Annotated in this window: 209 protein-coding genes, 2 tRNA genes and 16 pseudogenes (1 of these 227 cut by a window edge); 123 read left to right on the forward strand and 104 right to left on the reverse strand. The window is 63.4% G+C overall.

Translation table 11 applies throughout. The features are described from left to right. Positions 1-264 precede the first annotated feature (264 nt). Positions 265-1,488, reverse strand: coding sequence for a glycosyltransferase (locus ABLE86_RS14275; RefSeq protein WP_348779640.1), 1,224 nt, complete (start codon positions 1,486-1,488; stop codon positions 265-267). A gap of 212 nt (positions 1,489-1,700) precedes the next feature. Between ABLE86_RS14275 and ABLE86_RS14280 the strand changes: the two genes are divergently transcribed. From ABLE86_RS14280 to ABLE86_RS14315, 8 genes are all read left to right on the forward strand, one after another. Further along, a complete protein-coding gene (locus ABLE86_RS14280; RefSeq protein WP_348779641.1) occupies positions 1,701-3,101 on the forward strand; it encodes a UDP-glucose/GDP-mannose dehydrogenase family protein in 1,401 nt (466 codons plus the stop codon). After that, positions 3,088-4,008: a glycosyltransferase gene (locus ABLE86_RS14285; RefSeq protein ID WP_348779642.1), complete on the forward strand. Its 921-nt coding sequence runs from the start codon at positions 3,088-3,090 to the stop codon at positions 4,006-4,008. The genes ABLE86_RS14280 and ABLE86_RS14285 overlap by 14 nt, the downstream gene beginning before the upstream one ends. A 100-nt stretch (positions 4,009-4,108) precedes the next feature. Then, positions 4,109-6,625, forward strand: a complete 2,517-nt coding sequence (locus ABLE86_RS14290) for a glycosyltransferase (RefSeq protein ID WP_348779643.1) — start codon at positions 4,109-4,111, stop codon at positions 6,623-6,625. 213 nt (positions 6,626-6,838) lie between these two features. Then, positions 6,839-8,650, forward strand: a complete 1,812-nt coding sequence (locus ABLE86_RS14295; RefSeq protein WP_348779644.1) for a hypothetical protein — start codon at positions 6,839-6,841, stop codon at positions 8,648-8,650. Positions 8,651-8,909: 259 nt separating this feature from the next. Further along, positions 8,910-9,383, forward strand: a complete 474-nt coding sequence (locus ABLE86_RS14300; protein ID WP_348779645.1) for an ASCH domain-containing protein — start codon at positions 8,910-8,912, stop codon at positions 9,381-9,383. 314 nt (positions 9,384-9,697) lie between these two features. Then, positions 9,698-10,951, forward strand: coding sequence for an MFS transporter (locus tag ABLE86_RS14305; protein ID WP_348779646.1), 1,254 nt, complete (start codon positions 9,698-9,700; stop codon positions 10,949-10,951). Between the two features lie 77 nt (positions 10,952-11,028). Further along, on the forward strand, positions 11,029-11,352 hold the full coding sequence (locus tag ABLE86_RS14310; RefSeq protein WP_348779647.1) for a hypothetical protein: 324 nt from the start codon (positions 11,029-11,031) through the stop codon (positions 11,350-11,352). 984 nt (positions 11,353-12,336) lie between these two features. Continuing rightward, positions 12,337-13,113 (forward strand): tyrosine-type recombinase/integrase, encoded by a 777-nt coding sequence (locus tag ABLE86_RS14315; RefSeq protein ID WP_348779648.1) that lies wholly within the window; start codon positions 12,337-12,339, stop codon positions 13,111-13,113. A gap of 224 nt (positions 13,114-13,337) precedes the next feature. Here ABLE86_RS14315 and ABLE86_RS14320 read toward each other — a convergent pair whose 3' ends face one another. Further along, a complete protein-coding gene (locus ABLE86_RS14320) occupies positions 13,338-13,832 on the reverse strand; it encodes a hypothetical protein (protein ID WP_348779649.1) in 495 nt (164 codons plus the stop codon). 828 nt (positions 13,833-14,660) lie between these two features. Between ABLE86_RS14320 and ABLE86_RS14325 the strand changes: the two genes are divergently transcribed. Together ABLE86_RS14325 and ABLE86_RS14330 are read left to right on the forward strand one after the other, a co-directional pair. Continuing rightward, a complete protein-coding gene (locus ABLE86_RS14325; RefSeq protein ID WP_348779650.1) occupies positions 14,661-15,125 on the forward strand; it encodes a hypothetical protein in 465 nt (154 codons plus the stop codon). A 646-nt stretch (positions 15,126-15,771) separates the two neighbouring features. Further along, positions 15,772-16,248 (forward strand): hypothetical protein, encoded by a 477-nt coding sequence (locus ABLE86_RS14330; RefSeq protein WP_348779651.1) that lies wholly within the window; start codon positions 15,772-15,774, stop codon positions 16,246-16,248. A gap of 264 nt (positions 16,249-16,512) precedes the next feature. Here the strand turns inward: ABLE86_RS14330 and ABLE86_RS14335 are convergent, their stop codons facing one another. From ABLE86_RS14335 to ABLE86_RS14360, 6 genes are all read right to left on the reverse strand, one after another. Next, positions 16,513-16,974 carry a hypothetical protein gene (locus ABLE86_RS14335; RefSeq protein ID WP_348779652.1) on the reverse strand — a complete coding sequence of 154 codons (462 nt, stop codon included), beginning with the start codon at positions 16,972-16,974 and terminating at the stop codon, positions 16,513-16,515. Beyond that, positions 16,947-17,513 carry a hypothetical protein gene (locus ABLE86_RS14340; RefSeq protein ID WP_348779653.1) on the reverse strand — a complete coding sequence of 189 codons (567 nt, stop codon included), beginning with the start codon at positions 17,511-17,513 and terminating at the stop codon, positions 16,947-16,949. The genes ABLE86_RS14335 and ABLE86_RS14340 overlap by 28 nt, the downstream gene beginning before the upstream one ends. 666 nt (positions 17,514-18,179) lie before the next feature. After that, positions 18,180-18,256, reverse strand: a tRNA-Arg gene (locus ABLE86_RS14345). Positions 18,257-18,823: 567 nt separating this feature from the next. Beyond that, positions 18,824-20,302, reverse strand: a complete 1,479-nt coding sequence (locus tag ABLE86_RS14350) for a HAMP domain-containing sensor histidine kinase (RefSeq protein WP_348779654.1) — start codon at positions 20,300-20,302, stop codon at positions 18,824-18,826. A 26-nt stretch (positions 20,303-20,328) separates the two neighbouring features. Then, positions 20,329-21,756, reverse strand: coding sequence for an FAD-dependent oxidoreductase (locus ABLE86_RS14355; protein WP_348779655.1), 1,428 nt, complete (start codon positions 21,754-21,756; stop codon positions 20,329-20,331). Positions 21,757-21,812: 56 nt separating this feature from the next. Beyond that, the gene (locus ABLE86_RS14360; protein WP_348779656.1) at positions 21,813-22,553 is read right to left on the reverse strand and encodes a TVP38/TMEM64 family protein; all 741 of its coding nucleotides are present in this window, start codon (positions 22,551-22,553) and stop codon (positions 21,813-21,815) included. 371 nt (positions 22,554-22,924) lie between these two features. On the opposite strand from ABLE86_RS14360, the gene rpmH reads away from it, so the two are divergent. The 5 genes from rpmH (at position 22,925) to yihA (ending at position 26,764) form a co-directional block, all read left to right on the forward strand. Beyond that, a complete protein-coding gene (gene rpmH, locus ABLE86_RS14365; RefSeq protein WP_209710588.1) occupies positions 22,925-23,059 on the forward strand; it encodes a 50S ribosomal protein L34 in 135 nt (44 codons plus the stop codon). Between the two features lie 15 nt (positions 23,060-23,074). Continuing rightward, positions 23,075-23,428, forward strand: a complete 354-nt coding sequence (rnpA, locus tag ABLE86_RS14370) for a ribonuclease P protein component (RefSeq protein WP_348779657.1) — start codon at positions 23,075-23,077, stop codon at positions 23,426-23,428. A 9-nt stretch (positions 23,429-23,437) separates the two neighbouring features. Then, a complete protein-coding gene (gene yidC, locus ABLE86_RS14375; protein WP_348779658.1) occupies positions 23,438-25,243 on the forward strand; it encodes a membrane protein insertase YidC in 1,806 nt (601 codons plus the stop codon). Between the two features lie 214 nt (positions 25,244-25,457). After that, the gene (locus tag ABLE86_RS14380; RefSeq protein WP_348779659.1) at positions 25,458-26,096 is read left to right on the forward strand and encodes a CatB-related O-acetyltransferase; all 639 of its coding nucleotides are present in this window, start codon (positions 25,458-25,460) and stop codon (positions 26,094-26,096) included. 23 nt (positions 26,097-26,119) lie between these two features. Next, entirely contained in the window at positions 26,120-26,764 is a 645-nt protein-coding gene (yihA, locus tag ABLE86_RS14385; RefSeq protein WP_348779914.1) for a ribosome biogenesis GTP-binding protein YihA/YsxC, read from the forward strand. 64 nt (positions 26,765-26,828) lie between these two features. Here yihA and ABLE86_RS14390 read toward each other — a convergent pair whose 3' ends face one another. Continuing rightward, entirely contained in the window at positions 26,829-28,364 is a 1,536-nt protein-coding gene (locus ABLE86_RS14390; protein ID WP_348779660.1) for an amidase, read from the reverse strand. 120 nt (positions 28,365-28,484) lie between these two features. On the opposite strand from ABLE86_RS14390, the gene ABLE86_RS14395 reads away from it, so the two are divergent. The 4 genes from ABLE86_RS14395 (at position 28,485) to argB (ending at position 31,320) form a co-directional block, all read left to right on the forward strand. Further along, positions 28,485-29,024 carry a sigma-70 family RNA polymerase sigma factor gene (locus ABLE86_RS14395; RefSeq protein WP_348779661.1) on the forward strand — a complete coding sequence of 180 codons (540 nt, stop codon included), beginning with the start codon at positions 28,485-28,487 and terminating at the stop codon, positions 29,022-29,024. Then, a complete protein-coding gene (locus tag ABLE86_RS14400) occupies positions 29,009-29,752 on the forward strand; it encodes an anti-sigma factor (RefSeq protein WP_348779662.1) in 744 nt (247 codons plus the stop codon). Before ABLE86_RS14395 ends, ABLE86_RS14400 begins: the two co-directional genes overlap by 16 nt. 90 nt (positions 29,753-29,842) lie before the next feature. Further along, entirely contained in the window at positions 29,843-30,343 is a 501-nt protein-coding gene (gene msrB / locus ABLE86_RS14405; protein WP_348779663.1) for a peptide-methionine (R)-S-oxide reductase MsrB, read from the forward strand. Positions 30,344-30,420: 77 nt separating this feature from the next. Next, positions 30,421-31,320: an acetylglutamate kinase gene (argB, locus tag ABLE86_RS14410; RefSeq protein WP_348779664.1), complete on the forward strand. Its 900-nt coding sequence runs from the start codon at positions 30,421-30,423 to the stop codon at positions 31,318-31,320. Positions 31,321-31,334: 14 nt separating this feature from the next. On the opposite strand, the gene ABLE86_RS14415 is transcribed toward argB, so the two are convergent. Beyond that, positions 31,335-31,811, reverse strand: a complete 477-nt coding sequence (locus tag ABLE86_RS14415) for an Lrp/AsnC family transcriptional regulator (RefSeq protein WP_348779665.1) — start codon at positions 31,809-31,811, stop codon at positions 31,335-31,337. Between the two features lie 120 nt (positions 31,812-31,931). Here ABLE86_RS14415 and phhA point away from each other — a divergent pair, with 120 nt between their 5' ends. Together phhA and ABLE86_RS14425 are read left to right on the forward strand one after the other, a co-directional pair. Then, positions 31,932-32,765 carry a phenylalanine 4-monooxygenase gene (gene phhA / locus ABLE86_RS14420; protein WP_348779666.1) on the forward strand — a complete coding sequence of 278 codons (834 nt, stop codon included), beginning with the start codon at positions 31,932-31,934 and terminating at the stop codon, positions 32,763-32,765. 164 nt (positions 32,766-32,929) lie between these two features. Then, the gene (locus ABLE86_RS14425; RefSeq protein WP_348779667.1) at positions 32,930-33,190 is read left to right on the forward strand and encodes a DUF982 domain-containing protein; all 261 of its coding nucleotides are present in this window, start codon (positions 32,930-32,932) and stop codon (positions 33,188-33,190) included. Positions 33,191-33,195: 5 nt separating this feature from the next. Here the strand turns inward: ABLE86_RS14425 and ABLE86_RS14430 are convergent, their stop codons facing one another. Next, entirely contained in the window at positions 33,196-33,393 is a 198-nt protein-coding gene (locus ABLE86_RS14430) for a hypothetical protein (RefSeq protein WP_348779668.1), read from the reverse strand. A gap of 61 nt (positions 33,394-33,454) precedes the next feature. Then, entirely contained in the window at positions 33,455-33,601 is a 147-nt protein-coding gene (locus tag ABLE86_RS14435) for a hypothetical protein (RefSeq protein ID WP_348779669.1), read from the reverse strand. A gap of 274 nt (positions 33,602-33,875) precedes the next feature. Here ABLE86_RS14435 and ABLE86_RS14440 point away from each other — a divergent pair, with 274 nt between their 5' ends. The 5 genes from ABLE86_RS14440 to ABLE86_RS14460 all read left to right on the forward strand — a co-directional run bounded on the left by ABLE86_RS14440 (position 33,876) and on the right by ABLE86_RS14460 (position 39,923). Next, complete coding sequence (locus ABLE86_RS14440) at positions 33,876-34,913, forward strand: BMP family protein (RefSeq protein WP_348779670.1); 1,038 nt, start codon at positions 33,876-33,878, stop codon at positions 34,911-34,913. 187 nt (positions 34,914-35,100) lie between these two features. Beyond that, positions 35,101-36,663, forward strand: a complete 1,563-nt coding sequence (locus ABLE86_RS14445) for an ABC transporter ATP-binding protein (RefSeq protein ID WP_348779671.1) — start codon at positions 35,101-35,103, stop codon at positions 36,661-36,663. Further along, on the forward strand, positions 36,653-37,702 hold the full coding sequence (locus tag ABLE86_RS14450) for an ABC transporter permease (RefSeq protein WP_348779915.1): 1,050 nt from the start codon (positions 36,653-36,655) through the stop codon (positions 37,700-37,702). The genes ABLE86_RS14445 and ABLE86_RS14450 overlap by 11 nt, the downstream gene beginning before the upstream one ends. Next, entirely contained in the window at positions 37,702-38,646 is a 945-nt protein-coding gene (locus ABLE86_RS14455) for an ABC transporter permease (RefSeq protein WP_348779672.1), read from the forward strand. The genes ABLE86_RS14450 and ABLE86_RS14455 overlap by 1 nt, the downstream gene beginning before the upstream one ends. Next, the gene (locus ABLE86_RS14460) at positions 38,643-39,923 is read left to right on the forward strand and encodes an amidohydrolase family protein (protein ID WP_348779673.1); all 1,281 of its coding nucleotides are present in this window, start codon (positions 38,643-38,645) and stop codon (positions 39,921-39,923) included. The genes ABLE86_RS14455 and ABLE86_RS14460 overlap by 4 nt, the downstream gene beginning before the upstream one ends. 92 nt (positions 39,924-40,015) lie before the next feature. Here the strand turns inward: ABLE86_RS14460 and ABLE86_RS14465 are convergent, their stop codons facing one another. Continuing rightward, complete coding sequence (locus ABLE86_RS14465; RefSeq protein WP_348779674.1) at positions 40,016-40,990, reverse strand: complex I NDUFA9 subunit family protein; 975 nt, start codon at positions 40,988-40,990, stop codon at positions 40,016-40,018. On the opposite strand from ABLE86_RS14465, the gene ABLE86_RS14470 reads away from it, so the two are divergent. The 3 genes from ABLE86_RS14470 to ABLE86_RS14480 all read left to right on the forward strand — a co-directional run bounded on the left by ABLE86_RS14470 (position 40,989) and on the right by ABLE86_RS14480 (position 42,298). Continuing rightward, positions 40,989-41,195, forward strand: coding sequence for a hypothetical protein (locus tag ABLE86_RS14470; protein ID WP_348779675.1), 207 nt, complete (start codon positions 40,989-40,991; stop codon positions 41,193-41,195). The two genes, ABLE86_RS14465 and ABLE86_RS14470, sit on opposite strands and share 2 nt — an antisense overlap. A 6-nt stretch (positions 41,196-41,201) precedes the next feature. Next, on the forward strand, positions 41,202-41,669 hold the full coding sequence (locus tag ABLE86_RS14475) for a YbhB/YbcL family Raf kinase inhibitor-like protein (RefSeq protein WP_348779676.1): 468 nt from the start codon (positions 41,202-41,204) through the stop codon (positions 41,667-41,669). A 170-nt stretch (positions 41,670-41,839) separates the two neighbouring features. Then, positions 41,840-42,298: a DUF3775 domain-containing protein gene (locus ABLE86_RS14480; protein ID WP_348779677.1), complete on the forward strand. Its 459-nt coding sequence runs from the start codon at positions 41,840-41,842 to the stop codon at positions 42,296-42,298. 14 nt (positions 42,299-42,312) lie between these two features. On the opposite strand, the gene ABLE86_RS14485 is transcribed toward ABLE86_RS14480, so the two are convergent. The 5 genes from ABLE86_RS14485 to ABLE86_RS14505 all read right to left on the reverse strand — a co-directional run bounded on the left by ABLE86_RS14485 (position 42,313) and on the right by ABLE86_RS14505 (position 47,388). Then, on the reverse strand, positions 42,313-43,476 hold the full coding sequence (locus ABLE86_RS14485; RefSeq protein WP_348779916.1) for a CapA family protein: 1,164 nt from the start codon (positions 43,474-43,476) through the stop codon (positions 42,313-42,315). A gap of 19 nt (positions 43,477-43,495) precedes the next feature. Beyond that, positions 43,496-44,176: a hypothetical protein gene (locus tag ABLE86_RS14490; RefSeq protein WP_348779678.1), complete on the reverse strand. Its 681-nt coding sequence runs from the start codon at positions 44,174-44,176 to the stop codon at positions 43,496-43,498. A gap of 157 nt (positions 44,177-44,333) precedes the next feature. After that, complete coding sequence (gene nirK, locus ABLE86_RS14495) at positions 44,334-45,626, reverse strand: copper-containing nitrite reductase (protein WP_348779679.1); 1,293 nt, start codon at positions 45,624-45,626, stop codon at positions 44,334-44,336. A 408-nt stretch (positions 45,627-46,034) separates the two neighbouring features. Further along, entirely contained in the window at positions 46,035-46,700 is a 666-nt protein-coding gene (locus ABLE86_RS14500; protein WP_348779680.1) for a phosphoribosyltransferase, read from the reverse strand. A 4-nt stretch (positions 46,701-46,704) separates the two neighbouring features. Beyond that, positions 46,705-47,388, reverse strand: coding sequence for an alpha/beta fold hydrolase (locus ABLE86_RS14505; protein WP_348779681.1), 684 nt, complete (start codon positions 47,386-47,388; stop codon positions 46,705-46,707). 233 nt (positions 47,389-47,621) lie between these two features. Between ABLE86_RS14505 and ABLE86_RS14510 the strand changes: the two genes are divergently transcribed. Further along, entirely contained in the window at positions 47,622-47,942 is a 321-nt protein-coding gene (locus ABLE86_RS14510) for a GYD domain-containing protein (RefSeq protein WP_348779682.1), read from the forward strand. 166 nt (positions 47,943-48,108) lie between these two features. Here ABLE86_RS14510 and ABLE86_RS14515 read toward each other — a convergent pair whose 3' ends face one another. The 6 genes from ABLE86_RS14515 to ABLE86_RS14540 all read right to left on the reverse strand — a co-directional run bounded on the left by ABLE86_RS14515 (position 48,109) and on the right by ABLE86_RS14540 (position 52,551). After that, on the reverse strand, positions 48,109-48,663 hold the full coding sequence (locus ABLE86_RS14515) for an HPF/RaiA family ribosome-associated protein (RefSeq protein ID WP_348779683.1): 555 nt from the start codon (positions 48,661-48,663) through the stop codon (positions 48,109-48,111). A 45-nt stretch (positions 48,664-48,708) separates the two neighbouring features. Continuing rightward, positions 48,709-48,948, reverse strand: a complete 240-nt coding sequence (locus ABLE86_RS14520; RefSeq protein ID WP_348779684.1) for a hypothetical protein — start codon at positions 48,946-48,948, stop codon at positions 48,709-48,711. A gap of 159 nt (positions 48,949-49,107) precedes the next feature. Further along, positions 49,108-49,920, reverse strand: coding sequence for an ABC transporter permease (locus ABLE86_RS14525; RefSeq protein ID WP_348779685.1), 813 nt, complete (start codon positions 49,918-49,920; stop codon positions 49,108-49,110). Then, positions 49,917-50,633 carry an ABC transporter permease gene (locus ABLE86_RS14530; RefSeq protein WP_348779686.1) on the reverse strand — a complete coding sequence of 239 codons (717 nt, stop codon included), beginning with the start codon at positions 50,631-50,633 and terminating at the stop codon, positions 49,917-49,919. Before ABLE86_RS14530 ends, ABLE86_RS14525 begins: the two co-directional genes overlap by 4 nt. Before the next feature lie 266 nt (positions 50,634-50,899). Next, positions 50,900-51,628, reverse strand: coding sequence for a transporter substrate-binding domain-containing protein (locus ABLE86_RS14535; protein WP_348779917.1), 729 nt, complete (start codon positions 51,626-51,628; stop codon positions 50,900-50,902). A 107-nt stretch (positions 51,629-51,735) separates the two neighbouring features. Then, on the reverse strand, positions 51,736-52,551 hold the full coding sequence (locus ABLE86_RS14540) for an ABC transporter ATP-binding protein (protein WP_348779687.1): 816 nt from the start codon (positions 52,549-52,551) through the stop codon (positions 51,736-51,738). Positions 52,552-52,785: 234 nt separating this feature from the next. On the opposite strand from ABLE86_RS14540, the gene ABLE86_RS14545 reads away from it, so the two are divergent. The 3 genes from ABLE86_RS14545 to ABLE86_RS14555 are packed head-to-tail and all read left to right on the forward strand — an operon-like array spanning position 52,786 to position 55,864. Further along, the gene (locus ABLE86_RS14545) at positions 52,786-53,631 is read left to right on the forward strand and encodes an arginine deiminase family protein (RefSeq protein ID WP_348779918.1); all 846 of its coding nucleotides are present in this window, start codon (positions 52,786-52,788) and stop codon (positions 53,629-53,631) included. Continuing rightward, positions 53,628-54,278, forward strand: coding sequence for a TetR family transcriptional regulator C-terminal domain-containing protein (locus ABLE86_RS14550; RefSeq protein ID WP_348779688.1), 651 nt, complete (start codon positions 53,628-53,630; stop codon positions 54,276-54,278). The genes ABLE86_RS14545 and ABLE86_RS14550 overlap by 4 nt, the downstream gene beginning before the upstream one ends. Further along, entirely contained in the window at positions 54,275-55,864 is a 1,590-nt protein-coding gene (locus ABLE86_RS14555) for a 5-guanidino-2-oxopentanoate decarboxylase (RefSeq protein ID WP_348779689.1), read from the forward strand. The genes ABLE86_RS14550 and ABLE86_RS14555 overlap by 4 nt, the downstream gene beginning before the upstream one ends. A gap of 236 nt (positions 55,865-56,100) precedes the next feature. Here ABLE86_RS14555 and ABLE86_RS14560 read toward each other — a convergent pair whose 3' ends face one another. The 4 genes from ABLE86_RS14560 to aroA form a co-directional block, all read right to left on the reverse strand. Next, positions 56,101-57,750 (reverse strand): MFS transporter, encoded by a 1,650-nt coding sequence (locus tag ABLE86_RS14560; RefSeq protein ID WP_348779690.1) that lies wholly within the window; start codon positions 57,748-57,750, stop codon positions 56,101-56,103. 188 nt (positions 57,751-57,938) lie between these two features. Next, complete coding sequence (gene rpsA / locus ABLE86_RS14565; protein ID WP_348779691.1) at positions 57,939-59,645, reverse strand: 30S ribosomal protein S1; 1,707 nt, start codon at positions 59,643-59,645, stop codon at positions 57,939-57,941. A 201-nt stretch (positions 59,646-59,846) separates the two neighbouring features. Continuing rightward, a complete protein-coding gene (cmk, locus tag ABLE86_RS14570) occupies positions 59,847-60,494 on the reverse strand; it encodes a (d)CMP kinase (RefSeq protein ID WP_348779692.1) in 648 nt (215 codons plus the stop codon). Then, on the reverse strand, positions 60,491-61,849 hold the full coding sequence (aroA, locus tag ABLE86_RS14575; protein ID WP_348779693.1) for a 3-phosphoshikimate 1-carboxyvinyltransferase: 1,359 nt from the start codon (positions 61,847-61,849) through the stop codon (positions 60,491-60,493). The genes cmk and aroA overlap by 4 nt, the downstream gene beginning before the upstream one ends. A 206-nt stretch (positions 61,850-62,055) precedes the next feature. Between aroA and ABLE86_RS14580 the strand changes: the two genes are divergently transcribed. Further along, positions 62,056-62,439 carry a TIGR02300 family protein gene (locus tag ABLE86_RS14580; RefSeq protein ID WP_348779694.1) on the forward strand — a complete coding sequence of 128 codons (384 nt, stop codon included), beginning with the start codon at positions 62,056-62,058 and terminating at the stop codon, positions 62,437-62,439. A 165-nt stretch (positions 62,440-62,604) separates the two neighbouring features. Further along, positions 62,605-62,680: transfer RNA gene (locus tag ABLE86_RS14585), tRNA-Ala, on the forward strand. 1,213 nt (positions 62,681-63,893) lie between these two features. On the opposite strand, the pseudogene ABLE86_RS14590 reads toward ABLE86_RS14585, so the two are convergent. Next, a pseudogene (locus tag ABLE86_RS14590) lies at positions 63,894-64,280 on the reverse strand (IS6 family transposase); the annotation flags it as partial. Between the two features lie 136 nt (positions 64,281-64,416). Next, a pseudogene (locus ABLE86_RS14595) lies at positions 64,417-64,592 on the reverse strand (IS6 family transposase); the annotation flags it as partial. Positions 64,593-64,662: 70 nt separating this feature from the next. On the opposite strand from ABLE86_RS14595, the pseudogene ABLE86_RS14600 reads away from it, so the two are divergent. From ABLE86_RS14600 to ABLE86_RS14615, 4 genes and pseudogenes are all read left to right on the forward strand, one after another. Then, positions 64,663-64,845 (forward strand): annotated as a pseudogene (locus tag ABLE86_RS14600) (hypothetical protein); the annotation flags it as partial. A 399-nt stretch (positions 64,846-65,244) separates the two neighbouring features. After that, positions 65,245-66,315 carry a dihydrodipicolinate synthase family protein gene (locus ABLE86_RS14605; RefSeq protein WP_348779695.1) on the forward strand — a complete coding sequence of 357 codons (1,071 nt, stop codon included), beginning with the start codon at positions 65,245-65,247 and terminating at the stop codon, positions 66,313-66,315. Between the two features lie 31 nt (positions 66,316-66,346). Next, positions 66,347-67,375, forward strand: a complete 1,029-nt coding sequence (locus tag ABLE86_RS14610) for an NAD(P)-dependent oxidoreductase (RefSeq protein WP_348779696.1) — start codon at positions 66,347-66,349, stop codon at positions 67,373-67,375. A gap of 4 nt (positions 67,376-67,379) precedes the next feature. Next, the gene (locus ABLE86_RS14615) at positions 67,380-68,225 is read left to right on the forward strand and encodes a GNAT family N-acetyltransferase (protein ID WP_348779697.1); all 846 of its coding nucleotides are present in this window, start codon (positions 67,380-67,382) and stop codon (positions 68,223-68,225) included. A gap of 103 nt (positions 68,226-68,328) precedes the next feature. On the opposite strand, the gene ABLE86_RS14620 is transcribed toward ABLE86_RS14615, so the two are convergent. From ABLE86_RS14620 to ABLE86_RS14635, 4 genes are all read right to left on the reverse strand, one after another. Beyond that, a complete protein-coding gene (locus tag ABLE86_RS14620; protein WP_348779698.1) occupies positions 68,329-69,093 on the reverse strand; it encodes an ABC transporter ATP-binding protein in 765 nt (254 codons plus the stop codon). Beyond that, positions 69,093-70,508, reverse strand: coding sequence for an amidase (locus tag ABLE86_RS14625; RefSeq protein ID WP_348779699.1), 1,416 nt, complete (start codon positions 70,506-70,508; stop codon positions 69,093-69,095). The genes ABLE86_RS14620 and ABLE86_RS14625 overlap by 1 nt, the downstream gene beginning before the upstream one ends. Next, a complete protein-coding gene (locus ABLE86_RS14630; protein WP_348779700.1) occupies positions 70,505-71,344 on the reverse strand; it encodes an ABC transporter permease in 840 nt (279 codons plus the stop codon). Before ABLE86_RS14630 ends, ABLE86_RS14625 begins: the two co-directional genes overlap by 4 nt. 77 nt (positions 71,345-71,421) lie before the next feature. Continuing rightward, positions 71,422-72,024: a TetR/AcrR family transcriptional regulator gene (locus tag ABLE86_RS14635; protein WP_348779701.1), complete on the reverse strand. Its 603-nt coding sequence runs from the start codon at positions 72,022-72,024 to the stop codon at positions 71,422-71,424. A gap of 233 nt (positions 72,025-72,257) precedes the next feature. Here ABLE86_RS14635 and ABLE86_RS14640 point away from each other — a divergent pair, with 233 nt between their 5' ends. Further along, on the forward strand, positions 72,258-73,253 hold the full coding sequence (locus tag ABLE86_RS14640; RefSeq protein ID WP_348779702.1) for an ABC transporter substrate-binding protein: 996 nt from the start codon (positions 72,258-72,260) through the stop codon (positions 73,251-73,253). A gap of 140 nt (positions 73,254-73,393) precedes the next feature. Next, on the forward strand, positions 73,394-73,525 hold the full coding sequence (locus ABLE86_RS14645; protein ID WP_348779932.1) for a hypothetical protein: 132 nt from the start codon (positions 73,394-73,396) through the stop codon (positions 73,523-73,525). Positions 73,526-73,539: 14 nt separating this feature from the next. Here the strand turns inward: ABLE86_RS14645 and ABLE86_RS14650 are convergent. The 5 genes and pseudogenes from ABLE86_RS14650 to ABLE86_RS14670 form a co-directional block, all read right to left on the reverse strand. After that, a pseudogene (locus tag ABLE86_RS14650) lies at positions 73,540-73,872 on the reverse strand (transposase); the annotation flags it as partial. 132 nt (positions 73,873-74,004) lie between these two features. Next, the gene (locus ABLE86_RS14655) at positions 74,005-74,532 is read right to left on the reverse strand and encodes a hypothetical protein (RefSeq protein WP_348779703.1); all 528 of its coding nucleotides are present in this window, start codon (positions 74,530-74,532) and stop codon (positions 74,005-74,007) included. Between the two features lie 152 nt (positions 74,533-74,684). Beyond that, positions 74,685-75,590 (reverse strand): DMT family transporter, encoded by a 906-nt coding sequence (locus ABLE86_RS14660; protein WP_348779919.1) that lies wholly within the window; start codon positions 75,588-75,590, stop codon positions 74,685-74,687. 1 nt (position 75,591) lies between these two features. Further along, a complete protein-coding gene (locus tag ABLE86_RS14665; RefSeq protein ID WP_348779704.1) occupies positions 75,592-77,997 on the reverse strand; it encodes a PIG-L family deacetylase in 2,406 nt (801 codons plus the stop codon). A gap of 35 nt (positions 77,998-78,032) precedes the next feature. Then, positions 78,033-79,247, reverse strand: coding sequence for an ROK family protein (locus tag ABLE86_RS14670; protein WP_348779705.1), 1,215 nt, complete (start codon positions 79,245-79,247; stop codon positions 78,033-78,035). A gap of 281 nt (positions 79,248-79,528) precedes the next feature. On the opposite strand from ABLE86_RS14670, the gene ABLE86_RS14675 reads away from it, so the two are divergent. From ABLE86_RS14675 to ABLE86_RS14700, 6 genes and pseudogenes are all read left to right on the forward strand, one after another. Then, positions 79,529-80,794, forward strand: a complete 1,266-nt coding sequence (locus ABLE86_RS14675; RefSeq protein ID WP_348779706.1) for an extracellular solute-binding protein — start codon at positions 79,529-79,531, stop codon at positions 80,792-80,794. An 86-nt stretch (positions 80,795-80,880) separates the two neighbouring features. After that, positions 80,881-81,753, forward strand: a complete 873-nt coding sequence (locus tag ABLE86_RS14680; protein WP_348779920.1) for a sugar ABC transporter permease — start codon at positions 80,881-80,883, stop codon at positions 81,751-81,753. Continuing rightward, positions 81,750-82,601 (forward strand): carbohydrate ABC transporter permease, encoded by an 852-nt coding sequence (locus tag ABLE86_RS14685; RefSeq protein ID WP_348779707.1) that lies wholly within the window; start codon positions 81,750-81,752, stop codon positions 82,599-82,601. The genes ABLE86_RS14680 and ABLE86_RS14685 overlap by 4 nt, the downstream gene beginning before the upstream one ends. Positions 82,602-82,604: 3 nt before the next feature. Continuing rightward, positions 82,605-84,119 carry an argininosuccinate lyase gene (gene argH / locus ABLE86_RS14690; protein ID WP_348779708.1) on the forward strand — a complete coding sequence of 505 codons (1,515 nt, stop codon included), beginning with the start codon at positions 82,605-82,607 and terminating at the stop codon, positions 84,117-84,119. Further along, complete coding sequence (ugpC, locus tag ABLE86_RS14695; RefSeq protein ID WP_348779709.1) at positions 84,119-85,162, forward strand: sn-glycerol-3-phosphate ABC transporter ATP-binding protein UgpC; 1,044 nt, start codon at positions 84,119-84,121, stop codon at positions 85,160-85,162. Before argH ends, ugpC begins: the two co-directional genes overlap by 1 nt. After that, a pseudogene (locus ABLE86_RS14700) lies at positions 85,159-86,123 on the forward strand (PfkB family carbohydrate kinase). The gene ugpC and the pseudogene ABLE86_RS14700 overlap by 4 nt, the downstream one beginning before the upstream one ends. Before the next feature lie 146 nt (positions 86,124-86,269). Here ABLE86_RS14700 and ABLE86_RS14705 read toward each other — a convergent pair. The 11 genes and pseudogenes from ABLE86_RS14705 to ABLE86_RS14755 form a co-directional block, all read right to left on the reverse strand. Further along, a complete protein-coding gene (locus ABLE86_RS14705) occupies positions 86,270-86,674 on the reverse strand; it encodes a pseudoazurin (RefSeq protein WP_348779921.1) in 405 nt (134 codons plus the stop codon). A 288-nt stretch (positions 86,675-86,962) separates the two neighbouring features. Further along, positions 86,963-87,733 carry a sulfur oxidation c-type cytochrome SoxA gene (gene soxA, locus ABLE86_RS14710; protein WP_348779710.1) on the reverse strand — a complete coding sequence of 257 codons (771 nt, stop codon included), beginning with the start codon at positions 87,731-87,733 and terminating at the stop codon, positions 86,963-86,965. After that, positions 87,730-88,047 (reverse strand): thiosulfate oxidation carrier complex protein SoxZ, encoded by a 318-nt coding sequence (gene soxZ / locus ABLE86_RS14715; protein ID WP_348779711.1) that lies wholly within the window; start codon positions 88,045-88,047, stop codon positions 87,730-87,732. The genes soxA and soxZ overlap by 4 nt, the downstream gene beginning before the upstream one ends. A gap of 1 nt (position 88,048) precedes the next feature. After that, positions 88,049-88,498: a thiosulfate oxidation carrier protein SoxY gene (locus ABLE86_RS14720; RefSeq protein ID WP_348779712.1), complete on the reverse strand. Its 450-nt coding sequence runs from the start codon at positions 88,496-88,498 to the stop codon at positions 88,049-88,051. Next, positions 88,495-88,803, reverse strand: a complete 309-nt coding sequence (gene soxX, locus ABLE86_RS14725; RefSeq protein ID WP_348779713.1) for a sulfur oxidation c-type cytochrome SoxX — start codon at positions 88,801-88,803, stop codon at positions 88,495-88,497. Before soxX ends, ABLE86_RS14720 begins: the two co-directional genes overlap by 4 nt. Positions 88,804-88,879: 76 nt before the next feature. Continuing rightward, the gene (locus ABLE86_RS14730) at positions 88,880-90,139 is read right to left on the reverse strand and encodes an FAD-dependent oxidoreductase (RefSeq protein WP_348779922.1); all 1,260 of its coding nucleotides are present in this window, start codon (positions 90,137-90,139) and stop codon (positions 88,880-88,882) included. Next, positions 90,139-90,432 (reverse strand): cytochrome C, encoded by a 294-nt coding sequence (locus tag ABLE86_RS14735; RefSeq protein WP_348779714.1) that lies wholly within the window; start codon positions 90,430-90,432, stop codon positions 90,139-90,141. Before ABLE86_RS14735 ends, ABLE86_RS14730 begins: the two co-directional genes overlap by 1 nt. A gap of 86 nt (positions 90,433-90,518) precedes the next feature. Then, entirely contained in the window at positions 90,519-92,696 is a 2,178-nt protein-coding gene (locus ABLE86_RS14740; RefSeq protein WP_348779715.1) for a molybdopterin cofactor-binding domain-containing protein, read from the reverse strand. 10 nt (positions 92,697-92,706) lie between these two features. Next, positions 92,707-93,159 (reverse strand): (2Fe-2S)-binding protein, encoded by a 453-nt coding sequence (locus ABLE86_RS14745; RefSeq protein WP_348779716.1) that lies wholly within the window; start codon positions 93,157-93,159, stop codon positions 92,707-92,709. 215 nt (positions 93,160-93,374) lie between these two features. Then, positions 93,375-94,123 (reverse strand): annotated as a pseudogene (locus ABLE86_RS14750) (helix-turn-helix domain-containing protein). A 213-nt stretch (positions 94,124-94,336) separates the two neighbouring features. Continuing rightward, positions 94,337-94,534 (reverse strand): annotated as a pseudogene (locus tag ABLE86_RS14755) (ISNCY family transposase); the annotation flags it as partial. A 2-nt stretch (positions 94,535-94,536) separates the two neighbouring features. On the opposite strand from ABLE86_RS14755, the pseudogene ABLE86_RS14760 reads away from it, so the two are divergent. Next, positions 94,537-94,909 (forward strand): annotated as a pseudogene (locus ABLE86_RS14760) (DUF1403 family protein); the annotation flags it as partial. 2 nt (positions 94,910-94,911) lie between these two features. Next, positions 94,912-95,569 (forward strand): annotated as a pseudogene (locus ABLE86_RS14765) (SMC-Scp complex subunit ScpB). A gap of 355 nt (positions 95,570-95,924) precedes the next feature. On the opposite strand, the gene ABLE86_RS14770 reads toward ABLE86_RS14765, so the two are convergent. Continuing rightward, positions 95,925-96,233 (reverse strand): hypothetical protein, encoded by a 309-nt coding sequence (locus tag ABLE86_RS14770; protein WP_348779717.1) that lies wholly within the window; start codon positions 96,231-96,233, stop codon positions 95,925-95,927. 560 nt (positions 96,234-96,793) lie between these two features. On the opposite strand from ABLE86_RS14770, the gene ABLE86_RS14775 reads away from it, so the two are divergent. The 6 genes and pseudogenes from ABLE86_RS14775 to ABLE86_RS14800 all read left to right on the forward strand — a co-directional run bounded on the left by ABLE86_RS14775 (position 96,794) and on the right by ABLE86_RS14800 (position 100,391). After that, positions 96,794-97,720, forward strand: coding sequence for a LysR family transcriptional regulator (locus ABLE86_RS14775; RefSeq protein WP_348779718.1), 927 nt, complete (start codon positions 96,794-96,796; stop codon positions 97,718-97,720). Between the two features lie 136 nt (positions 97,721-97,856). Beyond that, a complete protein-coding gene (locus ABLE86_RS14780; RefSeq protein ID WP_348779933.1) occupies positions 97,857-98,006 on the forward strand; it encodes a hypothetical protein in 150 nt (49 codons plus the stop codon). After that, a complete protein-coding gene (locus ABLE86_RS14785) occupies positions 97,991-98,182 on the forward strand; it encodes an iron-containing alcohol dehydrogenase (protein ID WP_348779923.1) in 192 nt (63 codons plus the stop codon). The genes ABLE86_RS14780 and ABLE86_RS14785 overlap by 16 nt, the downstream gene beginning before the upstream one ends. After that, positions 98,110-98,496, forward strand: coding sequence for an iron-containing alcohol dehydrogenase (locus ABLE86_RS14790; RefSeq protein ID WP_348779719.1), 387 nt, complete (start codon positions 98,110-98,112; stop codon positions 98,494-98,496). Before ABLE86_RS14785 ends, ABLE86_RS14790 begins: the two co-directional genes overlap by 73 nt. 68 nt (positions 98,497-98,564) lie before the next feature. Further along, positions 98,565-98,807 (forward strand): annotated as a pseudogene (locus tag ABLE86_RS14795) (iron-containing alcohol dehydrogenase); the annotation flags it as partial. Positions 98,808-98,967: 160 nt separating this feature from the next. Beyond that, positions 98,968-100,391: pseudogene (locus tag ABLE86_RS14800) on the forward strand (aldehyde dehydrogenase family protein). A gap of 434 nt (positions 100,392-100,825) precedes the next feature. On the opposite strand, the gene ABLE86_RS14805 reads toward ABLE86_RS14800, so the two are convergent. Next, on the reverse strand, positions 100,826-102,562 hold the full coding sequence (locus ABLE86_RS14805) for an FAD-dependent oxidoreductase (protein ID WP_348779720.1): 1,737 nt from the start codon (positions 102,560-102,562) through the stop codon (positions 100,826-100,828). A gap of 144 nt (positions 102,563-102,706) precedes the next feature. Here ABLE86_RS14805 and ABLE86_RS14810 point away from each other — a divergent pair, with 144 nt between their 5' ends. The 3 genes and pseudogenes from ABLE86_RS14810 to ABLE86_RS14820 form a co-directional block, all read left to right on the forward strand. Continuing rightward, positions 102,707-102,931 (forward strand): LysR family transcriptional regulator, encoded by a 225-nt coding sequence (locus ABLE86_RS14810; protein ID WP_348779721.1) that lies wholly within the window; start codon positions 102,707-102,709, stop codon positions 102,929-102,931. Next, positions 102,928-103,854, forward strand: coding sequence for a LysR substrate-binding domain-containing protein (locus ABLE86_RS14815; RefSeq protein WP_348779722.1), 927 nt, complete (start codon positions 102,928-102,930; stop codon positions 103,852-103,854). Before ABLE86_RS14810 ends, ABLE86_RS14815 begins: the two co-directional genes overlap by 4 nt. A gap of 79 nt (positions 103,855-103,933) precedes the next feature. Then, positions 103,934-104,203: pseudogene (locus ABLE86_RS14820) on the forward strand (transposase domain-containing protein); the annotation flags it as partial. Here the strand turns inward: ABLE86_RS14820 and ABLE86_RS14825 are convergent. The 10 genes from ABLE86_RS14825 to ABLE86_RS14870 form a co-directional block, all read right to left on the reverse strand. Continuing rightward, positions 104,152-104,385: a DUF6429 family protein gene (locus ABLE86_RS14825; protein ID WP_348779723.1), complete on the reverse strand. Its 234-nt coding sequence runs from the start codon at positions 104,383-104,385 to the stop codon at positions 104,152-104,154. The pseudogene ABLE86_RS14820 and the gene ABLE86_RS14825 overlap by 52 nt on opposite strands. Before the next feature lie 196 nt (positions 104,386-104,581). Next, on the reverse strand, positions 104,582-105,232 hold the full coding sequence (locus ABLE86_RS14830; protein WP_348779724.1) for a prepilin-type N-terminal cleavage/methylation domain-containing protein: 651 nt from the start codon (positions 105,230-105,232) through the stop codon (positions 104,582-104,584). Beyond that, positions 105,229-105,597 (reverse strand): prepilin-type N-terminal cleavage/methylation domain-containing protein, encoded by a 369-nt coding sequence (locus ABLE86_RS14835; protein ID WP_348779725.1) that lies wholly within the window; start codon positions 105,595-105,597, stop codon positions 105,229-105,231. The genes ABLE86_RS14830 and ABLE86_RS14835 overlap by 4 nt, the downstream gene beginning before the upstream one ends. Further along, positions 105,594-106,013 carry a hypothetical protein gene (locus ABLE86_RS14840; protein WP_348779726.1) on the reverse strand — a complete coding sequence of 140 codons (420 nt, stop codon included), beginning with the start codon at positions 106,011-106,013 and terminating at the stop codon, positions 105,594-105,596. The genes ABLE86_RS14835 and ABLE86_RS14840 overlap by 4 nt, the downstream gene beginning before the upstream one ends. A 37-nt stretch (positions 106,014-106,050) precedes the next feature. Next, positions 106,051-106,491, reverse strand: coding sequence for a type II secretion system major pseudopilin GspG (gspG, locus tag ABLE86_RS14845; protein WP_348779727.1), 441 nt, complete (start codon positions 106,489-106,491; stop codon positions 106,051-106,053). A gap of 12 nt (positions 106,492-106,503) precedes the next feature. Next, entirely contained in the window at positions 106,504-107,712 is a 1,209-nt protein-coding gene (locus ABLE86_RS14850; RefSeq protein WP_348779728.1) for a type II secretion system F family protein, read from the reverse strand. Positions 107,713-107,835: 123 nt separating this feature from the next. Next, on the reverse strand, positions 107,836-108,360 hold the full coding sequence (locus ABLE86_RS14855) for a hypothetical protein (protein ID WP_348779729.1): 525 nt from the start codon (positions 108,358-108,360) through the stop codon (positions 107,836-107,838). Then, a complete protein-coding gene (gspM, locus tag ABLE86_RS14860) occupies positions 108,357-108,968 on the reverse strand; it encodes a type II secretion system protein GspM (protein ID WP_348779730.1) in 612 nt (203 codons plus the stop codon). The genes ABLE86_RS14855 and gspM overlap by 4 nt, the downstream gene beginning before the upstream one ends. Then, positions 108,965-109,999, reverse strand: a complete 1,035-nt coding sequence (locus ABLE86_RS14865; protein WP_348779731.1) for a PilN domain-containing protein — start codon at positions 109,997-109,999, stop codon at positions 108,965-108,967. Before ABLE86_RS14865 ends, gspM begins: the two co-directional genes overlap by 4 nt. Before the next feature lie 378 nt (positions 110,000-110,377). Beyond that, positions 110,378-112,180: an IlvD/Edd family dehydratase gene (locus ABLE86_RS14870; protein ID WP_348779732.1), complete on the reverse strand. Its 1,803-nt coding sequence runs from the start codon at positions 112,178-112,180 to the stop codon at positions 110,378-110,380. 170 nt (positions 112,181-112,350) lie between these two features. On the opposite strand from ABLE86_RS14870, the gene ABLE86_RS14875 reads away from it, so the two are divergent. The 4 genes from ABLE86_RS14875 to ABLE86_RS14890 all read left to right on the forward strand — a co-directional run bounded on the left by ABLE86_RS14875 (position 112,351) and on the right by ABLE86_RS14890 (position 117,601). Continuing rightward, entirely contained in the window at positions 112,351-113,601 is a 1,251-nt protein-coding gene (locus ABLE86_RS14875; protein ID WP_348779733.1) for a Re/Si-specific NAD(P)(+) transhydrogenase subunit alpha, read from the forward strand. Next, a complete protein-coding gene (locus ABLE86_RS14880) occupies positions 113,601-114,029 on the forward strand; it encodes a proton-translocating transhydrogenase family protein (protein ID WP_348779924.1) in 429 nt (142 codons plus the stop codon). The genes ABLE86_RS14875 and ABLE86_RS14880 overlap by 1 nt, the downstream gene beginning before the upstream one ends. Position 114,030: 1 nt before the next feature. Continuing rightward, on the forward strand, positions 114,031-115,428 hold the full coding sequence (locus ABLE86_RS14885; protein WP_348779734.1) for an NAD(P)(+) transhydrogenase (Re/Si-specific) subunit beta: 1,398 nt from the start codon (positions 114,031-114,033) through the stop codon (positions 115,426-115,428). 448 nt (positions 115,429-115,876) lie between these two features. Beyond that, positions 115,877-117,601: a GspE/PulE family protein gene (locus tag ABLE86_RS14890; protein WP_348779735.1), complete on the forward strand. Its 1,725-nt coding sequence runs from the start codon at positions 115,877-115,879 to the stop codon at positions 117,599-117,601. Between the two features lie 73 nt (positions 117,602-117,674). On the opposite strand, the gene ABLE86_RS14895 is transcribed toward ABLE86_RS14890, so the two are convergent. The 5 genes from ABLE86_RS14895 to ABLE86_RS14915 all read right to left on the reverse strand — a co-directional run bounded on the left by ABLE86_RS14895 (position 117,675) and on the right by ABLE86_RS14915 (position 121,859). Continuing rightward, entirely contained in the window at positions 117,675-118,364 is a 690-nt protein-coding gene (locus ABLE86_RS14895; RefSeq protein WP_348779736.1) for a DUF3299 domain-containing protein, read from the reverse strand. Positions 118,365-118,399: 35 nt separating this feature from the next. Beyond that, complete coding sequence (locus ABLE86_RS14900; protein ID WP_348779737.1) at positions 118,400-119,656, reverse strand: ABC transporter permease; 1,257 nt, start codon at positions 119,654-119,656, stop codon at positions 118,400-118,402. Then, positions 119,653-120,363, reverse strand: coding sequence for an ATP-binding cassette domain-containing protein (locus ABLE86_RS14905; protein ID WP_348779738.1), 711 nt, complete (start codon positions 120,361-120,363; stop codon positions 119,653-119,655). The genes ABLE86_RS14900 and ABLE86_RS14905 overlap by 4 nt, the downstream gene beginning before the upstream one ends. 16 nt (positions 120,364-120,379) lie before the next feature. Then, positions 120,380-120,961 carry a DUF2796 domain-containing protein gene (locus ABLE86_RS14910; protein ID WP_348779739.1) on the reverse strand — a complete coding sequence of 194 codons (582 nt, stop codon included), beginning with the start codon at positions 120,959-120,961 and terminating at the stop codon, positions 120,380-120,382. Positions 120,962-121,049: 88 nt separating this feature from the next. Further along, positions 121,050-121,859: an IclR family transcriptional regulator gene (locus ABLE86_RS14915; RefSeq protein ID WP_348779740.1), complete on the reverse strand. Its 810-nt coding sequence runs from the start codon at positions 121,857-121,859 to the stop codon at positions 121,050-121,052. Between the two features lie 211 nt (positions 121,860-122,070). Here ABLE86_RS14915 and ABLE86_RS14920 point away from each other — a divergent pair, with 211 nt between their 5' ends. The 6 genes from ABLE86_RS14920 to ABLE86_RS14945 all read left to right on the forward strand — a co-directional run bounded on the left by ABLE86_RS14920 (position 122,071) and on the right by ABLE86_RS14945 (position 128,448). Then, positions 122,071-122,361: a DUF1330 domain-containing protein gene (locus tag ABLE86_RS14920; RefSeq protein WP_348779741.1), complete on the forward strand. Its 291-nt coding sequence runs from the start codon at positions 122,071-122,073 to the stop codon at positions 122,359-122,361. 222 nt (positions 122,362-122,583) lie between these two features. After that, positions 122,584-123,129: a TRAP transporter small permease gene (locus ABLE86_RS14925; protein WP_348779742.1), complete on the forward strand. Its 546-nt coding sequence runs from the start codon at positions 122,584-122,586 to the stop codon at positions 123,127-123,129. Then, positions 123,126-124,403, forward strand: a complete 1,278-nt coding sequence (locus tag ABLE86_RS14930; RefSeq protein WP_348779743.1) for a TRAP transporter large permease subunit — start codon at positions 123,126-123,128, stop codon at positions 124,401-124,403. The genes ABLE86_RS14925 and ABLE86_RS14930 overlap by 4 nt, the downstream gene beginning before the upstream one ends. A gap of 377 nt (positions 124,404-124,780) precedes the next feature. Then, complete coding sequence (gene gspD, locus ABLE86_RS14935; protein WP_348779744.1) at positions 124,781-126,910, forward strand: type II secretion system secretin GspD; 2,130 nt, start codon at positions 124,781-124,783, stop codon at positions 126,908-126,910. Beyond that, a complete protein-coding gene (locus tag ABLE86_RS14940) occupies positions 126,907-127,467 on the forward strand; it encodes an A24 family peptidase (protein WP_348779745.1) in 561 nt (186 codons plus the stop codon). Before gspD ends, ABLE86_RS14940 begins: the two co-directional genes overlap by 4 nt. Positions 127,468-127,548: 81 nt before the next feature. Next, the gene (locus tag ABLE86_RS14945) at positions 127,549-128,448 is read left to right on the forward strand and encodes a hypothetical protein (RefSeq protein ID WP_348779746.1); all 900 of its coding nucleotides are present in this window, start codon (positions 127,549-127,551) and stop codon (positions 128,446-128,448) included. An 85-nt stretch (positions 128,449-128,533) separates the two neighbouring features. Here ABLE86_RS14945 and ABLE86_RS14950 read toward each other — a convergent pair whose 3' ends face one another. Beyond that, positions 128,534-129,280 carry an SDR family oxidoreductase gene (locus tag ABLE86_RS14950; protein ID WP_348779747.1) on the reverse strand — a complete coding sequence of 249 codons (747 nt, stop codon included), beginning with the start codon at positions 129,278-129,280 and terminating at the stop codon, positions 128,534-128,536. A 38-nt stretch (positions 129,281-129,318) separates the two neighbouring features. Next, the gene (locus ABLE86_RS14955) at positions 129,319-130,446 is read right to left on the reverse strand and encodes an iron-containing alcohol dehydrogenase (protein WP_348779925.1); all 1,128 of its coding nucleotides are present in this window, start codon (positions 130,444-130,446) and stop codon (positions 129,319-129,321) included. Between the two features lie 475 nt (positions 130,447-130,921). On the opposite strand from ABLE86_RS14955, the gene ABLE86_RS14960 reads away from it, so the two are divergent. The 3 genes from ABLE86_RS14960 (at position 130,922) to ABLE86_RS14970 (ending at position 134,444) form a co-directional block, all read left to right on the forward strand. Further along, complete coding sequence (locus ABLE86_RS14960; protein WP_348779748.1) at positions 130,922-131,866, forward strand: 2-hydroxyacid dehydrogenase; 945 nt, start codon at positions 130,922-130,924, stop codon at positions 131,864-131,866. 257 nt (positions 131,867-132,123) lie between these two features. Next, entirely contained in the window at positions 132,124-133,134 is a 1,011-nt protein-coding gene (locus ABLE86_RS14965; RefSeq protein ID WP_348779749.1) for a cupin domain-containing protein, read from the forward strand. A 314-nt stretch (positions 133,135-133,448) separates the two neighbouring features. Then, complete coding sequence (locus ABLE86_RS14970; RefSeq protein WP_348779750.1) at positions 133,449-134,444, forward strand: TRAP transporter substrate-binding protein; 996 nt, start codon at positions 133,449-133,451, stop codon at positions 134,442-134,444. A 3-nt stretch (positions 134,445-134,447) separates the two neighbouring features. Here the strand turns inward: ABLE86_RS14970 and ABLE86_RS14975 are convergent, their stop codons facing one another. The 13 genes and pseudogenes from ABLE86_RS14975 to ABLE86_RS15035 form a co-directional block, all read right to left on the reverse strand. After that, positions 134,448-134,906: a hypothetical protein gene (locus tag ABLE86_RS14975; protein ID WP_348779751.1), complete on the reverse strand. Its 459-nt coding sequence runs from the start codon at positions 134,904-134,906 to the stop codon at positions 134,448-134,450. A gap of 130 nt (positions 134,907-135,036) precedes the next feature. Beyond that, the gene (locus ABLE86_RS14980; RefSeq protein WP_348779752.1) at positions 135,037-135,393 is read right to left on the reverse strand and encodes a hypothetical protein; all 357 of its coding nucleotides are present in this window, start codon (positions 135,391-135,393) and stop codon (positions 135,037-135,039) included. Positions 135,394-135,520: 127 nt separating this feature from the next. Continuing rightward, positions 135,521-136,033, reverse strand: a complete 513-nt coding sequence (locus tag ABLE86_RS14985) for a GNAT family N-acetyltransferase (RefSeq protein WP_348779753.1) — start codon at positions 136,031-136,033, stop codon at positions 135,521-135,523. Positions 136,034-136,035: 2 nt separating this feature from the next. Further along, complete coding sequence (locus tag ABLE86_RS14990; protein WP_348779754.1) at positions 136,036-136,335, reverse strand: DUF1778 domain-containing protein; 300 nt, start codon at positions 136,333-136,335, stop codon at positions 136,036-136,038. A 183-nt stretch (positions 136,336-136,518) separates the two neighbouring features. Then, positions 136,519-137,223 (reverse strand): annotated as a pseudogene (locus tag ABLE86_RS14995) (IS6 family transposase). Between the two features lie 22 nt (positions 137,224-137,245). Next, positions 137,246-137,377 (reverse strand): hypothetical protein, encoded by a 132-nt coding sequence (locus tag ABLE86_RS15000; RefSeq protein ID WP_348779755.1) that lies wholly within the window; start codon positions 137,375-137,377, stop codon positions 137,246-137,248. Next, entirely contained in the window at positions 137,374-137,931 is a 558-nt protein-coding gene (locus ABLE86_RS15005) for a hypothetical protein (protein WP_348779756.1), read from the reverse strand. The genes ABLE86_RS15000 and ABLE86_RS15005 overlap by 4 nt, the downstream gene beginning before the upstream one ends. A gap of 4 nt (positions 137,932-137,935) precedes the next feature. Beyond that, positions 137,936-138,166: a Gfo/Idh/MocA family oxidoreductase gene (locus tag ABLE86_RS15010; protein WP_348779757.1), complete on the reverse strand. Its 231-nt coding sequence runs from the start codon at positions 138,164-138,166 to the stop codon at positions 137,936-137,938. 271 nt (positions 138,167-138,437) lie between these two features. Beyond that, a complete protein-coding gene (locus tag ABLE86_RS15015; RefSeq protein WP_348779758.1) occupies positions 138,438-138,854 on the reverse strand; it encodes a VOC family protein in 417 nt (138 codons plus the stop codon). Then, complete coding sequence (locus ABLE86_RS15020; protein ID WP_348779759.1) at positions 138,851-139,315, reverse strand: SDR family NAD(P)-dependent oxidoreductase; 465 nt, start codon at positions 139,313-139,315, stop codon at positions 138,851-138,853. Before ABLE86_RS15020 ends, ABLE86_RS15015 begins: the two co-directional genes overlap by 4 nt. A gap of 10 nt (positions 139,316-139,325) precedes the next feature. Beyond that, complete coding sequence (locus tag ABLE86_RS15025) at positions 139,326-140,105, reverse strand: SDR family oxidoreductase (RefSeq protein ID WP_348779760.1); 780 nt, start codon at positions 140,103-140,105, stop codon at positions 139,326-139,328. Positions 140,106-140,563: 458 nt separating this feature from the next. Continuing rightward, a pseudogene (locus ABLE86_RS15030) lies at positions 140,564-141,316 on the reverse strand (IclR family transcriptional regulator); the annotation flags it as partial. 43 nt (positions 141,317-141,359) lie between these two features. After that, positions 141,360-142,880, reverse strand: a complete 1,521-nt coding sequence (locus ABLE86_RS15035; RefSeq protein WP_348779761.1) for an aldehyde dehydrogenase (NADP(+)) — start codon at positions 142,878-142,880, stop codon at positions 141,360-141,362. 448 nt (positions 142,881-143,328) lie between these two features. Here ABLE86_RS15035 and ABLE86_RS15040 point away from each other — a divergent pair, with 448 nt between their 5' ends. From ABLE86_RS15040 to ABLE86_RS15070, 7 genes and pseudogenes are all read left to right on the forward strand, one after another. Beyond that, the gene (locus ABLE86_RS15040) at positions 143,329-144,456 is read left to right on the forward strand and encodes an iron-containing alcohol dehydrogenase (protein ID WP_348779762.1); all 1,128 of its coding nucleotides are present in this window, start codon (positions 143,329-143,331) and stop codon (positions 144,454-144,456) included. 31 nt (positions 144,457-144,487) lie between these two features. Further along, complete coding sequence (locus ABLE86_RS15045; protein ID WP_348779763.1) at positions 144,488-144,940, forward strand: SDR family NAD(P)-dependent oxidoreductase; 453 nt, start codon at positions 144,488-144,490, stop codon at positions 144,938-144,940. Then, the gene (locus ABLE86_RS15050) at positions 144,912-145,238 is read left to right on the forward strand and encodes an SDR family oxidoreductase (protein ID WP_348779764.1); all 327 of its coding nucleotides are present in this window, start codon (positions 144,912-144,914) and stop codon (positions 145,236-145,238) included. The genes ABLE86_RS15045 and ABLE86_RS15050 overlap by 29 nt, the downstream gene beginning before the upstream one ends. 95 nt (positions 145,239-145,333) lie before the next feature. Further along, entirely contained in the window at positions 145,334-146,299 is a 966-nt protein-coding gene (locus tag ABLE86_RS15055) for a tripartite tricarboxylate transporter substrate binding protein (protein WP_348779765.1), read from the forward strand. A gap of 67 nt (positions 146,300-146,366) precedes the next feature. Then, positions 146,367-146,837, forward strand: a complete 471-nt coding sequence (locus tag ABLE86_RS15060; protein WP_348779766.1) for a tripartite tricarboxylate transporter TctB family protein — start codon at positions 146,367-146,369, stop codon at positions 146,835-146,837. A 9-nt stretch (positions 146,838-146,846) separates the two neighbouring features. Next, positions 146,847-148,334, forward strand: a complete 1,488-nt coding sequence (locus ABLE86_RS15065; RefSeq protein ID WP_348779767.1) for a tripartite tricarboxylate transporter permease — start codon at positions 146,847-146,849, stop codon at positions 148,332-148,334. Between the two features lie 142 nt (positions 148,335-148,476). Then, positions 148,477-148,944: pseudogene (locus ABLE86_RS15070) on the forward strand (IS6 family transposase); the annotation flags it as partial. Between the two features lie 39 nt (positions 148,945-148,983). Here the strand turns inward: ABLE86_RS15070 and ABLE86_RS15075 are convergent. Further along, positions 148,984-149,193, reverse strand: a pseudogene (locus tag ABLE86_RS15075) (TrbC/VirB2 family protein); the annotation flags it as partial. 7 nt (positions 149,194-149,200) lie between these two features. Further along, positions 149,201-149,875 carry a lytic transglycosylase domain-containing protein gene (locus tag ABLE86_RS15080; protein WP_348779768.1) on the reverse strand — a complete coding sequence of 225 codons (675 nt, stop codon included), beginning with the start codon at positions 149,873-149,875 and terminating at the stop codon, positions 149,201-149,203. Between the two features lie 622 nt (positions 149,876-150,497). On the opposite strand from ABLE86_RS15080, the gene ABLE86_RS15085 reads away from it, so the two are divergent. Continuing rightward, entirely contained in the window at positions 150,498-150,860 is a 363-nt protein-coding gene (locus tag ABLE86_RS15085; protein WP_348779769.1) for a MarR family transcriptional regulator, read from the forward strand. A gap of 255 nt (positions 150,861-151,115) precedes the next feature. Here the strand turns inward: ABLE86_RS15085 and ABLE86_RS15090 are convergent, their stop codons facing one another. Both ABLE86_RS15090 and ABLE86_RS15095 read right to left on the reverse strand, forming a co-directional pair. After that, positions 151,116-151,598 (reverse strand): TRAP transporter large permease subunit, encoded by a 483-nt coding sequence (locus ABLE86_RS15090; protein WP_348779926.1) that lies wholly within the window; start codon positions 151,596-151,598, stop codon positions 151,116-151,118. Between the two features lie 612 nt (positions 151,599-152,210). Then, entirely contained in the window at positions 152,211-153,170 is a 960-nt protein-coding gene (locus ABLE86_RS15095) for a hypothetical protein (protein ID WP_348779770.1), read from the reverse strand. 525 nt (positions 153,171-153,695) lie between these two features. On the opposite strand from ABLE86_RS15095, the gene ABLE86_RS15100 reads away from it, so the two are divergent. Beyond that, a complete protein-coding gene (locus ABLE86_RS15100; RefSeq protein ID WP_348779771.1) occupies positions 153,696-153,995 on the forward strand; it encodes an XRE family transcriptional regulator in 300 nt (99 codons plus the stop codon). Positions 153,996-154,225: 230 nt separating this feature from the next. On the opposite strand, the gene ABLE86_RS15105 is transcribed toward ABLE86_RS15100, so the two are convergent. Then, the gene (locus ABLE86_RS15105; protein WP_348779772.1) at positions 154,226-155,167 is read right to left on the reverse strand and encodes a LysR substrate-binding domain-containing protein; all 942 of its coding nucleotides are present in this window, start codon (positions 155,165-155,167) and stop codon (positions 154,226-154,228) included. A 131-nt stretch (positions 155,168-155,298) separates the two neighbouring features. Here ABLE86_RS15105 and ABLE86_RS15110 point away from each other — a divergent pair, with 131 nt between their 5' ends. From ABLE86_RS15110 to ABLE86_RS15150, 9 genes are all read left to right on the forward strand, one after another. After that, positions 155,299-156,345: a putative 2-aminoethylphosphonate ABC transporter substrate-binding protein gene (locus ABLE86_RS15110; protein ID WP_348779773.1), complete on the forward strand. Its 1,047-nt coding sequence runs from the start codon at positions 155,299-155,301 to the stop codon at positions 156,343-156,345. An 83-nt stretch (positions 156,346-156,428) separates the two neighbouring features. Then, entirely contained in the window at positions 156,429-158,144 is a 1,716-nt protein-coding gene (locus ABLE86_RS15115; RefSeq protein WP_348779774.1) for a putative 2-aminoethylphosphonate ABC transporter permease subunit, read from the forward strand. A gap of 54 nt (positions 158,145-158,198) precedes the next feature. Next, positions 158,199-159,026 (forward strand): inositol monophosphatase family protein, encoded by an 828-nt coding sequence (locus tag ABLE86_RS15120; RefSeq protein WP_348779775.1) that lies wholly within the window; start codon positions 158,199-158,201, stop codon positions 159,024-159,026. Next, entirely contained in the window at positions 159,010-160,143 is a 1,134-nt protein-coding gene (locus ABLE86_RS15125; protein ID WP_348779776.1) for a putative 2-aminoethylphosphonate ABC transporter ATP-binding protein, read from the forward strand. The genes ABLE86_RS15120 and ABLE86_RS15125 overlap by 17 nt, the downstream gene beginning before the upstream one ends. 473 nt (positions 160,144-160,616) lie before the next feature. Then, positions 160,617-161,114, forward strand: a complete 498-nt coding sequence (gene dps, locus ABLE86_RS15130) for a DNA starvation/stationary phase protection protein Dps (protein WP_348779777.1) — start codon at positions 160,617-160,619, stop codon at positions 161,112-161,114. A 530-nt stretch (positions 161,115-161,644) separates the two neighbouring features. Then, a complete protein-coding gene (locus ABLE86_RS15135; protein ID WP_348779778.1) occupies positions 161,645-162,643 on the forward strand; it encodes a hypothetical protein in 999 nt (332 codons plus the stop codon). Positions 162,644-163,112: 469 nt separating this feature from the next. Next, entirely contained in the window at positions 163,113-164,663 is a 1,551-nt protein-coding gene (locus ABLE86_RS15140; RefSeq protein ID WP_348779779.1) for a flavin monoamine oxidase family protein, read from the forward strand. A gap of 5 nt (positions 164,664-164,668) precedes the next feature. Continuing rightward, positions 164,669-165,079 (forward strand): cytochrome c, encoded by a 411-nt coding sequence (locus ABLE86_RS15145; protein WP_348779780.1) that lies wholly within the window; start codon positions 164,669-164,671, stop codon positions 165,077-165,079. Between the two features lie 63 nt (positions 165,080-165,142). Then, a complete protein-coding gene (locus ABLE86_RS15150) occupies positions 165,143-165,625 on the forward strand; it encodes a RidA family protein (RefSeq protein WP_348779781.1) in 483 nt (160 codons plus the stop codon). A gap of 1,304 nt (positions 165,626-166,929) precedes the next feature. On the opposite strand, the gene ABLE86_RS15155 is transcribed toward ABLE86_RS15150, so the two are convergent. Beyond that, positions 166,930-167,556, reverse strand: coding sequence for a BA14K family protein (locus ABLE86_RS15155; protein WP_348779782.1), 627 nt, complete (start codon positions 167,554-167,556; stop codon positions 166,930-166,932). 506 nt (positions 167,557-168,062) lie between these two features. On the opposite strand from ABLE86_RS15155, the gene ABLE86_RS15160 reads away from it, so the two are divergent. Beyond that, positions 168,063-169,679: a GMC family oxidoreductase N-terminal domain-containing protein gene (locus ABLE86_RS15160; protein WP_348779783.1), complete on the forward strand. Its 1,617-nt coding sequence runs from the start codon at positions 168,063-168,065 to the stop codon at positions 169,677-169,679. A 23-nt stretch (positions 169,680-169,702) separates the two neighbouring features. Here the strand turns inward: ABLE86_RS15160 and ABLE86_RS15165 are convergent, their stop codons facing one another. After that, complete coding sequence (locus ABLE86_RS15165) at positions 169,703-171,199, reverse strand: PLP-dependent aminotransferase family protein (protein WP_348779784.1); 1,497 nt, start codon at positions 171,197-171,199, stop codon at positions 169,703-169,705. A 198-nt stretch (positions 171,200-171,397) separates the two neighbouring features. Between ABLE86_RS15165 and ABLE86_RS15170 the strand changes: the two genes are divergently transcribed. The 7 genes from ABLE86_RS15170 (at position 171,398) to ABLE86_RS15200 (ending at position 180,008) form a co-directional block, all read left to right on the forward strand. Beyond that, a complete protein-coding gene (locus tag ABLE86_RS15170; RefSeq protein WP_348779785.1) occupies positions 171,398-172,501 on the forward strand; it encodes a mandelate racemase/muconate lactonizing enzyme family protein in 1,104 nt (367 codons plus the stop codon). Continuing rightward, entirely contained in the window at positions 172,501-173,979 is a 1,479-nt protein-coding gene (locus ABLE86_RS15175) for an aldehyde dehydrogenase family protein (RefSeq protein ID WP_348779786.1), read from the forward strand. Before ABLE86_RS15170 ends, ABLE86_RS15175 begins: the two co-directional genes overlap by 1 nt. Positions 173,980-174,114: 135 nt before the next feature. Beyond that, positions 174,115-175,194, forward strand: coding sequence for an extracellular solute-binding protein (locus ABLE86_RS15180; protein ID WP_348779787.1), 1,080 nt, complete (start codon positions 174,115-174,117; stop codon positions 175,192-175,194). 88 nt (positions 175,195-175,282) lie between these two features. Further along, positions 175,283-177,232, forward strand: a complete 1,950-nt coding sequence (locus ABLE86_RS15185; protein ID WP_348779788.1) for an ATP-binding cassette domain-containing protein — start codon at positions 175,283-175,285, stop codon at positions 177,230-177,232. A gap of 4 nt (positions 177,233-177,236) precedes the next feature. Then, complete coding sequence (locus ABLE86_RS15190; protein WP_348779789.1) at positions 177,237-178,100, forward strand: ABC transporter permease; 864 nt, start codon at positions 177,237-177,239, stop codon at positions 178,098-178,100. Positions 178,101-178,549: 449 nt separating this feature from the next. After that, positions 178,550-179,872, forward strand: coding sequence for an OFA family MFS transporter (locus tag ABLE86_RS15195; RefSeq protein ID WP_348779927.1), 1,323 nt, complete (start codon positions 178,550-178,552; stop codon positions 179,870-179,872). A gap of 10 nt (positions 179,873-179,882) precedes the next feature. Next, positions 179,883-180,008 carry a hypothetical protein gene (locus tag ABLE86_RS15200; RefSeq protein WP_348779790.1) on the forward strand — a complete coding sequence of 42 codons (126 nt, stop codon included), beginning with the start codon at positions 179,883-179,885 and terminating at the stop codon, positions 180,006-180,008. An 18-nt stretch (positions 180,009-180,026) separates the two neighbouring features. On the opposite strand, the gene ABLE86_RS15205 is transcribed toward ABLE86_RS15200, so the two are convergent. After that, positions 180,027-180,908, reverse strand: a complete 882-nt coding sequence (locus ABLE86_RS15205; RefSeq protein ID WP_348779791.1) for a helix-turn-helix transcriptional regulator — start codon at positions 180,906-180,908, stop codon at positions 180,027-180,029. Positions 180,909-180,995: 87 nt separating this feature from the next. Between ABLE86_RS15205 and ABLE86_RS15210 the strand changes: the two genes are divergently transcribed. Genes ABLE86_RS15210 through ABLE86_RS15230 form a run of 5 tightly spaced genes read left to right on the forward strand, consistent with a single transcriptional unit; the run spans position 180,996 to position 186,403 of the window. After that, on the forward strand, positions 180,996-181,691 hold the full coding sequence (locus ABLE86_RS15210; protein WP_348779792.1) for an ABC transporter permease: 696 nt from the start codon (positions 180,996-180,998) through the stop codon (positions 181,689-181,691). Beyond that, entirely contained in the window at positions 181,691-182,413 is a 723-nt protein-coding gene (locus ABLE86_RS15215; protein WP_348779793.1) for an ATP-binding cassette domain-containing protein, read from the forward strand. The genes ABLE86_RS15210 and ABLE86_RS15215 overlap by 1 nt, the downstream gene beginning before the upstream one ends. Before the next feature lie 33 nt (positions 182,414-182,446). Further along, on the forward strand, positions 182,447-183,280 hold the full coding sequence (locus tag ABLE86_RS15220; protein WP_348779794.1) for an extracellular solute-binding protein: 834 nt from the start codon (positions 182,447-182,449) through the stop codon (positions 183,278-183,280). 49 nt (positions 183,281-183,329) lie between these two features. Continuing rightward, the gene (locus ABLE86_RS15225; RefSeq protein ID WP_348779795.1) at positions 183,330-184,463 is read left to right on the forward strand and encodes a molybdopterin-binding protein; all 1,134 of its coding nucleotides are present in this window, start codon (positions 183,330-183,332) and stop codon (positions 184,461-184,463) included. Continuing rightward, positions 184,460-186,403, forward strand: coding sequence for a molybdopterin biosynthesis protein (locus ABLE86_RS15230; RefSeq protein WP_348779796.1), 1,944 nt, complete (start codon positions 184,460-184,462; stop codon positions 186,401-186,403). Before ABLE86_RS15225 ends, ABLE86_RS15230 begins: the two co-directional genes overlap by 4 nt. Before the next feature lie 42 nt (positions 186,404-186,445). Here the strand turns inward: ABLE86_RS15230 and ABLE86_RS15235 are convergent, their stop codons facing one another. After that, positions 186,446-186,895 (reverse strand): universal stress protein, encoded by a 450-nt coding sequence (locus tag ABLE86_RS15235; protein ID WP_348779797.1) that lies wholly within the window; start codon positions 186,893-186,895, stop codon positions 186,446-186,448. Between the two features lie 114 nt (positions 186,896-187,009). Further along, the gene (locus ABLE86_RS15240) at positions 187,010-187,747 is read right to left on the reverse strand and encodes an SIS domain-containing protein (protein WP_348779798.1); all 738 of its coding nucleotides are present in this window, start codon (positions 187,745-187,747) and stop codon (positions 187,010-187,012) included. 261 nt (positions 187,748-188,008) lie between these two features. Between ABLE86_RS15240 and ABLE86_RS15245 the strand changes: the two genes are divergently transcribed. The 6 genes from ABLE86_RS15245 to hemN all read left to right on the forward strand — a co-directional run bounded on the left by ABLE86_RS15245 (position 188,009) and on the right by hemN (position 200,679). Continuing rightward, the gene (locus ABLE86_RS15245; RefSeq protein ID WP_348779799.1) at positions 188,009-189,133 is read left to right on the forward strand and encodes a DNA repair exonuclease; all 1,125 of its coding nucleotides are present in this window, start codon (positions 188,009-188,011) and stop codon (positions 189,131-189,133) included. 1 nt (position 189,134) lies between these two features. Further along, positions 189,135-191,747, forward strand: coding sequence for an AAA family ATPase (locus tag ABLE86_RS15250; protein WP_348779800.1), 2,613 nt, complete (start codon positions 189,135-189,137; stop codon positions 191,745-191,747). A gap of 356 nt (positions 191,748-192,103) precedes the next feature. Next, positions 192,104-192,424 carry a quaternary ammonium compound efflux SMR transporter SugE gene (gene sugE / locus ABLE86_RS15255; protein WP_348779801.1) on the forward strand — a complete coding sequence of 107 codons (321 nt, stop codon included), beginning with the start codon at positions 192,104-192,106 and terminating at the stop codon, positions 192,422-192,424. A gap of 274 nt (positions 192,425-192,698) precedes the next feature. Beyond that, the gene (locus ABLE86_RS15260) at positions 192,699-194,588 is read left to right on the forward strand and encodes an autotransporter assembly complex family protein (RefSeq protein WP_348779928.1); all 1,890 of its coding nucleotides are present in this window, start codon (positions 192,699-192,701) and stop codon (positions 194,586-194,588) included. Continuing rightward, a complete protein-coding gene (locus tag ABLE86_RS15265) occupies positions 194,585-199,195 on the forward strand; it encodes a translocation/assembly module TamB domain-containing protein (protein WP_348779802.1) in 4,611 nt (1,536 codons plus the stop codon). Before ABLE86_RS15260 ends, ABLE86_RS15265 begins: the two co-directional genes overlap by 4 nt. A 134-nt stretch (positions 199,196-199,329) precedes the next feature. Further along, positions 199,330-200,679, forward strand: a complete 1,350-nt coding sequence (gene hemN, locus ABLE86_RS15270; RefSeq protein ID WP_348779803.1) for an oxygen-independent coproporphyrinogen III oxidase — start codon at positions 199,330-199,332, stop codon at positions 200,677-200,679. A 242-nt stretch (positions 200,680-200,921) separates the two neighbouring features. Here hemN and phnF read toward each other — a convergent pair whose 3' ends face one another. Next, entirely contained in the window at positions 200,922-201,668 is a 747-nt protein-coding gene (phnF, locus tag ABLE86_RS15275) for a phosphonate metabolism transcriptional regulator PhnF (protein ID WP_348779804.1), read from the reverse strand. A 104-nt stretch (positions 201,669-201,772) separates the two neighbouring features. Between phnF and phnG the strand changes: the two genes are divergently transcribed. The 3 genes from phnG to ABLE86_RS15290 are packed head-to-tail and all read left to right on the forward strand — an operon-like array spanning position 201,773 to position 203,955. Beyond that, entirely contained in the window at positions 201,773-202,243 is a 471-nt protein-coding gene (phnG, locus tag ABLE86_RS15280) for a phosphonate C-P lyase system protein PhnG (RefSeq protein ID WP_348779805.1), read from the forward strand. Beyond that, positions 202,243-202,848: a phosphonate C-P lyase system protein PhnH gene (gene phnH, locus ABLE86_RS15285; RefSeq protein WP_348779806.1), complete on the forward strand. Its 606-nt coding sequence runs from the start codon at positions 202,243-202,245 to the stop codon at positions 202,846-202,848. The genes phnG and phnH overlap by 1 nt, the downstream gene beginning before the upstream one ends. A gap of 3 nt (positions 202,849-202,851) precedes the next feature. Continuing rightward, positions 202,852-203,955 (forward strand): carbon-phosphorus lyase complex subunit PhnI, encoded by a 1,104-nt coding sequence (locus ABLE86_RS15290; protein WP_348779807.1) that lies wholly within the window; start codon positions 202,852-202,854, stop codon positions 203,953-203,955. A 23-nt stretch (positions 203,956-203,978) separates the two neighbouring features. On the opposite strand, the gene ABLE86_RS15295 is transcribed toward ABLE86_RS15290, so the two are convergent. Together ABLE86_RS15295 and ABLE86_RS15300 are read right to left on the reverse strand one after the other, a co-directional pair. After that, entirely contained in the window at positions 203,979-204,410 is a 432-nt protein-coding gene (locus tag ABLE86_RS15295) for a type II toxin-antitoxin system HicB family antitoxin (protein ID WP_348779808.1), read from the reverse strand. 48 nt (positions 204,411-204,458) lie between these two features. Continuing rightward, positions 204,459-204,653, reverse strand: a complete 195-nt coding sequence (locus ABLE86_RS15300) for a hypothetical protein (protein ID WP_348779809.1) — start codon at positions 204,651-204,653, stop codon at positions 204,459-204,461. A 104-nt stretch (positions 204,654-204,757) separates the two neighbouring features. On the opposite strand from ABLE86_RS15300, the gene ABLE86_RS15305 reads away from it, so the two are divergent. The 4 genes from ABLE86_RS15305 to ABLE86_RS15320 are packed head-to-tail and all read left to right on the forward strand — an operon-like array spanning position 204,758 to position 207,733. Beyond that, the gene (locus ABLE86_RS15305) at positions 204,758-205,636 is read left to right on the forward strand and encodes an alpha-D-ribose 1-methylphosphonate 5-phosphate C-P-lyase PhnJ (protein ID WP_348779810.1); all 879 of its coding nucleotides are present in this window, start codon (positions 204,758-204,760) and stop codon (positions 205,634-205,636) included. Beyond that, positions 205,633-206,409, forward strand: a complete 777-nt coding sequence (gene phnK, locus ABLE86_RS15310) for a phosphonate C-P lyase system protein PhnK (RefSeq protein WP_348779811.1) — start codon at positions 205,633-205,635, stop codon at positions 206,407-206,409. Before ABLE86_RS15305 ends, phnK begins: the two co-directional genes overlap by 4 nt. A 2-nt stretch (positions 206,410-206,411) precedes the next feature. Beyond that, entirely contained in the window at positions 206,412-207,119 is a 708-nt protein-coding gene (gene phnL / locus ABLE86_RS15315) for a phosphonate C-P lyase system protein PhnL (RefSeq protein WP_348779812.1), read from the forward strand. Further along, positions 207,116-207,733 (forward strand): DapH/DapD/GlmU-related protein, encoded by a 618-nt coding sequence (locus ABLE86_RS15320; protein WP_348779813.1) that lies wholly within the window; start codon positions 207,116-207,118, stop codon positions 207,731-207,733. The genes phnL and ABLE86_RS15320 overlap by 4 nt, the downstream gene beginning before the upstream one ends. 29 nt (positions 207,734-207,762) lie before the next feature. Here ABLE86_RS15320 and fdhF read toward each other — a convergent pair whose 3' ends face one another. The 4 genes from fdhF to glp form a co-directional block, all read right to left on the reverse strand. Beyond that, a complete protein-coding gene (gene fdhF, locus ABLE86_RS15325; protein WP_348779814.1) occupies positions 207,763-210,549 on the reverse strand; it encodes a formate dehydrogenase subunit alpha in 2,787 nt (928 codons plus the stop codon). Beyond that, positions 210,549-212,237 carry an NAD(P)H-dependent oxidoreductase subunit E gene (locus ABLE86_RS15330; RefSeq protein WP_348779815.1) on the reverse strand — a complete coding sequence of 563 codons (1,689 nt, stop codon included), beginning with the start codon at positions 212,235-212,237 and terminating at the stop codon, positions 210,549-210,551. The genes fdhF and ABLE86_RS15330 overlap by 1 nt, the downstream gene beginning before the upstream one ends. 90 nt (positions 212,238-212,327) lie before the next feature. Further along, the gene (locus ABLE86_RS15335; RefSeq protein ID WP_348779816.1) at positions 212,328-212,573 is read right to left on the reverse strand and encodes a sulfurtransferase TusA family protein; all 246 of its coding nucleotides are present in this window, start codon (positions 212,571-212,573) and stop codon (positions 212,328-212,330) included. 46 nt (positions 212,574-212,619) lie between these two features. Beyond that, complete coding sequence (gene glp / locus ABLE86_RS15340) at positions 212,620-213,876, reverse strand: gephyrin-like molybdotransferase Glp (protein ID WP_348779817.1); 1,257 nt, start codon at positions 213,874-213,876, stop codon at positions 212,620-212,622. Between the two features lie 142 nt (positions 213,877-214,018). Here glp and ABLE86_RS15345 point away from each other — a divergent pair, with 142 nt between their 5' ends. Together ABLE86_RS15345 and mobA are read left to right on the forward strand one after the other, a co-directional pair. Further along, positions 214,019-214,912: a formate dehydrogenase accessory sulfurtransferase FdhD gene (locus ABLE86_RS15345; protein WP_348779818.1), complete on the forward strand. Its 894-nt coding sequence runs from the start codon at positions 214,019-214,021 to the stop codon at positions 214,910-214,912. Further along, positions 214,905-215,531, forward strand: a complete 627-nt coding sequence (gene mobA / locus ABLE86_RS15350) for a molybdenum cofactor guanylyltransferase MobA (protein ID WP_348779819.1) — start codon at positions 214,905-214,907, stop codon at positions 215,529-215,531. The genes ABLE86_RS15345 and mobA overlap by 8 nt, the downstream gene beginning before the upstream one ends. A 6-nt stretch (positions 215,532-215,537) precedes the next feature. On the opposite strand, the gene ABLE86_RS15355 is transcribed toward mobA, so the two are convergent. The 5 genes from ABLE86_RS15355 to phnC form a co-directional block, all read right to left on the reverse strand. Next, a complete protein-coding gene (locus ABLE86_RS15355; RefSeq protein ID WP_348779820.1) occupies positions 215,538-216,722 on the reverse strand; it encodes a Xaa-Pro peptidase family protein in 1,185 nt (394 codons plus the stop codon). 77 nt (positions 216,723-216,799) lie between these two features. Beyond that, complete coding sequence (phnE, locus tag ABLE86_RS15360; protein ID WP_348779821.1) at positions 216,800-218,137, reverse strand: phosphonate ABC transporter, permease protein PhnE; 1,338 nt, start codon at positions 218,135-218,137, stop codon at positions 216,800-216,802. Positions 218,138-218,139: 2 nt separating this feature from the next. Then, a complete protein-coding gene (gene phnE, locus ABLE86_RS15365; protein WP_348779822.1) occupies positions 218,140-219,099 on the reverse strand; it encodes a phosphonate ABC transporter, permease protein PhnE in 960 nt (319 codons plus the stop codon). 321 nt (positions 219,100-219,420) lie between these two features. Next, on the reverse strand, positions 219,421-220,335 hold the full coding sequence (gene phnD / locus ABLE86_RS15370) for a phosphonate ABC transporter substrate-binding protein (protein ID WP_348779823.1): 915 nt from the start codon (positions 220,333-220,335) through the stop codon (positions 219,421-219,423). A 77-nt stretch (positions 220,336-220,412) separates the two neighbouring features. Next, positions 220,413-221,255 (reverse strand): phosphonate ABC transporter ATP-binding protein, encoded by an 843-nt coding sequence (phnC, locus tag ABLE86_RS15375; RefSeq protein WP_348779824.1) that lies wholly within the window; start codon positions 221,253-221,255, stop codon positions 220,413-220,415. Positions 221,256-221,652: 397 nt separating this feature from the next. On the opposite strand from phnC, the gene ABLE86_RS15380 reads away from it, so the two are divergent. From ABLE86_RS15380 to ABLE86_RS15405, 6 genes are all read left to right on the forward strand, one after another. After that, entirely contained in the window at positions 221,653-222,963 is a 1,311-nt protein-coding gene (locus ABLE86_RS15380) for an extracellular solute-binding protein (RefSeq protein ID WP_348779825.1), read from the forward strand. A 72-nt stretch (positions 222,964-223,035) separates the two neighbouring features. Next, the gene (locus ABLE86_RS15385) at positions 223,036-223,941 is read left to right on the forward strand and encodes a sugar ABC transporter permease (protein ID WP_348779826.1); all 906 of its coding nucleotides are present in this window, start codon (positions 223,036-223,038) and stop codon (positions 223,939-223,941) included. Between the two features lie 176 nt (positions 223,942-224,117). Further along, on the forward strand, positions 224,118-225,077 hold the full coding sequence (locus tag ABLE86_RS15390) for a carbohydrate ABC transporter permease (protein WP_348779827.1): 960 nt from the start codon (positions 224,118-224,120) through the stop codon (positions 225,075-225,077). After that, positions 225,074-225,277 carry a hypothetical protein gene (locus ABLE86_RS15395; RefSeq protein ID WP_348779828.1) on the forward strand — a complete coding sequence of 68 codons (204 nt, stop codon included), beginning with the start codon at positions 225,074-225,076 and terminating at the stop codon, positions 225,275-225,277. The genes ABLE86_RS15390 and ABLE86_RS15395 overlap by 4 nt, the downstream gene beginning before the upstream one ends. After that, a complete protein-coding gene (locus ABLE86_RS15400) occupies positions 225,274-226,383 on the forward strand; it encodes an ABC transporter ATP-binding protein (RefSeq protein WP_348779829.1) in 1,110 nt (369 codons plus the stop codon). Before ABLE86_RS15395 ends, ABLE86_RS15400 begins: the two co-directional genes overlap by 4 nt. A gap of 49 nt (positions 226,384-226,432) precedes the next feature. After that, positions 226,433-227,155: the 5' portion of an ABC transporter ATP-binding protein gene (locus ABLE86_RS15405; protein WP_348779830.1), read on the forward strand. Its footprint extends 357 nt past the window's final position; 723 of the gene's 1,080 nt are visible here — the first part of the coding sequence; it begins with the start codon at positions 226,433-226,435; its stop codon lies beyond the right edge, outside the window.

The following is a 227,155-nucleotide window of genomic DNA, read 5'->3' on the forward strand; positions in this document are numbered from 1 at the left end:
CTCGCCGCGCTCGCCCCGGCCATGCCCGCCGGCCAGACCCTCGACGCCGGCCCCGCACTCGCCACCGTCACCCTCGCCGACCTCGCCGCCCGCCTCGCCGGCAACGCCACACTCCCAAACCCCGCATCCGGCGACTGCGAATTGTTCTGAAAGCAATGGACGGAGCCGCGTGAGGCCGTTCACACGAAGCTTTGCGCAAAAAAGGGATCCCACATCTATCCCGAAGGGGGCCTGGATCGACGTCGACAACCAGCGGCTTGCGATTCACCGCTGCGCAAGAGCGGTGACATGGGCAACCATGTCGCGGTAGATCCTGCGCGCGTCGAAGCGTTCATCGAAGATCGAGATACGGCGCTGCCTTTCGGACTGCCCGGCTTTCTCCACGAGAGCCTTTTCAATGGCCGCCGCGAGCGCGGAAGGATTCCTGCTCGGGATGGTCGTGCCGGCGCCGGTCTCGGCGTAGAGCGCCGCCGCGTCTCCCGCCAGCGTGGCAATCTGATAGGCACCGTAGGCCATGTACTCGAATATCTTGTTGGGCAGGCCCTGCGGGGCACTTGCGACGTAGGGCAGCAGACCTATTGCGGAGTGGCCAAGGCAGGCTGCGACTTTTTCGGGACCAATCCAGCCTGCCAGGCGCACGTTCGGTAGCCGGCTAAATGCTTCCGAGAGTCGGGGCCGCGAGGCGTGGTTGCCTGCGAGCAGGAACACGATGTCGGGGCGGCCAGAGAGCTTTTGCGCCGTTTCCAGCAACAGTTCCAGGTCGTAGGTCGCCCCCCACGAACCAATGAACGAGACAAGGTGCTGGCCCGGGGAAACGTTCAGCTCGAGACAGAACTTCTCCAGTTCGGCGGAAGTCGGAACCGCGCTTCGCTGGTACCCCAGCGGGAAAACCCGATCCCTTGTGGTGTCGCAGCGCCCACCCTTCGCCTGCCCCCAGGCCAGATAGCCCTGCGATATACCGATGAGCGAAGTTGCGTGACGGCAGGCAAAGCGCGCTTGCGCCTCCAGCGGTTTCATGACGAGGCGTGCGGCGGGGCGCGACCATGCAGGCACGAAATCCGCGAAAAAATCTGGCCAGAGGTCCCGGATCGAAACGACCACCGGCAGATTTTTGCGCAGGGCGAATCCAACCGCAGCGCTTGCCGTTTCGGTGGTCGGGAGGTCGGTGACGATCAGATCCGGAAGCACCGTTGCCGAGTTGGCGTGTTTCAGGAATCTCCTTGCAAACAGGTGATTATGAATGATTCTTGGAAGGCCGATGTTCGACTTGTATCCCGGCGCCGGAAGGACGTTGATCGTCAAGCCATCGTTAACTTGAAAGGTGCCTGCCGGGCGATTCTCTCGCGTGTAGTGGCTGAATGTCGAGGTGAACCACGTGGTCTCGTGGCCGCTTTCCGCCAGAGCTTGAGCGAACATTCCGGCGCGGAAAAGCCGAGGATCTCTGTCGGTCGGTATCGGTTCGAGGTCTCGGACAACCCAAATTCGCATAAACGAGAAACCAGTATGTATGTTTCGAAGACGTGCCAGCGGCGCAGGCCGCGACGCTAACCGTCATGAGACTTGATCACCGCTTAGCCATCAAGCGAGGGGAGGGTCAAATGCGTGTCATAGAATCATGATTTGTTGCAGCGACCCAGATTTGACGTGTTTACGTACGTGCTGTATCCAGCCCTGCAACCCGCTAAGCAAGAGCATTTTGCATGAAGGTCACCGTTTTCGGCACCGGTTATGTCGGCCTTGTCCAGGGTGCAGTGCTTTCGGAATCAGGACATCAGGTCGTTTGCGTTGATGTCGACGCGCGTAAAATACAGGCGCTTAACGAGGGCATCATCCCGATCTACGAGCCGGGTCTCGAGAGTATCGTTCGGGAGTGCAGCGCGTCTGGCCGCCTGAGCTTCACGACCGATTCGAAAGCGGCGATCCAGCACGGTTCGATCCTCTTCATCGCCGTTGGTACGCCGCCTCACGAAGATGGCTCGGCCGATCTGAAATATGTCCTCTCGGTCGCGGAAACCATCGGCCGCGAGATGGAGACGCCCAAGATTGTCGTCGGCAAGTCGACCGTGCCGGTCGGCACCTGCGACAAGGTCCGGGAGACCATTGCCAAGGCGCTTGCGCAGCGCGGGCTCGCCGAGCTTCGCTTCGACGTGGTGTCCAACCCCGAGTTTCTCAAGGAGGGGTCGGCAGTGGCCGACTGCATGAAGCCGGATCGGATCATTGTCGGCACCGACAGCGCCGAGGCCGAGCAGGCGATGCGCGAACTATATGCTCCGTTCAACCGCAACCATGAGAAGATGATCGTCATGGACGTGCGGAGCGCCGAACTGACCAAATATGCCGCCAATTGCATGCTGGCGACGAAGATCAGCTTCATGAACGAGGTGGCCAACATCGCCGAGCGCCTGGGCTGCGACATCGAGCAGGTGAGGCGCGGCATCGGCAGCGATCCCCGCATAGGCTACCATTTCATCTACCCCGGAATGGGCTATGGCGGCTCCTGCTTTCCGAAGGATGTGCGAGCCCTTATTCGAACGGCCCAGGATGCGGATTTCGAGCCCATTGTGCTGAAGGCGATCGACCACCGCAACGATCTACAGAAGAACGTGCTTTTCGAGAAGGTGCGCCGCCACTACGGCGGGAACCTGGCGGGCAAAACCTTCGCGCTGTGGGGGCTCGCATTCAAGCCCAACACCGATGACATGCGCGAAGCGCCCTCGCGCAAGCTGATGGAAGCGCTGTGGGATGCAGGCGCCAAGGTGCAGGCCTACGATCCCGAGGCTATGCAGGAATGCCAGGAGATCTATGGGCAGCGCGACGACCTGATACTGTGCGGCACCAAGGAGGCGGCGCTCCGGGGGGCCGGAGCCCTGCTGATCGCCACCGAGTGGAAGAGCTTCCGTGCGCCCGATTTCGAAGCGGTGCGCAATACGCTCGCCTCGCCGGTCATCTTCGACGGCCGCAATGTCTACGATCCGCAACTCGTGGCCAAATACGGCATCAAATACTACTCGATCGGTCGCCCTGCATCGACACCGCTCGGCGAATCGGCGAGCCTTCAAAGCCTCGATGAAGCAGGAAACGGCATTCGTGAGGCGGGCTGAAGAAACCGAGGCGTTGCGCTACCCCGAGGCCTCGGGACAGCCGATGATCGAGTATTCGGTTATCGTGCCGGTTTACCAGCACTGGCACCTGGTGCCGGACCTCCTGAAATGCCTCGGCGCGCAGACGCTGCCGCCCGAGCGCTTCGAAGTGATACTCGTCGACAACCTGTCGCCGGACTTTGCGCCACCCGCAGAACTGCCATCCAACACCCGCGTGCTGCGCTGCGACCAGCCCGGCTCCTATGCCGCACGCAACCTAGGCGCACAGCACGCGCGCGGCGCTTGGCTGATCTTCACCGATGCAGATTGTTTGCCGGCTGCCAACTGGCTGGAGAAGCACGGTGCGTTTGCAGCGCGGCAGGCGGCGGGGACTCTGGTGGCGGGCGCGGTCAATATCGTCAGCCGGTCTCCGAAGCCAAGCGCCTGGGAGATCTACGACATCGTCAAGGGGATTCCGCAGGAGCAATACGTGCGGCGCGGCTACGCTGCCACCGCCAATCTCGCCGTGCCGAAGGCTATATTTGAGATGCTCGGCGGCTTCGATGGCAGCCGGTTTTCGGGTGGGGATGCCGATCTCTGCCGGCGCGCGGGCCGCGCCGGTCATGATATAGCGTTTGCGAAAGAGGCGCGTGTCGATCACCGCTCCCGGACGACATGGGAGGAAATCGCCACCAAGGCACGCCGGATCAAGGGCGGTCAGCTTGCCAGCGGTTCAGCGGGGCGCCGCCGCATCTGGCTCATCGGCACGATCAATCCGCCAGTGGCGGGTGCCTGGAGCTTTCTCAAGTCCACTCCCCATCCGCTTCGTCACCGGCTTGTCGCTATTCTGGTCCTGTTTCGCGTCTGGATTGTCGGGCTTCGGGAGGCCGTGCGCCTGAAGGCAGGCGGCATGGCGGAGCGCCGATGATTTCGCTTGCAGCGCAGCGCCAGGGCCTGTCCGGGCCGCAACCGTCCCCTGCCGCAAAGCGGTAGTCTTCATCCACGAATGATCCCGATCACCAGAGAAGATGCAAGAATTTCTGAAAGACATCGAGCCCTTCTTTTACGGGAAAGGGATGAGGGAAAAGATCGGCCGGCGGATTTGGAGCGCCTACAACCGCCTGCCGGTAAGCGCGAGGGCAGCCATACCTCGGACGGCGAAAAGATGGCTCCAGAAACGGATAGGGTCCGTCGCAAACGCATCTCCGCTAGTCAAGGCATTCGACGACAAGCTGTGGGGCGGTTTTTCTCGCTCGGCCTTGATCGATCTCGCCACGATCAAGGCGAACGAAGCACTGCCTGCCGCGGACAGAGCAGAAGCGTGCTACAGCTTGGCGCGCTGGCATGCCGTGCAGGGCGATTTCTCTGCCGCGCTCAAGGAAATGGAAGATCGCCGCGCAATCAATCTGAGGATCGCGCACCAGAAGCGCCAATTCATGCTGGAGGCGCTTTTCTTGTGCCGGCTTGGGCGCGCGGAAGAGGCGCGTGCGCTTATTGAGCGCTACTATGCTGGGAAGTCATTCGATACTTCAGTGCAGCTTATGCTTGCCAACACCTGGAACCCCGCCGTCACTGGAGTGCGCACGGCGGAGAGCGAAGCCAAGGTGCTGGAGTACATCAACGCCGTTTATCGCCATTTCGGTCTCGCCGAAATCGAAAAGCGCGACCCCAATGGGGCCCTTTCCATCGACAACTTGCGCGGAAAGCACGTCAAGAAGCACTTCGACCCCGGCAACAAGGTGACGGTGATCGTTCCGGCCTACAATGCCGAGGGGACGATTTTGACGGCGCTGACGAGCCTTGCCGAGCAAAGCTGGCAGAACCTCGAAGTCCTGGTGGTTGACGATTGCAGCACGGACAATACCGCTGCGGTGGTGGAGGCGTTTTGCAAAACGGACGAACGCTTCCGGCTCATCCGACAGACGGTGAATGGTGGAAGCTACACCTGCCGGAATCGCGCATTGGAAGAGGCACGTGGAGCGTATATCACCATCCATGATTCGGACGATTTTGCTCATCCCGACAGGATATTCAGTCATATCAGGCATGCCGAGACCAGTAATATTCGGTACAACCTGTCAAAGTGGGGCAGGGTACTATCGGACTTGACGTTTGTTGGTGTTTGGATGCCCCGTGAAGATCTAACGAATCCGAATATGGGTTCTTTTTTTGTTCATCGCGGCATCTTTGAGATGGTCGGCGGATGGGACGACGTAAGGGTGTCTGGCGATAGAGAATTTGTCCGTCGCGTGGAAGCATTCTGCGGTGGCAGGAATAGAGATATGGTGGCCGATGGCTGCCCATTAGTATTTGGAAGAGTGTCGGAAACGTCGCTTACACAGAGTAAGGATACGAGTCTTTCTACCATATACAACGGCGTCAGGAGAGAGTATCACGAAGCTACTGATTACGTTCACGAAAACTATTCTGTGCATGAAATTAGAAGCCTTCGCGCTAGAAAAATCCCACGTCCAAGCATCATCGACGTCGGAGGGCATATTCCTCGGTTCGATATTTTATTCATCGGCGACTGGAATATGAAAGGCGGGACATTTCACTCGGCGTTTCATATGGCGAAAGCTGCTGGCCTGGACGGAATGAAAATCGGGGTTCTGCACTATTGTCGCTATGATTTGGACGTTGCTCGCCCGCTGTCGCATGACGTTCGCGCCGTCTTCTATAACAACAACATCACGATTATTTCTCCTGGTGAGAAGGTCGTTGCAGACAATGTCGTCATTACATATCCCGCTATGCTCCAACACCTCTTGGATAGATTTCCTAGTATCAAGCATGAGAAGCTTTTTGTGGTCGTCAATCAGATGGGCGAACGCGACACGAAAGGTGACGACGTGGCGTATGATCCCGTCCGCGTGCGAGAGCATCTCGTGGAGTACTTTGGACATGAGGGAGATTGGGTGCCCATCTCGAACAGGGTGCGCAAGATCATGGAGGAAGACCCGCGCTACCCGCAGCCTCACAAGAATACGTGGACACCTATGGTCGACGTCGACGAATGGATGATCGGCCGGCCCCGCTGGCGCGGGAAGGAACGCGACCTGCCAGTGATCGGACGCCATGGGCGTGACCATCCTCTGAAATGGCCTGGCAACCGCACTTCGCTTCTCGATGCCTATTGCGCCGACAAGCCATGCAAATTGCGCTTTCTTGGCGGAGCAAGACATGCCGAAAAGCTGGCTGGACGACGGCCCGCGAACTGGCAGGTGGACCCTTTCGGCTCTCGCGACGTGAAGGAATTTTTGGTCGACCTCGACTTCTTCATCCACTATCCGCATGAAGACTACATCGAGGAGTTCGGACGCGCGCCGATGGAGGCGATGGCGATCGGTGTCCCGGTGATCCTGCCCCCTGTCTTCAGGGGAACGTTCGGCGAGGCGGCACTATATGCCGAGCCGGCAGACGTCTGGCCGCTCATTGAAAAGTTGTGGGCGGACGAAAAGAAGTGGTTGGACCGGCTCGAGGCAGGGCGCGACTTCGTGAAAAAGAACTGCTCCTACGATGCCTTTCCGCCACGATTGCAGTAGGCAAGCATATGTGCGGCAGGTTCATGAGGCATCTAAGAGTGCTGATGTATGTGACGCACGGCTCTTGCTGATGCCAACTGCTGCAAAAAGGGAAGGGCGGGGGCAAATCCGGTAACCCATCCAAGAAGCAGCAGAAGCCAGAGTGTCGACAATGCTTCAATCCAGCCTCACCGCGTGGAGTATTGCCAGGAGAGTTGCCTGGGAGAGCAGTAGATGACAGTTGACCTCTTCAGCCAATCCGGGGATCTTGTCCGCTGGATTTTCAATGTCATCCGGCAGTTCTTTCGCGTTGCCTGGTGGAACACCTTTCTCGTCGTCACCTATTCGGTGATCGCGCGGGTTGCGCGCATGCTTGCCTTTCTGCTGCCGCTGAAGGTCATCCTGCTGGCGGGGTCGGGGCGCGTGCCGAGCTATTTCCGGCCGTTCCTTGCTCCCGACCAAAAGGACCAAGGGGTGATCGTGCTGTCGGTCGCCGCCTGCGTCTTCTATCTGCTCACGCTGCTGCTCGACGCCCGCGTGACACGGCTTTCGGAAAAGGGCAGCCGCGATCTGCTCGCGGCGTCCGGGGTCATGGCGGTGGTCAGCAATCAGCGTGCGGAGGCGCAAGGCTTCTATGCGCGCTTCACCCAGATTGCCGCGCGCGTGCTGTTCGCGCTTGCCGGTTTGCTTTGCCTGGCGGTGCTGGCGCCGGCGCCCTTTGCCTTTCTTCTCGGCCTTTTCCTCTGCTTTTTCGTCTTGACCGCCTGGATTTTGCACGGCGTGACGCCGCTCAGGCGCAACAGGATCTCCGATTTCATCACCGACAGGCTTGGCAACTATCTCAACATCCTGTCGTCAATCGCCTTCCTTTCCACTTTCCTGGTCATTCTGTCGCCCTTCGTCACCGATAGCGGCGGAAACATACTGGTCGCGATCGTCTCCTTCGTCCTGCTGCGACAGGTGTTGAGCGCCCTGACGGATTCGATCAAGGGTGCGGTTTCGCTCGTCAAGCAAAGGCATCTGATCGACACGCTGGTGTTTCCGGACCACCGGCTCCAGTCTGCCGAACCCAAGGACCAGCGCACCTTGCGCGGTGTTTTTGGCCGGCAGGAACGGGAACAGGTGTTTGCCGAAGAACTCGCCGGCATGCTCGGTGCCGATGCGAAGCTGCGGATCGAATGGTGCGATCCCGCCATTCGCGGCACGGCGGAGTTTTCGGTCGCTGCGCAGATGGAGGGAGCGCCCGCGCGCCATCTGAGAATCCAGGCGTTTGCGCCCCGGCACCTGCGCATGCTGGAGAACGAGGATCTCCTGTTTCGTCATGTCGACCGGAAGGCCGTGTGGGCGGCGCCGGTTTTGAAGCGCTTCTCCCACGGCGATTACAACTGCGTGGTGCGCGACGCCGGTGCCGGTGCAAATCCGTCGGCTGACGAGTGGCGCGCGCTCCAGGTGGATTTCCTGGCCAATCTATGGTGCCTCGAACCGCCGCCCGCCCTGGTCAGGATCTATTCTTCCTCGCACCGTTTCCTGCATGAGCGCCTGACCGAAGAATTCGTGTCGCGAATGGATATTGCGGTCGACACGGATGAAGAAGCCGAGGCCTTGGGGCGGTTCCAGGATGCCCTGCCTGCGATGCGCGATCTGGTTGGAAAAGTACCATTGCGCCTGGTCAATCCCGACTTCGCACGCGAGCAGACGGTGGCGCGGGCAGATGGAGGCTACGATGTGCTGGAATGGGGACAGTGGTCGCTTGCGCCCATCGGCACGGCCTTGACGTCGTGGCTTGCGGACGACAGGGAGCTTGACGCCCTGCTCGAGGAGGTGCGCCGGCGCCGGCCCGGCATGCTCGATGAACCGCTGACCGCCGCCCAGCTGCAACTGGTCAGGAACTGCGATCGGCTGGAGCGCGCCATCCTGCGGGGCACGATGAAGGCAGCCTTGCAGCTTGCCGTGCAGGCGACGAGCGATCTCGAAGCGATCGCTGGAAATGCAGGCAAGGCAGAAGAGACCAAAAGCCCGCTCCAGATGGCGACCGGCCAAGCATAGAGGCCCCCAGCCGCTCGGCCAGCCTGAGCAGCGCGATCATGACGACGTTGATCAGCACATGGTCAACCCGCTCGCTGTGGTATCGGCAGCGGGCAAAGCCCAATTTTGAGGCGGGCACTGGCAGTTTCCAAAGCATTGATGTGATCAATGTTCGTTATTCAATGCGCGGGGGTTTATGCCGGCGCCAATCTCCCGAAGAATAGGGGCTGGCTGGGGACCGGCGCAGTTGAACCCGTTGGTCGATTGGAGGAGATTGGGGATGATCGGAGAAAAAACAGCGGAAGTGCGCGCTTTCTGGGAGCGCCAGCGAACGGCGCTGGGCATCGAAACCGAGTTGTACCATGCCAGCACCTTCGCCGATGTGAGGTTCGCCACCTACCACGATGAACTTCTGGGCCTGGTCACCGCCGGCAAGAAGCGAGCCACGGCTCATCTGGATCTGGATTTCGAGCGCAACAACATTCGCCGCCGCGACATCGGCGACTATTGGGTCGTGCTCAATACCGTCTCCGAACCGCGCTTCCTGATCCGCATTACCGATGTGGATGTCAGACCCTTCGATAAGGTCGAGCAGTCGTTCGCCGAGCGCGAAGGGGAGGGCGACAGCAGCCTGGCCTACTGGGCGAAAGTTCACCGCGAATATTTCGAGCTTCAATGCGCCGAATGGGGTGTCCCCTGGCGCGAGAACCTGGCCACCGTTTGTGAAGGGTTCGAGCTTCTTGCCACCGCTTGATCCGAGCTGCGCAGCCACCGAGGTCTCAGAAGCGGCGGGCCGCTGGCCGGCGCTTGTTTTCGCATCGGCTGGTCGGCGCGGTCGAGATCCCGGATGTCCATGCGCCTGATTTGGGAAGCTACGCCCTTCGGAAGGATTGACGCCCTGTGCCAATTTCCGCACCCTTCCGGCAAAGGGGAACGATCAAGCTATCGACTATTGTGATGATCTGGTGATTGCCCGCCGTGAGCTTGCCGGGCTGAACCAACCCCGATCGTCAGTGGTCTGCAACACAATGGCTCGGGGCCATTCGGGACGTTGGTCGGGGGGAGGCGATGGATCAGAGCGGGTCGCCAAGGAATGCAGTTTCTGAAGGCAGCGCGCCGGGAATTTTCCTGTCCATCGCGCTGCTTACGCTTTCGCTGTCAGCGCTCGTGCAGTTCCTGTGGCAAGGAACGGTGCTGTTCATGCGCGAGGCCGGACAGCCCTCGCAACTTATCGGGCTGGTCTACCTGGCCGGCTTTCCGTGGCTGCTTCGGTTCTTATGGGCGCCGCTCATCGACCGCTACGGCAGCCGGCGTTGGGGCCACTTCCGAAGCTGGATCATCGCCACGCAAATCGCCATCACCTTCGGCCTCCTGTTCCTGACCGCCGTCGATCCGCTGGCCTCGCCCTATGCCCTCCTGGCGCTGCTTGCCGTTCTCAGTGCGATCATGGGCACGCAGCAGTCGGCGATCCTGGGCCTGATGGCGGCACGGCTTGCCGAGAAAGACAGGTCCAAGGGAATGACGGTAAAGGCGACCGCCTTCGCTGCCGCCGGCGTCTTGATGGGGGCCGGCATCCTCTACTGGCTCGGCGACTATGGCTGGACGATCACCACTGCAGCGATTTTCGTGTTCGGGCTGTTCGGCCTGGCCGTATTGCTGCCACTGAAGCTCGACGCAGGTAACGCTCCACCCCCATCGTCTGTCAACCTGCGGAACCAGTTCGCTGTCCTCTGGCGCCCCGGACCACGCCGCCTGCTTCTCATTTCGCTCGGGGTCAATGGGGCCGTTGCCACGACCTACGGTCTGCAGTCCATCATGCTCATCGATGCAGGCTTGGCCGTCTCGCAGGCGGCGCTGATCACGATGGTCGTCGCGGCCGCTGTCGGCGCGTTCGGAGCGCTCTCCGCTCGCTATCTCGTCGAGCGCTTCGGAGGCTACATGGCAGCCGGCGTTCTGGGCCTGGTTCTCGGCGCATCTTGTCTTGGGTTTGCAACACTGCTTGCAAGGGCCCTGGACAAGAACGCCGTCGTCGCGCTCGTCCTCGTGATCAGCTTCCTGAGTTTCGGCCTCATTCCGGCTACCAAGAGCATCCTGCTCGGCTACTGCTCCGAGGGGCGCAAGGCTACCGATGTCTCGGTGTTCTCCGGGGTCGAGGCGCTTGCCTTCATGGTTATGGTAACCGGGTCGAGCGCGGTCGCCGATCTCATCGGCTTCGCGCCGATCGTGGCGGCTGCCGGATGTGTCTCGATAATGGGTGGGATGTTCGCGTTGCGGCAACGACGGGAGACCGTTCCTTTGCGCGCCGCGGCTTCAGCAGCCTAGCTTCGGAGGCGCGCGAAGAAAGGCTGGCGGGAACATCATTTCAGGGTCAGGGTTCCTATTCATTCGGAGAATCCGCAATGACCAGAAAGCAAGATGAACGAACCCCCGAGCAGGAGCGCTCCGACATTGATGCAGGCCGAAGGGGCGACAAGACTCCCGGCTTCGATCCCGCTGCGGCTCCCATGGAAACGGATGCCGAGGCGGCCAATACCCACACCGAGCCCTCGGCGGTTCATGGTTCCGAGCCGTCGCGTTTCAGGAATGCGGCGACTTTCGCCAACGCGATGCGGCCGATGGATGGTGTGCCGAAGCCCGGAAGCAACAGCGCGCTGCTTGTCATTGCTGCCATTGCCCTGCTCGCCATCGTCGCCATCGTCGCGACAGCGATGCTGCTACACTGAGACCTGCCTCGGTGGCACTCTGGCTTCGGGAGAAAAGCAACCGAGCTGCTCCGGATGCTGTGAGAGATAGTCCCGCATCATCGCGCTCCTGTTATGGCCAGCAGATTACGCATGCCTGCTCGCAAGCGCCATTGGTGTTGCTTACGGCAAGCGCTGCCATCACCACGTCGAGCGCGGCCGCGACACGCGGAAATGAAGAGCAATTCCCGTTTTTGTCGGTTAATCCGTCGATTTCATGGGATTGAATGGCGCGCCCGAAAGGACACACGTAATCGTCCCAAGACGGCCTCCCAACCATCTGAAATAGTTGCACTTTCATCGTCTCTGCCTACTCTCGCCCGAACGTCACGATGCTGTGGGCTGGAAACAGTGTCCTAACGATTATCTCGCGCGAGAGGGGGGATTACTCTGCCACGCTATTCATCTGTTCCATTTACGCGTTTGAGGACAAAGGGCGGAACGTACATTTTTAGGTACCAAGTTCCAGACGACGTTCACCAGAAGTTGTTGGAGGCAGGTCACGACAGCGCCCATCGAACCTTAGTATTTTCTTTGAAAACCTGCGATCCGAGTGTAGCTCGTGCTCGCGCTCTTCGAGCCGCCGCCGATACGCTAACGCTGGTAAACCTGATCAGGTCTGGGGATAACTCCCTCGGACTTAAGCTTGATCCGAGGTGCTATCAGCAAGACGGTCCGTCAACCGCAGTTCACGATTCGCTGCACCGCCGTCCTACTCGCAAGCAGGGCAAGTCTCCCGGAAACGCTGGCAAACCCCTCTCTGGGGCAGTGCCCCGCAAACGCGGACCACGCCAGACGCTAATTTGGGTCTATGAGCATGTTTACCTGCCGCGCCGGGTCGAGCGGAAGGGAGTTCCGCCGAGAAGGCGGTCAAGGCTGGACATAGAGGCTGCGATCCGCCGATTTGTGACAAGCATCGGCGACAAGGAAGTCCAAGACATCTCTCGCCAGGATGCGGAGCGTTTCGTGCGTGCCCTCGACCTGCCATCAATCGGCACGAGGAAGAAGGTAATCGGGGTCCTCTCCACCGTCTGTAACGCTGCCCTAGAGCGCGAACTGATCGCGAGAAACCCCTTCCGGGGACTTGGACCGGACAGGTATGCCGTAATGGCGGACCGAAAGAGCTATAAGCGGTTCGATGCGGATCAACTGACGCGCCTCTTCGACCGAACAGAGCGGAAAGAAACCGCCATGCTATGGGTGCCGCGTCTGCTGCTCCTCACGGGCGCAAGGCTTGAGGAGATGGCTCAACTCCGGGCAGAGTGGATCACGACTCGGGATGGAGTTCCCGTGATCGACCTTCACGAAGCCCAAGTTAAAAGCCCGCACAATCTCCGATACATCCCCCTGCATCGGCACTTAATCGACCTTGGATTGCTGGAGTACGTCGCTGCCTGCGAGGATCGTCTCTTTCCGCGACTCCGATATCGGTCAACGGCGGAGCGTTGGGGCGGCTCGCCTAGCACGAGACTCAACCGTGAGATCGATGAAGCTCTAGGCAAAAGCAGGACTCTCACCGTCCACAGCCTACGGAAAACTTTCGAGCACGCCGCCTATGTCGTAGGCATCCAGAAGCCAACCTTCAATGCTATCACGGGCCATAAGCCGGGCGACATTTCCGAGGAACACTACCTGCATTTGAAGGATGACGTAATCTTCCTCAAAAAGCAGATCGACCTGCTCGATTTCTCGTTCCTGTTCGCTGGAATGCGATCACCGTCAGCCCCTCTTTTGGCAGATTAGGGAGGAAGGCTGGTTGTGTATCTGACAATCCAACCTCTCCACAGTGCGTGTGACATGACGGGTCGCCTACGCGTTATTGGCCCGTGCGATGACACGGGTCCTCACACGTATACCCGTTCAGTTTTGGTGGATGATTCATTGTTGCTGGTTTCCGCTCGGGTCGCGATGATGCTGAAATATGAGCCTGCATTAGGTTTGGTCTCTTCGGCCCCGATGCTCAAGGGTCATCTCCGACAGACCTTAAGCAATTTTTTCCAAGGCAAGTTCGAAGCGCCCATAAGATCACGCTCCGGTGCTTTCGAGCCGATGATCTTGAACGAGTGGCCTCTACCCAAGGCAGTAAAGAAAAAGTGGTTTGTCGGAACAATAGTTACAAATTCATTATAGGCCCCCTCGGCCTCATTCGGGATGGACACGATGCTTCCCTTTAGCGTTACATTGTCGAATTCTGTTACATTATTTGAGAACTCAACCTCTAGGGTCGTCCGCTTCCGCATTTTCGATTTTGCGATCCCGTCAACGTCAGTAAGGGCGACTTTAATGCCCCCTGGGGCACAACTCAGATGTATGATGTTGTAGTCCGTTTCCGGAACGCCGAGGATTGCGGTCCGCTGGTCCGGCAGATAGGTCCAATCCAGGATGTCGTTCTGGTCGGTTTCGACTGCCAACGCCGGGCCACTAGCCACCAAAAGGATAGCCAGGAAGTTCGCTTTCAACATCTTCATCTCCATTGACGTACTGTTCTGTAGCTTGGACACTGTTTCCAGCCCACAGCATCGTGACGTTCGGGCGAGAGTAGGCAGAGACGATGAAAGTGCAACTATTTCAGATGGTTGGGAGGCCGTCTTGGGACGATTACGTGTGTCCTTTCGGGCGCGCCATTCCTTGATATTCCACGAACATTTCTGGTTTTAGGACCCTTTTCGGGCCTACGTTAGGACACCCCTTTCGGACACATTTTTTTGGGGGCTGCTGGGTAGGCGAAGCCGGATCGCACCCGTTTGTACGAATCGGTCGATGGCTGCCGAACCCGCGATTCCCGGCTTGCCTCACCGGGGACGCCCTCGCGGTGTGTCCGCAGCGTGTCTGAGGGGCGCGGTTCCCGCGCCAACAGGAAGGTGGGATTTTCGACGTAACCGAGAAGGCAATAGGTCTTTGATCTGCTGGTCCCGATCAGGACCTGTCCACCCCATAAATTTTCATCAGTAAACCGGCCTGTTGGGAGCCGAGGGCCTCGGCCTCGGCGGGAGACAGCCGGTTCCTCGAACGAGTGCGAGCCTGTCGAGTACTCGGTCGGGGAGCAAGAACTCCATCATCTTGCCTCCGGGACCGACGCCAAGGCGTCGCCCCCAACGATTGGGACGACGAGCCGTGCGGCTGCGGGCCTCGCCCAAGGGCTCGCGTCCTCGCCTTCGGTCCTCGCCCCAATCGACTTCGATTCCTCGGTCTGAAGTTCGTCCTGATAATTGTGTCCGCAGGAATAATATAGATATCAGGTACGCAGCGGACGTATTATGAAGAATGTAATTTTTATGGAATTAATTTGAGTGATCAAAGTTAAAGTTCTCACAGGTATGCCCGGATCGGGCAAGGCAAGGAAGATGATCGGTGATATAGCGTCGTTTAAAGGCCGGTATGTATTTGCAACCAGCCGCATTGATCTGATCAACGAACGCATTGACGACCTAAGGCGGCAGGCTGCGGCAGCCGGGACCAGTCCAACGATCCACCCGATCCATGGCGAGACCGGCAGCCGCCTGCCCGTGTTGGCCGAGATCGAGGCTGCGGCCAGCCTGCACCAGCATGAGGAGCACGTCGTCGTGCTCATCACTCATGAGGGCATGATGGGGGCGAACCTCGACGGCTTCGCCGGGTGGCACATCTTGATCGACGAGACCCCGGCAGCGGTTACCTCGAATACGTTGAGGGTGAGCTTGTCTTCTGGATATCGTTCATCGGCAAGAAACCAATTCACGATCTCCCGTCTTCGATCATTGTCATCGCAGCCGTAATAGGCACCCAACCCCATGTTGCAGATGCTACAGCAGGGTACCATTTTGCATTGACCGAAGTGTTCCCGGATCGCCTTTTGGGTGACCAGTCCACCATCCGCGAACCTGTGCAGAACGTAAACGGGCGGTTGGTGATCATACTTCCCGTCACTAGGCATTCCGCAATAGATGCATCTATTACCTTCGACGGTTTCATAGACGCGCTCAAAACGCTTTTCAGCAGCGCGCCTGTTGTACCTTTCCTTGACGCGATTCATCAGCCGCTGGACTCTGTCGATCTCGGATCATGCGCTTCATGCTACGAGCTATAATTAAAAGAACTCGTAAGCAGATCAGATAAACTTCCACTCGTAGCGTTCAACAATGCCCCCGGCATCGCCGCGATGATCGCATGTGAGAAGAAGTTCGAGCAGTTGGGCTTGGGCAATTGACGTTCGGCAACCCATCGTGAGAGATAACGGGCATTGAAGCCAACCCGCCGCGCCAAAGAGAAAGGACGCATCAGTAAAATAACACGAGGCAGTTTTTGCTTTTAAAATTATTTCATCTAAGCGTGCATTAGTAGACTTTGTAAATAGCCGCGTTTTATCCGGCTAATATTTTAAAATATTTATTTAAATTATAAAAGACATTTGAGAGAACGGAAATGAATAAATCTAACAAGATAGCGAGCAACCAGAATTCATTGGCGCTCCGGAAGGCAATTAAGATTTCGCCCGAAAACCGGCAGGCAATCGAAGAGGCGCTTGAAAAAGTGAATGGCCGGGCTTGGCAGCATTGCTTCGACCGCTACTCGGAAATTGAGACGATTGTGGCGGAAGCCGAGGAGTGGCTGACCGACAAATTGCCGAAGAAGCTGTGGAAGGGAACGCAGTACGAGCAACAGTCAGGACGGGTGCTCGCCAAGGCGTACAAATACGCCGCTCGCACGACGACCGTTCGGATCGAGCGCCGCACCTCGGGATGGTTCCTGTGCAAAATCACACCGAGTACGCTTTGGCCCGATAGCCACCCTGTCGAGAACGTATATCTCACGAAGGCGCAGTCCGATGAATTCCTGCGGCGGGTCCAGACCCAATATGGTGTCATCGAGGAAGAGCAGCCGGTTGCGCAAGCGGCCTAAATAGCCCCTGGGGGCGGCACGCCGCCCCTTCAGATCGAAGCGCTCATCTCCCAGGCTCGCGCTGAAGATAGCTCAAGATGAGGGCACTGGCTCCTTCGGGATCGATGTCGCAGCCCTAAACTCCTGCCACCAGATACGGCTCATCGAGGGAACTTCCAGATTTCCCCTGACCTGCTTGCCTGAAAACCAAATTCCAGCGATGCGTTCCCGCACATACCCACGATTCGCACGAATTAATTGATCCAAAACGTTATGGACTTTCCCTCATTCATCCGCGAAGCGCGGACCTCTTCCGGCCTTACCCAGACCGAACTCGCACGAAAGGCAGGAGTCAGCCTCCACGCGATCTGGGAGATCGAGAGCCGAGGCAATGGCACCGTCGCTCTGCTTGCTTCCGTTTGTGCCGCACTCGATCTGCGTTTCGCGGGGCTCCCGCGAGGAAACACCTTTGCGGAACGGGTTAAAATATTGCGCTCCCGGCGTGGTTGGAGCCAGGAACGCCTTGCTGAACGGGCGGGCGCGTTCGGGGGCAACGACCTCCTCGACCTCGAAGCACACCTTCTCCTCGAACCATGCCTGCGTGGCCTTGTAGCCGAGACTGTGGAGGTAGCCCGCGCCCGCGATGGTCACGCTCTTGAAGGCCGCGAGTTCGGCGGGCGTCCACGCCGACCACCACATCAGGCGACGGGCGCTCCCCTTCACCTTTGCCCAGTCGTCGATGTCCACGTAGACGCCCTGAGAGGAGCGCGCCCGCTTGTCGAGGGTGGCAAGGCCCTTGAGGAACTCGTCCTTGATGATGGCGTCAGGACGAGCCGCGACCACCCGGTCCCGTCGAGGGGGACGAGATCATAGGCGGCTTCGAGATAGGTGGCCGTGGCGGGCACCGCGAACGTGTTCGACGTGACGGCTGCCGGGGTCTCGTCGATGAAGATGTGCCACCCGACGAAGCCGTCGAGGTTTGCCGCCATCATGCCCTCGTGTGTGATCAGCACGACGACATGCTCCTCGTGCTGGTACAGGTGGGGCGCATCCGCGATCTCGACGGGCACAGGCAGGCGGCTGCCGGTCTCGCCATGAATCACACGGATCGTTGGACTGGTTCCGGCTGCCGCAGCCTGCCGCCTCAGGTCGTCAATGCGCTCGTTGATCAGATCAATCCGGCTGGTCGCAAATACATACCGGCCTTTGCGCGTTGCTATGTCCCCGATCATCTTCCTTGTCTTGCCCGATCCGGGCATACCTGTGAGAACTTTAACTTTGATCACTCAAATTAATTCCATAAAAATTACATTCTTCATAATACGTCCGCTGCGTACCTGATATCTATATTATTCCTGCGGACACAATTATCAGGACGAACTTCAGACCGAGGAATCGAAGTCGATTGGGGCGAGGACCGAAGGCGAGGACGCGAGCCCTTGGGCGAGGCCCGCAGCCGCACGGCTCGTCGTCCCAATCGTTGGGGGCGACGCCTTGGCGTCGGTCCCGGAGGCAAGATGATGAAGTCCTTGCTCCCCGACCGAGTACTCGACAGGCTCGCACTCGTTCGAGGAACCGGCTGTCTCCCGCCGAGGCCGAGGCCCTCGGCTCCCAACAGGCCGGTTTACTGATGAAAATTTATGGGGTGGACAGGTCCTGATCGGGACCAGCAGATCAAAGACCTATTGCCTTCTCGGTTACGTCGAAAATCCCACCTTCCTGTTGGCGCGGGAACCGCGCCCCTCAGACACGCTGCGGACACACCGCGAGGGCGTCCCCGGTGAGGCAAGCCGGGAATCGCGGGTTCGGCAGCCATCGACCGATTCGTACAAACGGGTGCGATCCGGCTTCGCCTACCCAGCAGCCCCCAAAAAAATGTGTCCGAAAGGGGTGTCCTAACGTAGGCCCGAAAAGGGTCCTAAAACCAGAAATGTTCGTGGAATATCAAGGAATGGCGCGCCCGAAAGGATTCGAACCTCTGACCCCCAGATTCGTAGTCTGGTGCTCTATCCAGCTGAGCTACGGGCGCGCAATTGATCGCTTTTCGGCGATCGCCGCTGACCGGCGTTTGTTCCGGTCGCGAAGAGATGGTGCTAACTAGCGGCTGAAACGAGGAAATGCAAGCACCGTCCGAAAAACTTTTTGCTTGCCCACAAATGTTGCCGGGCAGTCCCGATGGTGGCGGCCCGAGACGCCTTTCAGGCAGAAATGTCGGAGTTCTTGGCGTCGCAAGGGCCATGGGCATCACGTCGGCGCGGTTTCGCAAATGTCGCGCCCTTGCGGTGCATGCCTGGGCGGCGGCGCCGAATCGCTGCATTGGATGGCCGATGGCTGTCAGATCGAGCCGGGCAGCGGGCTGCATTGACCGCGCGGATGCAGCGATTCGTCATGCGCCCTTTTCTCACCGCAGTTTCAGGCGCCAGCCGGGCCGGACAGCGGGCTGCCAGGCCGCCGGGATGCAGCGATTCGCCATGCCTTCATGCTCGAGCGGCCGTTTCGGGCGCCGGCCGGCCGGTCAAGAGCCGAATCACCCGGCTGCGGAGCTGCGGAGAGGGAAACGCGCCATGGAGGCTGCCGGCGCTGCCCGCGCCTGCCTTCACGCCGGGCGGCGCAAGCTGCGCGCCTCTTCCAGGCGCACGGGCTGGTCGGGAATGGCGATCGAGAACACCGTGCGTCCGCCTACGCTTTCCACCAGCTCCAGCGCGCCGCCATGGGCCCGCACCAGCTCATAGGCGATCGCCAGGCCCAGCCCCGTGCCTCCGCTGCGGGCCGAGCCGCGGAAGGCTGAAAACAGGTTTTCGCGCGCCTTTTGCGGCAGGCCGGGGCCGGTATCGGCCACCAGGATGCGGCTGACGCTGCCGTTGCGCTCGGCCGAAATGGTCAGCCGCTTGACGATGGCGCCTTCGCTGTCGGCGGCCATGGCCTGCACGGAATTGCGGCACAGATTGGTGAGCACGCGCACCAGCTGCTCCGAATCGGCGTCGATCTCGAAGTCCGGGTCCACCGCATTGACGAATTCCACGTCGCCGCCAGGCTCGATGCCCAGAAGCCCCTGCACGTCCTCCACTGTCTGGCGCAGCCGCAGGCGCCGGCGAGAGGGCGGCGCTTCCTGCGTGCGGCCATAGGTGAGGACCCCTTCCGAATAGGAGACGGCGCGATTGAGCGCCCGCACCAGCTTTGGCACCAGCGCCTGCACCGTGGGGTCCTTGACCAGGCCGAGGCGATCCGACATCAGCTGCGCGGAGGCCAGGATGTTGCGCATGTCGTGATTGATCTTGGACACGGCAAGGCCGAGATCGGCAAGGTGCTTCTGCTCGCTCAGCGTCTTTTGCAGGCGCTGCTGCATGCCGGCGAGTTCCCGCTCGGCCACGCCGATCTCGTCGGCGCGGCCTTCGGCCACGATCACGCGTGCGGGGTCGTCGGGTGCCTGCGAGAAATCGAGCATGGATCGCGTCATGTCGCGGATCGGGCGGATCATGATGCGGTTGATGGCATAGAAGACTGCAGTTGCCGTAAACAGCGAGATCAGCAGCGACAGCAACGCGACGTTTCGCGAATAGATCAGCATCGCCTTGCGCAGCATGTCGTCGGGAATGATGAGCTGGAATTCCTTGTCACTGTCGCCGACCGGCCCGAAGACGCGCAGCATGCGGTTGCCGCCGAAAAACAGTGTATCCAGCGCTGCACGCATGGCTTCCAGCGGCCTGGTGTGGGCGAGGTCGATATGCTCGTCCACCTGCGGCGGCATTTCCGAAACCACCAGCAGCCGCGACACGCCGCCGTCGCGCACGGCGATCGCCCTGGCGCCGATGGATTTCAGAACGTCGTCCTGCACCTGCCGCGGCAGATCGGGCGGATTGTTCTGGATGAGCAGCAGCGAAACGGTGGCAGCGGTGCCGAGACGCGCCTCCAGCCAGCGCAGGCGGAAATTGGCCACCGAAGGCAGGAAGATCAGGACTTCGGCCGCAAGCACGAAAATGATCGTCAGCGCGACCAGCTTGGCCGAAAGCCCACGCGACAGGGGCACGGTGCGGGCCGCCTCCGTGCCGACATCGGTAACTGCATTGCCACTCATCTGGCGTTCGCTGCTCCAGGCGCCCTTCAGCCCAACATGCGCAGCAGGCCCACCACCCGGCGCACCAGCGCGTTGCGCGTCGTCGGGATAAAGTAGGCGACGGCGGCACGTTTGCCAATTTCGCTTATGGTGGGGTACGGCGCCACATAGCTGGCGATGTCGCGCGCCGTCATCTTTCGCGCCAGGGCCAGAGCCCAGAAATTGATCATCTCGCCGGCGTGCAGGCCGACGATGGAAACGCCGAGCAGCCGGCCCCTGCCGCTGGTCACGAGCTTGATGTGGCCGTCCGTGCGGTGCTCGGCATGGGCCCGGTCGTTCTCCGAATAGGGCCAGCGCAGAATGCGGATGGCCCGATATGCCCGCGCGGCTTCGGCCTCGCTCATGCCGACATGGGCGATTTCAGGGTCGGTGAAGGTCACGCGGGGAATGATGTCGCGCCTTTCGCTTGCCGGCAGCCGGAACAGTATGGACCGCACCACCAGGCCGGCGTGGTAGTTCGCGGCATGGGTGAACTGCAGCGAGCCGGCGGCGTCGCCCACGGCATAGATGCGGCGGTTGCTGCTGCGCAGCCGGGCATTGGTCTTGATGCCGTAGGCATCGTGCCTGACGCCGGCATTGTCGAGCCTCAGTTCGGCGACGTTTGCCGTGCGGCCGGTGGCCAGCAGTAGATGCGTGCCTTCCAGGATGCGGGGGCGTGCATCCGGCTGCAGGCGCAGCCGCACCCCGTGCCTGCCGCGCCTCTCCACCGCCGCGATACGGGTATGCTCCCGGATCTCCACGCCTTCGCTGCGCAGCCGCGCGAGCACGACGGCGGAAAGCTCCTTGTCCTCCTTGGCAAGCGCCTCGCCCGCCTCGACCACCGTCACCTGCGCGCCGAGCCGGCGATAGGCCTGCGCCATTTCGAGGCCGAAGGGGCCGGCGCCGATTACCAGCAGGTGTTCCGGCATTTCGGTGAGGTCGAAGATCGTTTCGTTGGTCAGGTAGTCGACGGCGTCAAGGCCGGGGATCGGCGGTATCAGCGGCGAGGAGCCGGTGGCGATGACGAAGCGGCGGGCGCAGATTTCCATGTCGCCGGCCATCAGCGTGCTCCGGTCCTTGAAGCGGCCCTCCGCCTTGACGACCTGCACGCCCAGCGCCGTGAAGCGCTCGGCGGAATCGTTGGGGGCGATCGCGGCGATGGTGTCGCGCAGGTGGCGATGCACGGCCGCGAAGTCGATCTCGGGCTCGGCTGCGCCAATGCCGAAGGGCTGGCCGCTGCGCATGGCCTGCGCCTGCCGCGCGGACGCAATCAGCGCCTTGGAAGGCACGCAGCCATAGTTCAGGCAGTCGCCGCCCATCTTCCCGCGCTCGACCAGCACGACGCTGACGCCGAAGGCCGCGGCGGCGGCCGCAACCGACAGCCCGCCCGAGCCGGCGCCGATGACGCAGATGTCCGGTGTCAGCGTCTTGGTCATTCTCCCGCCTGTTGCACGGAACGCGGATACGGGCAGGCGTCGTTGCGAAATGAATGTCAGAGGCGCGACGCCCATGCCCTTCTTACGACGGTGGCCAAGGCGGCGACAAGCGCAAGCGCGATGAAGGCAATGGTTATCTGCGGGGTGACCAGATCGCCCAGCGTCACCTGCTGGCCGGCGCTCTCCGCGGCCATCAGCACGCTGTCGCAGCCCTGGCCAAGCCAGGCATAGGCAAAGGCCGCCGGCATGATGCCGATGAAGGTGGCGGCGACATAGGTGCCCAGCCTGACATTGAACAGGGCAGGGGCGATGTTGACCATGAAGAAGGGAATGAACGGCGCAATCCGCAGCACCAGAAGATAGCCGAAGGCGTTTCGTTCGAACCCGGCGGAGAGTTTTTCGCCCAGCCCGCCCAGGCGCCGCCTGACGGAGGCGGTGCAGGCCGAGCGTGCCGCCAGGAAGATCGCCGTCGCGCCCACAGTCGCGCCGACAATGGCGAGCGCGCCGCCGAGAAGCCAGCCGAACAGGAACCCGCCAAAGATCGTCAGGATCGATGCAGCTGGAAACGAGAAGGCGACCGCGCCGATATAGATCGCCAGGAAGCCCAGCGGCGCCAGAACCGGGTTGTCGGCGGCGAAATCCTTCAGCACCTGTCGGCTTTCCGCCAGGTAGTCGAGCGACAGATAGTGCTGCCAGCCCAGCGCGTAGCCGATTACCAGACCGGCCGCGACGATTGCGAGCGGCGCAAATCGCCAGCGTCCCGGCGCGCCCTTGCCCGTGTCGCAATCTTCGATCATGTCTATCCTGGTCGCCTCTTTGCTAGAAGCCCGGCTGCCATCATGGTTCCGCACAGCGTGCCGCGGCAAGAGGCCAATTCGTTGTGTTCCTCAGTTGGGCAGCTTTGTGGACGGGTACAACTCGCTACCCGTCATATCACCCTGTGTTGAACATCTTGGCGAGGCTGGTCACCCGTTTGTGACTATGTTGCCAATGTTGACGGCACAAAAGCCGCCAATTGACTCACAGGGGGCATCTTTACTATAAGCCCGCTCACGCATGGGCCAACAAGTCCGGCGCGGTTTCGATTGCGTCCAAGACGAGGCTCGGCATAGCTCCTGTTACCGTGTGACAGAATTAAGAAGGGCCGCACACCGCGGTATTAAAATAAATGAAGCGTACTTATCAGCCGTCCAAACTCGTCCGCAAGCGCCGCCACGGCTTCCGTGCGCGCATGGCCACCACCGGCGGTCGTGCCGTCATCGCCGCACGCCGTAACCGCGGCCGCAAGCGGCTCTCCGCCTAAGCGAGAGACGAGACATTGCCGGATGCCGGCAAGACAGAATTTCCGTCTCCGCTGCGGCTTCGCAAGCGAGCAGAGTTTTTGGCCGTCCGGCGTGGCGAAAAGCGACGCGGGCGGCTTTTCCTCTTGGAAGTTCTGGACCGCGGCAACAATGATGCGCCGCGCGTCGGGTTCACAGTGACCAAGAAAGTTGGCAATGCGGTTGTCCGCAATCGCATTCGCCGCCGCCTCAAGGAGGCGGTTCGCGTCCATGCCGCAGGTGACATGATGCCCGGCAAGGACTATGTGATCGTGGGGCGGGAAGACGTTCTGACAGCCCCCTTCGAGCAGCTTGCTGCCGAAATCTCCCGAAGAATTCGCGGAACGCGTTAAGGGTTTTCGATGGAAAACAACCGGAATTTCTTAATCACGATCGCGCTTTCCGTGCTGATCCTGACGCTGTGGCAGGTGTTCTACATGAACCCCCGCGTCGAGAAGGAGCGCGAAGCAGCCCGCATCGAGGCCCAGCACGTCCAGGCCCAGAAGTCGACGCAACCCGGCGCGTCGGGTGAAATTCCGGCCCTGCCGCAGGGCGGCGTTCCCGGTGTGCCCGGCGCGGAAGGCACCGCGCCGCAAAGCCGCGAGCACGCCGTGGCTTCCGCCCAGCGCGTCAAGATCGACACGCCGAGCATTTCCGGCTCCATCAACCTCGCCGGCGCGCGCATCGACGACGTGCTGCTGAAGGACTACCACGTCACGGTCGAAAAGAATTCGCCCAATATCGACCTCTTGAACCCGTCGACGCTGCCGAACGGCTACTACGCCGAGATCGGCTTCGTCGGAAACGCCGAGACCGGCAGCGTTCCCGGGCCGGACACGGTCTGGACTGCGGAGCCCAACGCGGTGCTGACGCCCGCCACTCCGGTGACGCTGACCTACACCAACGACAAGGGCCTGACCTTCAAGCGCACCATCAGCGTCGACAACGACTACATGTTCACCGTCTCAGACACTGTGACCAATGGTGGCTCGGCGCCGGTTTCGCTTTCGAACTATGGCCGCGTCATCCGCTTCGACAAGCCGCTTGTGGCCAGCACCTATGTGCTGTTCGAGGGCCTCATCGGCGTGACCGGCGATGAAGGCCTGCACGAGATCAAGTACTCGTCGATCGAGAAGGACAAGCAGGTTGTTCCGGGCAAGTCGAACGACGGCTGGCTCGGCATCACCGACAAGTACTGGGCGGTGGCCATGGTGCCGTCGTCCAAGCAGCCCTTCCAGCCGCGCTTCAGCTATTTCGACGATGGCCGCCCACGCTACCAGTCTGACTTCATGAGCGACGCGGTGACCGTCGAGCCCGGCCAGTCGAGCACCGTCGAGACTCTGGTCTTTGCCGGCGCCAAGGAAGTGGCCAAGATCAATGCCTATGAAAAGGACCGCAACATCCGCCAGTTCGACCTGCTGATCGACTGGGGCTGGTTCTATTTCATAACCAAGCCGATGTTCTGGCTCATCGACAATCTCTACAAGATGCTCGGCAATTTCGGCCTGGCCATCCTCGCCACCACCGTTCTGGTGAAAGCCGTGTTCTTCCCGCTCGCCAACAAGTCCTATGCTTCGATGGCGAACATGAAGAAGGTGCAGCCGAAGATGATGGAAATCCGCGAGAAATACGCGGACGACAAGATGAAGCAGCAGCAGGCGATGATGGAGCTCTACAAGACGGAGAAGATCAATCCGCTTGCAGGCTGCTGGCCGGTCCTGGTGCAGATCCCGGTGTTCTTCGCGCTCTACAAGGTGCTCTACATCACCATCGAGATGCGCCATGCGCCGTTCTTCGGCTGGATCCACGACCTGGCCGCGCCCGATCCGACGTCGCTGTTCAACCTGTTCGGTCTTCTGCCCTATGCCGTGCCGGACTTCCTGCACATCGGCGTCTGGCCGCTGATCATGGGCGTCACCATGTTCCTGCAGATGCGCATGAACCCGACGCCGCCGGACCCGACGCAGGCGATGATCTTCACCTGGATGCCGATCATCTTCACCTTCATGCTGGCGTCGTTCCCTGCGGGCCTCGTCATCTACTGGGCCTGGAACAACACGCTGTCGATCATCCAGCAGGGCGTGATCATGAAGCGCCAGGGCGCCAAGATCGAGCTGTGGGACAACCTTGCGGGGATGTTCAAGAAGAAACCAAAGCCCGCCGAATAGCGGGCGCCCCGACCTCTCGAAAGCCCCGGCATCGCCCGGGGCTTTTTCGTTGCCGGCTATGGACGCGGGCGGTAGCGGCCGATAAACAGGAGCCTCTGCAGGAGTGGTTTCGATGATCAGCTAGGCAGGATCCGTTTCGTCGGGTGTCGGCACACCAGAGCGGATCGCATTCGTTTTCATCCCTTTGCGAAGCTTTTCACGACGGAACCTGCCCATGCATGGCCCCAATCCCGACATCAAGCACCCTATGCCCCTTCATCCGCGCGTCGGATTTCTGAAACCCCTGGTCGACGCCGAGAATATCGAGATCGGCGACTTCACCTATTACGACGACCCGGCCGGGCCGGAGCATTTCGTCGAGAAATGCATCCTCCATCATTATCCATTCATCGGCGACCGGCTGGTGATAGGCCGCTATTGCGCCATCGCCGAGGGCGCGAAATTCGTCATGAACGGCGCCAATCATGCCATGTCGGGCTTTTCGACCTATCCGTTCAACATCTTCGGCAGCGGCTGGGAAGAGGGCTTCGACCCGGCCACCTGGTCGCAGGAACTGCGCGGCGACACCGTGGTCGGCAACGATGTATGGATCGGCATGGAAGCACTGGTCATGCCCGGTGTCACAGTCGGCCATGGCGCGATCGTGGCGGCGCGGGCAGTGGTCAGTCGCGACGTGCCGCCCTATGCAATCGTCGCCGGCAACCCGGCCAAGGTGGTGAAGACCCGGTTCGATCCCGACACTGTGGAGCGCCTGCTGGCGGTGGCATGGTGGGACTGGCCGGTTGACAAGGTGACCCGCAACCTTGATGCCATACGCGGCGCCGACATATCCCGGCTGGAGCAAGCAGCGTGACCGAACAGACAGAATCCAGAACCCTGCCGCCCGTGGCGAGCAGCCTCTTCAACGCACCGTGGGTCTTCATCCGCGGCGTGCCGTCGATGAAGTTCCTGCCGCCTGAAGGCCCGCCGGAGATCGCGTTCGCCGGCCGCTCCAATGTCGGCAAGTCGTCGCTGATCAACGGGCTGGTGGGGCAGAAGGGGCTTGCGCGCACCTCCAACACGCCGGGCCGTACGCAGGAGCTGAACTATTTCGTGCCCGACGGATTCTCCGGCAAGGACGGCGACCTGCCGCCGATGGCGCTGGTCGACATGCCGGGCTACGGCTATGCCAAGGCGCCCAAGGACCAGGTGGATGCCTGGACGAAGCTGGTCTTCGACTATCTGCGCGGCCGCGTGACGCTGAAGCGCGTCTATGTGCTGATAGACTCGCGCCACGGCATCAAGAAGAACGACGAGGAGGTCTTGTCCCTGCTCGACAAGGCCGCGGTCTCCTACCAGATCGTGCTGACCAAGACCGACAAGATCAAGGCCGCGGGCGTGCCGCGGCTGATTGCAGAGACGCAGGAAAAGATCCGCAAGCGCCCGGCAGCCTTCCCGGCTATCATCGCCACCTCCTCGGAGAAGGGCGACGGCATGGAGGAACTGCGCGAGGCGATCGCGCTTGCCGTGCGCGGCGGCTGAGGCCGCGCGCACCTGTTCCCGGTTGTGGCGGCCGCCACGCAAGCGCGGCCGAAGTGCCATCGCGTCAAAGCGCTTCGGCGTGATTGTGACTCGCTCCGGCCAGCGGCGCGGGGCGCAGCAGCGGCGCACGCCGGTCGAGCCAACCCGAAAGCCGCTCCATCTGCGCCGCCAGCGACAACAGCGTCTCCTCGTCGCCGGGCCTCCCCGCCGCCTGTATGCCTAGCGGCAGGCCATCGGCGGTGACATGCACCGGCAGCGCGATCGAGGGCTGGCCGGAAACGTTCTGGATCGCCGGCCAGTGGGTGAACCAAAGGCTGTTGTCCAGAAGCTGGCCGAGCAGCGGCTTCAGCCGCAGCAGGCGCGTCAGCCGCAGTCTGTCGAGCATGTCCTCCAGAAACGCGTCCATGCCATTCGGGTCCATTGCTCCGCATTTGAGCGGCGGGTGTGCGATCAACGGCATCAGCACCGCATCATACCGGGCGGTTTCCGCAAACAGCTGCCGCGAGGCCGCCTGCAGGCGCTCGAGCCCGGCATAGATCTCGCCGGCTGACAGAAGCTCGCCATAGCGGGCCAGCACGCGCGTGGCGCGCTCGACTTCGCCGGAAACCGGCCGCCCGGTGCGCTGGGCTGCGCCAGCCAAGGTGCCGGCTACCGCGGACGCGACGGTTCTGGCGAAATCGCCGATGAAGTCGCGACCGATGAAGGGCAGGTCGATCTCTTCGACCGAATGGCCGCCTTCGCGCGCCAGCGCGACCGCGGTGTCCAGCGCCGCCAGCGTCTCGTGCGAGATTTCGAGGCCGAGCGGCGACTGCCGGTAGACGGCGAGCCTCAGCCGGCCGGGGTCGCGCGCGGCAGCGGCCGTGAACGAGCCACGCGGCGGGCGCGCCGCGTAGGGCGCCAGCCCGTCGGGGCCATGGGTCAGGTCGAGCAGCAGCGCACTGTCGCGCACCGAGCGCGTCACCGCATGGTCCGCCACGAAGCCATACCAAGCTTCCGAGGCCAGCGGCGTCAGCGGAATGCGCCCACGCGAGGTCTTCAGCCCCACCAGACCGTTGCAGGCCGCCGGCACGCGGATGGAGCCGCCGCCATCGGAGGCGTGCGCCACCGGCACCACGCCGGCTGCCACAAGTGCCGCGGCCCCTCCCGACGAGCCGCCGGTGATGTGATTGGTATCCCACGGATTGCGCGTCACGCCGAACGCGGCCGACTCTGTCACCAGCCGCAGCCCGAGTTCAGGCGTGGTGCTAGTGACGATGGGTATCAGCCCGGCGGCAAGCAGGCGCTGCGTGAGCACGGAATCATAGTCCGGCACGAAGGGCGGCATCCTGCTGCCGGAATGGTTCGGCACGCCCTTCATGGCGATGCCCAAATCCTTCAGCGCGGTCGGCACGCCGGCCAGCGGCAGCGAGCGGTCGACGCTCCTGGCACGGCTGCGAGCGGCTTCGTAGAGCTTTTCGGCGGTGGCGTTGATTTGCGGTTGCGTACGCTCCGCCCGCGCGATTGCGGCGTCGACCAGCTCGACCGGGGAAATCTCCCCTTTCCTGACCAGCCCGGCCAGCGCCGTGGCGTCGTTCTCCCACAGAACGGATTCCAGCGACATGCCACCCCTCCCAAGACATTGCCGATGGCGAAATCCTAGCGGGCATGCGCCACCTTCGCAATCGCGCCCCGATGAGCCTTCGTCGTTGCAAATCAGGCGTGGAGCCCTAGTTACGCGGCGATGGCCCAGCAAGATATCGCAACGCTTATCGTCCGCATTGGCATGCGCGACCGGGAGGCGTTCGACCTGTTGTACCGGCAGACCAGCGCGCGGCTTTTCGGCGTTTGCCTGCACATGCTCAACGACCCGGCTGAAGCCGAGCATGCCTTGGAGGAAGTCTTCTGCCGCGTATGGGAGGTGGCCGGTCGCTTCGCCGTCTCGGATCTCAGCCCGATGGCTTGGCTGGTGGGGATTGCCCGCAACCATGCCATCGAGTGCCTCCGGAGCAAGGGGCGGCCGCCAGGCGATGCCGCAGTCGCCGACGCTTCCGTAGCCTCCGCGGCGGACCCGGTGGAAACGCTGGAAGCCGGTGCCGCCTCCGCGCGCATCCGCCGATGCCTGGAAAAACTGGACGCGGAGCGCGCAACGGCACTTCGAGAAGCCTATCTTGGCGGCCATAGCTATGCCGAACTGGCGGCGCGGCACGGGGTTCCGCCCGGCACCATGCGCACCTGGCTGCGCCACAGCGTTCTGAGGCTGAAGGAATGTCTGGACCGATAAGGCCTTTCGGCAGGGATGCCCCTGCAGACGTCGGCGACGAGCTGATCGCGGCCGAGTATGTGCTGGGCGTCACGCCCGCCGACAGGCGGCAGGCAGTGCGGGCGCGCATCGACATCGAACGCGGTTTCGCGCAGGTGGTGGACAAATGGGCGATGCATTTCTCACCCCTCGCGTCCGGGTATCCGGTTGTCGAGCCTCCTGCCTCCGTGAAGGCGGCGATCGACCGGCGGCTGTTTCCCGAGCCTGCGCCGCCCGCCGATGCAGAGCCGGCCCCCAGGCCGGGGCCGCGGCGACGCAAACTTTGGGGCATCGCCGCCGCGTTTGCCGTCCTTGCGATTGCGCTGCCCTTGACCATAGGCCGTATTCACATGCGCGCCGGCACCCCGCCGGATATCAGCCTCGTGGCTTCGTTGGCCGGGCAGGGTGGCGAGGTCCGCTACATCGCCGTCTTCGATGCGCCGCGCGGCGAAGCCAGGCTGTCGCGGCTTTCTGGGGAACGGGTAGAAGGCCATGATTTCCAGCTATGGGTGATCCAGGACGCGAAGGCGCCCGTATCCGTCGGCCTGCTGCCAGCCGGCGACACGGCGCATGTCGCCATATCGCCCGATATCCAGAAGGAGTTCGTCGCCGGCGCTTCTCTCGCCATCAGCGTTGAGCCTGCCGGCGGCTCTCCGTCCGGCCAGCCCACTGGCCCCATCATTGCGACGGGCGAGCTTAAAGGCATCTGACGGTCGCGGCGTGTCGACTTGGGCGCTCAATCGGAGTTGATTGGCGCTTCGAATTGGATTTCGCTTAGCTTGCGCAAAGGAGGGCCGAAGATGAATCGTCGCAGCGTTCTAATGGCCGGTGCCGCAATGGCGGCTGCAGCCGGCGGTGCCGTGATGTTCCGGCGCGGCGTCGGGCCGGAGCATGCCTGGGCGGAGACATTCGAGGTCGACAAGTCCGAAGCCGAATGGCGCAAGATCCTGACGCCTGAGCAGTTTACCGTGCTTCGAAAGCAAGGCACCGAGCGCGCCGGTTCCAGCCCGCTCGACCATGAAAAGAGAAAGGGCACCTATCACTGCGCGGGCTGCGACCTTGCGGTCTATTCCTCGGAGGCGAAATTCGATTCCGGAACCGGTTGGCCGAGCTTCTGGCAATCGCTGCCGGACGCGGTGGGCACCAGGCAGGACAACTCGCTGTTCATGACGCGCACCGAGGTGCATTGCCGGCGCTGCGGCGGCCATCTGGGGCACATTTTCGACGATGGCCCGCCGCCCACGGGCAAGCGCCACTGCCTCAACGGCGTGGCATTGAAATTCAGGCCCGCAACAGCATGAGCTTCGGCGCTTGCCGATTGCCCACTGCCGCCTTTGCCGCTAAGTAACCGCCGATTTCCATCCGAAGGGGGCCTCTCATGATATCGACGGACATTGCGGCCAAGGCGGCAGAGCAGGCGAACCTTCTTTCGGCCGCGCTGCCCTACATGCAGCGCTACGAAAACAAGACCGTGGTGGTGAAATATGGCGGCCACGCCATGGGCGACAACGAGCTCGGCAAGGCCTTCGCCCGTGACATCGCGCTACTGAAGCAGTCGGGCGTCAACCCCATCGTCGTCCACGGGGGCGGCCCGCAGATCGGCGCGATGCTCGCCAAGATGGGCATCGAATCCAAATTCGAGGGCGGCCTGCGCGTGACCGACCAGAAGACGGTCGAGATCGTCGAGATGGTGCTGGCCGGCTCGATCAACAAGGAGATCGTCGCGCTCATCAATGCCGAGGGCGAATGGGCGATCGGCCTGTGCGGCAAGGACGGCAACATGGTCTTCGCCGAAAAGGCCAAGAAGACCATGGTCGACCCCGACTCGAACATCGAGCGCGTGCTGGACCTCGGCTTCGTCGGGGAGCCGGTCGAGGTCGACCGCACGCTGCTCGACCTGCTGGCCCGCTCGGAGATGATCCCGGTGATCGCGCCGGTGGCGCCCGGCCGCGACGGCCACACCTACAACATCAACGCCGACACCTTCGCCGGCGCCATTGCCGGCGCGCTGGGTGCCTCGCGCCTGCTCTTCCTCACCGACGTTCCGGGCGTGCTCGACAAGGACAAGAACCTGATCGACGAGCTGACAGTGGCCGAGGCAAGGGCGCTGATCAAGGACGGCACCATCTCCGGCGGCATGATCCCCAAGGTCGAGACCTGCATCGAGGCGATCGAGCGCGGCGTGGAAGGCGTGGTCATACTCAACGGCAAGACCCCGCATTCGGTGCTGCTGGAACTGTTCACCGAGCACGGCGCCGGAACGCTGATCGTTCCGTAAGAACGAGCTCGATCCTACTTCTTCAGATGGCCCAGCGGCACATGGCCCGGGCCCTTGATGTTCTGCAGCACGAGTTGGGTGTGCACGTCGCGCACGCCCGGCAGGCGCATCAGCCGGTGCATGACGAAATCGTTGAGGTCGTCCACCGACGGCACCATCACGTGCAGCAGGAAGTCATATTCGCCGGTCATCGTCCAGCAGGCCGAGACCTCGTCCATGCGCTGTACCGCCGCGGTAAAGCGCTCCGGCGAGTCGTCGCTATGGCTCACCAGTCGCACCTGGATGAACACCTCCACCATCAGCCCGACCGCGCGCCGGCTGATGGCGGCGTTGAAACCCTTGATCACGCCGGCCTGCTGCAGCGCATCGAAGCGGCGGGCGCAGGGCGTGTTCGACAGGCCGATTTCATGCGCCAGTTCCGAGATGGACTTGCGGCCGTCGCGCTGCAGGATGTCGATCATCCTGATCTCGAATTCGTCGAATTGAGGCATTTTCACTCCGACTGCGCGATATTTGAAACCAACATACCTCAATTTCCTGGCTGAATCGACGGTTTAGACGAAAAGCGCTCCGCCATCGGCGTTATGCTTCGAGCCGTGGAGGATTGGGTCATGAACATTAGCGTGGAAGCCTATGCTCGCGAATGCGCGACTCAAGGACTGCGCGGCAACTACTCCGTCTGCCGCGCCGATTTCACCGTGCAGCAGGACTATACCTTCAGCGACAGCGACCAGGAGGTGTGGCGCATATTGTGCGACCGCCAGACCGGCCTGACGAGGCGGCTTGCGCACCGCTCCTATCTCGATGGCGTGGAAGCGCTGGGGCTGCTCGAGCGTATCCCGGATATTGACGAGGTCAGCGGCAAGCTGCGCAAGCTCACCGGCTGGGAGCTCGTCGCCGTGCCGGGGCTGATCCCGGCCGAACCCTTTTTCGTGCACCTGACAAACCGGCGTTTCCCGGTCACCAACTGGCTGCGCAGGCGCGAGGAGCTCGACTACATTGTCGAGCCGGACATGTTCCACGATTTCTTCGGCCATGTGCCGGCGCTGACCCAGCCGGCTTTCGCCGATTTCATGCAGCAGTACGGCGAAAGGGCCAGTGGCGCGATTGAGCTGGGCGGCCACGACATGATCTCGCGGCTTTACTGGTACACGGCCGAGTTCAGCCTCATTCAGGAGCCGGGCCAGCCGCTCAAGGCCTTCGGCGCCGGCTTGATGTCATCGTTCAGCGAGCTGCAGTTCGCCGTCGAAAGCCCGGACGCGCACCGCGTGCCCTTCGACCTGGAGACGGTGATGCGCACTGGCTACGAGATCGACAAGTTCCAGCGCGCCTATTTCGTGCTACCGTCCTTCGAAGCGCTGCGCGACGCGTTCCTGCATGCCGACCTTGCCGAGCTTATCGCGCGACGCAAGGACGAGACGCCGCTCGATCCGGCCACGGTTTGAAGGCCGCCCACAGCGCAGGCGGCGGCTTCAAGGCACTCGAGGCGCTTTTGCGCGCGTCAGTTTTCGTTCGATAGAACCGGCTGGGCGCAAGGGCGAGACGAAGTGCCGCCAAGAAAAGCGTTTCGAAGCTCGCTTTCGCCTGCGCAAGGGCGTAAGAGCAGGCTATGCAAAATGATCGCTTTGAAGTTCCGCTCACCGTAAAACTCGGTGAGACGGGAAATCACCAAATACTGAAGACTGCCCAGGAGGCTTCGGATTTTCTTCTCAACAACTGGCCGGGAAAAAGAAGTCCCAAGCATCGCGCCGCACTTCAGGCCTGCCACGACGCCATGGCCGGCAACAAGCCGGTCATGGCAGCCAGGCGCGCCTTCATCGCTGCGGCTCGCGAGGCCGATGTGCTGATCAGCGACAAGGCACCCGGGTAACCCGGCTAGGAGCCCTTCTTGGGCGCGCGCTTCACCGGAGCGGGGTTCTTCGCCGCTTCTGCGCGCTCCGCCTCTTCCTTCTCCTGCCGAAGTGCCCGTAGCCGGGCGGTCTTCTTTTCACGAGCCGCCTGCTCGGCGTTCATGATCTGGCGCGCTGCCGCGTCCGTCCTGTCCAATTTCTGTTCGGCCGCGAGAGGCTTCATTTCATACTCCTGACTTGATCGATGCAAAGCTCCCGCCCCGCTGCTTGGCGGCGCGGAGCCCCTAGTCCTGCTTTGTCTCCTGTTCGTTCACTTCGTCCGGCTTGCTCGCGGACTTGTTTGCCTTGGCGTTGGCTTTCTCGGCTTTCTTGGCGGCCTTGATGCGGTCGCGGTCTCTGCGCTCCTGGCCATAGTTCGGCTTTTTCGCCATCGTGTTGCGGGTCCTTTCGGGAAGAGCCAGGGGGCCGCGTCATTGCGTTCCATCGCTGGCGGAGAACCATACCACCGATATAGGTGTTGAGGTCGGAAAAACCAAAAGTTGTACCGCGGCGCATGGCCGATGATGCGCCTTGCCGGGCCGAAACGCCAGCGGTGGAAAGGTTTTGCAGGCCGATTGCCGGGTTTCGGAAATTCGAATACCGTCGCGCGGATGACAAGACGCGGGGCGGGGCTGGGCCCGGACCCGATAGCCAGGGTGGTGGACGATGCAGAACGACAAGAATGCGACGAAATTTGCCGGCGTCTCGCGCCGCTCGGTGCTGAAGGCCGCGGGCGCTGGCGCAGCGCTTGCCACGGTGGCGGGTTTCCCAGCGCGCCTGTTTGCCGACGAGCCGCTCAAGGTCGCTGCCGTCTATACCGTGCCGGTCGAGCAGCAGTGGGTCAGCCGCATCCACAAGGCCGCCAATGCCGCCAAGGACCGCGGCGAGATCGAGTACGTCTATTCCGAAAACACCTCCAACAACGACTATGAGCGCGTGATGCGCGAATATTGCGAGGCCGGCTACAAGCTGATCCTCGGCGAGGTGTTCGGCGTGGAAGACGCCGCCCGCGCGGTCGCAAATGACTATCCGGACGTCGCCTTCCTGATGGGCTCGAGCTTCAAGCCCGACGAGGCCGTGCCGAACTTCTCGCCCTTCGACAACTACATCCAGGACGCCTCCTATCTCACCGGCATCATCGCCGGTGCCATGACCAAGTCGAAGAACATCGGCATGGTCGGCGGCTATCCGATTCCCGAGGTCAACCGGCTGATGAACGCCTTCATGGCCGGCGTGAAGGAAAGCGCGCCCGACGCCAAGTTCCAGGTCGCCTTCATCGGCTCCTGGTTCGATCCGCCCAAGGCCAAGGAAACCGCCTTCGCCCAGATCGACGGCGGCGCCGACCTGCTTTACGCCGAGCGCTTCGGCGTTTCAGACGCCGCCAAGGAGCGCAACTTGCTTGCCGTGGGCAACGTCATCGACACCCAGGCGGACTATCCCGAAACTGTCGTGGCTTCGGCGCTGTGGCACTTCGAGCCGACGCTGGACAAGGCTATCGCCGAAGTGAAGGCCGGAACCTTCAAGGCCGCCGACTACGGCGTCTATTCCTTCATGAAGAACGGCGGCTGCTCCATTGCCCCGCTCGGCACCTTCGAGGGCAAGGTGCCGGCCGAGGTCATGGCGAAGGTCGCCGAGAAGGAAAAGGCGATCAAGGACGGCTCCTTCACTGTTGAAATCGACGATTCCGAGCCGAAATCCAACTGAGAACGGCTTTACCTTTTCGCTGCTTGCAGCGAAAAGGTGGCCTCAAGCTCGCATGAAAGACAGTGCGCGGTCGGGGCGGTAACGCCTCGGTTGCGCTGACGCGTGTCGGCGGCAGCGCCCGCACCCGGAATGGAGAGCGCAGGCAGCGGTGGGGCAGGCTCCCTGCCACGATTGAGGGATTGGTGATTTGGCGGCGTCGCCCGGTGTCGAAGATCGTGCACTTCCGCAGGCGGAAATCGTCCTGCGCCTCGAAGGCATCACCAAGCGGTTCGGGCCGCTGGTGGCCAACAATGCCATTTCGTTTTCGCTGAAGCGCGGCGAGGTCATCGCGCTGCTGGGCGAAAACGGCGCCGGCAAGACCACGCTGATGAACATTCTGTTCGGCCATTACGTGGCCGACGAGGGCACGGTGGAAGCCTTCGGCAAGCCGCTGCCGCCCGGCGATCCGCGCGCGGCGCTGGATGCCGGCATCGGCATGGTGCACCAGCATTTCACGCTCGCCGAGAACATGACCGTGCTGGAGAACATCGCGCTCGGCACGCAGAGCCCCTGGAAGCTGCGCCTCGATCGCGCCGCCGCCCGCCAGCGCATCGACAAGCTTTCGGCCGATTTCGGCCTAGCCGTGCATCCGGACGCGACCGTCGCCACCCTTTCGGTGGGCGAGCGCCAGCGCGTCGAAATCCTCAAGGCGCTCTATCGCGACGCGCGCATCCTCATCCTCGACGAGCCGACGGCGGTGCTGACCCCGGCCGAGACCGATGCGCTGTTCCGTACGCTGAAGCTGCTGGTGGCGCAGGGGCTGTCCATCATCTTCATCTCGCACAAGCTGAACGAGGTCATGGCCGTCAGCGACCGCGTGCTGGTGCTGCGCGCCGGCACGCTGGCCGGCGAGCGCATGACCGCCACCACCAATCGCACCGAGCTTGCCGCGCTGATGGTCGGGCAGGAAGTGGCAAGCCCGCCTGTGAGCGCGCCGAAGACCGGCCCGGTCGTGTTCGAACTGAAGAACGTCTCGACCGCCCGGCAAGGTACCGTCACGAACCTCGATGGTCTCTCGCTCGCGCTGCGCACCGGCGAGATCACAGGGCTGGCCGGTGTTTCCGGCAACGGCCAATCCGCACTTGCGGCGCTCATTGCCGGCACGCTGCAGCCGGCGTCGGGCGAGATCGTCATCGCCGGCACGACGGCTGGCAACTGGTCGCCGCGCGCCGCCCTTGCCGGCGGCATCGGCCGTATCCCGGAGGATCGCCACGCGGTAGGCACGATCGGCGACATGAGCGTCACCGAGAACGTCATTTCCGAGCGCTATGCCACACCGCGCTTCAGCCGCCACGGCTTTCTGGATTGGCGCGCGGCGCGAGCTTTCGCCGAGGAGATCATTCGCGACTACGACGTCAAGTGCCCGTCGCCCGAGGCGCGCATCCGGCTGCTCTCCGGCGGCAACATGCAAAAGCTCATTCTCGGCCGCGCGCTCGATTCCGAGCCGGCCGTGATCCTCGCCAACCAGCCCACGCGCGGGCTCGATGTCGGCGCCGTCGCCTTCGTCCATCGCCGGCTGCTCGAAGCGCGCGACAGAGGCGCGGCGATCCTGCTGATTTCGGAAGATCTGGAGGAAATACTGGCCTTGTCCGACCGCATCCTGGTCATGTCGAAGGGGCAGCTTTCCTCGCCCTCCAAGCGCGGCGAACGCAGCATCCGCGAGCTCGGCGAACTCATGGCGGGGCATGGCGAGGTGAATGATGCGGCTTGAACCCAAACCCGCGCCCTCGCTGGCGGTCACGCTGCTGTTCCCCATTGGCGCGATCGTGGCGACCTTCATCATCACCTCGCTGCTGGTGCTGGCGGCAGGCGCCTCGCCGTTCTCCGTCTTCTATCTCGTCGCCAAGGGAGCGGCGGGCTCGCAATTCGCGCTGCTGGAAACGCTGACCCGCGCCACGCCGCTCATCTTCACCGGTCTTGCGGTGGCCGTCGCCTTCCGCGCAAAGCTCTGGAACATCGGCGCCGAGGCGCAGCTCTATATCGGCGGGGTGGTGACGGTGGTGCTGGGCACCGGCGCGCTGCCGCTGCCGTCCTACCTGCTGATCCCGATCATCATGATTGCGGCCATGGCGGCCGGTGCGCTGCTGCTGCTCGGCCCCGCCATCCTCAAGACGCGCTTCGGCGTCGACGAGGTGGTGACCACGCTGCTGCTCAACTTCATCGTGCTGCTGTTCGTCTCCATGCTGCTCGAAGGCGTGCTGAAGGACCCGACCGGCCTCGGCTGGCCGCAATCCTCCAAGGTCATCGCCGAGGCGCAGCTGCCACGCATCATCCAGGGCAAGCGCCTGCACTTCGGCTTCGTGATTGCCATCGTCTCTGCGGTCATCTGCTGGGTCATCATGAAGAAGAGCGTGCTGGGCTATGAGATGCGCGCCGTGGGCAACAACAAGGAAGCCGCCAACTTCGCCGGCATTCCGGTCAACCGCGTGCTGATCAAGACGGCGCTTCTTTCGGGCGGCATTGCGGCGCTTGCCGGCTTCTCGGAAGTGTCGGGCCTGAAGGGCAACCTGACCCTCGATCTGTCCCCCGGCTACGGCTATTCCGGCATCGTGGTGGCCATGCTCGCCATGCTCAATCCGCTCGGCGTCATCGCCTCGGCCATTTTCGTGGCCGGCATCTTCGTCGGCGCCGATGCCATGAGCCGAACAGCCGGCGTGCCGAGCTACATCGCGCAGGTGATGGTGGCGACCGCGCTGCTGACCATGGTCACCGCCATCCTGCTGACGCGCTATCGGGTGAGGTGGAAGTGATGCAGCAGGCCCTCGAAATCCTCTTCACCGCCTCCTTTTGGGTCGCTGCGATCCGCATCGCTTCGCCGCTGATCTTCGCCACCATGGGCGAGCTGATCTGCGAGCGTGCGGGCGTGCTCAATCTCGGCATCGAAGGCATCATGACCGCCGGCGCCTTCGCCGGCTGGTTCACCGTCTATTCCGGCGGCGACCTGTGGACCGGCGTGGCGGTCGCGGCGCTGGCGGGGGCGATGTTCGGCTTGCTCCACGCGACGCTCACCGTGCCGCTCGGGCTGTCGCAGCATGTGGTGGGCATCGGCGTCACGCTGCTTGCCACCAGCCTCACCTACTTCACCTATCGGTTGGCGCTGCCGCAGGTCACCACGCCGCCCAAGATCGAGCCGTTCCAGCCGCTGCCCATCCCCGGCCTGTCGAAGATACCGGTGCTGGGCGAGGCGCTGTTTTCGCAGACGCCGCTCACCTATCTTGCCTTCGCGACGGTCGCCATCGTCGCCTGGATGCTCTACCGCACGCCGATCGGCCTGGCCGTGCGCGCGGCGGGCGAAAACCCGTCCGCCGTCGAGGCGCAGGGCATCAGCGTCACCGGCATCCGCATGGGCGCGGTCATGGTCGGCAGTGCGCTGATGGCGGTCGGCGGCGCGTTCCTCACCATGTCGGCCTTCAACTCCTTCTTCTTCGAGATGATCAACGGCCGCGGCTGGATCTGCATCGCGCTGGTGGTGTTCGGCTCGTGGCGGCCGGGCAAGGCGCTGCTCGGCGCCATACTTTTTGCCGCCTTTGATGCCTATCAGATCCGCCTGCAGCAGATTTCCGGCGGCGTGGTGCCCTATCAGGTGTTCCTGATGATGCCCTATGCGCTGTCCATCCTAGCGCTGATCCTGGTGGCGCGCCGCGCTACCTATCCCAAGGCGCTGATGATCCCATACCAGAAAGGCGAGAGATGAGTTTTGACCTGATTGTCCGTGGCGGCATTCTTCCGGACGGCAACACCGCCGACATCGGCATCAAGGGCCGCAAGATCGCGGCCATCGAGCCGAAGCTCGACGCGGAAGCGGGCAAGGTGGTCGATGCCACCGGCAACCTCGTCTCGCAGCCTTTCGTCGATCCGCATTTCCACATGGATGCGACGCTCTCCTACGGCATTCCGCGTATCAATGCCTCGGGCACGCTGCTCGAAGGCATCGCGCTCTGGGGTGAGCTGAAGCCGATGCTCACCCATGAGGCGGTGAAGAGCCGCGCGCTCGCCTATTGCGACTGGGCCGTCTCGATGGGCCTGCTTGCCATCCGCACCCATGTCGACACCTGCGACGACCGGCTGCTCGCCGTCGAGGCGCTGCTGGAGGTCAAGAAGGAGGTCGCGCCTTACATCGACCTGCAGCTCGTCGCCTTCCCGCAGGACGGTTTCTATCGCTCGCCCACCGCGCGCGAAAACACCATCCGCGCGCTCGACATGGGCGTGGAGATCGTCGGCGGCATTCCGCATTTCGAGCGCACAATGGCCGACGGCACCCGCTCGGTGACCGAGCTGTGCGAGATCGCGGCCGCGCGCGGCCTGATGGTCGACATGCATTGCGACGAGACCGACGACCCGAACTCGCGCCACATCGAGCAGCTGGCCTATGAGACGCAGCGCCTCGGCCTGCAGGGCAGGGTGAACGGCTCGCACCTCACCTCCATGCATTCCATGGACAATTACTATGTCTCGAAACTCCTGCCACTGATCGCCGAGGCCGGCGTTTCGGCCTGCCCCAACCCGCTCATCAACATCGTCATCCAGGGCCGCCACGACACCTATCCCAAGCGCCGCGGCATGACGCGCGTGCCTGAAATGCTGAAGGCCGGCATCAAGGTTGGCTTCGGCCAGGATTGCGTGCTCGACCCGTGGTATCCGCTCGGCACCGCCGACATGCTCGACGTCGCCTTCATGGGCCTGCATGTGGCGCAGATGACCAGCCCGGCCGACATGCGCCAGTGCTTCGACATGGTCACCAGGACCAATGCCGAGATCATGGGCCTCGAAAATTACGGCCTCGAAGTCGGCAAGACGGCGAGCCTCGTGGTGCTCGACGCCGGCAATCCGGTCGAGGCGCTGCGCCTGCGCGCCGAGCGGCTGTGCGTGATTGCCAAGGGCAAGGTGGTGGCGACGCGCCAGAAGCAGGAGACGCAGCTTTCGCTCTCCGGCCGTCCTGGCAGCGTCAACCGGCGTCACCAGACGCCGTGACCTGAAAAACAAAGGGGCCGCACAAGCGGCCCCTTTGCTATCAACTAAAATTCGGGAAAAGCGCGAATCCCTGGCGGGATTCGCAGACCCGCTCAGGCCAGGCTGCTGCGCGAAAACTGACCCGCCGCGCGATAGCGCCACAGATAGCTCGGGAGGATGGCGCCGGTGGAATTCGGCTCGATGCCAAGGCCGGCAAAGGTGCGGCCTTCGCTTTCGGCCTCTGCCGACACGACATTGTCGGATTTCAGAAGCGTGACCTGGTCCGACGTCAGCAGCTTGCCCGGCAGCATGCCCAGCACCGCACCCTGCAGTTCCGCCAGCCACCACGGCACCGGCACCAGCAGGCGGCGGCGATCGATCACCTCGAGCATCTCTTCCATGCACTGCCGGAAGGTCATCACGTTCGGGCCGCCGAGTTCATAAGTCTTGCCGCGCTCGATGCTGCCTTCCACCGCGCGCGCCACCGCTTCGGCCACGTCGCAGACGTAGACCGGCTGGAAGCGCGTCGTTCCGCCGCCGATCAGCGGCAGCACCGGCGAGAAACGCGCGATATTTGCGAAGCGGTTGAAGAAATCGTCCTCAGGGCCGAACACGATGGAGGGGCGGAAGATCGTGGCGTCGGCGATCGTCTCGCGAACCGCGCGTTCGCCGGCCGCCTTGGTACGGGCATAGGCCGATTGCGACTGGGCATTCGCGCCCAGAGCGGAAACATGCGTCAGCCCGGCACCGGCGGCGCGGGCGGCCTCGGCCACGGCGCGGGCGCCAAAATCCTGCACGGTGGCGAATCTCTGCCGGCCGGATTCGGCCAGGATTCCCACGAGGTTCACGACATGGTCGGCGCCTTCAATCGCACGGTCGACCGACCAGCGCACGCGCACATTGGCCTGGACCGGCTGAATCTGGCCGGCATGGCCCAGAGGCTGCAAATGGCCGGCAAGGTCGGGCCTTCGGCAGGCAGCCCGCACGCGATAGCCGCGCTTGGCCAGTTCGCGCACGACGTGACGGCCTATGAAACCGGACCCACCGAAAACGGTGACGAGTGGCGGAATCTGAAGGATTTCGGTCATGTCTGGCTCCGGTGGTGCCCTTCTGGCTTGGTCTGGCTCGTTCATAATGATTTTCGCCACAAAGGCAAAGGGCACGTTGCCTCGGCAGGCCGCCGCCATTGCTTTGACCCGCATCAAGGAAGCGCGCGGCGAGCTGGCGCATTTTTCCAGACCGCCGATCAGGGCTTGGCGCCGGATTCAGCCGGCTTTCCTGCCGAAAGGGTGAAAGGTCATGACCTTCCAACTGACGAGCCCCGCATTTCAGAACAGGTCCACCGTCCCCGCCAGATACACCTGCAGCGGCGAAGATCTGTCGCCGCCCTTCGAATGGACCGAGCCGCCGGCCGGCACCCAAAGTTTCGCCCTCGTCTGCGAGGACCCGGATGCGCCGGGCGGCACCTTTCACCACTGGGCGGTGTTCGACATTCCAGGCGACTGGCGCACGCTGCCCGAGGGGCTCGCGCCGGCCGACCAGCAGGTCAGCGGATTGCGCCAGGCCACGAACGATTTCGGCAGAAGCGGCTATGGCGGTCCTTGCCCGCCGCGGGGGCACGGCGTCCACCACTATCATTTCCGATTGCTGGCGCTTGGCGTTCCCCGCCTCGACGTGACGGGGCGGACCACATGCGCGCGGGTTGCGGCACTCGCCCGCGGCCATGCCCTGGGCTCGGCGGAACTGATCGGCCTGTTCCAGCGCTAGGCAGGTCTCACGATAAAATTTCAGTCGGCCCGACGCTCGCTCTTGCCCCGCCGCCGGGCAAGGCACATTTCAATTTCAGCGCCATGGCTCGGCTGCCGTTCATTCACCGGACAAGCCGGGTTTGAAACGAAAAGGGAGCGCATTGAGGCGTTCGACAAATGCAGGTGGAAATGATGCAAAAGCGCTCCAGCCAGTCCGACGAGCCGGACGATACCCTCGAGCCGGCGCTCACCATCTCGCCCGAGAAGGTCTGCTTCATCATCATCAAGATGCGCGAGTTCGACGCCAAGGACGAGCTCACCGAACCGGAACCGGGGTCGAACCCGACCGACGACAAGGAAGCCGCGGTGCTTGAGAACCACGACGACGATCCGGTGACCGAGGAGATCGCTTCGCTGGTCGACTCCCTGTCGGAAGATGAGCAGATCGACCTCGTGGCCCTCGCCTGGCTCGGGCGCGAGGACTACACCGTCGCCGATTGGCCAGCAGTGCGCGAGGAAGCCGCCGCCGCACACAACGACCGCACGTCCGAATATCTGCTCGGAACGCCGCTGCTTGCCGATTTCCTCGAAGAGGGGCTGTCGATGCTGGGCTATTCCTGCGAGGATTTCGAAATGGGCCGCCTCTGAGGCTCGGCGAGCCTTCACGCTGGCCGCGCCGTCGCTCCTGGCCACGAGATGGCGAAGCGGCGATCCGGCCCAAGGTCGACGCGAACCCCGAACCGCTCGCTTTCCCGGGCAAGGGTTTGCGCAAGCCATGAGGCGTCGTCCGCGTCGGGGCGGACCAGTTGGAATTTGCGGATCTGGAGCGGTATGATTTCCAGCGCGACGAGACCTCCGCTCGCCAAGTCGAAATCGGCAAAGTACATCAGCGGCAGGTCGTCCCTGTATTGTTCGTATCCGCTGATCCCCTCATAGTCGTTGAGGAAGTCGCCGCAGCCGTAGAGGATCAGCCCGCCGCGGTAGACCTCCAGTGCCTTGGCGTGATGCGACGAATGCCCGTGCACGACACAAACGCCGCCGGTTTCCACCAGTGCGTGGGCGAAACGCCGCTGGCTTTCGGCAATCTCATAGCCCCAGTTCGACCCCCAATGCACGGACGCCACGAGCACGTCGCGAGGCTTTCTGGCGGCGGCGATCTGCGCGCACACGCTGTTGGCGGTCGCCTCCGAAAGGTTCGGCAGAAGGTTCACGCCCGCGGTCTGGGCGCCGGCGGCCCAGTCGCGCGGCGTGCCGCTGGTGGCCGATGCAAACGAGTAGACCAGAACCCGGCCCTTGTTCCCCGCCTCGAGCACGGCCGGGGCGCTGGCCTCGGCGGCATCGTGGCCGGCGCCTGCATGGCTGATCCCCAATTCCTTCAGGACGGCCAATGTGTCGAGAAGGCCGCGACGTCCCCAGTCGAGAACGTGGTTGTTGGCGAGGGTGCAGCAGTCGATGCCGGCAGCGGCCAGGCAGCGGGCATTGGGCGGGCTCACGCGATAGTTGATGCCTTTCGGGAGGTAGGTTTCGCTGTAGGTGATGCTGGTTTCCAGGTTGATGATGCGCGCGTCCGGGCACATCCGCTCCAGTTCATCGAGCGCCGCGCCCCAGATATAGGCAGGTGGCACATTGCGCGGGATAGGCCCGTGTGCAGCCTCGGCAAGGCGCACATAGTCGATGGCGGATCTGGTGTAGCTCTCATGCAGGGCCGGGTCGCAGGGATGCGGCAGGATCTGGTCGATCCCGCGGCCGATCATCACGTCTCCGCACAGGAAGAGCCGCAATATTTGCTCCGCTGCACCATTTTCTTGAGGTTCGTTGCCGCGCACGGTCGGGAAACCTGCCGCGTCAGCGTCGGTGGCCGCCTGCGGCATGGGCGACGCTGCTTTCCATGTCCGACGGCGCCTTGTGGCGAAGGCGCATGAGACCCGCTTCGACCCGCGCGAAAACCAGGCTCTTGCGGTCGTATCCGGAAAGATCGATGCCGAACCGGTGCGCCGTCTCTGTCACCTCGGGCAGAGGGTCGGGATTTGCGGCGGGCCAGAACGGGCGCAGTTCGCGCAGGAAGATGTTGGCTGTCACCGGGCCAACGCCGTAGAATTCGTCGAGGCGTTCCTCCAGTTCGGCGTTTGTGTGCGCTACCTCCTCAAGCTTCGACAGGCGGCCGCCATAGTCGTCGAGCAGCTTGCGACAGTCCCGCAGCACCTGGTCGGATTTCCTGCCATCGTAGCGGACATAGCCGCCTTCGCGCATGATCGGATTGACGAGAAAGTCCCAGCCGGCGTCGACGATCTTGCGCGGCGTGGTCAAGCCGTGCCGTTCGAAGGCATGATAGGTATTCCGCGAGATCGTCTCCGAGATGTGGCCGCCGAAGAGAATGCTGGCCAGGAACCAGCGGAAATAGGTGTCGTCCGCGCGCTCACCAAGGTCGAGGCCGAGCTCCTCAGAATAGAGCCGGGTGCCTTCAAGCTGCGCGGCCAGCGAAGGTGCGGCATCGCTTCTGCGACCGGTGCGGGCGGTTTTCGTCATGGGCTTGCCCTCGGCATGTGGGCTTCTTTCGGGGGGAGAAGCCGGGCACGAGCCGATGATGAGCGCACCGGCATCGCGCCGCACTGATCGGGGTCAAATGGCGGCAAGCCTCGCCGAGGCAAGGCTTGCCGCCTGCGGCGTTGTCGCTGGACCTCTCCTAGTCAGAGGCCTCTTGTGCGGGGCCGGCGTGCATGATCTCGTCGTTTTCCGGGCCGTCGACGATCAGATAGCCGGCCAGGCCGCGCTCGGCGCGCGAGAGCGCATGGTCGACCAGAACGTAGTGCCCGCCGCGATCCACCTTGAAGTCGACAATCGTCGCGCCGCCGGGCGGAACGGTCGTGGTCTGCACGCCGGTCAGGGCTGGTGCGCCGACGCTGCCCATCGAATAGACATTGTCGAAGATTTCCCCGATGACGTGGAAGGACGAGGTGAAGTTCGGTCCGCCCACGCCGAAGAAGATGCGCACCGTCTCGCCCGCATTCGCATAAAGCGGGTGCGTCTTGGTGAGGGAGCCGACCGCGCCGTTGAACAGGAAATATTCAGGCCGCTCGGAGATCAGCTTGTCATAGTCCATCTCCATCTCGCCCTTCGTGCCGAAGGGCAGGACCGTGTAGAGCTCGCCCTGCATGACGTAGAACTCGCGGTCGACCTGGGGCAGCCCGCCCTCGGGTTCCACCAGGATCAGGCCATACATGCCGCTCGTGATGTGGTGCGCCACGCTGGGCGTTGCGCAGTGATAGACGAAAATGCCGGGCTTCAGCGCCTTGAAGGTCACGACAGTTTCGTTGCCAGGGTCGGTCTGGGTGGAATGCGCGCCGCCGCCCGGGCCCGTCGCCGCGTGGAAATCCACCGAGTGCGTCATCACGCTTTCGGTCGGGTTCTTCAGGTGAACCTCGACCGTGTCGCCCACCCGCACCCGCACGAATGGCCCTGGCACCTTGCCGTTGAAGGTCCAGTAGGTGTAGGTGGTGCCGTCGTCCAGGTTGCCCACGAGTTCGACCGTTTCGAAGTCTACCTTGACAACCTTGGGCGGTCGCTGGCCGATCGGACCCGGCAGGTCGGCCGGATCGCGGACGATGTCGGCGGCGTTCGAGGCCATGGCCTCGCGCGGACCGGGCATGACCTGGATCCGTCCCTCCATACCCGCCTGGCGGTGCCCGGCGATGGAACAGTAATAGGCAAACTCACCGACCTTACCGGCCGTGAAGGAGAAGGTGGAGGATGCGTTCTTGCCAACCACGACAGAGGAGCGAGCCGCATATTGGTCGATCACCACGTCGTGCTCGGCCCCTTCGCCGTTGATCAGGTTGATCTGTACCAGTTCGCCCTCATGCACCATGAGGGTGGGATTGACCTGGCCGTCTATGTCGCCACCAACTCCCAGATACACCATCCGCCCCGCCGCGATGCCGGTCTTGAGCGTGAAGATCTTCGGATTGTGGTAGCTCACCACTGCCTCGCCGGCGGCACCCGCCGCGGCCGGAGCTTGTGGTGCGGCGGCAGCGGCGGCCGGCTCTGTACTGGAGGGTTCGGTCGTTTGCGCCGGTGCGGCGTGCTGGTGCGTCTGCGCAAGGGCCGGTGCGAACGGCAATAAAAGCAGCAAGGCGAACAGCGCAGCGGTCGCCAGGCAATGTCCGATCTGGCGTCCAGGTATTTCTGCTTTGCTTCGCGTTGTGGTGGAGGAAAAAATTAGGTCTGCAGGCACCCTATACTTGCTGAACATGGAATGCTCCATTGTTGGCCGGTAGGAGAACTGCGAAGAAAAAGAGATTACGCCGGTTTTACCAAGTCCGCAAAATGGATGTGTCTGGGAATTTCTGCCCCGGCTTGCAAGGTGCGGCGGAGGGCTCGCGCGGCCTTATGGGGACGGTTGCGACGAGCCTGCCCCGGTCGGAGCCGCCAGTATTCTTATCACCTCGTCGTCGCTCACCTGCCTGAAGTCGGCGTAATAGAAGCCGATGGCCTCGAAGAACCTGGGCTGCTCCAGGCAGATCACCTCGTCAGCCTCCTGCTGCAGGGCAACCACCGTTTCGGGCGGGGCAACCGGCACGGCCACGACGATCCTGCTGGGGTTGCGCCGCCGCAGGCCGCCGATCGCCGCCCGTACAGTCGCCCCGGTCGCGACCCCATCGTCAATGATGATCGCCACGCGTCCGGCGACCTCTATCGTCGCCCGTTTGCCGACATAGCGCGCGCGCCGGCGTTCGATCTCGGCAAGCTCCTTCTGGCAGGCCTGTTCGAACTCGTCGGCCGAGATCCAGGCAAGCCGTATGACATGGTCGTTGCGGACCACGACAGGGTCGTCGCCGTCGATGACCGCACCCATGGCAAGTTCGGGCTGCATCGGAACCCCGATCTTTCGCACCAGAAGCAGGTCGATGGGCGCCTTGAGGTGCAATGCAACCTCCCGGGCCACGGGAACGCCACCCCTCGGCAGGGCCAGCACCACAACGTCCTTTCCACGATAGCGGTCTAGTGCCCTGGCCAATTGCCTGCCGGCCTGAATGCGATCTGAAAACAGCATGGCATCACCTCCGCTCGGTAGCTCTGGCCTCGTCGAGATAGCGTTCGAACCAGCCGCCCGCCGCATCGACCACCATGTCCAGCGCGCCGGGCTCGGAAAAGAGGTGGGTGGCGCCGGGCACGATCGTCAGTTCCTTCGGGCCAGCCAGCAGGGCATAAGCCGCACGGTTCAGCCGCAGCACCTCGACATCGGCGCCGCCGACGATGAGCAGGGTCGGCGCGGTCACCCGCGCCAGCGCGGTTCCGGCCAGGTCGGGCCGCCCTCCGCGCGAGACCACTGCCGCCACCTGCTCGGCCAGTTCGGCCGCCGCGACAAGCGCTGCGGCAGCGCCGGTGCTCGCGCCAAACAGGCCGATGGGCAGGCCCTGCGTTCGTTCGAACCCGGCCGTCCAGTCCACCGCGGCGGCCAGTCGCGTCGAGAGCAGCGGGATATCGAACACGTTGGCGCGGTCCATCTCCTCGTCGGTCGTCAGCAGGTCGAAGAGCAGGGTGGCAAAGCCGGCCCTTCCCAGTGCCTCGGCCACGTAGACATTGCGGGGGCTGTGCCGGCTGGAGCCGCTGCCATGCGCGAACACGACGATGCCGCGCGGATTGGACGGCTCGCGCAACGTGCCGGGCAGGCCAAGCGGAGGGATCTTCACCTCGGCGACCTGCAGCGGGCTATGGGATGGCTTGTCTTCGGCGCGCATCACGACGTTCCTCCGTTGCCAGCTAGAAGGATTCGTTCGCGGCTGTCGTTGATCGCGATCAAGCGCTGCGGCTTGGCGCTATTCTAGCCCGACTGGCGGGGAATATCGATTGTTCATGGAGCGCAGGATTTCCCTGATCCATGCGCAAATGCGATCGGCGGTTGACATCCGTCAATGCCGCGCCGCCGCCCCACGCCCAGAATGCGCGCTTTCGGATCTGATGGGAGAGCCCAATGGCAACCTTCGTCATGCTGACCCGACTGAACCACCAGGCGCTGCAGTCGCCGCGCTCGCTGGAGGAACTGAGCCACCACGTGATGACGCGTATTCGCAGCGAATGCCCGCAGGCGCAGTGGCAGGCGAGCTACGTCGTCCTCGGACCGACCGACTATCTGGACATATTCACCGCACCCGACATCGAGGCTGCCACCAAGGTCGCCACGATCATCCGCACCTTCGGCCATGCAACCACCGAAATCTGGGCCGCCACTGAATGGGACCAGTTCATCGCCATGGTGCGCGACATCAAGCCGGCCGGCAGCAGCAGCGGCTGATTGCGAAGGCGGCATCGCCAGCAGCGGAACGGCAGTTCGCCGGGCGGGAACGGCGGTTGCCGTTCGCAACTCTGACGGGACAGAACTGGACCAGGCGAGCGCGCGGAGAAACGGCCGCGCGCGCAGGGGCTGGCTGCAAAGGGCCGCCCACCATCTCCACAAGCATTCATGAGACCGGCGCAACCGCGGAAGCGTAGGGGCCCTTTTCGCCCTCATGCTCGGTGAAGTGGACGTCCGTGCCGGTCTCCAGCTTCTCCCACAGGGTGGGCGACACCATGCTTTCGCGCCGAAAGAAGAATTCGCGGCCGTCGGGCACGGCGATGAAGCCGAAGCCTTCCTCCGGCACCATCCGCACCACCGTGCCCTGCATCTTCTCCGGATGCGGCTTCACCCGGTGGCCGCTCATCTCGCGCACCGCGTCCTCCAGCTGGCGCTGGGCGGCATTGAAGCTGTCGCGTATGGCGACATAGACATCCTCGTGGGCGTGGTTCTCCTCGGGCTCCCTGCCAACGAAGATCTGGCGGCCGGGCACGGTGAGCTCGACGCTGACATGGTAGATCTTGCCCTTGCGCCCGTGCCGGTGCGGGGCCTCGACCACGACGTTGCAGGAAGTGATGCGCTCGTGGAAGCGCTCCAGCCGGTCGATCCGTTCGCGCAAGGCGGCTTCCACGGCAGGCGAGGGGTCCATTCCCCGGAACCGGATCTGAGGGGTTATCTCCATGGTGGTGCTCTCTCGTTTTACCCGGCTGGCCGACTGGCAGAGAATTCACATGCGGCCGCCATCGCGCTCATCGTCTTCTTCGCCGGCCATGAGGACGTCGTAGACCCTGGCGGCGGCGCTGCCCGGGGGGATGTGCCGCATCGGGGTGGTCTCGTCGTCGCCGGCGCACCAGGCGAGCGCCTGCTTCAGATCGTCCAGATCGGCGCCGCTCGCCTGAATTTCGTTGAGCTTCCAATCGGGCAGGTCGCCGCAGGTGCGGCGAATGTCTTCGGCTGACAGTTTCATGGCCAAGCTCTGACGTGTCGTTGCGACATTCCAGCTTTCACGAACTGGCCTATTCTGGAGGGGGCACGAGGGCGCGCATTGACGGAAATCAAGCCGGCAGCACCGGGCCGCGAAGCCCGGCAAATTTCGTCGATGCGGGGAGGTGTTCCCCGGGCGGCTCTATCCCAGCCGCGCCGGTATCCTCGCTTCCAGGCGGCGGAAGGCGAACACGATGATGCCGGTGACGCACAGATAGACCAGCGCCAGCAACAGCAGCGGCTCGTAGACGATAAACGTGTCCTGCCGCACCCGCGAGGCGACGGCATAGATGTCGACCACGGTGATGGTGGCCACCAGCGGCGTCGCCTTCAGCTGCAGCACGGTTTCGCCGGCCAGCGTCGGCAAAGCGCGGCTCACCGCCTGCGGCAGCCAGATGCGGCGGAAGATCTTCCAGCGCCGCATGCCGAAGGCGCGGGCGGCCTCGAGCTGGCCGCGCGGCACGCCGGCAAAGGCGCCGCGCATCACCTCGCCCTCGTAAGCCGCAAAGGAGAGCGTCAGCGCCAGCACGCCATAGGGCCACGCCTGGCGCAGATAAGGCCACAGCTCGGACTGCCTGATCCATGGGAATTGCGGAAACAGCGAGCCGAGGCCGAAATAGAGCAGCCAGAGCTGCAAGAGCAGCGGCGTGCCGCGAATGGCCGTGCAGAAGGCCTTGGCCGGCCAGGCCAGCCAGCGCGGGCCGGCGGCCTGCGCAAGCCCCAGCGGCAGCGCGATCATGAAACCGACCGCGCAGGTGACGACCAGCATCCAGATGGTGCGCCAGATGCCGGCCAGCGCCAGGCCGTAATAGTTCGGCAGCCAGTCCCAGCGCATGAACACGGCCGCTGCGGCTACCAGCGCCGCTGCCACCGCGATCAGGCCGATGCGGTGCGGCTGCAGCCAGCCCTGCGGTCGCTGCCGGGGCTTGGTGTCGTCGGCGAGGCTGATGGTCATGTTCCGCCCTCCGCGACCGATGGCATCCCGCGCCGCGCCCAACGCTCTACGCGCCCAATTATTGCGGAGGAAAACAGCGTCAGCAGAAGGTAGAGCACGCCGGCGGCCAGGAAGAAGGTGAAATAGGCCTTGGTGGAGCCGGCGGCCTGCCGCGTCTCCAGCGTCAGCTCGTTGAACCCCACTACCGCCAGAAGCGCCGTATCCTTGGTGGCGATCAGCCACAGATTGGCCAGGCCCGGTATGGCATAGGGCAGCATGGCCGGAAGTGTGATGCGACGCAGCATCTTGCCGGGCGACATGCCATAGGCGCGCGCTGCCTCGATCTGGCCCTGCGGCACGGCAAGGATGGCGCCGCGCAACACCTCGGTCGAATAGGCGCCCTGCACCACGCCGAGCACGACGATGCCCGCCATCAGTCCGCTGATGTCGATGCGGGCATAGCCGGCGGCCTCCAGTGCGCGATTGATGAGGTCGGTGCCGGCATAATAGAGCAGCAGGATCAGCACCAGCTCGGGCACGGCGCGCACCACCGTCGTGTATATTTCCAGCAGGTCGCGCACGATCGGCCCGCCATAGAGCTTGCCGTAGGCGCCGGCGGTGCCAATCGCGAGGCCGAGGCCGAAGGCGCCGATCGCGATCTGCACCGAATTGGCCAGCCCGCGCAGCAGGTTGCCGCCCCAGCCCGGCGGGGCGGGGGAGAGGAGCTCGATCACTCCGCTCTGAAGAAGGGGCGAGAGAAAGGTCTCGATGGGTCTGGCCCTTATCCTGACACCGGCTGCCGTTCCCCGCGGGCGGGGAAGGACAGCGCCGGCGTATTCGCAATTCCCGTAGGTGCGGCCTTGTCGCGTCCGCAGCATGCGCGCCCGGGTCTCAGGCGATCCGAGGCAGGCACGCAGCAACCCAGCTCAGCCCCGTACCCCCAACCAGAGGCACGGGAACGAAGCGCGCGGGCGGCCGCCGGCGACACTGGCGCCGCGGCTCAGCCGCCGTAGATGTCGAAGTCGAAATACTTCTTGGCGATCTCGTCGTATTTGCCGTTGGCGCGGATGCCTGCAATGGCGGCGTTCATCTTGTCGCGGAGGTCGGTGTCTTCCTTGCGCAGGCCCACGCCCACGCCCTTGCCCAGCACTTCCGGATCGTCCACGACATTGCCCTTCATGTCGCAGCATTCCTTGCCCTGGTCGGTATCCAGGAAGTCCTTGAGTGCGATGGCGTCGGCCTGCACGGCGTCGACGCGGCCGGCGGCCAGGTCGGCATTGGCCTCGTCCTGGGTCTGGTAGATCTTGATCTCAGCCGCCGTCGGACCAAAGTGCTTCTTGGCGTAGGCCTCGTGGATGGTCGAAACCTGCACGCCGATGATCTTGCCCTTCAGCCCCTCGGGCGTGGCGTCGAAGGTCTCGCCCTTCGGGCCGATGATGCCGGTGGGCGTGTTGTAGTACTTGTCGGAGAAGGCGATGGTCTTCTCGCGCTCGGCCGTGATCGACATCGAGGCCGTGATCATGTCGATTTTCTTGGTGGTCAGCGCGGGGATGATCCCGTCCCAGGAAATGGGCGTGATTTCGCATTCGAGCTTGGCTTCCGCGCACAGCGCATTGGCGATCTCGACTTCCCAGCCGCCCCACGTGCCCGAGGCATCCGGCGCAGCAAAGGGCGGATAGGGCTCCGCGGCGATGCCCACCTTCAACGAATCGGCCTGCGCGACGCCCATGCCCGCCACGGCCAGCACCAACGCGGCCGTTGCCGCCTTGAGACCTTTGATCATTTGCAAGACTCCCTTGTAATTGTTGAGTGTTCCCGTTGTTTCTTCCGCTTGCATCAGCCGATGTTGCGGATGAATTGTTTGAGTCGTTCCGATTTGGGCGCGCCGAAGATCTGCTCCGGCGGCCCTTCCTCCTCCACCTGCCCGTTGTGAAGGTAGATCACGTGGCTCGCGACCTCGCGGGCGAATTTCATTTCGTGGGTCACGAGGATCATGGTGCGCCCCTCGCGCGCAAGGTCGCCGATCACCCGCAGCACCTCGCCGACCAGCTCGGGGTCGAGTGCGGAGGTCGGCTCGTCGAACAGCATGACGCGGGGCTGGATGGCCAGCGCCCGCGCGATCGCGCCGCGCTGCTGCTGGCCGCCCGAGAGGAAGGCCGGATAGACGTCGCTCTTGTCGGAGAGCCCCACGCGAGCCAGCAACTTTTCGGCGGTGACGATCGCGTCCTCGCGCCTGACGCCCAGCACATGCACAGGAACCTCGATGACGTTTTCCAGAAGCGTCATGTGGCTCCAAAGGTTGAAGCTCTGGAACACCATGCCAAGCCGCGAGCGGATGCGCTCGATCTGGCGGCGGTCGGCGGGCGTGCCGTTGCCGTGGCTGTCGCGCTTCAGGCGGATCTCCTCGCCATTGACGCGGATGAGGCCGCTGGTGGGGTTCTCCAGGCAGTTGATGCAGCGCAGCAGCGTCGACTTGCCCGACCCGCTGCCGCCGATGATCGCCACAACGTCGCCGTCGCGCGCCGTCAGCGACACGCCCTTCAGCACGTGCAGTTCGCCGAATTTCTTGTGCAGGTTCTCGATGCGGATGGCTTCGGCGGCGCCGGTCGACGCCTGGTCCGGTGCAGTTTCAGCAGCCCCCTCGGCGTTCATTCCCGGCGCTCCCCGCAATGCCAGGTAATTCGTCGACAACTTCTCCGGCTGCTCATCATGCCCAGCGCGATCCTCCCCAAGATCAGCATGGACCCGTCTGCGCGGGCCCGTCAATCCCGATCATTACGGCACTTGCGGGGTTGTTATGCAAGTGTATAAATAGCTCCGGCATGAAAATTTATTGATTTTTTTCACCTTGGAGAGGTGCTCGTGAACGCTTTCGGGTCTCAGTCCATGGCCGCGCCTTTGAGGCGTGTTCTGATGCGCTCTGCCGCCAATTCGATGCGCGGCGCCGACCACGCGGCATGGCACTATGGGCCCGGTTTCGACCCGGCCAGGGCGGCGATCCAGCACGCCGCGCTGGCCGAGATGGTGGCTGCTTCCGGAGCGAAGATCGAATGGATCGACCTCGAGGACGGGCTTTCGGATTCCGTCTTCACGCATGACCCCTCGCTGATGACCAATCATGGCGCGGTAATCCTGTCGATGGGCAAGGGCCTGCGCAAGGCCGAGCCGGCGCTGCATGAGCAGACCTATGCGCGCCTCGGCATTCCCATTCTCGGCCGCATCGAGGCGCCGGGCCAGGTCGAGGGCGGCGACTGCGTCTGGGTCGACGCGCACACGCTCGCCGTCGGCCGCGGCGTGCGCACCAACCAGGAAGGCATAAGGCAGCTCGCTGGCATTCTGGGTCCGCTCGGCGTGGACGTTCTGGGCTTCGACCTGCCGCTCTGGCAGGGCGAGGAAGCGTGCCTGCATCTGATGTCCGTCATCAGCCCGCTTGCCGACGACCTCGCACTGGTCCATGCGCCGCTTCTGCCGGCAGCATTCTACCAGATGCTGCGCGGGCGCGGCATCACGCTGGTCCACGGCGATGCCGACGAGTTCCATGCCTCGAACGGCCTCAGCCTCAATGTGCTGCCCACGGCGCCCCGCGAGGTCATCGCCGTGGCCGGCTTCCCCAAGACGCTGGCCGCCATGGAGGCCGCCGGCTGCGTGGTCAAGACCTTCGAGGCCGATGCGCTGTGCATCGCCTGCGAGGGCGGCCCAACCTGCCTGACCCGGCCGATCCTGCGCCAATGACCGACGGCCCCTCCCGCCGCAAATTCCGCCGCGAGGGCGAGGAGCGGCGGCGACAGGACCTGATCGAGGCGACGCTGGATTGCGTCGCCGAACGCGGCCTGCAAGGCGCCACGGTGCGCGCCATCGCGCTGCGCGCCGGCGTGACCGCGGGACTCATCCGGCACTATTTTCCCGGCAAGGAAGAACTGTTGCAGGCCGCCTATGCGGCGATCGTCGGCCGCATGACCGAGCAGGCCAAGGCGGCGCTGGCCATGGAAGGTGCCGGCCCGCGCCGCCGCCTCGCTGCCTTCGTCGCGGCCAATCTCGGGCCGCCGGTGGTGGATGCGCGGGTATTTTCGCTTTGGGCCGGCTTCATCGGCCGGGCGAGTTCCGACCCGGCGCTAGCGACCGCTCACCGCGAGGGCTATCTCGGCTTCCGCGACGAGGTCGAGGCGCTGGTGGGGGAGGTGCTGAGGGCGGAGGGCCGCGCCGCCGGCAAGGCCGAACTGCGTCGCCACGCCATTGCCATCAACGCCATCATCGACGGCCTGTGGATCGAAGGCTGCCTTGCCGGCGACATTTTCGAGCCGGGCGAACTGGTCGAGATCGCCATCGCCACAGTCGAGGCGCTGCTCGGATTGAATTTACGTGAGGAGGAAAAGACATGACCACCGTCGGGGAGGCGCTGATCTCATTGCTGGAGGCGCATGGGGTCGACACCGTGTTCGGCATTCCGGGCGTGCATACGGTCGAGCTCTATCGCGGGCTTGCCCGCTCCAGGATACGCCACGTCACGCCGCGCCATGAGCAGGGCGCCGGCTTCATGGCCGACGGCTATGCGCGCGTCACCGGCAAGCCTGGCGTGGCCTTCGTGATTACGGGGCCAGGGCTCACCAACACCATTACAGCGATGGGCCAGGCGCGGGCGGATTCGATTCCGATGCTGGTGATCTCAGGCGTGAACGCTTCGCTCACGCTCGGCAAAGGGCTGGGCTTCCTGCACGAGCTGCCCGACCAGCGCGGCATGATGGAAAAGGTGGCGCTGTTTTCACACCGAGTCGAAAATGCCAGCGAGCTCCCGGAAGTGCTTTCGCGCGCCTTCGCGCTGTTTGTATCCGGTCGCCCCGGTCCGGTGCACATCGAAATCCCCACCGACATCATGGCAAAGCCAGCCGACGGGCTCTTCCCGCATCCGGTCGAGGCAAGTACGCCGCAACCCGATGCCGCCACGCTGGCCGAGGCCGCCCGGCTGGCGGGCGCGGCCAGCCGCCCGCTTATCCTCGCCGGCGGCGGCGCCAAGATGGCCGAAGCGCCCTTGCGCAAGCTGGCAGAGCTTCTCGACGCGCCGGTGGTGGAAACCGCCAATGCGCGCGGACTTTTGCACAAGCACCCGCTCGGCGTGCCGGCCAGCCCCAGCCTGAAGGCGGTGCGGGTGCTGATGGCCGAGGCCGATCTGGTGATCGCCGCCGGCACCGAATTCGGCCCGACCGACTACGACATGTATGGCGACGGCGGCTTCGTGAAACCGCAAAACCTCATCCGCATCGACATCGACGGCAAGCAGATCGGCCGCCATCCGGCCACGCTCGGCATCCGTGCCGATTGTGCGGCGACACTGGAAGCCATGGGCGAATTGCTGGCCTCGTCGCGCCGCAACGCTTCGGATGAAGGCTGGGGTGCGGCCCGTGCCGAGCAGGCGCGCTCGGCTTCGCTGGAGGAAATCGGACCGGCCATGCGCGGCCAGGTCGAGGTGGTGGAGATGATCCGCGACGCGCTGCCGGGCTCGATCATCGTCGGCGATTCCACCCAGCCCATCTATGCCGCCAACCTCTACTATGACCACGACCGTCCGTCCGGCTGGTTCAACGCCGCCACCGGCTTTGGCGCGCTGGGTTTTGGTCCGCCGGCAGCCATCGGTGCTGCCCTTGCCGTGCCGGATGCGCCGGTGGTCTGTCTCTCGGGTGATGGCGGTTTCCAGTTCACCCTGCCCGAGCTTGGTGCCGCGCTCGATGCCGAGGCGCCGGTCATCTTCGTGGTGTGGAACAATCGCGGCTACCGCGAGATCGAGACCTCCATGCGCGATGTCGGCGTCGAACCGGTCGGCGTCTCGCCCGCTCCGCCAGATTTTTGTCGACTGGCCGAGGCCTATGGCATGGGAGCGGAGAGGCTGGAGGCGATTGCCGATCTCCCCGCCGCGCTGAAACGGGCGCGTGCGGCCGGCAAGGCCTGCCTCATCGAGATCGGGGTGGAGTAGGGGCTCGGGCGAAGTCCCGGCCATTTGAAATAACCCCCACCCCCTAACCCCTCCCCACAAGGGGGAGGGGGACCCTGCTGCAATGACTGTCCGGCGCAACCTTCACAGTTTTGAGTGCTGTGGCGACGATATCGTCCCCCCTCCCCCTTGTGGGGAGGGGACAGGGGTGGGGGTATAGGCCCGCCAAAATGATCTGAGCATGTGACGGCCTTGTCCTCAAAGCGAGGCTCAGCCCCTCAATGGTGGATATCGATCACCGGCTTCGGCTGGCTGAGCTCGACCGACCAGTCCGTCGGGCGCTCGATCATGCGCTTCACGCGCGGCGGCTCGGTGCCGCTGTGCAGCTTGCGAATGCGTTCGCTGACCACCGCGTCGGCATGGGTCATGCGCTGGTTGTGGCGCACATATTCCACCCAGGTCGGCGTGTGGTAGGTCTCCATCCACAGATCGGGGTTTTCCAGGTCGCGCGACAGCGTCCATTGCCGCGCGCCGTCGCGGCGGCGGATGCGCCGGCGCTCGGCCATAACTTGCAGGAACTCGGCGATATCCCTTTCCCTGATGACATACTCGATCATGATGGTGATCGGGCCGCTGCGCGGCTTCACGTCGAGCGCCAGATGCGGTTCCTTCCAGCGGTTGAGCGGGTCGAGGTTGAGCGCGGTCTGCTCGGGCAGGGTGAACCGTTTCAGGCCGAGCGCAGCACCCGCGATCATCAGCACGGCCGAATAGAGCAGGGCCTCGCCCGGGCCGTATTGATCAGCCACCAGGCCCCAGATCCAGCTTCCCAGCGCCATGCCGCCGAAGGTCGCCGTCTGATAGAGCGACAGCGCGCGGCCAACCACCCAGCGCGGGGTCGACATCTGCACCGTGACGTTGAACAGCGACAGCGAGACCACCCAGCTTGCCCCGCCCACCAGCAGCGCCGCGCAGGTCAGCCAGGCCAAGGTGCTGGTGCCGGCAATCGCGGCGCAGACGGCAAAGCCGACGAAGCCCAGCCGCACGATCCATTCGTTGGTCAGCACCTGCCGCAGCCTTGCGCTGATCAGCGCGCCACCCACAGCGCCGATGCCGAAGGCCCCGAACAGCACGCCGTAGAGCAGCGGCCCGCCCTGCACGATGTCGCGTGCCACCAGCGGCAGCAGCGCCATCACCGAGATCGCCGTGAAGCCGAAGACAAAGCTGCGCACCAGCACCTTCTCGATGTTGGGCGACATGGCCACGTATCGAAGCCCCGCGGTCATCGCGCCGCCGAACGTTTCGCGCGGCAGGGTGCTTGGCGTCACCTTCGGTTTCCAGCGCAACAGCACGAAGATCAGCGCGAAATAGCTGACGGTATTGACCGCGAAGGCCACGGCCGCGCCCGCCGCGGCCACGATCACGCCGCCGATGGCCGGGCCGACCGAGCGGGTCAGGTTGAAGCCCATGCTGTTGAGCGCCACCGCAGCCGGCAGGTCGCTGCGCGGCACCATGTCTCCCACCGAAGCCTGCCAGGACGGGTTGTTGAGCGCCGTGCCGCAACCGATCAGGAAGGTGAAGGTCAGGAGCAGCCAGGGCGTCATCACCCCCAGCCAGGCGGTCAGCGTCAGCACCATCGAAACCAGCAGCATGAAGCACTGGGCCGTCAGCATCACCTTGCGGCGGTTGAAGCTGTCGGCGATGGCGCCCGAGGCAAGCGAAAACAGCATGATCGGCAGCGTGGTGGAAGCCTGCACCAGCGCCACCATGTCGACCGAGTTGGAAATCGCGGTCATCATCCAGGCCGCCGCCACGCTCTGGATCAGGCCGCCGAAGTTGGAGGCGAGGCTCGCCGTCCAGACCGAGCGGAAGATGCCGTGCCTGAAGGGCGCCAGAGGCGAGGCCCGTTCGATCGCGGAATTTTCTTTCATTTCGTCAGGCTGGCCAGTTTGCGGATTTCGGCGAGGACTTGGAGGTTTCGTGAATCGTCTGTCTGCGCATCAGCCTAGAGCAATGCGCCGAAAGAGTGAATTCGTCTCGCGGCGTGGCCATTGGTCCAAACAAAAACCCCGCCGGATCGCTCCGGCGGGGCTTTTCATCTGCATGCAAGGGGCGACTATCAGTCGTCCTTGCTGCCGCGGTTCTTCAGGGCAGCGCCCAGGATGTCGCCAAGCGAAGCGCCGGAGTCGGTCGAGCCGTACTGGGCAACCGCTTCCTTCTCTTCGGCGATTTCCAGCGCCTTGATCGAGACCTGCAGCTTGCGGGTCTTCTTGTCGAAGGCGATGACGCGCGCATCGACCTTCTGGCCGACGGTGAAGCGCTCGGGGCGCTGCTCGTCGCGGTCGCGCGACAGGTCCGAACGCTTGATGAAGGTTTCGATGTCGTGGTCGACGAGACGCACTTCGAGACCGCCATCCTTGATACCGGTCACTTCGGCGGTGACGACGGCGTTCTTGCGCAGTTCGCCCGACGAGGCGGCTTCGCCGACGGCATCACGCGACAGCTGCTTGATGCCGAGCGAGATGCGCTCCTTGTCGATGTCGACGTCCAGCACCTGAGCCTTGACCACGTCGCCGCGGTTGTACTCTTCGATGACCTGCTCGCCCGGACGGTTCCAGTCGAGGTCGGACAGGTGCACCATGCCATCCACATCGCCTTCCAGGCCGATGAACAGGCCGAACTCGGTCTTGTTCTTGACCTCGCCCTCGACCGGGCTGCCCACCGGGTGGTTGCGCGCGAAGGCTTCCCACGGGTTCTCCAGCGTCTGCTTGAGGCCCAGCGAGATACGGCGCTTGGCCGGATCGACCTCGAGCACGACCACGTCGACTTCCTGGGTCGTCGAGAGGATCTTGCCGGGGTGCACGTTCTTCTTCGTCCACGACATTTCCGAAACGTGGATCAGGCCCTCGATGCCCGGCTCCAGCTCCACGAAGGCGCCATAGTCGGTGATGTTGGTGACCGTGCCGCGGATCTTCTTGCCGAGCGGGAACTTGGTGCCGATGTCGGACCACGGATCGCTCTCGAGCTGCTTCATGCCGAGCGAGATGCGGTGGGTTTCCTGGTTGATGCGGATGATCTGCACCTTGACCGTCTGACCGATGTTGAGGATCTCGGTCGGATGGTTGACGCGGCGCCACGCCATGTCGGTGACGTGCAGCAGGCCGTCGATGCCGCCGAGGTCGACGAACGCACCGTAGTCGGTGATGTTCTTGACCACGCCCTCGACCACCTGGCCTTCTTCGAGGTTCTGCACGATTTCCGAACGCTGCTCGGCGCGCGACTCTTCCAGAACCGTGCGGCGCGAAACGACGATGTTGCCGCGACGGCGATCCATCTTGAGGATCTCGAAGGGCTGCGGGTTGTGCATGAGCGGGGTGACGTCGCGGATCGGACGGATGTCGACTTGGCTACGCGGCAGGAAGGCAACGGCGCCGTCCAGGTCGACGGTGAAGCCGCCCTTGACCTGGTTGAAGATGACGCCTTCGACGCGCTCACCCTTGTTGAACTTCTCTTCCAGCTTGACCCAGCTCTCTTCGCGGCGGGCCTTGTCGCGCGACAGCATGGCTTCGCCCAGCGCGTTCTCGATGCGCTCGACATAGACCTCGACGGTGTCGCCGACCTTCAGCGTGCCGTCCTTGGCCTTGGCGCCGAATTCCTTCATCGGGACGCGGCCTTCGACCTTCAGGCCGACGTCAATGATGGCCATGTCCTTCTCGATCGCGGTGATGATGCCGCGGACGACCTGGCCTTCGCCCGAATGACCGTCCGAGAACGATTCTTCGAGCATGCTCGCGAAATCGTCGCGAGTCGGGTTTGCTTGTGACATATGATCTCCTGGAGCGTCCCTCTGGTAGGGGACTGGCGCCGTGGGTTCGTGTTGCGTTGTCCTGCCGGCATTCCCGGGCTTTTCTAGCCCTGTACCGCTATTAAGCGGCTTTTCCGGCGCAAGTGAATGCTGGCAGGCGGGTTCGTGCCCGATATGGAGAGCTCCGCAGGTTCCGGCAAGGGAAGGAGCGGAAATTCCAGCTCAGGCGGTGCCTCTCTTGGCCATCGCGTCGTCGACGATCGACTTTGCCGCGAGAAACGCGGTTTCTATATCCATTTCCGAGGTGTCGAGCAAGTGCGCGTTCTCGGCCGGTCGCAGCGGGGAATCGGCGCGTCCCATGTCGCGCTCGTCGCGGCGCACGATGTCGGAAAGGATCTCCGCAAACTCGGCGTGGCCGCCCTTTTCCTCGATCTCGTCCAGCCGCCGCTGCGCGCGCACTTCCGCGCTTGCCGTCACATAGAGCTTCACGTCTGCATCGGGGCAGACGACGGTGCCGATATCGCGCCCGTCCAGCACCGCGCCCTCGGGCTTTCCGGCGAATTCCCGCTGCTTTTCAACCAGTATGCGCCGCACCTCGGGAATGACGGCCACCTTAGAGGCCGCTTCGCCCACCGCATGCGCCGAAAGCACCGCGCGGTCGAGATGGCCGAGGTCGACGATGCGCGCGGCCTCTATGGCGTGCGCGGCGTCGTCCAGCGGCCAGCCCTTTTCGATCAGCGTGTGCGCCACCGCGCGGTAGCTCAGCCCGGTATCGAGCTGGGCAAGGTGGTAATAGTCGGCAAGCCGGCGCGCCAGGGTGCCCTTGCCGGCGCCCGCTGGTCCGTCGATGGCTATGACGAAGCCCGTCACGCGGCGGGCTCCAGAATGTCGATCTTGGCGCCCATGCCGGTCATCAGCCCCATGAACTCGGGGAAGCTGGTGGCGATCATGTTGGCGTCGTCGACTGTGACTGGCTTTTCGGCTGCCAGTCCCAGCACCAGGAAACTCATGGCGATGCGGTGGTCGAGATGGGTCTTGACCGTGCCGCCGCCCAGGCCCTTGCCGCCCGGCTTGCCGCGCACCACGAGCGTGGCTTCGCCTTCGGTGCAGTCGACGCCGTTGGCTTCCAGGCCGCGCGCGACGGCAGCGAGACGGTCGCTTTCCTTCACGCGCAGTTCCTCCAGGCCCGGCATCACCGTCTCGCCCTCGGCAAAGGCGGCGGCCACTGCCAGCACCGGATATTCGTCGATCATCGACGGCGCGCGGTCGGCCGGCACGGTGACGCCCTTCAGTTCGGACGAACGCACGCGCAGGTCGGCGACATCCTCGCCGCCGGCGTTGCGCTGGTTGAATAGCTCTATCTCAGCGCCCATTTCCAGCAGCGTGGTAATAAGGCCGGTGCGAGTCGGGTTCATCAGCACGTTTTCGATGACGATGTCGGAACCCGGCACGGTGAGGGCGGCCACCAGCGGGAAGGCGGCGGAGGAGGGGTCGCCCGGCACCGCAATCGTCTGGCCGGAAAGCTTGCCCTGGCCCTCGATGCGGATGTGGCGCACGCCGTCCTTGTCGGTTTCGACCTCGAGATTGGCGCCAAAACCCTGCAGCATCTTTTCGGTGTGGTCGCGCGTCATCACCGGCTCGATCACGGTGGTGATGCCCGGCGTGTTGAGGCCGGCCAACAGCACGGCCGACTTCACCTGCGCGGAGGCCATCGGCACGCGGTAGCTGATGGGGGCGGCCACCTTCGGCCCGCGCAGCGTCAGCGGCATGCGGTCGCCGGGGGCGGCGTTCAGCACCTGCACGCCCATTTCGCGCAACGGGTCGAGCACGCGGGCCATGGGCCGGCTCGACAGCGAGGCGTCGCCGATGAAGGTTGTCTCCATGTCATAGGTGCCAACCAGGCCCATGGTCAGGCGCGAGCCGGTGCCGGCGTTGCCGAAATCGAGTGGCGCGGTGGGCTCCAGCAGGCAGCCATTGCCGGTGCCCTGGATGATCCACTCGTCGCCACGCTTCTCGATCCTGGCGCCCATCGCCTTCATTGCATCGCCGGTGCGCAGCACGTCCTCGCCTTCCAGAAGGCCGGTGATGCGCGTCTCGCCCGAGGCCAAGCCGCCGAACATGAAGGAACGGTGCGAGATCGACTTGTCGCCCGGCATGCGGACCGTGCCGGAAAGCGCAGGCGACTTTGCTGCCGTGGCGGGTTGCGGGAGGGCGTTGTGCGACATGAATATAACCTCTTGGCGAACACGAAAAACCGGGGCTTTCCGTTTGTTGCGCGGGTCTCCTATCATGGCCCGCCGCGCGGGTCATCCCCTTGCGCGCGCAGCGCCGGAACGGGGCCTTTACGGCCGCGGAGAATCATATTGTTTTAGCTTTGACAGCGCCTAAAACTGTGGTTATGGGGACCAAACTTTTCAGACGAGGATCTACGGTGGCTAAACCAGAACTTGGCACAAAGCGCATCGATCCGGAAACCGGGCGTAAGTTCTACGACCTGAACAAGGATCCGATCGTTTCTCCCTACACGGGAAAGACCTATCCGCGCTCCTTCTTCGAGACGACCAGCAGCAAGCCGATCGACGACGAGGAAGAAGAGGTCGAGGAACGCGAAATCGATACCGAAGAAGAAGGTGCGGAGATCGTCTCGCTCGAGGACGCCGATGAGGAGACCAAGGGCGACGAGGACATCATCTCGATCGATGACGAGGAAGACGTCGACCTGGGCGACGACGACGACACCTTCCTCGAGGACGAGGAAGACGGTGACGAAGACGTTTCCGGCATCATCGGCGTTGGCGACGACGACGAAAACTGATGTTTCCACAGGTGCGCCGCAGGGGCGGCGCACCTGTTGAAGAAAAAGCTCGAAAGAGGCTTGATCTTCTCGAAAGGCGGCGCTAGAAGCCGCCTCACGGTCGGTTCGGGGGCAACGCTGAATCAACTATCCCGCCGGAAACGGCGCCGGTAATTACCGGATTGTGGGGCCATAGCTCAGCTGGGAGAGCGCCTGCATGGCATGCAGGAGGTCAGCGGTTCGATCCCGCTTGGCTCCACCAAACCGGGGTTTGTTTGTGAAATTGCCTCTAAGACCTTGAAAGGCAAACTCTTTTCGGCAGTTCGAAACCCCTCATTTCTGGCGTATGATAATTTGCCGGAAAACACCAGGCGAAGCACTGACCTCTTGCCCGACAAGTTGTGGAATCCCAGAGTTCCCAAGGCTGGGCTAAGAAAGACATCGCAGTTCGAAATGTCTCCGCAAAGGTGGCGGGGGGGCTGGGATGCAGCTGCGCGACTGCGAAGAAGTGCCTTCTCTTGCCCCAGCTTCTCGATTTCAGTTTCATAGGCCATGATCACGTCATTGCTGTCGGATGCGACGATCCGTTTCGCCAGCTGACCGATCTTGTGCTCGATGAGATGAACTCGAGCTTCGTCTTTGGCTGCCGCCTCGCAAGACGACCTACTCCTGCCGTCCCAGAGGTCCTTTAACATCTCGAAAGCCATCGCGCGACCATGCCTGGCCGCTTCATGAGGTCGCCGCCACCTGTAATGTCATCCCAGAATCCGGCCTCAACATAGCCGCCAATAGTGCGAACATGGTCTAGGGTGCGGGCTTCCTGTGCATCGAGGCCGTGGCCTTCGCGTGCCTGCTTAGTGGTCGAGACGCGGCGGTAACTAAGGCAGGGCATGAGGCTCATCTGGCTATCGCCCCCTTGAGCGATTCGATCGAGGTGTTTCCTGCGCGGGCCGCATTCTGGGCGTAACAAGCTGCTGCGGTTCGAGTGCGAAGGCGCGGTCGGCAAACACCTGGACGATTTCCCACATTAGTATGATCGGTTCGGCCTTCTGCTTCAGACAGATCGAAGCGATCTACGTAGCGACGAAATTTTTCGACATCGGCCGGCATGGCGCAGCAAAGCCGTTAATCGAACCTATGGTTTCGAAGGATAAGGAACGGCGAAGCGCATACGACACGGGTGCCTCTTCCATCTCATCCTGCACCTCACATCCATCTCCGCTGACTGGCCGTGTCTCGCGGACGAGGCGATTGCCCTTACTATCATATGGGCAGTGCGACGTTAAGTAACAATGAGTTTACGACGTGCAGCATTCCGCGATCATGTTGTATAAGCCAAAAAATGTCAACAATTGTGCGAATCCTATATTTTGAGTTGTCACTGTAATTTTTTCTTACATGGGGGGATTCATTGTTTGTTGAGGCTCCGCATTGCAGTATTCGTTCTATTTTATTAGCGTAGGGCGAAGCCGGCACCCCTGCTTCCTCAACAGTCGGATCAGCAGGTGTCTGGCAGCTTTGGTATCGCGGCGCGCCTGGACGATCTCGTCGAGCACGTAACCATCCTGGTCGACGGCGCGCCACAGCCAATGCTTCTTGCCGCCGATCGTCACGACCACTTCGTCCAGATGCCAGACATCGCTCGCGCTCGCCGGCTTTCGACGCAAACGGCGAGCATAGTCTGGGCCGAACTTCTTCCCCCAGCAGCGGATCGTCTCATAGGTAACGACGATGCCGCGCTCCAGTAGCATCTCTTCAACCAGACGCAGGCTCAGCGGGAACCGAAAATACAGCCAGACCGCATGGGCGATCACGGAAGGTGGGAAACGATGGCGCTTGTAACTGACGGTGGACTGAATCATGTCCGCCGACTACCAGCTAACAACCTCAACTCCGGTTAACCTGACATCACCCTCGGGGCTTATCCAGGAGTTCTGAGCCCTGCGCACATAGCTCCTCTCGTGACCACCAGCAGGATTTGCGACAGAACCGGTTGAAACGCTCCAGCGATAGCGGCGCACAACGAACGGTCCAACGGTGAATGGTCGTGTGGTCGACGGTAATGCCCCGCTCGGCCATCATCTCTTCCAGATCACGCAGCTCAGACTGTAGGCAAGGTACCAGCGCACACAAAGCAGGATAACTGACTGGTCGAACTGGCGGCCCTTGAACATTCAATCCTCCGAACATGTCAGAGGCTCTCCTTGCCACAGTGCCGGTATTCAAAACGCTGCAACACAACCCTCGCAGCTTGGCTGGCAGACGCCAGCTGAGTTCGCCTCCACCTTCAACCCGCGTCGGGCTCTGGCGCTGCGCAACTTGAGTAGCTCCGCGCCATCGCCCGCTGCTTCATCCGCCCTTCGGGGCAAAACCACCCCCGGAAACGAAGCTCCAACTGGACCCGGGATTAGCGGACATTTTCGGTGACCCATGTTTGAGCCTTGCCCGCGTGTTTTCAGCGGGGGGCTATGGAGTGATCCAAGCGTGTGGAACCGACTTGCGGTCAACATCCCGTAGGCCGCGATTCCTGCAAATGCCGCCCCTACCGCATGACCAATCTCCTTGCCGACCCGGGGATAATTACGCAGGGCAGCTATCTCTAACTTAACGCGACTTGCAGCCGCGCAGCCAAATGATCGATGAGAGCCCGAACACTGGGCAAGACTCCCCGATGTGAAGGGTGAAGGTATTACGCACACCGGCGAACGCGGCCACGGGATTGGCCAGCTCCCTACTTTGTGGGAGATACTATCATCACCCGGGCGCTATTGACAGGGCCGTCGCAGCACCTAGTATCAACCAAACAGTTGATATACTGAGGCCAACATGCCGCTTTTTGTACATGAACTTGACGCGAAGGTTCTCGACGCCATCCGCGCCGGGCTCGCCATTCCGGCCCACCCATTGGCGCTCGACGCGAACCGCCAGCTGGACGTCCGCCGGCAACCCGCCCTTAGCCGCTACTATTGCGACGCAGGCGTCGGCGGGCTCGCCGTCGGTGTCCATACCACACAGTTCGCGATTCGTGAGGTTGGTCTTTACGAGCCCGTCCTGCAGCTTGCAGCCGAGACGGCGGCTGTCCACACCGACCGCAGCGTTGCCATGATCGCCGGTCTTGCCGGTCGCACGGAGCAGGCCGTGAAGGAAGCGGACATCGCTGTCGGGCTGGGCTATCACGCGGGACTTCTCAGCCTCGGCGCGATGCGCGACGCCAGCGAGGACGAGATCATCGAGCACTGCCGCGCGGTCGCGCGCCGCATCCCGTTGTTTGGCTTCTATCTCCAGCCAGCGGTCGGCGGCCGCCACCTGCCAGGCTCCTTCTGGAAGCGTTTCTGCGAAATCGACAACGTCATCGCCATCAAAATGGCGCCTTTCAACCGCTACCGCACGATCGATGTTGTACAGGGGCTGGTGGATGCGCGCGCAGAGGACCGGGTGACGCTCTACACCGGCAATGACGACCACATCGTGCTCGATCTTCTGCTGCCCTTTACCGTGAAGAGGGCAGGGGAAGCAGTCAACGTGCGCATCAAGGGTGGCCTGCTGGGCCATTGGAGCGTCTGGACCCGTGCAGCCGTGCAGCTCTTCGAGCAGTGCAAGGCAGCCGTTGAGAGCGGTGGCGTCCTGTCGCCGGAACTGCTGGCGCTCGACTCACGCGTCACGGCCATGAACGCTGCCGTGTTCGACGTCGAGAACGATTTCCATGGCTGTATTGCTGGCTGCCACGAGATCCTGCGTCGTCAGGGCCTTCTCGAAGGCATCTGGTGCCTCGATCCCGCAGAAGGGCTTGGTCGCGGCCAGTCGCAGGCGCTTGACCGAGCCATCTCGGACAACCCCGACCTTATTGACGATGCCTTCGTGGCGGCCAATCTCGGCCGCTGGCTCGACGGCAATTGAACGAAGCTGATTGGAACGACGAGGCACTGACATGACCCAGCGTTACCCGGAATACTTTGCAAGCGAGGAAGAGCTAGACGATTTCATGTCGACGCCTGATCAAGGCTTGATCGACGACCTCGCCAGCCTGGACGGCGACATCATGATTGTGGGCGTTGCCGGCAAGATGGGCCCCACTGTCGCGCGGATGGCAAAACGCGCGGCGCCGGACCGCCGCGTCATCGGCGTCGCCCGCTTCTCCGAGCCTGGCCTGAGAGACTATCTCGAAGCCCACGGCATCGAGACCATCACGGCCGACCTTCTCAACCGCGAACAGGTCGCAGCCCTGCCGCGCGCGCGCAATGTCATCTTCATGGCAGGCCGCAAGTTCGGCTCCAACGGCTCGGAAGAACTGACCTGGGCGATGAACAGCCACGTCCCGGCACTCGTGGCCGAGCATTTCGCTGGAAGCCGCATCGTCGCCTATTCGACGATCTGCGTTTATCCTTTTACGCCTGTCGCCCATGGCGGCTCGCGAGAGGAAGATCCTGTTTCGCCTCCCGGCGAATACGCCATGTCCTGCATCGCGCGCGAGCGCATCTTCCAGCATTTCTCCAAGACGCTGGACACGCCGAGCCTTCTCTTACGCCTCTCCTACGCGATCGACATGCGCTATGGCGTTCTGCACGACTTGGCGAGCAAGGTGCTCGCGGGAGAAGAGATCGACGTCACGATGGGCCACGTCAACGTGATCTGGCAGGGCGATGCTTGCTTGCAGTCGCTGCGCTCGCTGTGCCACACGACAGTGCCCGCCCAGCCTCTCAATGTTTCCGGCCCTGAAACCGTTTCCATCCGCTGGATGGCGGAAGAGTTCGCCAAGCGCTTCGGCTGCGAGGTCAAGATCGTCGGGCAGGAAGCCCCGACCGCATGGCTCGCCAACACGTCGCGCGCCGCATCACTATTCGGCTATCCGAACGTGCCGCTGGCGCGTCTCATCGACTGGCAGGCAGACTGGCTCAAGCGCGGTCTTGGCAGCCTGGGCAAAGCCACGCATTTCGAAGTCAGAAGCGGAACCTATTGATCCCATGACCATCCTTGAGCGCCCACTCGCAGAAGCCGACACTGATGCCTGCTTGCGGCTGGTCGCCGAGGCTGGATGGAACCAGACCGCAAACGACTGGAAGACGATCTTCGAGATCGGCGAGACATGCGGGCTGTTTCAGGACGGCACGCTGATCGCCACAGCCGCTATCGTCCTGCATGGACCTGTCGGCTGGGTGTGCATGGTGCTCGTCACGCCCAGCGCACAGCGTCGCGGACACGCGACGCATCTTCTCAAATGGGCAGGTAACCGCCTGGACGAACTGGGCCTGACCGCGGGGCTCGATGCAACGCCCGCCGGCCGCCAAGTCTATCTGCATCTGGGCTACACTGACATCTACCCGATCACTCGAATGCAGTGCGATGGGCCACTTCCCCGCGCGACGACCAACTCAAGCCCAGCCATTCGAGCCGTAATGGCCGACGATCTCGATGCATTGCTCGCACTCGATCATGACGCATTCGGCATCGACCGCAGCGCGCTCGTCGCCAGCCTGATACGTCGGCGTCCCGATCTTGCCTCGGGCATCTTCGATGGCGACACCTGCCTGGGCTTCGTGCTTGCCCGCGAAGGCCGCCGTGCGACGCAGGTCGGTCCGTTGGTGGCGCGAGACGAGGCGCTTGCAGTGGAACTCTTGCACCACGTTCTGGACAGATCCGAAGGACCGGTCTTCATTGACCTCCCTGACGGGCATGTTGCGCTTCGCGCCGCGCTTGAGGCTCGCAACTTCACCGCCCAGCGCACATTCACGCGCATGCTGCGTGGAAAGACGCAAGCGTTCGACGACACCCGTCTCGTCTTCGCCCTGACCGGTCCCGAGTTCGCCTGAGCAGGCGCTCGCAACTCAACATCACCGGACAACGAAACAGGCGCAGCAATGATGCTGCGCCTGTTTCGTTCACACATGCCGCTAATCGGCAGGCCCGACAAAATTACATGTCGAGCAGTTTATAGATGCGACGGCTGTAGACGCCGAACTCTTCGCTGGTCTTCATTGCCAGCGTGCGCGGGTAGGAAAGGTCGATTGGGAAATGCTCGGCCATGCGCGCCGGACCGGCGGTCAGCACCGCACAGTGCGAACCCAGCAACACGGCTTCGGGAATGCTGTGCGTCACGAACAGGATCGTCTTCTTGGACTCAGCCCAGATGCGCAGCATCTCGAGGTTCATCTTTTCGCGCGTCAACGCGTCGAGCGCACCAAAGGGTTCGTCCATCAGAACGAGCTTGGGATCATGTACCAGTGCGCGCGCGATGGAGGCGCGCTGCTGCATGCCGCCCGACAATTCATAAGGATAGCGGTTCGCGAAACCGCCAAGCCCGACCATTTCCAGAAGATCCAGCGCCCGCTCACGGCTTGCCTTCATGGGCAGGCCAAGGATCTCCGCCGGCAATAAGACATTGTCAAGGATCCTGCGCCACTTGAGGAGCAGCGCCTGCTGGAACACCATGCCAATGTCGCGACCCGGTACGAACGGTATGTTTTCACCGCCGATTTCGACCGTTCCTCCATCGGCTTTGTGGAGCCCGGCAAGTATCTTCAAGACCGTCGTCTTGCCGCAACCAGAAGGCCCGACCAGCGAGACGAAATCGCCGTCGTTCACCTCCATGGTGACGTCGGAGACAGCCAGCACTTCCTTGTCTCGGGTTTTGTAAACCTTCTTGACGTTCTGCAGGTTGATCAGGCGTTCGCTCATCATCAGTCGTTCCTGGTGGCAATCGGCGCAGTCAGCGGCCACGGACTTGCACGTTCAAAGGCGCGGGCAGCTTGAAGCACGACAAGATCATTTCGCGCGGGGCCAACGATCTGCAGTCCAACGGGCAGTCCGTCCCGCGTCAGGCCACAAGGCACGCTGGCGGCCGGCTGGCGCGTCAGGTTGAACGGGAAGGTGAACCCGTACCACGAGCGGCCTTCGTAGCCTTCGGGCGCATTGCGACCGATTTCGAACGGCGGCGTTGCGAGGGTCGGGGTCAACAGCAAATCATAGGTTTGGTGCAGGTCCGCCATCCGGCGCGCAAGCGCTGCACGCTCCATCTGCGCGGTGAGATGTTCCTCCAGGCTGGCACCCCTGCATTCTTCGATTTCCTCAACCAGCGCCGGATCCATCTCGGGGTAGCGCGAGGCGGGCATGTTGCGGAAGGCAAAAGCGGTCAGCCCGCGCTTGTAGCTCACAAGGGTAGGCCATGGGTCGTCGAAGACATGATCCACCACATCCACTTGCGCGCCGAGGCTGCGGAATGTCTCGACCGCGTTTTCAACAATTTCGAGAACCTCGGGCTGAACGTCGACATAGCCGAGCGTCGGGCTGAAAGCGATGCGCCAATGCGAGGGGTCACCCGCTTCGAGTTCCAGGTCGTAGCGCGGGGAAGGGGAGGGGTCCGCTTCCCAGTCGCGCAGATCCGGCTGGGCGATGACACTCATCATCAGCGCTGCGTCCCGTACGGTACGCGAGATCGGTCCGAACCCGGCCAGCGTCGCATAGGGGGTTGGCGGATACATCGCAACGCGCCCGCCTGACGGCTTGTGGCCGAATACACCGGCGAAGCTCGCGGGGATCCGCACCGAGCCACCCGCATCAGTCGCCAGCGCCAGCGGCGATATGCCTGCCGCAACGGAGGCGCTTGAGCCACCGCTGCTGCCGCCTGGCGTCAGCGCCGTGTTCCATGGATTGCGGGTGATGCCTGTCAGCGGGGAGTCGGTCACGCCCTTGAAGGCGAATTCCGGCGTCGTCGTCTTGCCGAACAGCACCGCTCCGTGCTCGCGCAGGCGCGCAACCGCCGGGCCATCCTCGCTCCAGGGTTGCTCCAGATTGATCGTATGCGAGCCGCGCAGTGTCGGCCAGCCTGCGGTTAGGATGATGTCCTTCACCGACACCGGCACGCCGTCGAGCAGCCCCTGTGCCTGTCCACTTTTCCAGCGCGCGGCTGATGCTTCCGCCTGCGCACGCGCGCCTTCGCGGTCAAGAAGGCAAAACGCATTCAGTTCTGGTTCCAGCCGGTCCAGTTGTACAAGGACGGCCTCAAGCGCATCCACCGGAGAAAACCTGCCCGCTCCATAGCCCTCGATCAGTTCGACCGCCGAAAGCAGCGCAAGATTGCCGCTGGCCGCACTCATGCAGGGCCTCCGTCAAGACGTGCATCCTTGACCACGAATATGCGCTCCAGGAACTGCACGGCAGCATAGAGCAGCACGCCCAGCAGCGTCAGGATAATCACCGCCATGAACATGCCTGCAGTATCCAGCTGGCCCTGAACCTGGATCATCAGATAGCCGAGCCCCCGGCTTGAGGCCACGAACTCGCCAACGATCGCGCCGGCAACCGCGAGGATCGCGCCGACCTTCATCGATGAGAAGATGTAGGGCAGGGCACCGGGAAGCTGGATCTTGCGGAAAATTTGCAGGCGAGAGCCGTTCAGGCTGCGCACCAGGTCAAGCAGATCCGGCTCGACCTCCCGCAACCCGCGTGCGGTCGTGATGAGAATGGGGAAGAACGACAAAATGAAGGCAAAGAAGATGTTCGTGGAGATGCCGTAACCCATCCACACCACCAGTAGCGGTCCGAGCGCGACCTTCGGGATAAGGCTAATGGTCACGAAGAGTGGGAAAAACGCCATGTGCAGGATGCGGAACCACGAAAACAGCAGCGCGACGACAACGCCAAAGGCTACCGCCAGCCCATATCCGGCGAAAATCTCGACAGCAGTCACCCAGGTATTGTCGAGCCACTTGTAGCGCGACTGGAACAACGTCACGACCGTCGCGGATGGCGAAGGCAGGATGAAGGGGCGAACCATTCCCGACACCGACACCAGATGCCACACCAGGATGACAGCCAGATGCACGCCGACGATGATCGCATAGCGTGGGATCTGTTCTGAAGACTCTGTCCATCGCGACGATGCGACAGTGGAGCCGATACGCGGGTCTTCTCCTTGCGTTACAGCCGACATGCATCACTCCTGGGCTTCTAATGGAGGCAATCTTCAACCAACCAATTGGTTGATGCTAAGAGCAGGAAAGCTGTCTGTCAATCAGGTTGCAGCGCCTGCATGACGAAGTCGACCACATGCGCACGCCGCTCTTCAATGCGTTCCTTGTCGTTAAACTTGCAGTCGAAAATCGCCGACAATGTGTGGATGTTGTTGAAATAGAAGAACCCCAGGCCGGCAATCGAAATGTAAAGATGCACGGGGTCGAGCCCCGCCCGAAACTGCCCGGAAGCCACGCCTCGTTCCAATGTTTCCTCGATCATTGCGATGAGCGGAGAGTGCAGTTGCGGCAGGTTTTCCGACTTCTTCAGGTGGCGACCGCGGTGGAGATTTTCATCGGTCAGCAACGCTACGAAATCACGGTTTGCAGCCAGGTAGTCAAACGAGAAGGCGACGAGACGCGCCATCACTTCGCGCGGATCGCCGTCACTCCCGTCTAGTTTCGCCTCCTCGGTTCGGATACGCGCATAGGCCTCTTCCAGCACCGCCCGATAGAGCGTCTCCTTGTTCGAGAAGTGGTGATAGACCAGTTGCTTGTTGACGCCGGCCTTGCGCGCTATCTCGTCGACCCGGGCACCCTCCAGCCCCTTGCTCGCGAATTCCTTGCGGGCCGCGCGCAAAAGCAGTTCGCGGCTCGACAAATCGTCCTTCCTGCCGCTCCTGCGTCGGGGCTTCTTCGGTTCGGCAGCGGTCTTATCAGCAGGACCGTCGGCGTTCTTTGACATCAGAGATAACCAAATAGTTGATCATTTTATTGACGCGCATGGGGCGCAGGGTTAGCCTCCTGTTTAATGCAGTTTGCAAGAACGGTCGACCATCGGCGCGCTGATGCAGATTGAGGGACTGGCGAAACAATTATTCAAGGGGAATGACAATGAACAAGACAGGGGCAATTTTTGCAGCAGCAGCCATGCTGGCCTCCTCTTCCGCGAGCGCCGTTGCTGAAGAGCCACTGAGCATTGTGCTGAACTGGACGCCCACCGCCGACCACTCGCCGCTCTATTATGCGCTTGAGCAGGGCTGGTACAAGGATGCCGGCATCGCGCTCACGATCGAAACCGGCAAGGGCTCCTCAATGTCTGCCCAGTCTGTCGGCGTCGGCACCAACAACATCGGCATCGCCGAGCTTGGCACCGCATTCGTCGCCCGCAGCAAGGGCGCCGACCTCGTCGCGGTCATGAGCCTTTATGCCAACGCGCCGTTCGTGTTCTACTGGAAGAAGTCGTCGGGCATCGATACCGTCGCGGACTTCAAGGGCCGCACGATCGGCAACCCGCCGGCTGACGCCGCCCGCATAATGTGGCCGGCCTTCGCCAGGGCTGCCGGCCTGGAAGAAGATGCAGTCAGCTTCGTCAACGTCGCACCGCAGGCAAAGATCCCGACGATGGCCGCGGATCAGGTCGACATCATCTCCGACTTCTACAACGGCCACGACCTCAAGATCGAAACCTTCGGCGACGACCTGGGCTATGTGCGCTGGAGTGATATCGGTCTCAATCCGTACGGCAACTCTTTCATCGTCAACGGCGACTATCTGGAGTCGCACAAGGACACCGTCGCATCCTTCGTCAGCGTGACGCAGCGCGCCTACATGGCCTGCGTCCAGAACTCCGATCCGTGCATCGACGCCTTGGTAGCGGGCGCAAGCGGGCTTGAGCGTGGAGAGATGGTCAAGCAGTGGGGCCGCGTCAAGGAACTGATGGCCGACGCGCATACCACGACCAAAGCACTCGGCTATCTTGATACGGAGCAGGTCGCCAAGACCTACGAGTTGGTCGACACGTTCTTCGAACTGGATGCACCTTTCGACCCTTCCCAGGCCTTCACCTCGGAGTTTCTCGACACCAACCTGAAGATGACCGCGCAGTAAGGTCGCAAGGCCTTGTCGCTTGAAGAAGCTAACGCCCGTGATCCCGGTTGGATGGCGGGCGTTTTTTGTTTGACTGAATTAGCTCGCGAAAGGCCCGGACATGCTCCCCCACTTATAGCGTCAGGAGTAACGTCGGTATTATGACTAGCATCGACCATAAGATAGAGGTCCTTTCCGGGCCGGAACGGCGGCGGCGCTGGAGCACGGCGGGGAAGCTGGCGATCATACAGGAGATCTACGAGACGAACGCGGCGGTCACCCGCACGCCTTAGAGGGTGTTAGAGAATCAACGTTTTGCAAGGCGATTAAGCATGAGCCGGGTGGCTGCGATGTCGATCATCGTCTCGGACGTCTGGACGCGATACTCATAGTCCTTGCTGAGCCTACGATTGAGCCCGAGCCAAGCAAAGCTGCGTTCCACGATCGAGGTCAAGCCGGTAATCTTGAAGGCACGCTGACGCCGTTTGACGATCAGCAGCCGCCACCCTTGCTGCTCTGCCAGTGCGTGAGCGAATTTCTTGCTCTCATGCCCGGCGTCGGCGATCACGGTGGTGATCGCCGGAAAGAGCGCCTTCAGTCCACTGGTCAACAACGCTCCGGCGCGCCGATCCGAAATATCCGCAGCCTCGACACGATCGGTAGGCCGAGTGTATCGACCAGAATATGGCGCTTTCGGCCTTTAACTCGCCTGGAGGCATCAGACCCACGGGTTCCGCGAACTTCGGTAGTCTTCACAGACTGCCCATCCAAATCACGACCGACGGACATTCCGCGCGGCCGGAACGAATGCGCGTGAGCCTGTAGATCTCTCGTTGCAAACGAACCCAAACCCCGGTGCGCTGCCATAACCGAAAATACCAGTAGACCGTGCTCCAAGGCGGAAGTCAGCTGTGGCCATTGGCAACCAGTACGCAGCAGATAGAATATCGCGTCGATCACGGAACGAAGCCTGATCCGGCGCTGCCGACCGCGCCGTTTCGGTGATGGTAACAGCGGCGCGACAATCGCCCACTGCTTGCCCGTCAAGTTCGACGGGTATCGGCTGCAACTCATCCTGATGTCTCCTACTTGGGGGCAAGCCGACCCCGCAATCGTTAATTTCCAAACGCCCTCTTAGCGTGTCGCTGGGAACAGTTCTTGTTCCGCCCCTACCGGGGATTGTCATCAGCCGGCGTGCGACGTCCTCGCGATCGGCGATCGCTTCGATCTCCATCGTCACCTGGCGTTGAACTCGGCCGAAAATCGTCTGCGTGTCTTCATCCTGGATCGTCCTTTTCATCGGGCGATCCACCTTATGCCCCTGTCCCAGAAAACGGCACCACCTCTGCCTTCGGGTGCGCGAACTGTCGAGCCGGTCGTCGTTTCGGATTTATGGGTTATGACTATGGCTGAAGGCGAAAACTGCCAGGAAGTCGAAAGCGCAGGTGGTCACTACCGCCTAGTTGTTCCCTTGTGCGCCTTACGGCGTTCGAGATAGGCCGTCGTCTGCAGAGCGATGAGGATCAGTACCGCACCGATGGCGATGCGCCCGTCAGGCACTTCGCCGAAGAAGAGGTAGCCTGCAGCGGTGGTCATGACGATCGAAAGGTAACCTATGGGTGCGAGCACGCTGGCCTCGGCCAGACGATAGGCGCGCAGGAAGCAATATTGGCCGGCCTGAGCCAGCAAGCCGATGCCGAGCAACGGAATCCAGTCGAAGGCCTTGACCGGCTGCCAGACGAAGATGGCGGGAACGGCGGTAATCACGGCAAGGCCGACCGTATAGAACACCATCATCACCGTGGTGTTTTCGTCGCGCAGCGCGCGCGTCTGGATGATCGCCAGCGAGCCGAAGAACACTGTACCGAACACGGCGAGCAGGCCAAGGTTCCACTCCACGCCGCCCGGCGCCAGCATCACCAGCACGCCGGCGAAGGCGAGCCCGGCACCGATCCAGCGCAGCCGTGACACGGTCTCGCCGAGGAAAGCGACCGCCATGGCCATGGTGATCAGCGGCCGCGAGAAGGACAGCGCGTTGACCACCGCCAAAGGCAGCATGGTGTAGGCGAGGAACTGGCTGGTCAGGGCAATCGCATTGCAGCTGATGCGCGAGATGTTTTTCCACGGATGCCTGGGGTGGCGGATCTGGTGGCGATGGCGCCAGATCAGCGGCATGATGAACATCAGCCCGATCAGCGAGCGGATGAAGACGAGCTGGAAGGCTGGGTAGACCATGCCCTGTGCCTTGACGAGCGCCGTCATGCCGCCGGCGACCAGCAGCATGTCGGCGAGCACCCAGACGATGCCCTCGCGGTTGGCCTTGTGCCGCTCCTCGACCGCCGGAAGCGGCTCCGCGATTTCAGACTGGCTGGACAAGATTGGTCATCAGCCTGAAGGCGCCCGGCACCAGCTTGTCGAGTTGGTGGTGCAGCACGAGCGAGGTGTGGGTGTGGCGGCCCTTGCCGATGCTGCCCGAGACGATCGCCCCCAGCAGCGGCTGTTCGTTGACGTCATGCATCGACACAAGCGGCTCGTAGGCTTCGTCCCAACGAGCAGCGAAGTAGAGCCCTCGTTCCTTGTCCCAGCCGGACCAGTCCTGCGGGCCGATGGCATTCGGGCCGTTCAGCAGAATGTGATTCGGCGTCAGCACCGTGACCGCCGCATTGGGATTCGTTACGCGCCAGCGTAGGGACGGCGAGCCGATCTCGAGTTTCCTCGGTGGCGTCTCCAACGGGTTCCAACCATCGGTCGGGCGGTGATAGAGCGTGACGAGATGCCCGCCGTCTTCGACGAAGCGATGCAGCTTTTCCGTGGCCGCGGCCAGATCCTTTCGAATTCCGAAGGCGAAGATGCCGACCACGATGGTGGTGAAGCGGTTGAGATCGCCCGACAGCGCCTTGGCGTCCAGTTCGGTGACGTCGAGGCCCAGACGCGACAGCCATAGGCCGACCCGGTCGGCACCGGCGCCGACATAGCCGACGCGGGCACCTTCCGGCAGCGTGAGGTCGAGCGCTAGCACTTTCAGGGTCTCGGGCTGGCGGTGGGTGACGCGGCCGATATGCGAATAAGAGATCGGCGTCAGCCGCAGTGCCGGCCGGCCGCCGACCTCGGGGACGATGGTCCTCAGCCCGGCATCGATCTTCTCGGGGGCGCGAAGCATCTGGCCGGCCGATGTCTGCGCCAGCGACCAGCCGTCGGCCATGCCGAGCGTGACAGGTGCCTGCCTGCCGCCGACCGTCATCTTGACCGGCCATTCGCGCCTGCCGCCTTCGACAGGTGCGAGGATCGCTTCCGGGTCCATGGTAACCGAGCTGGCCGGCAGCACAGCTAAGGGCTCTTCGAGGTCGAAGGTGGCGCGGGCAACATGGTCGCCGAAGCTGGCGGTGACCAGTACGTGTGCCTCACCATTGCCCGCGAGCGCCGACCAGGCCGGGGCATAGAGATTGGAATAGGCGGCGTCGGTCGCTGCGGAGACGGAGAACGTGCGCCGGCAGCCAGAGGAGGCATCGGCCTTGGCGACAATGCGCTCTGGCAGCACCGCTTCGACCTTTACCGAGCGCCCCTCGGCTCCTGGAGCGAGGTCGACGGTCAGCACGCCGGTTTCGCCAGGCGACAGTGTTGCCGGAGCAAGCACGGCGCGGTCGAAGATACGGGCGGCCTCGATCAGCGCGGCGTCTATCTCGCGCGCTTTGCGGCCGAGGCGGTGTCGATGCAGTTCGAGGAAGGCGGGCGACGCGTTCTCACGTGCCGCATCGAGCTGGGTCGCTGCCTCGGTGAGGGCTCCAATGATGGCATCCGTGTTCGGGAAGGCCGCGATCGCCGTGTTGACAGCGGTGCCCGCCGCCTTCAGCGCCTGGGCGGCTTCGTAGGAAAGGTTGCGGGACGTGGCGAGATCTGCGAGCGAAACGGGCAGGCCGTCCAGCACCGACGTTTCTGCGTTCATGCCATTCCTGGCCAGCAGCAGGTGCAGCGGCCAGCGCGTGTCGGCTCGGTCGGGCCAATGTCCCATTCCTTGCGACGCGTGATAGTAGCGGGACCACTCGCCGATGCGGTTGTATTCGGCGCCGGTCGCCGGCTCGCGGCCAGACGCATCGACGATAACCGTGGCATCGGGCGGAGGTACCTCGTCGTCATAGGTGTCGCCGCCGCCGGACCATGCCGGCAGGTAATATTTCGCCACCTGCCAAGGGCTCAAGCCCTCGGCGAAGTGCTCGGGGAATGCTGCGGGATCGGCTGCCATGCGGATGGCCGTCTCGGCGGCGCGGGTCATGGCGCGGTGGTGACCGTGCTGTCCGGGCACGTCGAGGAAGGTCGGGATGACGATGTCGGGCCGCTCGCTGCGATAGGCGCGCACGAGGCGCTCCACCGTGCGCTGTTCGCCCCACCGGGCGAGGGTCTGGTCGCCGTCCTTGGAGAAGCCGAAGTCGTGGACCGGATCCTCCGGGCCGTGTCCGAGCCAATGGATATCGGCGTCGAGCGCGCGGGCGGCTTCTTCCATTTCGCGCGTGCGCATCATGCCGAGCGCGCCGAGACGCTCCGGTCCAAGCGAGTTTTGGCCGCCTTCGCCGCGCGTCGAGCAGGCGACGATAACGCGCATGCCGAGCCCAAGACGAAACCAGGCCAGTAGACCACTCTGCTCGTCGTCGGGATGGGCGCCGGTGTTCATCATCGTCACGGTCGACTTGAGCCGGGTCAGCGCCCGGTGCAGCCGGATGAACGAAGGGCTTGCCTTTTGTCGCTCGATGCGTTCGCGGGCTGTGAGCATGCTTGTTTCCTCCGGTATGCTGAATTTTATGGCGGCTATTCGCTCGCCGCCGTCTCAAGCTTTGGCGTCACCACTTCGAACAGCGGCAGCGCCGCGGCGCCGAGGGCCGCGGTGTATTGGCCGGTCTGGCCGCGAATGACGCGGGGTAGGGCGCGCGTCCTGCGGCTGGCGACCGAGATCGGCAACTTTCCCATGCGTTCGATGAGTTCGTCGATAATCGCGTCCGGCAGCATGCCGCCAAGGATCACTGTCTCCGGATCGAGGATGTTCTCGATCATCGCGATCATCGGCGCAAGGTGACCCGCCGCCTCGTCGATCCACTCTACCAGTACGGAATGGCGCTCGGCGTGGAGCCTCTCAAGATCTGCAAAATCGCAGTTGGCAATGCCTGCCTCGCAGAGCCTCTCACGCAGGGCATAGACCGAGGCATAACGCTCGAGGCAGCCATGTTGACCACACGGGCAGGTGCGGCCCCGCGGGGTGATCACGACATGGCCGATTTCTCCGGCATTGCCGAAGGCGCCGCGGAAAGGCACCCCGTCTTGGATCATGCCGAGACCCAGGCCGGCGCCGAAATAGATCATGGCGAAGCTGGAAATCGAATGGCCCGCGCCGAACAGGCGCTCGCCGACGGCCGCGGCATTGGCGTCGTTCTCGGCCCACACCAGCTCACCGCAGGCTTCGCTCAGCAGGCTGGTGGCATCGATGTCGGCCCAGCCAGGCAGGGTGGTCGGGCCGACCGAGGTCATGCCCTCGATCTCGAACGGGCCGGGCATGACCACGCCAATGCCGAGCAGGGGCGCCTTGAAGGCCTTGCGCACGGCTTCGAGCTGGGCGCGCAGATGGGCGATCACTTGGTTCGGACTGGTGTCGCGCACGGGTGTGATGCGCCTGGACCGCGGTTGTCCCGTCAGGTCGAGTACCGTCGCCACCATGTGGTCGGATGCAATTTCGATGCCCATGGTCATGGCGCCGTCGGGATTGACGGCGAACTGGATTGGCGGCTGGCCGCGGCCCGAACGCAGGCGCCCGGTCTCCATCAACAGGTTTTCGCTGACCAGCTCGTCGACGATGTTGGCGATGGCCTGGGCCGTCAGATGGGTGAGCCGGGCGATGTGCATGCGCCCCAGCGAGCCGTGACGGCGCACGACATCGAGCACCACGCGGCGGTTGTGATCGCGGCTGCGCTCCGGGTTCTTGCCCAATGTGACCTGATGTGTGCTTCCGGGCTGATACGCCATCTCGCCCATCCTGACCTGCTCCGCAAAACCGATAACGCGGAAGCTCCGCGAGCTGCAACAGATTAATTCAAGTAAATTGTCTTATTGACAAGCGACCGGCGAAAGGGAACCGTAGAGGCCAGGATGCGGGGAGGATCCGCAACTCCTTGGTGTCAGTATCGTCGGGTGTGATCAGCCCGCGTTCGATGGCCCATGAATTTAAGCAGCACGACCAAGACCTCGATTGCCTGCGGGGAACGGGTCCAAGGGGATAGTAATCGCCCGTAGCCGGGAGAAGCCGGCGGGCGCAGATGGAGGATTACATGCGCAGAACCACTCTGTTCGCCGGCCTGGTCGCAGGTTTCAGCACGCTGGCTCTCAACGCGGCCCAGGCCGTCGAGATCGAATACTGGCAGTACGTGTTCGACACCCGCGTGAAGGCGATGGATCAGCTGATCGAGAACTTCCAGAAGGCCAATCCGGATATCACCGTCAAGCAGACGACCTTCCCCTATGCCGACTACCAGACCCGCGTAATCGCGGCCAAAATGGGTGGCCAGGGTCCCGACGTGATGCAACTGTTCTACGGCTGGCTCGACAAGTTCGTGGCCGGCGGCCTGCTGCAGCCGCTGCCGACCGACGCCTTCCCGCACGACAAGATCGAGAGCGAATTCTTTCCGATCGTAAGCGCCATGAAGCGCGGCGACGACTATTACGGCCTGCCGACTGCTGTGCGCTCGCTGGCTCTCTTTTACAACAAGAAGCTGTTCACCGAGGCTGGCCTCGACCCGGCAAACCCGCCGAAGACGCTGGACGAGTTCGTCGCGGCGGCCGAGAAGATCACCAAGCATGACGCCAGCGGCAACCTCGTCGTCGCCGGCTCGACCCTCGATATGGGCGGCCAGGATCACCAGTGGTGGCGTGAAGTGCTGGTCCGTCAGTTCGGCGGCGAGCCCTACACCGACGGCGACCGCAAGGTGGCCTACAACACCGAGGCCGGTGAGAAGGCGCTGAAGTTCTATACCGACCTGCAGATCGAGAAGAAAATCGGCCAGGCCGGCTTCATGGACGAAGGCCAGGCGGCTTTCCGCGCTGGCATGGCCGGCATGACCATCGACGGCACCTTCCGTCTCGGTGCCTTCAAGTCGATCGACGGCTTCGAGTGGGGCGTGACCGAACTCCCTGCCAATGCCGAGGGCGTGCGTTCGAATTATGCCAGCTACTTCGCCAACGGCATCAGCTCGAAGACCGAAGGCGATAAGCTCGAGGCCGCCAAGAAGTTCCTGGCCTACATCTCGTCGCCCGAGGCCATGGACATCTGGCTGAAGACCGTCGGCGAGTTACCGGCACGCCGTTCGGCCGCCATGACCGACACCAACCTGGCCGACCCGATCTACGGTCCGTTCCTCAAGGGCCTGGAATATGCCCACACCACCATGTTCGTGGACGAGGCCGCCCAGCGCCAGAACACGATCGACATGACCAACCGCATCCTGCTGGAAGGCCAGTCGGTGAAGGACTCGCTTGCTGCAGGCGCTGCCGCCGAGCAGGTGATTATCGACAGCGCGGCCAAGTAAGGCCGGGGGCGCCAATGACTGTGGCTGCGGATCGGCAGGGGGCGGCGGTGAGCCGCCCCGGCGGAACCTTCTGGGACCGCCGTTCCATGCGGACAAAGCGGCTGGTCTGGGTGTGGAGCTTCCTCGCCCTGCCGATTCTGTTTTATTCGGTCATCCGCTTCTACCCCACCATCGAGGCCTTCTGGCTTTCGCTGACGAACTGGGATCTCCTGAAGCCGCCACAGTTCATCGGGCTGGCGAACTATCAGAAATTGTTCGCCGACCCGCAATTCTGGAAGGTGTTCAAGAACACTTTCGCCTATCTCGTCATCGGCACGCCCATCAGCCTGCTCTTGTCCTTCGTCATCGCGTTCTATCTCGATCGCGTGCGCTTCATGCATGGACTGATCCGAGGCCTCTATTTCCTGCCGTACCTGACCACGGCAGCCGCCATGGCCTGGGTGTGGCGCTGGTTCTACCAGCCGGCGCCCATCGGCGTGATCAACAACGTGCTGGGCACCATCGGCGTCCCGCAGCAGCAGTTCATCCGCTCGGTCGACCAGGCGCTGCCGTCGATCATGGTCACAGCCATATGGGCCGGCCTCGGCTTCCAGATCATCATCTTCATGGCCGGCCTGCGCGCCATCCCCAGCACCTTCCATGAGGCAGCTCGCATCGACGGGCTCGGCGAATGGGCGATCCTGCGCAAGATTACGCTGCCGCTGCTCAAGCCCACGACCGTGTTCCTGGTGGTGTTCTCGTCGATCGGCTTCCTGCGCATCTTCGACCAGGTCTACAACATGACCACCAACGATCCCGGCGGGCCACTCGGCTCGACCAAGCCGCTGGTGCTGATGATCTATCAAACCGCGTTTTCATCCTACGCAATGGGCTATGCGGCTGCGCAGACGGTCGTGCTGTTCTCCATCCTGCTTTGCGTGTCGCTGTTGCAGCTCTGGATCCTGAGGGAAAAGAAATGAGCGCCGTAACCGAAACCCCGGCGCTGTCTCACGCTGCTCTACGTCCTGGCCGCATCCTTGTCTGGACGCTGCTGTTCATCGGTGGCGTGATCATGGTCACGCCGCTCGCCTTCATGTTCTCGACATCGCTGAAGACGGCCGGCCAGGTCTATGACCTCCGGCTGGTCCCGTCGGCGCCGACGCTGCAGAACTACATCACCATCCTCGCCGACGGGCACTTTATGCGCTGGTTCATGAACTCGATGATTGTGGCGGTCGCCGTCACCGTCTCCAATGTGTTCTTCGACAGTCTCGTCGGCTACACGCTTGCCAAGTTCGAATTCCGCGGCCGCTACTTCATCTTCCTCGCCATCCTGTCGACGCTGATGATCCCGACCGAGATGCTTGTCATCCCGTGGTATCTGATGTCGGCCAATCTCGGCTGGCTGGACAGCTACTGGGGTATCATGTTCCCGGGCATGATGACGGCCTTCGGCACCTTCCTGATGAAGCAGTTCTTCGAAGGTGTGCCCAACGACTTCCTGGAAGCCGCGCGCGTCGACGGGCTCAACGAGTTTCAAATCTGGTGGAAGGTGGCGATGCCGCTGGTGACGCCCGCGCTTTCGGCCCTCGCCATCTTCACCTTTCTCGGCAACTGGACGGCGTTCTTCTGGCCGCTCATCGTCACCACCAGCCGCGAACTCTACACGCTACCGGTCGGCCTATCGAGTTTCGCCGTCGAACAATCCATCCAGTGGGAGATGATCATGACGGGGGCGGCGATCGCGACCCTGCCGACGCTGCTCGTCTTCGTCGGACTCCAGCGCTACATCGTCCGCGGCGTCATGCTCGCAGGGCTCAAGGGATAGAAAATGCCTGAACTGAACCCGAGGCTCTCCGACAAGAGCGCATTCCCCGATCCGGTCTACAAAGAGACGGTGCTTCGGCCGCTTTTCGACGGCGCCAAGAGCCACCATGTGGAGGGCTTCCGCGCCATCGACCGCGCCCATCTTGTGATGCTGGCCGAAACCGGCATCCTCGACGCCGGGCAGGCATCGGCGATTGCCGGAGCGCTTGAAGCAATCGACCGCGAGGTCGATCCATCAAAGCTCGAATATACCGGCGAGGTCGAGGACTTCTTTTTTCTCATCGAAAAGGAATTGAAAGCCCGATTGGGGCCTGATGTCGCCGGCCGCCTTCATACGGCGCGCTCGCGCAACGACATCGATCACACGCTGTTCAAGCTCGGTCTCAAGCAGCGCATAGACGCGCTGATGGTCAAGGCGCGGCACCTCCTCAACGCCATGATCGAGACTGCCGAGCGCGAGAAGGCGACGCTGGTTGTCGCCTATACCCACGGCCAGCCGGCGCAGCCATCGACCTTCGGCCACTATCTGTCAGCTGCCATTGAGGTACTCATCCGCGACATCGAACGCTTCGAAGAAGCCCGCAAGATCGTCGACCTGTCACCCATGGGCGCTGCCGCCATCACCACTTCGGGATTTCCGATCGACCGGGCGCGCGTCGCCGAATTGCTCGGATTTGCAGCACCGCTGCGCAACTCCTACAGCTGCATTGCCGCATCCGACTACATCACTTCGACCTATTCGGCGATCGAGCTGATGTTCCTGCATCTCGGCCGCCTCATCCAGGACTTCCAGTTCTGGACCGCCTTCGAGGTCGGCCAGATCTACGTGCCCAACGCCTTCGTCCAGATCTCCTCAATCATGCCGCAGAAGCGTAATCCTGTGCCGATCGAACACATGCGTCTGCTGGCTAGCCAGGCGATGGGCCGCGCCCGCACTGTGCTCAACGTCATCCACAACACGCCGTTCACCGACATGAACGACAGCGAGGGCGAAACCCAGTCGATGGGCTACGAGGCGTTCCTTGCTGCCGGCCGCGTGCTCGACCTGCTCGCCGCATTCGTCGCCGCGATCAGGATCGATCCTGAGCGTGTCGCTGACAACATCCGCCGCTCCTGCATAACCATCACCGAACTGGCGGACTCGCTCGTCCGCATCGAAGGCCTGTCGTTCCGCGAGGCGCACGAGATCGCGGCTATCGTCGCCAAGGCCGTCGTGGCTGCCGGCGGCGGGCTTGCCAATGACGGCTACGCACCGTTCCTGGAAGCCTTCAGGCATTCGACCGGGCGCGAGCCGTCCTTTGGACGTGACAAGTTCGAAGAGATCGTCTCCCCAGAGCATTTCGTCGCCGTGCGCGCCCGCTTCGGCGGACCCGCCCCGGAGCCATTGGCCGAGGCGCTGGGCATCTACAGGAACAAGGCGACGGCTTTCGAAGCCGTTGCAAACGACCATGTCGGGCACGAGGCGAAAGCCGCGAAGGAACTCGGCGAGAAATTCAAGGCGTTGGTGGAGGCGCGCTGATGGCGACGATCGAACTCGAAAAGCTGGTCAAGCGCTACGGCAAATTGGATGTGGTGCGCGGCATCGACCTGCAGATCGCCGACGGCGAATTTGTCGTGTTCGTCGGTCCCTCGGGCTGTGGCAAGTCGACGACCCTGCGCATGATCGCCGGCCTCGAGGATATTTCCGGCGGCCGGCTCAAAATCGGCGGCGAGGTGGTGAACGAGCGCGAGCCCAAGCAGCGCAACATTGCCATGGTGTTCCAGAACTACGCCATCTACCCGCATATGAGCGTGCGCCAGAATATCGGCTTCGGCCTCTACACCTCGAAGCTGTCGAAGGTCGAGAAGGACAAACGGATCGAGCAGGCAGCCCGTATCCTTGGCCTCGAAGCCTATCTCGAACGCCGTCCGGCGGCACTATCCGGTGGCCAGCGCCAGCGCGTCGCCATAGGCCGCGCCATGGTGCGCAATCCCTCGGCCTTCCTGTTCGACGAGCCGCTGTCCAACCTTGACGCGCAGCTGCGCTCACAGATGCGCATCGAGATCAAACGCCTGCACCAGCGGCTGAAGACCACGACGGTCTACGTTACCCATGACCAGGTCGAGGCCATGACCATGGCTGACCGCATCGTCGTCATGCGCGATGGCAACATCCTGCAGACTGGCACGCCGACCGATCTCTACGAGAACCCGGTCGACGTCTTCACCGCGCGCTTCATCGGCAGCCCGTCGATGAACCTGATGGCCGGCCGCAAGAATGGCCACGGCGTCGAGATTGGCAAGGGGGGCGACATCCTCGTCGGCATCCGCCCGCACAACCTGATCGCACTGGCCGAGGGCGAGAAGGGCGGCGACGGCCTGGTGCTGAACGGCACGGTGACTGCGGTCGAGCCGCTGGGACCAGAGACACTGGTGCATCTCGACATCGACGGCACATCAGTCATCGCCACGGCGCCGGCCAAGTTCATCCCGGCGGCAGGCACGGCGCTCAGCTGCCGCGCGGCGCCCGGCAGCCTCTACCTGTTCGACGCCAGGACCGAGAAAAGCCTGGGCCGTCAATGACTTCGGGAAATGCCACGCGCCGGGCGGTGCTCAGCATCGGCCGGATCTATTGCGATCTCATTTCACCGGCCTTGGCTCGCTGCCCGAGCCGGGCAGGGAGGTGTCTGCCCAGGGCATGAAGATGGCCGCCGGCGGCGGCGCCTTCATCGCGGCGGCGCACATGGCCAATGCTGACCGCGAGGTGGCGCTCGTCGCCCGCCTCGGCACCGATGCCCTGTCGGCTGGCATCGAGCCCGAGCTTCGGGCCAGCGGCGCCGACATGCGCTTCCTCGAGAAATCGGCGGGCGCCGGCCCTCAGGTGACCGTCGCCTCGGTGATCGGCAGTGATCGCGCCTTCCTGTCTCGCCGTGCCGGCTCGGTCTTGCCCGACACGCTCGAGGCAGCACTCGACTGGCAGGCGGCCGGCCACCTTCACATCGCCGAGTACGCCGCGTTGCACGAAATTCCCGATCTTGTGATGCGCGCCAAGGCAAGGGGGCTCACGATTTCGCTCGATCCGTGCTGGGACGAAACGCTGATCTACGAGGCCGACCTGCTCGACCGCTGTGCCGGTGTCGACGTCTTCTTGCCGAACATGGAAGAGGCGGTCGCGATCACCCGCGAGAACGACCCGGTTGCCGCCGTCGCCCTCCTCGCCGAGGCGTTCCCGGTCGTGGCGCTCAAGGCGGGCGGCGACGGTGCCTGGCTCAAGTCGGACGCACAAATCTTGCATCGCCGCGCCGAGAACGTGCCGGCCGTCGACACGACGGGTGCCGGCGATGCCTTCAACGCAGGCTTCATCGACGCTTGGCTGTCGGGCGAGAACGAAGAAGCCTGCCTCGCGGCCGGTATCCGTTATGGCGGCCTCGCGGTCCAGGCAGCCGGCGGCTCCGCGATCTTGCGCGGCGTGGCAGAAGGTGTGCATGCCAATGTGCCCACCAGTGCTTCGCATTGCGGGGCAGGCTTAGTAAGGTCGGATTGAGGCTTGAGGTGAGGCCGAGGTCCTTGATCTCATTCCCGTCGCCGGCGAGGATCGCCGGAAAGATTGACTTCAGTCCAGCAGTCAAGAGGGCCGCGGCGTGCCTGCCCCAATGCCAGTAGACCGTACTGGCCCGTGCCTCGCGGTATTCAGTCTGTTGAAACTTGCGCGAGGAGCTCCGCAAACACCTTCTTCGCCTTGCCCGGATGCTTTACAGCTTTTGCTTCTTCAAGATTGCCAGGGCTCCCGACGACAATCAGCGCCACCATTCCCATTCCGTAGTGTGGTGTGCACTTCACGCCATAGAGGCCTTCCTTATCTAGGGTTACGGTGATCTGCTCATTCATCTTACCCTTAAAGGCGTCGGCGCCCTCAGGGATCATTCCCTTGATGGATTCGGCGTCGTGGCCGTTGTCGGTCGGCAGGAAGGTGACTGTGTCGCCGGGTGCGGCCTGGATGAAGTCGGGCTGGAACACCATTGCTCCCTTTTCGCCCTTGTTGAGCATCTGGACCTGATGGTCCGCGGCCAGCGCGTTTCCGGCAAATAGCGCCATAAATGTCACCGCGACAATCCTACGTATCACTATTATTCTTCCTTCCAAGTCAGGGCTGGCTAGCCACGATTAGCTGGAGATGTCGCTTCTTGCGAGCCAGGGAATCGTATTTGGGTGGGATCTTGAAGGAGCGTCACCTGAAAGACAATCCTGCAAAAACTTGGCGTTCTTCATTTCCCCTGCATCACTCTCAGCCGCTGAACAGCGTGGCGGCTTACCGGGTCTATGGATCACAGGCAGCACGAATAACCATTGAGCCGCTCCGGCTTTCCCCGATTGCAGCCTGTATTAAGGTCTTATTGCCGGGGCTTCGATAGGCAACCCGCTTGCCCTGTCCATGAGATAGAGCTCCAACGCCACATACTCATCTGATCCCGCTGTAAACGGCGTGGCGCGCACCCCAGTCAGGCAATTGTTCAAGCGCCGTTGCAGTGAACCCATGCCCTCCCATTCGAGCCGGTATTGCGGATAACCTGTCGGGTGTGCTTGCGGGATAACGGCCGCAAGAAGACGTTCACCGGCATAATCATTGTGGCATTGCGAGCAAGACAGATTGAGCTGACCAAGGCGCTTCTGGAAGAGAGCAGCCCCTTGTTGCCGCCAAGGGCTAAGTCGCGGATCTGGATCAGGGGTAATGGGAAGGCCAGCCGACTGGCGAGCGACGAAAGCTGTCAGCGCCAGCAACTCCCGGCTTTCCCTTTCAAACGGCTCCACCCCCTGGTGCTGCGATTGGCACGACATGATGCGGCCAGTCAAATCCGTTATTCTGCCACTCTGTTCATCAAAGGCTGGATAGCGCGCGGCCACGCCTTGCATGCTGGCTGCATCGGCATGGCATGAGGCGCATGATTTACCCCCTTCGCCGACGGGTGCAGCCCATAGGCTTTCACCTTCACCCACCCAGAGCATTCCGGGGTTCTTGAACGGATCATCCTGCACCATCTGAAGCTCGGGGCTGAGTTCCTGATAGCCGGTTATACGCTCATCTGCCGCTGCTCCAGTCCCAGGCGTCAGGCTACTCAAAACCAGAAAGCCTAGCTTACGCAGCGCACGCATCATTCTACCGTGATTTCCCGGACTTCATGCGATTCATTGCCATCCATGTCGGTCCAAGTGAAAGCGACAGACCCGCTCTTAACCGCACGGAAGGTGAAGCCAAGGAAGGGATTGGCCGCAACTGCAGGAAAAAATTCCGCACGGAACACCAATTCATCGAGGTAGAGGCAGCGCACTTCAGTAATGATGTCGCGCGGGATTTTATTGCCATCAAAATCACCACGAAAACCGGACTCCATCGGGTGTGCCAGCAAGAGCTTGACCTCAACAATGTCACCGGGTTTAGCGGATTTTGGCAGGCCAATCATTGTTGCCATATCAATTCTCCACGCAGGCAGGGGCGGTGACGACCACATTGACTGCGGCAGATCTGAAGGTGCCGTCGCTCAGCCGGGCAATGGCGTGAACCTTCTGGGTGTCACTCAGGCGGATGCGTGTTTCGGCCTGTGCACGGCCGGATGCTGGCGTAAAGTGAAACCGGATGACATCGGGCAGAGGGTTTCGCTCGTTGAATATGGCGATCTCCGCGACATGATCCTCTGGCGTCATCGGGCTATCCACCGTCACTTTCAGCGGCACCGCATTTCCACTGGCCACGAGAAGCGGCAGTGTTAGTGTCACGAGCCCGGGCTCGATGGCAGCCCCTTTGCTCCAACTCGCTATGGCTGCCTGCATGGCGCCAGGCGTGGCCGAAGCAGGCATGAGCCGCACCATCAGCGGTGCTCCGATAGTCAGGGCAAGGGCTTGCCGGCGGCTCAAGCGGCTCATGGTTGGTCTCCGTTTAGGCTGGCGAGGAAAGTGGCTATGTCCTCGACCTCCTGTTCCGTCAAAATGCTGGTTTGCGCCCATCGTGGGCCGACCTGGTGAAGACCTTCCTGAGAGAGGAAAGGCGGCATGATCGTGTCCGGATTGAAGGCGCGATTGTCGATGATGCGTGCGCGAATTTCATCAATGCTAAGGCGGCTCCCCACATCGGACAGGTCGGGAGCAAGTGTTCCCATGAAGGGTATTTCGGGAAAAGGCCCCGAATGGCAAAGGACACACAGGCTTTCTTGTGGTTCGAGCATCAGCATACGTCCATGCTCCGCATTTCCGTCTGCCATTGCAGGCATAGCGCAAGCGAGCCAGCAAAAAAGTGCCCGAAACATTTCAGCCGAAAACCTCTCTGGTTATTGTCGCGTACCAGTTCCGCGCATAAGCCGCCTCTGCTACGCGTGTTTCACGCGGCGCCCCGAGCGGGCTGGTCCCACCAGAATCAGCCACTTCAGCCAATGTTTCGCCTTCAGGTTGGTAGACACCAGCAACGGTAAACCCGTAATCAGGTGCTGCCAGACTATAGCACGTATTGATCAGTTTCGGGCTTTGGGGCGTTTCACCCCGCAAGATCCGATCAATCGCCGCGGCCGCCACCTTGCCCTGCGCATTGGCAGAGAACGCCGATTTCGGCATCGCTCCGGCGAGACAGGCATCCCCCAGAACATGGATACCGGGCACGAGAGTCGACTCAAACGTTTCTGGATTGACTGGGCACCAGCCTGTCGCATCGGCCACGCCGGCTGCCGCAGCAATCGCCCCGGCTTTCTGTGGCGGGATGATATTGGCGACATCGGCATTGATTGTTGTAAAATCGGTTTTAAGCGCCTTGTCTTGCGCGTTGACCGAAATCACCCGTCCGCCCATTGACATCGGCACCCACTCTATCATGTCAGGATAGAGTGCGGCCCAGGCTTCCTCAAAGAGAGGGCGCTTGGAAAACGCGTCCTTGGAATCAAGGATCATCACTTTCGAGCGCGGCTTATGCTGGGTCAGGTAATGGGCAATCAGGCTTGCCCGCTCATACGGCCCGGGCGGGCAGCGAAATGGATTGTCCGGGGCGACGATGGCAACCACACCCCCATCTTCCATCGCTTCAAGCTGTGCCCACAAGAGCTCGGTTTGCGCCCCGGCTTTCCAAGCATGAGGCATGATTTGCGACGCCGCAAGATCATATCCGGGTAGCGCGTCGTAACGCATATCGATGCCCGGTGAGAGAACGAGGCGGTCATACGAGATCACGTCTCCTGAATTGAGAGTAAGTTTGCCGTCTTCCGCCCTTGCCGCCTCACCTTGAACAACAGTAACACCAGCGGCACCAAGGCTGTCATAACCGAAACTGATATCGTTGATCGTGGCAAACCCGCCGATAACAGTGTTGCTGAACGGGCAGGTGACGAAAAGATTTTCGCGCTCAACAAGGGTAACAGCATGACCGGCCTGTGCGAGGAAGCGCGCAGTCGTCGCGCCGCCAAAACCGCCGCCGACCACAGCAATCCGGCCTGCTGCATGCGCGTGGCGAGCGCGCGCCACGAAGGGAGCGGCGAGAGCTGCAACTCCGGCAATATTGATGAGATTTCGCCGCGTGATAACCATCACTTTTCGCTCCCTTTAAGCCATTCAGCGATTGCCGTTAGTTCGGCCTCGCTAAAGCCAGGAACAATACGACCCATGATTGTTCCATCTCGGGCACCGGAGCTGAATTCCGTCATGGCCTGGACAATATCTGCAGCAGAGAGACCGGCGAGCGACAATGGGCTGCCGGCCTGCGAACCGTGACAACCGCTGCATGATGCGGCACCTGCAGGGGCTTCTTGCGCCAGCCCCGTGGCAACAGGTGCCCCAGTCAAAAACATGATTAGGAAAAAAAACGTGACGCTACGATGCATCGCAACCTCCTGCGCCTCGTCGTCAATATCTGTATCTCGGCGGGTCGACAGCGGGCGGTTTGAAGCCGCCCGCTGCCATCAATCTATTAGGCACTCAGATCATGATTGGACAGCGGCAGTTGCCGGACCCGCTTGCCTGTGGCCGCAAAGATTGCATTAGTCACAGCTGGTGCGGCAACAAAGATCGTCGGCTCACCGACGCCACCCCAGAAACCGCCCGTCGGACGGAGCAAGCTTTCAACCTTTGGGAACTCATCCATCCGCATCGGCGGATAAGTATCGAAGTTCTGCTGCTGGACTCGGCCATCCTCAACCGTAATCTCGCCGTGAAGCGCAGCGCTCAAGCCAAAAGCAAACGAGCCCTCGATCTGTGCTTCAACCTGCTGCGGGTTCACCACATGTCCACAATCAGTTGAGGCGACAATCCGGTGGATCTTGAGGCTCCCGCGTTCATCGACCGACACTTCGGCAGCTGCTGCAACATAGCTGCCATAACCATGGTGCTGACAGATCCCGCGGAAAACACCTTCCGGTGCCGGCTTGTCCCAGCCAATACCTTCGGCCACAGCATCAAGAACGCGGAGATGCAGCGGATGATCCTTCAGCAATCCGCGGCGGAACTGATAGGGATCCTTTCCGGCTGCGTGCGCCATCTCATCGATGAAGGATTCCAGATAAAATGCGTTCTGGTTGTTGTTGACCCCGCGCCAGTAACCCGGGCGAAGTGGCGGCTGACGCAGCGCATGATCGATTAGAAGATTGGGTATCGTATAGCCGAATTCACCCTCCGTGCTCTTCTCGTTCAGACCCTGGAACACCATCGGGTCGCCTTTTTCGTCCATCGCATGTGGCATGAGCCCAGCACGGATTGACTGGCCGGAAATGCGCATATGCATTCCGGTGACATTGCCGTCGGCATCGAGTGCACCAACGAACCGCGCCTTGGTAATAGGGTGGAACGTGCCGTGGATCATATCCTCTTCACGCGTCCAGATCAGCTTGACCGGCGTGCCAGGCATCTCTTTTGCGAGAAGGACAGCCTGGCGGGCATATTCATGCGAACTGGCACGGCGCCCGAAACCACCACCGAGGTGAAGCCGGTGAACTTCGCATTTAAGGATGTCGAGGTCGGCAGCCTCGGCGGTAATGGCAAGCACGCCCTCTGGGTCCTGTGTTGCAACCCAAATCTCCGCGCTGTCTGCTGAGACAAGCGCTGTGGCGTTCATCGGCTCCATAGTGGCGTGATGCTGCCAGGGGAAGTAGTAGTCAGCCTCGACAACTTTCGCCGCCTCTGCGACTGCCTTCTTCACATCACCGCGTTGAGTGCCGATAAAAGCCTGGTCTGCACCCAGCCCCTCATCAAGACTGGCGTGAATGTCCGCCATGCCTAACGTTGCGTTCTCGCCCTCATCCCACTCTATGGGAAGTGCTTCGAGCGCGGTCTTGGCCCGCCAGAACGTGTCAGCAACGACAGCAACCGCGTAATCATCGAGCTGCACCACCTTTTTCACGCCGGGCATGCCCATGACAGCGTCGGCGTCAAAGCTTGCAACCGTTGCTCCGATAACCGGTGCCTGACGGATTGCAGCGCTGACCATGCCGGGCAGTTTTACATCGACGGCATAGATCTGGCTGCCATCAAGCTTGGCTTCCGTATCGAGCCGCTTGAGTGACTTGCCGGCAAGCGTCCAGTCCGCAGGGTCTTTGAGCTTGATCTCGGTCGGAACCTCTAGCTGAGCTGCCTCAAGCGCAAGGTCGCCATAGGTCAGCGTCGCGCCATCAGGGCCGGTCACAACGTTCTTGGCAGCCTTGACCGCGGACACGTCCACGCCCCAGCGGTTGGCGGCGGCCTGCATCAGCATCATGCGTGCCGCAGCCCCACCCTCGCGGACATATTGTTGCGAATTTCGGATGCCCTGGCTGCCATAGGTGCCAAAGTTACCCCACACGCGCTCGCGTCGGATGCTTTGACCCGGCGACGGGTATTCCCAGGTAACCTTGTCCCAATCGGCTTCCAGTTCCTCGGCGATCAGCTGGGCAAGGCCGGTCAGGGTACCCTGTCCCATTTCGCAGCGAGAGATGCGGACCAGGACCGTGTCGTCAGGATTCACCACGACCCAGGCGTTGAGTTCCTTAACATCGCTGGTGGCACCGGCCGCCTCTTCGGCGTTTGCGGGGACGCGGAAGCCGAGCGCCAGCGCGCCCGTCGCAGCCAGCGAGCTTGTCAGAAATACACGGCGAGAAAGAGTAAAGTGCTTGGTCATTGTCGCCTCCTTAAAGCAATTCAGCCGCGCGTTTGATACCCGCACGGATGCGGTTATAAGTGCCGCAGCGACAGATGTTTGACATCTCGGCGTCAATTTCCTCATCGGTCGGATTAGGATTGCTATCCAGCAATGCAACCGCAGCCATGATCTGGCCCGACTGGCAATAGCCACATTGCGGCACATCCAGCTCAAGCCAGGCCTTCTGGATAGCGTGCGAGCGATCGGGTGAGATTGCCTCGATCGTAACGATCTTTTCGGCTTCCGTCACGTCTGCGAGCGTAACCGAACAGGACCGCGTGGCTACGCCGTCGATATGCACTGTGCACGCGCCGCAGGCAGCGATACCGCAACCGAATTTCGTGCCGGTCAAGCCGGCCTGCTCACGAATGACCCATAGCAGCGGAGTCTCGGCTTCAGCGTCGATCTCGTGAATGGTGCCGTTTATATTCAGCCTTGCCAATGTTCTGTCCTCCATTAAGGGTAGTTGTTCGTGAGTTAATAACTGACTCTAGGACGAAGTGTTAAAATCGACTTTTGCAAAATCAGATTTTTCATCCCTGGGTCTACTCCACTACCATCAGCTTCGCCGCGATTTGCAGACGAGACACGAAAAAAGCTCGGCTACATGTGAGTTCTTGCCGAGGCACGACTTTGTGCCGGGGCAGGGTAGCCGGTTCATCGCCGAGCGGCCAGCAGCTTCTGCCGGAAGACTTCCGCCGGCGTTTGAAGCCGAGGCATTTGCGCGGCGTCGAGTTGAGATGCGCGCATAGCCGCTTGAGATCGTGCTCGTCGACCGACAAGGGGTCTGTGTCCCTCGAGAGCCACCTGCGGGCGCGGCGGTTGTTGGGGGGCCCGCGCCTCGATCAGCCTGTCCATGATCGGCTTTGACTGCCGATCATTGTTGCGCAAAAAGACCGTGAAGCGGCTGACGCGCTCAACCAGCGAGGTGACGTTGGCCTTGCCGAACTTCTTGCGGAACTGGATCAGGTCGCATTCCCAATGCCCAAGCTGCTGGCGCGCGCGAACAACGTCCGGCCGGTGCAAAATACTCAGTTCTGGGCTGAATCTGCGGGCATAGCGGCGCCTAGCATGGCGAGGCCGGCGACGGGCCGCCCGGCGATCTGTTCGGGCGACCAACCATGCTTGATCCGCTCGATGATCGCCGCGCGCAGTTTCGGATGCCGAACCAATTTGCGAAGGCGACCGCGCCGGTGCTTGGCCATCCCATTCGCTGCGACGCAGAAGTAACCAGCCAAGTCCGGCATCTGCGCGTCTTCGAACTTGTTCCTGCGCAGCTCGCGGAAGATCGATGAGCGATGCCGGCCAAGCTTCTCGGCGATCACCTCGACACTAACGCCGGCCTGACGCCAGCGGGCGATCTTGCGCCGCTCATCCAGACTGATTTGCGTGTAGGTGCGTTTCATCTGCGGTTCCTTGCCTGCGATAAGTCATTGATATCGCTGCGAAGTCGCCCTTCAAGGTAGAATCCACCCGGCAATACGCAATGGGGCGGCCATGTTGAAATGTCCGCCGGTGAGAAAAAATGAAATGTCATTTTCATCCGCCACACGGCACGACGACCAGCCCCGATCTGACCGGCTGGTCCGGGTTTGCAAGGCAGATCGGGGCGGGTGATCTCATTCCGCCGCATCGAGACGAGACAAAGCTTGTCCTCGTCGCGCGAGCACAACAGGATCGTTCACGAAATCCTTCCAACGCCCTGGCCCACGAGCACGCGGCACATACCCATTCTTCTCGCTGTTGGTCCTGACCTTCGGTGGCGGCAACTGCTGCTGTTGCTCCTTAATATACGCCAGAACATCAGAAAGTCGCTCCCGTGCCGCTGTTGGTGGCCGAACGCCATGGCGCTGCCTTCAGGACGTCACAGGGCCGGGGGCGTGTCCGCCCCGGCGAGCCCGGCTTTGGCGGCGCCGTCTGCCTGGCCCTGGTCGAGGGCGCAGGGGCGGCGCTGTGGTCCGCGGGCGACATCGCCCGGCGCGCGGAAAAACTTGTCGCGGTGGCGCCAAAGGTGCGCACCAAGGGCGCTGCCGCCGTCATCCAGAAACTGCTCGACGAGGACGCCGTGCCGGCCGCCGCGCCGGGCACGAACCTGTCGCGCTGGGCCGCGACCCCTGTTCGAGCGGCTGGAAGGGTTTGGCGCGGTGCGGGAGCTTGCGGGCCGCGCGTCGTTCCGGATTTACGGGTTGTGATGATGGCCGGACCCAACTCAGCCCAGGCGGCACGCAGCGACAAGGCAAAGTCCGAAGACGACGTATTGTTCGACCGCGAGCTGGAGGACCTACCGCCGGAACCGCGCTGGCGCGAATGGATGCTGCGCGCCGAGGCCGTCATCTTCGCCGCCGCCGAGCCGGTCACGCGCGAGACATTGGCGCGCGTGGTCGGCCGAAACTGCAGCATCGACCTCCTGATCGACGATCTCCGGGAAGAGCTGCGCGACCGGCCCTATGAGCTGGTTGCGGTCGCCGGCGGCTGGCAGCACCGAACCCGCCCCCGCTTCGCCGGCACCATCCGCGCCCACCCGCCACCGCCGCGCTCTCGGAGTTCGAGGCGATGGTGCTGATGGCCATTGCTCATTTCCAGCCGGTCACCCGCGGCGAGCTGTCGACGATCTTCGGCAGGGAGGTCAGCCGCGACACGGTCGGCGCGCTGCGCAGCGCCGGCTTCATCGCCTCGGGGCCAAGAAGCCCGACGCCCGGCGCGCCCTACAGCTACGTGACGACGAAGCAGTTCCTCGCCGCCTTCGGCCTCGAGACGCTGGGGATTTGCCTGACATGGAGGCGCTGGAGGGTGCCGGGCTGCTCAGGCAGCGCGCCATACAAGTGGATCACCTCGCCGAGGACGAGGATTAGGGTTGTTCGCCGTAAAGCAAAGAGCCATGCTCGCGTGGCTTAGGACGGTGGTGGGACGGTTGATGACTTCTTTTTGCCGAGCAGGACCACGGTTCGGCCCGATGAGCACGCGGCAGTGATGGCGGCCTGTCGATGAGTGGGCCGGCAATTTGGTCGCAAGAAGAATGGCACACAAGCGGGCATCGCGACAGCATCCGGCGCAAGACAGAATCCCAGAGTAGTATCTCGCGTTGGATAGGACCCGGAAAGCCGGACGAAACTCCCATCAGGATCGGCTCCCGGCAAGTCAGCCTCTCATCCGCCCGAGCGGATCTCCCGGCCTGAATGCGCCACAAGGACAATGGGTTCGGTGGTTTCAGGAGGAGAATTCCGGCATCATATGCGCACGGCCAGCGTGGGCACCGGCCAAGAAGGGCAAGATTTTGGCGCTATGCTGCGGCCTTGACCGCCACGCCCGCCATACCCGCACGTACCGATCAAACGCGACGGTCATCTCGCCTTCGTCGATCATGCCCTCTTGAAACTTGCGGGTCAAATACTTGGCTGCACCGCGCTCCAGCGCGGGGCTGTCTGTCGGCGTGAGAAGTTCGGGATGGGCGAGAACACGCTCGATCATCGCCATGTCACTGGATGTGAGATACTGCTGGTGACTGTCGGAACACATACGCAACTCTTCCGGTCTTTTGGCTGAATTCCCCCAAACATCGACAGCGCCTCATCGCGACCGCCGAGACTTGAAGTATGTATTGATGAATCTGCAACGTCTATCCCAATCTATGAGTCTGTACCGAGTGAGGGCTGGTCATTTCGGCGGTTGATGATGTTCCGATTCAAGCCTGCAACATCGACGAACCTGCCCCCAAGCGCAACAAGAACGCGGACCCGTGCGGTCTAGTTAGGCACTCGGGAAACTCAGAAAGCCGGAAGGCTACCACTGCCGTCCGCCATGAATTCGAGGTCGCCGTCAAAAGTTCGATTCTCGGCGTTTACGGAGGAGCGCGATGGCAACACCGTGCTCAATGGCGGCAGTCTCGATGATGTCCTGCAGTTCCCGGTCGGAGACCTCATTATGGCTCTAGGTGGTTATGGCTGTCTTGGCCTTATCGGCAGCAGCCGTGATCTCTCTGTAGTGTGGGACCCAATCTGGCGGAGGACCGCCAATGATCTTCATTTGAAATCCTTGCAGTCGATGTGATCGCGGTATAACATTTGTGCAACTCAGGCATGATCCCACCGCTCCACTCGATCATTTCCAGGCTCCACCTGAAACAGCTGCGGCTCTTAGTCGCGCTGGGCGAGCACGGCTCGCTCCTGAAGGCCTCGCAGCAGGTCGCGTTGACGCAACCGGGCGCGAGCAAGGCATTGCAGGAAATCGAGACGACCTTCGGCACGCCGCTGTTCGTTCGCACCAACCGGGGCCTGGAGCCCAATGCCGTCGGCCATTGCGTGATCCGCTATGCGCGCCTGATCCAGACGGATCTCGCGCACCTGCGCGACGAGATCGTTGGAATCATGCGTGGCCAGGGCGGGCGGGTGGCGGCCGGCGTCATCATGGGCGCGGTGCCGCTGCTCACCGATGCCATCTCCGCGCTCGTTGCGCGGCAGGCCGACTTGTCCGTCGAGATCGTCGAGGACACCAGCGCCGCCCTGCTGGCCCAGCTCGACGCCGGCCGGCTCGACCTGGCGATCTGCCGCACGACCATCAGCCAGGCGCCGCAGTTCTACGACAGCGTGAAGCTCCAGGATGAAACGCTCGCGGTGATCGCGAACGTCGGCCATCCGCTGCGGCACGCGAAGAAGCTCACCCTGCAGGAGCTGGCGCCATACCGATGGGTGGTATACCGCGCGAACATGCCGATGCGGCTCTTGCTCGAACGCGAATACCGCGATTGCGGGATCGAGTTCCCGGAGCACCTGCTCGAGACGACCTCCGCTTTTGCGACGCTGGCGCTGCTGCAGGCCAACCCGTCCTTCGTGGCCCTGGTGTCAATCGAAGTCGCGCAGTTCTTCGCGCACCGGCAGATGACGCGCATCCTGCCGCTGGCCCTGGCGTCGCGAAGCGAGGCCTATGAGCTCGTCACCCGCAAGGGGGCGCGGGTCGCGCCCGCCGCCAAACTGCTGATCGACGAATTGGTCCATCGCCAGTCCTGAGCATCAGGTCGGCGCGACCGCCGCTCAGCGCTGTATCCGCCAGGGCGTCGCCGTGGCCCTGAAATAAAAAGCATCGGAAGCGGCCCTGTGGCGGTGATCTCGGCCGGCTCGTGTGCTGTAACGAGCGCTCATTGCCGTGGCTCTCATCAACTACATCACCCAGATCCAGTTCGAGCTCGGCGCCATCAGCCTGCTCAGGCAGCAGTGCGAACGGGTCGGCATCCGCCGTCCGTTGATCGTGACGGACCGGGGCGTGCAGGCGACCGGCATATCGACACCGTCCTAGACGCGCTCGCGCACGCGGGCACCGTTGCCCTCTATGACGGCACTCCGCCGAACTCGAACGAGGCTGCCGTGCGCGAGGTGGTGCGCGCGTACAAGGAGGGCGATTGCGATGGCATCGTCGCAGTGGGCGGCGGCTCTGCGCGACACACGACGGCCCGCTGCAAAGCTTTGCCGTGATCGAAGGCGGGGCCGATCGCATCACTTCCCGCAGGGCCCCCGTAATCGCCGTCCCGACGACCGCCGGCACCGACAGCGAAGTGGGCCGGGGCGCGATCCTCATCCTCGACGATGGCCGCAAGGTCGGCGTGATCTCGCCCTTCGTCGTGCCCAAGGTCGCGATCTGCGACCCGGCACTGACCCTGGGCCTGCCGCCGGCGCTGACGGCGGCCACGGGGATGGATGCCATCGCACACTGCATCGAGACCTCCCTGTCGCCCGCCTTCAATTCGCCCGCGGACGGCATCGCGCTCGATGGGCTGCGGCGCGCCTAGCGCCACATTGAGCGCGCAACGCGCCAGCCGGCGACCGCGCCGCGCGGCTGAACATGATGAGCGCGTCGATGGAAGGCGCGCTGGCGTTCCAGAAGGGGCTCGGGTGCATGCACAGCCTGAGCCACTCGCTCGGCGGCATCGATCCGCGGCTGCATCACGGCAAGCTGAACGAGATCTTCCTGCCGGCCGTGATCCCATTCAATGAGGCGGCCGCGTCGGTGGGCGAGGAGGACAAGCTCGACCGCATGGCCAAGGCGATGGACCTGGCCAGCGGGGCCGAGGTGGGGCCGTCCGTGCGCGCCATGACCGAGTGGCTCGGCTTGCCGACGGGCTTGGCCCAACTGGGGCGTGACGCGCGCGATGTTCCACGACATCGTCCGGCGCGCCCTGAAGGCACAGCCATCGGATCAACCCGCGCGTTGCGTCCGACACCGATTACGAAGCGATGCTCGAAGCCAGCCTGCAGGAAGCATGATCGGCGGCGAGTGGGTCGAAGGCCCTCGTGTCTCGCGCAACATCAACCCCTCGGACACGCGCGACGTCATTGGCGAATTCGCGCAAGCCGACGCGGCCCAAGCCAGGCAGGCCATCGCCGCAGCCACCCAGGCCCAGTCCGCCTGGGGCCTGTCCACCCCGCAGCAGCGCTTCGACATCCTCGACGCCGGCGCCGAGATCCTGGCGCGCAAGGCCGAACTGGGCGACCTGCTCGCCCGCGAAGAAGGCAAGACCCTGCCCGAGGCCATCGGCGAGGTGGCACGGGCCGGCAACATCTTCAAGTTCTTTGACGGCGAAGCGTTGCGTGTCGGCGGCGACGTGGTGCCTTTCGTGCGCCCGGGCGTCGGCGTGGAGGTCACCCGCGAGCCCGTAGGCGTTGTGGGCCTGATCGCGCCTTGGAACTTCCCCATCGCGATCCCCGCCTGGAAGATCGCCCCGGCCCTGGCCTGCGGCAACGCCATGGTAGTCAGCCGGCCGATCTCGTGCCCGGCAGCGCCTGGTCCATCGCCGACATCCTGCACCGCGCGGGCCTGCCAGCGGGAGTGTTCAACCTGGTGATGGGCCGCGGCCCCGAAGTGTGTCAGGTGCTGCTGGACTACAAACGCGTCAACGCGATCAGCTTCACCGGCTCTGTAGCCACCGGCCAGCGCATCTCGCAGGCCTGTGTCGCGCGCATGGCCAAGTTCTAGCTGGAGATGGGCGGCAAGAATCCGATGGTGGTGCTCGACGACGCCGACCTGGACGTCGCGGTGAACCCGGCGCTGAACAGCGGCTTCTTCTCCACCGGACAGCGCTGCACGGCCTCCTCGCGGCTGATCGTCACCGAAGGCATCCACGACCGCTTCATCGCTGCGATGGCGGAAAAGATGAAGGCGCTGAAGGTCGACGACGCGCGCAAGAAGGGCACCGACATCGGTCCCGTGGTCGACGATAAGCAGCTCGCGCAGAACCTCCAGTACGTCGCGATCGCCACGGCCGAAAGCGCCAAGCTGGTGGCGGGCGGCGAGACGATCGACAGAAATGGCGACGGCGCGCCCGGCTACTACATGCGTCCCGCCCTGTTCCCAGAGACGACGGCGGCGATGCGCACCAACCGCGAGGAGGTGTTCGGCCCCGTGGTGAGCGTCATCCGCGCGAAGAACTACGAGGAGGCACTGGCCTTGGCCAACGACTCCGAGCCGCGGTCTCTCCGCGGCATTGCCACGACCGCCCTCAAGTACGCGACGCATTTCAAGCGCCACGTGCAGGCCGGCATGGTGATGGTGAACCTGCCGACCGCGGGCGTGGACCACCACGTGCCCTTCGACGGCCGCAAAGGCTCCAGCTACGGGCCGCGCGAGCAGGGCCGCTACGCCGCGGAGTTCTACACGACGGTCAAGACGGCATATACGGCCGCCTGATCTGCGCCGCGCGCAGTAGCGGCACAAAAGCACCCTTCGCGCCCGACAAGGCGCCCTTGGTGTCCGTGCCCGTGAACTCTACCGGCCTCCAGGGCGAGCAGCCGCCGCTCGCCCAGCTCACGGTCGGCATCGTTGGTGAATGCCGCCAGGGTGGCGTCCAGGGTTTCCGGGCCCACTAGGCGGTTGCCCTGCGGGTCCTCGCCCTCGCGGTGGCCGGACCACTCAGGGATACGAGAACCTGATGTCGCCGATAGAAGCGGTCGGAGTGGGCGCACTAGCAGCTACTCGGCTGCGTGCTTAGGTGACGCGCAATCATGACCGTGTGATTGGGCGACGCTGATGGCCGTCCCCATGCCGCCGTACTGGTCCGAGCAACAGATAGTCCCGCCAGACCCAGAGGCCTGGCGGGACTATTGTTGAGAGCTGTAGTCCTGCTAAGCCGGACGGAGGACTGCGTGCCTTGCTGCGATGATGCCCTGAGTGAGAGCTCGGGCGTTCCCGTGCTGACTGAATCCGCCAGCAGCTTCGCCGGCGGCGTAGAGGCCGGGAATTACTTGACCGGCATAGTCGAGGACCTGGCTGTTGGCGTTGATGCGCAGGCCGGACCGGGCGTCGTGGAGCACCGGCGTCGACCAGGCGGCATAGAAGGGCCCTCTTTGGATCTTGTATTGGGGCCTAGGTTTGGCGAAGTCGGAGTCGACACCCGAGTCAACAAAGCTGTTGTACCGCGCTACCGTCTCGACCAGGTTGCTTGGCGGCATGGGAACCCGCTGATGCGGCATGACAATCTTCTGTGCGAGTTCCTCCAGCGTGTTTGCCTGGAAGAAGAATCCGTCAGGATCAACGAAGGGCGGCGCCACAGTCCATCTCTGCCGGGTCACGGCATCTGCATCGAAGATGGCCCAGATCGGGCCGCCGCCATTGCGGCCGTCGCCGATTCCCGCCATAGCGGCGTTAATCCAGTTTTGTGGGTTCCATGTGATATTCTTGGCGTTCAGGTAGCTGCCCTGAGTGTACGGGTTGACCGAGTTAGCGCTGTTCGTCGGGAATTGACCTCCCGTTTCGTCGAAGAAGCGCTTCCCGATCATGTTTACATGGATAACGTTCTGGTTGTTGACGTTGGCTAACCCCGAAGCTTTCGCAAGGTGGAAGACAGGGCTCTGGGGTCCCCACTGCAAGAACGAGTAGTTGTACCGAGTTCCGATGGCGGTTGGCTTGGTGATGTTAGTGCCGAACTCTCCGGTCTGGTTGTACGTGCCCGCAAGGGACGCTCCGACATTCAGCCCGGCGATGATGCCGCTGGCGTCCTGGAAAGAATAGGGCTCGCCAGCGACGCCGCAGTACTCCGCGGTGAGCCGTGGATCGAACTGTCGGCGGTATTCCACATTCCCGTTGCCACCGCCGCTCGCGATGATTACGCCCTTGCGTGCCTGAATGTTAACGGTCCGGCCTTGATGGGACGCTATGACCGCCGTCACGCCCTTTTGCATCCGGTGCAGCGACACCAAACTGTGACTGAGCAGGATGCTCACGCCACGCGCCCTTGCTGCGGCCTCCAGGGGACGTATGAAGCCGGGCCCTTGAGACGTCGTCGCCCGCTGGTTCTCGGCTACCTGCAAGCCGGTCCGGACCGATACGTAGTCCATGATCGCTGTATGCATCATGCGGTTGACGGAATTTCCGACTTCATTGCCGCCGACGTTGTCGACGGTGTTTCTCGTCCACCTGACGCCATGGCGGACCAGGAAGTGGTAAAGGTCGACGTTGACGTCGGCAAACGCCCGGATGAGCTCGCGATCGTTATAGCGGTAGCTCGTAGCGCCGTTCGCCAGGGTGACGGACCAGTCAGTAAGGTCCCTATACAGGAGATCTGGCGAGTCCACGACGCCGGCCGCCAACTGGGCAGGGGTTCCGCCTCCAATGGGAATGTTACCTGAGCTGACGATGCCGCGTCCGCCAATGTGCGGCTGAGCCTCGAGGACAATGACCGACGCGCCTGCCTCTGCGGCGGCCACTGCGGCGCCGAGGCCCGCCGAGCCGCAACCCACAACGACGATATCGGCTACGCGCGGGTCCGCATTGGCAATGCTCGGCTGCAAAATGCTGCTGGCCAGCCCTGCGGCGGCGATTCCGGCACCTGCCTTCAACAATGAGCGTCGGCTGACTGTCATTACGTTCTCCTCCTAATATTCTTTAGTCGGCGCATTCGGGCTTTTGCGGATCTGTGCCTGAACAGCAAAACTCACAATTGCAGAATTCGCTCGCGCGACAACTGAGAAGATGTGATCTCGGTATAACATTTACGCAATCCAGGCATGATCCCACCGCTCCACTCGATCATTTCCAGGCTCCACCTGAAACAGCTGCGGCTCTTAGTTGCGCTGGGCGAGCACGGCTCGCTCCTGAAGGCCTCGCAGCAGGTCGCGTTGACGCAACCGGGCGCGAGCAAGGCATTGCAGGAAATCGAGACGACCTTCGGCACGCCGCTGTTCGTTCGCACCAACCGGGCCTGGAGCCCAATGCCGTCGGCCATTGCGTGATCCGCTATGCGCGCCTGATCCAGACGGATCTCGCGCACCTGCGCGACGAGATCGTTGGAATCATGCGTGGCCAGGGCGGGCGGGTGGCGGCCGGCGTCATCATGGGCGCGGTGCCGCTGCTCACCGGTGCCATCTCCGCGCTCGTTGCGCGGCAGGCCGACTTGTCCGTCGAGATCGTCGAGGACACCAGCGCCGGCCTGCTGGCCCAGCTTGACGCCGGCCGGCTCGACCTGGCGATCTGCCGCACGACCATCAGCCAGGCGCCGCAGTTCTACGACAGCGTGAAGCTCCAGGATGAAACGCTCGCGGTGATCGCGAACGTCGGCCATCCGCTGCGGCACGCGAAGAAGCTCACCCTGCAGGAGCTGGCGCCATACCGATGGGTGGTATACCGCGCGAACATGCCGATGCGGCTCTTGCTCAAACGCGAATACCGCGATTGCGGGATCGAGTTCCCGGAGCACCTGCTCGAGACGACCTCCGCTTTTGCGACGCTGGCGCTGCTGCAGGCCAACCCGTCCTTCGTGGCCCTGGTGTCAATCGAAGTCGCGCAGTTCTTCGCGCACCGGCAGATGACGCGCATCCTGCCGCTGGCCCTGGCGTCGCGAAGCGAGGCCTATGAGCTCGTCACCCGCAAGGGGGCTTCTTCCCGAATTGCGCACGACAAGATCGATGACAGGTACATATCTATTACTGACATATTGGACCCTGGCCGCCGCAACGGTGAGATAGGCGCGGGTTTGTGCTATGCCCATCTCGCGGCTCACATCGTTCGCAGCTCCGGCCCCCTTCGTAGCAAGTTTCCCCTGAGTCACAGCCTCGTCAGCGCGAATGGCGGTTTCCTTCATGAACCGCCCCGGGTTTGCCGGAGGCCGTTTGGTTTTAGTCACGTCGCCCAGGCTGGCCCTTCCAGCGTGGCGTAGTAGCGTTCCTCTGCTTCGGCCGGCGGGATGTTGCCGATGGGCTCCAGCAGCCGGCGATTGAACAATGCCGCCGAGCGGGGCGCTGCGCGGCTTCGCTCTCGGCAGGAAGTCATGGCTCTTCGCCGGCTCCGATCGCGGCGCTGCTGATCGGGCCGCCTTCATGGCGACGCTGATCACCTCCGCCAAGCTCAACGACGTCGATCCGCAAGCCTGGCTTGCCGATGTCCTCGCCCGCATCGCCGAAACGCCGCAGAACCGGCTTCATGAGCTGCTGCCGTGGAATTGGCAGCCCATGCCTCATGACCTCGGCCGCGTGAAAAGCGCGCGGAACAGTTCCTCCGACCGCTGAAGACCTTCATCCGTCAGCACCAGTGACTTCGCCTTGTTCACAGGGTCTGCAATTAGCCCCTTCTGATGCAGCCGATCCGTCACATCCCAATCGAAGCTCTTCCAGGCGCACCGCTCATTGTGCAGCGTCAGCCAGAGCAGCGCTAGGACGGCATCATCGATCTTGTCCGTGTCGATCTCCATCTGCCCAATCTAGCACAGATCGTGCGTCTGCCGCGGCCCACACCGGATGGTTACGGTGTTCCCCATGTCCGCCTAGCAGCGATCGCCAAGGATACTGCTGTGGAAATCACGGACGTCGGTCTCGTTAAACATCTGCTTCACGCCGCGGACGAGGAGGTTCTTGCCGACCCCCTGCCGTGGTACAACCCTGCGGAGTTCAGAAGCCGATGCCGTAGCGCTGCAGACACGGCGCGAGCGCGTCAGCCGCGCCGCACCGCGCGGGCAGCTCGACGCGCAACCGCGCATAGGCCCATTGCCGCCAGGGACGCGGAGAACTGCCGGATATCTCAATGCGGACGAGTGACGGCATGCGGTTAGTTCTCGTCCATTCGGCGTTGAGCGCGCCGTCGCTCCCGGCATAGCTGAACGATAGCTTTAGATCGCCTCGCAGCAACGGAAGATCCTCCCCGCCCGCGCCCATCAGTTGATCGCGGCGAGCACGAATGAGGGCATTGTCCGCTCCGGCCCGGCCCATCGAATAGGTGATGTCATCAAGTCCCGCACGTGATTCGTAGCCGAGGGCCGGACGCACGAAGGTGACCACCTCAGCATTGCCGGCGAAGCGGACCGCGGCGGCCCCTTCCGGGTTGGAATAGATGGGCTGCGCCGCCTCCAGATCCTCGACCATCCGGTCGAGAATAACCGCCACCGTGTCCTCCTGTCCGCCTCGGTCGATCATCCCCTGCCATTGGCGCAGCCAGGTCCCGGTGTACAGCGCCAGCCCACCAAACAGGATCGTAGCGAGCACCAACGAAACCAATGCCTCGATCAGCGTGAAACCGGCTTGAGCGCTGCGTTTCCTCGTCATTGCAGCCTGCCGAGGCGCACGGTCTGCATCATGTTTTCATCCGGTCCCGCGGTGCTGTGAACCGTGACGGAGTAGAGTTGCCATCCGGCTCTCGCCAGTGCAGTTCTTCGTTCGAAGTCGTACGGTTCCACGATGACGGTAAAATCTCCGATCACACTCCGGCCCATTAGCAACGGGTCGAGGGTCATAGCCGCCGCCATGGCTGCCTGCATGCTGACACGGCGTTCCGCCGACCGCCCCAGACCCGCGAACGCGCCCGCGGCGCCCGTGATCATGCGCGCGATCGGAACGATCAGCAGCACGGCGATTGCAAGCGTGGCCAGAACCTCGATCAGCGTGAAGCCGCGTCTGCGTCTTGCTGTCATTTAGGGCTCATCTCCACGCGGCCGGTGAACCAGTCGACGCGCAGTTCGATAGCCCGGCCGCTGGCGGACAGTGTCATGACGCCCCCGCAGGACCGTCCGTCGGCGAGGAAACGCAAGGCTCTGGTTCCGCCTCGTATGGGACACCGGTCCGACGTGACCCAGTTGATCGCCACCCCATCCCGGATCGAGATCGGATTGGCGCCGTCCACCTGGATGCGCTTGTTACCCGGATCGACCATGACGTCGGCGACGCCGCCCGTGGTCAGGGCTTTCACTCTGGCCTTGCGGAACTCCCCGCTGATGCGAACCGCCTCGCCAGAAAGCTCGGCAGCCCCGACGCCGGAACGCGGCCGCGGCATCAGGACGAAGGCCGCTAGGGCGAAGATGGCGAGTGCCGCGATCACGTCGAGCAGCACGACGCCGCGCTGCCCCACTTTACGGTCGATGCTGCCCCTAGGGCTGGCCGGACACATTAGAGCCGCGCCCACCGAGTCCGTCAGAGGTGATGTTGAACGACCTTCCGTCGCTGGCGTATTTGTATTCGTTGCCCCACGGATCGAGCGGAACGCTGTCGCTGCGAAGGTATGGCCCGTTCCAGACCTGAATGGTCGCGGGCTTGTGCACCAAGGCTCCAAGTCCCTCTGCCTGTACCGGATAACGGCCAACATCGATGTAGAAGATATCGAGCGCACTGGAAAACGCCTCGATCTGGAGCTTGGCCGCGCGCTCGCGAGAATCGGACAACTGGGCCAGAACACGAGGGCCGACGAGCGCCGAGATCAGTCCGATGATGGCCAGCACGACCAGCATCTCGATCAGCGTAAAGCCCGCCCTGCGGCGCCTGGCACGCTTGCGCTGCGTGAGATGGGAATCAACTGCGAAATGTACGCTCATGCACTCCGGCTCCTAGCGGACCATGTCATTGAAGGACATCAGGGTAGACATGATCGACACGATCATACCCCCGATCAAGATGCTGATGGTTGCCACCGCCGCAGGGCCGACGAGCCCGACGATACGGGACAGCGCACGCTCCAGCCGTACTTCATAGAAGTCGGCGACACGATAGGCCAGACCTGCGAGTTCGCCACTTTGCTCACCGAGCCTCAACATGCGCACCGCCAGCGGCGGAAGCTGGAGAATCTCAAGTGCATGACCAAGCCTGTTGCCCTGCCTCAGCGCGTCGGATGCCTGTTGCGCGCGTGCCCGGGCCGCCTCGCCATGATCGATGGTATCGGTGATGAGCTTGAAAGCCAAGGGAATCGCCACGCCCGTTTCAACCATGATCCCCAAGAGACGCGCGAAGCGACCTGTCCGATAGCTGCCCGGTATATCCGACAGAAGCGGAAGCTTTTTGGCGCCCCCCCAGAGCCATGCCGACAGAAGCCCCTGCCGCGCCGCCACGAACCCCAGCAATACGAAGACGGAAACGGCAAGCAGAAGCTCCAGCCCGTAGGAGCTAAGGAAGTTCGACACCGCGAACATCGCCACCATCAGCGTGTCCGTATTGCCGCCCTGCACGATCATCGGTTCAAACTGAGGAACCACGCCCACCAGAAAGAACACCAGTACGCAGATCGTGCCGGCGAACAGGACCGCCGGATACCGCAGCGCCTCCCTGACCTTGGCTTGCAACGCCTCGAAATTCTGGCGCTCCTCCACGATGCGCGACAAGAGGGTGGGCAATTTGCCGGAGGTCTCCGCAACACGAACCATGGCGACCTGAAATGCCGGGAAGAGGGCAGGCCAGGCTTCCAACGCACTGGAAAACGACTTGCCCGAAGCCAGGTCGGTGCGAATGCCGGCAACCACGGGTTGAAGCCTGCCGCTGTCGAATTCCCTTTCCATGATCGCCAGAGCTTCGTCGATCCGGATACCCGCGTTGAGCATGATCGACAGATCGGAGAGCAGCCGCGTAACAGCCGCCGGCGGTATTCGGGTCGTAAAGAGCGGCGCCCGTACTGCTGACTGCACGCTTTCTTCGACACTCACCGGGATCAACCCGCGCGCGCCCAGCTTCTGGACGGCATCGTCGGAATCCGACGCATCGATCCGGCCGAGTTCGAGGCGACCTTCGCCATTCAAAGCTTTGTACGCAAATGCCGTGGAACCCATGGAGGCCAAACTTCCTAACTGCGCGCCCTCAAGGGAGACGTTCGTTCGCAATCGATGCTTCTGAAGAATCCCTTCAATCGAGATCTCTGCCGAGCCCCGCACGGTGCAAGCGCTCCATTTGGGTCACCCCCCGCGTCCATGATCGGCGGTTTCTCCTTCGGAATCATTATTCATGGGTTGTTCCTGCCAATACATCTGCTTTCCGCTCGCCTCATCGGAAAAACGCACCGAGGCTCGCCCACCCGCTCCATCCAGCTTGACCTCAAACTGACCGACTACCTTCAAGGTCCAACCTTCATGGCTTTCCCCCATCCGCAGCGTGAAGGCCGCGCTTTCGGCTGGTGTGGTGAAGGTCGCGCTGTTGAGCCTTTCCGACCGCACGATGCCAACCAGTTGCCAATCGGGCGCCGCGGCAGGCGCCGGCTCGGGTTCGGGCTCGGGCTCAGGCTCCACAACGACAGGTTCAGGTTCGGCGGCAACGAACGCGATCGGGGCAGTCCGGTCCGGCGAGAACAGGGGCCGATCCCGAAGGGCCGCATAGTCGCTCAAAGGGCGCTCCCTGACCGAAAGGCTTTCTGTGCCGAAGGAGAGGCTCGAAGAAGCCGCGATGGCGGCGAGTATCATCGGCGCGCGCAGCAGCGTTGTCATGACTGGGGGTCTTTCTCCCGGAAGGCGGATAGCGAGACGTTCATCGACAGCGGCCGATCGAGGGAACTGGAGGTCTGATATCCCCCTGACAAATCGATCCTGCGGTTCAACCTGAGCCTGAAGCTGTCGACGATCATGACGGGCGAACCTGCCTCTATGGCATACAGGAGATCTGGCAGCGATTGCTCCATAACCTCGATATCGGCGGTCAAGCGAATGCGTTCCAAAGCCTCCAACTGGGGATCGCCTGTGATGGCGATTTGGCCGTCCGTGGGAATGTCGACGCGCCTGATAATGGCGCCCACGCGTTCCACGCGGTCGGAAAGCAGGCGCTGGAATTCGGCCGAGACGAGCCCGCTGGTTTGGGAATCGAGAAGTATCTTGCTCTCGCCAAGGTCCAGAGCCGGCGTTTCGCTCTGATGAACCGGGGGATTGGACGCCATGCTTTCGAGCAAGGAGGTACGTTCCTCATAGAGCGCCAGCGTTTGCGCCTCCGCGCGCCAGGACAGCAGCGTATCGGCGACGAGTACCAGAGTTCCGACGACCAGCAGGGCAATGACGATGAGGGATTGAAGCCGCGTGTCGCGCCATAGGGTCGTCGGCCTCATCGCAGCGAACCTCCCGTGCGGATGAGCGGCCGGGTGTCGACAACGAACTCCGAGGTAACGCCATCCTCGCCGCGCAGAGCCGGTCCGACCAGCTTGCTGTCTTCGAAGCGACCCGACGATTCCAGCGCGGTCAGCACTTCCGGTACGTCGATTGTTCGCCCCGAAAGACGCATGCGCCCATCGGCGAAAGACACCTCCGTGGCGTAGGAGTGCGTGGGCAACGCCTGAGCCAGGTCGTCCAATGCTGCAAGCGCGCTCACGGCGTCTTCCTTGATAATCAGCGCGGTCTGCTCAGGCGCGGTATCAGCCTTGTACGGAGTCGCCGCGAGCGTGATCGCCTGCCGCGCCTTTTCGGCCCGGACCTCGACGGCAGCGCGGCGCTCGGCATAGCTGTCCTTGATCAGCGGCCGCGCCGCCAGCGACGTGATGGCCGCGACGAGGCTGATCCCCAAAACTCCGGCGAGAAGAAACTTTATCCGGCCACGGGTCCCGGAGCCCTGTTGCCGGTGCGTCGACACGGTCACTGCACCGCCTTCGGGAAACGGCGCCGAGATCAAGACCTGGCGGGCCTCGGTCACATTCAGGCATGCCAGGGCAGCAGCGACGCGCGACCTCGGAACGATCGCGACGGCGACTGTCATCTGCCGGGCTTCGCGGTCGATCTCGAGCACCCTGTGGCCGAAATAGATGTCGGAGACAGGCAATGGTGAAAGCACGCCCATACGCGAAGCAACGATGCCGTCGAGGTGGCTGGCAGCCTCCATCGGCAGTTCGATCCGGCGCGCGATCACCCAGTTCACCGGGATGCCGAGATGGACCGTCTTTCCGTTCACCGCGCTGCGCAATGCAGCGGGCGGCTGCGCGTCTTGCGAAATCGGCATCAACAGGGGGGCAGACGGCTTTCGGCTCGACGCCGGCCTGATTTCAAGCACGCTCCCGTCATCAGCGACCGACCCGATCACGCGGCTGCCGGATTTGACGCGCGCAAGTTCATCCAGCAGAGAGGCTGGTCCCGCGATCCAGTCGTCCATGCCGCGGAACGCCGCGGTGAAAGGAGAAGCCATTCCGGTCAAACCTTAGAGCGGAAGCCGGCACAGAAACCGGAGTTCCGCTGCGCGTGGGAACTAATCATAGCGCATCTTCAGGCCCTTATTCCAGATCAGTCATAGTTCTTCGCCCATCGGGCACCGATCTTGAGCCTAGACGACCAACTTGGGGGCGGAGTTACAGAATCTGTCGGCAATTGACCTCGACTTCGATTTCGGCAGACTTCAGCATTTCGAGGCGAATGCCCGGCAAATTGCTCGCCATGAAAGTTAGTGCGGGCGCTGTCTGCAGGGCACTGGCATCTGATCGCGGCGCCAATGTTTCCTGCCTGCCGAGCCATTCGGCCCCAAGTAGGAACTGCTCTAATGATTGTCGCGCGGCAGGCCGCTGGTGACGGCGATGTTCTGGTACTTCACCGCCGGCTTCAGAACCATCCCCTCGGACAACTGGTCAACCATTGACCGCTGGATCTCCTGCCAAGGCGTCTGATGCTTCGGATATGCATAGCCGCCATCCGCATCGAGCGCAGCGCGACGCGAGGCCAGTTCTTCATCCGAGATGAGGATGTCGGCAGTGCCCGCACGCAGGTCGATGCGCACACGATCGCCCGACTTGAGCAGAGCAAGCCCACCGCCGACTGCTGCCTCGGGCGAGGCGTTGAGGATCGATGGAGAGCCGGAAGTGCCGGACTGACGGCCGTCACCGATGCAAGGCAGCGAATGTATGCCCTTCTTGATGAGGTATGCTGGCGGCTGCATGTTCACGACTTCGGCGCCGCCCGGATAACCGACCGGGCCGGCTCCGCGCATGAAGAGGATGGTATTCTCGTCCAGACCAAGCGACGGATCGTCGATGCGCGCGTGGTAATCCTCGGGCCCGTCGAACACGACGGCGACACCCTCGAAGGCATCAGGGTCGTTCGGGTTCGACAGATAGCGGTCGCGAAACTCCGGCGAGATGACCGACGTCTTCATGATCGCAGAGTCGAAGAGATTGCCCTTCAGGTTGATGAAGCCGGCATCCTTCCTGAGCGGATCGGCCACGGTACGGATGACCTTGCCGTCGAGACTCTCCACCGCGGCGCAATTGTCGCCGATCGTGCGGCCGTTGGCGGTCATGGCTCCAGGGTGCGGCAACAAGCCGGCCTTCATCAGCTCTGCCACCACGGCCGGCACACCGCCGGCATGATGATAGTCCTCGCCGAGATATTCACCGGCCGGCTGGAGATTTACGATCAGCGGAACGTGGTGACCGACCTTCTGCCAGTCATCGACGGTCAGCGACACGCCGAGATGCCGCGCGATGGCGTTGAGGTGGATCGGCGCGTTGGTAGAGCCGCCGATGGCGGAATTGACGACGATCGCGTTCTCGAACGCCTCGCGGGTCATGATGTCGGACGGCTTGAGGTCCTCCCGCACCATATCAACGATGCGCTGGCCCGTTTGGTAGGCGATCTGGCCGCGCTCGCGATAGGGAGCGGGGATCGCCGCCGAGCCCGGCAACTGCATGCCGAGCGCCTCGGCCAGCGAGTTCATCGTCGTTGCCGTGCCCATCGTGTTGCAATAACCGACGGACGGCGCCGATGAGGCGACGATGTCCATGAACTGGTCGTAGTCGATCTCTCCTGCCGCCAGCCTTTCTCGTGACTTCCATACGACTGTGCCGGAGCCGGTGCGTTCGCCTTTGTGCCAGCCGTTCAGCATCGGGCCGACGGACAGCGCTATGGCGGGAATGTTGACGGTGGCCGCGGCCATCAGCAGCGCCGGGGTGGTCTTGTCGCAGCCGATGGTCAGCACAACGCCATCCAGCGGATAGCCATAAAGCAACTCAACGAGAGCGAGATAGGCGAGGTTGCGGTCGAGCGCAGCGGTGGGCCGCTTGCCTGTCTCCTGGATCGGGTGGACCGGGAATTCCAGCGGGACGCCGCCGGCGGCCACAATGCCGTCGCGCACGCGCTTGGCGAGCTCGATATGATGCCGGTTGCAAGGTGACAGGTCCGAGCCCGTCTGGGCGATGCCGATAAGCGGCTTGCCGGATTGCAGTTCTTCGCGGGTCAGCCCGTAGTTTAGGTAACGCTCGAGATAGAGCGCCGTCATCCCGGGACTGTCGGGATTGTCGAACCACTCGCGCGAGCGCATCCGCTTCGAACCATTGATCTTGGACATTTACACCTCCCAGAACCGTCCTCCGGGCCATCGATATGGTATCGGCAATTGTCGGACAAGTACTTTCACTCAGATGTGGACAAATTGTCCATTTTGTGGAAACTTAGAAGGATATGAACGATATGACAGGCGTGGAGACGCGCCGCGTGCTGGGGGAGGGATAGCCAAGCGTGAGCCAGATCATCTTCATTCCTGCCGAGGGCGGCTCGGGCGAAACCCGTGTCGCGGCGTCGCCCGATACGGTGAAGCGCATAGCCGCCCTTGGCTTTGACGTGGTGGTTGAGAGCGGAGCGGGCACACTGTCCCGCATCGTCGACGAAGACTACGCGATGGCAGGTGCCACCATTGGTTCCGCATCCGATGCGGCCCGTGCGGATGTGATTCTGAAGGTTCGCCGTCCCAACGCGACGGAGCTCGAATCCTACAAGCGCAGCGCCGTTGTCCTCGCTGCGATGGACCCCTATGGCAACGACGCTGCGGTTGCGGCGCTGGCCAAGGCCGGGGTCACCGCCTTCGCCATGGAATTCATGCCGCGCATCACCCGCGCGCAGGTGATGGACGTGCTGTCCAGCCAGGCCAACCTCGCCGGCTACCAGGCGGTGATCGACGCAGCCGCCGAATATGATCGCGCGCTGCCGATGATGATGACGGCGGCCGGCACGGTGCCTGCGGCCAAGGTGTTCATCATGGGCGTGGGCGTGGCCGGCCTGCAGGCGATCGCCACGGCGCGCCGCCTCGGCGCCATCGTCACCGCCACTGACGTGCGCCCGGCGGCCAAGGAGCAGGTCGCCTCGCTCGGCGCCAAGTTCCTGGCGGTCGAGGACGAGGAGTTCAAGGCGGCCGAGACGGCCGGCGGCTACGCCAAGGAGATGTCCAAGGAATACCAGGCCAAGCAGGCGGCGCTGACCGCCGAGCACATCGCCAAGCAGGACATCGTCATCACCACGGCGCTGATCCCCGGCCGCCCGGCGCCGAAGCTGGTGTCGAAGGAGATGGTCGCCTCGATGAAGCCGGGCTCGGTCCTCGTCGACCTGGCGGTGGAACGCGGCGGCAATGTCGAGGGCGCGGTGCCGGGGCAGGTGGTGACCACCGCCAATGGCGTCAAGATCGTCGGCCATCTCAACGTGCCGGGCCGCGTCGCGGCTTCGGCCTCGCTGCTCTACGCCAAGAACCTTTTCGCCTTCCTCGAGACGCTGGTCGACAAGGAAACCAAGCAGCTGGCAATCAACCGCGACGACGAGCTGGTCAAGGCCACCATGCTGACCGATGCCGGCCAGGTGGTGCACCCGGCCTTCGCCGCTGCGGCAGAGGCCGCGGCAAGCGCGCCCCCCGAGGCGGCTAAAAAACCGGCTGCCAAACCGGCGGCGAGGAAAACCGCCGCGAAAAAGCCTGCCGCCAAGACGTCGAAGGGGGATGCATGATGGACAAGACCGCGCTCGAACAGGCGCTCGACCAGCTGGACCAGGCGGTCGCGGCGGTGCGTCTCGGAGTTCAGGACCTGGTGAACGCGCAAGGTACGGCGGAAGCCGCCGGCGCGGCGGTGCATGCCGCGTCGGGCGGGGCCATCGACCCGTTCGTGTTCCGCTTTGCCATCTTCGTGCTGGCGATCTTCGTCGGCTACTACGTCGTCTGGTCGGTGACGCCGGCGCTGCACACGCCGCTGATGGCGGTGACCAATGCGATCTCCTCGGTGATCGTGGTCGGCGCGCTGCTGGCGGTCGGCATCGCGGCCTCGGGGCTGGCCACCGGCTTCGGCTTCGTCGCGCTGATGCTGGTCTCGGTCAACATCTTCGGCGGCTTCCTCGTCACCCAGCGCATGCTGGCCATGTACAAGAAGAAGGAAAAGTGACGTGAACGCCAACCTCGCTTCCTTCCTCTATCTGGTCTCCGGCATCCTGTTCATCCTGGCGCTGCGCGGCCTGTCGCACCCGACCACCAGCCGCCAGGGCAACATCTACGGCATGGTCGGCATGGCCATCGCCATTGCCACCACGCTGGCGCTGGCCACACCCTCGGTCGGCGGCTTCGCGCTCATCGTCGTCGGCCTCGCGATCGGCGGCGGCATCGGCGCGGTGGTGGCGCGCCGCATCCCCATGACCTCGATGCCGCAGCTGGTGGCGGCCTTCCACAGCCTGGTCGGCATGGCCGCCGTGCTGGTGGCGGCAGCGGCCATGTATGCGCCCGAAAGCTTCGGCATCGGTTCGGTTGGCGCCATCCACGGCCAGGCCCTGGTCGAGATGAGCCTGGGCGTGGCCATCGGCGCCATCACCTTCACCGGCTCGGTCATCGCCTTTTTGAAGCTCGACGGGCGCATGTCGGGCAAGCCGATCATGCTGCCGGCACGCCATGTCATCAACATCGTGCTGGGCGCGACGCTTGCGGTGCTGATCGTGCTCTTGGTGGTCACGCAGAGCTATGTCGTGTTCTGGCTCATCGTGGCGCTGTCGCTGGCGCTGGGCGTGCTGCTGATCATCCCGATCGGCGGCGCCGACATGCCGGTGGTCGTGTCGATGCTCAACTCCTATTCCGGCTGGGCGGCGGCGGCGCTGGGCTTCACGCTGGGCAACCTGGCGCTGATCATCACCGGCGCGCTGGTCGGCTCGTCGGGTGCGATCCTGTCCTACATCATGTGCAAGGGCATGAACCGCTCCTTCATCTCGGTCATCCTCGGCGGCTTCGGCGGCGAGACGACGGCGGCGGCGCATGACGGCGTCGAGCGCACGGTCAAGCAGGGCTCGGCCGACGATGCCGCCTATCTGATGATGAACGCGCAGAAGGTCATCATCGTGCCGGGCTACGGCATGGCGGTGGCGCAGGCGCAGCACGCCCTGCGCGAGATGGCCGACAAGCTCAAGGCCAACGGCGTCGACGTGAAATACGCCATCCACCCGGTCGCCGGCCGCATGCCGGGCCACATGAACGTGCTGCTCGCCGAAGCCAACGTGCCCTATGACGAGGTGTTCGAGCTGGAGGACATCAACTCCGAGTTCGCCCAGGCCGACGTGGCCTATGTCATCGGCGCCAACGACGTGACCAACCCGTCGGCGCGCGACGACAAGAACTCGCCGATCTACGGCATGCCGATCCTCGACGTGGACAAGGCGCGCACCTGCCTGTTCGTGAAGCGCTCGCTCGGCTCCGGCTATGCCGGCATCGACAACACGCTGTTCTACAAGGACGGCACCATGATGCTGCTGGGCGATGCCAAGAAGATGACCGAGGAAATCGTCAAGGCGATGGAGCACTGAGATTGATACACGCAACAAGGCGATGAAGCGGGAATGGCTCCAGCCACTCCAGGCCTGCTCATTCCAACGCGCGCAGCCTGGCTTTGCGGCTGAGATATCCTTCCTCGGCCGAAGCAGCCCTCGGCTGCGATCATCACGGTCGCAGCGTCATGACGATGCCCCACCAGCCGCTGGCGTGCGTTACGCATGCCGTGGTCGAGTGGGGGTTCCGCAACATTGGCGGCCATATGTGGGTGTAGTGAACGAATCTCAATCGCTACCCCGTGTGGCACCCGATTCACCGTCTGGTGCGGAGTAGAAGGGCACGGCTCTTGACACCTACACCGCACAGCCTTCTGGTCTGGCGCAGCTTTCCGGGGAATCGCCGGATCCGGAATGGTACGTCAGGCAGACCGCTCTGCGGACTAAGCCGACAGCCGGATTCGGCTTGCGGAAGCCGGCGTCCATTGTGCTCAAGGGTGAAGTGCGACAGGTACGTTCAATGAACCCACAGCCTACAGACTTACACTCACACTCACTCTTGGGGTCCATGGCCGATGCCGGACTGGCGAGCCGCGAAGCTACGCGGGACCTTTTTGGTGAGAGCACGGCCTCGCGAGCCTCCGACCTGCACCGCCTGATCGAAGCGCAGATCGTCGACGCCGACGCCCTCGCAGGCTTCCTGTCGTCCTATTATGGCGTGCGGCTTCTCGACCGGCAGCAGCTCGCTGACTACAGGCCCTTCGCGCAGAATCTCTCAAACCGATTTCTTGTAGAGAACTGGATCGCGCCGCTCACGGCACCAGACGGAAGCGCCGTCATAGGAGTTCTCCATCCAGGAGACGAAGACCCGATAATGGCGCTGCGGGCTGTTCTCGACGGGACCGCCGAGGTGTGCGTCATTCCCGCGCCCGATCTGGAAACCTGCCTGGAACACCTTTCCGGCGCGCAGTATGTTGCCCAGGCCACCGGCGAAGGAGCAACCTCCGAAGCGGCGATCGCAAGCCTTCGGGATCTTGCAAGCGGCGCGCCAGTCGTCGTTGTCGTCGACGACATGTTCCGGCGCGCGCTCGACCTGAGGGCAACCGACATCCACCTCGAACCGATGCGCGGACGGCTCGTGATGCGTTTCCGCATCGACGGCGTCTTGCGGATCATGCCTTCGCCGCCGCACGAAATGGGCGATGCGATCGTGTCGCGAATCAAGGTTCTCGCCGGCCTCGACATCACCGAGCGCCGCAAGCCTCAGGATGGTGCGATGCGCCTTCCCATCGGCGACCGCGAAGTCGAACTGCGCGTTGCCACCCTCTCCTCCATCCATGGCGAGACCGTCGTCATGCGCATCCTGCACCGCGACAGCGTCCTGCTGGATTTCGCGGGCGTGGGCCTGGACGAGGGAGAACGGCAGACGCTGAACCGGCTGCTCGAGCACACCCATGGCATGATCGCGGTGGCCGGCCCGACCGGCAGCGGCAAGACGACGACGCTCGCCGCCGCGCTTTCTAAGCTCAACGATCCGAGCCGCAAGATCGTGACCATCGAGGACCCCGTCGAGTACCAGATCCCCGGCATCGTGCAGTCGCAGATCAACGCGGCGATCGGCATCACCTTCTCGTCCGCGATCCGGACATTCGTGCGTCAAGACCCCGACGTGATCCTGGTCGGCGAGATACGCGACGGCGAGACGGCACGGGCCGCCGTTCAGGCGGCGCTCACCGGACACCTCGTGCTCACCACCGTCCACGCGAACACCGCGGCGGCGGCCTTCACGCGCATGCGCGACCTGGGTGTCGAGACCTATCTGCTGGTCGGCGCCGTACGCGGCATCATCTCCCAGCGCCTGTTGCGGCGGCTCTGCGATCACTGCAAGGAGGAAGGAATTCTCTCGGCCGAGATGTTCTCGTCCGACTCGCGTTATCAGGCCGTCGGGTTTTCTCCGGGCCAGAAAGTGTTCAATGCAGTGGGCTGCGGCCGTTGCAACGGTGCGGGTTACCGAGGCCGCATCGCCGTGTTCGAGATCCTGGTTCTCGACGAGGCGATCACCGAACTCGCGTCACAAGGCGCGGACCACTCGCGGATAGAAGCGCTCGCGCTCGAGCGGGGCATGAGCACGATGTCCCACGACGGCGCCAGGAAGGCATGCCAGGGTCTAACCTCGCCGGCGGAGGTACTCAGGGTGACCGGATTTCGCTGAGCGCATCCGTCGACGCACGCGCTTGCGTCGATCTTCGGCTAGCGGTCCGACGCTCCTCCGTAGCCATCGGTCCTTATTGCCCGCCTTCCTCGCCTTGATAGGGCTCGATGCTTTCGCCCTCCAAAAGATAGCTTGAGGCAACGTCGTCTGAGCCGTCCATGAAGGACAGGTTCTTGTTCTCGGACTGCACCCGCATCGTGCCGGTTATAGTGACGCCCTCGAACAGGCTCGTGGCCGCGTATGGGGTGGAGGATTTCAGGTAGATCACCTGGTTCGGCGGCGGCGGCGGCTCATGGATGCACGCACCGAAATATGGGACAAGCAGGAACTCGGTGGCGCCGGCCGGGTCGAAGTCCAAAGGCAGCAGATAGCCCGCGATCGCTACGCGCTCGCCGTCATACTTCTTCTCGGTAAGGGTTCCGCGCCTCTCGATCTCCGTAGCCCAGGCCACGTATCGGTCGTAAAGCGCATCGAGATCGACGCCTTGCGCCGCGATTTTCTCCCTGTCGGCGTCGACCCTTTTCTTGGCTTCGTCGCGCTGAAGGGCAAATTCCTCGCTCAGCTCTCCCGACGGGTGACCCTTCCAGTACATGACATTTCTCAACGCCACCTGCTGATCGAACGGGAGTTCATTCGGTGAAAATGCCAGCGGTTCTGTCGACGGTATCAGCATCTCCCATTTCAGTCGGGTAGCGCCCTCGCTGAATGCCGCGCCGCAACCAAGGCTCAAGGCAGCCAGAATGAGAGCGAGGCCGTTGAGCATCGATCTCGCTTTGCAGAGTAAGGATCCGAGGGTCTTCATGTTCTCACCATCATGCCGTCTGCGAGGGACATCCTGTAGGCGCGATAAGCAGGCAGGAAACCGGCCGCCACTCCGCCTATCAATATTGCCAACAGCAACAGGGCATCGGTCGTGGATGGAGGCTGAATGCCAATGTCGATGCCGAACTGTCTGTCGACGAGCGGGCGGGCCACCACCAGGACCGCGTAAAGCGCGGCCGTGCCGATTGCGATTCCCGCCGCCGTCAGCAGTGTCGCTTCTCCGACAAGAAGGCCTGCTACCGTGCCCGGTCTCGCCCCCAGCGAGCGCAGTATCGCGATCTCACGCCGCCGCTCGTTGAGCGTCGACAGGATCATTGCCGACAGACCGAGCATCGAGGTCACCACGACCATCGCGGAAACGCCGAGCAACGCTGTCTCGGCGGTGCCGACAAGTCCCCACATCTCCTGCAATGCGACCCCAGGCAGCACAGCCGAAAGAGGCTCGACCCTGTACTCGTTCACAGATCGCTGGAACCCGATGACCTGCAAGCGCGATGTCAAACCGATAATGGCCGCAGTTATCGCCTTCGGAGGAAGCGACATCTGCCGCAGCCGGTCGGCCGGCGTAACCTGCCCCGGGATGCGTGAACCGGATCGCCAGTCGACGTGAATGGCCTCGATTGACTTGAGACTGACATGGAGGGATTTGTCCACGGGCGTGCCGGTCCGTGCCAAAACTCCAGAGACGCGAAACGGAAGATCCTCGTGCTGCGACCCGAGGGAGCCCATGCCGTGCGCCACGGTGATGTTGTCGCCGATATCATAGCCAAGCCGGGTCGCAACATCCGAGCCGAGGACGACATCGAACAGGTCATCGAATGGCACCCCCGCTGCGAACGTCAAGGCTTGCCCGCCGCGATACCGAAGGTGCTCGAAATAATCCGGCGTGGTCCCGATGACACGAAAGCCACGGTGACTGTCGCCAAGCGAGAGCGGAATTGCCCAGGCCACCTCCGAGCGCGAAACGATATCTTGGTAGGTGCGCCACGTGACGTTGTTGGTGGCGTTGCCGATGCGGAACACCGAGTAGAGAAGAAGCTGCATTCCGCCCGACCTGGCACCGATGACCACATCCGCGCCCGACACTGTGCCAGCAAAGCTGTCTCTTGCCCCGCTGCGCACCTTTTCGACACCGAGCAGCAGCATGACGCTGACGGAGATCGCCAGGACGGTCAGCAACACCGTGATCCAGCGGTTGCGCAGGGATTGCAGGGCCAGGCGGGCGACGATCATATCTTGTCGCTTTGGCGTTTCGACGTTGTCAGGATGTCGGAAAGCTCGACCACTCTGGTGAAATGCCGCGCCAGGCGTCGGTCATGGCTGACCATGATCAAGGTCGCCTTCGTGGCGTCGACCTGACCGAACAGGAGATCGAGAAAATCCTGCTGTCGATCGTCGTCGAGAGCCGATGTCGGCTCGTCGGCGACGATGATCTCGGGTGAGCCGATGAGCGCCCGTGCCGTCGCGACGCGTTGCTGCTGACCAACGCTCAGAGTGGCCGCCGTTTGCTGCCCGATATCCGCCGGGAGTCCCAGCGCCGACAGGAGGCGCCGGGCTTCGCTGTCCGTGCCGCCAGCGGCCATGGCGCGGGCGCGACGCTGCGGTGCGAAGCTAAGCGGCAGCAGCACGTTGTCCATGACGGTGCCGTAGGGAAGGAGATTGAACATCTGAAAGAGGATGCCGAAATGCTCCGCCCGAAACCGGTCGCGTCCGCTGCCGCTCAACCCCTCGAGCTGTTGCCCCATGATTTCCACGCTTCCGGCCTGCGCCAAGGCGATGCCGGTCAGCAGGCTGAGCAGCGTCGACTTTCCGCTGCCGGAAGGGCCGAGCAGCAGGAGACGCTCGCCACGGGGAATCTGGAGGGCGCCGACTGATAGAGCGAACGCATCTCGCCCGTTCCACTTGTATTCGACGCCGCGCAAGCGCACGGCGTCGGTCAAGGCGTGCGCTTCCACCCTATCTTTCCATGTTGCGAGCCTCGCGGGACACCGCGTAGGCCGTCTCCCCGTCTGCATCGATGAACGTCACGTACAGTTCCCCGGAATCCCGGAAGCGATCGAAGAAGCGGAAATCTATCGACCTGACCTGGGCCGCATCCGCGCAGGCGAAAGCGTAAGTGGCCCGGAACTCGGTGTGATGGCCGTCGTGCTCTTCGGTCCCCGCGGTTTTGTCAGCTTCGGCCGGGGCGTCATCGTCTTCGTGCTCTTCCGCGACGATTTTGACGTCGGCGGAGGTGACGGCGCACCCCGCGGACTCAGGCAATCCGAAGAGGTTCAACGGTTCCTTCAAGTCGGCAAGTGCGGCCTCGACAGCTCTCTTCTGCCGAGCGGTTTCAGCTTCGTGCTCAAACCCGACGATATCCATGCCAGGCGCGGAAAGCTCCATCTGAATATTGTTCGTCTCGATGGCGATTGCCAATGTCCCGTGCCCATGGACATGTGGACCAAGCTCTCGACGTTCTTCTTCTGCCTGCGCGGCCGAAACGACAATGAAAATGCCAGCGGCAACCCATGTCCAGGCGTAGTGATGCAAACTCATCTCGGCCTCCCCAAATCGATATGATCAATAGCCGCCATCGAAAAGCACTACGTCAATGACGGCGATATGGGCGTAGCGCAGCCTGGCGCTACACCATCCTGGACAATTCGGTACTGATCAGTTTCGCCGTTTCACGCACCAGCCTTCCGCAGAACTCGTGGCGGCGCTCGTCGTGCCGGTACACCGGCATACTGATGCTGACCGCTCCGATCGGTTCCCCCGAACGATTGAAGATCGGGCTGCCGAGACAGCGGATATCCGGTTCGTTCTCCTCGTCATCGAACGCGAACCCTTGCTCGCGCGTCCGCTTCAACTCATCGAACAGCGCTTCGGGTGTCGTGAAAGTCTTGGCGGTATGGCGCCTCAAGTCCAGGCTCTTGATGACCTCCAGCAGCCGCTGGTCCGGCAGGCCGGACAGCCACGCCTTACCCACGGATGTGGAGTGGAGTTCAACCTGGCCGCCAATGCTGGTTTTCATCTGAACCCTGCTGGAGCCCTCCAACTTGTCTATGTAGACCATCCGGTTGTTGCTGGGCACCGCAAGGTGCACCGCCTCATCCGTTGCGTCGCGGAGCGAAACCAGAAAATCCCTTGCGATCGTCCGCAAGTCGGAGTCCTCCCAGGTCTTGGCAGCAAACTCCAGGAGGCGTGGCCCCAGGCGAAACGTTCCGCCGTCTCCTGACTGCGTTATGAGTCCCTCCGCCGTGAGCGCCGAAACGAGGCGGTAGACCGTCCCCCGGGGAAATGGCGCGCGCTTTGTCAGCTGCGCAATGTCCAGTGTTCCGGGGGCATCCGCGATGATCTGCAGCACCGTAATGAACTTCGAGAACGAGGCCGCTCCCTGTACGCGGGTAGGAGCTCTCTCATCGGCTTCGTCATGGAGCTCACTCAGGCTCATGGCGCATCTCCTTGCAAGCTTGACAACGAAACATGGTGGTACTACGTTTTTGGACAAGCTGTCCATATTGTAGTCAGCGTTCGTGGTTCCCGATTCTAACCGTGTGATCGAGGAGGATCAACGGCAAACGCACTTGTGGCGAATGTGAACGCATCGGGACGCCCGTATCTTCCGCGAGGGGGTAGGGGAATTTCTGTGGGAGAGGAAGCAGATGACCAAAAAAGGATACTGGGTCGCAATGGTCGATATTGCAGACCAGGAGGGATACAAAGAATACATTGCCTTGAACAAGGCAGCGTTCGACAAATACGGGGCGTCCTTTGTCGTTCGCGCGGGAAAGAGCCAGGTCATGGAGGGCCCCCACGCGAACCGTCTGGCGGTCATCGAGTTCAAGGACTACGAGACCGCTCTCGCCTGCTACAACTCTCCAGAGTATCAGACGGCGATCAAGGCCCGCGAGAAGCATGCCAAAGCACATCTGGCCGTAGTGGAAGGTGTCTGACACCGGAAGAGTCGCTTGAGACCTCCTATCATACTGGTTGGAGTGATCGTCGTCTTACCCCCTGCGCGCTGTTCCACCGGGTGAGCAAGACAGGCCTTCATCGCTCGATTGGGTGTTTTCACCCGATCAGCATGCTGGAAGCGTCCTGCTCACGGTCTCCGGATCATCGTCGGAGTGCGGTGAGGTGTGTCGCATGCGCGCACAGCCTTTTTGGAAGCAATCATGTCCTCACCGTTGCATTGGCTATTAAAGGCTTTCGACGTCTTCGTCGTTGTCGGGATGGCCGTCATCAGCCTCCTGATCTTCACGAATGTCGTGCTCAGGTATGGCTTCAGCTCAGGCATTCCCTTTGCCGTTGAGGTGTCCCGTGTGGTCCTCGTCTGGGTCATCTTCATGGGATCCGTGGTGGCGCTCGCCAAGGGCGCGCATCTCGGCGTCGACTCGTTGGTCGTCCGGTTGCCTCAAAAAGCGCGCTTCGCGTGCTTTATCGTTTCATGCGGCCTGATGCTCTGGTGCTACTGGCTCATTGCACAGGGCAGCTGGGCACTTACGCGCATCGAATGGGGCAATATAACCCCACTGACGGGAATTCCTGTCGGCCTCACTTACGCCGCGGGGCTCGTCGCCGCCGTCATGATGGCTCTGGTTCTCCTTCTTCAGCTGTGGCGCTCGCTGCGCGGCACCCTGCCCAGCACATGGGCGGGAGCAAAGTCGGATGAGACCCCACTGGCCGTGAGCTCCGCGCTATCTCAGGAGAAACTGCAGTGAGTGGCTTGGTATTTCTCGGCTCCCTCCTTGGTGCGATCGGCATCGGGATACCCATCAGCTTCGCTCTAATGCTGTCGGCGGTAGCGCTGATGCTGCTGATGGGCAATCTCGATGCGCAAATCCTGGCACAACGTCTGGTCAATGGCGCGGACAGCTATCCGCTGATGGCGATCCCGTTCTTTCTCATTGCCGGCGAACTCATGAACGCCGGCGGGCTCTCCCGCCGTATCGTGACGATGGCCCTAGCGCTCGTCGGTCACCTGCGTGGCGGTCTCGGTTACGTGGTCATCGGCACGGGCCTGGTGATGGCCAGCCTTTCCGGATCCGCTATCGCGGATACGGCGACGCTGGCCGTCATGCTAATCCCCCTCTTGCGGGATGCGGGCTACAACATGGATCGAGCCACAGGTTTGATCGCGTCGACAGGCATCATTGCCCCTGTGATTCCGCCTTCTGTCGGGTTCATCATTCTGGGTGTCACCGCAAACATTTCCATCATCGGCCTGTTCATGGCCGGAATTGTGCCAGGGATCATGATGGCGCTAAGCCTCGTTGTGGCTTGGTGGTTCGTCGCGAAAAAGGAAACGGCGGCGGTCAAGCCCAAACTGCCGCGCAGGGACATACCGAAAGTCATCATGACAGCCGGTTGGGCGTTGATGCTGCCGGTAATCATCCTGGCGGGACTGCGGTTCGGACTCTTCACGCCCACGGAGGCCGGCGTCGTCGCCGCCGCCTATGCACTGTTCGTGGGGCTGGTTGTCTATCGGGAGCTGACACCGCAGCTGCTTTATCAGGCGCTGCTCGACGCCGGTCGCATGACCGCCGTCATCATGCTGCTGGTGGCAGCCTCCATGGTCACCGGGTTCATGATGACGATTACCAATCTGCCCGGCCAGCTCATCAGTCTTCTTGCTCCATTTATCGAGATGCCGATCCTGCTGATGGGCATGATCGTTCTGGCAATCTTCATCATCGGCATGGTGCTCGATTTCGCACCTTCCATCACAATCCTGGTGCCTATCCTCATGCCGCTCGTCGTCGCGGCCGGGATCGACCCGGTCTATTTCGGTGTCATGTTCATCATGACCGCCGCCGTCGGCATGATCACGCCCCCTGTTGGAACCGTCCTCAATACAGTGTGCGGGATCAGTCAAGTTTCGATGGGATCGGCTCTGAAGGGTATCTGGCCTTTCCTACTGGCCGAGGTGACACTCATTGTCCTGCTGGTTCTGTTTCCGGCATTGGTGACCGTGCCAGCAAGCTTGCTCCATTGAGGCTCGAACAGTGGAGGAGTTAGACGGAACATTCGACGACGGCCTTTCCGTCTACATGACACAGGGTCCTGCCGCGGACGGCGGCGGGACCCTGACACAGGAGGAATTGCATCGCGAGCGCAGGTCGATGTCGAACCGCTGCACACGTTCGAGTTCTTCACCGAGCCTCCGCTGACCGACATCGGCGAGGTGTACTGTGCGCAAGTGGGAAGCAGTGCTTTATGATTGTCAGGCGTTTCATAGAACGGTACTTTTCCGACTATAGGGTGCCGCGTGTACGCTTGGGTGAGCGGGTGAGTGTAGGTCGGCAAGGCGGCACTCCAAATGTCTATGCCGTGTGGGTTCGCAGAGGCTCGGCTGCCTTCGCCTTGGCGATAATGGCTGCGTGTACTTCCACTAGTGATTATCTTGGAGACGTTGCCGCGCGGCCGGACCCACTAGACAAGGTCGCCAACGCGGATCTGAGTGCGCGCAAGTCTTCCGGCGGCGGTTTTCTGTCGAATCTCGGCTTCGGCCGTACGCAGCAGAACAGGCAGGGTGAAATCTACTACGGCTACGAACAGCGGCTGACTGCCAGCGAGCGCAAGTCGCTCCAGCGGCTGAGCGGCGAAAAGTTCGAGGTCAACCTGGAGGAGGCCGAAATCAAGGTCGCGGCCCGCACAGTGCTGGGCGAAGTGCTGGGAATCAACTACTCGATCGACCCTCGGGTCGCGGGCAAGGTTTCGATCACCACGTCGACGCCAACGCCAGCCCCGGAAATACTCACCATGTTCGAGTCCGCGCTGCGCAGCAACGGCGTGGCCATGATGCGCGAAGGCGACCGTCTGCGGCTGGTGCCTGCGAACGAAGCGTTTGGCGGCGCCGAACTCGATCAGGGCGTCACCGTCCAGCCGGGCTACGGCGTCACGGTTCTGCCCCTGCAGAACGTTTCCGCCAGCACGATCCTGCCGCTGCTCGAAAACTTCGTCGCCCGTCCCGGCATGGTGCGCGAGGATCCCGATCGCAACCAGCTGATCTTCCAGGGGACGGCGGCGGAGCGGACCGCGGCGATCGAAGCGGCGCGCTCGTTCGACCAGGACTGGCTGGCCGACCAGTCGGTCGGTATTTTCCCCGTCCACAATTCCAGTGCGGCCACCATAATGCCCGAACTGACCCGAGTGCTCGACATCGGGGCGGGCGGTCGCGGACGCAACACGATCAGTGTGCAGCCGATCGAGCGCAGCAATGCGATTCTGGTGGTGGCGAAGACGCGCAACCAGCTGCAGCGCGCCGCGACCTGGATTCAGCGGCTCGACCGGATCGACGCGGCTGCCTCCAATTTGCGCGTGTACAAAGTACAGCACCTGCAGGCACGGCGCCTTGCATCGATGGTAAACGCGATGTTCAGCGGCGCCTCAGCATCGTCGGCTTCGGAAGATCCGGCCTCGCAGTTTCCGCCCGGCTCGCAGACCGACGGCCAGAATGAGGGCACAAACGGTTCGCAGTCAGCCGATGCGACGCCGGAACAGCGCATGGCGGATGAAATGCCGATCGCGGGCGGGGCGGAAAACTCGAACTTGTCCAAAGACGGCGTGCGCATCACCGCAAACCCGGAAAACAACACCATTCTCATCTTCGCGCGGCCCGATCAGCAGCGGCTCATCGAACAGGCCCTCGTCGCGCTCGACCGTCCGCAGGAGCAGGTTGCCATCGAAGCGACGATCGCCGAGGTGACCCTGACCAACGAGTTGCGCTATGGCGTGCAGTTCTTCCTGAAATCCAGCGATCTTGGCCTGGGCGCCAACAACGGATCGTTCGGTCTGGTCAAGGAAGCTGGCAGGGCCGTGCTGTCGCGAACGCTTCCGGGCTTCAACCTGCTGCTTGGCCCCGAAACCGAGCCGCGCGTCGTCATCGACGCCCTGCGCGGCGTTACCGAGGTCAAGGTACTTTCGTCGCCGTCGGTCGTCGTCCTCGACAACAAGCCGGCCCTGCTTCAGGTCGGCGACGAGATTCCGATCGTGACGCGCACTGCGCAATCGGTGACCGATCCACAGGCGCCGATCGTCAACAATGTCGAGTTCCGCAATACCGGCGTCATCCTGAAGGTCCTCCCGCGCATCACAGGCAACGGCACGATCAGCCTGGTCATCGAACAGGAGATCAGCTCGGTCCAGCGCAGCCAGGCCCAGTCCCTGACGCCGACCATATCGCAGCGAAAGGTCAGCTCGACGGTTTCGGTGACGAGCGGCCAGACCGTGATGCTTGGCGGCCTGATCAGCGAACGGCAGCAGCGCGGCCGCGACGGCGTGCCGGTTCTCAGCGACATTCCGCTGATAGGCGACGCGTTCCGGTCAAACCAGAATTCCGCGACGCGCACAGAACTCATCATCCTGATCCGGCCACAGGTCATCCGTGACAGCCTGGATGCGCAACATGTGGCTGAGCAGATGCGGTCGCAATTGCGGCTGATGAACGAACCGTCCCGGAACGTACCGCTGCGGCGGCCGACCAAGACGATCATCAAATGAAGACATTCGTGGCGCGGCCGCGGGCCATCGTGATCGTGGCGTCCGTCGCCGCGGCAGTGACGTTCCCGCCAATCGTCGGGGGAACCACATACACGTTGGCAGCTTGGGCCGCGCTGTGCCTGCTGGCGGCGGCGATCACCGTTCATGACCTCGCGACGATGCTCATACCCGACCGCTACACGCTTGGCATCCTTCTTGTCGGGTTTGCCGAGTGGCTGTTCGCGTCGGGAGACCCCGAGGTACTCGCCGTGCGTGCGTGCGGCGCTCTGCTGCTGGGAGGGGCGCTGTGGCTTTTTGATATGTTTTACGAGCGCCTGCGCGGGCAGACCGGGCTCGGGATGGGCGATATCAAGCTGCTTGGGGCATCAGCACTGCTCGTTGGGATTTCCGGGACCGGCGTTCAGATCATGCTTGCCGCATCGGCCGCGCTGACTTTCATCGCGTTGCGGGCGATGCGCCTGCGCAGACCGTTGCGTGCCATGGCGAAGGTTCCGTTCGGCACCTTCCTCGCGCCGGCACTGGTCATCGTCTGGGCGTGGCTGCCCGCCGCATGGTGACATCGATTGGGTCGGGGTGGGCAAAGTCTTGATTCCGCCGGGGTCGTGGTGATACTTTTCGTGGCGAGGCATGGGGCCGAAATGGGTCTTGCGGCAGTGGGCGTGAACTCGTCAACGAGCCGGCGGGGTGCAATCCTCGTCAGCGTCCTGTGGATTATCATTTTCCTCGGATTCCTTGCCGTTATCCTTCGCGTGCAGATGACCGGGGTCGTGGCCAGCGTGCGCGTCACGGAAGACAAGGCGTCGGCGCGCATTCTGGCGGAAGCCGGGCTCTCGCGGGCCGCGGCCGAGATTCGCGCGGGCCCGCCCGACGGTGTGGGCACGCTGAGCGATCAGATATCGTCCACGATCACCCTGCCGGCCGGGGTCGCTTCCGTCTTTGCGACAAATGAAGCCTTGCGGATCGATCTCAACACCGCCGAGCGGCCGCTGATCGTTGGCGCGTTGCGAGCCGCCGGCGCCGCTCCCGGAACCGCGGACGATCTGGCGACAAAGATCATCGGCCACCGCGCCGGGCCGACTCCGCTGAACGGACAGCCGGCCGGTTCCGCTCCACAGCGGGCTGGGGACGACATAAGGCTGTTTCAGACGGTCTCCGAACTCGCCGCCTTCCCGGGAATAACGCCCGACATGGCCATCGCCATCGAGCGCTATGTCACTGTCTCCTCCGGCCTGTCCGGAGTTCGTCTGGTAGCGCTTGATGATGCACTGCTGGGCGAGATTCCTGGCTTGCCGCCATCGGTGCGAAAGGCGATTCGGGATTTCAACGCCGGCCGCCTGTCGCGCGAGCAGCTCGACCAGTCGCTAGGGGCGGTAGCCTTCAACACGCTGGCGCAGGCACCGAGTTGGCGCGTCGTTCTCGAGACGACCCTGCAGTCGGGTTACAGCGAATCGTTCGAGGCATTGATGCTTGTATCGAACGCGGACGAAGCACCTTACAGAGTGCTTGATTGGCGTCGCGCGGCAATCGAGCTGGACTGAACGTCCTTGGACGAGACGCGACCGGCCTCGGCAGGAGTGCCGGGTCAGCCCGGCACTCTCTGTGAGATTTCCCGACCGCAGAGCATCAGAGCCCCCCGGCCACCGTGATCAGGGTGCCTGTCATGAATCCGGAACCGGGAGACGCGAGCATCAGGGCCGCGCGCGCGATGTCCTCGGGCTCCGCGATCCGCCCCATGGGCGTTGCCGCCGCAATCCTGGCTGGGCGCTCGGGATTTCCGCCTTGTGTGTGTATCCGCGTGTTGGTGGTCCCGACACGGATGGCATTGACGCGGATGCCCTCGGGTGCCAGCTCCTTGCCCGCACCGAAGGTGATGGATTCCACTGCCCCTTTGGTGGCGGCGTAGTGGACATATTCGTTGGGGCTGCCGAGGAAGGCGGCCAGCGACGACATGTTCACGATCGTCCCGCCTTGACCGCCCCTGCGGGTGGACATGCGTCTCGCGGCCTCCTGGATACAGTAGATGACCCCGAAGACGTTTATCCTGAAGGCGGTTTCCAGAACCGCAGGCTCCAGCTCCTCTATCCTGCCGGCTTTCCCAATGATCCCGGCATTGTTGATCAGGCAGGTCACTCGCCCAAGTTCATCGTCGCAGGCGCTGAACAGCGCCTGGATATCCTCCATCTTGCCCACGTCTCCCTGCACGGCGATAGCACGGGCGCCAGCGGCCTTGCAGGCCTCGACGACTTCGGACGCTGCGGCGGTGTCCGAAAGATAGTTTATGCAAACATCATAGCCTTCGGCGGCGAACAGCCGAGCCGTTGCGGCGCCGATGCCGTGGCTCGCACCCGTCACGATTACAATAGGTCTCACGGAATTACCTCCTCCGTCTTGCTCTGGGGCGTTCCGGCTTAGAAAACGGCCTCGAGGATCGCGGCGTAGTCTTCCTTGGTCAGGGGACGTGGATTGGTGGGGTGACTGTGGTCTGCAATGGCTCGCTCACACACCCAATCGATGACGTGGCGGGGCACCCCAAGTTCGGACAGTTTGGGTGTAATCCCCAACCGACTGTTCAACTCGTCCAGTGCATCTGCGAGGGTTGTCCCTTCAAGTCCCGCCAGGCGTTCAAGGTGGGCGACCTTTTGAGCCGCAGCTTCAACGTCCACGTTCCACCGAAGGACGGTCGGCATCAGGATTGCGTTGAGCGTCCCATGATGAAGCTTCGCCTCCTTGAGACCGCCCAGGGCGTGACTCAGTGCATGGACGGCTCCGAGGCCCTTCTGAAACGTCATGCCCCCTTCGAGGGCACCCATCATGAGTTCGGTCCGCGCCTCCGCGTTCGCGCCGTCTGCATAGGCGACAGGCAAGGCCTTCCAGATGCGTTTGAACCCGTCGGTGGCAATTGCCTCGGCAGGCGGATTGTAGCGGGGGGACAGGTAGGTCTCTATGCAATGCGACAGGGCGTCCAGACCCGTAGAAGCCGTCAGTGCCGGCGGAAGACCCATTGTCAACGCCGGATCACAGATCGCCCTGCGCGGGATGAGGTGGGGGCTGATGAATCCGAGCTTCCGCCCGTCGTCCAGCGTGATCAGTGCCGCACGCCCGACCTCGGACCCCGTGCCCGCCGTTGTCGGGATGGCCACGAGCGGCGCCACCGCGGGAGTGATGCGTGCCACCCCGCCCAGGATCGCCGCATAGCGCTCGAGTTCACCGTCATGCGTGGCGAGCAGCGCCACGCCCTTGGCCAGGTCGATCGGAGATCCCCCGCCGATCGCGACTACTCCATCGCAGCCGCTTTCCCTGTACAGCTTGAGACCCGCAGCGACCGCGCTCTCGGTCGGGTTGGTGGGCACGTCCAGGAAAACCGGCGCCGTGTTCAGGAATGCGAAGCCCGGGCGCTCTAGCAGACCAGCAGACTTGACGCCATGATCACTGATGACCAGTGGGCGCGATACGCCGAGTTCGCGCAGTATTTCTGCCAATGAATCGGAGGCTCCAAGCCCGAAGCTTATATTGGTAAGGTAAGTTATAGTATGCACGCTGCCGCTCTCCTTGATATTCAGCCCATCTGCATCGCTGCAGCCAACGTCTGGCATTCGGCACACTTCCCGCAGCCGCCGCATACGGCCGCGCGACCACCTAGGCAAGCCTGACCATCATATGGACACTCTGCCCAGATATCTGAGGCGGAACTCTGCACTTGTCAAGCTCCACTTGTGGTCGTGAGGCGCGCGTCGGCTTGACAAAGAAGTCGCAAGCCGCTACCAATTAATGGACAAAGTGACCACATTATGGGCAGTTGGGCGACGGCCTTGGAGGAGATGGCATGGGCGCGCCGCATGCTGATTTGGCCGGGGGAAACTCGCCAGTCGGCGCCGCGAACTCGAAGCAGAGATCTGGTCGACGGTCACTATCGGTGCCTTGCGCGATCCAAGGGCCTCCCACGCGACAACCACTAATTCATCTGCGGCGGTTCGCGCTCGCGGTGACACCCCCGAACCGGAAGGAAAACCCTTGTCGAAATCCGCCGCCACCGTGCTGATACCAGGCTGGATGCACGAGCATGCCCGCAGCATTCTCGGAACGTATTTCAACCTGGTCGAAACCCCCGACTGTGACATTCACGCCCATCTGTCCCCGGATGTACGGGCTTCGATCCGCGGCGTGGCCTGTCGCACCAGAATCGATCACCAGTTCATCGACGCCCTTCCGAACCTGGAGATTATCGCCAGCTACGGCGTCGGCTACGACGCGGTGGACGCTGCCTACGCACGCACCAGGAACATCGTCGTCACGAACACCCCTGATGTCCTGAACGAAGAGGTCGCCGACCTTACGTTGGGGCTCCTTATCAGTGTCGTGCGCGAGATACCAAAGGCCGCAGCCTTTGTTCGCGAGGGCCGGTGGAAATCATCGGATTATCCTCTCAGCCGCCTGACGCTTCGCAATCGCAAGGTCGGCATCTACGGGATGGGGCGAATCGGCCGCTGCATCGCCCGTCGAATTGAAGCATTCGGGCTTCCCATTGCCTATCACAGCCGGCGCCCGGCGGACGGAGTCGCGTACGACTACTTTCCTTCACTGGTCGGACTCGCCAGTGCCGTCGACGTCCTGATCTCCATCGTTCCCGGCGACCCGTCGACTGCCAGGAGCGTGAACGCCGAGGTGCTGTCCGCGCTCGGGCCCGACGGCGTGTTCATCAATGTCGGCCGCGGAACCGTCGTGGACGAGGATGCCCTGATCAGTGCCCTGCGCACGGGAACCATTGCCGCCGCCGGCCTCGATGTGCTCGCGGACGAGCCCAACGTCTCCGACGACCTGCTGGCGCTCGATAACCTGACGATCCTGCCGCACATCGGTTCGGCCTCGGTCACCACGCGCACCGCAATGGCGGATCTGGTGGCCCAGAACGTGATCGCCTGGTTCCGGAGCGGAGCGGCGCTCACACCCGTACCCTAGGCGGCATCCGATCGCTCACCCGGCCTCGGACACCGCCACCGCCGGCAGCGGCCCCAGCGTCAACCCAAGTGGCAAGCATATAACCAATGAGCAGGAATTGCGGCGAAGACGCGTTGACAATCTGTTTATAGTCTGGCCATCATTAGATGTTGGACATTTAGTCCACATTATGGACGCGTTCCCAGAGAGAGGTTTGGGTTATGGGTCGGGTTCGCGATGTCCTAGTTCGTCAACTAGAAAACGGAGGAGTGACTGTCATGAAGTTTTTGAAGGGGAGCTTGGCCATCGCGGCCGCGCTGGCGATGGGGTCGCTCACGACCACCGGCGCCCACGCGCAGCAGGTATTCACCTGGACGCCAAAGACGGTGGCGCCGGCACCATACAAAGCCCCGAACAAGCCCCGCACGACGCTAGCGGAAGTTCGCCAGAAGATACCGGCCGCCAAACAGTCCAAGACCTGGCACGAGCAGGTCGTCAGCGACAAGCACCTGCAGGCTTCATGGGTGCAGTTGGCGCTCGGTGACCAGTCGCCGGCCATGTTCATATCGGACACCCGCGCGGCCTTCATCGTCTGGGAGGGCGAGGTCGAGTTCACGATCGGGAACACGCCGGCGACGACCAACACGTTCGTCGCCACCAAGAGCTCGATGGTCCAGGTGCCTGCACGCACGCGGTTCCAGATGAAGAACGTCGGCGCGGTGCCGTCCCTGCATTTCGAGGTCTTCACCGCGGACGCCACGATCACCTACGAGCAGGAATCCGCAACCTTGCCGAAGCCGCAGCCGGGCCACAGCTGGCAGTTGACGCGGCAGGATCCGGGTGCGGAAGCTCTTAACAACTATTCCACGAACGGTACTACGCTAGTGAACAATGTGCAGCACAGGAATTACCTTGCTGCGCCGTCGGCGGGTGCATTCGTGTCCGCCCCCGGGCTGTTCGTGAACGCCATCCGCGGCCAGGCGTTCAACTGCAACATGCAGTCCCCTACGGCGCTCGGCCACAGGCACCTCAACTATGCTGAATTCTGGTTCATCATGGAAGGTCAGATACAGTACAACATCGAAGGTCTGGACCCCTTCGTCTCAGAAGCTGGCGATATCGTCTATGTCCCGGCCGGCCGCTGGCATTCTGCAGCGAACTATTGTCCGGGGTTCGACACGCGGATTGCCATCAATCCCTTCCCGACCGGCACGCATAACTGGCCGCCGACTGCCACGCAGCCCAACCCCCCAGTGCCCCCGGTCTCGGGCAAGGGCTGGCTCGATTGATCTTGCCGACGGCCCGTCCTCATCGCGAGGGCGGGCCGCTGGTCTCGTTGACCATCGGTGAAGGCGCAGGCATCGAGCTGGTGTGCTCGGGGGTGACACGTTCCTCGTGACCGAAGCTTTGGCTTGATCACACCGCCGGCCGGGGCCGTCTTCGGCGCCGTAGCACAAGAAGCGTATCCTTCGCTTCAGTTGCCGAGGGCGCCAAACCGTTCCTCTTGGCCGAACTGGCCATTCTCGTTACCGCCGGTCCTGTTCCTCAGTGGTGACAGTCCCTGCATCCTGGTACCCGTGAACCATCCTTGGGAGGTTATATCATGAAAGCACTGCTTCTAACTGCGGCACTAGTGGGAGGGCTCCTGGCCGCCGCTCCGGCGATGGCCCAGAATCCGCGCCTGGGCTACGTGCCCACGGAAGATCATCCGGTCGGACAGGCTTCGCGCCATTTTGCGAAGCTGGTGGAGGAGAAGACCGGCGGGCGCATCAAGATCGAAACATTCGGCAATGGCGTGCTCGGCAGCGAGCCCGAGATGCAGGCGTCGGTTCAGGCTGGCTTCATCGACATCATGGTTGGCCCGACGCCGAACCTGGTCGGCGTCGTTCCGCAGTTCATGATCTTCGACCTGCCGTTCTTCTATAAGGATTTCGCCGCGGTGGACGCCGTTATGGACGGGCCGGTCGGCGAGCAGCTGTTCGCGCAGCTGCAGGAAAAGACCGGCATCGTGGGGCTGGCCTGGTGGGACAACGGCTTCCGCCACATGACTAACAAGGTTCGTCCCATCAACACGGTGGAGGATATGAGCGGGATCAACATCCGCGTCATTCCCAACCCCTTGTTCCTTGCGACCTGGACGGCTTTGGGAACCAATCCGACGCCGCTTCCCTGGCCTGAGCTGTACAGTGCCCTCGAAAATGGCGCTGTCGATGCTCAGGAAACGCCGTACGCCCTGATCTACACCGCAAGGTTCTATGAGGTTCAGAGCCATCTGGCCAAGACGGGCCATGTCTATACGCCGTTCGTTCTCCTCGCGAGCCAGAAGTGGTTTGGAAGCCTCTCCGATGAAGACAAGAAGCTCGTGATGGAAGCCGCAAAGGAATCGGCAACTTTCCAGCGGGAAGTTTCTCGCAAGTCGGCCGAGGAGCTGGAGCAGGAGCTCGCGGCGAAAGGCTTCAAGATCACCCAACCCACGCCCGAAGCCCTCGCAACGATGCGCGAGCGCGTTGCGCCCGTCGTGGATGAGTACAGCGAGAAGATCGGCGTCCATCTCGTCGAGCAGGCGCGCGCCGCCATGGCGGCGGTTGCCAAGCCGTAAAGGTCACGTTTGGGGCGCCGGAGCCTGGTTCGCCTGCTCCTGCGTCCATTTCCTGAAGCATTGGTGTGTCTGATTCAGTTTGAAGCCGTAGGCAGTGCGCGCGGTCCAGGACTCGTCTCGGACGTTAAGGTTCAACAAGTTGACGTTGCCCTTGCGCCTCAATCCGACGTCCTGCGTCGGGGTGCCCGGCATCGTCGCTTCCAGCGTGCAGGTCCTAGTCAACCTGAACGTCCGTGCCGAGGCGCGCGACGACGCCGAGGTGGTCGGCGTGGTGCCGACGCAAACATGCGTCACGACCGAACTGTGCTTGATGGCGACCGACGGCGCTTGGTGCCGCGCCAAGTTCGGCGAGAGGACCGGCTGGATGCGAAAGCTGGCCTTGCGCCAGAACCGCTGGGCCATCGTCACCTTCGAAAACTTTTGTCCCAAGCAGGGCAGTTCGACTTTCGGTTCAGCAGACAACTGTTCCCATCAGGCGAACAGCGGCAGCAGGAAAAAAACCAGAATGACCGTGCATCAGAACGCAATGGACGAACTCGGCGGAGGCTGCAGACAACATCAATCCTTCGAACACCCGAGACGTCGTCGGTCTCTATGCCTCAGGCAGTGTCGAGAAATTGTCTGCCCATTCTTCACGCAAAAGTACTGCATTCGCCTGATGTGATAGGTAAGCGACCGCGAAATAGAACCTTGCTTTGAGGGTATAGGGACCCAGAAGGGCCATGGTGGCCAGATCCTGCACGAACTCGTGCAGGATTTCATTCTTCTGCCGGAGGTCCAGGCCAAACATGACCGTTTGCCATGCTTCGAGCTTCGCCGTTACATCGATCAGGTGATTGATGTCATTGGCAAGGTCTCGTGCAGCCTCATCGGCCAGATCCCGATAGGCCATTTGCGGCAAGCCGAACTTGGCATCCAGCCGGATGGTCTGCGGCGTTCGGAACCACACCCATATGGCATGAACGGCGTGCAGCGTGCAGTTCCGCGAAGCACAGTTCGATATTCGAGGAATTTCGTAGCGAGAAGGTCATCGACCGGCTCCACCGGCGTATCGCCTTTCTGCACTGCAGGCTCGCTCAACGGGCCGTCTCTTCAGCGAGGGAGGCAGCGATTGCGGCGATGGACCGGAACAGGACGAGCGGATCGTCCTTCGTCGGAAGAAACCCTCGCCTCTGCCAGAACCGTGCCGCTTCCTCATCGACAGCATTGACCATTAGCGCACGCCCACCAACGAGGCTCGCCGCCTGAATGCAACGCTGGAGCGCATGCTTAACCAAGCCGGTGCCAATCCCTCGTCCCGCCCATTCTGTATCGATTGCAAGCTGGCCTAGAAGCAGGCAGGGGACCGGATCGGGTGGCTGTCCCGTGCGGATAGACCGAGTCAGGATGGAGGGGACAACCGCCGTCGGCGCCAGCCCGTAATACCCAACGACACGCCCTGCTTCGTGAATGACGAGAACCGCAGTGAAGCCCTTCTCCTGATTGGAGAGGGCTCTGGACTTTAGCCAGTGATCAAGCGTAGGCTTTCCGCAGGAAAAGCCAGATACGTCATGCGCAGCGGTGAGCGGTTCGGGAGCCGATAAAGCCACGGCTACCGCTTCGGAATGTAGCCGGGCTCCCAAGGGGCAGGCCGCCTGGCCAGCTCCACCATCTCGGCAACCGGAGCGGCCGGACGGGACAGGATGTCCATGAAATCGGCGAATCCTTCGGGGCTCATACGGATCAGCCCCTGCTCCATCACAACTTCCTCCGCGGCGCGCACGGCGGCGTCCCGCACGAAATCCGTGCGAGAGCGGCCACGCAGGCTAGCCGCGCGATCTATCATCGCGACGTCTGCCTCGGGGAGGCGCATCGAGATCGGGTATTCCTTGCGCTCTGCGGTGCTGACCATGGCTATCTCCTTGAACGCAAGATAATAGCGCGTATCGCTAAATGCAATACGACCAATCTGATCACTGTTCGAGGTTTATGCTGCTTCGGGGTTCAAATGCACCCAGAGCCGTAGTCGCGCAGTTCCGACTGCACCGTAAAGTTATAAATAAGTGGCTCAGACTATCCCACCGCGCTCTGCTTGTCAGGCGGTTGCCACGTGCGCGATCGCACGCCAGGTTTCCATAGCAGCGCTGCGCAGCTCACGATTGTCGAAGGACGAAAGGGTGTGGCGGGAAAAGTGAAACAGGTTGGCGATCGGATCGTGGATGGAGACGAAGCGCTGAAGCTGGCCCGGTGACTTGAAGCGCTTCATGATCCGTTCCCGTCGTCGGATCGGCGGTGTGAGTTTTCAGCCCGATTGTTCAATCCCTTGTGCCGGCGATGCTCGACGCTCGGCATCAGCTCCTTTCCGGCCACGGCATAGGAACCGAGCTTGTCGGTGATCAGCACGCGCGGAATATGGCCCTTTTCTTTCAGGAGCTTGCGCATTAAGCGTCTTGCCGCCTTGGCATTCCGGCAGCTTTGCACCAGAACATCGAGGACGAAGCCGTCCTGATCGACGGCCCGCCAGAGCCACCGCTTCTTGCCGGCAATGGGTGACGACCATTTCGTCGAGGTGCCATTTGTCGCTGAGGCGGCCGGCAGATCGTCGCTTGATCTGATTAGCAAACTTGCGTCCGAACTTCTCTGCCCAGTTCCGGATTGTCTGATGGGAAACGATGATGCCGCGGGCGGCCAGCAAATCCTCGACCATGCGCAAGCTGAGTAGAAAGCGGAAATAGAGCTACACCGCACGGGCAGGAAAGCGGTGGCGGCGATATAGCGGATCACAGGCAGGCTTGGTCATGCCGCTTCTTCGCAAAGCTTCATCAGCCACCGGTTAACTTTACGATGCCCGTATAGGCCTCTGGCACGTCGAGCGGCCGCAGCTTCCTCTCGTCGCCGCGCGCGCCCTGGAGCGTGAGCTGCACCAACTGGGCATGGCCGTTGGCGCCGGTCACCTGGATGTCACCTTCGGTGCCGTTGACCTCCCACAAGAACCCGTGCCGCGCGGCACGCCGCCGCGATAGTGGACGGAAATCGGCGCCCCGCTCGCAAGCACGCCCTCGATCAGCACCTGGTCGGGCGCGGTCATCGGCCTGGTCTCGCCCGTCTCGACGACAGGCGCGGCAGTGCGCCGAGTGGCCAGGCGCGCCGACAGCTCGGCGACTTCGCCGAGGACGGCTTGGACCGCCGCCATGGTGTGGCCGAAGGGAATCGTCAGCATGGTAGCGCCGTTGGCCCGGTCGAGCACGTAGGCATTCGCCTGATCCACCTCGGGGCCCCAGGTCCCGCCGCTGCCGATCAAGGTGGTCGACGGCACCTCGCCCACGAAGCGGTCGGTGATCAAGCGACGCAGATGCTCGATCTCTGGCGCTACGCGCGCCTGGGTTCCGATCACGCCGAGGACGCCCTTGCCCCGCGCAAGGCCGGCCATTGCCTCCGCCTCGGCTAGCCGATTGCCAAGCGGCCATTCGCAATGGACGTGCTTGCCTGCGCCAATCGCCGCCTTCACGATCTCAAAGTGGTGCGGACACCTTCACCGTGACCGTGACGACATCGACGTCCGGAGACGCCACTAGTTCGGCGACATCGGCAAAAGCGCGAGGGATGCCGCAGACCGCGGCTGCCGCCTCGGCGCTGGCGCGGCTTGTGTTAGCGACGCCCACGATCTCGTAATCGTCGGACATGGCACGCAGCGCCGGAACATGCGCGACCGCACCCCAGCTTCGTCCGAGTTGCAAGCCCACAATGCCGACGCCATAACGCTATATGGTCACTGCTGTTCTCCGTGTTGACGACGCGGCCGCCTGGCCGCGTGCATGATGAAGATCAGAGGCGGCAACCTCGACCGCGGTCTCTATGCGAGGCTCTGGCCGGGCTTCATCCTCCGGTCAGAGCCTGAGTCGTGTCTCCGGGGTGGACGGATGGGGCCCGTGCTCCAGGCTGCCCGTCCCAGGGGCTGGGAGCGTCAGCGCATCGTCGTTGAGGTACCCGTGCGCGAAGAGCGCCTCGAGTGCGTCACGCGTCGTGCCGTATACTCGCCGGGAAATGGACGAGTTCGACCCGCACGTCGCCAGGCACCGCAAGAAATGCCATGACGGTTCCATTCGGTGAGGTTTCGGGACCGTCAAGGAGAACGGCGCCGAGCTCGACCAAACGCTGAACCTCTGCCGGGACATCTTCGGTGGTCAGCGCGAAATGCTCCAGGCCGAGCGACTGATGCGTGCGGCCTTCCGGCAGATCCTGTCCGGGTACGGGGTTTGAAATCACCACGAAGGGGGGATGATTGCCGCCCAGCGCACACCGGATGATCCGGTCGCCGCTCTCCCGTGCCGCGTCGATGACGATTTCGAACCCGAAGGCCTTGCCGAACCAGTCGGCCACCCCCTTCGGGTCGTGCGTCTTGATGTGAACGTGATGGAAACCGTAGTTCATCGAAGGAAACCTTTATGACTTGAATGACGTGGACCGGAGTTCCTGGCCAGTGTCACATCACGCTTTCGAAGATCGCGGCGTAGTCCTGCGCGCTCAAAGCGCGGGTTCGTCTGGTGATTATGGTCAGCGAGTGCGCGTTGGCAGGTCCAGTCGAACACGTCGCGCGTGACGCCGAGCTGCGAAAGCGTTCGCGGTGTACCAAGGCGCGCATTCAGCGCGTCATCCACCGCCTGCCTGTCGCGAATGTCGAGCCGGCGGAAATCGACGCCCGCTCTGTCAACGGCTTTCGCGGCATCGATTTCCGTGGCGGTGGCGCCGGTCGCGACGACGCCGGCGCCAGCAAAGCCAGCCGCGATCCTTGCTCCTATGCCGGAGGTGCCGCCCGTGACGAGCACGCGGCGTCCTGTGAAGAACGGCGCGGCCCATCGCGGATCGGGTGCGCCGGAATGATGGCCGGTCATGTTCGCCTACTCACAGCGTGGTGTTGATGGCGCCGCCATCGAGCAGGATGTTCTGGCCGACGATATAGCCGGCATACTGGCTGCACAGGAACGCGCAAGCCGCGCCGAATTCCTCGGTGGTGCCGAAGCGGCCCGCAGGATTCGCGTCGTAGGCCGCCTTGCGCGCTTCCTCGACGCTGATGCCTTTGTCCCGCGCGGTGTTGTTCATCAGCGATTCAATGCGGGCGGTCTCGTGCTGGCCGGGCAACAGGTTGTTGATGGTCACGCCATGGCGCGCAACCTGCCGCGACGTGCCGGCCACGAAGCCAGTCAGGCCGCTGCGCGCCGCGCCCGACAGGCCGAGCGCCGGTATGGGCGACTTCACCGAGCCCGACGTGATGTTGACGATGCGGCCCCAGCGCCGTTCGATCATGCCCGGCAGCACCGCCGTGATAAGATGGATCGGCGTCAGCATGTTCGCACGGATCGCCGCCTGCCACTCGACCTCACCCCATTGGTGCCACATTCCGGGCGGCGGGCCGCCGGCATTGTTGACGAGGATATCGGGTGCGGGCGCCGCCTCGAGCAGTTTCGCGCGGCCTTCCGGGGTGGTGACGTCCACTGCGACCGGTGTCACCTTTACGCCATAGCGCTCTGCGATTTCGCTGGCGGCCTGCTCGAGCGGACCCTCGGAGCGAGCGTTGAGCACGATGTCCACGCCTGCTTCCGCCAGCTTTTCGGCCGACCCGCGGCCGAGGCCCTTGGAGCCGCCGCAGACGATGGCAGTCTTGCCCTTGATACCCAGATCCATCTCGAAAATTCCCGTTCTGCCGCCTTGGCGCTTGAAATCATGCCCCGCCGCCGGTGCGGCGGCGGGACAATACCGTTACTTAGTCCATGGGCGTGAAGACATAGCCTTCGCCGATCAACGCGTCCGTGGGGATCGGCTGGAGATCGGAGAACAGTTCCGGATTGCTCTCCATAACCGCCACGATCGGCTTCGCGTCGATGTGCTTGCAGGACCTGGTTGGACAGCGCCTTGAACCGGTCGTCCTCGTTGAGCTTGTCCCATGAGCGCGGCCGCTCGAGCGGAATGTCGACCTCGGCAAGCGCGTGTCCCTTGGACAGCACCACCACCTTGTTGGCGAGGAACACAGCCTCCGGCACGTCATGCGGGATGAACACTACCGTCGGCCGGCGCTCTTCCCAGATCCGGGCGAGTTCCTCCTGCAAGGTCATGCGGGTCTGCGCGTCGACGCTGGCAAAGGGCTCGGCGAATTCGCGATGTCGGTCCTCTGAATAGCGATAAAGCGGGATGCTAATGCTGACGCAGGCGACCGGCTGGCCGGAGCGGTCATAGATCATGCTGCCAAAGCAACGAATGTCCGGTTCGTTCTCCTCGTGATCGCAGGAATAGCCGCGCGCCCGCGTCTTGCAGATTTCGCCGTAGAACGCGTCCGGATCAGTGAAGGTGTGTGCGGTGAAGCGCGGGAGGCGCAGCGTTGCGATGATGGCGCGCGCCTGCTCGTCTGGCAGTGCAGCTAGATAAGCCTTGCTGACGGAAGTCGAGTGAAATTCGACGCGTGCTCCGATACGCGTCATCATGCGAACGGCGTTCGGGCTTTCGAGCTTGTCGATATACGCCATGCCGTCGCCGCTTGGCACAGCTAAGTGAACCGTCTTGTTGGTCGCATTGCGCAGCGCCTCGATAAAGGGGCGGGCCGTGGTGCGAAGGTCAGACCTTTCCCACGTACGCGAGGCGAGCAGGATCAGTCGGTTGCCAAGAGCAAACGTGCCTCTCTCGCTGTCCTGTGTGACGAGCCCTTCTGCGATCAGCCCCGCAATGATTCGATAGGTTGTGCCGCGTGGGAATTGTACCTGGCGGGGCAGCTTGCCGATGTCGAGCTGGCTCGGATTGTCGGCGGCGGCCTGAAGCACGGTTATGAACTTCGGGAAAGCGGCAGTGCCTTGAACCGCGCCAGACGCAGCTTTTCCATTCGATGCGGGTGCATGCTCATTCATGGTAACGCGTTCCCTCAGACGCCAGGTGCGCTCGCTCCCTACCTCAGGCGCGGGCGTCGAGTTCTGCGACGAGTGCCTCGGGCAAGTTCTGGTAGCTAACCGGTCGCAAGAAACGCCGGATGGATAGCGTGCCAACGGATGTCGCGCCGAAGTTGGTTGAGGCCGGATAGGGCCCGCCGTGGACCATGGCGTCACAGACCTCGACGCCGGTGGGGAAGCCATTAGCAAGAACGCGGCCAGCCTTGCGTTCCAGCACCGGCAGAAGACGCTTGGCGAGCGCCATATCTTCGCTGTCGAGATGCAGAGTTGCTGTCAGCTGGCCCTCGAAAGCGCGCGCAAGCTCAAGCATCTCGTCGGCACCACGGACGACGACGGCAATACCGAACGGTCCGAAGACCTCGTGAGCAAGATTGGTGTTGGCGCGCCAAGTGTCGGCGGATACCTTGATGAAGGCTGGCGCGGCGTTACGGCTGCCGCTGTCTCCGCGCACGAGGATTTCGGCGGACGCTGTATCCAGCGCCTCCGCAACACCGCGATGATAGGCCGACGCGATATCATCGGTGAGCATGGTTTGCGTTGCTGTTGCGCGCAGCTTTTCGGTGGCGACATTCAGCAAGGTGTCGACACCTGCGCCCTCGATGGCAAAGGCAACGCCAGGATTGGTGCAGAATTGCCCTGCGCCCATGACGAGCGAGTCTGCCCATGCCGCGCCTATCGCTGCCCCGCGTGCCTCGACTGCATGCGGTAGAAGGAACATCGGATTGATGGAGCCAAGCTCGCCGAAGAAGGGGATCGGCTCTGGCCGTGCGGCGCAGAGATCAAACAGTGCGCGGCCGCCCCGCAGCGAACCGGTAAAGCCGACAGCCTTGATCATCGGATGCTGAACAAGCGCTGCGCCAACCTCTCGATTGCCGCCCTGCACGAAGGAGAAGACGCCGGGGTGCAAGCCCAGCTTCTGCCGTGCCGCATCGATGGCATCTGCGACGATCTCGCCGGTGCCAGGATGGGCCGAATGGCCCTTCACCACGACCGGGCAACCGGCAGCCAGCGCTGCTGCCGTGTCGCCACCCGCCGTTGAAAAGGCCAGTGGGAAGTTCGAAGCACCGAACACCGCGACGGGGCCGATCGGGCGCTGCATAAGATGGATATCCGGGCGCGGTGCGGGCTTGCGATCTGGCAGTGCCGCATCATGGCGACGGTCGAGATGCTGACCGGAAAGGATATGCTGCGCGAAGAGGCGTAGCTGGCCGGTCGTACGCCCACGCTCGCCAATCAGCCTGCCTTCCGGCAGGCCTGTCTCTTCGGTGCCGATCTGGGTGATCGCATCGGCGCGGGCGTCAATCTCGTCGGCAATGGCATTGAGAAACTCTGCGCGGACCGTCGCCGGTAGATAACCGTAGGTCTTGAACGCCTCCTCCGCCGCACGGCAAGCATCGTCAATGTCTGTAACCGTACCGACGCTGAAGGCGTGCGATGAGCCGGTCGCTGGCGACGACTTAAAGGTCGAACTGCCTGCCCGCCACGATCCGGCAATCAGGTGTTTTCCGTGCGGGGTGTAGGACATGCATTGCTCCTGCGATCGCTCAAGTAATTCAACGCTTCACAGAGTATTCATCCGCGGCTGGGCGCCCACCATGTGGTCACTTGATCCATATGCTGATTGGCATCGACCGATCGTGGTGTCAACAGAATAATTTACGTCAAATTTGATCAGAAAATTGCCATATTGACATATCGGCAAAGCTCGGCAACGATTGCGTGGGCAAATCGTCCACATAGTAGGCAGGGCCTGCCAAGAGAGAATCGAGAGTGCTTGCGCAATCGTGTCTTCATTGGGAGGATGAATGTCTATCACGGGCTACACGGCAGGGGCGTACCTTTCCGGCTGCAATTTGTACTAATCGGATCAAAAGCAGATCTGAACTAGATCCGTCTGATTGAGACGCCGTGCAGCTGCTGCGCGGACAATAGTTTGGTGCGCCCGCAGATCGGGAAGGCACTGCGGAGGGGATATGGATCTCATCAACTATCTGACGAGCATCAGTTTCGGCATTGGCGCGATTTCGTCCCTCGATCCTTCGATGAACGATCTGAGGATCACGAAACCATTGGTCATAAGTGACCATGGCATCAAGGCCGCGGGGCTGCTCGACCATCCGCAGCTAACTGGTCTCGCCTCTGCGCCGACCTTCCTGGACGTGCCGACAAACCCGACGGAAAGCGCAGTCAAAGAAGCGCTCGCAGTTTACCGTGCCAATCAATGCGATGGCCTCGTTGCCATCGGCGGGGGCTCGCCGATGGATCTCGCTAAGGGCATTGCGCTTCTTGCCACCCATGGCGGCGAGCTCGAGCAGTACGCCGCAATCCTCGGCGGCATCCCGAAAATCACCAGCGCGGTCGCCCCCTTGATTGCCGTGCCGACGACTGCCGGGACCGGTTCCGAGGTTGGCCGCGCAGCTTTGATCACGCTCGACGACGGGCGCAAGCTAGGTTTCATCAGCGGTTATCTGATCCCGCGCCGGGCGATCTGCGATCCCGAATTGACGCTCGGCCTGGCACCGTTCCTGACGGCGGCGACCGGACTTGATGCGCTGTCGCACTGCATCGAGACCTATCTGTCACCGCGCTACAATCCGCCCGCAGAAGCGATCGCCGTCGATGGTTTTGCGCGCATCTGGAACGCGCTGCCAAAGGCATTTGCCGATGGTTCGGACATTGAAGCGCGGAAAGAACTGATGATGGGTGCGCTACAAGGTGGCCTCACATTCCAGAAGGGTCTTGGTGCCGTGCATGCCCTCAGCCATGCCCTCGGCGGATTGAAGGAATTGAAGCTGCACCATGGCACGCTCAATGCGATTCTGATGCCGCCAGTGCTTCGTGTGAACGCCGAGGACCCTGCGGCCGCGAAGAAGATCACGCGATTGCAGGAGGTGGCTGGTCTTGGAGCAACTCCGCTGGCCGGCGCGCTGGACGCGCTGAACGCTAAGCTTGGCGTTCCCACCAAGCTTTCGACACTCGGCGTCACCCGTGATGTCTTCAAATGGACGTGCGAGCGCGCACTGGCCGACCACAGCCACCAGACAAATCCGAAGCCGCTCAGCCATGACGACTATGCCGCGATCCTCGAGAGCGTGATGTAGAGGCGGGGACAATGGCGGTGGAGGGTCGGTCATGACACGGAAAATCGCGCTCATCACTGGTGCAAGCCACGGCATTGGCGCGGCGAGCGCACGCATGCTGGCCGCCGAAGGATTCGATATTTGCGTCAACTATCGCAGCGATCATGAAGCGGCTGCCAGGGTCGTCGCCGAATGCGAGGAGATCGGCGTCAGGGCTGTGGCGGTGTCAGCAAATGTAGGGGATCATGATGACGTGCGGCGCCTGTTCGACGAGTGTGATGATCGGCTCGGCCAGCTAACCTGCCTCGTCAATAACGCGGGCATTATCGGGGCAGCTTGCCGGATCGAGGAGCTCTCACCTGACGTTTTGGCGGCCACGTTTGCGATTAATACGTTCGGGCCTTTCTACTGTACCCAGCAGGCCGCGCTCCGCATGTCGACGCGCCACGGGGGTGCCGGGGGGCACAATCATCAACATGTCATCGATTGCCGCAATGCTCGGTAGTCCCAATGAATATGTCCATTACGCTGCCTCCAAAGGCGCGGTCGAGAGCCTGACAGCCGGAAGCGGCAAGGAACTCGCCCCGGAGGGGATCCGCGTCAACGCAATTCGCGTCGGCACGACCAACACGCGCATTCACACCGAGGGGGGAAATCCCGCACGTCCGGCAAAGATTGCCGCACAAACCCCCATGGGCCGGATTGCTGAGCCGGAAGACATTGCACGCGCGGTGGTTTGGCTCGCATCGCCAGGGTCGGGCTTTGTCACCGGCACAACGATTACCGTGTCCGGTGGGTTTTGACATCGGCGCTCACACATTCAGTTGAGGGGAAAGACAGGAAAGGCTGAGAGTTAGACAGATCCCTAGTCAGACAGAAAATCTCGGGAGGAGAGAAAATGAAACTGACCAAGAGCATCCTGACAGCAATCCTGCTGTCGACAACCGCCGTGCCCGCACTTGCTGATTATCCGGACCGGCCAATTGCCCTTTACGTAGCCTGGGGCGCAGGCGGTGGGACAGATGCGGTGGCGCGTGTCATCGCGGTCGGCCTTGAGAAAGAACTCGGCCAGCCGGTCAATGTTGTCAACCGCACCGGCGGTTCGGGCGTCGTGGGCCACTCTGCTATGGCCGATGCGGAGCCAGATGGCTACACGATTGGTCTAGCGACCACTGAGGTCAACCTTATGCACTGGCTCGGTCTAACCGAGCTCAATTATCAGGTCTATACGCCGCTGGCGCTGATGAACACAGACCCTGCGGGCGTACAGGTCGCGGCAGATTCGAAATACAAGACGGTCGGCGAACTGCTGCAGGCGATCAAAGACTCGCCGGCCGCCACCTTCAGCGCGACTGGGAGCGGGCAGGGCTCGAGCTGGCACGTTGCAATTGCCGGCATGCTCAACGCTGAAGGCATCGATGCGTCGAAGGTGACGTGGGTGCCGAGCGATGGCGCTGCCAGCGGCCTTCAGGAGTTGCTCGCTGGCGGCACCGACATCGTCCCGTCGTCGCTTGTCGAAGCACGCGCGCTCATTGAGGCAGGTCGCGTCAAGTCGCTCGCCTATATGAGCCACGAGCGCTCGAAGCTCTTCGACAACGTGCCGACGCTCAAGGAAGAGACAGGTTCTGACTGGGAGTTTGGCGCATGGCGCGGCATCGTTGCGCCGAAGGGCCTGCCGGATGATATTCGCGTTCGCCTGATCAGTGCACTGGATGCCATCTACAAGAGCGAGGACTACCACAAGTTCATGGGCGCTCAGGGGTTTGGTGCACGCTTCCTTCCGGGCGAAGAGTTCGGAAACTTTATGGCGACGAACGACGTGAACTTCGGCGAGACGATGAAGGCGATCGGCCTGGCCAAGTAAGCATTCAGCTTGAAACGCAGGCCCGCTGAGGTGGGCCTGCCTTCTCTTTTGCGATCGAGGTTCACCCATGCGTTTCAGCGACAAGATGCTGGGAGCCATCTTCCTTTTGGCAGGCATAGCGCTCGCCTGGTATTCCTACCGGCTCCCGACAATCCCCGGCCAGCAATACGGCGCGGCGACGTTCCCGCTGTTCATCGGCATTGCTATGATCGCCTGCTCGGCAAAGCTCATCTACTCGGGCGCTCGAAACGGCACAGTACCCCCGATCCAACTGTCCGAGGAGATACGCAGTCCACGTGCGCTGGCCGGCGCTACGGCGACGATCTTGCTGATCGTGTTTTACATCCTTTTTTCGCGCAGCCTTGGTTTCATCCCCACGGCAATCGTCATCGCATTCTCGATGTTTCTAATCCTGAAGGTTCATCCCGCAAAGGCTGCGATCCTCGCTATCATCGCTGCCTTTGTCTGCGACTTTATTTTCCGCACGATGCTGCTGGTGCCCCTGCATTCCGGCATCATGCCGCGGCTGCCCTGGTAGGAGGCGCGCATGGACGTCATTTTCCAAGCTTTCGGATTGGTCGCAACGTGGAACGTCGTACTGACGGTTCTGGCAGCATCGATCTTCGGACTAATCGTCGGCGCTATTCCGGGTCTCACGGCAACCATGGCAACGGCGATGCTGGTACCGCTCACTTTCTTCATGGAGCCGGTCGCGGCCGTTGGCGCAATGGTCGCCTGCTCCGCGATGGCAATCTTTGCGGGCGACATTCCAGGTGCTCTCTTGCGTATTCCTGGCACGCCCGCGTCGGCGGCCTACGTCGAAGATACCTATCGCCTGACGCAGAACGGCCGGGGAGAACTCGGTCTTGGCGCCTGCGTTCTCTTCTCCGCCCTCGGTGGTCTCTTCGGCACGCTCGTGCTCATCTTCGCCGCGCCATCGCTTGCAGAATTTGCGATGAAGTTCTCGTCGCAGGAATATTTCTGGATGGCACTGCTGGGCCTCACCTGCGCGGTGTTCATGGGAACGTCGAGCCCTGCGCGTGGCCTTTTGAGCCTGTTCATTGGCCTGACGATCGCATCGGTCGGCCTCAATAACCCGGCCGGAGTACCGCGCCTTACGTTCGGCTCTACCGAGATGCTGGCGGGCATCGACTTCATTCCCGTCATGATCGGCATTTTTGCAATCTCGGAAGTCCTGCGCACCGTGCTTAGTGGCGGCGGCGGCGTGGAGCAGGCCCCCAAGACCGTTGGCAATATCTTCCGCGATTGGGGCTACATGCTGAAGACATTCTGGAGACAGTCAATTCGCGGCAACATCACCGGTACGGCGATCGGCATTCTTCCGGGTGCAGGTGCGGACGTGGCGGCCTATGTCAGCTACGCCGTCAGCCGGCGCTTTTCGAAGACGCCTGAGAAATATGGCGACGGCCATGTCGAGGGCGTGATCGAGGCGGGTGCGGCTAACAATGCATCGCTTTCGAGCGCTTGGGTACCAGCGCTCGTATTCGGCATACCTGGCGATACAATCACCGCAATCGTGATAGGCGTTCTCTACGTGAAGGGCATGAACCCGGGACCGACCCTTTTCTTGTTCAATCCGCAGACGATCTATGCGGTCTTTCTCATCTTCATTCTCGCCAACCTGATCATGATCCCGCTCGGCTGGGGTCTCATCAAGTTCTCCAAGAACATCCTGCGTGTGTCCAAGCAGGTCCTGATGCCTCTGATCCTCATATTCTGCATCGTCGGGGCCTTTGCATCCAACAATGCCGTTTATGGCGTCACCATCATGCTGATCTTTGGCATTGTGGGATACCTGATGGAGGAAAACGGAATTCCGATCGCCCCCTGTGTGCTGGGCATCGTCATTGGGCCGATCCTTGAGAAGAACCTCATCTCGACGCTGATCAAATCTCAGGGCGACTTTCTTGCATTTGTAAATCGCCCCGTCGCATTCGCCATCTTCGTGCTGTTCTGCGCGATCTGGGTTTCAATCATCTATTCCTGGATGCGGCCGAAACCAGTGGCGGCATAAATGGAGTGTCTTGAGCTAGGCGATCGGTTAACCTTCAGAATATCGCTGATCGCGCGAGAGACGCCCCGAGTGAGCAGTTCTTGGGGGGTGGGGGGCTGTCACATTGCTTCTGCGTTAACGGATTGACGGTAAGGCAAGGGTCATGTCTGAAGCTGTCGCCACCTACAAGAACCATCGATTTCCGGCAGAGATCATTGCTCATGCCGTCTGGCTTTATTACCGGTTCGGGCTGAGCCTGCGCGATGTCGAGGAATTGCTGCTGGAACGCGGGATCGTCGTTTCCTACGAGACCATTCGCCGATGGGCAAGTAGGCATGGTGCTGACTACGCTCGTCGCGTGCGCAGGAAGGCGCCCGCACGGGACGACGTCTGGCATCTCGACGAGGTCGTCGTTCGCATCCATGGCCGGAAATGCTGGCTGTGGCGCGCTGTCGATCAGGATGGCTATGTTCTCGACGAGATTGTCCAGACCCGTCGCGACACGAAGGCAGCCAAGCGGCTGCTCATTCGTCTTTTGAAGAAGCAGGGCGCTTCGCCAAAGCGTGTCGTGACCGACAAGCTGCGCTCATATGGCGCCGCGAGACGCCAGACCATGCCGGATGTCGAACATGTGAGTTCTGGCCGAAGCGCGGCTTTGCAGCGGGGCAGGGTAGCCGAACATCCAGGCGATGCCGACGATGATGACGGCGATGATGGCCAGCAGCCGCGCCGCATTGCCGGTCAGCATGTTGACGATATTCTGCAGCACGCTTTCGATCCCGCCCGCCTGGCCGAAGCTTGGCTCGATCAGGGCCAGAGAGAATACGGTCGTCATCGTCGCGATTGTTGCGACCGACCTGATGCTTGCCGGCAGACTCATGTGTTCATTACTCCTTTTGCTCGTTGGAAAAGACGAGGGCGGAGGATCGCCGCCCCGACTTGAAGACGTCCCATTGCGGGATCGACACTTGTGGGCGTTGCGGGGTTTGCTCCGACACAGTGCCGGTGGTTGAGGCGGCGACTGGCTCTTCTGCCCGCACGAGCGCTGGCGGCTCGGTCGGATTCTCCTCCACGATCTCGATGGTCGCAAGGCGTTCGGCCAGGCGGTCTCTTTTCGCCAGCACTTGGCTGTCGTAGCCGACCATCTCGCCGACCAAGGCGTCGCCATGGCCGTAGTAGGAACGCAGCATCACGGTCTCGGCCTGTGCCTGCGTTGCGCCGGTCTGTAGCGCCGCACGGTAATAGCCATCGAGCAGCGACGCACTTGCCTTGAGGTTCAGGCAGAAATCGAACGCGTCACTGACCGAAAGGCCCAACCGCCCGAGGTTGCTTGAATTGATTCCGGCGAGGCCAAGATCGACATCATGGCCTTCCGCAATCAGTAACGTTGCCGTCTCGATCGCTTCGGCTCTAGTTCTCGGCTGGTCGGCGAGTGGATGATCGGAATTGATGCGGATCGCAAAGGGGTGAAATCCGCTTTCGATGCTTATGACGGCCGCAAGGGTCTCCGTGGCGATCCGCGGCGCGCATTGATGAGCGAGATCGAGAAAGGCAACCGGCATGGCCTAGAACCACACGCGTTGCCGGCCGACGCCGTTGATCGTGACATCAACATATCGCGGCTGCTCACGGACATGGGGACGCGCCGTCACGAAGGCCTTGCACAGTCGCCGTCCGACCTCGAAATGCCAAAGGCCGGATTCCGGGGCACCGTCCCCTCCGCCGCTATTATCGTTCCTACATATTTCGTTGTTAACGATCCTGGGCTCCGTCGATATGCAGCCCACTTCATCGCGCCCGCGATCGCCGTTTTTGGTGGCCAGCCGGAAGCCAGCATCGCCATAATAGGGCTCATAGCGGGGTTTGGACGTAGTGAAGCCGACACCGCCGCAGATCGGAAAGGATCGTGCCTTGGCAAGATGCGACCAAAGCCGCTCTATCGGCGGACGGCACTCGGCGTATTGGGTAGGACCGCCGGGGTTCGAAAGCACAGGAGAACTTGGCAGCCCCAGTCATCTCCACGCGCTTTGGAAGACGAAAACGTGTACAACGCATAGTAAAACCCCGGAAAGTGCCAGAATGACTGCATTTTTCATGCAAGTCCCTCGTCAGAAACGCCCTTGGCTGGCCGCCGAGGGGGATTCGTCAAGTTGTCATACTGCACGATAACGCATAGATAGACTGATGCCAGGCCCGTTAAAGCATCGCTGGCACAACACGGGTTTCGCGACCCTGGCGACGCACGAGATCATGTCCAAACCCTTGCCCGACGAGACGCCCAATTCGAGGCTACGGCAGCTCGGCATGATCAATTTGCTCTATAGCCTGCAGAAAGCGGACATGGCCTTGACGATCACCAATGTCACGGAAGTGGCGGGAATGACGAGGAAAGCCGCGCAGGAAGCGATTGATCCGCTGGTCGTGCGAGGCCTTTTGAAGGAAAGCTGGGGGCGAACGTCGATCGGTCGCGGCAAGGCCCGGCAATACGAGATCGCCCCGGAGATCTTCGAGAAGCTACGGGGCGTATACGGCGCCCGACGCCTCTGACGGCTTCGCAGGCTGCGGCAAGACCGCTTCCTAAACGCGGCAAAAACGCACAGTATTTCTTGTGTTTGAATGCGCAAACATACTGACGCCCCGACACAGTGGCAGATTGATTCGTTTTGCGTAGAACCGTGTGATGGAGAAGCCATACGGCGAAACAGAACGACCTTGAGAGGTGCCGCTTTTAAGGTCGGGGCTATGTCCATCAGTCGGAAAGAAACGATCATCCCCAATCTGTTTGCGTGTGCAGTCCCTTCTTCATGCGCGCATCGCGCTGTAGACGTGCGGGCCCGTGATGGCAAACACGATGATGGAGAATGGCGCCAGCAGAACCAGCGAACGTCCCAGCCCCATGCCCGCGACCTCGTTGCGGTCGACCTCCGGAGCCAGCGCCGGATTGAACATCACGCGAAGGAAGATGTAGGCTAGGAACAGCACGGCCGCGAGCAGCCCGGGCATGACGCCCGCAATCAGCATCTCGCCGATGGACACGTCTGCAAGCGTGGCGATGACGACGGCAAGTAGGCTGGGCGGGATGATGGGAGCAAGCGAGGCCCCGGCCAGAATGGCGCCGATGGACAGCTTGTCATCATAGCTGCGCTTCAGCATCGTGGGATAGAGCGACTTGCCCAGCATGGCCGCGACGGCCAGGGGAGCGCCCTCACAATATAGAGAAAACGTAGCGCAAAAAGTCAGAAAGGTTGTCGTTGACTGGTCGGCGTCACAAAAGTGAGAAGCTATTTATACCTAACCTACAGGCTGCACCAGGACTTGAGGGCGTTGCTGGAGACGGAACTGAGCTCGAATCCTACCCACCGTCGTGGTCACCCATCATCTGCCACATCCCCTGTCGCTTCCGGAACGTTTCAACGGCGACCTGACGAATGCCGCCTTTGCCTCGGACCTGTCCAGCATTGTTGCGGCTTGAACGCCGGCGCTCTGGGTGCACGGCCACGTCGATGACAGTTGCGACCATGTTGTCTATAACACCGCATTGTCGCCAACCCGAGAGGTTACGGCGACGAGAACAGGGCGTTTGACAGAAAGCTGATCGTTCAGGTCGAGAATTGATAGACAGGAGGAATTGCCTCGGCGGCCTATGTCTAGCTTGCAATGTAAACGGCATCTTCGCGCCCGATTTCGGCCGTTGCCGACATGATGACGACGTACCTAAAGCGGACATGAGCGTTGCCACATCACGCTGACGCCTCTGCGCCAAACCCGGTCTTACGCTTTGTTCCGCCTCGCGCTGGTCGTGTGGTGCGGGGCGAACGGGACGAGATTAGCGCGAAGAGCATCGCTGCTGCCTACGTTGCAAGTACATCGCGTTATGCCCGGAACCTTTGCTTGACCCTACATGAAATTCCGAAAGTCGTAGAATTCATCCACCATGTTGGGATTCTGCTGGATGATATCGGCGAAGGCCTTTGAGTAGCCGAGCGTCACAGGTAGCTTCTTGTAGAGAGTGTTGTTGTTCCAATCCATCTTTGTGAGCCCAAGAATACCTGAGCAGGTGTCGTGCCAACCGCCTTGGCCCGTGAAGCGGCGGACCAGCACCGGCGAAGGCGTCGGCTTGAGCGCTACCTCCTTGTAGACGTCGCGACTTGCTCCCTGCATGTGGACGCCCCCGACGCTGCCTTGCGTCCATAAGAGCGCCTCACTGGGGCTGACCGGAATGTACGTGCCGCGGGTCACCGGGTAGCCGTCTGGCCGATCCTGCGCGTTGAAGCGAATGCCCTGCCAAGGGACGTTTCGGAAGATCTGAATGAGCTCAACATCCGTCCCTTCCCGGAAAGTATTGATGGCGCCAAGGATCTCGTCTTCCTTGAACTCGGTGTTCTTGTGGATGGTGATGCGCGAGGGCGACTTCCCAAAATGCGCGCTTTGGTAGATTTCCAGGCTGCGTGAGAGCACAGCCTGCATTTCGAGGTAGGAAAGATAAGGGTTCTTCCGGCGATCCTGCGTAAACTCTCGCGCATCATACGCCACGAACCGGAAGCCGGTGCCATCGGGATCGAAGACTTGGCTGCAGCACGTCGTGTAGTTGCCGGCACCATCGGACTTCATGGCATAGCTGATGCCGATGAAGGCCTCATCAGGATTAAGACCGGCAAGCTTCCACGGCACGCCGCCGGCCTTTGCGTATGCGGCGACACTCAACCCCCACATGACGTTGGCCCGGCAGGCGCGCCCGAAACTGTTCTGCCTGTCGCTGAGCAGGCAGTTCCGGCTCCCATGGAGTATCGTTTTCGGTGAACAGGACAGTCTTTTTCCCGGCTTCTCTTCCTGGCCAACGAAATGGCAGACGAGCACCTATCCCATCCGGCCCGCAGCGCCTTACCCGCTCGCAAGCGTATTCCCGCCGGTTCTGGCTTGTTGTTGGCCAGCTTCGTCGAAAGGGCGGCTTGTCTAAAGCGCGACTTACATCAGGCTAGCGTTATAGAGACCGCTTTGCACCCTATGCCGGGCATGAGCCGTTTATGGCGGAACCCCGGAGCGGCCGCTCGAGCAAACAGGCGGGGGCACAATTACCCGCTGCGGACGACGCCATCGACCACGGGCCAGATCTTGCTCGACTTGGAAGCGATCCTCAGGAGAAATCCATGCTGCGAAAGGCCGGTTCGCGCATTTGCGCTGCGGGAACAAGGACAAGCTGCCCTATTGTCCCATCACATTCAAGACGCGATCTGCCGGTCGCGAGTCCATTTTCCTGTTCTGTCTGTTTCCGTCTTGGAACAGGGCCTTCGAGCATCTCCGGCGGCGGTCTATCTATTGATTACAAGTTGATTCTCAACAATTCTAGCCGCTTGGTCTCTATTGGCAAAAAAGGAGGACCTTGTGATCACAGGTTCGCAATGTCGTGCAGGACGCGCACTCGTCGAAATCACCCGGGCGAAGTTGGCCAGCCGTTCTGGTGTGCATGAAGCCGTCATCGAGAAATTCGAGCGCAAACTTCAAGAACCAGAGCCGGACGAGATCAGCGCCCTCAAGTCTGCACTCGAGACGCTCGGCGCCGTGTTCCTCGAGGAAAATGGTGGCGGCATTGGTGTCCGCTTAAGATTCACGGAATCGGAAGCCAAGCGGATCGCTCGCCTGGAAGGCGAAGGCGGCATCGTTGCGAGCAACAGGGTACCCTGACTTCGTTCGCATCGGTTTCTCCACACGCGGAGTATGCAGTGGAATGCGCCGGCGGCTTTGACGGCGTGCCGGATCGAAGGAATGGTTTCGAATTCTGAAGCGGCCGTCCAAGAGTGCGAGTGGATCGTCATTGTTGTTCGGTGAGCATCGCGCGAGACGAACGGCTGATCTTGTTGATCCCGCCGGCAGCGAAAGCGTGGCGTTGCCATCTTGAAAGATGGAGCGCGCCTCTACGGGCAGGGCACGATATAGTCCGCAGCCCGGCAGGCTTTGTCCATTTCCTCATCGAATAAGTTGAGGAACTCCCGCGCGGCCCCCGAAAGCGGCGCTTCGGGAGAGGAGACGATGCACATCTCGAAGGGGATGGCGACCTCCAGCGGCCGCACCGCGATGCCTCTCGGCGCGCAGTGCATGGCGGTGAAGGGATCGACGATTGCCACCCCGATGCCTTCGGCCACCAATGCGCAGGCCGCGATGGACTGATGCACCTGGATTCGCAGTTGGGAAGCCAGCGCCTCGTACAATCTCGCGCCGGGCGCATATCTCGACAGGAACTCCCTCTCCAGCCCGATCACGTTCTCGCCGGCCAGTTGCGAGACCGAGATGCCGTCGCTTCCCGCCAGCGGATGTCCGGCGGGTATGGCGCAGACGCATCGGAACTGCCACCTCCGCTCGATCCGGACGGCATCGGTCACCGCAATGGGATCGACGATACCAAGATCTGCGAAGCGTGAGGCGATGAGATCGACGATCTGGCGCGACTGTGCCGTCGTGCACGAAATATGTATCTGCGGGTGCGCCCGATTGAATTGCTTGATCACCGCAGGCGTGATGGCGATCGAAAGCGCGATGAAGGAGCCGAGCCGCAGCTGACCGTGGGCGAGGGCGCGGATGTCGGCTGCCGTATGCGCCAGTTTTTGCAGATTGCGAAAGTACTTCTGGATTTCGTCGTAGAGCAGCATGGCTTCGGGGGTCGCCACCAGGCGCCCCTTGCGGCGCTCGAACAGCGCGAAGCCGATGCTCTCCTCCAGGCTGCGCAGCAGGCGGCTGACGCTCGGCTGCGAGACATGCATGCTTGAAGCGGCGGCTGTGACCGAGGCGGTCTCCACGATTGCCTTGAAGGCTTCGATCTGGCGCAGGCTGATTGTGGCCGGCTTTGGCGTTTTGGGCATCCTGAGCTCCCCCGATCCCTCGTAATCCATAGCATTTATGCATGAGATGCGTAAATCTTGCTCTTTGACTTTATGGATTTGCGTTCCAATACTCGCGGCAGAGGGTTCAAGAAGAAGGGGAGAAGCGACCAATGATACAGTTCAAGATTCTGGCCCGCATGCGGCTGTTGTGCGCGGCGCTGGTGGTGTCTGGCTCTGTCGGCTGCGGCGCGAACTTTGCGCAAGCCGAAGAACTGACCGTCTATAGCGCCCTGGCCAAGGAGCATTTCGCGGAACTGATCGCCGCCTTCCAGAAGCAGGAGCCGGACATCACGATCAACCAGTTGCTGGACTCCAACGGCCCCGTGATCGCGCGCCTGCTGGCCGAAAAGGAGAACCCGCGCGCCGACATCATTCTCGGCGCCTCGGTGCCGGGACTGGTCATGCTGGAAGAGAAGGGCATGCTGATGCCCTATGCGCCGGCCGGCCTCGACCAGATCAAGGATCGTTTCTATGACCGCAGGAGCGACACGCCGCATTGGGTAGGCACCGACGCCTGGGCTTCGGCGTTGTGCTTCAACAAGGTCGAAGGCGCCAATCACGGCGTGGAGGAGCCGAAGAGCTGGAAGGACCTGACCAAGCCCGAATACAAGGGCATGATCACCATGCCCAATCCCAATTCCTCCGCGACCGGCCTGCTTGCGATCGTGGGCTGGATGAAGATCCTGGGCGAGGACGAAGCCTGGAACTACATGGACGCGCTGCACCGGAACATCGCGCAATATGTCCACTCCGGCAGCAAGCCGTGCCGCATGGCCGCCACCGGCGAGGCGGTGATCGGCATCGCCTATCCGGCTCCGGGCGTGAAGGCGATCAATGACGGCGCGCCGCTCAGCATCGTGATCCCCGAGGAGGGCGTCGGCTCCGAGGTGGAAGGCGTGGCCATCGTCGCCGGCGCGCGCAATCCCGACGCGGCCAGGAAGCTCGCCGATTTCGCCACCAGCCAGGAAGGCAACGAGATCCACAACAAGTATTACGCGCTGGTCGGGCGCAAGGGCGTCTCCACGTCGGTTCCGAACTATCCGGAGGGCGAAGAGGCAGCCCTGGTGGACATGGATTTCTACTGGGTGGCCGCCAACCGGGATCGCATCCTGGCCGAATGGCAGAAGCGCTACGGTGCCAAGGACGAGCCGAAATAATCCGCAACCGCAACCGCGCGTGATGCAATCGGCCCGTCGCTGACGGGCCGATACCCTCCAACGCACCGAAAGGCGAGAGGCAGATGGTCAACCAGGCCCCGGCCATGCCCGCATCCGGGCAGAAAACCCGCATCGGCTTCAGCGGCGAGGATGTTCTTCTTCGCCTCTGCCTGGTCGGGCTCGGTCTGTTTCTCGCCGTCGGCCTGCTGCTGCCGGTCTATACCTTGCTGTCGAAAGGGCTGCAGGACACCAGCGGCAACTTCGTCGGCCTGCAGAATTTCGTCAGCTATTTCCGGGAGCCGAGCGTTTCGGTCGTCTTCTGGAACAGCCTGCGCATCTCGGTTCTCTCAACGCTGCTTACGCTGGCGATCGCCGGCATCTACGCCTTTGCACTGACCCATTCGCGGATGCCGGGGCGGGGGTTTTTCCGCGCGGTGGCGCTGGTGCCGTTGCTGACACCTTCACTGCTGCCTGGCATCGCGCTGATCTATCTTTTCGGCAATCAGGGTTTTTTTCGCGGCGCGCTGCTGGGCCACAGCCTCTATGGGCCGATCGGCATCGTCCTCGGCGAGGTGTTCTTCACCTTCCCCATTGCGCTGTTGATCGTGCTGACGTCGCTGCTGACCATCGATCGCAGGCTCTACGAGGCGGCGACCGCGCTGCGGGCTGGACGGCTGCGCATCTTCTTCACCGTGACATTGCCCGCCATGCGGTTCGGCCTGGGGGCGGCGTTCTTCGCCACCTTCACCAAGGTGTTCACGGATTTCGGCGTGCCGGTGGTAGTCGGCGGGTCCTATCCGGTGCTCGCCACAGACCTCTACCAGAAGGTGATCGGCGGCTTCGATTTCCAGATGGGGGCTGTGGTCGGCATCCTGCTGTTCATCCCCGCGGCCATCGCCTTCCTCGCCGGCCATCTGCTTCAGCGCGGCCGCAGCAACGGCATTGACGGGCGGGCGGTGGTCTATGTGCCTGCAAAAAGCCGGATCCGCGATTTCGCCTGCTTCGCCTTCTGCTCGGTGGTTGCGCTGGCCATCCTGGGCGTGCTGGTCATGGCAGTGCTGGGCTCCCTGTTCAAGCTGTGGCCGTACAATCTGGGCCTGTCCCTGGCCAGCTACAATTTCGCCGAATACGAGCCGAGCGGCTGGGGTGCCTACCGCAACAGCCTGCGTCTATCGGGCGGGGTGGCGGTGTTCGGAACGGCCGTGATCTTCTTCGGCGCCTATCTGCTGGAGCGCGTGCCGGGTGCGGCCTGGCTGCGCGGCGCGATCAATTTCTGCTGCATGATCCCGCTGGCCATGCCCGGCATGGTTCTTGGCCTGTCCTACATCTTCTTCTTCAACAGCCCCTCCAATCCGTTCGGCGCGATCTACGGCACGATGGCGATCCTCGTGCTGAGCACCGTCGTCCATCTCTACACCGTGCCGCATCTGACCGCGTTGACCGCGCTCAAGCAGCTCGATCCCGGGCTCGAAGCCGTAGGCGCGTCGCTCAAGGTGTCGCGCTTTGCCACCTTCGGCCAGGTGGTCGCGCCGGTGTGCCTGCCCACGATCCTGCGCATCGCCAGCTACCTGTTCATGAACTCCATGACGACGATCTCGGCGCTGGTGTTCCTCTATTCGGCCAACACCAAGGTTGCGACCGTTAGCGTGGTGCTGCTCAACGACAACGCCATGCTCGGGCCCGCCGCCGCGATGAGCGTGCTGATCGTGGCGACATCGGCGACGGTGGTCAGCCTGCAGTGGCTGCTCATGCGCGGCCTGCTGCGCCGCACGCAGGCCTGGCGCGGCACGGAAAGCTAGAAAAACAAGACAACCGGCCGCGCCCGGCGGCCGCCCCAACCCAAGGACCAGTCCATGACGGTTTCGTCAGCCACCGCCACGCCAACGGAATTCATCCGCTTCGCCCAGGAGCTCGCCGATGCGAGCCGCGCCCTGATCCGCAGCCGGTTCCGCCGGAATGCCGAGGTCGAGATGAAGCCCGACAACACCCCGGTAACGGCCACCGATCTGGAGGTCGAGACCCTGATCCGCGGCATGATCGCCGACCGTTATCCAACGCATGGCGTGATCGGCGAGGAGCACCCCGCCAGCGCCGCCTCGGCCGACCATGTCTGGGTGATCGACCCCATCGACGGCACGCGCTCCTTCATCGCCGGGCGTCCGGTGTTCGGGACCCTCATTGCGCTGACGGTCGACACCGTTCCCGTGCTCGGGGTGGTGGACATTCCGATCACGCAGGAACGCTGGGTGGGCGCGAAGGGCCATGCGACGCTGCTCAACGGCAAGGCCGCCAGCACGCGCAAATGCCCCGCAACCGCCGGCGCCATCCTGCTTGCCACCTCGCCCGAATATCTCGACGGCGATGCCGCGCGGCCCTTTGCCAATGTGGCGGACGCGGCCAGGTTCACGATCTACGATGCCGGCACGCAAGCCTACGGCCTGGTCGCCAGCGGCCATGCCGACATGATGATCGCGGCCCGCTACGGCATCGTCGACTATCTCGCCGCCGTTCCCGTCATCGAAGGCGCGGGCGGCCTCATGAGGGACTGGAACGGCGCGCCCCTGACGCTGCATTCCGGCGACCGTTTCATCGCGGTCGGGGATGCAGGACTTCTGCCCGAGACGCTGGAGCTTCTCGGTCGCGCTGAAACGAAAGGCTGGGCCCATGCTGAACGTGCCTGAACCCATCGCAACTCCCCGGCCGAACGGCAATGCCGCCGGCGCGCAACCGCCAGCGCTGCGGGTCAACGGCCTGTCGAAATCCTTCGGCAGGTTCGTGGCGCTCGACGGCATCGATCTCGACATAGGGCAGGGGGAGTTCGTCTGCTTCCTCGGCCCCTCCGGGTGCGGCAAGACCACTTTGTTGCGCGCCATTGCCGGCCTCGACCCGCAGGACCGGGGAACGATCCATCAGAACGGCCGCGATATTTCGCGATTGCCCGTCGGCCGGCGCGACTTCGGCATCGTCTTCCAGTCCTATGCGCTGTTCCCGAACCTGACGGTCGAACGCAACATCGGCTACGGCCTGCACCACGCCGGCCTGTCGAAGCAGCAGCGGAAGGCGCGCATCTTCGAGCTTCTGGAGCTTGTCGGGCTGGAGAGCCAGGCCGCGAAGTATCCCGCCCAGCTCTCCGGCGGCCAGCAGCAGCGCGTGGCGCTGGCCCGCGCGCTGGCGCCGTCGCCGGGCCTGCTCCTGCTCGATGAGCCGCTGAGCGCTCTGGACGCGCAGGTGCGGCTGCATCTGCGCGATCAGCTCCGGCAATTGCAGCGCAGCCTGGGCGTCACCACCATCATGGTCACGCACGATCAGGACGAGGCGCTTGCGATGGCCGACCGCATCGTGGTGATGAACCATGGCGTGATCGAGCAGGTGGGGACCCCGGAGGAGGTTTTTTCGCGGCCCAATTCGCCATTCGTGGCCGGTTTTCTCGGCGACATGAATTTTATCCCCGCGATTGCAGCCTCCGGCAACAGCGTTTCGGCCGGACCGATAACCTTCGCTTTGCCGGGCATGGAAAATCTTGCTCCCGGCAGCGAGGTCAGCCTCTGCATACGGCCGGCAGACATTACCGTTGCGACGCCATCTGCCGGCTTGTCCGGCGGACTCGAAGCGTTGGTCGATACCGTCTCGTTTCGCGGCAACTTCTATCGGCTCTCGCTGCGCTGTTCCCAGATCAGGCAGACATTGGACGTTGAAATAACCCGCAGCGCCTGGCAGATCATCGGGCTGGTCGAAGGATCGATGATCACCATCGATTTTCCCGCGACAAAGCTGCATGTCTTCCCCCGAAGGCCCTGATTTGCGAAAGCTGGCATAGCTCCCTGGCTCCTGCCGGCTCGACAGTGACGGCAGTCCACTAATCGCGAGGCGATCAGCGCCTGTGGTCGCGAGAGCCGCCTGCGGACCCTCGGCAGAGCCGATATCTGAACAATCGAGATTGAGCAGGTTCATCGGCGCATCAAGCGTCGAGTTCGCTCACTCGACTCGAGCGCTTCGGGCATTGGTAGGCGGCATACTCGCACGTTGCGACACACCCGAGCTTTTCAGCCGCTCGCCTGCTTCGCCCAGCCGCGCATGGTGCTTCAATGTTTCAAAAGACGGCTTGGTCCCGCTGCAGGTCGAAGGCTGCATTTAATAATGGTGGTCTGCTTGGATATTTATGGATCATTGCGAGTGTCTATCGGTGTTGAAATGTGAGCGTCAGTCACTACATATGATTAGGTAAGTAATATATCGGAATAATTGTTCTGATTTATAATGAGAGGTGACCATTGAAGGACTACGAAACACGCAACGATCTCAATTCAAATGCAAAGAAAATATCGATTGATCTTCTAAATGCCAGGCTGGCAGACGCAATCGATCTTTCCCTCATCGCCAAGCAGGCCCATTGGAACGTGAAGGGCCCACAATTCATCGCCATTCACCAAATGCTCGATGGTTTTCGGGCCAATCTCGACGTCCATGTCGACACCATAGCCGAGCGTGCGGTTCAACTCGGCGGCACAGCCCTCGGCACCAGCCAAGCGATAGCCGAACGGACCTCGCTGAAGCCATATCCGACCGACATCTACAAGACGAAGGATCATCTGGCGGCGCTCATCGACTGCTATGCTGTCGCAGCCAAAAATGCGCGGCAGGCCATAGACGAGGCGGAAGAGGCTGACGACATGGTAACGGCGGACATCTTCACCGCCTATTCGCAATCGCTCGACAAGTCGCTTTGGTTTCTCGAGGCGCATACCCAAGACGCAGAGGAGCAGGTGTAACTGGGGCCGGCATAGTTCGCCTGAAGTTGAGCGGAACTTAAAGGGCGAGGTTCTCGGCTCTTTGGCGCTCCAACTGCCAATCCCACTGAAACATCAACGATAGATATCATAGCAAAGGACGCTAGTTTGAAGCTTTCGTCGGAAATAAGGAAAGAGAGTCGACAAGAACGTTCGGACAGAGTTGCTCGTGAGATTATGCTTTCCGAGCGCCAGGCACGAGACCGCAAGACGGCCCGCCTTCGGGCTCTGCGGGTGGAGATGGAAGAGTTGGCGAACTAACGGAGCGCTGAGATCACCGGCGCGGAAGTGGGCGTAGCTTACACGAAGTATGTGGAACGTATCGCCCTTGGGCTTGCCCGGCCGCCCAAGGATTTGGCTGCGTTCGTGTCGTACCTGAGCAGGCCCGATTCAGATCACATGGGCGGGCTGGCTCGGCTAATCGATAGCTGAATCGTCTAGCGCCAATAAGAACAAATTATGTGCGGCGGCGGCGTGCCGCCCCCACCACCATTCTCGTGAGGTATAATACAGTGCTCTACGTGGATATCCCGACCCCTGAAGACATAAACTCTTTGTACTCGCATCGCGGCGACGCCTGCGTCTCGGTCTATTTGCCAACCACCCCGGTTACCCAGGAGGCGCAGGCAGATCGCATCACGCTGAAGAATCTGGCCAAGGCGGCGACGCAGCAGCTTGTCGCTGCAGGCGCAGACGGTGCTCAAATCGCCAGCGTCTCCGAGCAATTTGACGATCTGATCGATGATGATGAATTTTGGCGGTTCCAGGCTCGCAGCCTCGCCATTTTCGCCACGCCGCAGAAGATGCGGACGTTTCGGGTGCCCAATGCACTTGAGACGCTCGTGCAGGTTTCGGATCGGTTTCATGTCAAACCGCTGCTGCGTAGCATCAGTTTTCCGAACACGTGTTATGTGTTGGCGCTGGCCCAGAAGTCGGTGAGGGTGATTGAAGTTTCGTCAGATCTGCCGGTTGAGAGGATCAGCATCGAAGGAATGCCCGAAGGCGCGGGCCGCGCTGTTCAGGGCATTGGCGAGATCAGCTATTGGCCCAGCGGGCGCATCCATGGTGCGGAGGGTCAGAAGGTGCTGCTGCGCCAGTTTGCGCGACGGGTGGACAATGCGTTGCGCACCATCGTCACCGGGAGCAATGCTCCGCTGATACTCGCCGCCGCCGAGCCGATGGCTTCCATCTATCGTTCTGTGAACAGCTGCAGCCGGTTGGCCGAAGAGACGATTGCAGGCAGCCCGGAAGGCCTGACAGATGCCGAACTCGGTGAGCGGGCGCGAACTGTTCTGGACGGAATCTACCGCCGCCAGGTAGCGGCTTGGCGGGATCTCTTTGCTGATCGGGAGAGCGAGGGTCGGGCCACCACCGACATTGCCCAGGCGGCGCGAGCGGCAACGATGGGTGCGGTGGAATGTGTCCTTATCGATATCGACGCGGTCGTCCTGGGCGACATTGACGACCGGGGGGGCCATCGTTTTCGCCGAAGATGGCCCAACCAGCTATGATTTGGTCAATGAGATTGCTGGCCGGGTCATCGTGTCCGGCGGGCAGGTCATAGGCGTTCGAAAAGCAGACATGCCGCGCGATGCACCTCTGGCCGCTCTTTTGCGATATCCGGTGTGACGCTGTTGCGGATTACGGTGCCCCTTTAGATCAATGCGGATTGAAGTTTATCGGCACAGGGCCGCGCTGCAGCGGAGTTGCAGCGCCCTGTCCGGGGAAAAAACTAATCGATCCAGAATAGCCGGCAAGAACTGGGCTAGCGCAGGCCGGTAGCAGAACCAGAAAAGCTTCCTTGGACTGGACGTGCCTGCGGCAATGTTTTCGGATTTCCACAGGCTCAGCGCTGAAATCCTCGACAGCCCTAGAACAAATCATCCTTTCGAGGGATAAGGCTAACTTCACAAACGATTTACGGAGACAGCAGTGGACGTCGACGAGAACAAAAAACCGACCAGGAGGGAATTCCTCCGCATGGTCGGTGCGGTTGGCGGCGCAGCGCTTATGTATCAAGCGATGGGCATGATGGGGTTGGCGGAAGCATCTCCCTATGCAGGTCCCATAAAGCTGGGACAGGCGCCGGCCGGCACCAAGGTGCTGGTTCTGGGCGCAGGTATCGCCGGCATGGTTGCCGCCATGGAACTGCGCGACTCGGGTTACGAAGTCGAGGTCCTGGAATTCCGGGGAGTGGCCGGCGGCCGCTGCTGGACCCTGCGCGCAGGCGACACCTATGAAGAGCTCGGCGGGGCCGTGCAGAAGGTTGATTTTGCCGAAGGCAACTATTTCAACCCCGGCCCATGGCGTGTGCCGTACAACCACTACGGCATCATCGATTATTGCCGTCGCCTGGGCGTAGAGCTGGAAGTCCTCATCCAGATCAACAATTTCAGCTATGTGCATTCGACCAAGGCCTTCGATGGCAAGCCGGTGCGCTATCGCGAGATCAACTCCGACTTCCGCGGCCACATCTCGGATCTGCTGTCCAAGGTCACCAACCAGGGTGCGCTGGACGAGGTGCTGTCCGAAGAGGACAAGCAGAACCTGCTGGCAGGCCTGCGCACCTTCGGCGCGCTGAACGCCGACAACGAATATGTCTCGGGCAACGCGGCCAGCGGTCGGCGCGGCTATGAGCGAGCCCCGGGCGGCGGCGTCAATGGGGCCCCTGTCCCCAACGAGATCATGGACCTGTCCACCCTGCTCAGCTCGGGCCTGTGGAGCCGCCTTGCCACCAGCGAGGCGCTGAACGGCTCGATGCCGATCTTCCAGCCCAAGGGCGGCATGGACATGATCGCACGCGCCATGGCAGTCAATCTGGGCGATCTGGTGAAGTACGAAAAGCGCGTCACCAAAATCAGCCAGAGCGACGCCGGCGTCACCGTGGTCTACGAGGACATGGCCAATGGGGGTGCCGAGGTCACGACCACGGCCGATTACTGCGTGTGCACCATCCCGTTCTCGATCCTCAGTCGCATCGAACACGACTTCTCAACGCCCTTGGCCAACGTCATCTCGACGATGTCCTACAACGCGTCGATCAAGGTCGGCGTCGAGTTCAAGCGTCGCTTCTGGGAAGAGGACGAACACATCTACGGCGGCACGACCTATACGGACCTGCCGATCTCGCAGATTTCCTATCCGTCCAACGACTATTTGTCCGACAAGCCGGGCGTGCTGCTGGGTTGCTACTCCTGGGGCGCGACCGCCTATCAGTTCTCGTCGATGTCGCCGGAGGAGCGGATCAGCCGCACGATCGAATACGGCAGCCAGATCCATCCGCAGATGAAGGATGAGTTCAAGGCTGGTGTGGCTGTCGCCTGGCACCGCGTGCCGTGGACGCTGGGCTGTTACGGCGCTTGGCAGGACAAGGAAGCCCAATATCAGGACGCCGTGGCGATGGATCGCCGCATCGTCTGTGCGGGCGAGCACCTGTCCTACCTGCCGGCCTGGATGGAAGGGGCGGTGCTGTCCTCTCTGGACGCCATCACCCGTCTGCATGAAACAGCTACCAGCGCAGCAGGAGAATAAGAAACATGCGTGTTCTCATCACTCTCGCCGCCACGTTGAGCCTGGCCACGGGTATCGCCTTTGCCCAGGAGGCCAAGCCGACCGATGACAGCCAGGCCTGGTTCGCCAGTTCCACGGCGCTGACCCAGAAGACGGGCGAAGGCATCTATAATGCCGTGTGCATCAGCTGCCACATGCCCGAGGGCAAGGGTGCGAAGGGGGCTGGCGACTATCCTGCCCTCGCCAGCAACGAAATGCTCGAGTCTGCCGACTACCCGATCTACATGATCGTACATGGCCGTGGCGCCATGCCGGCTCTGGGGGGGGTTTTGGACGACGAGCAGGTCGCTGAAGTCGTAAATTACATTCGCATGCATTTCGGCAACGACTACAAGGAAGCTCCGGCGACCGCTGAAATGGTTGCCGGATCCCGGTAACCGGTCCGGCCCGGCGCGTCACCCGACGCGCCGGGCTTTTCATTTCAAGGAGTAGGACGAACGATGAAGAAACTCGCTTTGGTAACGGGACTTGCCCTTGCCCTGGCCACCTCCGCTCAGGCCGATGTGATCCGCCACACCACACCGGGATCGAATTTTCCGATCCTGCGCGCGGTCGAGATCCCGCCTGAAGCGACACTGGTATATCTCAGCGGTGTTGTGCCCGTTGTCACCAACAAGGAAGCTCCGCAGGGCTCCGCCGAGGCCTTTGGCAATACCCGCGACCAGACCATCTCCGTGCTCGAGCGCATCTCGGCCAATCTGGAAGATATCGACCTGAGCATCGGCGACGTCGTCAAGATGCAGGTCTATCTGGTGGCCGACGCAAGCGGCAGAATGGACTTCTCTGGGTTCATGGAAGGCTATACGCAGTTTTTCGGGACCGAGAAGCAGCCCAACATGCCGACCCGTTCGGTCTTCCAGGTCGCCGGCCTGGCCAATCCGAACTGGCTGGTAGAAATCGAAGTGGTCGCCGTTCGCGATTGATGCGGTCTGGCGGCCGGATCTATTCGGGCCCGGCAAACCCTGGGGGAGGTTGCCCTGTTGCGGCTGAAGGCGGTACCGAGGGCGGTTAATGACCAGCGCGGCGAAAATGTGCAGTTGCAACTGCGCAGGAACTGCGATCGGCGCCCCATTAGAGCCTTTCAGGTTTTGACCGAAAACGTATCCGGCGTTTTCGACGTAGTTGCTGCGTTCAGCCGGTTCGATTGAGGATGCAAGGTGGCCGACGTGTCGCCATGTATCGGGGCTTCGCCAAGACCAACTCGCCGCGATCGCTAAGGTTAGCCGCGCGATGATTGCCAGAGTCGAGAAGGCCGATTCGACGGTCAACGCGGCCACTCTGCAGAAGATACGGCGAGCTTTGGAAAAGGAAGGAGTCAAATTTCTTTCTTTTAATGAGGATCATGGACCTGCCGTTGCCCGCATTAAAATGCCTCGCAAGGCGTAGCAGGCATACTGAGGAAGTTGCTCGCCGGCAGTTGACGGCATGCTCCGGCCATTCCCATATCGGACCCGAACGGGAGGGCTGAGCCTGATTGCGGGCCGTCATCTCGCCCGCTCTCTTAGCGACAACTTCGGCGTCCAGGTTCCGAGCGCCCTCGCACGGAAAACCTGGATAAGCTCGCGTCAACAGGCGGCAGGTCCGAGCTCAGGTCCGCGCCAATCTCACCACTCCAGCTGACGTTGCCCTTTGACTTAATCCGGTTTGAAGTTCGTTCTGGGCCAGAGAGAGGACCAGAAACAGGGCATCCTGGCAGTTCGAATTTCCCGGCGGAAATTTCGTCTAACACCTTGAACAGCAAGGTGGTTTCGGCGGTTCGAGAACCGTCTACGGGGTCGTATGCGACGTGGTCTGCGAAGACGAGCTTGAGAACTGCTTGTCGGTCCTCTGGTCGCCCACTTTCTCATAGTTTACAACGGCTTGCCAGAAAATCGACTGCGGTTCGAAAAGTTGCGTCGAAATCTGGCAGCTTGCGTCCGCAGTCGGCCAGTTTCTCGACGAGCGCCGTCTTCTCATGCTGCCCCCTCACGCGCTGCTCATAAGCGGCTATTAGATCCGTAGAAGGAGCATTGGCCTGCTGCCGGTTTCGGAGGACCACCTTATCTCGGTGTCCATGAAACCGGCAGCAGGCCAAACCGACACTTGTCCGAGCGTTAGTTCTATGAGCGCTTGGGCTTCGTAGGGAGCCACTACGGCTACAAGCTTGTTATCGCAGATATGTGCAATGCAGCCGGCGCGCTCGATCAGACCCAGCGGAAATAGGCGGCGACGCTTTCGACGTAGCGATTTACTCGCACTGACGGCGAGGTCCGCCGCTGTAGGGCTGATACGAGTTGTCCTCCGGCCGATAGGAACGATAACGGGCGAAGCAAGATTGGACGTGCTCCGTATCGGCCGCAGCGTCGTCAGCATAGCCGGCCTCGGAAACCAAGATCGAGTAATCAGCCGGATCACTGTTGCTCGACCCTTCAGCCGCTGCCAGGTCGGAGTACGGCGACACGCATTCGCGTTGTACGCCGCTATAGGTTCTATAGCTGTTGTCGTCCGGATTATAGGAGCGATATCGGCTCGCGCACCATTCCAGGTGAGCGGCGTTGCCCGGGGCAGCCGCCTGTTCCTCGGGCTCGGCGCGTGTCGGTGTGGCTGCGGTCGTCAATGTATCGATCGATCGAGCCGAGGTGGCATTGTTGTCCGCATCGCCTCCGGTCGGCAAGCGAGCCGGCAGTCGCTCATAGTCCTGGGCTGCCTTGTTCACCTTCACGGCCTCTTGCGTCCACGTCGAAGCCATACGCGAGTCCGGCAATTGAACGGGAACGGGTTTGGCGGTCAAGAAAACAATGGCGATTGCGATGCCTCCGGCGAATGCCAGGAGCGTGGCCATAAAGCCGCTCAGGATAGCAATCGCAGGTTTCATTTTCGCACTCCTCGGTCGCCATATAGATGTAGAAATGCGGAAAACCCCCATGCAGTTCCACGGGCAAATCCGGACACGGTATTGATTGATCCGAGTATGGCGCAGTATCTGGCCTCTCATAAACTGGTCCGAGTTTCCCGAGAGGGCATAAGGTGCGGGCCGCTGAGGATACGAACCGCACATTGGACCGGGCCGGATCTGCGCAGCCGGGCCCTTGCCGCAAGGTGGGAAAGGCTGATCCCTGCCGGGCTGCCAGAGGCAAACCCAGCCGCTATCTAGGTATCGTTTGCCCGAGCGAAGGACGGTCCGGCGCGGCCGGCGGCGAGACGGCGGTTCATTTTCCAAGAGGCGCTTGTGCGGGCTCTGCATGTTGCCTCTCGGGCACTCCGGCCGAACGCGGTTCGCCTGCTCATTTGCAGTGGCTTTAAGGTCTTGTCGCAATGGCTCCTTTTCAGGCTGCCGCGCCGGTGTAGAAGCACGGGCTCGTGGCAAGGAGGGGCAGACCTTTGGCTGATTTCGATTTCATCATTGTCGGGGCCGGATCGGCCGGCTGTCTGCTCGCCAATCGCCTGACGAAGTCGGGCAAGTTTCGCGTGCTGCTGCTGGAGGCTGGCGGAAGCGACCGCCGCTTCATGATTCGCATGCCCATCGGCTATGGCCACAGCTTCTACAATCCGAAGGTGAACTGGCGATTCGAGACCGGGCCGCAGGAAGCGCTGGCCGGGCGCACCAGCTACTGGCCGCGCGGCAAGGTGCTGGGTGGTTCGTCTTCCATCAACGCCATGGTTTATGTGCGCGGCCAGCGCAACGATTTCGACGACTGGGAAAAGGCCGGCAATCCGGGCTGGGGCTGGGATGACGTCCTCCCCCATTTCAAGTCGATGGAGACATTCGAGCGCGGCGGCGACGAATGGCGCGGCGGTTCTGGCGAACTCCACGTCACCGACATGGCGCCCTCGGTCCACCCGCTGTGCAAGGACTGGCTGCAGGCCGCCGAGCAGGCCGGCTTCAGCCGGACGCCCGACTACAACGGCGAGTACCAGGAAGGCATCTCGGTCTATCAGATCAGCGCCCGAAAGGGTTTTCGCGCCTCGTCGGCCACGGCGTTCCTGCATCCTGCGGCCAAGCGCCCCAACCTGACGGTCGTCACCGGTGCTTTCGCCACCCGCGTCCTTTTCGAAGGCTTGCGCGCGGTCGGCATCGAATATGAAGTCGGTGGCCAAAAGCGCACCGCGCGTGCCCGCCGGGAGGTGATCCTGTCTGCCGGCGCGGTGCATTCGCCCACCTTGCTCCAGCATTCGGGCGTCGGCCCCGGCGCGCTGCTGCAGAAGGTTGGCAAGACGGTGGTGAAGGACATGGCCGCGGTCGGCCAGAACCTGCAGGACCATCTCGGCATCGACTATCTCTATCGTTCGCGCAGGCCGACGCTCAATTCGCTGCTGCGGCCCTGGTGGGGCCGGATATTGCTCGGGGCGCGCTATGTGCTGTTCCGCGACGGCCCGCTTTCGCTCAGCGTCAACCAGGCTGGCGGCTTCGTCAAATCGAGCCCCGACCTCGACCGGGTCGACATGCAGCTCTATTTTTCGCCGGTCAGCTACAGCAAGCCCACGCCCGGTGTGCGACGCCTGACCATGCCGGACCCGTTCCCCGGCTTCTTCATCGGCATCCAGCCGTGCCGCCCGACCAGCCGCGGGTCAATCAATATCGGATCGCCGGACGTCAGGGCGGCTCCGGTCATTGAGCCGAACTACCTGTCGACGCCGGGCGACATGGAAGACATGCTGGCCGGCGTGCGCCTCATCCGCCGCATTGCCGAGCAGCCGGCGATGCGCGCCCTCATCATCAACGAGATGAGCCCCGGCAAGGAGACCCAGAGCGAAGAGGATCTGATCGCCGACATCCGCGCCCGTTCGGGCAGCGTGTTCCACGCATCCTGCACCTGCCGCATGGGGCCTGACGACGGAACGAACGTGGTCGACGCCCGCCTGCGCGTGCATGGCATTCAGGGCCTGCGCGTGGTCGACACCTCGGTCTTCCCCAATGTCACGTCGGGCAACACCAATGCGCCGACAATGATGGTGGCGGAAAAGGGCGCGGCGATGATTCTGGAGGACAATCGCTAGCTAGGTCGCTTCTCCGACTCGGCTTAGCCGCGGTGCTTTTCCAGCACGCGGGCCAGCGTCTCGACCCCCTTGCCGATGGCGCGTTCGTCTATGGCGCTCACGCCCAGCACCAGGCCGGGCTCGACCTGCGTGCGGTCGATGCAGAACCGGCCAATGGGCGAGACGAAAAGGCCGGCGGCATCGGCGTCGGCGGAGATCCGGTCCTCGTCCATGGCAGGCGAGGCGAATGTGCCGACCACGTGGAACCCGGCGACGGAGCGGGTGACATTCAGCAGCCCGCCCAGATGCCGTTCGGCCGCCTCGTGGAATGCCGCGTGGCGTTCGGCATAGATCTCGCGCATGCGGCGCAGATGCGTAGCGAAATGGCCTTCCTCTATAAAGGCGGCCAGAACCGCCTGGATGCTCGACGGCACGCCCTGCAGAAACGCGCCGGAAATGCGCTGGAAGATCGGCACCAGCGGCTTCGGCGCGATGTAGAAGCCAAGGCGCAGCGCGGGAAACATCGTCTTGGAAAAGGTTCCGACATAGATGACGCGTTCGCCGGTATCGCCGCTTTTCAGCGTCGGCAGCGGCCGGCCGTCGTAGCGGAACTCCCCGTCATAATCGTCTTCAAGGATCCAGGCGTCGTTCTGGTTGGCGGCGGCCAGCAGCTCGGCGCGCCGCGCCAGGCTCATTTCCACCCCGGTCGGGTGCTGGTGCGAAGGGGTGACGAAGGCAAGCCGGAAATCCGGGGCCAGGCGCAGCCCGGCCTCGACCGAAATGCCTTCCGCGTCCACCGGCACCGGCACCATGCGCGCACCGCAGGCAATGAGGCAGTTGCGGGCGCCGATGGCGCCGGGATTTTCGAACCATACCGGGTCGCCGGGGTTGAGCAGCACGCGGCCGATCAGGTCGAAGGCCTGCTGCGCCCCGTTGACGACGAATATCTGCTCCGGGTCGCAGGACACGCCACGGTTGGAGCGCAGGTGCTCGGCAATCACCGAGCGGAGGCGCGGGTGGCCGTTGGCGTCTGAATAGCCCATGATCTGGTCGCGCGGCTCGCGCCAGTGCTTGGCGGTCAGGCGCGCCCAGACGGCGACCGGGAAGGCGTCGTAGTCTGGCAGGCCGGTCACGAAGGCGCGCGGCGTGCGCGGATGCGCCAGTCGCTGGAAGAAGCGCGGCGAGGCGTCGGCGATGATGTCGGCGAGCTTGGTGGAGACAGGCGCGGCGGGCTGCTGCACCACCAGCGCCTCGCTCGGCCTGGTGGTTTCCGCCACGTCCGAGACATAAGAGCCCGAGCCGGTGCGCGAAACGATCAGCCCTTCCGAGGTCAGGCGCTCGAACACGGCCATCGCCGTCGTGCGCGAAATATCCAGTTCCTTCGCCAGCGTCCGGCTGGAGGGCAGGCGCCTGCCTGCCGGCAGGTCGCCGGAGGTGATCAGCTGGCGTATTGCCCCGTAGACCTGGGTGGTGATGGACTTGTCCAGGGAGCGGTCGACGGCGATCGAAAACAGCAATTCACCTGAGGACCTCTTTACCATTCCGAGAATGTCTCCCTTAAGAGCCCGAAAGGCGCTGATGTTCCAGCCTGGAGCTTCGGGCCCAGGCAGCAGCCGCAAATTTCACCGAGGCAGGAGATAACCGGCTTTCCGATTTTTCGAAAGTGGACCTTACCGCGCATGGCCGGATCTCCTAGTCCAAGCGCCTATCATTGGCTCGCTTTCCGAGGACCTCCGGACTTGAAGATCAAACGCATAGAGACCTTTGCAAACCAGTTTGTCGGCTTCGTCCGCATCACGGCCGAAGATGGCGCCCAGGGCATCGGGCAGGTCTCGACCTACAATTCCGACATCACCTCGGCCGTGCTGCATCGCCAGGTTGCGCCTTACGTGCTCGGCGTCGAGTTCGACGATATCGATGCGCTGACCGACAGGGTGATCGAGCGCGAGCACAAGTTCCCCGGCTCCTACATGAAGCGCGCGCTCGGCGGCCTCGATACCGCGATCTGGGACCTGCGCGGCAAGGTGGCCGGACTGCCGGTCGTCAGCCTGCTCGGCGGCACGCCAGGCAAGCTGCGCACCTATGCCTCCTCGATGAAGCGCGATATTACGCCGGCTGAAGAAGCCGAGCGCTTCAGGTGCCTGCGCGACCAGTTCGGCTTCGACGCCTTCAAGTTCCGCATCGCCGCCGAATACGGCCACGACGTGGACGAATGGGAGGGCCGCACCGAAGAAATCGTGCCCACCATCCGCAAGGCGCTGGGCGACGAGGTCTCGCTTCTGGTCGACGCCAACAGCGGCTTCTCGCCCAGGCGCGCCATCGAAGTCGGCAAGCTGCTGAAGGACAACGGCATCGAGCATTTCGAGGAGCCGTGCCTCTACTGGGAGCTGGAGCAGACCAAGCAGGTGACCGACGCGCTCGACATCGCGGTCACCGGCGGCGAGCAGGATTGCGAAATCCCGACCTGGCGCCACATGATCGAGATGCGCGCCGTCGACATCGTTCAGCCCGACATTCTCTATCTCGGCGGCATCAGCCGTACCCTGCGCGTGTGCAACATGGCGCGCGCCGCTGGCCTGCCGGTCACGCCGCATAGCGCCAATCTCGGCCTGGTGACGCTGTTCACCATGCATCTGCTGCGCGCCATCGAGGGCGCCGGCAAATATCTGGAATTCTCGATCGAGGGGCCGGATTACTACCCGTGGCAGGAGGGCCTTTTCGTCAAGTCGCCCTACACGGTCGAAGACGGCATGGTCACCGTTTCGGACGAGCCGGGCTGGGGCGTGGAGATCGATCCCGAATGGCTTGCCAAGTCCAGCTACCAGATCAGCGAGGTTGAGTGATGGTCGACGTGTCCACGAGTGCTGCTGCCTTTTCCGATTCGCTGCCGTCGGCGCATTTCATCGATGGCGAGTGGCGCAAGCCGCAGTCCGGGAACCTGATGGAAACCTTCGATCCCGGCCGCGCCGAGCCGCATGCCCGCTTCGCGGCGGGCACCGCCGAGGACGTCGCCGAGGCGGTCGCCTCGGCCAAGCGCGCGCAGCGCGACGAATGGCGCAAGACGACGCCGGCCGAGCGGGGGCGCATTCTGATGCGGGCGGCGGAACTCATCCGCCAGAACGCCGAGCGGCTCGCCATAGCCGAGGTGCTGGACAGCGGCAAGACGCTTGGCGAAGCGCGCGGCGACGTGCGCGGCTCGGCGCGCGCGTTCGAATATTACGCAGGCGCGGCCGACAAGCATGAGGGCAAGGCCTTTCCGCTGGGGCCGGACTACACCTCCTATTCGATCGAGGAGCCCATCGGCGTCACCGCCCATATCGTGCCGTGGAACTATCCGCTGTCGACGGCGTGCCGCTCGATCGCGCCGGCCTTGGCTGCTGGCTGCACCGCCGTGGTGAAGCCCGCCGAGCAGACGCCGATGACGGCGCTGCTGCTGGCCGAGATCCTGGTCCAGGCCGGGCTGCCGCGCGGCGTCTGCAACGTGGTGACCGGAACCGGCATTTCCGCCGGCGCGCCGCTGGTATCGCATCCGGATGTCCGCCACGTCACCTTCACCGGCTCGACCGTCACCGGCATCAACGTCATGAAGGCGGCGGCGCAGAACGTCGCCTCCGTCACGCTCGAACTCGGCGGCAAGTCGCCGAACATCGTGCTTGCCGACGCCGACATCGAGTTGGCGCTCGACAATGTCGTCGGGGCGATCTTCGAGAATGCCGGGCAGATCTGCTCGGCCGGCTCGCGGCTCGTCATCGAACGCTCGATCCATGCCGAGTTCATCGAAAAGCTCGTCGCGCGGGCTCGCGCCCTGCGCATCGGCCACGGGTTGACGGAAGGGGTCAATTTCGGCGCCATCAATTCGGCCGAGCATCTGGCCAAGGTGGCCTCCTATGTTGAAGGGGCCAAGGCCCGGGGCATCAGCATCGCCACGGGCGGCAACGTCGCCGTGGACCCGGCCACCGGCAAGGGCTGGTTCTTCGAGCCGACAGTGCTGGACGACGTGAAGTGGGACGACCCGGTGGTCCAGGAAGAAATCTTCGGGCCGGTCCTGGCCGTGCAGGTCGTGGACAGTGCGGAGGAGGCGGTCGAAGCCGCCAATTGCACCGACTACGCCCTTGCGGCCGGGCTCTTTACGAAAGACCTGACCAGGGCGCTTCGCATCGCCCGCGATGTCGACGCCGGCCAGGTCTATGTGAACGAGTATTTTGCCGGCGGCATAGAGACGCCTTTCGGTGGCAACCGCCGCTCTGGCATCGGCAGGGAAAAGGGCCTAGTAGCCGTCACCAGCTACTGCAAGACCAAGGCGGTCTCGATTCGCATCTGAGGTCACGCGCAGCCCCAAGCGGCATCATCTTTGATTGAAAGTGGACCTTATAACCCCCGGCGGCCTTTCGCATAGTGGCCGCTGGGAGACAGGCCGGCGTTTCGCTCGGCCTCAAAATCAAGGCGGGAGAGAGTAATGATTTTGAAAAAACTGGTTACGGCGCTGGTCGGCGCCACCGCGCTCATGGCTGTTTCGAACGGCGCAAGCGCCGAAACGCTTCGCATCCTGACCTGGGGCGGCTATGCGCCGGACAACGTCATCCAGTTGTTCGAGAAGGAATATCCGGACGTCAATGTCGAGGTGACGCTTTCCAACAACGAGGAAATCATCGCCAAGCTGCGGGCCACCGGCGGCGCCGGTTTCGACCTGGCCCAGCCCAGCCATGACCGCATCTTCGCGGCGCAGCAGGAATACGACATCTACAAGCCGCTCGACCTGTCGAAGGTCAACACCGCCGACATGCAGGAAAACCTGCTCGAAGCGGTCAAGGCCAACACCACGATCGACGGCAACGTCTACGCCGTCCCGCATCAGTGGGGCACCTCCGGCCTGGTCGTCGACGTCAGCAAGGCGCCGAACATCAAGGGCTGGGACGATCTGTGCGATCCGGCATACAAGGGCCGCACCTCGATGCGCCTGAAGCGCACGGTCCTGCTCGGCATGGCCTTCTCGCTCGGCAAGGACCCGTTCGCGCTCTACTCCGACCGCGAGGCCTACCAGCAGATGCTGGACGAAGTGACCGACAAGATGATCGCCTGCAAGAGCAACGTGAAGACCTACTGGAACGGCGGCGACGATCTGTCGACGCTGCTGCTCTCGGGCGAGGTCGTTGCTTCCGAGGCCTGGGACTCGACCGCCTTCAAGCTCTACGGCCAGAACAGCAACCTGGTCTACGTTCCGCCCAAGACCGGCGCTCTCGCCTGGATCGACACCTTCGTCATCCCGCGCAAGGGCAAGGCCGATGATGCCGCCTACAAGTGGATCAACTTCGTCATGCGTCCCGACATCGTCAAGCTGATGTCGGATTCGACTGGCGCGATCTCGGCCGTCAAGGGTGGCGTCGATCTTCTGCCCGAGGACAAGAAGGAAGCCGTGAAGGTTGCCTTCGACGATGCGGCGCTTGCCAACCTGAAGTTCTTCGCCAACATCCCGGCAGGGCTTGAGGATATCGAGGGCAAGGCGCTGGAGCGCATCAAGGCCGCTACCTCCAACTAAGCGACCTGACATCGATATGGCCCGCAGGCGAGAATGATATTCTCCCTGCGGGCTGTGGAATTTTTAGCCGGCAATTGGCGAGCACCCCATGCACGATCTTCAATGCGAGAGCCTGACCAAGCGGTTTGGCCAGCATATTGCGGTCAACGACGTTTCCTTCGACGTCCCGCGCGGTTCGTTCTTTTCTATCCTTGGTCCTTCCGGTTGCGGCAAGACGACCCTGATGCGCATGATCGCCGGGTTCGAGACGCCCACCAGCGGCGATATCCGCATCAAGGGCGCATCGGTTTTGTCCACGCCGCCCAACAAGCGCAGCGTCAAGATGGTGTTCCAGCACCTCGCGCTGTTCCCGATGATGAATGTCGGCGAAAACATCGCCTATGGCCTGCGTTGCCGCGGCGAGAACAAGGCCGATATCGGCCGCAAGGTGGCGGCCGTTCTGGAGCGCATCGGGCTGCCGGGTGTGGCCGAAAAACAGGTTTCGCAACTGTCGGGCGGGCAGAGGCAGCGCATCGCGATCGCCCGCTGCATGGTGCTGGAGCCTGACGTGCTGTTGCTCGACGAGCCGCTCGGCGCGCTCGATCTGAAGCTGCGCGAGCGCATGAAGATCGAGCTGAAGCTCCTTCAGAACCAGTTCAACACCACCTTCCTCTACATCACGCACGACCAGTCGGAAGCGCTGGTCATGTCCGACAATGTCGCGGTCATGAATGCGGGCCGCTTCGAACAGATCGGCTCGCCGCAGGAACTCTATAACAACCCGAGGTCCGGCTTCGTCGCCGGCTTCGTCGGCGACAGCAATCGCTGGCAGGGCCGCGTGACGGCCGTCTCCGACGGCGAGGCGCGGGTCGAGCTTGATGCCGGTGGCGGGGTCATCGCCATGGCCGGCGACGGCAAGGTGGCAGCCGGCTCGAAGGTCGAGGTGTTTGTCCGCCCCGAGACCATTTCAATCGGCGAGGGCAGGGAAGGCAATCGCCTGTCCGGCACCGTCGACAGCCTGCTGTTCAACGGCGCCAACAGCCGCGTGCTGGTGCGCACCGCGGGCGGCAGCCTCATCGAAGTGGGTCACGCGGTCATGGACGGCTCCTCGCCGATCAGGCCGGGCGACAAGGCCGACATTTCGTGGCGCGCGACCACTGCCTGTGCTTCAGCGTGGCGGGATAAGACCATGCCTCGCTCCGACGCCGGCAAACTGTCCCTTATTCTTTTGTTCATGCCGTTCGCGCTGTGGATGGCGCTGCTGATCATCCTGCCGCAGATCGGCATCGGCTACCTCTCGCTGCGCGAGAAGCTGGGGCCGGGCCAGTACACTTTCAGCTTCGCCAACTACGCCGACTTCCTGGGCGAGCCCGTCTACTGGAACACGCTGCTGCGCACCGCCTGGATGTCGATCCTGGTGACGATCCTGGCGCTGTTCGTCGGCTTTCCGGTGGCCTACTACATCGCCAAGATCGCCAAGCAGCGTTCGCGTGCGGCGCTGTTTCTCATGTGCCTCATCCCGCTCTGGGTCAGCGACCTGGTGCGCGCGTTCGGCTGGATCGTGCTGCTGCGCGAGACCGGGCTGATCTCCAGCTTCCTGCAGGATATCGGTCTCATCGGCGGCCCGGTGGAACTGCTCTACAACGACATCACGGTCGTCGTCGGTCTGGTCTATACGGTCGTCCTGTTCATGATCGTGCCGCTGGTGTCGACGCTGGACGGCATGGACAATTCCATGCTCGAGGCCGGCTACAATCTGGGCGGCAGCCGCTTCACCGTGTTCCGCCGCATCGTCGTGCCTTATGCGATGCCGGGCATCGTGGCTGGCTGCATCATCGTCTTCATGCTGACGGCCGGCAGCTACCTCACGCCCATCCTGCTGGGCGGCAAGAACAGCATGTGGTTCACCGAACAGATCTACGAGCAGTTCGTGACCCGCTACAACTGGGAATCGGGCGCGACCTTCGGCGTGCTGCTGCTGGCGTTCACTTCCTTCGTCGTCTGGCTTGGCCTGCGTCTGACCGGCCAGAGCCTGGCCTCCACTGTCGCGAAAGACTAACGCCATGAACGTTGCTGCACCTCAGTCAAACGTCCTGCGCTGGATCTATGGCGGGTACATGCTCGCCTTCTTCCTCTACCTGGCGGCGCCGCTCACGGCGGCGGCGATGTTCGCCTTCAACGATTCGCTGTTTCCGGCGCTTCCGTGGAAGGGTTTCACGCTGGACTGGTTCTTCGGCACCACCGAGCCCAAGCTTGGCATGTTCCATGACCGGCGGCTCATGGAGGGCCTGCGCAACTCGTTCTATATCGGCGTGATCGTGTCGGCGCTGTCGGTGGTGGTCGGCACCTGCAATGCCTTCCTGTTCGAGCGCAAGCAGTTTCCCGGCAAGAGCGTGCTCTATGTGCTGATGATCGTGCCGCTGGTCATCCCGGGCGTAATCCTCGGCATCTCCATCCTGGTCTTCGCCAGCATGATCGCCAACGGGGTGGAAGACACGCTCAACCTGGAATGGGACTTCCTGCGCCCCGGCACTCTGCTCGTCGTGCTCGGCCAGTTTTCGTTCCTCGTCACCATCACCTCGCTGGTGATCGCGGCGCGCCTGCGCAAGTTCGACGTGGCGCTGGAAGAGGCGGCGCTGAACCTGGGTGCATCGCGCCTGCGGGTGCTGCGCACGGTGACCTTGCCCTATCTGGCGCCAGCATTGTTCTCGGCCTTCGTGGTGGCGTTTCTCGTCTCCTTCGAGAACTTCAACACCACGCTGATGCTCGTCGGCTCCGACGCGCCGCTGACCATCACCATGTATGACCGCATGGTCAAGGTCGGCTCCACCCCGGTTCTCAACGCGGTCTCGGTCTTCCTGATGATCGGCTCCGGCCTGCTGGCGCTGCTCAGCATCGTTGCCCAGCGCGGCAAGCCAGCCAGTTGAACCCGGCGGCGGCCTATGCAGCCGCCATGCCGCCGAATGCATCCGCAAGGGTGCATTCCACTACCGGATCGCCCCGCCTGGCGCGGGCGGTCCGTTCTTTTTTCGAGGTATCGGCCTGCCGCTTGTGCCGGCCCGTTCCTACCAATTAACGATTGTTCCCGGCCGGAAATGCGCCGACAATGCCCGTGACTGGGCTTCCCGCCCGCATGCCCCGCTGTGTCGGCAGGCCTTGGCACCTGGCCGGCGGCCCGCGAGCGCCTCGCGCCAGCCTTCCCTTTGCCGCCCCTGGCGGCGAATCTTCTTCCAGCCAACCGGCAGCCATGCCGGCGCCGCGAAGGGAACCGGAGGCAACCCACATGAACGACGCTGCAAGCAAGGGGCGCTCAGCCTCTCTGTACTCGGTGCTCCATCGCTCCCGCACCATCGCCAAGCCCGGCTTCAGCCGCTGGATGGTGCCGCCAGCAGCCTTGTGCGTGCACTTGTGCATCGGCCAGGCCTACGCCTTCAGCGTGTTCAACCTGCCGATGACGAAGCTGATCGGCATCACCGAGTCGGCGCCGGGCGATTGGAAGCTGACCCAGCTCGGCTGGATCTTTTCGCTGGCGATCTTCTTTCTCGGCGTCTCGTCGGCCGTGTTCGGCCGCTGGGTGGAGGAGGGCGGCCCGCGCCGCGCCATGGCAACCGCGGCCATCTGCTGGGCCGGCGGTTTCCTCATCTCCGCCTTCGGCGTCTATATCCACGCGCTGTGGGTGATCTATCTCGGCTACGGCGTTCTGGGCGGCATCGCGCTCGGCATCGGCTACATCTCCCCGGTTTCCACGCTGATCCGGTGGTTCCCCGACCGTCCCGGCATGGCCACCGGCATGGCCATCATGGGGTTCGGCGGCGGAGCGCTCATCGCCTCGCCGCTGTCGGTGTGGCTGATGAAGGAGTTTTCCACGCCCACCCATGTCGGCGTGATGGAAACCTTCGTCGTGCTCGGCATCGTCTATTTCATCTTCATGATGGTCGGCGCGGCCATCGTGCGGGTGCCGCCGCCGGGCTGGAGCCCGGTGGGCTACGAGCCGCCGGCGGAAGAAGGCAAGCTCATCACCCGCAACGACGTCTATGTCTATGACGCGCTGAAGACGCCGCAGTTCTGGCTGATCTGGTGGATCCTGTGCCTCAACGTCACCGCCGGCATCGGCGTGCTCGGGCAGGCATCGGCCATGAGCCAGGAGATGTTTCCCGGCCGCGTGACGCCCGTTGCAGCTGCGGGCTTCGTGGGCCTGATGAGCCTGTTCAACATGGGCGGCCGCTTCGTCTGGGCCTCAACTTCCGACTATATCGGCCGCAAGAACACGTATTTCGTGTTCATGGTGCTGGGCTTTATCCTCTATTGCACGGTGCCCTATACCGGCAGGATCGGCAGCGTGGCCGGGTTCGTGCTGTGCTTCCTGATCATCATCAGCATGTATGGCGGCGGCTTCTCCACGGTGCCAGCCTATCTGAAGGACATGTTCGGCACGCGCTATGTCGGCGCCATCCACGGCCTGCTGCTGACGGCCTGGTCGGCTGCGGGCATCTTCGGCCCGGTGCTGGTCAACTACATCCGCGAATACAACATCAGCCACGGCGTGCCCAAGGCGGGAGCCTACAACGTCACCATGTACATCATGGCCGGGCTGCTGGTCATCGGCTTCATCTGCAACCTGCTCGTCAAGGCGGTAGACGCCCGCTACCACATGAAAAACGGGGTGCGCCCGGTGCAGACGGCAGCGGAACGGCAATAGGAGAGCCGCCATGGACAAGAGCGAACGAAGCGGCACCACCACGCTGGAGCTCGTGCTGGCCTGGGGGTTCGTCGGCATTCCCCTGCTTTGGGGCGTCTCGCAAACCCTTCTGGATGCGTTGAAGCTGTTCCAGTAGATATACGCGCCGGCCTCGTCAGCTGGAAAAGCGGATGCGCCCGGCTGGCGAAACGTCATAGCCGGTCAGCTCGGCGGCGCGGCGGGCAGGGCCGTCGCTGGCGAGGAATGCGGCCAGCGTCTGGAACGCCGGCTGGAAATAGCTGCGCTGGCGCATCAGCAGGTCGAAATTCTCCCAGGCGAGCGGCACGAAGTCGAGCCCCGCACCGCGCGCTGCGGCACGGGTGGCCACGCCGCAATCGGCCGCGCCCGTGCGGATGGCAACGGCCAGGTCCGGCCCGGTCAGGCAGGGCCGCTCCAGCCGGTTCAGTTCCGCCGGGCTGGCGCCCAGCCTTGCCAGCAGTGCTTCCAGAAACATCTGCGCGCCGGCACCCTTCTGCCGCAGCGCCATTTTCGCGCCGGAGCCAAGAACATCCTCCAGCGACCGCAGGCCGTTCGGGTTGCCCGGCGGCAGCAGCAGGCCCTGCTCGCGGCGCGCGAAACCAACCAGCACGGCGTCATGCAGGCGCGGCATGGCGCGAACTGCCGCGACGTTGGGGTCGCCGCTTTCGTCGCCATCGTGGAAGTGGATCGCGGCGGCCATGGCCTCGCCGCGCAGCAGGCGCTCGACGCCGCTTCCCGTGCCTTCGACCAGCGTCGCCAGTCCCGAGCCGGACTGGCGCAGGCACCATTCCAGCAGATCGTCCTGGCTGCCTCCGACGATGGGCGGCGGCTCGGCGATCGTCATGCCTGCCGGGCGCATCAGGCCCGACAGGACCCAGCGGTCAAGCTCGTGACGCGGGAACAGCCATTTGCCGGTGACCTTGCTGCACGGGATCGCGCCTTCGGCGACTAGCTCGTAGAGCTTGCGTTCGCTGATGCGCAGATAGTCCGCCGCTTCGCCTGTGGTCAGGAACTCCATCCTGCATTTCTATGCATATTCCTGCGTTAGCTCAATAATTTGACAGTTGCGGAATTTTTGCTGTCAGAATGGCAGAAGGAGGCGGCTATGCCGGATGGTCTGGGTGCCTGGCAGCTCATCGTCAGCGGCGATGCGACGCTGTTCGCCATCGTCCGGCTGTCGCTCGCGGTCAGCCTCTCGGCGGTAGCCATCGCCGCACTCGTCGGCCTGCCGCTCGGGGCTGTGCTGGCGCTGACCCGCTTTCCGGGGCGCACCGCCCTCATCGTTCTTCTCAACGGCTTCATGGGCCTGCCGCCGGTGGTGGTGGGGCTTGCCGTCTACCTGCTCCTGTCGCGTTCGGGGCCGCTCGGCGTCTATGGCATCCTGTTCACGCCGCTCGCCATGATCGTGGCCCAGGCGCTGCTGGTGCTGCCCATCATCGCTGCGCTGGCGCGCCAGACCATCGAGGACCTGTGGCGCGAATATCGCGACGAGCTCACCGCCATGGATGTCGGCCCCGCCGGCCGCGTCGCAACGCTTCTGTGGGACAGCCGCTTCAGCCTGCTCACGGCGCTGCTGGCCGGCTTCGGCCGCGCGGCCGCGGAGGTGGGCACGGTGATGATCGTGGGCGGCAATATCGACGGCTTCACCCGCACCATGACTACGGCCATTGCGCTGGAGACCTCCAAGGGCAACCTGCCGCTCGCCATGGGGCTGGGCTTCATTCTCATCGGCCTCATCCTTGCCATCAACGCCGCCGCCTGGGGTGTGCGCGTGTGGTCCGAACAGCGGGCGGGCGGGTGATGCGGGCCTCCCTCAGCGATCTCCCGCTGACGCTCGACAACGTATCGCTGCATGCGGGCGAAACCACGATCCTCGATCGCATCAGCCTGTCGATCGGCCCCGGCATGCCAACACTGGTGATCGGCCCAAACGGGGCTGGAAAAAGTTCGCTGCTGCGCGTGTGCATGGGCCTTGCCACGCCAAGCGAAGGCAGCGTCGCCTGGGGCGGCCGCCGCGAGGCGCGCCCCTTGCGCCGCGCTTTCCTGTTCCAGCGGCCGGTCATGCTGCGCCGCTCGGTGGCCGGCAATGTCGCCTACGCCCTTGCGCGGGCCGGCTGCCCGCGAGTTATGCGCAGCCGGCGGGTGGATGAACTTCTCGACCGCGTCGGCCTGCTCGGCCATGCGGGCCGTGCGGCGCGCTCATTGTCGGGCGGCGAGCAGCAGAAGCTGGCGCTGGCCCGCGCGCTGGCGCGCGACCCCGAACTGCTGTTCCTCGACGAGCCGACCGCCAATCTTGACCCGGCCGCCACGCGCGGCGTGGAAGAGATCGTGCTGGCCGCCGCCGCCTCGGGCATCAAGATCGTCATGGCCTCGCACGATCTCGGCCAGGTGCGCCGGCTGGCCGGCGAGGTACTTTTTCTCCTGCGTGGCCGCCTGTGCGAGCAGGGCGCGGCCGAAGAATTCCTTGATCATCCGTCGACGCCGGAGGCCGCCGCCTTCCTGCGCGGCGACCTCGTTCTGTGACCTTTTCTTCAACCGCTGAAAATGGAGTTTCCGATGCTGCGCCGAGCCTTCCTTTTCTGCCTGTCCGCCCTGTTCCTCCTCGCTGCGGGGTCTGCCGCAACGCTTGCCGAGGAGCGCTCCATCATCGTCGCCTCCACCACCTCGACGCAGGATTCCGGCCTGTTCGGGCACATATTGCCGCTGTTCAAGGAAAAGACCGGCATCGACGTGAAGGTCGTCGCGCAAGGCACCGGCCAGGCACTGGACACCGCCCGGCGTGGCGATGCCGACGTGGTCTTCGTCCACGCCAAGGCGCAGGAGGAAAAATTCCTGGAGGAAGGCTTTGGCGTGAAACGCTTCGACGTCATGTACAACGACTTCGTGCTGGTCGGCCCCAAGAGCGATCCGGCCGGCGTGGCAGGTACCAAGGACATCGTTGCGGCGCTGAAGGCGATCGAGCAGAAGCAGGCGCCCTTCGTCTCGCGCGGCGACAAGTCCGGCACGCACTCGGCCGAGCTAAAGCTCTGGAAGGACGCCGGCATCGACATCGACGCCGCCAGGGGGCCTTGGTATCGCGAGATCGGCCAGGGCATGGGTGCTGCCCTCAACACTGCCGCGGCCATGAACGCCTATGTGCTGTCCGATCGCGGCACTTGGCTCTCCTTCAAGAACCGCGGCGACCTCGAGATCGCGGTTGAAGGCGACAAGCGCCTGTTCAACCAGTATGGCGTCATGCTGGTCAATCCGGCCAAGCACCCCAATGTGAAGGCAGATCTCGGCCAGGCCTTCGTCGACTGGCTGATCTCGCCGGAAGGGCAGCAGGCAATCGCCGCCTACAGGATCGGCGGCCAGCAGCTTTTCTTCCCCAACGCCGCCAAGGGTTCCTGACCACAAGGCTGCCGTTGCAAAGCGCGCCCATCATGGCTCATCATGGGCCATGATGACCGCCCGTCCGCAAGCCACTGCGCTGACCGGCGTCGAAGCAGCACTTGCGCTGCTGCTCGACGGCCTCGAGCCGGTCGTGCCGTTGGACGTGCCATTGGCCGAGGCGCTGGGCCGCATTGCGGCCGGGATGCCGCCGCTCAAGCAGGGACTGCCCGAAACCGACGAAGCGGCAGCCGACGGCTGGGCCTTTGCAGCGGGCGATCTGGTGGGTGCGTCCGCCTATTCGCCGGTAATGCCGGCAAATGAGCCGCGCTGGGTCGAAGTTGGCCAGCCCATGCCACGGGGTTGTGACTGCGTCATCGAGCCCGGACTGGTCGAGGCGTCTACGCTGGTTCAGGTTCTGGCAGATGCCGTTCCGGGACAGGGCGTGCGCCGCGCCGGGCAGGATATCGCAGCCGGCCAGCCGCTGGTCACCGCCGGCCGCGTGATTTCGCCATACGATCTGCTGCTTGTCAGACGCGCGGGCATGGAGCGCCTGCCGGTGCGGCGCCTCTCGTTTCGCATCATCGATGTCGCCGCCACCGATGGCGGCACCGCCACGACCGAACTGATCTCCGAGTTGGGGCGTGCGGCGGGCGGCTGGCTGGTCGGCATCGAGGCGGTCGCGCGCGACGCGGTTTCCATCGCCGAGGCGCTCGACGCGGAACCGGCCGACCTCATCCTCCTTATCGGCGGCACGGGGCAGGGGCGCCACGACGAAACGGCGATGGCGCTGACCCGGCGCCAGGCCCTGGCCGCCCACGGCATCGCGCTGGAGCCGGGACGCAGCGCCGCCGTCGGCCGGTTTGGGAAAACGCCGGTCGTGGCCCTGCCCGGCGCGCCGGATCAGGCGCTTGCGGTGTGGCTGACGCTCGCGCTTCCGGTGCTTGACCGGCTGTCGGGCCGCCTGCCGCGCCAGGCGCTTGCCTTGCCGCTGGCCCGAAAAATCGCCTCTATCGTTGGCGTCACGGAAATAGTGTTGCTGAAGCGCGAGCAGGCGTCGTGGCTGCCGCTCGCCACCGGTGTCTTGCCCCTGCATGCAATCGCCCAAGCCGACGCCTGGCTGGCGGTGCCGGCCGAGAGCGAAGGTTTTTCCGCCGGCACTGAAGTCACGGCATTTCCTCTGCGCGATTGGACCGCTTCATGAGCAAGCCCGGCCCGGCTCCCCGCCCCGACATCGAGCAGGAGCAGTTTTTGACCATCCTGTCGCGCAAGGAGGCGTTGGTGCGCTTCGAGGCGGCACTGTTTCCGCGCCCCATCGCGATGGAGCAACGCCCGCTTGCCGATGCGCTGGGGCTGGCGCTGGCTGAAGACGTCGTTGCGCCCATCGACGTGCCGCCCTTCGACCGCGCCAATGTCGACGGCTTTGCCGTGCGCTCGGCCGACGTTGCCGAAGCCGGCGAAGCGCGCGCCGTACGGCTGGCGCTGAATGACGAGCGCATCGCCTGCGGCATCGAACCTGCCCTGCCGGTGCTCGGCGGCACCGCCACGCCGATCTCCACCGGTGGCCCCATTCCGCGCGGCGCCGATGCCGTCGTCATGGTCGAGCACACCGAGCCGGCGGGCGAGGGCATTTCGGTGCGACGCGCGGCAAGCCCCGGCCAGTTCATCTCCTATGCCGGCTCCGACATCGCGCGCGGCGAAACCCTGCTGCGCGCCGGCACCCTGATCGGCTCGCGCGAGATCGGCATGCTCGCCGCCTGCGGCATCGCTGTCGTGCCGGTGGCGCAAAAGCCGAAGGTCGCGGTGCTCTCCACCGGCGACGAGCTCGTGCAGCCCGGCATGCCGCTGCCGCCCGCCGGCATCTTCGACACCAACGGCGCCATCGTTTCGGCGGCGGTCGCCGAAAACGGCGGCGAGCCGGTGTTCCTCGGCGCTTTCCCGGACGACGAGCCGACGCTGGAAGCGGCCATGCGGGAGGCGCTGGCCGGCCATGACATGCTCATCCTTTCGGGCGGCACCTCCAAGGGCGCGGGCGACGTCACCCACCGCATCGTTGCGCGGCTCGGCAAGCCCGGCATCATCGCCCACGGCGTGGCGCTGAAGCCCGGCAAGCCGCTTTGCCTCGCAGTCTGCGATGGCAAGCCGGTGGTCATCCTGCCGGGCTTCCCCACCTCGGCCATGTTCACCTTCCACGACATGATCGTGCCGGTGCTGCGCCGCATGGCCGGCCTGCCCCCGCGCAGCGACGCCCATGTTTTCGCCACCGTCCCGCTGCGAGTCCCTTCCGAACTAGGCCGCACGGAATTCGTCATGGTCTCGCTGGTCAAGGGGCAGCAGGGATTGGTCGCCTATCCCACCGGCAAGGGCTCCGGCGCCATCACCTCCTTTGCGCAGGCCGACGGCTTCGTCCGCATCGAGGCACTGGCCGACCACCTGCCGGCGGGCGCTGCGGTCGAGGTGACGCTGTTCACGCAGCAGATCCACGTGCCCGATCTCGTCATCATTGGCAGCCATTGCACCGGGCTCGACCGCGTGCTGGCGCCACTGGCGCGGCAGGGGTTGTTGGTCCGCTCGCTGTCGGTCGGCAGCCTCGGCGGTCTGGCGGCCGCCAAGCGCGGAGAATGCGATCTTGCGCCGATCCATCTCTTCGACGAGCGGACAAAAAGCTACAACGAACCCTTTCTGTCGCCCGGCCTCGAACTGGTGCCGGGCTGGCGGCGCATGCAGGGTTTTGTCCATCGCAGGCATGACATGCGCTTCGAGGGCCTTTCGGCCGAGGGGGCGGTGAAGGCCGCCCTTGTCGATCCCGCCTGCCTGATGGTCAACCGCAACCAAGGTGCCGGCACGCGCATCCTCATCGACGCGCTGCTCGGCGGCGCACGGCCAGACGGCTACTGGAACCAGCCGAAATCGCACAATGCGGTGGCGGCCGCCGTGCTGCAGGGCAGGGCGGATTGGGGCGTCACCATCGCGCCGGTGGCGGAAGCCGCCGGGCTCGGCTTCATTCCGCTGACGGAAGAGCACTACGATTTCGCGCTGGTGTCAGTGCGGCGCGAGCGGCCGGCGGTGCAGGCATTCTTGTCAGCGCTGCATTCGCCCGACGTGCGGCAGGCGCTGGAGGCGGCGGGTTTCAGGCCGGCCTAGAGCGTCCGGCCTGTGCCGCTGGCGCGCTCGGGTGCGGGGCCCTTACTTGACGACCAGCACCGGCACCTTGCTATGGGTCAGAACTTCCAGCGTCTGGCTGCCCAGGAGCATGCGGCCCAGCCCGCGGCGGCCGTGCGATGCCATGACGATCAGGCTGCAGTCCTTCGCCTCGGCCATGGCGAGGATCGCTTCGGCCGGCGTGCTGTCGTCGGCGTGGATCGTCTCGGCCGGGACGCCCATTCTGTCGGCGGCTTCCTTGGCCGCGCCAAGCACCTTCTCGGCAAATTCCTTGCTGCTTGCGTTATAGCTCTCGATGTCGGCCGGGCTGCCCACCCAGGCGAAGCTGCCGGCCATGCCGTAGATGGGAAAGGGCTCGGTGACGGTCATGATCGTGACCTTGCCGCCAAGGCTCTTGGCCAGCGACAGGCCGTGGTCGACGCCCTTCTGCGCCAGTTCGGATCCGTCCGTGGCGATGAGTATGTGCTTGTACATTCCCAGGTCCTCTCCTGTTGCAGGAACATCATTTCAGGGCCGGTGCCGCCGTCCTTGACATGGATCAAACACCGCGCCCAGAGGGCGCAGGGCCCGGTCGGCTGGCCAGGCCGCTCAAAGATGCGGATTGCGCCTGCGATAGCGCGCCACCAGGGCGTCGTTCACTTCCTTGGCGCCAGGCATGTTGGCGCTGAGGTAGATCGGCGCGTCGGAGCCGGCGGAAGCCAGGCGCGCGGCGACTTCGGCGAACATGGCGTTCATCATCGCCGCGCCCACCGAGGTCGAGATCGGCCCCACGCGCAGCTCGCACCCCGGCACATCGACAATGGCATCGCCGGCCGGCGCGCCGTTGTCGAGCACGATGTCTGCAATGTCGGCGATGCGTGGGCGGCCCTGCGCTGCCTGGCTGGAATAGGTCTCGGAGGTCACGGCAATGACGGTGGCGCCGCGCTCCTTGCCAATGCGGGCCGCCTCCACGGGGGCGGCGTTGACGCCGCTGTTGGAGATCACGATCAGCACGTCCTTCGCGCCGATCGGATAGCGCGCGAAGATCGGCGCCACCGCGCCGGGAATGCGCTCATAGACCGTGCTTGCCACCGCGCCCTCATGCAGCATCACTGCGCTGGAAAGGATCGGCACCGTCAGCGCCAGCCCACCGGCGCGGTAGTGCGCCTCCAGCGCCAGCATGTGGCTGTGGCCGGTGCCGAAGATGTAGACCAGCCCGTCATTGCGTGCGGCGTGCTCAATGGCGTCCGCCCCGGCCGCGATCGCTTGCCCGTTGTCTTCGATGAGGCGGCCGATGCGGGCCGTCAGTTCGGCAAGATAGGCGGCGGCAATCGGCGTGGTGCTCATGGCAGGGTCCGTTTCGGGCAGTGGCCGATTCAGAGCTCGATTCACGCCCTTTGCGGCCTTAATTGATACCAAAGTAATACCACCATGATACCAATCCAAAGCAGCGCCGCAACAGGCCGCATCTGTCCAACCTTTGGCCCAGCCCGGCGAATTGACATTCCCGCAGCCAGACCCAATCTCGGATTGCCGCCGATTCGACCGATGGGCGGACAAGCAAGCACCGCCGCCGCGCCGGTTCGGCGGGCAAGAACAAGGGTCGGCATGGCGTTCCGGTTTCTTCACACGGCAGACTGGCAGATCGGCAAGCCCTTCGGCAACGTTCCGGGCGATGCAGGCGCCGAGCTGCGCGGCCAGCGCATCGCCACCATCGGCGAGATCGCCCGGCTTGCCGCCGCGCGCAATGTCGATGCAGTGCTGGTCGCGGGCGACGCCTTCGACAGCAACGAGGTGCAGGACCGCACCATTTTGCGCACGCTGGATGCGCTGAAACCCTTTTCCGGCCGCTGGATCTTTCTCCCCGGCAACCATGACGCGGCGCTCGCCCACAGTGTCTGGAGCCGCCTGCGCCAGATGGGACCGGAAGAAAACATCGTCATCGCCGACCAACCGCAGCCGATCGAGGGCTGGGACGGCCGCGCCGTCATCCTGCCCGCACCGCTGACCCGCCGGCGCGAATCGCTCGACCAGACCGAATGGTTCAGCGCCGCCGCCACGCCGGAAGGCGCGATTCGCATCGGCCTTGCCCATGGCAGCGTGGCCAACCGCCTGCCGGGTGCGGCCGAGGCCAGCAACGAAATCCCCGAGGACCGGGCGCTCACCGCCGGCCTCTCCTACCTGGCACTCGGCGATTGGCACGGCTCGCTGCAGATCGCGCAGCGCACCTGGTATTCCGGCACGCCGGAAACCGATCGCCACCGCGCCAATCGCTCCGGTTTCGTGCACATCGTCGAGCTCGACGGGCCGGACGCGCCGGAGCGCGTGGAGGCCGTGGCGACGAGTCATTTCCAGTGGCATCAGGTCGAGGCCGAAATGCTCGACGGCACCTGCAATGCCGGCCTCGATGCGCTGGCGGAGCTCGAGGCGGATGCCGCGCGCCGCGTCGTTTCGCTGACGTTGAAGGGCGGCATCAGCCTTGCAGAGCGCTACCAGCTCGAGATCGAGCTGGAGAAGTGGCGCAACCGTTTCCACCATCTCGACGTCGACGATCTCGGCCTGTTCGAGGAGCCGACCGACGACGACCTCGACGCGCTGGGTTCGTCCGGCTTCGTGCGGCTGGCGGTCGAGCGGCTGAAGGCGCAGGCCGCCATCGATGCCGACCCGCAGGCGGCCGCCGCGCGGGTGGCGCTGCGCATGATGTATGTCGACCACATGAACGGCGGGCGGTGAGATGAAGCTGCGCCGCATCGAGGTCAGGGATTTTCGCAAGCTCGGTCATGTCGTCATTGACGAGCTCGGCGACGGGCTCAACGTCATCGTCGGCGACAATGAAGCCGGCAAATCAACGCTCCTTGCCGCGTTGCGCGCCGCCTTGTTCGAGCGCCACCGCGTCGGCGGTGCGGCGGCTGCCGCCATGCAGCCCTACAACCAGTCGGTGCGGCCGGAAGTTTTGGTCGAATTTGAGCGCGGCGGCGCGATCTGGACCCTGCGCAAGGCGTTCTGCCAGCGTCAGGAGGCGGAGCTCTCCGGCAATGGCGAGCGCTACACCGGCGACGCGGTTGAGGAAAAACTTGCCGAGATGTTCGGCTTCACGCCCGCAAGCTCGGGCGGGACCAAGCCGCAGGAGCATCACGGCGTGTTCGGCCTGCTTTGGGTCGAGCAGGGCATGTCGCACCGGCAGCTGGGCATCGGCGCCGGCCGCAACCATCTGGCGTCGGCGCTGGAGCGCGAGATCGGCCAGGTCACCGGCGGCGAGCGCGGCCGCGCGCTGCTGGCGGCCGCCGAGGCGCGCCGGGAACAGTTCTGGGACAGGCGCGGCAACGCCCGCGGCGAGTTCAAGGCGCTTGCCGTCCAGCTCGGCGCCGACCGCCAGCAGTTCGCTGACCTGAAAAGGCGGATGGCGGAGCATGATGAGCGGGTGTCCAAGCTCGCCGGCATCCAGAACATCCTTGCCCGCTACCGCCGCGACGACACGCTGGAGGCAAGCCGCAAGCGCGCCGCCGCCGCCCGGCAGGCTGCCGCCGCCGTCGCTGGGCTGGAGGAGGCGCTGCGTGCCACCGAGGGCGAGGTGGAGCGTGCGAGGCTGAAGCTCGACGCGGCCACCACACGCAACGCGGCGCGCCGCAAGCTCGTGGCCGATCTCGCTGCCGACCAGAGCGCATTGGATGCCGCGCGCGTCGCCCGCGACGAGGCGTTAGCCGCGCTTGCCCGGCTGGATGCCGTCGCCGCCGAGACTGCCACCCGGCTGGACGCGGCGACCCAAGCCGAGCGACAGGCCACTTCCCGCCTGCGCGGCATGGAACAGGCGCTCGCCCGCCGGCAAGCGGCACAGGCGGTGGAACGCCTCACCGGCCAGCTGAAGCTCGCCGAGCAGGCCGACGACGCCCGCCGCAAGGCGCTGGCGTTTGCGCAGGCCGCTACGCTGACGGCGGAGGACATCGCGGGGCTGGAGAAGCTGGAACGCGCCGTCGAACAGGCGCGCATGCGGCTGGAGGCGGCCAGCGTGCGCATCACGCTGCACCCGCAAGGCGCGCAGGCCGCGCATCTCGACGGCAAGCCCGTCGAGGCCGGGACAGAACTTTCGCTGTCGCGCGACACAAGACTTTTCCTCGAAGGCTATGGCGAGATCGGCATCCACCCCGGCGGCGGCACGGAAGAGCTGGTGCAGGCTGCGGAGCAGGCCAGGCAAACACTCGACAAGGCGCTGCGCCGGCTGGAACTGGCCGATGTCGCGGCCGCGCGCGCGGCGCTGCGCCAGCAGGAGGCCGCACGCGCCGAGGTGAAGGCGCATGGCGCGACGCTTGCAGCACTTGCGCCGGCCGGCATCGAGGCGCTGCGGCAGGAGCTTGCCCGCAACGCGCTGCTGGCCGAAGGCGGCGAGGCGGAAGCTTGCGAACCGGCCGATATCGAGGCCGCGCGGCGCGAATGCGGCGAGGCAGCCGCTGCGCTGCGCGCGATCGAGGCGGAGGCGAAGGAACGCGGCGCCGCCGTCGAGACGGCGCGGCGGGAGCTGGCCGTGCTGGAGGAACGCGTTTCGGTCGCCGAGGCGCGGTGCGCCAAGCGCCAGGAAGAGTTGGCGGCCGCGCGCGCCGAGGCAGACGACAGAACCCTCGAAGAGGACTGCGTGCGCGAGGACCAGGCCTTCCGGCAGGCAGAACAGGCTCGTGCGGCGGCCCAATCTGCGCTGGCCGGCGCCGATCCCGAAGCCAAGCAGCTTGCCCTGAAGCAGGCCGAGCAGTCGGAACGCGAGATCCAGGCCGACATCAACCGGCTCGACAATGAAAGGCGCGAGATCGAGGCCGCATTGCGCGCGCTCGGCAGGGACGGCCTGGGCGAGCAGCTTGCGCAGCTCGAAGGCCAGATCGCGCTCAGCGAAGCGCGGCTGAAGGCCATGACGCTTGAGGCGGAAGCGGCAAGGCTGCTTCACGCCACGCTGGCCGACGCCCAGCGCGAGACCAAGGACCGCTGGCTGGCTCCGGTGCGCGAGCGTTCCGCGCCCTATCTGCGGCTGATCCAGGCCGACAGCGACATCGTGCTGCACGACGAGACGTTCGAGATCGAGCAACTGGTGCGCAATGGCGTGGCCGAGCCTTTCGGGGGCTTGAGCGTCGGTGCGCGCGAGCAGATCGCCGTCATCACCCGCATCGCGCTGGCCGATATTTTGCGCGAGGCGGGGCAGGAGGCCTGCATCGTGCTCGACGATGCGCTGGTCAACACCGACGAAGAGCGGCTGGAGCGCATGCATCTGGTGCTCGGCAAGGCGGCGCAGAACCAGCAGGTGCTGGTGCTCACCTGCCGCGAGCGCGATTTTCTCCAGCTCGGCGCTCCGATCCGCCGGATGTAGCGCCGCCGGCCGAGGCTGCGGCCCTTCGGCTCTGGCCATTGCCACCGGAATTGCCTATATGGGCCCCGCGCGGGACGGCCCGTGTTTCATGACCAACGGGGACGGCCCCATTGTTTCGGAGCACCGAAGTGATGGAAACCCCCACCCGCCACTTTCCCGAACACCGTTTCGAAAATCCGCTACGCGCTGCTCCGGCGCGGACCATTGGCGCGCGCCGCCTGGCAGGCGACCTGGCCTGCACCGGGCCGAAAATGCGCGCCCGGCACACCGCTGCGCGATTTGCGCTGCGCTCGTTGCGAATTTTCATATCGGCGCTGCCTCCCAAGCGCCCTCCCAGCATAAAGGACCGCACCTAAATGGCATGGATATACCTCTTCTTCGCCGGCGTTTTCGAAGTCGTCTGGGCCACGACGATGAAGCAATCGGAAGGCTTCACCAGGCTCATGCCCACGCTCGTCACCGGTGTCACAATGCTCATCAGCCTGGGGCTGCTGGCGCTGGCCCTCAGGAGCCTGCCGCTCGGCACCGCCTACGCCATCTGGACCGGCATCGGTGCCATCGGCGCCTTCATCGTCGGCATCGTGGCCTTTGGCGAGGCCGCCACCCTTTTTCGCATCGTCAGCGTGTCGCTCATCGTGGCGGGGCTGATCGGTTTGAAGCTCAGCTCTGGGCATTGACGGGCAGCCGGGGCCGCGTCCGGGGTGCATTTGCAAAGCTGCAACCATTGGCGTCTACTTTCGGCAACATGCCGACCGAAAATTGCATGCCGCCCTCTGCCTCAAGTCGTGCCAAGGCTGTTTTTCGATTCCGCGATCACCTAGCATCCGCCTCCTCTCTTGAAGGGGCGGAGAGCTTTTCGAGGCGCGCTGGTTTTGGTGCGTTTGGTCTTTTCGACCGCGTCTAGGAGCTTGAGTGAGAGTTTTTACTGCCAGGACTTCGCGGGGGCTCTGCCTGCTTGTCGGATTGGGGCTGTCTGCCGCGCCGGTCGCGCCGGCGGCGGCCTTGGAGCTGTTCGGCACCCACATCTTCGGAGCCAAGAAGTCCGATTCGGCGGAGGAGGTCATCGGCGAGCCGCAGAACTACACGGTCGACTTCTCCGTCGCCGGTGGCAATGAGGACGTCAAAGCCAAGCTCAAGGGCGCTTCCACGCTTTGGAAGGATCATGAAAAGCCCGCCTCGGGTGCCGCCGGTCTGCTGGCCAAGGCGCGCGGCGACTATCGCCGCCTGCTTGCCGCGCTCTACAGCGAAGGCCGCTATGGCGGCAGCATCAGCATACTCGTGGGCGGGCGGGAGGCGGCCGACCTGCCGCCCGACGCCCAACTGCCCGATCCGGTCGCGGTTCGCGTCGTCGTCAATCCGGGCCCCATCTTCCTGTTCGGCGAAACCAGCATCGTCAACCGCGCGCCGCCGCCGGTGAGGCCTGACGACGAGGTCGAGCAGCCCGAGCACGCCGGCTTCGCGCCGGGCGAGGTTGCCCGCTCGGGCGTCATCCTTTCCGCCGAACGGCTGGCGGTCGAGGCCTGGCGCCAACAGGGCTATGCCAAGGCAAGCGTGGCCGACCGTCGCGTCGAGGCCGCCCACGACCGAGACGTGGTCGACGCCACGCTCACCATCGAGCCCGGACGCAAGGCCTATTACGCGCCGGTCGAGGTCGAGGGCACCGAGCGCATCGACCCGAAATTCCTCGCCTGGATGACCGGGCTGGAGCCTGGCCAGGAATACGACCCCGACGATCTCGCCCGCGCCAGCAAGCGGCTGTCGCGGCTCGACGTGTTCCGCGCTATGCGCTTCCAGGAAGGCGACGCAATCGGCGCGGACGGCCAGCTGCCCATCAGCCTCATCGTGCAGGAGCGCCTGCCGCGCCGCTTCGGCTTCGGCGGCAGCTATTCCACGCTCGACGGGGCAGGGGTGGAGGCCTACTGGCTGCACCGCAACCTGTTCGGCCATGCCGAGCGCCTGCGGCTGGACGCCAAGGTGCTGGGCCTCGTCAATTCCTTCAACCCGAAGGAACTGACCTATCGGCTCGGCGCTACCTTCACCAGGCCGGGCGTCTATACGCCCGATACCGACTACTACGCCTCCGCGGTGGGCGAGCGCGAGGTGCTCGACGCCTATACCCGCACCGGCGGCGGCGCCGAGACAGGTCTTGCCCACATCTTTAACGACCAGCTATCTGGCCGCGTGGCGCTCAATGCGGGTGCTGCCCGCTTCGAGGACGACGTTTTCGGCCGCCGCAACTTCGTCAATCTCGGCCTGGTCGGCGGCGGCATCTATGACAGCCGAGACGACAAGGCCGACGCGACGGAAGGCTACTATGCCGAAGTGACGCTCGAGCCCTTCTACGAGTTCAACTACGGCAATCCGGCAATCCGGGCCACGGCCGAGGGCCGCGCCTATTTCGGCTTCGGTGATGAAAGCCGCATCGTCGCGGCCGGCCGCCTCAAGCTCGGTGCCATTGCCGGGCCTTCGGTGGCCGAGATCGCGCCCGACAAGCTGTTCTTCGCCGGCGGCGGCGGCTCGGTGCGCGGCTATGCCTATCGCAACATCGGCGTGCCGGTGGGCGATCGCCGCATCATCGGCGGGCGCTCGCTGATCGAGGGTTCGGCCGAGCTGCGCGCGCGCGTCGCCGACACCATCGGCTTGGTCGGCTTTGCCGATGCCGGCTATGTCGGCGGCGACTCCATACCCAACTTCAACGACGATCTGCGCGTCGGCGTCGGCGGCGGCGTGCGCTACATCACCGGGCTTGGGCCGATGAGGCTCGACGCAGCCGTGCCGCTCAATCGCGGCCCGGGCGATCCCACTATCGGCTTCTATGTCGGAATAGGACAAGCGTTTTGACCCGGATCTTTCTGGCCATCGCCCTTTTCGTCTGCGCGCTGCCCGCCCTGGTGCTGTCCGCATTCGCGCAGGACTCGGCAGACGCCGAGCGCTCCTATTTCGTCGGCTTCGTCGAGAACCAGCTTTCGACGCCGGATCGCCAGATCCATATCGACAACATCCAGGGCGCGTTGTCGTCCGACGCCACCATCGGCGAGATCACCATCGCCGACCGCGAGGGTGTGTGGCTGCGCATCACCAATGCGCGCATCGTCTGGACCCGCTCGGCACTGCTTCTTGGCCGGCTGTCGGTGGACCGGCTCGCCGCCGACCGCATCGATGTCCTGCGCAAGCCCTTGCCGGCGGAAGGCGCGCCGGCGCCGGAAGCCGGCGGCTTCCAGCTGCCCGAGCTGCCGCTCTCGATCTCGCTCGGAACGCTGGAGGTGCCGCATGTCACCTTCGGCGAAAGCGTCTTCGGCCTTGCCGCCGATGTGGCGATCACCGGAAACCTGCAACTTGCCAGCGGCTCGCTTGACACGACGCTCAACGTCAACCGCCTCGATGGGCCCGGCGGCCAGCTCGCACTGCGGGCGGCCTACGCCAATGCGACCCAGGTGCTCGATATCGACCTGAAGCTCGACGAGCCGGCCAACGGCATCGTGGCGAATCTCCTCAACGTCGAGGGCCGGCCGCCCATGGCGTTGGCGCTGGGCGGCAAGGGGCCGATCTCGGACCTCGACCTCAACCTGACACTCGATGCCGATGGCCTGCGCGCCCTGACTGGCACAGCCGAGGTGCGCCATCGGGCCGACGGCTACGGGTTCAGCGCCGACGTGCATGGGCCAATCGCCCAGCTGGTGTCGCCGCGCTTCCGCGATTTCTTCGGCGCCGAGACCAGACTCCAGACCTCCGGTCTGGTGCGCGACGGCGGCGGCGTGCTCTTGGAAAAGCTCGACCTGCAAGGCGCGTCGCTTGACCTCAAGGCCGCAGCCGAGACGGCCCCCGACGGCTTCCTCCAGCGCCTGACGCTGAGCGCCGACATCGCCGACCCGGCCGGCAAGCCTGTGCTTCTGCCCGTGCCGGGACAGAACACCGTGCAGCGCGCCAGCCTCGCGCTGGCCTTCGGCGACAATCCGGGCGACGAATGGTCGGGCTCGTTCAAGATCGACGACCTAGCCACCGAGACTTTTTCGTCCAAGTCGGCCGAGGTACTGCTATCGGGCCTGGCCCAGAACATCGCCAACCCGGCGTCGCGCCATCTCACCTTCGCCGCCACTGGCGGCGTGTCCGGCATCGTCGCCACCCGCGCCGACATCGCCGAGGCGCTGGGCGATCGCATCGCGCTCGACGTCGGCGGCGAATGGTCGGCCGGCGCGCCGGTGAAGCTCGCCAAGGCCGAAATCGCGGCCAACGGTTTTGCGCTTTCGCTTGCCGGCGACATTTCCGACTTCGTCTTCAATGGCGACGTCGGCCTCAAGGCCAGGTCGCTGGCTCCGTTCTCCAGCCTTGCCGGGCGGCAGCTTTCGGGCGGCGCCGATCTCGTCGCCAGGGGCGAGCTGAAGCCGCTCACCGGCGCGTTCGACCTCGCGCTTGATGGCATGGCCGAGGGGCTGGGCATCGGCACGCCTGCCGCCGACAATCTGCTGCATGGCCGAACTCGCATCGCCGGCGGTGTCGCGCGCGGCGAGACCGGCCTTGTGGCGCGGCAGCTGCGCATCTTCAACGACCAGGTCGAGGCCAAGGCCGATGGCCGCTTCGCCACGGGTGCGGCCGATTTCGGCTTCGACCTCTCTGTGGCCGATCTGGCGCTGGTGTCCGACAAGACTGCCGGCCGTCTCACCGCCAAGGGCCGCGCTTCCGGCACCGAAGGGCTGATCGGCCTGACCTTCGGCGCGGAAGTGCCCAGCGGCACGCTGGTCGGCAAGACGCTGAAAGATGCCGTGCTCGACTTCGAAGGCACGCTGCAGAAGGGCGACCTCAACGGCAATGTGACCGGTAACGCCTTCCTCGACGGCGTAAGGGTCGATCTCGCCTCGGCCATTGCCGCCAATGAAGACGAAAAGCGCCTAAGCGACCTGAAATTCACCGCAGGTGGCGCCAAAATCACCGGCGATGTGACGCAGGACAGGGGCGGCCTGCTCGACGGCAAGCTGTCGCTCGCCGCCGCCGACGTTTCCACCGCTGCGGCATTGCTGCTGAAGCATGCCACCGGCGCGGTCAACGCCGACATTGCGCTGACCCATCAGGACGGCAGGCAGAACGCCACGGTCCACGCCGAGATCAACAAGCTGGTGGTCGACACCGTCCATGTCGGCAAGGCCGATCTCAACGCGACCGTTGCCGACCTGTTCGGCGTGCCGATCGCCGACGGCTCGTTGAATGCCAGCAAGCTTGTCGCCGGCGGCGTCGATGTCGCCACGCTGCAGGCCACCGCCCGGCACGAAGGCCAGACGACGAATTTTGCGGCCAACGCGAAGCTCGAGAATGGCGCTGTCGCCGCTGCCGCCGGCGCGCTGTCGCCGGTCGAGGGCGGCTACCGGCTCGCCCTGCAGCAGGCGCAGCTGACCCAGGGCAACCTTTCGGCCAAGCTTGCCGAACCGGCCGCCCTGCAGATGCGCGGCGAAAAGATATCCATCGACGATCTCGTGCTCGACGTCGGCGGCGGGCGCGTCAGCGCGCGCGGAGAGATCGACGAAAAGCTGGACCTCGCCGTCAGCATCGCCAGGCTGCCGCTGGCCATCGCCAACGCCGTCCGCCCCGACCTGGCGCTGGCCGGTACGGTCGACGGCACCGCCAATATCGGCGGCACGCGTGCCAATCCGGACGTGCGCTTCTCGCTCAAGGGCAATTCGATTGCCGCCGCCGCCCTGCGCGAGGCGGGTCTTGCCTCTATCAACCTCGAAGCCGAGGGCAACTCCACAGCCAGCTGGCTGAACGTCAAGGCGGCGGTGACCAGCCCTGATGGCCTGCGCGCCACGGCACACGGCGCCGTGCCGCTCGACAAGGGTGCACTGGCGCTCGACATCGGGCTCGAATCCTTCCCGCTTGCGCTGCTCAATGCGGTCGCGCCTGATCAGCGGCTCGGTGGCAACATCTCAGGCACCGCCAAGGTTTCCGGCCAACTCGCCAATCCGGCGGCGGCGTTCAATTTGCGCGGCGCGGGCATCCGCGCAGCCGCTTTGGAAGAAGCCGGCGCAGCCCCCCTCGAAATCGCCGCCTCCGGTCATTTCGCCGACAAGGTGCTGACGCTGTCGTCGGCCACCGCCAACGGTCCGCAGGGTCTGTCGCTCACCGCCAGCGGCCGCGTGCCGGTCTCCGGCGAGGGCGTGGACCTCGCCGTTCGGGGCGAGGCACCGTTGGCGCTGGCCAACCGTTTTCTCGCCGAGCGCGGCGCGCAGGCGGGCGGCACGCTTTCGGCCAACGCCACCATTTCCGGCAGCCTGAAAAAGCCCTCCATCCGCGGCATGTTCTCCACGCAAGGGGCCGAATTCGTCGATCCGGACAGCAATGTCCGCCTGCGCTCCATCGCGGTCATGGGCACCATCGACGGCGACCAGGTCACGATCCGCAACGCCTCGGCCAATCTCGCTGCCGGCGGCTCGGTCGGCGCTACCGGCACCATCTCGCTCGACGCGGCGGCGGCCTTCCCGGCCGACATCCGCATCACGCTCAACGATGCCCGCTATTCCGACGGCACGCTTGTCGTGGCCACCGTGGGCGGCAGCCTCGCCATCACCGGCCCGCTCGCGCGCGATCCGGTGCTGTCGGGCAATATCAATGTCAGCCGCGCCGAGATCACCGTGCCGGAAAGCTTTGCCGGCGGTGCTGCCGCGCTCGACGTAAAGCACCTCAAGGCCTCGCCGGCCGTGGCCGAGACGCTGAAGCGTGCGCGCGCCAATGACGGCACGCCCACCCCGACCGGCCGTCCGAGCGTCATGCGGCTCGAGGTCAGCGTCAATGCGCCGGCCCGCGTCTTCGTGCGCGGGCGCGGGCTCGATGCCGAGCTCGGCGGCCAGGTCAAGCTCACCGGCCCTGTGTCCGACATCCAGCCGGTGGGCGGTTTCCAGCTCATTCGCGGCCGGCTCAGCATCCTCAGCCAGCGCATCACCTTCGATGAAGGCACCGTCACGCTGGTGGGCGACCTCAACCCCTTCCTCAACTTCGTGGCGCGCTCGGAGGGCACCGACATCACCGTGTTCATCACGGTTTCGGGGCGCGCCTCCGACATCGGCGTAACGTTCTCGTCGCAGCCCGAGCTTCCGCAGGACGAAGTGCTCGCCCGCCTGATCTTCGACCGCGGCATCGACGAGCTGTCGGCCTTCCAGATCGCCCAGCTCGCCGCCGCGGCGGCCGAGCTGGCCGGCGGCTCCAACAATTCGCTGCTGGGCAATTTGCGCAATGCTACTGGTCTCGACGATCTCGACGTGGTCACCGACAGCAAGGGCAATGCCGCCGTGCGCGCCGGCCGCTACATCCAGGACAACATCTATCTGGGCGTGGAGGCGGGTGCCCAGGGCTCGACGCGCGGCACCATCAACCTCGACATCACCCAGGACCTCAAGGCAAAGGGCGCGGTGGGGTCCGATGGCGACTCCAGCCTCGGCGTGTTCTACGAAAAGGATTATTGAGCCCGCTTTCCTGCGGGCTCGCCGCGCGCCGGGGCAGGGCGCGGCGCAAAGGACCTCTCCGGCGGCCTTGATCGAGATCAACGACGCAGGGCGGGGCGCCTTTATGTCTGGCTTAGTTTCACGGAGCCAGACGAATGCAGCCAGATCTCATCCGCAAGCATGCAGCGCCCGTTCCGCGCTACACCAGCTATCCCACCGCGCCGCATTTCCACGATGGCGTCACCTCCGCCACCTACCGCGAATGGCTTGGTGCGATCGAGCCCGGCACCGCGCTCTCGCTCTACGTCCACATTCCCTATTGCGACCGCCTGTGCTGGTTCTGCGCCTGCAACACCAGGCAGACGCGCCGCTACGAGCCGGTCGCCAAATATCTGCAATATCTCTACCGCGAGATCGTCACGGTGGCCGAACTCGTGGCGGGCAAGGCCGAGGTAGGCGCGCTGCACCTCGGCGGCGGCTCGCCAACCATGCTCACGCCGGACGACATGCGCGTGCTGAACGCTATCCTGCGCACGGGCTTCTCCTTCCGTGAAAATGCCGAGATCAGCGTCGAGATCGACCCCAACGACATGGACGAGGCGCGCTTCGACGCGCTGGCCGAAATCGGCATGACCCGCGTCAGCCTCGGCGTGCAGGACTTTGACCCGAGAGTGCAGACCGCGATCAACCGCGAGCAAAGCTTTGCGCAGACCAAGGCGGTGGTGGATGCCGCCCGCGCGCGCGGCGCGCAGTCGGTCAATCTCGACCTGCTCTACGGCCTGCCGCACCAGACGGCAGACAGCGTCGCGGCGACCGTGGAACAGGCGCTTTCGCTGGCGCCCGACCGCATCGCGCTGTTCGGCTATGCCCATGTGCCGTGGATGCGCAAGCACCAGACCATGATCGACGAGGCAGCGCTGCCGGACGTGATGGAGCGTTTTGAGCAGTCCAGCCGCGCGGCCGATATCATTTCGGGCCACGGCTATCAGACGATCGGCATCGACCACTTCGCCAAGCCGGCGGACTCCATGGCGGTTGCCCATCGCGAAGGCCGGCTGCGCCGCAATTTCCAGGGCTATACGGTGGATGATCTCGACACGCTGATCGGCTTCGGCGCCTCTTCTATCGGCAAGCTGCCTCAGGGCTATGTCCAGAACAGCACCGCCACCGGCGAATATGAGCGGCTGGTGTCCGAAAGCGGGCTTGCCGTCACAAAGGGGTTTGCGCTGTCGGAGGAAGACCGCATGCGCGCCTGGGTGATCGAGCGGCTGATGTGCGACTTCTTCTTCTCGCGGTCCGAGTTCGCCCGCAGCTTCGGCGCCGGTGGAGCGCCGGTGATCGATCTGGCCGACCGGTTGGTGGCGGAGGACGAGGACGGCCTGATCGTGCGCGAAGGCGACCGCTTTGTCGTCACCGACCGCGGCCGCCCGGTGGTACGCGCGGTGGTCTCGGCCTTCGACGCCTATCTGGGCAACAACGGCGCGCGGCATTCGATAGCGGTGTGAGAGAGGCCTGATCCTCTCCTGTCTGCATTTGAAATGACCCCCACCCCTAGCCCCTCCCCACAAGGGGGAGGGGGAATTCTGCTGTGTAGCTGCCTAACACCACCCTTGGCCGGCTTTGGCGGTCGGGGCGGCAAAATCGTCCCCCTCCCCCTTGTGGGGAGGGGCTAGGGGTGGGGGTACAGGCCGGTAAGATCAGCGAGCCTCAGTAGACGACAGCACTACCGAAGGTAGGTAAGCTGCCCCTACGTCTCTATCGTCAGCTCCACCAGATCGGCGGCAAAGCGCGTCTCGGCGAACTGGATTGGCCTGCCCTCGAGATCGTCATTGATGGCCACGGTCACCAGCACGATGGCGCCGGGCGACAGTTTCAGGTTGTCGAGGTCGTCGGCATCCGCATGCCGTGACGATATCAGCGTGGTGCGGCGCACATAGTCGTCCACGCCAAAGCGCGCGAAGCTCGCGGTCACCGACCCCGTCTCGGCAAAGACATCCGCGAACCCGGCAAAACGCGTGGCGTCGAACCAGTTCGTTGCACGCGAGATGCGCCGGTTGTCTGCCTCCGTCACGGTTTCCAGCCGCAACACCGGCGCGCCTGTCTCGATGCCCAGCGCCTCGGCCACGCGTTCCGTTGCCGGCTCTACCACATGGCCGAGCAATATCGCCTTTCGCGCTCGCGTCTGGTCCTGCAAGCCGGTCGAAAACCGGGTGCGGGTGCTGATCGGATAGGCTAGCCGCTTGCGGCTTTCGATGAAGGTGCCGCGCCCCTGCTCGGCGCGCAGCACGCCTTCCTGCACCAGTGCCGAAATCGCCGCTCGCACCGTGTGGCGGTTCACGCCGAATAGCTGCGACAGCGTGATCTCCGGCGGCAGCTTGCCGCCTTCGCCGAGCGTGCCGTTGCTGATGCCCAGCCGGATGCGGTCGGCCACCTGCCGCCACAGCGCCACCCCGCTTCGGCGTTCCATGCCGCTTTCGCCAACCGTCGAACTCATTTTTCGCTCCGTCATTCAGCCGTCATGGACAGCCGCTAGAAAGCCAATATAATTTGTTCAGTTGTATAGAGCAATAGACAAATATGGAAGGCGATGGAGCGGCCATGAAGACCGACAGGCGGCACGAACAGGAAGAGGCGCAGGCGCGCAAGGCGGCAATGGCCGCGCTGGCCAATGCGCCGGGCGAAACGCTGAAGGCGCTGTGGGACGAGGCCGGCCTGCCGCGCGACGCGCAGCGGCTGCGCGGACCCGAAACCGGGCTGGTCACCGTGCGCGGGCGCATCGGCGGCGGCGGTGCGCCGTTCAATTTCGGCGAGGCGACCGTCACCCGTGCCACGGTGCGCGTGGAAGGCGGCGCGGTGGGCCACGCCTACGCGCTCGGCCGCGACAAGGAGAAGGCGCTGCTTTCGGCCATAGCCGACGCGTTGTGGCAGGACACGTCGCGCCGCGGCGACATCGAAACGAAAATCATCGCGCCGCTGCAGGCAGCGCAGGCCGAAGCCGACGACCGTCGCCGAGCCGAGACGGCGGCGACCAAGGTCGACTTCTTCACCATGGTACGCGGAGAGGACTGATGCAAACCGAGGCAATAGACGGCGGCTTCGCCAATCCGGTCTTTGACGCGCAGGTGGTGTTCCGCGCGGTCATGGACGCCATGGCCCGCCCCGGCACCATCCAGCCCTGCGGCGAACTCACTGCTCCGCCCGCGCCGCTCGCGCCGGTGGCGGCTGCCGTCGCTCTCGCGCTCTGCGATGCCGACACGCCTCTCTGGCTCGATCCGGCCCTGCAGGCTTCCGCGGCCGCTCGCCACTGGCTCGGCTTTCACACCGGCGCGCCGCTGGCCCACACCCCGGCGGATGCGCATTTCGCGCTCGTGTCGGACCCGGCCGAGCTGATCTCGCTCGAGAATTTCGCGCAAGGGTCGCAGGAATATCCCGACCGTTCCACCACGCTCATCCTGCAGGTGCCGAGCCTGTCCGGCGGCGAGACGCTTCAGCTCGAAGGCCCCGGCATCGAGACATCGCTCGCTTTTGCACCCGTTTCCCTGCCGCGCCATTTTGTCGAGCAGTGGAAGCAGAACCGCGCCCGCTTCCCGCGCGGCGTCGACGTCATCCTGGCGGCACCCGAAGGGGTGGCCTGCCTGCCGCGCACCACGCGCATCAAGACCACGGAGGCCTGACCCATGTATGTGGCCGTCAAAGGCGGCGATGCCGCCATTTCCAACGCGCACAAGCTGCTTGCCGACCGCCGCCGCGGCGACCGTTCGGTGCCGGCGCTGCGCATCGACCAGATCGTGGAACAGCTCGCGCTCGGCGTCGACCGCGTCATGGCCGAAGGCTCGCTCTATGATCGCGAGCTGGCAGCACTTGCCATCGCCCAGTCGCGCGGCGACCTGATCGAGGCGATCTTCCTGGTGCGCGCCTATCGCACCACGCTGCCGCGCTTCGGCTACACCAACGCCATCGACACCGGCGCCATGCTGGTCGAGCGCCGCGTGTCCGCCACCTACAAGGACCTGCCCGGGGGCCAGTTGCTCGGCCCCACCTTCGACTACACGCACCGCCTGCTCGACCCCGAGATCGCGGCCGGCGCGCCGGTCGAAGAACCCGAGCAGCGCGAGGCCGAGGGCGGGCGCATGCCGCGCGTCTCGGAAATCCTGGCGCATGAGGGCCTGATCGAAGGCGATGGCGACATGCCGCTGGATCACATAACCGGCGACCTGACGCGCGAGCCGCTGGACTTCCCCATCGAGCGTGACCTGCGCCTGCAGGCGCTCGCCCGCGGCGACGAGGGTTTCCTGCTCGCGCTCGGCTATTCCACCCAGCGCGGCTATGGCCGCAACCATCCCTTCGTCGGCGAGATCCGCATCGGCGAGGTCGAGCTGGAGCTGGAAGTGCCGGAACTGCCCTTCGCCGTGCCGCTCGGTCGCATCCGTGTCACCGAGTGCCAGATGGTCACGCAGTTCAAGGGCTCGGCAAAGGTCCCGCCGCAGTTCACGCGCGGCTACGGGCTCGTCTTCGGCCAGTCGGAGCGCAAGGCCATGTCCATGTCGCTGTGCGACCGCGCGCTGCGCGCCCGCGAATTCGGCGAGGATGTCGTTGCCCCTGCGCAGGACGAGGAATTCGTCATCTCGCATTCCGACAACGTCCAGGCCACCGGCTTCGTCGAGCACCTGAAGCTGCCGCACTATGTCGACTTCCAGGCCGAGCTCGACCTCATTCGCCGCATGCGCGCCGAGCACGATGCGCGCGAGGCTGTGGAAGAAAAGCGCGAGGCGGCGGAATGATCCCTTCTGCTATCCTCGTCGGCTCACGCGGCGTCCCGCACCGAAATGACGATCTCCTTGCCAAGCGCGGCAAGGGCAGCCTCCAGCGCCTGAACCTTGGTCGGATGATCAGGATCGAGGATGCGGCGAGCCTCGCCCTCTGCCTTGCCCAGCCTGCGGGCAAGGTCGGATTTCGAAATGCCACTTGCGTTGAAGGCTTCGACCACGGCCAGCTTCAACGCCGTAGTTGCGTCGACAGGCACTTCCACCAGCCCCTTGCGCTTTGTGGCCGGCGCCGGAAGCGGCCGACCGAGAACCAGATAGCCCCGCAGCGCCAGCCCGAGCGCCTCGGAGGCGTTGGCGCGGGCCTCGATCAGTGTCGCGCCAGCGGTGATCGCTTCCGGAACGTCCGGAAACGTAACCAGGAAGCCGCCTTCCGGATCGGGTTCGATCCTCGCCGCGTAGATGTATTCCATTTGGTTCAACTCCAGTCGGCTACCGCTGCCGTCGAGGCGCGTTGCTCATCACAGAACGCCCAGCTGCTTCTTGATGGTCCTCACCATCAGCTCGGACAAATTTCCGGACGGAACGGTCGTCAGCCTGTCGCCAAGTCTTATCCGGTAGTGCGAGCCTTTGCCCCGATCGGTGAACACTTCGAAGGTCTGGTTCTGCTTTCTGGCCAGCGCCCGAAGCTCGCGGATCAGAGCTTCGCGTTTCATGCCTCTCTTCCCCCCGAGAGGAAACCTCGCACATTTTTGTACGAAGCGCAATCCGGACTGGCCCCGCAGTCCGCATCACCCAGCGCATCTTCGGAGCCAGCGCAATGAACATAGCCGACTACAACTTCGCCTATCTGGATGAGCAGACCAAGCGGATGATCCGCCGCGCCATCCTCAAGGGCATCGCCATTCCAGGCTACCAGGTGCCTTTCGCCAGCCGCGAGATGCCCATGCCCTATGGCTGGGGCACCGGCGGCGTGCAGGTCACCGCCTCCATCATCGGGCCGGAAGACGTGCTGAAGGTCATCGACCAGGGCGCCGACGACACCACTAATGCCGTCTCCATCCGCGCCTTCTTCAAGAAGGTCGCCGATGTCGCCGTCACCACGGAGACGGCCAAGGCCACCATCATCCAGACCCGCCACCGCATTCCGGAATATCCGCTGCAAGCGGGCCAGACGCTGGTCTACCAGGTGCCGATCCCCGAGCCGCTGCGCTTCCTTGAGCCGCGGGAGACCGAGACCCGCAAGATGCATGCGCTGGAGGAATACGGCCTCATGCATGTGAAGCTTTACGAGGACATCGCCAAGCACGGCCGCATCGCCACCACCTATGCCTATCCGGTCAAGGTCGAGGGGCGCTATGTGATGGATCCGTCGCCGACGCCAAAATTCGACAATCCCAAGATGCACATGTCGGCGGCGCTGCAACTGTTCGGCGCGGGCCGCGAAAAGCGCATCTACGCCATCCCGCCCTTCACGGAAGTGGTCAGCCTGGACTTCGAGGACCATCCCTTCGAGATCCAGACCTTCGACCAGCCCTGCGCGCTGTGCGGGGCCGAGCAGGTTTACCTCGACGAGGTCATTCTCGACGACAAGGGCGGGCACATGTTCGTCTGCTCAGACACCGACCACTGCGAAAAGCGCCAGGCGGAAGGCCATCGCGGCCATCTCGCCCCCGAAGCCATGGAGCCTGCCGAATGACCGACGAACCGCTTCTGCGCGTCAATGCGCTGTCCAAATATTACGGCGCGCGGCTGGGCTGCGAAGATGTCTCCTTCGACCTCTGGCCGGGCGAGGTGCTGGCCGTGGTCGGCGAATCCGGCTCGGGCAAGACCACGCTGCTCAACAGCCTGTCGACCCGGCTGCTGCCCACTTCCGGCACCGTCAGCTATCGCATGCGCGACGGCAGCTGGCGCGACCTCTACCGCATGAGCGAGGCGGAGCGCCGCTTCCTCATGCGCACCGACTGGGGTTTTGTGCATCAGAACCCGGCCGACGGCCTGCGCATGACCGTCTCGGCCGGCGCCAATGTCGGCGAGCGGCTAATGGCGGTGGGCGACCGCCATTATGGCCGGATTCGTTCGACCGCCATCGACTGGCTCTCCCGCGTGGAGATCGGCGAGGACCGCATCGACGACGAGCCGCGTTCCTTCTCGGGCGGCATGCGCCAGCGCCTGCAGATCGCGCGCAACCTCGTCACCGGCCCGCGTCTTGTCTTCATGGACGAGCCCACCGGCGGCCTTGACGTGTCGGTGCAGGCGCGCCTGCTCGACCTGCTGCGCGGGCTGGTCACCGACCTCGGCCTTGCGGCTATCGTGGTCACGCACGACCTCGCCGTCGCGCGCCTGCTCTCCCAGCGCATGATGGTGATGAAGGACGGCCATGTCGTCGAGGCCGGCCTCACCGACCGCGTGCTCGACGATCCGCGCGCGCCCTACACCCAGCTTCTCGTCTCCTCCATTTTGCAGGTGTAACCATGCCCACACCTCTCGTCGTTTCCGACGTCGCCAAAAGCTTCATCATGCACTTGCGCGACGGCATCAAGTTGCCGGTGGTGGCTAGTGTGTCCTTTGCGCTCGAGGCCGGCGAATGCGCCGTGCTGGGCGGTCCCTCGGGCGCGGGCAAGAGCTCGATCCTGAAAATGCTCTACGGCAACTATGCCGTGGACGAAGGCCAGATCATCGTCGATCACGGCGGCCAGCTGGTCGACCTCGCTTCGGCCAGCCCGCGCACCGTGCTTGCCATCCGCCGCGACACCATCGGCTATGTCAGCCAGTTCCTGCGCACCGTGCCGCGCGTCTCCGCCCTCGACGTGGTCGCCGAGCCGCTGGTGGCGCTGGGCGAGGGCAGGGAGCCGGCGCGCGAAAAGGCGCGCGAGCTGCTGTCCCGTCTCAACCTGCCTGAAAGGCTGTGGCTCCTGCCGCCGGCCACCTTCTCGGGCGGCGAGCAGCAGCGCGTCAACATCGCGCGCGGCTTCATCACCAGCCATCCGGTGCTTCTGCTCGATGAGCCGACCGCCTCGCTCGACGCTGTCAACCGCGAGGTCGTCGTCGGCATGATTGCTCAGAAGAAACGAGAGGGCGTGGCGCTGCTCGGCATCTTCCACGACCAGGACGTGCGCGATGCCGTGGCCGACCGGATCATCGACGTGACGAAGTTCGCACCGGAAAGGATCGCGGCATGACGACGAAACTATCGGAACAGCCGCTGGTACACCCGACGGCGGAAGTCAGAAAATCCACCCTCGGCCGTTACACTGAGGTTGCTGACCGCAGCCGCGTGCACGAGAGCACGCTGGGTGACTATTCCTACATCATGCAGGATTGCGGCGTCTGGTGCGCCGAGATCGGCAAGTTCTCCAACATCGCGGCCGCCGTGCGCATCAACGCCACCAATCATCCCACCTGGCGGCCGACGCTGCACCACTTCACCTACCGCGCCGCGGACTACTGGGAAGACGCCGCTCACGAGGAAGAGTTCTTCGATTGGCGGCGCTCTAACGCCGTGCGTATCGGCCACGACACCTGGCTCGGCCATGGCGTGACGGTTCTGCCCGGCGTCACTATCGGCGATGGCGCCGTCGTCGGTTCGGGTGCTGTGGTGACCAAGGACGTCCCGCCCTACACGATCGTCGCCGGCGTGTCGGCCAAGCCGATCCGTGAACGCTTCGACCGCCGCACCGCCGAACGCTATCAGGCGCTTGCCTGGTGGGATTGGGACCATGCCCGCCTGCGCGCAGCACTCGACGATTTCCGCGAGCTTTCGGCCGAGGCATTTCTGGAAAAGCACGGCGGGTAGAGCCCCGCCGCGCAACATCGCGCGGGCGGCTACTCGGCCGCCTCCGCATGCCGCACCTTGCCGATGCGCGCGGCGCAATATTTGAACTCCGGTATCTTGCCGTAAGGGTCCAGCATCGGATTGGTCAGCTTGTTGGCCGGGCTTTCGTTGAAGCAGAACGGCATGAAGATGGTGCCGTCGGCCACCTCGCGGTCGGCCCGCAATATCGCCTCGATGATGCCGCGCCGCGTCTCCACCGTGATCATGTCGCCAGGGGTTAGATTGTTGCGGGCGATCTCGTAGGGGTTCATGGCGGCGATGCCATAGGGCTCGATGGCATCCAGCACGCCGGCCCGGCGCGTCATGGCGCCGGTGTGCCAGTGTTCCAGCAGGCGTCCGGTGGTCAGCACCAGCGGATAGTTTTCGTCCGGCACCTCGTCGGGAGGCAGAAGGTCGGCCGGCACGATGCGGCCGCGCCCGTCCGCCGTCGGGAAGCCGGACGTGAACACCACCTCGTTGCCGGGCTTGTCGTCGGCGTCGGCGGGATAGATGACCGAATCCTCGCGCTCAATGCGCTCCCATGAAATGTGGTTCAGCGAGGGCATGACGCTCGCCATCTCGCTGTAGACCTCCGACACGTCGCCATAGTGCCAGTAGAGCCCGATGCGGTTGGCGAGGTCGATGATGATCTCCAGGTCCTGCCGCGCCTTGCCCGGCATGGCGAGCGCGGGCCGGCCAATCTGTATCTGGCGGTTGGTGTTGGTGTAGGTGCCCCATTTCTCGGCATGGGCCGAGGCCGGCAGGATGACATCGGCGTGCCAGGCCGTCTCGGTGAAAAAGATGTCCTGCACCACCAGATGCTCCAGCATCGCCAGCGCCTTGCGGGCATGCGTCTGGTCGGGGTCGGACATGGCCGGGTTCTCGCCCATGATGTACATGCCCCGGATCTCGCCGGCATGGATGGCATCGACGATCTCGACTACCGTCAGGCCGGTCTTGGGGTCCAGCGTCTGGCCCCAGAAATTCTCGTACTGGCTGCGGATGTCGACATTGTCGACCGATTTGTAGTCGGGATAGTACATCGGGATCAGGCCGGCGTCGGAAGCGCCCTGCACGTTGTTCTGCCCGCGCAACGGGTGCAGGCCGGTGCCCGGCCGGCCGACCTGCCCAGTGATCAGCGCCAGCGCGATCAGGCAGCGCGAATTGTCGGTGCCGTGGACATGCTGTGAAATGCCCATGCCCCAGAAGATGATCGAGTGCTCCGACTTGGCATAGATGCGCGCCACATCTCGGATCACCGCCGCCTCCACGCCGCAGACCGGCGCCATCGCCTCGGGCGAAAAGTCCCTAACCTTGGCCTTCAGCGCCTCGAAGCCGGAAACATTGGCCTGGATATACTGCTCGTCGTAGAGCTTTTCCTCGATGATGGTGTGGATGAGCGCGTTGAGCAGCGCCACGTCGCTGCCGGCGGTGAACCGCAGCGCATATGTTGCATGGCGCATCAGGTCCTGGCCGCGCGGGTCGATGACGATCAGCTTCTTGCCCTGCTTGGCCGCCTGCTTGAAGAAGGTCGCCGCCACCGGGTGGTTGACCGTCGGCCGCGCGCCGATGACGAGGATGCAATCGGCCTTCATCGCATCGTTGAAGGGCGCCGAGACCGCGCCGGAGCCCACGCCTTCCATCAGCGCCGCCACCGACGAAGCGTGGCACAGCCGCGTGCAGTGGTCGACATTGTTGGTGCCGAAACCCTGCCGCACCAGCTTCTGGAACAGATAGGCCTCCTCGTTGGAGCCTTTTGCAGAGCCGAACCCGGCCAGCCCCTTGCCGCCATGCTCGTTGCGGATCGCCACCAGTCCGGCTGCCGCGCGCTCCATCGCCTCTTCCCACGTCGCCTCGCGGAATATGGTGAGCGGGTCGACGTCGCGCAGGTCGGCATTGGCATCCTTCGGCGCATCGTCGCGGCGGATCAGCGGCTTGGTCAGCCGCTCGGGCGACATCGCATAGTCGAAGCCGAAGCGGCCCTTCACGCATAGTCGGTTCTGGTTGGCAAAGCCGTTGCGCCCGTCGACCTGGACGATACGGTTGTCCTTCACCGCCACGCGCGTCTGGCAGCCCACGCCGCAGTAGGGGCATAGCGTGTCCACCACCCGGTCGAAGGACTGCACGGCGCGGGTGCGAAACTCCTCGTCCATCAGCGTTTTTTCATAAAGCGCGCCGGTCGGGCAGGCCTGCACGCATTCGCCGCAACTCACGCAGGTCGAATGTCCCATCGGGTCGTGCATGTCGAAGACGGGGAGGGCGTGGTCGCTACGGTCGGCCATGCCGATCACGTCGTTGACCTGCACCTCTCGGCAGGCGCGCACGCAGGCATTGCACGAGATGCAGGCGTCGAGATTGACCGCAATGGCCGGGTTGGTGATGTCGAACTCGGCAGGCTCGCTCTGGAACTTGGAAGGAAACCGGCTGCTGCCCGAAATGCCCATGGAAGCGGCCCACAGCCAGAAGACGGACTGGTTGTCCGGCCCCTCTTCCGCCGGAGGCATGTTGCTCGCCAGAAGCTCGAAAACCATTTCGCGCGACTTCTTCGCGCGCTCGGTGTCGGTGCGCACGACCATGCCCTCGGTTACCTTGCGGATGCACGAGGCGGCGAGCAGGCGTTCGCCCTCGACATCTACCATGCAGGCGCGGCAATTGCCGTCGGGCCGGTAGCCGGGCATGTCGACATGGCACAGATGCGGGATCAGTGTGCCTTCACGCTTGGCCACGTTCCAGATGGTCTCGCCTTCGGCGGCGACGACCGGCCTACCGTCGAGCGTGAATTTGATCGTGCCAGCCATCACAGTTCGTCCCGGAAGTATTTCAGCAGGTGGTTGACCGGGTTGGGCGCGGCCTGGCCCAGCCCGCAGATCGAGGCGTCGCGCATGACGCTTTCCAGATCGCGGATCGCGACCTCGTCCAGCGGTGCCGGCCTGTTCAGGAGCGCGAGCAGCTTGGCCGTGCCTTCACGGCACGGGGTGCACTGGCCGCAGCTTTCATGCTTGAAGAATTTCAGCAGGTTGAGCGTGATGTCCCTGGCGCTGTCGGCCTGCGAAAACACGACGATGGCATGCGAGCCGACGAAGGCGTCGAGCTTGGCGAGCTCGCCGCCGAAATCCAGCGCTATGTCGCCCATCGAGGCGGGCAGGATGCCGCCCGAGGCACCGCCCGGCAGATAGGCCTTGAACTCGTGGCCGTCGGCCATGCCGCCGCAATAGTCCTCGATCAGCTGGCGCGCGGTGATCCCGGCCGGCGCCAGCTTCACGCCCGGCTGCTTTACCCGGCCGGAGACGGACCAGGACCTGATGCCGGGATGGCCGGGCAGCCCCTTGGCCGCGAACCACTCCGCGCCGTGCTCGACGATGTCGCGCACCCACCACAGCGTCTCAACATTGTGGTTGAGGGTGGGCCGGCCGAAGAGCCCGACCTCGGCGATGTAGGGCGGGCGGTTGCGCGGCAGGCCGCGCTTGCCCTCGATGCTCTCCAGCATCGCACTTTCCTCGCCGCAGATATAGGCGCCGGCGCCGCGCCGTAGCTCGATGAAGCCCGACGCGATGATGCCGGCCTTGGCGAGCGCCGCGATCTCGGTGCGCAGGATTTCCAGTACCGCCGGATATTCGTCGCGCATGTAGAAATAGACGCGCTCGGCCTCGACCGCGTGGGCGGCGATCAGCGCCCCCTCGAGCGCGCGGTGCGGGTCGCTTTCGAGATAGAAGCGGTCCTTGAAGGTGCCGGGTTCGCCCTCGTCGCCATTGACGGTCATCAGGCGCGGCCCGTTGAAGGAGCGCACGATGCTCCACTTCCTGCCGGCCGGGAAGCCTGCCCCGCCAAGGCCGCGCAGGCCGGCGGCCTGCATGGTCTCTATCAAGGCTTCGGCACCGATCTCGCCCGCGCGCACTTTTGCCAGCAGGCGGTAGCCGCCGGCGGCGCGATAGGCATCCAGCCCGACATAGGACGGCACCACCGTTTTGGTCTCGCCGTCGCGGGCCATCTTGATCAGCCCGTCGCTGGTGGCATGATCGACCTCGCGGTCGCCGAGGCGCGCGGCGGGCGCAGTGTCGCAGCGGCCCATGCAGGGCGCGCACACCACACGGATCGCCTTCGGATCGACGCTCGCGGCGAGTTCCTTCAGCAGCGTCTCGCAACCGGCCACCATGCAGCTGACGGAATCGCAGACGCGGATGGTCAGCGGCGCGGGCGGCGTCTCGCCTTCCTTGACGATGTCGAAATGGTCGTAGAACGAGGCGACCTCGTAGACCTCGGTCTGCGACAGCTTCATCTCCTCGGCCAGCGCGCGCAGATGCGCGGCCGACAGGCAGCCATAATGATCCTGGATCAGGTGCAGGAATTCGATCAGCAGGTCGCGGCGGCGGGGCCTGTCGATCAGCAGGTCGCGCACCTCGTGCAGCGCCTTGTCATCGAGGCCTCGGCCCTTTGGGCCACGGTCGCGACCGCCGCCTCGCCTGAATTTCTGGTCCTGGATGTTCACCTGCGCCACCTCCCGCATTTCGCGTCGATGTCGGAGCAATTCCAGCCTGCAACCACTATAGGGCAAGCCAATCAGGTGACGCTAGGTAAATCAACCCCCACCATCGGGGGCCTCGCCTGCCTTCTCGATCACGAAAACCATGCGCCCGGCCTGCCGTTCCGTCGCAATCATCAGGTCGCCGGTCTCGGCGAGCAGGTTGGGAATGTCGATGGAAGCGAGCGGGTCGGTGCAGACGACCTCGATGCGTTCGCCCGGGGCAAGCCCGCGAAGCGCCTTGCGCGTCTTCAGCGCCGGCAAGGGACATTTCAATCCGCTCAGGTCAAGCTTCGTCGTCATGTCGCGCCTACGATGAGCCACGGGCGCCATATGGTCAATCGCATGCCTAGAGCAGGCTCGAATAGGGCAGGAAGCGCACGATATCGCCGGGCTTGACGCCCGTGACCTCCTCGCCGAGCTCGACCAGCCCGTCAGTGTCGACCAGCGAGGACAGCAGCCCCGCCCCCTCGCGCGGGAATTTTTCCGCCTCATAGGCTCCATCTGCGCCCCTGCGCAGGCTTGCCCGCACATATTCGCGCCGGCCTTCCTTCTTGCGATAGGAGAATGCGGCGCGCAGCGGCATCGCCAGCAGGGTTTCCGGTTTCGCCCCGGCCAGCGCCCGGATCGCAGGGCGGGCGACATGGGCGAAAGTAACAAAACTCGCCACCGGATTGCCGGGCAGGCCGATGAAGGCCGCCCCACGGATGACGCCCATGGCGACCGGCCGGCCGGGTTTTATCGCAACGCGCCAGAACACCAGCGAGCCGACGCTTTCCACGCTGGCCTTCACATGGTCGGCCTCGCCGGTGGAGACGCCGCCGGAGGTGAGGATCAGGTCGTGCGCGGCCGCGGCCTCGGCCAGCACGCGGGCGATCAGGTCGCCTTCATCGCGCAATATGCCGAGGTCGGTGACGGCACAGCCGAGCCGGGCCAGCATGGCCCGCAGCATGAAGCGGTTGGAATCGAAAAGCTGCGCCGGGCCGCGCGTGCTGCCGGGCGCGACGATCTCGTCGCCGGTGGAAAACACAGCCACCCGCACGCGCCGGCGCACGGAAACCTCGGTAAGTCCCAGCGCGGCGACCAGCGCCACGTCCTGCGGCCGCAGAATTTGCCCGGCGCGCAGCACCGTGCTGCCGACAGAAATATCCTCGCCCGCAGGGCGCACATTGGCGCCGCGCCTGAGGCCCGCCGGCAGGATCACGCCGCCGGCCTCGTCCAGCCGCACATCCTCCTGCATGAACACGGTGTCGGCGCCCTCGGGCATGGGCGCGCCGGTGAAGATGCGCACGGCCTGTCCCGGCTCGATGGGGGCGGCGGACGACATGCCGGCCTGCACGCGGGCGGAAACGGGAAAAACGGCTTCCCCCTCCGCCGGAAGGTCGGCGCCGTGCAGGGCATAGCCGTCCACGGCCGAATTGGTGAAGGGCGGAAGCGGCAAGGGTGCGACGAGATCTTCTGCCAGCACGCGCCCGTCGGCTTCGGCCAGCGGCGCCATCTCCGTCTCGGCAACCGGCCTCAGCCGGGAGGCGATCAGCGCCACCGCCTCGTCCACCGGCATCAGCGACCCGCCAAAGGCGAAGCAGTCGTCGGAAAGTTGCGCCATGGTCTTGTTCCCTCCGGTCTTCGCCGGGCGGGAAGGCCGGCCTGAGCTTATCCCGAAAGGGCACTCGCCCTTTCAAGATTGGCCTGGATTTGAACAGGCTATAGACTGGGGGTCAAGCGATGCGAGCAGGGACGAGAGCGTCATGCAGCAGACTAAACCCAAGGCCGACCCGGCCGTGATCCTGCCCCACCCGGAAGACCCGCGCCTGACCGAGCGCGTCATCGGCATCGACCACACCCGCGAGATCGTCGAGGTGATGGTGCCGGTGGAACGCGCGCTGACGCTCTATCTCAACGCGCAGGAGATCGTCACCATGATGACGATCAACGATTATCCGGAATATCTGGCGCTCGGCTACCTGCTCAACCAGAACATGCTGAAGCCTGACGACGTGGTGACCGGCGTCGACTATGACGACGAGCTGCAGGTGGCCGTGGTGCGCACCGAGCGCCACACCAATTACGAGCACAAGCTGAAGAAGCGCACGCTGACCTCGGGCTGCGCGCAGGGCACCGCCTTCGGCGACCTGATGGAAGCGCTGGAGGAAATCGATCTGCCGGACGCGGAGCTGCGCACCTCCTGGCTCTACGAGATGACCAAGACCATCAACACCACGCCTTCGCTCTATCTCGCCGCCGGCGCCATCCATGGCTGCGTGCTGTGCCGGGAGGGCCGGCCGCTCTGCTACATGGAGGATGTCGGCCGCCACAACGCCGTCGACAAGCTGGCCGGCTGGATGTACCTCCACGATGTCGACCCGGCCGACAAGATCCTCTACACCACCGGCCGGCTGACCTCGGAAATGACGATCAAGACCGTTCGCATGGGCATACCCATCCTCGTCTCGCGCTCCGGCTTCACCGCCTGGGGCGTCTCGCTCGCCCGGCAGGCGGGGCTGACGCTGGTGGGCCGCGCGCGCGGAAAGCGTTTCATCGCCGTGTCGGGCGAAGAGCGGATCGTGTTCGACCAGGACCTCGCTTCCGTCGAGGAGGAAGCCCCCCGGCATCATCGCAAGGGCGCGGAGCACGATGACTGAAACGAACACCGAAACGATCGGCGTGATCCTCGCCGGCGGGCTGGCGCGGCGCATGGGCGGCGGCGACAAGCCGATGCGCGCCATCGGCGGGCGCACCATCCTCGACCACGTTATCGAGCGGTTTCAGCCGCAATGCGACGGGCTGATCCTCAACGCCAATGGCGACCCGGCGCGCTTTGCCGCCTTCGGCCTGCCCGTGGTGGCCGACAGCGTGGCCGATTTTCCCGGACCGCTCGCCGGCATACTCGCCGCGCTCGACTGGACCGCGCAAATGCGGCCCGGTGTGCAATGGGTGGCAAGCGTTGCCGGCGACTGCCCCTTCCTGCCGCGCGATCTGGTGGCACGGCTGCACGGCGCGCGTGTCGCAGAAGGCGCCAGGCTGGCGGTAGCGGCCTCGGCCGGCCAGTCGCATCCGGTGATCGGCCTGTGGAGCGTGGCGCTGCGCGAGGAACTGCGCCATGCTCTGGTCGAGGAAGACATCCGCAAGATCGACCGCTGGACGGCGCGCTACCCGCTCGCCACCGTGTCCTGGCCGGCCGAGCCGGTCGATCCGTTCTTCAACGCCAATACGGTGGAGGATCTGGCAGAGGCCGAGAAGCTGGCAGCGCTGGCGGGCTGAGCCGCCTCAGCCGCCCACATTCCAGCCGCGGCCGCGTTTGCCGAACAACTCGTGGCCGTCCTCGGTGATGGCCACCGTATCCTCCAGCTTGATGAAGCCGCGTGTGGGGTGGAGCATCGTGGTCTCCACCGACAGCACCATGCCGGGCTCAAGCGGCCTGTCGGCATCGACACCCTCATAGGCTACCGGGTGGTTGGTCATGAGGAACGGCACCTCATGGCTGATCAGCCCCATGCCGTGCGCGAAGAAATCCGTATAGGCGGCAACCGACGAGGCCTTCAGCACCGCTTCGGCGTGGGCGATCATGTCGCCGCCCAGGGCGCCGGGCCGGCAGTGCCAAAAGGCGGCCTGCTGCACGGCGTCGATCTCGGCCAGCAAATCCTTCAGTTCCTGGTCGGGCTCGCCCATCACACCCATGCGGCAGAGGTCGCCGATATAGCCGTGGAAATTGCCGCCGGAATCGAGCGACAGCACCTCGCCCTTGTTCCAGGTCTGAGGCGACACCGCCCGGTTGTGGCTGGCGCCGATGGTGATCAGGCAATACTCGAATTGCAGCCCGCGATTGGTCTCCTCGCGGCGCAGCGCCTCGACGATCTCGCGCTTGCTCGCGCCCGCGCGCTGGCCGGAAAACACCGCAAGCATCGCGTCGGTGATCAGCTCGGAGGCCTGGCGAAGCAGGTCGAGTTCCTGCGGCGTCTTGATCGCGCGCAGCCGCTCCAGGGTGCCGGTGGCGTCCACCAGTCTCTCGTTGCCCAGCGCCTGCGCCAGCACATGATGCGCGTCCGAGGGCAAAAAGGCCGGCTCGATGCCGATGCGCGCGCCCTGCCTGCCGATCTTCCTCAGATGTCCGGCAGCCAGCGTGGCGGCATCCACCGAGCCCCAGCTCGCGGTCTCCACCGTCGGCGTCCAGAACGGGTTGTTGTGATGCTCGCCGCCTTCCATGCGGTTGCCGATATAGGCGGCATGTTCGGGCCGGCCCTTTTCATAGATCAGCACCGGCAGGTAGCGGCTGTGGCCTATCGCATCCATGGCCGAGAAGAAGATGAATTTGTAGCCGCCGAGCAGGTACTGCACATTGTGCTTGGATGTCGCGACCAGCACGTCGATGCCGGCCTCGTCCATCAGCCGGTCGAGCTTTGCGTGGTCGAACGGCGCGCTGCCTTCCCGGCTCGTTCCCGCTGCAATATTCATCGCTTCCCTCCCTGAATGCCGCCAGTCTATCTGGTCGGACCAGATTAGGCGAATTCAGGCGAGAGGCAAAGGCAGACTTAGCGTCCCGCGCCGCCTTCCATCAGCCGGCGCCGCAGCGCGTTGGAGATGTTGTCGAAGATGAACACCACGATCAGGATCAGCAGCACCATGTAGGCGACGTTGGCCCAGTTCGAGTTGGTGCGCATGGCTTCCCAGAGCTTCAGGCCGATGCCGCCCGCACCCACCGCGCCGATGATGGTGGCCGAGCGCGTGTTCGATTCCCAGAAATACAGCGCCTGGCTGACGAACACCGGCAGCACTTGCGGCATCACGCCATAGCGCTGCACCACCACCGGCGAGGCACCCACCGAGCGCACACCCTCGCGCTGCTTGTCGTCGATGTTTTCCAGCGTCTCGGAATAGACCTTTCCGAGCGTGCCGGTGTCGGTGAAGAAGATCGCCGAGATGCCGGCCAGCGGCCCCGGCCCGAAGGCGCGGGTGAAGAACAGCGCCCAGATCAGCATGTCCACCGAACGCAGGAAGTCGAAGAAACGTTTTGTCGCCTGGTTGGCGAGGAAGCTCGGCGTGATGTTGCGCGCGGCGATGAAGGCCAGCGGAAGCGCGATGAAGGAGGCGAACAGCGTGCCCACGAAGGCCATGACGATGGTCTGCAACAGTTTTGTCCAGACGTCGCCATGCTGCCATTGCGAGTTGTTCCAGATGTTGTCGAAGGCAAGCGCCGCATTCGACATCTCGGGCTTGATGCGCTCGCCCGAGATGATCAGGCCCGCCACTTCAGCCAGCGGCTTGCCCCAGAAGGGCGAGCGCGGATCGAACAGGAAGTTCGGCCAGCCGAAGAACCGGCGGCTCAACGACACGCGCTCGGGCATGATGCGCACTTCGCCGGCAAAGCCGAAATCGGCCTTCACCTCGTCCTCGCGCAGCGTTGCCCAGGCGGGCAGTTCGCCCTGCGGCTTGGCGCCCGTGGGTTCGATAACCACCGTCAGCTTCTCGCCGCGATGCTCGACCTCGACCAGCTTGGCATCGGCCACGATGCGGCCGGCCGAACCGAAGTCCACGGTCACCTTACGGCCGTCCTGAACCAGCCAGTCCGGGCTGGGATTGTCGCCCAGCGGCGAATAGCGCGGCCAGGTGACCTTCGCCTCGTCGCCCGAGAAGCGGATCGTGGGCCTGAGGTCGTAGGAATACCACTGCCGCGCATAGATCTCGGCGCGGTCCCACTGGCCGCCGGCGATCACCGTGCCGATGGAGAAGAACCACCAGCAATAGACGACATAGACGAGCGTGCCGAGCGCGATCAGAAGGGGCAGCGAGCGTTTCAGCAGCGGCCGGTGGAACACCTCCGGATGGCGGCTTTCGATCTCGGACAATTGGGTGGCGGAAAGATGCGTCATGGTCAGCGTCCGAAGTCGAAGGATTGCGCGCCGACCAGCTTGCGGCGCAGCCAGGCCGAAAGCTGGTCGACGGCGACGATGGTGACGAAGAGCAGGAGGATGATGGCGAGCGTCTTGGCCTCGTGGCCGCGGCCGATCGAAAGGCGCAACTCCTCGCCGATGCCGCCGCCGCCCACGGCGCCGATGATGGTGGAAGCGCGCACGTTGATCTCGAAGCGCAGCAGCGCGTAGGACATGAAGTTGGGCATCACCTGCGGCACGATGGCAAAGCCCACGCGCTCGAACCAGTTGGCGCCCACCGCCCGCAGGCCCTCCTCGGCCTTCATGTCGGCGTTCTCGACCACTTCGTAGAACAGTTTTCCCAGCGCGCCGATGGTGTGGATGCCCACCGCCAGAATGGCCGGGATGGCGCCGAGCGACAGCACTGCGGCGAAGAAGCCGGCAATGACGATCTCGGGGAAGGCGCGCACGATTTCCATGTAGCGCCGCACCACGAAGCGCAATGCGCGGCTGGTCACCAGGTTCTTGGCGGCGAGGAAACAGAGCAGGAAGCCGAAGACGAAGCCGATCAGCGTCGAGAGCGCTGCGATGTTCAGCGTCTCCAGCATCTTGTAGAAATATTCTGGCACGTAGAAGCCCGAGCCGAACAGATGGACCCGTCCTTCGGGGTAGTCGTATTTCAGGCTGCCGTCGAAATAGGGGGAGGGCAGGTCGAACAGCGCGCGCCACACCTCGAGGCCGTCGCGGGGCAGCATATCGCCGACGAAGTCGAAGAAGTGCGGCAGCCGGTCGAAGAACTTGCCGGCATTGGATTCATTGGCGAACCAGAGCGAGGCGCCGAGTGCCACCGCCAATGCGCCGACGATGAGGGCTGAGTAGAGACGGCGCCGCGCCGCCAGTTCATGCCAGTGCCGCTCGATGGCCATGCCTTCGGCGGACAGGGTGTGGGCAGTCTGGCTCATGCCGTCTCCAACTCAGACTGGGTTTTGGAAAGGATGGATGCTTGGGCAGGGCGATCGCATATGGAATTTCGACCCCCACTCCGGTTTGCTTAGCAAACAACCTCTCCCCCGATCGACGGGGGAGAGGAAGCGCCGTCCGCAAGGCTGGCACCCTTCCTCTCGCCTTTTGAGGGGGAGAGGTGCCGAGCGAAGCGAGGCGGAGTGGGGGTAGGTCGCGCCATGTGCAATTGCCCTACCGCCGCAACCGATTGGCCCTGCCATGAAATGCGGATGAGGGGGTAAGGCCGAAGCCTCACCCCCGCAGCGCCCTTGGGAGGACAATCAGCCGCCGATCTGCGCCTTACGGGCGTCGATGATCGGCTGGTAGAATTCCGGCGTGACTTCGGTGTAGCTGGTGAAGTCGCCGCCCTGGATGGCGGAGAAGCAGGCCGGGTCGGTCTTCGGCAGGTCGACCATGAACTGCTTGAACTTAGCCTTGAGGTCGGCGTCGAGCTCAGTGCGCACCACGATCGGGCCGTTCGGGATCAGCGGCGACTTCCAGAGCTCTACGAAGTCCTTCATGTCGATCATGCCCTTGGACACCATCTTGTGCAGGTTGCCGGAGGTGTAGCCCTCGTCGAAATCGCCCACGCCCGAGCCGAAGGTGGTGCCAGCGTCGAACTTGCCGTCCTTGACGGCGAGCACGAGGTTCTCATGGCCGCCGCCGAAGCCGGTCTCGCCGAAGAATTCTTTCACAGCGACGTTGCCGAGGTCCTTGGGCAGCGAGGTGACCGGGATCAGGTAACCCGAGGTCGAGTCCGGGTCGGCGAAGCCGAGCTTCTTGCCCTTCATGTCGGCGAGAGTCTTGATGCCGGAATCCTTGCGGGCGACCATGATCGAGTAGTAGCCCTGCGAGCCATCGGTCTGCACCGTGGTCAGGATCGGCTCGACCGCGTCGGCGTTGGCGAGATAGATCTTGGCATAGCCCGAGGCGCCGAGCTCGGCATAGTCGAGCGTGCCGCCCAACAGGCCCTGGATGACGCCGTCATAGTCGGTGGCCGGGAACAGCTTCACTTCCTTGACGCCGATGGCGGCCGGCAGCTTGTCGGCGAGGCACTGGTAGTTGCGAAGGCTGTCGGCCTCGTTCTCGCCGCCGAGGATGCCGACGCGGAAGGTTTCCAGGGTTTCGGCGCGGGCGGCGGTGCCGCAGGAAAGGGCGAGGGCGAGCGCGCCCAGAAGGGCTTTCTTGAGCGACATGGAGTTCTCTCCTGTTAAGTCGGATTGCATTTTCGACTGCTAGCAGCCCTTCACGCGGGCGAGACGATCACGGTCGTTCAGTGCCCGGCAAAGGCGGGCACCAGGCTTCCGGCGGATTCTATTTTGCGCAGCCGCTCGGGGCGGATGCTGGTGGAGGTGATGGCTTCCGAAATTTCCTCGCCATTGGCGTCGGCGCCATAGACCAGGCGCACGGCGTCGCGCGTCAGCTCTTCCGGCGGGCCGTCGAACACCACCTTGCCGCCCGCCATTCCGACGATGCGGTTGCAATAGGTGCGCGCGGTGTCGAGCGTGTGCAGGTTGGTGATGACGGTGATGCCTTCGCGCAGATTGATGTCGCGCAGCGAGTCCATCACCACCTTGGCGTTCATCGGGTCGAGCGAGGCGATCGGCTCGTCGGCGAGGATCAGCTTGGGCTGCTGCATCAGGGCCCGGGCGATGGCCACGCGCTGCTGCTGGCCGCCGGAAAGCGTGCCGGCGCGCTGCAGCGCGGTCTGGGCGATGTCCAGCCGCTCCAGCGCGGCAAGCGCCAGCGCGCGCTCTTCGCGGGAGAAGATGCCCATCAGGTTGAGCGCGGTGGAGCGGTGGTTCAGACGCCCGAGCAGCACGTTGGTCAGCACGTCGAGGCGTGGCACCAGGTTGAACTGCTGGAACACCATCGCGCAGTCGCGCTGCCAGCGGCGAAGCGTGGCGCCCTTGTGGGCCGACACTTGCCTGCCATCAAAAAAAATCGCCCCATCGGAGGGGTCGATGAGGCGATTAATCATGCGCAGAAGGGTCGACTTGCCGGCGCCGGAGCGACCGATGATGCCGACCATCTGGCCCTGTTCGATGTCGAGCGCGACGCTGTCCACGGCGGTCTTCTTGCCGAAGCGACGCGAGACGTTGCGGATTTCCAGCATGGTGCTTTCCCCGTTTGGCTGTTCCAGCCTCTGGGGGAGTCCGCTAACGGAGCATCATGAAACGGCCGTGTCAGTTGCGTGTCAGTTTTGTTACGCTGCACAGTCGACGGCGAATTTTCTGGCGGCCAACCCACAACTGGTCCTGCCAGATGGAAGGACATGGCGGTTCGGTCTGCTACGATACTGCTTGCCAAAGAAAGCACTTGACGGCTTGGCGCCAATTGGTAATACCAGATTTTGGAGGAGGAGCGGATTGGGCGTCAAAGCCTAAATCGATTTAGAACCGGCGGGATGGCGGTTCCCAAGCAGTGCATTGAGACTACCCGGAGCAGCCAGCGACCATCGGTCCGGCGCGGCTTCGACAAGAAGGTAGAGTGCGCACAAGGGAGGAACTCAAATGCGCAAGACACTGACCGGCATGTTTGCCGGCATAGGCCTGTCGCTTGCCTGCAGCACATCGGCGTTCGCGCAGGAACTCACCATCTTCTGGGCCGAATGGGACCCGGCCAACTACCTCCAGGAACTCGTTAACCTGTACGAAGCCGAGACCGGCGTGAAGGTGACTGTCGAGACGACGCCCTGGGCCGATTTCCAGACCAAGGCCTTCACTGAATTCAACGCCAAGGGCGATGCCTATGACCTGATCGTCGGCGACAGCCAGTGGCTCGGCGCCGGCTCCACCGGCGGGCACTATGTCGATCTCACCGACTTCTTCAACAAGCACAAGCTTGGCGAGGTCATGGCCCCGGCCACGGTGAAATATTACGCCGAATATCCCGGCAACAGCGGCAAGTACTGGGCGATCCCGCTCGAGGGCGACGCCGTCGGCTGGTCCTATCGCAAGGACTGGTTCGAAGACCCGAAGGAAATGGAGGCCTTCAAGGCCAAGTACGGTTACGACCTTGCCGCGCCGAAGGACTGGAAGGCGCTGCGTGACATAGCCGAGTTCTTCCACCGCCCGGACGAGAAGCGCTACGGCATCGCCATCTACACCGACAATTCCTATGACGCGATGGCGATGGGCTTCGAGAACGCGCTGTTCTCCTATGGCGGCGAGCTGGGCGACATGGCCACCTACAAGGTCGACGGCTACATCAACTCCGACAAGGCGGTGGCAGCCCTCGATGCCTACAAGGAGCTCTACAAGTACACGCCTCCGGGCTGGGCCAAGACCTTCTTCGTGGAAAACAACCAGGCTATCACCGAGGGCCTGGCGGCGATGAGCATGAACTACTTCGCCTTCTTCCCGTCCTTGCTCAACGAGGCCACCAACCCGCACGCCAAGAACACCGGCTTCTTCGCCAATCCGCCCGGCCCCGACGGCGACCAGTTCGCCGCGCTCGGCGGGCAGGGCATCTCGATCGTGTCCTATTCGAAGAACCAGGACGAGGCGATGAAATTCCTCGAATGGTTCATCAAGGACGAGACCCAGAAGAAGTGGGCCGAACTCGGCGGCTACACCTGCAGCGCGGCCGTGCTCCAGTCCGACGAGTTCCAGAATGCGACGCCGTACAACAAGGCCTTCTACGAGACCATGTTCAAGGTGAAGGACTTCTGGGCGGTGCCGGAATATGCCGAGCTGCTGCAGCAGCTCAACCAGCGCCTCTATCCGCACATCGTCGGCGGCGAGGGCACGTCCAAGGAAGTGCTCGACGCGCTGGCTGGCGACTGGAAGGCCACCTTCGCCAAATACGGCCGCGGCGAATAGCGGCAACAGAAGCGTCGGAGGGGGCGCAGCCCGCCCCCTCCATCATTTCCGGCATTGCAGGGGAACGACGCCTTGGCGACCGCAGTCATGACAACGCTGGATCCGGGTTCCCGGGCCGCCGCGCGCGGCATGAGCGATCTCTCGATCCGCAACCTCTTCATCATCCCGACGATCCTGTTCCTGATCGTCTTCAACATCTTTCCGCTGCTCTATTCGCTCTATTATTCCTTCACCGACTTCCGCGCCTCCACCAACGCCGAGGCGAATTTCGTCGGCCTGCAGAACTATCGCGAGCTGCTCAATGACCCCTTCATCTGGTCGAACTTTTCCATCACCGCCAAATACGTCATCGTCTCGGTGACCGGGCAGGTGCTGGTCGGCTTCGGGGTGGCGCTTCTGCTCAACCGGCAAATCCCCTTCAAGGGGCTTTTGACCACGCTGCTGCTCTTGCCGATGATGCTGTCCATGGCCGTCGTCGGCCTGTTCTGGAAGCTGCTCTACGACCCGTCCTTCGGCATCATCAACCATGCGCTGGGCCTGGGCACCTTCGAGTGGCTCGCCAATCCGGACATGGCGCTCTATGCGGTCGCCATCACCGACATCTGGATGTGGGCGCCCTTCGTCATGCTGCTGTCGCTGGCGGGCTTGTCCGCGGTGCCGAAACATCTCTACGAGGCAGCGGCCATCGACCGGGCGGGCAGCTTCTACACCTTCTTCCGCATCACGCTCCCGCTGGTGGCGCCGATCCTGATGATCGCCATCATCTTTCGCACCATGGAGGCGTTCAAGACCTTTGATCTCGCCTACATCCTGACCAGCCAGCCCACCACCGAGGTCATCTCGATCCGGCTTTACAAGATGGCGTTCCAGGAATGGCAGACCGGGCGGTCCTGCGCGCTGGCCTACATCGTGCTCATCATGGTCATCGCCATCACCAACATCTACGTGAAGTACCTGAACAAGGTGAAGGAGCGCTGAGATGAGAGTTCCTTCGGTCAGTTCTTTGATCGGGCAGTCCTTGCCTTTACCCCCACCCCTTACCCCTCCCCACAAGGGGGAGGGGGATTCTGAGACGCTGACGACCCCCTCCCCCTTGTGGGGAGGGGTAAGGGGTGGGGGTCTGAAGTGCAACGCAACGCCGGGGGGGCGCTGACATGGCCGCAGTTCGCACGCGCGGCGAAGTCGCGCTCAACCGTCTCGCCATCGCGGCCGTTCTGGTCATTACGCTGGTCTTCCTGGCGCCGATCTACTGGATCACCTCCACCGCCTTCAAGCCGCGCAATCTCGCCACCACCGTGCCGCCGACCATCGTGTTCGAGCCGGAGATTTCGCCCTTTGTGAAACTTTTCACAAAGCGCTCGCAGCTTCGCACCGCGCCCACCCCCGAGGAATATGCCGCCGCCCCCTGGTGGGAGCGGCTGATCTTCGACGGCGGTGAAAAGGTCGTGCGCTCGGGCAAGGGCGAGATCCAGCCCTCCGGCTATCCCAGCCGCTTCCTCAACAGCCTCATCATCGCCATCACCTCCACGGCGCTCGCCGTCAGCATGGGCACGCTCACGGCCTACGGCTTCTCCCGCTTCAAGGTGAAGGGCGAGGCAGACCTTTTGTTCTTCATCCTGTCCACGCGCATGCTGCCGCCGGTTGTGGTGGCGATCCCCATGTTCCTGATGTACCGGGCGGTCGGCCTCAACGACACGCATTGGGGCCTGATCATCCTCTACACCGCTTTCAACCTGTCCTTCTCGGTTTGGCTGATGAAGGGGTTCATCGATGAGATCCCGAAGGAATATGAGGAAGCGGCGCTCGTCGACGGCTACACGCGCATGCAGGCCTTCTTCAGGATCGTGCTGCCCGAGGCCGCCACCGGCATCGCCGCCACCGCCGTGTTCTGCTTCATCACCGCGTGGAACGAATATGCCTTCGCGCTGATCATGACCAACCGGCGGGCGCAGACAGCACCCCCCTTCATCCCGTCTCAGGTCGGCTCGGGCCTGCCCGACTGGACCGTGATCGCCGCAGGCACCGTGCTGTTCCTGCTGCCGGTCGCTATCTTCACCTTCCTCCTGCGCAACCATCTTCTGCGCGGCATGTCCTTCGGAGCGATCCGCAAATGAGCTGGCGCGCCTTGAACCGGAAATATTTCGAGCCCGGCTCGATCCTGCTCATGGTGCTGGGCATCGCGGCGCTGTGCCAGCCCTGGAGTCTGGCGCTGCATCGCTATGGCGTCACCACGATCCTGATCGGCCTCGTCGGCTTCATGGTCACCTCCAAGATCGCGCCCGAGGAGCAGAGAGACGAGGGGGCGCGGCAGTGACGCAGATCGAGCTTCGCGGCGTCGAAAAGTTCTTTGGCGCCGTCCAGGTCATCAAGGACCTGAACCTCCATATCGACCACAACGAGTTCATCGTGCTGCTCGGCCAGTCGGGCTGCGGCAAGACAACCACGCTGCGCGCCATCGCCGGGCTGGAGACCATCGACCAAGGCGACATCCTCATCGACGGCAAGCCGGTGCAGCACATGAAGGCGTCCGACCGCGACATCGCCTTCGTGTTCCAGTCCTTCGCGCTCTATCCGCATATGAGCGTGTTCGAGAACATCGCCTTCCCGCTCAAAGCCACGCGCAAGAGCAGCAGCGAGGTCGACAGCGAGGTGAGGAGCGTCGCCGAGACGCTGCGCATCACCCATCTGCTCGGGCATCGGCCGTCGGCGCTGTCGGGCGGCGACATGCAGCGCGTGGCGATCGGCCGGGCGCTGGTCCGGCGCCCCAAGGCGCTTCTGATGGACGAGCCCATCGGCGCGCTCGACGCCAAGCTGCGCGAGGAGATGCGCGCCGAGATCAAGCGCCTGCACATGAAGCAGGGCTCGACCACCATCTATGTCACGCACGACCAGGTCGAGGCGATGAGCCTCGCCGACCGCATCGTCATCATGCATGAAGGCGTGCTGCAGCAGATCGGCAGCCCGGCCGAGGTCTATGCCTATCCGGCCAATCTGTTCGTGGCGCAGTTCGTCGGCAGCCCGGTCATGAACGTCGCGCCTGCCTCGGTGTCGTCCGAGGGCGGCACAGCCCGCGTCACCGTCGAAGGCGCGCAGCAGGGCTTTTTGTTTCCCGCCGAACTGCTCGGCCGGCTCGATGGGCTGAAGGCCGCCAATGGCAGCCTCGCGCTGGGCATCCGGCCCGAGGGCATCATCGTCCGGCACGAGGCGCAGGACGGCTTCCTGCCGGTCGATGCGCAGCTCATCGAGCCGCTCGGCGCCTATGACATCGTCGATCTCAAGGTAGGCTCGCAGACGCTGCGCGCCCGCACCCGGAGCGGATTCGTCGCCCATGCCGGCGCCCGCGTCTTCGCCCGCCTCGATCCGGCGCAGGCGCATTTTTTCGACACCAGAAGCGGCAATTCGCTGGGGGTGAGGCTGTGATGGGGGTGCTTCGCCATTCGCTTGATGTCGATCAGGAGAACGCCTGACCATGGCCCATATCCGGCTCGAAAACATCGTCAAGAAATTCGGCGCCCATGTCGCGCTGAAGGGGCTCGACCTGGAGATCGCCGACGGCGAGTTCTTCGTCCTGCTTGGCCAGACCGGGGCGGGCAAGACCACCTCGCTGCGCGTCATCGCCGGGCTGGAAAAACCCGACGCGGGCAGGATCCTCATCGACGGCACCGATGTCGGCGCCTGGGGGGCTGCCGAGCGCGACGTTGCGCTGGTGCTGCAGCAATATTCGCTCTATCCGCGCTACACGGTGCGCGAGAACCTCGAGTTTCCACTCAAGCCGAAAATCCGCCGCCTCGACCAGGCCGAGATCGACGAGCGCGTGGCGCGCGTGGCAAAAACCTTGCGCATCGAGCACCTGCTCGACCGCAAGACCGACCGGCTCTCCGGCGGCGAGATGCAGCGCGTCTCCATCGGACGCGCCATCGTGCGCCAGCCGCGCGTGTTCCTCATGGACGAGCCGCTGTCGGCGCTCGACGCCAAGCTGCGCGAGGCGCTGCGCACCGAGCTGAAGAACCTGCAGGTCAATCTCGGCGCCACCTTCCTTTTCGTCACCCACGACCAGATCGAGGCGATGTCGATGGGCGACAAGATCGGCGTCCTCAACGAGGGCCGCCTGGTCCAGACCGGCACGCCGCACGAGATCTACAACAACCCGCTCAACACTTTTGTTGCCCGTTCAGTCGGCTCGCCGCCCATG

This window comes from Mesorhizobium sp. KR2-14 (assembly GCF_040049255.1).
GTDB lineage: Bacteria > Pseudomonadota > Alphaproteobacteria > Rhizobiales > Rhizobiaceae > Pseudaminobacter.

Coding starts and splice junctions, on each gene's coding strand:
- ABLE86_RS14275 (WP_348779640.1), bottom strand. CDS start 1,488: ATGCGAATTTGGGTTGTCCGAGACCTCGAACCGATACCGACCGACAGA.
- ABLE86_RS14280 (WP_348779641.1), top strand. CDS start 1,701: ATGAAGGTCACCGTTTTCGGCACCGGTTATGTCGGCCTTGTCCAGGGT.
- ABLE86_RS14290 (WP_348779643.1), top strand. CDS start 4,109: ATGCAAGAATTTCTGAAAGACATCGAGCCCTTCTTTTACGGGAAAGGG.
- ABLE86_RS14295 (WP_348779644.1), top strand. CDS start 6,839: ATGACAGTTGACCTCTTCAGCCAATCCGGGGATCTTGTCCGCTGGATT.
- ABLE86_RS14300 (WP_348779645.1), top strand. CDS start 8,910: ATGATCGGAGAAAAAACAGCGGAAGTGCGCGCTTTCTGGGAGCGCCAG.
- ABLE86_RS14305 (WP_348779646.1), top strand. CDS start 9,698: ATGGATCAGAGCGGGTCGCCAAGGAATGCAGTTTCTGAAGGCAGCGCG.
- ABLE86_RS14310 (WP_348779647.1), top strand. CDS start 11,029: ATGACCAGAAAGCAAGATGAACGAACCCCCGAGCAGGAGCGCTCCGAC.
- ABLE86_RS14320 (WP_348779649.1), bottom strand. CDS start 13,832: ATGTTGAAAGCGAACTTCCTGGCTATCCTTTTGGTGGCTAGTGGCCCG.
- ABLE86_RS14330 (WP_348779651.1), top strand. CDS start 15,772: ATGAATAAATCTAACAAGATAGCGAGCAACCAGAATTCATTGGCGCTC.
- ABLE86_RS14350 (WP_348779654.1), bottom strand. CDS start 20,302: ATGAGTGGCAATGCAGTTACCGATGTCGGCACGGAGGCGGCCCGCACC.
- ABLE86_RS14355 (WP_348779655.1), bottom strand. CDS start 21,756: ATGACCAAGACGCTGACACCGGACATCTGCGTCATCGGCGCCGGCTCG.
- ABLE86_RS14360 (WP_348779656.1), bottom strand. CDS start 22,553: ATGATCGAAGATTGCGACACGGGCAAGGGCGCGCCGGGACGCTGGCGA.
- rpmH (WP_209710588.1), top strand. CDS start 22,925: ATGAAGCGTACTTATCAGCCGTCCAAACTCGTCCGCAAGCGCCGCCAC.
- yidC (WP_348779658.1), top strand. CDS start 23,438: ATGGAAAACAACCGGAATTTCTTAATCACGATCGCGCTTTCCGTGCTG.
- ABLE86_RS14380 (WP_348779659.1), top strand. CDS start 25,458: ATGCATGGCCCCAATCCCGACATCAAGCACCCTATGCCCCTTCATCCG.
- ABLE86_RS14390 (WP_348779660.1), bottom strand. CDS start 28,364: ATGTCGCTGGAATCCGTTCTGTGGGAGAACGACGCCACGGCGCTGGCC.
- ABLE86_RS14395 (WP_348779661.1), top strand. CDS start 28,485: ATGGCCCAGCAAGATATCGCAACGCTTATCGTCCGCATTGGCATGCGC.
- ABLE86_RS14400 (WP_348779662.1), top strand. CDS start 29,009: ATGTCTGGACCGATAAGGCCTTTCGGCAGGGATGCCCCTGCAGACGTC.
- msrB (WP_348779663.1), top strand. CDS start 29,843: ATGAATCGTCGCAGCGTTCTAATGGCCGGTGCCGCAATGGCGGCTGCA.
- argB (WP_348779664.1), top strand. CDS start 30,421: ATGATATCGACGGACATTGCGGCCAAGGCGGCAGAGCAGGCGAACCTT.
- ABLE86_RS14415 (WP_348779665.1), bottom strand. CDS start 31,811: ATGCCTCAATTCGACGAATTCGAGATCAGGATGATCGACATCCTGCAG.
- phhA (WP_348779666.1), top strand. CDS start 31,932: ATGAACATTAGCGTGGAAGCCTATGCTCGCGAATGCGCGACTCAAGGA.
- ABLE86_RS14425 (WP_348779667.1), top strand. CDS start 32,930: ATGCAAAATGATCGCTTTGAAGTTCCGCTCACCGTAAAACTCGGTGAG.
- ABLE86_RS14430 (WP_348779668.1), bottom strand. CDS start 33,393: ATGAAGCCTCTCGCGGCCGAACAGAAATTGGACAGGACGGACGCGGCA.
- ABLE86_RS14435 (WP_348779669.1), bottom strand. CDS start 33,601: ATGGCGAAAAAGCCGAACTATGGCCAGGAGCGCAGAGACCGCGACCGC.
- ABLE86_RS14440 (WP_348779670.1), top strand. CDS start 33,876: ATGCAGAACGACAAGAATGCGACGAAATTTGCCGGCGTCTCGCGCCGC.
- ABLE86_RS14450 (WP_348779915.1), top strand. CDS start 36,653: ATGCGGCTTGAACCCAAACCCGCGCCCTCGCTGGCGGTCACGCTGCTG.
- ABLE86_RS14455 (WP_348779672.1), top strand. CDS start 37,702: ATGCAGCAGGCCCTCGAAATCCTCTTCACCGCCTCCTTTTGGGTCGCT.
- ABLE86_RS14460 (WP_348779673.1), top strand. CDS start 38,643: ATGAGTTTTGACCTGATTGTCCGTGGCGGCATTCTTCCGGACGGCAAC.
- ABLE86_RS14470 (WP_348779675.1), top strand. CDS start 40,989: ATGTCTGGCTCCGGTGGTGCCCTTCTGGCTTGGTCTGGCTCGTTCATA.
- ABLE86_RS14465 (WP_348779674.1), bottom strand. CDS start 40,990: ATGACCGAAATCCTTCAGATTCCGCCACTCGTCACCGTTTTCGGTGGG.
- ABLE86_RS14475 (WP_348779676.1), top strand. CDS start 41,202: ATGACCTTCCAACTGACGAGCCCCGCATTTCAGAACAGGTCCACCGTC.
- ABLE86_RS14480 (WP_348779677.1), top strand. CDS start 41,840: ATGATGCAAAAGCGCTCCAGCCAGTCCGACGAGCCGGACGATACCCTC.
- ABLE86_RS14490 (WP_348779678.1), bottom strand. CDS start 44,176: ATGACGAAAACCGCCCGCACCGGTCGCAGAAGCGATGCCGCACCTTCG.
- ABLE86_RS14500 (WP_348779680.1), bottom strand. CDS start 46,700: ATGCTGTTTTCAGATCGCATTCAGGCCGGCAGGCAATTGGCCAGGGCA.
- ABLE86_RS14505 (WP_348779681.1), bottom strand. CDS start 47,388: ATGCGCGCCGAAGACAAGCCATCCCATAGCCCGCTGCAGGTCGCCGAG.
- ABLE86_RS14510 (WP_348779682.1), top strand. CDS start 47,622: ATGGCAACCTTCGTCATGCTGACCCGACTGAACCACCAGGCGCTGCAG.
- ABLE86_RS14515 (WP_348779683.1), bottom strand. CDS start 48,663: ATGGAGATAACCCCTCAGATCCGGTTCCGGGGAATGGACCCCTCGCCT.
- ABLE86_RS14520 (WP_348779684.1), bottom strand. CDS start 48,948: ATGAAACTGTCAGCCGAAGACATTCGCCGCACCTGCGGCGACCTGCCC.
- ABLE86_RS14525 (WP_348779685.1), bottom strand. CDS start 49,920: ATGACCATCAGCCTCGCCGACGACACCAAGCCCCGGCAGCGACCGCAG.
- ABLE86_RS14535 (WP_348779917.1), bottom strand. CDS start 51,628: ATGGGCGTCGCGCAGGCCGATTCGTTGAAGGTGGGCATCGCCGCGGAG.
- ABLE86_RS14540 (WP_348779687.1), bottom strand. CDS start 52,551: ATGAACGCCGAGGGGGCTGCTGAAACTGCACCGGACCAGGCGTCGACC.
- ABLE86_RS14545 (WP_348779918.1), top strand. CDS start 52,786: ATGGCCGCGCCTTTGAGGCGTGTTCTGATGCGCTCTGCCGCCAATTCG.
- ABLE86_RS14550 (WP_348779688.1), top strand. CDS start 53,628: ATGACCGACGGCCCCTCCCGCCGCAAATTCCGCCGCGAGGGCGAGGAG.
- ABLE86_RS14555 (WP_348779689.1), top strand. CDS start 54,275: ATGACCACCGTCGGGGAGGCGCTGATCTCATTGCTGGAGGCGCATGGG.
- ABLE86_RS14560 (WP_348779690.1), bottom strand. CDS start 57,750: ATGAAAGAAAATTCCGCGATCGAACGGGCCTCGCCTCTGGCGCCCTTC.
- rpsA (WP_348779691.1), bottom strand. CDS start 59,645: ATGTCACAAGCAAACCCGACTCGCGACGATTTCGCGAGCATGCTCGAA.
- aroA (WP_348779693.1), bottom strand. CDS start 61,849: ATGTCGCACAACGCCCTCCCGCAACCCGCCACGGCAGCAAAGTCGCCT.
- ABLE86_RS14605 (WP_348779695.1), top strand. CDS start 65,245: ATGCCGCTTTTTGTACATGAACTTGACGCGAAGGTTCTCGACGCCATC.
- ABLE86_RS14610 (WP_348779696.1), top strand. CDS start 66,347: ATGACCCAGCGTTACCCGGAATACTTTGCAAGCGAGGAAGAGCTAGAC.
- ABLE86_RS14615 (WP_348779697.1), top strand. CDS start 67,380: ATGACCATCCTTGAGCGCCCACTCGCAGAAGCCGACACTGATGCCTGC.
- ABLE86_RS14620 (WP_348779698.1), bottom strand. CDS start 69,093: ATGATGAGCGAACGCCTGATCAACCTGCAGAACGTCAAGAAGGTTTAC.
- ABLE86_RS14625 (WP_348779699.1), bottom strand. CDS start 70,508: ATGAGTGCGGCCAGCGGCAATCTTGCGCTGCTTTCGGCGGTCGAACTG.
- ABLE86_RS14630 (WP_348779700.1), bottom strand. CDS start 71,344: ATGTCGGCTGTAACGCAAGGAGAAGACCCGCGTATCGGCTCCACTGTC.
- ABLE86_RS14640 (WP_348779702.1), top strand. CDS start 72,258: ATGAACAAGACAGGGGCAATTTTTGCAGCAGCAGCCATGCTGGCCTCC.
- ABLE86_RS14645 (WP_348779932.1), top strand. CDS start 73,394: ATGACTAGCATCGACCATAAGATAGAGGTCCTTTCCGGGCCGGAACGG.
- ABLE86_RS14655 (WP_348779703.1), bottom strand. CDS start 74,532: ATGAAAAGGACGATCCAGGATGAAGACACGCAGACGATTTTCGGCCGA.
- ABLE86_RS14665 (WP_348779704.1), bottom strand. CDS start 77,997: ATGCTCACAGCCCGCGAACGCATCGAGCGACAAAAGGCAAGCCCTTCG.
- ABLE86_RS14670 (WP_348779705.1), bottom strand. CDS start 79,247: ATGGGCGAGATGGCGTATCAGCCCGGAAGCACACATCAGGTCACATTG.
- ABLE86_RS14675 (WP_348779706.1), top strand. CDS start 79,529: ATGGAGGATTACATGCGCAGAACCACTCTGTTCGCCGGCCTGGTCGCA.
- ABLE86_RS14680 (WP_348779920.1), top strand. CDS start 80,881: ATGCGGACAAAGCGGCTGGTCTGGGTGTGGAGCTTCCTCGCCCTGCCG.
- ABLE86_RS14685 (WP_348779707.1), top strand. CDS start 81,750: ATGAGCGCCGTAACCGAAACCCCGGCGCTGTCTCACGCTGCTCTACGT.
- argH (WP_348779708.1), top strand. CDS start 82,605: ATGCCTGAACTGAACCCGAGGCTCTCCGACAAGAGCGCATTCCCCGAT.
- ugpC (WP_348779709.1), top strand. CDS start 84,119: ATGGCGACGATCGAACTCGAAAAGCTGGTCAAGCGCTACGGCAAATTG.
- ABLE86_RS14705 (WP_348779921.1), bottom strand. CDS start 86,674: ATGGCGCTATTTGCCGGAAACGCGCTGGCCGCGGACCATCAGGTCCAG.
- soxA (WP_348779710.1), bottom strand. CDS start 87,733: ATGATGCGTGCGCTGCGTAAGCTAGGCTTTCTGGTTTTGAGTAGCCTG.
- soxZ (WP_348779711.1), bottom strand. CDS start 88,047: ATGGCAACAATGATTGGCCTGCCAAAATCCGCTAAACCCGGTGACATT.
- ABLE86_RS14720 (WP_348779712.1), bottom strand. CDS start 88,498: ATGAGCCGCTTGAGCCGCCGGCAAGCCCTTGCCCTGACTATCGGAGCA.
- soxX (WP_348779713.1), bottom strand. CDS start 88,803: ATGCTGATGCTCGAACCACAAGAAAGCCTGTGTGTCCTTTGCCATTCG.
- ABLE86_RS14730 (WP_348779922.1), bottom strand. CDS start 90,139: ATGGTTATCACGCGGCGAAATCTCATCAATATTGCCGGAGTTGCAGCT.
- ABLE86_RS14735 (WP_348779714.1), bottom strand. CDS start 90,432: ATGCATCGTAGCGTCACGTTTTTTTTCCTAATCATGTTTTTGACTGGG.
- ABLE86_RS14740 (WP_348779715.1), bottom strand. CDS start 92,696: ATGACCAAGCACTTTACTCTTTCTCGCCGTGTATTTCTGACAAGCTCG.
- ABLE86_RS14770 (WP_348779717.1), bottom strand. CDS start 96,233: ATGTGTTCCGACAGTCACCAGCAGTATCTCACATCCAGTGACATGGCG.
- ABLE86_RS14775 (WP_348779718.1), top strand. CDS start 96,794: ATGATCCCACCGCTCCACTCGATCATTTCCAGGCTCCACCTGAAACAG.
- ABLE86_RS14805 (WP_348779720.1), bottom strand. CDS start 102,562: ATGACAGTCAGCCGACGCTCATTGTTGAAGGCAGGTGCCGGAATCGCC.
- ABLE86_RS14810 (WP_348779721.1), top strand. CDS start 102,707: ATGATCCCACCGCTCCACTCGATCATTTCCAGGCTCCACCTGAAACAG.
- ABLE86_RS14825 (WP_348779723.1), bottom strand. CDS start 104,385: ATGGAGATCGACACGGACAAGATCGATGATGCCGTCCTAGCGCTGCTC.
- ABLE86_RS14830 (WP_348779724.1), bottom strand. CDS start 105,232: ATGACGAGGAAACGCAGCGCTCAAGCCGGTTTCACGCTGATCGAGGCA.
- ABLE86_RS14835 (WP_348779725.1), bottom strand. CDS start 105,597: ATGACAGCAAGACGCAGACGCGGCTTCACGCTGATCGAGGTTCTGGCC.
- gspG (WP_348779727.1), bottom strand. CDS start 106,491: ATGAGCGTACATTTCGCAGTTGATTCCCATCTCACGCAGCGCAAGCGT.
- ABLE86_RS14850 (WP_348779728.1), bottom strand. CDS start 107,712: ATGGGTTCCACGGCATTTGCGTACAAAGCTTTGAATGGCGAAGGTCGC.
- ABLE86_RS14855 (WP_348779729.1), bottom strand. CDS start 108,360: ATGACAACGCTGCTGCGCGCGCCGATGATACTCGCCGCCATCGCGGCT.
- gspM (WP_348779730.1), bottom strand. CDS start 108,968: ATGAGGCCGACGACCCTATGGCGCGACACGCGGCTTCAATCCCTCATC.
- ABLE86_RS14865 (WP_348779731.1), bottom strand. CDS start 109,999: ATGGACGACTGGATCGCGGGACCAGCCTCTCTGCTGGATGAACTTGCG.
- ABLE86_RS14870 (WP_348779732.1), bottom strand. CDS start 112,180: ATGTCCAAGATCAATGGTTCGAAGCGGATGCGCTCGCGCGAGTGGTTC.
- ABLE86_RS14880 (WP_348779924.1), top strand. CDS start 113,601: ATGGACAAGACCGCGCTCGAACAGGCGCTCGACCAGCTGGACCAGGCG.
- ABLE86_RS14895 (WP_348779736.1), bottom strand. CDS start 118,364: ATGCTCAACGGCCTCGCTCTCATTCTGGCTGCCTTGAGCCTTGGTTGC.
- ABLE86_RS14900 (WP_348779737.1), bottom strand. CDS start 119,656: ATGATCGTCGCCCGCCTGGCCCTGCAATCCCTGCGCAACCGCTGGATC.
- ABLE86_RS14910 (WP_348779739.1), bottom strand. CDS start 120,961: ATGAGTTTGCATCACTACGCCTGGACATGGGTTGCCGCTGGCATTTTC.
- ABLE86_RS14915 (WP_348779740.1), bottom strand. CDS start 121,859: ATGAGCCTGAGTGAGCTCCATGACGAAGCCGATGAGAGAGCTCCTACC.
- ABLE86_RS14920 (WP_348779741.1), top strand. CDS start 122,071: ATGACCAAAAAAGGATACTGGGTCGCAATGGTCGATATTGCAGACCAG.
- ABLE86_RS14925 (WP_348779742.1), top strand. CDS start 122,584: ATGTCCTCACCGTTGCATTGGCTATTAAAGGCTTTCGACGTCTTCGTC.
- gspD (WP_348779744.1), top strand. CDS start 124,781: ATGGCTGCGTGTACTTCCACTAGTGATTATCTTGGAGACGTTGCCGCG.
- ABLE86_RS14940 (WP_348779745.1), top strand. CDS start 126,907: ATGAAGACATTCGTGGCGCGGCCGCGGGCCATCGTGATCGTGGCGTCC.
- ABLE86_RS14945 (WP_348779746.1), top strand. CDS start 127,549: ATGGGTCTTGCGGCAGTGGGCGTGAACTCGTCAACGAGCCGGCGGGGT.
- ABLE86_RS14965 (WP_348779749.1), top strand. CDS start 132,124: ATGAAGTTTTTGAAGGGGAGCTTGGCCATCGCGGCCGCGCTGGCGATG.
- ABLE86_RS14970 (WP_348779750.1), top strand. CDS start 133,449: ATGAAAGCACTGCTTCTAACTGCGGCACTAGTGGGAGGGCTCCTGGCC.
- ABLE86_RS14990 (WP_348779754.1), bottom strand. CDS start 136,335: ATGGTCAGCACCGCAGAGCGCAAGGAATACCCGATCTCGATGCGCCTC.
- ABLE86_RS15015 (WP_348779758.1), bottom strand. CDS start 138,854: ATGAACTACGGTTTCCATCACGTTCACATCAAGACGCACGACCCGAAG.
- ABLE86_RS15020 (WP_348779759.1), bottom strand. CDS start 139,315: ATGACCGGCCATCATTCCGGCGCACCCGATCCGCGATGGGCCGCGCCG.
- ABLE86_RS15025 (WP_348779760.1), bottom strand. CDS start 140,105: ATGGATCTGGGTATCAAGGGCAAGACTGCCATCGTCTGCGGCGGCTCC.
- ABLE86_RS15035 (WP_348779761.1), bottom strand. CDS start 142,880: ATGTCCTACACCCCGCACGGAAAACACCTGATTGCCGGATCGTGGCGG.
- ABLE86_RS15040 (WP_348779762.1), top strand. CDS start 143,329: ATGGATCTCATCAACTATCTGACGAGCATCAGTTTCGGCATTGGCGCG.
- ABLE86_RS15045 (WP_348779763.1), top strand. CDS start 144,488: ATGACACGGAAAATCGCGCTCATCACTGGTGCAAGCCACGGCATTGGC.
- ABLE86_RS15050 (WP_348779764.1), top strand. CDS start 144,912: ATGTCATCGATTGCCGCAATGCTCGGTAGTCCCAATGAATATGTCCAT.
- ABLE86_RS15055 (WP_348779765.1), top strand. CDS start 145,334: ATGAAACTGACCAAGAGCATCCTGACAGCAATCCTGCTGTCGACAACC.
- ABLE86_RS15060 (WP_348779766.1), top strand. CDS start 146,367: ATGCGTTTCAGCGACAAGATGCTGGGAGCCATCTTCCTTTTGGCAGGC.
- ABLE86_RS15065 (WP_348779767.1), top strand. CDS start 146,847: ATGGACGTCATTTTCCAAGCTTTCGGATTGGTCGCAACGTGGAACGTC.
- ABLE86_RS15080 (WP_348779768.1), bottom strand. CDS start 149,875: ATGCCGGTTGCCTTTCTCGATCTCGCTCATCAATGCGCGCCGCGGATC.
- ABLE86_RS15085 (WP_348779769.1), top strand. CDS start 150,498: ATGCCAGGCCCGTTAAAGCATCGCTGGCACAACACGGGTTTCGCGACC.
- ABLE86_RS15105 (WP_348779772.1), bottom strand. CDS start 155,167: ATGCCCAAAACGCCAAAGCCGGCCACAATCAGCCTGCGCCAGATCGAA.
- ABLE86_RS15110 (WP_348779773.1), top strand. CDS start 155,299: ATGATACAGTTCAAGATTCTGGCCCGCATGCGGCTGTTGTGCGCGGCG.
- ABLE86_RS15115 (WP_348779774.1), top strand. CDS start 156,429: ATGGTCAACCAGGCCCCGGCCATGCCCGCATCCGGGCAGAAAACCCGC.
- ABLE86_RS15120 (WP_348779775.1), top strand. CDS start 158,199: ATGACGGTTTCGTCAGCCACCGCCACGCCAACGGAATTCATCCGCTTC.
- ABLE86_RS15125 (WP_348779776.1), top strand. CDS start 159,010: ATGCTGAACGTGCCTGAACCCATCGCAACTCCCCGGCCGAACGGCAAT.
- ABLE86_RS15140 (WP_348779779.1), top strand. CDS start 163,113: ATGGTCGGTGCGGTTGGCGGCGCAGCGCTTATGTATCAAGCGATGGGC.
- ABLE86_RS15145 (WP_348779780.1), top strand. CDS start 164,669: ATGCGTGTTCTCATCACTCTCGCCGCCACGTTGAGCCTGGCCACGGGT.
- ABLE86_RS15150 (WP_348779781.1), top strand. CDS start 165,143: ATGAAGAAACTCGCTTTGGTAACGGGACTTGCCCTTGCCCTGGCCACC.
- ABLE86_RS15155 (WP_348779782.1), bottom strand. CDS start 167,556: ATGAAACCTGCGATTGCTATCCTGAGCGGCTTTATGGCCACGCTCCTG.
- ABLE86_RS15165 (WP_348779784.1), bottom strand. CDS start 171,199: ATGGTAAAGAGGTCCTCAGGTGAATTGCTGTTTTCGATCGCCGTCGAC.
- ABLE86_RS15175 (WP_348779786.1), top strand. CDS start 172,501: ATGGTCGACGTGTCCACGAGTGCTGCTGCCTTTTCCGATTCGCTGCCG.
- ABLE86_RS15180 (WP_348779787.1), top strand. CDS start 174,115: ATGATTTTGAAAAAACTGGTTACGGCGCTGGTCGGCGCCACCGCGCTC.
- ABLE86_RS15185 (WP_348779788.1), top strand. CDS start 175,283: ATGCACGATCTTCAATGCGAGAGCCTGACCAAGCGGTTTGGCCAGCAT.
- ABLE86_RS15190 (WP_348779789.1), top strand. CDS start 177,237: ATGAACGTTGCTGCACCTCAGTCAAACGTCCTGCGCTGGATCTATGGC.
- ABLE86_RS15195 (WP_348779927.1), top strand. CDS start 178,550: ATGGTGCCGCCAGCAGCCTTGTGCGTGCACTTGTGCATCGGCCAGGCC.
- ABLE86_RS15200 (WP_348779790.1), top strand. CDS start 179,883: ATGGACAAGAGCGAACGAAGCGGCACCACCACGCTGGAGCTCGTGCTG.
- ABLE86_RS15205 (WP_348779791.1), bottom strand. CDS start 180,908: ATGGAGTTCCTGACCACAGGCGAAGCGGCGGACTATCTGCGCATCAGC.
- ABLE86_RS15210 (WP_348779792.1), top strand. CDS start 180,996: ATGCCGGATGGTCTGGGTGCCTGGCAGCTCATCGTCAGCGGCGATGCG.
- ABLE86_RS15215 (WP_348779793.1), top strand. CDS start 181,691: ATGCGGGCCTCCCTCAGCGATCTCCCGCTGACGCTCGACAACGTATCG.
- ABLE86_RS15220 (WP_348779794.1), top strand. CDS start 182,447: ATGCTGCGCCGAGCCTTCCTTTTCTGCCTGTCCGCCCTGTTCCTCCTC.
- ABLE86_RS15225 (WP_348779795.1), top strand. CDS start 183,330: ATGATGACCGCCCGTCCGCAAGCCACTGCGCTGACCGGCGTCGAAGCA.
- ABLE86_RS15230 (WP_348779796.1), top strand. CDS start 184,460: ATGAGCAAGCCCGGCCCGGCTCCCCGCCCCGACATCGAGCAGGAGCAG.
- ABLE86_RS15235 (WP_348779797.1), bottom strand. CDS start 186,895: ATGTACAAGCACATACTCATCGCCACGGACGGATCCGAACTGGCGCAG.
- ABLE86_RS15240 (WP_348779798.1), bottom strand. CDS start 187,747: ATGAGCACCACGCCGATTGCCGCCGCCTATCTTGCCGAACTGACGGCC.
- ABLE86_RS15245 (WP_348779799.1), top strand. CDS start 188,009: ATGGCGTTCCGGTTTCTTCACACGGCAGACTGGCAGATCGGCAAGCCC.
- ABLE86_RS15250 (WP_348779800.1), top strand. CDS start 189,135: ATGAAGCTGCGCCGCATCGAGGTCAGGGATTTTCGCAAGCTCGGTCAT.
- sugE (WP_348779801.1), top strand. CDS start 192,104: ATGGCATGGATATACCTCTTCTTCGCCGGCGTTTTCGAAGTCGTCTGG.
- hemN (WP_348779803.1), top strand. CDS start 199,330: ATGCAGCCAGATCTCATCCGCAAGCATGCAGCGCCCGTTCCGCGCTAC.
- phnF (WP_348779804.1), bottom strand. CDS start 201,668: ATGAGTTCGACGGTTGGCGAAAGCGGCATGGAACGCCGAAGCGGGGTG.
- phnG (WP_348779805.1), top strand. CDS start 201,773: ATGAAGACCGACAGGCGGCACGAACAGGAAGAGGCGCAGGCGCGCAAG.
- phnH (WP_348779806.1), top strand. CDS start 202,243: ATGCAAACCGAGGCAATAGACGGCGGCTTCGCCAATCCGGTCTTTGAC.
- ABLE86_RS15290 (WP_348779807.1), top strand. CDS start 202,852: ATGTATGTGGCCGTCAAAGGCGGCGATGCCGCCATTTCCAACGCGCAC.
- ABLE86_RS15295 (WP_348779808.1), bottom strand. CDS start 204,410: ATGGAATACATCTACGCGGCGAGGATCGAACCCGATCCGGAAGGCGGC.
- ABLE86_RS15300 (WP_348779809.1), bottom strand. CDS start 204,653: ATGAAACGCGAAGCTCTGATCCGCGAGCTTCGGGCGCTGGCCAGAAAG.
- ABLE86_RS15305 (WP_348779810.1), top strand. CDS start 204,758: ATGAACATAGCCGACTACAACTTCGCCTATCTGGATGAGCAGACCAAG.
- phnK (WP_348779811.1), top strand. CDS start 205,633: ATGACCGACGAACCGCTTCTGCGCGTCAATGCGCTGTCCAAATATTAC.
- phnL (WP_348779812.1), top strand. CDS start 206,412: ATGCCCACACCTCTCGTCGTTTCCGACGTCGCCAAAAGCTTCATCATG.
- ABLE86_RS15320 (WP_348779813.1), top strand. CDS start 207,116: ATGACGACGAAACTATCGGAACAGCCGCTGGTACACCCGACGGCGGAA.
- fdhF (WP_348779814.1), bottom strand. CDS start 210,549: ATGGCTGGCACGATCAAATTCACGCTCGACGGTAGGCCGGTCGTCGCC.
- ABLE86_RS15335 (WP_348779816.1), bottom strand. CDS start 212,573: ATGACGACGAAGCTTGACCTGAGCGGATTGAAATGTCCCTTGCCGGCG.
- glp (WP_348779817.1), bottom strand. CDS start 213,876: ATGGCGCAACTTTCCGACGACTGCTTCGCCTTTGGCGGGTCGCTGATG.
- ABLE86_RS15345 (WP_348779818.1), top strand. CDS start 214,019: ATGCAGCAGACTAAACCCAAGGCCGACCCGGCCGTGATCCTGCCCCAC.
- mobA (WP_348779819.1), top strand. CDS start 214,905: ATGACTGAAACGAACACCGAAACGATCGGCGTGATCCTCGCCGGCGGG.
- ABLE86_RS15355 (WP_348779820.1), bottom strand. CDS start 216,722: ATGAATATTGCAGCGGGAACGAGCCGGGAAGGCAGCGCGCCGTTCGAC.
- phnE (WP_348779821.1), bottom strand. CDS start 218,137: ATGACGCATCTTTCCGCCACCCAATTGTCCGAGATCGAAAGCCGCCAT.
- phnE (WP_348779822.1), bottom strand. CDS start 219,099: ATGAGCCAGACTGCCCACACCCTGTCCGCCGAAGGCATGGCCATCGAG.
- phnD (WP_348779823.1), bottom strand. CDS start 220,335: ATGTCGCTCAAGAAAGCCCTTCTGGGCGCGCTCGCCCTCGCCCTTTCC.
- phnC (WP_348779824.1), bottom strand. CDS start 221,255: ATGCTGGAAATCCGCAACGTCTCGCGTCGCTTCGGCAAGAAGACCGCC.
- ABLE86_RS15380 (WP_348779825.1), top strand. CDS start 221,653: ATGCGCAAGACACTGACCGGCATGTTTGCCGGCATAGGCCTGTCGCTT.
- ABLE86_RS15390 (WP_348779827.1), top strand. CDS start 224,118: ATGGCCGCAGTTCGCACGCGCGGCGAAGTCGCGCTCAACCGTCTCGCC.
- ABLE86_RS15395 (WP_348779828.1), top strand. CDS start 225,074: ATGAGCTGGCGCGCCTTGAACCGGAAATATTTCGAGCCCGGCTCGATC.